General features: G+C 46.6%; 200 protein-coding genes, 1 tRNA gene, 5 pseudogenes and 1 other annotated feature (2 of these 207 running past the window's edge). Of the genes and pseudogenes, 104 read left to right on the forward strand and 102 right to left on the reverse strand.

Annotated features, from left to right (window positions below):
- On the reverse strand, positions 1–81 hold the 5' portion of the coding sequence (locus AC0VXX_RS03470; protein ID WP_475515926.1) for a hypothetical protein. The gene continues 378 nt to the left of window position 1, outside the view; the window shows 81 of its 459 coding nt (coding positions 1–81); the start codon lies at positions 79–81; its stop codon lies beyond the left edge, outside the window.
- Between the two features lie 196 nt (positions 82–277).
- On the opposite strand from AC0VXX_RS03470, the gene AC0VXX_RS03475 reads away from it, so the two are divergent.
- The 4 genes from AC0VXX_RS03475 (at position 278) to AC0VXX_RS03490 (ending at position 5,231) form a co-directional block, all read left to right on the forward strand.
- The gene (locus AC0VXX_RS03475; protein WP_475515927.1) at positions 278–1,285 is read left to right on the forward strand and encodes a Fe(3+) ABC transporter substrate-binding protein; all 1,008 of its coding nucleotides are present in this window, start codon (positions 278–280) and stop codon (positions 1,283–1,285) included.
- Positions 1,286–1,454: 169 nt separating this feature from the next.
- Entirely contained in the window at positions 1,455–3,086 is a 1,632-nt protein-coding gene (locus AC0VXX_RS03480; RefSeq protein WP_475515928.1) for an ABC transporter permease, read from the forward strand.
- Positions 3,087–4,127: an ABC transporter ATP-binding protein gene (locus AC0VXX_RS03485; RefSeq protein ID WP_475515929.1), complete on the forward strand. Its 1,041-nt coding sequence runs from the start codon at positions 3,087–3,089 to the stop codon at positions 4,125–4,127.
- Between the two features lie 156 nt (positions 4,128–4,283).
- Positions 4,284–5,231, forward strand: coding sequence for a Dyp-type peroxidase (locus tag AC0VXX_RS03490; protein WP_475515930.1), 948 nt, complete (start codon positions 4,284–4,286; stop codon positions 5,229–5,231).
- 441 nt (positions 5,232–5,672) lie between these two features.
- Here AC0VXX_RS03490 and argR read toward each other — a convergent pair whose 3' ends face one another.
- Entirely contained in the window at positions 5,673–6,143 is a 471-nt protein-coding gene (gene argR / locus AC0VXX_RS03495; RefSeq protein WP_110455958.1) for a transcriptional regulator ArgR, read from the reverse strand.
- A gap of 375 nt (positions 6,144–6,518) precedes the next feature.
- Here argR and mdh point away from each other — a divergent pair, with 375 nt between their 5' ends.
- Positions 6,519–7,454, forward strand: coding sequence for a malate dehydrogenase (gene mdh, locus AC0VXX_RS03500; protein WP_475515931.1), 936 nt, complete (start codon positions 6,519–6,521; stop codon positions 7,452–7,454).
- Between the two features lie 106 nt (positions 7,455–7,560).
- Here mdh and ispB read toward each other — a convergent pair whose 3' ends face one another.
- A complete protein-coding gene (gene ispB / locus AC0VXX_RS03505) occupies positions 7,561–8,532 on the reverse strand; it encodes an octaprenyl diphosphate synthase (protein ID WP_475515932.1) in 972 nt (323 codons plus the stop codon).
- Positions 8,533–8,807: 275 nt separating this feature from the next.
- Here ispB and rplU point away from each other — a divergent pair, with 275 nt between their 5' ends.
- The 7 genes from rplU (at position 8,808) to AC0VXX_RS03540 (ending at position 13,052) form a co-directional block, all read left to right on the forward strand.
- Positions 8,808–9,119, forward strand: a complete 312-nt coding sequence (gene rplU / locus AC0VXX_RS03510) for a 50S ribosomal protein L21 (protein WP_033537952.1) — start codon at positions 8,808–8,810, stop codon at positions 9,117–9,119.
- A 14-nt stretch (positions 9,120–9,133) separates the two neighbouring features.
- Positions 9,134–9,388 carry a 50S ribosomal protein L27 gene (gene rpmA, locus AC0VXX_RS03515; RefSeq protein WP_007650346.1) on the forward strand — a complete coding sequence of 85 codons (255 nt, stop codon included), beginning with the start codon at positions 9,134–9,136 and terminating at the stop codon, positions 9,386–9,388.
- Between the two features lie 220 nt (positions 9,389–9,608).
- Positions 9,609–10,778 carry an Obg family GTPase CgtA gene (gene cgtA, locus AC0VXX_RS03520; RefSeq protein ID WP_110455961.1) on the forward strand — a complete coding sequence of 390 codons (1,170 nt, stop codon included), beginning with the start codon at positions 9,609–9,611 and terminating at the stop codon, positions 10,776–10,778.
- Between the two features lie 35 nt (positions 10,779–10,813).
- Positions 10,814–11,575: a threonine/serine exporter family protein gene (locus AC0VXX_RS03525; RefSeq protein WP_475515933.1), complete on the forward strand. Its 762-nt coding sequence runs from the start codon at positions 10,814–10,816 to the stop codon at positions 11,573–11,575.
- Positions 11,572–12,042 carry a threonine/serine exporter family protein gene (locus tag AC0VXX_RS03530; protein ID WP_110455963.1) on the forward strand — a complete coding sequence of 157 codons (471 nt, stop codon included), beginning with the start codon at positions 11,572–11,574 and terminating at the stop codon, positions 12,040–12,042. The genes AC0VXX_RS03525 and AC0VXX_RS03530 overlap by 4 nt, the downstream gene beginning before the upstream one ends.
- Positions 12,043–12,095: 53 nt before the next feature.
- Positions 12,096–12,578 (forward strand): type 3 dihydrofolate reductase, encoded by a 483-nt coding sequence (folA, locus tag AC0VXX_RS03535; RefSeq protein ID WP_475515934.1) that lies wholly within the window; start codon positions 12,096–12,098, stop codon positions 12,576–12,578.
- 87 nt (positions 12,579–12,665) lie between these two features.
- Positions 12,666–13,052: a DUF3718 domain-containing protein gene (locus AC0VXX_RS03540; protein WP_475515935.1), complete on the forward strand. Its 387-nt coding sequence runs from the start codon at positions 12,666–12,668 to the stop codon at positions 13,050–13,052.
- A gap of 194 nt (positions 13,053–13,246) precedes the next feature.
- Here AC0VXX_RS03540 and AC0VXX_RS03545 read toward each other — a convergent pair whose 3' ends face one another.
- The 7 genes from AC0VXX_RS03545 to lptD all read right to left on the reverse strand — a co-directional run bounded on the left by AC0VXX_RS03545 (position 13,247) and on the right by lptD (position 22,236).
- The gene (locus AC0VXX_RS03545; RefSeq protein ID WP_475515936.1) at positions 13,247–15,277 is read right to left on the reverse strand and encodes a methyl-accepting chemotaxis protein; all 2,031 of its coding nucleotides are present in this window, start codon (positions 15,275–15,277) and stop codon (positions 13,247–13,249) included.
- A gap of 98 nt (positions 15,278–15,375) precedes the next feature.
- Positions 15,376–16,200 carry a symmetrical bis(5'-nucleosyl)-tetraphosphatase gene (locus AC0VXX_RS03550; protein WP_475515937.1) on the reverse strand — a complete coding sequence of 275 codons (825 nt, stop codon included), beginning with the start codon at positions 16,198–16,200 and terminating at the stop codon, positions 15,376–15,378.
- Between the two features lie 41 nt (positions 16,201–16,241).
- Entirely contained in the window at positions 16,242–16,622 is a 381-nt protein-coding gene (gene apaG, locus AC0VXX_RS03555; protein ID WP_475515938.1) for a Co2+/Mg2+ efflux protein ApaG, read from the reverse strand.
- A gap of 53 nt (positions 16,623–16,675) precedes the next feature.
- Positions 16,676–17,485 (reverse strand): 16S rRNA (adenine(1518)-N(6)/adenine(1519)-N(6))-dimethyltransferase RsmA, encoded by an 810-nt coding sequence (gene rsmA / locus AC0VXX_RS03560; protein WP_475515939.1) that lies wholly within the window; start codon positions 17,483–17,485, stop codon positions 16,676–16,678.
- Positions 17,485–18,486 (reverse strand): 4-hydroxythreonine-4-phosphate dehydrogenase PdxA, encoded by a 1,002-nt coding sequence (gene pdxA, locus AC0VXX_RS03565; RefSeq protein ID WP_475515940.1) that lies wholly within the window; start codon positions 18,484–18,486, stop codon positions 17,485–17,487. The genes rsmA and pdxA overlap by 1 nt, the downstream gene beginning before the upstream one ends.
- Positions 18,487–18,491: 5 nt before the next feature.
- The gene (gene surA, locus AC0VXX_RS03570; RefSeq protein ID WP_475515941.1) at positions 18,492–19,793 is read right to left on the reverse strand and encodes a peptidylprolyl isomerase SurA; all 1,302 of its coding nucleotides are present in this window, start codon (positions 19,791–19,793) and stop codon (positions 18,492–18,494) included.
- A gap of 124 nt (positions 19,794–19,917) precedes the next feature.
- Positions 19,918–22,236 carry an LPS assembly protein LptD gene (gene lptD / locus AC0VXX_RS03575; protein WP_475515942.1) on the reverse strand — a complete coding sequence of 773 codons (2,319 nt, stop codon included), beginning with the start codon at positions 22,234–22,236 and terminating at the stop codon, positions 19,918–19,920.
- A gap of 156 nt (positions 22,237–22,392) precedes the next feature.
- On the opposite strand from lptD, the gene AC0VXX_RS03580 reads away from it, so the two are divergent.
- From AC0VXX_RS03580 to AC0VXX_RS03600, 5 genes are all read left to right on the forward strand, one after another.
- Entirely contained in the window at positions 22,393–23,397 is a 1,005-nt protein-coding gene (locus tag AC0VXX_RS03580; RefSeq protein ID WP_475515943.1) for an aminoglycoside phosphotransferase family protein, read from the forward strand.
- Complete coding sequence (gene murU / locus AC0VXX_RS03585; protein WP_475515944.1) at positions 23,394–24,101, forward strand: N-acetylmuramate alpha-1-phosphate uridylyltransferase MurU; 708 nt, start codon at positions 23,394–23,396, stop codon at positions 24,099–24,101. The genes AC0VXX_RS03580 and murU overlap by 4 nt, the downstream gene beginning before the upstream one ends.
- 8 nt (positions 24,102–24,109) lie before the next feature.
- Positions 24,110–24,889, forward strand: a complete 780-nt coding sequence (gene djlA, locus AC0VXX_RS03590; RefSeq protein WP_475515945.1) for a co-chaperone DjlA — start codon at positions 24,110–24,112, stop codon at positions 24,887–24,889.
- Positions 24,890–24,990: 101 nt separating this feature from the next.
- Complete coding sequence (locus AC0VXX_RS03595) at positions 24,991–25,659, forward strand: outer membrane beta-barrel protein (RefSeq protein WP_475515946.1); 669 nt, start codon at positions 24,991–24,993, stop codon at positions 25,657–25,659.
- A 48-nt stretch (positions 25,660–25,707) separates the two neighbouring features.
- Positions 25,708–26,658, forward strand: coding sequence for a D-2-hydroxyacid dehydrogenase (locus tag AC0VXX_RS03600; RefSeq protein ID WP_475515947.1), 951 nt, complete (start codon positions 25,708–25,710; stop codon positions 26,656–26,658).
- Positions 26,659–26,714: 56 nt separating this feature from the next.
- Here AC0VXX_RS03600 and purT read toward each other — a convergent pair whose 3' ends face one another.
- The gene (gene purT, locus AC0VXX_RS03605; protein ID WP_475515948.1) at positions 26,715–27,893 is read right to left on the reverse strand and encodes a formate-dependent phosphoribosylglycinamide formyltransferase; all 1,179 of its coding nucleotides are present in this window, start codon (positions 27,891–27,893) and stop codon (positions 26,715–26,717) included.
- 263 nt (positions 27,894–28,156) lie between these two features.
- On the opposite strand from purT, the gene AC0VXX_RS03610 reads away from it, so the two are divergent.
- From AC0VXX_RS03610 to AC0VXX_RS03625, 4 genes and pseudogenes are all read left to right on the forward strand, one after another.
- Positions 28,157–28,552 carry a DUF3302 domain-containing protein gene (locus tag AC0VXX_RS03610; RefSeq protein ID WP_475515949.1) on the forward strand — a complete coding sequence of 132 codons (396 nt, stop codon included), beginning with the start codon at positions 28,157–28,159 and terminating at the stop codon, positions 28,550–28,552.
- A gap of 1 nt (position 28,553) precedes the next feature.
- On the forward strand, positions 28,554–29,690 hold the full coding sequence (locus tag AC0VXX_RS03615; RefSeq protein WP_475515950.1) for an HlyD family secretion protein: 1,137 nt from the start codon (positions 28,554–28,556) through the stop codon (positions 29,688–29,690).
- A 565-nt stretch (positions 29,691–30,255) separates the two neighbouring features.
- Positions 30,256–30,990, forward strand: a pseudogene (locus AC0VXX_RS03620) (PAS domain-containing protein); the annotation flags it as partial.
- Positions 30,991–31,134: 144 nt separating this feature from the next.
- Positions 31,135–31,521: pseudogene (locus AC0VXX_RS03625) on the forward strand (methyl-accepting chemotaxis protein); the annotation flags it as partial.
- A gap of 28 nt (positions 31,522–31,549) precedes the next feature.
- On the opposite strand, the gene AC0VXX_RS03630 reads toward AC0VXX_RS03625, so the two are convergent.
- Entirely contained in the window at positions 31,550–32,095 is a 546-nt protein-coding gene (locus tag AC0VXX_RS03630) for a DUF4136 domain-containing protein (protein ID WP_475516930.1), read from the reverse strand.
- Positions 32,096–32,337: 242 nt separating this feature from the next.
- On the opposite strand from AC0VXX_RS03630, the gene AC0VXX_RS03635 reads away from it, so the two are divergent.
- Positions 32,338–32,607, forward strand: a complete 270-nt coding sequence (locus AC0VXX_RS03635) for a DUF1289 domain-containing protein (protein WP_475515951.1) — start codon at positions 32,338–32,340, stop codon at positions 32,605–32,607.
- Between the two features lie 4 nt (positions 32,608–32,611).
- Here the strand turns inward: AC0VXX_RS03635 and AC0VXX_RS03640 are convergent, their stop codons facing one another.
- From AC0VXX_RS03640 to AC0VXX_RS03655, 4 genes are read right to left on the reverse strand one after another with little or no spacing between them, the layout of a single operon-like run.
- Positions 32,612–33,865 carry an ATP-binding protein gene (locus AC0VXX_RS03640; RefSeq protein ID WP_475515952.1) on the reverse strand — a complete coding sequence of 418 codons (1,254 nt, stop codon included), beginning with the start codon at positions 33,863–33,865 and terminating at the stop codon, positions 32,612–32,614.
- A 12-nt stretch (positions 33,866–33,877) separates the two neighbouring features.
- Positions 33,878–34,591, reverse strand: a complete 714-nt coding sequence (locus tag AC0VXX_RS03645; RefSeq protein ID WP_475515953.1) for a response regulator — start codon at positions 34,589–34,591, stop codon at positions 33,878–33,880.
- Complete coding sequence (locus AC0VXX_RS03650; protein ID WP_475515954.1) at positions 34,591–35,001, reverse strand: DUF3019 domain-containing protein; 411 nt, start codon at positions 34,999–35,001, stop codon at positions 34,591–34,593. The genes AC0VXX_RS03645 and AC0VXX_RS03650 overlap by 1 nt, the downstream gene beginning before the upstream one ends.
- Positions 35,002–35,006: 5 nt before the next feature.
- Entirely contained in the window at positions 35,007–35,882 is an 876-nt protein-coding gene (locus AC0VXX_RS03655) for a MipA/OmpV family protein (protein ID WP_475515955.1), read from the reverse strand.
- An 886-nt stretch (positions 35,883–36,768) separates the two neighbouring features.
- Here AC0VXX_RS03655 and AC0VXX_RS03660 point away from each other — a divergent pair.
- Complete coding sequence (locus tag AC0VXX_RS03660; protein ID WP_475515956.1) at positions 36,769–37,335, forward strand: acetate uptake transporter; 567 nt, start codon at positions 36,769–36,771, stop codon at positions 37,333–37,335.
- Between the two features lie 96 nt (positions 37,336–37,431).
- Here AC0VXX_RS03660 and AC0VXX_RS03665 read toward each other — a convergent pair whose 3' ends face one another.
- From AC0VXX_RS03665 to AC0VXX_RS03680, 4 genes are all read right to left on the reverse strand, one after another.
- Positions 37,432–38,100 carry a YiaD family glycine zipper/OmpA-like lipoprotein gene (locus tag AC0VXX_RS03665; protein ID WP_475515957.1) on the reverse strand — a complete coding sequence of 223 codons (669 nt, stop codon included), beginning with the start codon at positions 38,098–38,100 and terminating at the stop codon, positions 37,432–37,434.
- 207 nt (positions 38,101–38,307) lie between these two features.
- Complete coding sequence (locus tag AC0VXX_RS03670) at positions 38,308–38,778, reverse strand: YcxB family protein (RefSeq protein WP_475515958.1); 471 nt, start codon at positions 38,776–38,778, stop codon at positions 38,308–38,310.
- Between the two features lie 280 nt (positions 38,779–39,058).
- Complete coding sequence (locus tag AC0VXX_RS03675) at positions 39,059–39,487, reverse strand: VOC family protein (RefSeq protein ID WP_475515959.1); 429 nt, start codon at positions 39,485–39,487, stop codon at positions 39,059–39,061.
- Positions 39,488–39,516: 29 nt separating this feature from the next.
- A complete protein-coding gene (locus AC0VXX_RS03680) occupies positions 39,517–40,122 on the reverse strand; it encodes an NAD(P)H-dependent oxidoreductase (protein ID WP_475515960.1) in 606 nt (201 codons plus the stop codon).
- 154 nt (positions 40,123–40,276) lie between these two features.
- On the opposite strand from AC0VXX_RS03680, the gene AC0VXX_RS03685 reads away from it, so the two are divergent.
- The 4 genes from AC0VXX_RS03685 to AC0VXX_RS03700 all read left to right on the forward strand — a co-directional run bounded on the left by AC0VXX_RS03685 (position 40,277) and on the right by AC0VXX_RS03700 (position 45,371).
- Positions 40,277–40,921: a helix-turn-helix transcriptional regulator gene (locus tag AC0VXX_RS03685; RefSeq protein WP_475515961.1), complete on the forward strand. Its 645-nt coding sequence runs from the start codon at positions 40,277–40,279 to the stop codon at positions 40,919–40,921.
- Positions 40,921–41,634, forward strand: coding sequence for a pseudouridine synthase (locus AC0VXX_RS03690; protein ID WP_475515962.1), 714 nt, complete (start codon positions 40,921–40,923; stop codon positions 41,632–41,634). Before AC0VXX_RS03685 ends, AC0VXX_RS03690 begins: the two co-directional genes overlap by 1 nt.
- 171 nt (positions 41,635–41,805) lie before the next feature.
- Positions 41,806–42,777 carry a LysR family transcriptional regulator gene (locus AC0VXX_RS03695; protein WP_475515963.1) on the forward strand — a complete coding sequence of 324 codons (972 nt, stop codon included), beginning with the start codon at positions 41,806–41,808 and terminating at the stop codon, positions 42,775–42,777.
- Positions 42,778–42,944: 167 nt separating this feature from the next.
- Entirely contained in the window at positions 42,945–45,371 is a 2,427-nt protein-coding gene (locus AC0VXX_RS03700) for an OmcA/MtrC family decaheme c-type cytochrome (RefSeq protein WP_475515964.1), read from the forward strand.
- A gap of 364 nt (positions 45,372–45,735) precedes the next feature.
- Here AC0VXX_RS03700 and AC0VXX_RS03705 read toward each other — a convergent pair whose 3' ends face one another.
- Together AC0VXX_RS03705 and AC0VXX_RS03710 are read right to left on the reverse strand one after the other, a co-directional pair.
- Positions 45,736–47,271: an MFS transporter gene (locus AC0VXX_RS03705; protein WP_475515965.1), complete on the reverse strand. Its 1,536-nt coding sequence runs from the start codon at positions 47,269–47,271 to the stop codon at positions 45,736–45,738.
- Between the two features lie 473 nt (positions 47,272–47,744).
- Entirely contained in the window at positions 47,745–50,849 is a 3,105-nt protein-coding gene (locus AC0VXX_RS03710; RefSeq protein ID WP_475515966.1) for an ImpA family metalloprotease, read from the reverse strand.
- A 348-nt stretch (positions 50,850–51,197) separates the two neighbouring features.
- Here AC0VXX_RS03710 and AC0VXX_RS03715 point away from each other — a divergent pair, with 348 nt between their 5' ends.
- Positions 51,198–52,919 (forward strand): methyl-accepting chemotaxis protein, encoded by a 1,722-nt coding sequence (locus AC0VXX_RS03715; RefSeq protein ID WP_475515967.1) that lies wholly within the window; start codon positions 51,198–51,200, stop codon positions 52,917–52,919.
- A gap of 208 nt (positions 52,920–53,127) precedes the next feature.
- On the opposite strand, the gene AC0VXX_RS03720 is transcribed toward AC0VXX_RS03715, so the two are convergent.
- The 8 genes from AC0VXX_RS03720 to pepA form a co-directional block, all read right to left on the reverse strand.
- Positions 53,128–56,028 (reverse strand): valine--tRNA ligase, encoded by a 2,901-nt coding sequence (locus AC0VXX_RS03720; RefSeq protein WP_475515968.1) that lies wholly within the window; start codon positions 56,026–56,028, stop codon positions 53,128–53,130.
- Between the two features lie 20 nt (positions 56,029–56,048).
- Positions 56,049–56,531, reverse strand: a complete 483-nt coding sequence (locus AC0VXX_RS03725; RefSeq protein WP_475515969.1) for a DNA polymerase III subunit chi — start codon at positions 56,529–56,531, stop codon at positions 56,049–56,051.
- Between the two features lie 1,011 nt (positions 56,532–57,542).
- Positions 57,543–58,025 (reverse strand): HEPN domain-containing protein, encoded by a 483-nt coding sequence (locus tag AC0VXX_RS03730; RefSeq protein WP_475515970.1) that lies wholly within the window; start codon positions 58,023–58,025, stop codon positions 57,543–57,545.
- Positions 58,025–59,107: a GmrSD restriction endonuclease domain-containing protein gene (locus AC0VXX_RS03735; RefSeq protein WP_475515971.1), complete on the reverse strand. Its 1,083-nt coding sequence runs from the start codon at positions 59,105–59,107 to the stop codon at positions 58,025–58,027. The genes AC0VXX_RS03730 and AC0VXX_RS03735 overlap by 1 nt, the downstream gene beginning before the upstream one ends.
- Positions 59,108–59,998: 891 nt before the next feature.
- Positions 59,999–60,889, reverse strand: coding sequence for a TPR end-of-group domain-containing protein (locus AC0VXX_RS03740; RefSeq protein ID WP_475515972.1), 891 nt, complete (start codon positions 60,887–60,889; stop codon positions 59,999–60,001).
- 316 nt (positions 60,890–61,205) lie between these two features.
- Positions 61,206–61,670 (reverse strand): rhodanese-like domain-containing protein, encoded by a 465-nt coding sequence (locus tag AC0VXX_RS03745; RefSeq protein WP_475515973.1) that lies wholly within the window; start codon positions 61,668–61,670, stop codon positions 61,206–61,208.
- Between the two features lie 727 nt (positions 61,671–62,397).
- A complete protein-coding gene (locus AC0VXX_RS03750) occupies positions 62,398–63,177 on the reverse strand; it encodes an EAL domain-containing protein (protein WP_475515974.1) in 780 nt (259 codons plus the stop codon).
- Positions 63,178–63,349: 172 nt separating this feature from the next.
- Entirely contained in the window at positions 63,350–64,858 is a 1,509-nt protein-coding gene (gene pepA / locus AC0VXX_RS03755; protein WP_475515975.1) for a leucyl aminopeptidase, read from the reverse strand.
- A 221-nt stretch (positions 64,859–65,079) separates the two neighbouring features.
- On the opposite strand from pepA, the gene lptF reads away from it, so the two are divergent.
- Entirely contained in the window at positions 65,080–66,192 is a 1,113-nt protein-coding gene (lptF, locus tag AC0VXX_RS03760; RefSeq protein ID WP_475515976.1) for an LPS export ABC transporter permease LptF, read from the forward strand.
- Positions 66,189–67,247 carry an LPS export ABC transporter permease LptG gene (gene lptG, locus AC0VXX_RS03765; protein WP_475515977.1) on the forward strand — a complete coding sequence of 353 codons (1,059 nt, stop codon included), beginning with the start codon at positions 66,189–66,191 and terminating at the stop codon, positions 67,245–67,247. Before lptF ends, lptG begins: the two co-directional genes overlap by 4 nt.
- A gap of 165 nt (positions 67,248–67,412) precedes the next feature.
- On the opposite strand, the gene AC0VXX_RS03770 is transcribed toward lptG, so the two are convergent.
- The 7 genes from AC0VXX_RS03770 to AC0VXX_RS03800 form a co-directional block, all read right to left on the reverse strand.
- Positions 67,413–67,922, reverse strand: a complete 510-nt coding sequence (locus tag AC0VXX_RS03770; protein WP_475515978.1) for an RDD family protein — start codon at positions 67,920–67,922, stop codon at positions 67,413–67,415.
- A 57-nt stretch (positions 67,923–67,979) separates the two neighbouring features.
- On the reverse strand, positions 67,980–68,228 hold the full coding sequence (locus AC0VXX_RS03775; RefSeq protein ID WP_110456014.1) for a DUF2960 domain-containing protein: 249 nt from the start codon (positions 68,226–68,228) through the stop codon (positions 67,980–67,982).
- 54 nt (positions 68,229–68,282) lie between these two features.
- Positions 68,283–68,765, reverse strand: a complete 483-nt coding sequence (locus AC0VXX_RS03780; RefSeq protein WP_475515979.1) for a GNAT family N-acetyltransferase — start codon at positions 68,763–68,765, stop codon at positions 68,283–68,285.
- Between the two features lie 201 nt (positions 68,766–68,966).
- Positions 68,967–70,445: a carboxypeptidase M32 gene (locus tag AC0VXX_RS03785; RefSeq protein ID WP_475515980.1), complete on the reverse strand. Its 1,479-nt coding sequence runs from the start codon at positions 70,443–70,445 to the stop codon at positions 68,967–68,969.
- A gap of 37 nt (positions 70,446–70,482) precedes the next feature.
- Positions 70,483–71,115: a DUF2913 family protein gene (locus AC0VXX_RS03790; protein WP_475515981.1), complete on the reverse strand. Its 633-nt coding sequence runs from the start codon at positions 71,113–71,115 to the stop codon at positions 70,483–70,485.
- Between the two features lie 227 nt (positions 71,116–71,342).
- Complete coding sequence (locus AC0VXX_RS03795; protein WP_475515982.1) at positions 71,343–72,641, reverse strand: DEAD/DEAH box helicase; 1,299 nt, start codon at positions 72,639–72,641, stop codon at positions 71,343–71,345.
- 313 nt (positions 72,642–72,954) lie between these two features.
- Positions 72,955–74,742 (reverse strand): aminopeptidase P family protein, encoded by a 1,788-nt coding sequence (locus AC0VXX_RS03800; RefSeq protein ID WP_475515983.1) that lies wholly within the window; start codon positions 74,740–74,742, stop codon positions 72,955–72,957.
- Between the two features lie 177 nt (positions 74,743–74,919).
- Here AC0VXX_RS03800 and AC0VXX_RS03805 point away from each other — a divergent pair, with 177 nt between their 5' ends.
- Both AC0VXX_RS03805 and AC0VXX_RS03810 read left to right on the forward strand, forming a co-directional pair.
- On the forward strand, positions 74,920–76,107 hold the full coding sequence (locus AC0VXX_RS03805) for an MFS transporter (RefSeq protein WP_475515984.1): 1,188 nt from the start codon (positions 74,920–74,922) through the stop codon (positions 76,105–76,107).
- 268 nt (positions 76,108–76,375) lie between these two features.
- Entirely contained in the window at positions 76,376–77,599 is a 1,224-nt protein-coding gene (locus AC0VXX_RS03810; RefSeq protein WP_475515985.1) for a M24 family metallopeptidase, read from the forward strand.
- Between the two features lie 89 nt (positions 77,600–77,688).
- Here the strand turns inward: AC0VXX_RS03810 and AC0VXX_RS03815 are convergent.
- From AC0VXX_RS03815 to AC0VXX_RS03825, 3 genes and pseudogenes are all read right to left on the reverse strand, one after another.
- Positions 77,689–78,162: pseudogene (locus AC0VXX_RS03815) on the reverse strand (FKBP-type peptidyl-prolyl cis-trans isomerase).
- Between the two features lie 91 nt (positions 78,163–78,253).
- Positions 78,254–78,916 (reverse strand): DUF1294 domain-containing protein, encoded by a 663-nt coding sequence (locus tag AC0VXX_RS03820; protein ID WP_475515986.1) that lies wholly within the window; start codon positions 78,914–78,916, stop codon positions 78,254–78,256.
- Between the two features lie 43 nt (positions 78,917–78,959).
- The gene (locus AC0VXX_RS03825) at positions 78,960–79,445 is read right to left on the reverse strand and encodes a hotdog fold domain-containing protein (RefSeq protein ID WP_475515987.1); all 486 of its coding nucleotides are present in this window, start codon (positions 79,443–79,445) and stop codon (positions 78,960–78,962) included.
- A 210-nt stretch (positions 79,446–79,655) separates the two neighbouring features.
- Between AC0VXX_RS03825 and AC0VXX_RS03830 the strand changes: the two genes are divergently transcribed.
- Positions 79,656–80,573 carry a polyprenyl-phosphate transporter gene (locus AC0VXX_RS03830; protein ID WP_475515988.1) on the forward strand — a complete coding sequence of 306 codons (918 nt, stop codon included), beginning with the start codon at positions 79,656–79,658 and terminating at the stop codon, positions 80,571–80,573.
- A 147-nt stretch (positions 80,574–80,720) separates the two neighbouring features.
- On the opposite strand, the gene AC0VXX_RS03835 is transcribed toward AC0VXX_RS03830, so the two are convergent.
- Positions 80,721–81,065 carry a DUF3634 family protein gene (locus tag AC0VXX_RS03835; RefSeq protein ID WP_475515989.1) on the reverse strand — a complete coding sequence of 115 codons (345 nt, stop codon included), beginning with the start codon at positions 81,063–81,065 and terminating at the stop codon, positions 80,721–80,723.
- Between the two features lie 149 nt (positions 81,066–81,214).
- Between AC0VXX_RS03835 and AC0VXX_RS03840 the strand changes: the two genes are divergently transcribed.
- On the forward strand, positions 81,215–81,463 hold the full coding sequence (locus tag AC0VXX_RS03840; RefSeq protein WP_475515990.1) for a hypothetical protein: 249 nt from the start codon (positions 81,215–81,217) through the stop codon (positions 81,461–81,463).
- A gap of 101 nt (positions 81,464–81,564) precedes the next feature.
- On the opposite strand, the gene AC0VXX_RS03845 is transcribed toward AC0VXX_RS03840, so the two are convergent.
- The 4 genes from AC0VXX_RS03845 to aptA form a co-directional block, all read right to left on the reverse strand.
- Entirely contained in the window at positions 81,565–82,287 is a 723-nt protein-coding gene (locus AC0VXX_RS03845; protein ID WP_475515991.1) for a TorF family putative porin, read from the reverse strand.
- A 122-nt stretch (positions 82,288–82,409) separates the two neighbouring features.
- Positions 82,410–82,775 (reverse strand): cupin domain-containing protein, encoded by a 366-nt coding sequence (locus tag AC0VXX_RS03850; protein ID WP_475515992.1) that lies wholly within the window; start codon positions 82,773–82,775, stop codon positions 82,410–82,412.
- A 70-nt stretch (positions 82,776–82,845) separates the two neighbouring features.
- Positions 82,846–84,336, reverse strand: a complete 1,491-nt coding sequence (locus AC0VXX_RS03855) for a CoA-acylating methylmalonate-semialdehyde dehydrogenase (RefSeq protein WP_475515993.1) — start codon at positions 84,334–84,336, stop codon at positions 82,846–82,848.
- A 54-nt stretch (positions 84,337–84,390) separates the two neighbouring features.
- Positions 84,391–85,719 carry an omega-aminotransferase AptA gene (aptA, locus tag AC0VXX_RS03860; RefSeq protein WP_475515994.1) on the reverse strand — a complete coding sequence of 443 codons (1,329 nt, stop codon included), beginning with the start codon at positions 85,717–85,719 and terminating at the stop codon, positions 84,391–84,393.
- Positions 85,720–85,969: 250 nt separating this feature from the next.
- Here aptA and AC0VXX_RS03865 point away from each other — a divergent pair, with 250 nt between their 5' ends.
- Complete coding sequence (locus tag AC0VXX_RS03865; protein ID WP_475515995.1) at positions 85,970–87,466, forward strand: aldehyde dehydrogenase; 1,497 nt, start codon at positions 85,970–85,972, stop codon at positions 87,464–87,466.
- 269 nt (positions 87,467–87,735) lie between these two features.
- Complete coding sequence (locus AC0VXX_RS03870; RefSeq protein ID WP_475515996.1) at positions 87,736–88,599, forward strand: sulfurtransferase; 864 nt, start codon at positions 87,736–87,738, stop codon at positions 88,597–88,599.
- A 145-nt stretch (positions 88,600–88,744) separates the two neighbouring features.
- Here the strand turns inward: AC0VXX_RS03870 and AC0VXX_RS03875 are convergent, their stop codons facing one another.
- Positions 88,745–90,052, reverse strand: coding sequence for an NAD(P)/FAD-dependent oxidoreductase (locus AC0VXX_RS03875; RefSeq protein WP_475515997.1), 1,308 nt, complete (start codon positions 90,050–90,052; stop codon positions 88,745–88,747).
- 184 nt (positions 90,053–90,236) lie between these two features.
- Here AC0VXX_RS03875 and AC0VXX_RS03880 point away from each other — a divergent pair, with 184 nt between their 5' ends.
- From AC0VXX_RS03880 to AC0VXX_RS03925, 10 genes are all read left to right on the forward strand, one after another.
- Positions 90,237–90,785, forward strand: coding sequence for a cupin domain-containing protein (locus AC0VXX_RS03880; protein ID WP_475515998.1), 549 nt, complete (start codon positions 90,237–90,239; stop codon positions 90,783–90,785).
- Positions 90,786–91,173: 388 nt separating this feature from the next.
- Positions 91,174–91,935 (forward strand): gamma-glutamyl-gamma-aminobutyrate hydrolase family protein, encoded by a 762-nt coding sequence (locus AC0VXX_RS03885; RefSeq protein ID WP_475515999.1) that lies wholly within the window; start codon positions 91,174–91,176, stop codon positions 91,933–91,935.
- Between the two features lie 5 nt (positions 91,936–91,940).
- The gene (locus AC0VXX_RS03890) at positions 91,941–93,290 is read left to right on the forward strand and encodes a glutamine synthetase family protein (protein ID WP_475516000.1); all 1,350 of its coding nucleotides are present in this window, start codon (positions 91,941–91,943) and stop codon (positions 93,288–93,290) included.
- Positions 93,291–93,580: 290 nt separating this feature from the next.
- Entirely contained in the window at positions 93,581–94,681 is a 1,101-nt protein-coding gene (locus AC0VXX_RS03895; protein WP_475516001.1) for a polyamine ABC transporter substrate-binding protein, read from the forward strand.
- Positions 94,682–94,865: 184 nt separating this feature from the next.
- Positions 94,866–95,966, forward strand: a complete 1,101-nt coding sequence (locus AC0VXX_RS03900; protein WP_475516002.1) for a polyamine ABC transporter substrate-binding protein — start codon at positions 94,866–94,868, stop codon at positions 95,964–95,966.
- A gap of 101 nt (positions 95,967–96,067) precedes the next feature.
- On the forward strand, positions 96,068–97,204 hold the full coding sequence (gene potA / locus AC0VXX_RS03905) for a polyamine ABC transporter ATP-binding protein (protein WP_475516003.1): 1,137 nt from the start codon (positions 96,068–96,070) through the stop codon (positions 97,202–97,204).
- Positions 97,201–98,127, forward strand: a complete 927-nt coding sequence (locus AC0VXX_RS03910; protein WP_475516004.1) for an ABC transporter permease subunit — start codon at positions 97,201–97,203, stop codon at positions 98,125–98,127. The genes potA and AC0VXX_RS03910 overlap by 4 nt, the downstream gene beginning before the upstream one ends.
- Positions 98,124–98,951, forward strand: a complete 828-nt coding sequence (locus tag AC0VXX_RS03915) for an ABC transporter permease subunit (protein WP_475516005.1) — start codon at positions 98,124–98,126, stop codon at positions 98,949–98,951. Before AC0VXX_RS03910 ends, AC0VXX_RS03915 begins: the two co-directional genes overlap by 4 nt.
- 106 nt (positions 98,952–99,057) lie before the next feature.
- Positions 99,058–100,344, forward strand: coding sequence for an NAD(P)/FAD-dependent oxidoreductase (locus tag AC0VXX_RS03920; RefSeq protein WP_475516006.1), 1,287 nt, complete (start codon positions 99,058–99,060; stop codon positions 100,342–100,344).
- Between the two features lie 245 nt (positions 100,345–100,589).
- Complete coding sequence (locus AC0VXX_RS03925; RefSeq protein ID WP_475514308.1) at positions 100,590–101,477, forward strand: IS982 family transposase; 888 nt, start codon at positions 100,590–100,592, stop codon at positions 101,475–101,477.
- Positions 101,478–101,567: 90 nt separating this feature from the next.
- Here AC0VXX_RS03925 and AC0VXX_RS03930 read toward each other — a convergent pair.
- The 5 genes from AC0VXX_RS03930 to rpsU all read right to left on the reverse strand — a co-directional run bounded on the left by AC0VXX_RS03930 (position 101,568) and on the right by rpsU (position 106,293).
- Positions 101,568–101,644, reverse strand: a tRNA-Ile gene (locus tag AC0VXX_RS03930).
- Positions 101,645–101,840: 196 nt separating this feature from the next.
- Complete coding sequence (rpoD, locus tag AC0VXX_RS03935) at positions 101,841–103,679, reverse strand: RNA polymerase sigma factor RpoD (protein WP_475516007.1); 1,839 nt, start codon at positions 103,677–103,679, stop codon at positions 101,841–101,843.
- Positions 103,680–103,804: 125 nt separating this feature from the next.
- Positions 103,805–105,532, reverse strand: coding sequence for a DNA primase (gene dnaG / locus AC0VXX_RS03940; protein WP_475516008.1), 1,728 nt, complete (start codon positions 105,530–105,532; stop codon positions 103,805–103,807).
- Positions 105,533–105,627: 95 nt separating this feature from the next.
- Positions 105,628–106,071 carry a GatB/YqeY domain-containing protein gene (locus AC0VXX_RS03945; protein WP_475516009.1) on the reverse strand — a complete coding sequence of 148 codons (444 nt, stop codon included), beginning with the start codon at positions 106,069–106,071 and terminating at the stop codon, positions 105,628–105,630.
- A 6-nt stretch (positions 106,072–106,077) separates the two neighbouring features.
- A complete protein-coding gene (gene rpsU / locus AC0VXX_RS03950) occupies positions 106,078–106,293 on the reverse strand; it encodes a 30S ribosomal protein S21 (protein ID WP_006080725.1) in 216 nt (71 codons plus the stop codon).
- Positions 106,294–106,617: 324 nt separating this feature from the next.
- On the opposite strand from rpsU, the gene tsaD reads away from it, so the two are divergent.
- Entirely contained in the window at positions 106,618–107,631 is a 1,014-nt protein-coding gene (gene tsaD / locus AC0VXX_RS03955) for a tRNA (adenosine(37)-N6)-threonylcarbamoyltransferase complex transferase subunit TsaD (RefSeq protein ID WP_475516010.1), read from the forward strand.
- Between the two features lie 44 nt (positions 107,632–107,675).
- On the opposite strand, the gene plsY is transcribed toward tsaD, so the two are convergent.
- Positions 107,676–108,287, reverse strand: a complete 612-nt coding sequence (gene plsY / locus AC0VXX_RS03960; RefSeq protein WP_475516011.1) for a glycerol-3-phosphate 1-O-acyltransferase PlsY — start codon at positions 108,285–108,287, stop codon at positions 107,676–107,678.
- Positions 108,288–108,583: 296 nt separating this feature from the next.
- On the opposite strand from plsY, the gene folB reads away from it, so the two are divergent.
- The 5 genes from folB (at position 108,584) to AC0VXX_RS03985 (ending at position 112,188) form a co-directional block, all read left to right on the forward strand.
- Complete coding sequence (gene folB, locus AC0VXX_RS03965) at positions 108,584–108,937, forward strand: dihydroneopterin aldolase (RefSeq protein ID WP_110456060.1); 354 nt, start codon at positions 108,584–108,586, stop codon at positions 108,935–108,937.
- Positions 108,938–108,941: 4 nt separating this feature from the next.
- Positions 108,942–109,433 (forward strand): 2-amino-4-hydroxy-6-hydroxymethyldihydropteridine diphosphokinase, encoded by a 492-nt coding sequence (gene folK, locus AC0VXX_RS03970; protein WP_475516012.1) that lies wholly within the window; start codon positions 108,942–108,944, stop codon positions 109,431–109,433.
- Positions 109,434–109,456: 23 nt separating this feature from the next.
- Positions 109,457–110,257, forward strand: coding sequence for an undecaprenyl-diphosphate phosphatase (locus tag AC0VXX_RS03975; RefSeq protein ID WP_475516013.1), 801 nt, complete (start codon positions 109,457–109,459; stop codon positions 110,255–110,257).
- Between the two features lie 35 nt (positions 110,258–110,292).
- Positions 110,293–111,147: a methyltransferase domain-containing protein gene (locus tag AC0VXX_RS03980; protein WP_475516014.1), complete on the forward strand. Its 855-nt coding sequence runs from the start codon at positions 110,293–110,295 to the stop codon at positions 111,145–111,147.
- Between the two features lie 99 nt (positions 111,148–111,246).
- A complete protein-coding gene (locus AC0VXX_RS03985; protein WP_475516015.1) occupies positions 111,247–112,188 on the forward strand; it encodes a L,D-transpeptidase family protein in 942 nt (313 codons plus the stop codon).
- 177 nt (positions 112,189–112,365) lie between these two features.
- On the opposite strand, the gene cynR is transcribed toward AC0VXX_RS03985, so the two are convergent.
- Positions 112,366–113,253, reverse strand: a complete 888-nt coding sequence (gene cynR, locus AC0VXX_RS03990) for a transcriptional regulator CynR (protein ID WP_475516016.1) — start codon at positions 113,251–113,253, stop codon at positions 112,366–112,368.
- Positions 113,254–113,358: 105 nt separating this feature from the next.
- Between cynR and AC0VXX_RS03995 the strand changes: the two genes are divergently transcribed.
- The 3 genes from AC0VXX_RS03995 to AC0VXX_RS04005 all read left to right on the forward strand — a co-directional run bounded on the left by AC0VXX_RS03995 (position 113,359) and on the right by AC0VXX_RS04005 (position 116,671).
- Positions 113,359–114,018, forward strand: a complete 660-nt coding sequence (locus AC0VXX_RS03995) for a carbonic anhydrase (protein ID WP_475516017.1) — start codon at positions 113,359–113,361, stop codon at positions 114,016–114,018.
- A gap of 29 nt (positions 114,019–114,047) precedes the next feature.
- Complete coding sequence (cynS, locus tag AC0VXX_RS04000) at positions 114,048–114,518, forward strand: cyanase (RefSeq protein ID WP_475516018.1); 471 nt, start codon at positions 114,048–114,050, stop codon at positions 114,516–114,518.
- A gap of 887 nt (positions 114,519–115,405) precedes the next feature.
- Entirely contained in the window at positions 115,406–116,671 is a 1,266-nt protein-coding gene (locus AC0VXX_RS04005; RefSeq protein WP_475516019.1) for a RidA family protein, read from the forward strand.
- A gap of 347 nt (positions 116,672–117,018) precedes the next feature.
- Here AC0VXX_RS04005 and AC0VXX_RS04010 read toward each other — a convergent pair whose 3' ends face one another.
- Both AC0VXX_RS04010 and AC0VXX_RS04015 read right to left on the reverse strand, forming a co-directional pair.
- Entirely contained in the window at positions 117,019–117,285 is a 267-nt protein-coding gene (locus AC0VXX_RS04010; RefSeq protein WP_110456066.1) for an Lpp/OprI family alanine-zipper lipoprotein, read from the reverse strand.
- A 203-nt stretch (positions 117,286–117,488) separates the two neighbouring features.
- The gene (locus tag AC0VXX_RS04015; RefSeq protein WP_475516020.1) at positions 117,489–118,733 is read right to left on the reverse strand and encodes a multifunctional CCA addition/repair protein; all 1,245 of its coding nucleotides are present in this window, start codon (positions 118,731–118,733) and stop codon (positions 117,489–117,491) included.
- Between the two features lie 166 nt (positions 118,734–118,899).
- Here AC0VXX_RS04015 and AC0VXX_RS04020 point away from each other — a divergent pair, with 166 nt between their 5' ends.
- Together AC0VXX_RS04020 and AC0VXX_RS04025 are read left to right on the forward strand one after the other, a co-directional pair.
- The gene (locus AC0VXX_RS04020; RefSeq protein WP_475516021.1) at positions 118,900–120,615 is read left to right on the forward strand and encodes an ExeA family protein; all 1,716 of its coding nucleotides are present in this window, start codon (positions 118,900–118,902) and stop codon (positions 120,613–120,615) included.
- Positions 120,615–121,622 carry a general secretion pathway protein GspB gene (locus tag AC0VXX_RS04025; protein ID WP_475516022.1) on the forward strand — a complete coding sequence of 336 codons (1,008 nt, stop codon included), beginning with the start codon at positions 120,615–120,617 and terminating at the stop codon, positions 121,620–121,622. The genes AC0VXX_RS04020 and AC0VXX_RS04025 overlap by 1 nt, the downstream gene beginning before the upstream one ends.
- A gap of 251 nt (positions 121,623–121,873) precedes the next feature.
- Here the strand turns inward: AC0VXX_RS04025 and AC0VXX_RS04030 are convergent, their stop codons facing one another.
- The 15 genes from AC0VXX_RS04030 to AC0VXX_RS04100 form a co-directional block, all read right to left on the reverse strand.
- Complete coding sequence (locus AC0VXX_RS04030) at positions 121,874–123,130, reverse strand: cytosine permease (RefSeq protein ID WP_475516023.1); 1,257 nt, start codon at positions 123,128–123,130, stop codon at positions 121,874–121,876.
- Between the two features lie 114 nt (positions 123,131–123,244).
- Positions 123,245–123,634: an allophanate hydrolase-related protein gene (locus tag AC0VXX_RS04035; protein WP_475516024.1), complete on the reverse strand. Its 390-nt coding sequence runs from the start codon at positions 123,632–123,634 to the stop codon at positions 123,245–123,247.
- 52 nt (positions 123,635–123,686) lie between these two features.
- Positions 123,687–124,640: a carbamate kinase gene (arcC, locus tag AC0VXX_RS04040; protein ID WP_475516025.1), complete on the reverse strand. Its 954-nt coding sequence runs from the start codon at positions 124,638–124,640 to the stop codon at positions 123,687–123,689.
- An 8-nt stretch (positions 124,641–124,648) separates the two neighbouring features.
- Positions 124,649–126,061 carry a YlbE family protein gene (locus AC0VXX_RS04045; protein ID WP_475516026.1) on the reverse strand — a complete coding sequence of 471 codons (1,413 nt, stop codon included), beginning with the start codon at positions 126,059–126,061 and terminating at the stop codon, positions 124,649–124,651.
- Positions 126,062–126,074: 13 nt separating this feature from the next.
- Positions 126,075–127,613 (reverse strand): acyl-CoA synthetase FdrA, encoded by a 1,539-nt coding sequence (fdrA, locus tag AC0VXX_RS04050; RefSeq protein ID WP_475516027.1) that lies wholly within the window; start codon positions 127,611–127,613, stop codon positions 126,075–126,077.
- Between the two features lie 23 nt (positions 127,614–127,636).
- Positions 127,637–128,404 (reverse strand): oxamate carbamoyltransferase subunit AllH family protein, encoded by a 768-nt coding sequence (locus AC0VXX_RS04055; RefSeq protein ID WP_475516028.1) that lies wholly within the window; start codon positions 128,402–128,404, stop codon positions 127,637–127,639.
- Between the two features lie 90 nt (positions 128,405–128,494).
- Positions 128,495–129,157, reverse strand: a complete 663-nt coding sequence (locus tag AC0VXX_RS04060; RefSeq protein WP_475516029.1) for a cysteine hydrolase family protein — start codon at positions 129,155–129,157, stop codon at positions 128,495–128,497.
- A 336-nt stretch (positions 129,158–129,493) separates the two neighbouring features.
- Entirely contained in the window at positions 129,494–130,396 is a 903-nt protein-coding gene (locus AC0VXX_RS04065) for a LysR substrate-binding domain-containing protein (protein ID WP_475516030.1), read from the reverse strand.
- 363 nt (positions 130,397–130,759) lie between these two features.
- On the reverse strand, positions 130,760–132,007 hold the full coding sequence (nhaD, locus tag AC0VXX_RS04070; protein ID WP_475516031.1) for a sodium:proton antiporter NhaD: 1,248 nt from the start codon (positions 132,005–132,007) through the stop codon (positions 130,760–130,762).
- 423 nt (positions 132,008–132,430) lie between these two features.
- The gene (gene hemL, locus AC0VXX_RS04075; RefSeq protein ID WP_475516032.1) at positions 132,431–133,717 is read right to left on the reverse strand and encodes a glutamate-1-semialdehyde 2,1-aminomutase; all 1,287 of its coding nucleotides are present in this window, start codon (positions 133,715–133,717) and stop codon (positions 132,431–132,433) included.
- Between the two features lie 554 nt (positions 133,718–134,271).
- The gene (locus AC0VXX_RS04080; protein ID WP_475516033.1) at positions 134,272–134,670 is read right to left on the reverse strand and encodes a c-type cytochrome; all 399 of its coding nucleotides are present in this window, start codon (positions 134,668–134,670) and stop codon (positions 134,272–134,274) included.
- The gene (locus tag AC0VXX_RS04085) at positions 134,670–135,059 is read right to left on the reverse strand and encodes a cytochrome C (protein WP_475516034.1); all 390 of its coding nucleotides are present in this window, start codon (positions 135,057–135,059) and stop codon (positions 134,670–134,672) included. Before AC0VXX_RS04085 ends, AC0VXX_RS04080 begins: the two co-directional genes overlap by 1 nt.
- Positions 135,059–136,285, reverse strand: coding sequence for a molybdopterin-dependent oxidoreductase (locus AC0VXX_RS04090; protein ID WP_475516035.1), 1,227 nt, complete (start codon positions 136,283–136,285; stop codon positions 135,059–135,061). Before AC0VXX_RS04090 ends, AC0VXX_RS04085 begins: the two co-directional genes overlap by 1 nt.
- A 6-nt stretch (positions 136,286–136,291) precedes the next feature.
- Positions 136,292–136,606, reverse strand: coding sequence for a c-type cytochrome (locus AC0VXX_RS04095; RefSeq protein WP_475516036.1), 315 nt, complete (start codon positions 136,604–136,606; stop codon positions 136,292–136,294).
- 336 nt (positions 136,607–136,942) lie between these two features.
- Positions 136,943–138,661: a chloride channel protein gene (locus tag AC0VXX_RS04100; protein ID WP_475516037.1), complete on the reverse strand. Its 1,719-nt coding sequence runs from the start codon at positions 138,659–138,661 to the stop codon at positions 136,943–136,945.
- 63 nt (positions 138,662–138,724) lie between these two features.
- Between AC0VXX_RS04100 and AC0VXX_RS04105 the strand changes: the two genes are divergently transcribed.
- Together AC0VXX_RS04105 and erpA are read left to right on the forward strand one after the other, a co-directional pair.
- The gene (locus AC0VXX_RS04105; protein WP_475516038.1) at positions 138,725–139,558 is read left to right on the forward strand and encodes a DUF6776 family protein; all 834 of its coding nucleotides are present in this window, start codon (positions 138,725–138,727) and stop codon (positions 139,556–139,558) included.
- Positions 139,559–139,672: 114 nt separating this feature from the next.
- A complete protein-coding gene (erpA, locus tag AC0VXX_RS04110; RefSeq protein ID WP_220061717.1) occupies positions 139,673–140,023 on the forward strand; it encodes an iron-sulfur cluster insertion protein ErpA in 351 nt (116 codons plus the stop codon).
- Positions 140,024–140,434: 411 nt separating this feature from the next.
- On the opposite strand, the gene AC0VXX_RS04115 is transcribed toward erpA, so the two are convergent.
- The 5 genes from AC0VXX_RS04115 to AC0VXX_RS04135 all read right to left on the reverse strand — a co-directional run bounded on the left by AC0VXX_RS04115 (position 140,435) and on the right by AC0VXX_RS04135 (position 148,258).
- A complete protein-coding gene (locus AC0VXX_RS04115) occupies positions 140,435–140,896 on the reverse strand; it encodes a hypothetical protein (RefSeq protein WP_475516039.1) in 462 nt (153 codons plus the stop codon).
- A 104-nt stretch (positions 140,897–141,000) separates the two neighbouring features.
- On the reverse strand, positions 141,001–141,372 hold the full coding sequence (locus AC0VXX_RS04120) for a DUF2750 domain-containing protein (protein WP_110456079.1): 372 nt from the start codon (positions 141,370–141,372) through the stop codon (positions 141,001–141,003).
- A gap of 151 nt (positions 141,373–141,523) precedes the next feature.
- A complete protein-coding gene (locus tag AC0VXX_RS04125) occupies positions 141,524–142,831 on the reverse strand; it encodes an alkaline phosphatase (RefSeq protein WP_475516931.1) in 1,308 nt (435 codons plus the stop codon).
- 133 nt (positions 142,832–142,964) lie between these two features.
- The gene (locus tag AC0VXX_RS04130; RefSeq protein ID WP_475516040.1) at positions 142,965–145,421 is read right to left on the reverse strand and encodes a S9 family peptidase; all 2,457 of its coding nucleotides are present in this window, start codon (positions 145,419–145,421) and stop codon (positions 142,965–142,967) included.
- Positions 145,422–145,495: 74 nt separating this feature from the next.
- Entirely contained in the window at positions 145,496–148,258 is a 2,763-nt protein-coding gene (locus AC0VXX_RS04135; protein WP_475516041.1) for a TonB-dependent receptor plug domain-containing protein, read from the reverse strand.
- A gap of 378 nt (positions 148,259–148,636) precedes the next feature.
- On the opposite strand from AC0VXX_RS04135, the gene AC0VXX_RS04140 reads away from it, so the two are divergent.
- On the forward strand, positions 148,637–150,814 hold the full coding sequence (locus tag AC0VXX_RS04140) for a winged helix-turn-helix domain-containing protein (protein WP_475516042.1): 2,178 nt from the start codon (positions 148,637–148,639) through the stop codon (positions 150,812–150,814).
- A 101-nt stretch (positions 150,815–150,915) separates the two neighbouring features.
- Here AC0VXX_RS04140 and AC0VXX_RS04145 read toward each other — a convergent pair whose 3' ends face one another.
- Both AC0VXX_RS04145 and AC0VXX_RS04150 read right to left on the reverse strand, forming a co-directional pair.
- Positions 150,916–152,028, reverse strand: coding sequence for an anhydro-N-acetylmuramic acid kinase (locus AC0VXX_RS04145; protein WP_475516043.1), 1,113 nt, complete (start codon positions 152,026–152,028; stop codon positions 150,916–150,918).
- Between the two features lie 9 nt (positions 152,029–152,037).
- Positions 152,038–153,465, reverse strand: coding sequence for a peptidoglycan DD-metalloendopeptidase family protein (locus tag AC0VXX_RS04150; protein WP_475516044.1), 1,428 nt, complete (start codon positions 153,463–153,465; stop codon positions 152,038–152,040).
- Positions 153,466–153,592: 127 nt separating this feature from the next.
- Between AC0VXX_RS04150 and tyrS the strand changes: the two genes are divergently transcribed.
- Positions 153,593–154,789, forward strand: a complete 1,197-nt coding sequence (tyrS, locus tag AC0VXX_RS04155) for a tyrosine--tRNA ligase (protein WP_475516045.1) — start codon at positions 153,593–153,595, stop codon at positions 154,787–154,789.
- Between the two features lie 382 nt (positions 154,790–155,171).
- Here tyrS and AC0VXX_RS04160 read toward each other — a convergent pair whose 3' ends face one another.
- The 6 genes from AC0VXX_RS04160 to AC0VXX_RS04185 all read right to left on the reverse strand — a co-directional run bounded on the left by AC0VXX_RS04160 (position 155,172) and on the right by AC0VXX_RS04185 (position 160,795).
- Complete coding sequence (locus AC0VXX_RS04160) at positions 155,172–155,651, reverse strand: nuclear transport factor 2 family protein (RefSeq protein ID WP_110456087.1); 480 nt, start codon at positions 155,649–155,651, stop codon at positions 155,172–155,174.
- On the reverse strand, positions 155,648–156,274 hold the full coding sequence (locus AC0VXX_RS04165; RefSeq protein WP_475516046.1) for a trimeric intracellular cation channel family protein: 627 nt from the start codon (positions 156,272–156,274) through the stop codon (positions 155,648–155,650). Before AC0VXX_RS04165 ends, AC0VXX_RS04160 begins: the two co-directional genes overlap by 4 nt.
- The gene (locus AC0VXX_RS04170) at positions 156,271–156,648 is read right to left on the reverse strand and encodes a DUF2721 domain-containing protein (protein ID WP_475516932.1); all 378 of its coding nucleotides are present in this window, start codon (positions 156,646–156,648) and stop codon (positions 156,271–156,273) included. The genes AC0VXX_RS04165 and AC0VXX_RS04170 overlap by 4 nt, the downstream gene beginning before the upstream one ends.
- Before the next feature lie 179 nt (positions 156,649–156,827).
- On the reverse strand, positions 156,828–157,805 hold the full coding sequence (locus AC0VXX_RS04175; protein ID WP_475516047.1) for a cobalamin biosynthesis protein CobD/CbiB: 978 nt from the start codon (positions 157,803–157,805) through the stop codon (positions 156,828–156,830).
- Positions 157,806–157,905: 100 nt separating this feature from the next.
- Positions 157,906–158,598 (reverse strand): 5'-methylthioadenosine/adenosylhomocysteine nucleosidase, encoded by a 693-nt coding sequence (locus AC0VXX_RS04180; protein WP_119978802.1) that lies wholly within the window; start codon positions 158,596–158,598, stop codon positions 157,906–157,908.
- 1,636 nt (positions 158,599–160,234) lie between these two features.
- Complete coding sequence (locus AC0VXX_RS04185; RefSeq protein WP_413472572.1) at positions 160,235–160,795, reverse strand: hypothetical protein; 561 nt, start codon at positions 160,793–160,795, stop codon at positions 160,235–160,237.
- Positions 160,796–160,884: 89 nt separating this feature from the next.
- Here AC0VXX_RS04185 and AC0VXX_RS04190 point away from each other — a divergent pair.
- The 3 genes and pseudogenes from AC0VXX_RS04190 to AC0VXX_RS04200 all read left to right on the forward strand — a co-directional run.
- Positions 160,885–161,516: pseudogene (locus tag AC0VXX_RS04190) on the forward strand (transposase); the annotation flags it as partial.
- Between the two features lie 75 nt (positions 161,517–161,591).
- Positions 161,592–162,703, forward strand: a protein-coding gene (locus tag AC0VXX_RS04195) for an IS3 family transposase (RefSeq protein ID WP_475514335.1) whose coding sequence is annotated in 2 segments (ribosomal slippage) — positions 161,592–161,853 and positions 161,853–162,703 — 1,113 coding nt in all. Because the reading frame shifts where the segments join, the coding sequence is not laid out codon by codon here.
- Between the two features lie 17 nt (positions 162,704–162,720).
- Positions 162,721–163,200: pseudogene (locus AC0VXX_RS04200) on the forward strand (integrase core domain-containing protein); the annotation flags it as partial.
- Positions 163,201–163,407: 207 nt separating this feature from the next.
- Here the strand turns inward: AC0VXX_RS04200 and AC0VXX_RS04205 are convergent.
- The 5 genes from AC0VXX_RS04205 to gltB form a co-directional block, all read right to left on the reverse strand.
- Positions 163,408–163,857 (reverse strand): hypothetical protein, encoded by a 450-nt coding sequence (locus tag AC0VXX_RS04205; protein ID WP_475516048.1) that lies wholly within the window; start codon positions 163,855–163,857, stop codon positions 163,408–163,410.
- Between the two features lie 251 nt (positions 163,858–164,108).
- Positions 164,109–164,303 carry a hypothetical protein gene (locus tag AC0VXX_RS04210; RefSeq protein WP_475516049.1) on the reverse strand — a complete coding sequence of 65 codons (195 nt, stop codon included), beginning with the start codon at positions 164,301–164,303 and terminating at the stop codon, positions 164,109–164,111.
- A 106-nt stretch (positions 164,304–164,409) separates the two neighbouring features.
- The gene (locus AC0VXX_RS04215) at positions 164,410–166,026 is read right to left on the reverse strand and encodes a TIGR04141 family sporadically distributed protein (protein ID WP_475516050.1); all 1,617 of its coding nucleotides are present in this window, start codon (positions 166,024–166,026) and stop codon (positions 164,410–164,412) included.
- A gap of 1,876 nt (positions 166,027–167,902) precedes the next feature.
- A complete protein-coding gene (locus AC0VXX_RS04220) occupies positions 167,903–169,312 on the reverse strand; it encodes an FAD-dependent oxidoreductase (RefSeq protein WP_475516051.1) in 1,410 nt (469 codons plus the stop codon).
- Positions 169,313–169,318: 6 nt separating this feature from the next.
- A complete protein-coding gene (gene gltB, locus AC0VXX_RS04225) occupies positions 169,319–173,767 on the reverse strand; it encodes a glutamate synthase large subunit (RefSeq protein WP_475516052.1) in 4,449 nt (1,482 codons plus the stop codon).
- 478 nt (positions 173,768–174,245) lie between these two features.
- Here gltB and mnmL point away from each other — a divergent pair, with 478 nt between their 5' ends.
- From mnmL to oxyR, 3 genes are all read left to right on the forward strand, one after another.
- Positions 174,246–175,172, forward strand: a complete 927-nt coding sequence (mnmL, locus tag AC0VXX_RS04230; RefSeq protein ID WP_475516053.1) for a tRNA modification radical SAM protein MnmL/YtqA — start codon at positions 174,246–174,248, stop codon at positions 175,170–175,172.
- A gap of 325 nt (positions 175,173–175,497) precedes the next feature.
- On the forward strand, positions 175,498–175,863 hold the full coding sequence (locus AC0VXX_RS04235; protein WP_475516054.1) for an Hpt domain-containing protein: 366 nt from the start codon (positions 175,498–175,500) through the stop codon (positions 175,861–175,863).
- A 180-nt stretch (positions 175,864–176,043) separates the two neighbouring features.
- A complete protein-coding gene (oxyR, locus tag AC0VXX_RS04240) occupies positions 176,044–176,955 on the forward strand; it encodes a hydrogen peroxide-inducible genes transcriptional activator OxyR (protein ID WP_475516055.1) in 912 nt (303 codons plus the stop codon).
- 1 nt (position 176,956) lies between these two features.
- Here the strand turns inward: oxyR and AC0VXX_RS04245 are convergent, their stop codons facing one another.
- Positions 176,957–178,036, reverse strand: coding sequence for an adenylate/guanylate cyclase domain-containing protein (locus tag AC0VXX_RS04245; RefSeq protein WP_475516056.1), 1,080 nt, complete (start codon positions 178,034–178,036; stop codon positions 176,957–176,959).
- 750 nt (positions 178,037–178,786) lie between these two features.
- Positions 178,787–179,467, reverse strand: coding sequence for a DNA mismatch repair endonuclease MutH (gene mutH, locus AC0VXX_RS04250; RefSeq protein ID WP_475516057.1), 681 nt, complete (start codon positions 179,465–179,467; stop codon positions 178,787–178,789).
- Between the two features lie 689 nt (positions 179,468–180,156).
- Between mutH and rppH the strand changes: the two genes are divergently transcribed.
- From rppH to AC0VXX_RS04295, 9 genes are all read left to right on the forward strand, one after another.
- Positions 180,157–180,681: an RNA pyrophosphohydrolase gene (gene rppH / locus AC0VXX_RS04255; protein WP_475516058.1), complete on the forward strand. Its 525-nt coding sequence runs from the start codon at positions 180,157–180,159 to the stop codon at positions 180,679–180,681.
- 24 nt (positions 180,682–180,705) lie between these two features.
- Positions 180,706–182,937, forward strand: a complete 2,232-nt coding sequence (gene ptsP, locus AC0VXX_RS04260) for a phosphoenolpyruvate--protein phosphotransferase (protein ID WP_475516059.1) — start codon at positions 180,706–180,708, stop codon at positions 182,935–182,937.
- 100 nt (positions 182,938–183,037) lie between these two features.
- The gene (locus tag AC0VXX_RS04265; protein ID WP_475516060.1) at positions 183,038–183,829 is read left to right on the forward strand and encodes a sulfite exporter TauE/SafE family protein; all 792 of its coding nucleotides are present in this window, start codon (positions 183,038–183,040) and stop codon (positions 183,827–183,829) included.
- 76 nt (positions 183,830–183,905) lie between these two features.
- A complete protein-coding gene (locus tag AC0VXX_RS04270; RefSeq protein ID WP_475516061.1) occupies positions 183,906–184,757 on the forward strand; it encodes a thymidylate synthase in 852 nt (283 codons plus the stop codon).
- Positions 184,758–185,060: 303 nt separating this feature from the next.
- Positions 185,061–186,236 (forward strand): Na+/H+ antiporter NhaA, encoded by a 1,176-nt coding sequence (gene nhaA, locus AC0VXX_RS04275; protein ID WP_475516062.1) that lies wholly within the window; start codon positions 185,061–185,063, stop codon positions 186,234–186,236.
- A complete protein-coding gene (locus AC0VXX_RS04280) occupies positions 186,233–186,616 on the forward strand; it encodes a hypothetical protein (RefSeq protein ID WP_475516063.1) in 384 nt (127 codons plus the stop codon). The genes nhaA and AC0VXX_RS04280 overlap by 4 nt, the downstream gene beginning before the upstream one ends.
- A gap of 200 nt (positions 186,617–186,816) precedes the next feature.
- The gene (nhaR, locus tag AC0VXX_RS04285) at positions 186,817–187,725 is read left to right on the forward strand and encodes a transcriptional activator NhaR (protein WP_475516933.1); all 909 of its coding nucleotides are present in this window, start codon (positions 186,817–186,819) and stop codon (positions 187,723–187,725) included.
- A 74-nt stretch (positions 187,726–187,799) separates the two neighbouring features.
- The gene (locus tag AC0VXX_RS04290; protein WP_475516934.1) at positions 187,800–188,039 is read left to right on the forward strand and encodes an FAD assembly factor SdhE; all 240 of its coding nucleotides are present in this window, start codon (positions 187,800–187,802) and stop codon (positions 188,037–188,039) included.
- A 37-nt stretch (positions 188,040–188,076) separates the two neighbouring features.
- Positions 188,077–188,430, forward strand: a complete 354-nt coding sequence (locus AC0VXX_RS04295; protein WP_475516064.1) for a protein YgfX — start codon at positions 188,077–188,079, stop codon at positions 188,428–188,430.
- 12 nt (positions 188,431–188,442) lie between these two features.
- On the opposite strand, the gene nadB is transcribed toward AC0VXX_RS04295, so the two are convergent.
- Positions 188,443–190,065, reverse strand: coding sequence for an L-aspartate oxidase (gene nadB / locus AC0VXX_RS04300; RefSeq protein WP_475516065.1), 1,623 nt, complete (start codon positions 190,063–190,065; stop codon positions 188,443–188,445).
- A gap of 197 nt (positions 190,066–190,262) precedes the next feature.
- Between nadB and rpoE the strand changes: the two genes are divergently transcribed.
- From rpoE to acpS, 11 genes are all read left to right on the forward strand, one after another.
- The gene (gene rpoE, locus AC0VXX_RS04305; RefSeq protein ID WP_110456599.1) at positions 190,263–190,841 is read left to right on the forward strand and encodes an RNA polymerase sigma factor RpoE; all 579 of its coding nucleotides are present in this window, start codon (positions 190,263–190,265) and stop codon (positions 190,839–190,841) included.
- A 38-nt stretch (positions 190,842–190,879) separates the two neighbouring features.
- Complete coding sequence (locus tag AC0VXX_RS04310; RefSeq protein ID WP_475516066.1) at positions 190,880–191,491, forward strand: sigma-E factor negative regulatory protein; 612 nt, start codon at positions 190,880–190,882, stop codon at positions 191,489–191,491.
- A gap of 67 nt (positions 191,492–191,558) precedes the next feature.
- Positions 191,559–192,491 (forward strand): MucB/RseB C-terminal domain-containing protein, encoded by a 933-nt coding sequence (locus tag AC0VXX_RS04315; RefSeq protein WP_475516067.1) that lies wholly within the window; start codon positions 191,559–191,561, stop codon positions 192,489–192,491.
- Between the two features lie 7 nt (positions 192,492–192,498).
- Positions 192,499–192,957, forward strand: a complete 459-nt coding sequence (locus AC0VXX_RS04320; RefSeq protein WP_475516068.1) for a SoxR reducing system RseC family protein — start codon at positions 192,499–192,501, stop codon at positions 192,955–192,957.
- A 130-nt stretch (positions 192,958–193,087) separates the two neighbouring features.
- Entirely contained in the window at positions 193,088–194,878 is a 1,791-nt protein-coding gene (gene lepA / locus AC0VXX_RS04325; RefSeq protein ID WP_475516069.1) for a translation elongation factor 4, read from the forward strand.
- A gap of 151 nt (positions 194,879–195,029) precedes the next feature.
- Positions 195,030–195,947 carry a signal peptidase I gene (lepB, locus tag AC0VXX_RS04330; protein ID WP_475516070.1) on the forward strand — a complete coding sequence of 306 codons (918 nt, stop codon included), beginning with the start codon at positions 195,030–195,032 and terminating at the stop codon, positions 195,945–195,947.
- 1 nt (position 195,948) lies between these two features.
- Positions 195,949–196,626, forward strand: a complete 678-nt coding sequence (gene rnc / locus AC0VXX_RS04335) for a ribonuclease III (protein WP_110456593.1) — start codon at positions 195,949–195,951, stop codon at positions 196,624–196,626.
- Positions 196,623–197,615, forward strand: a complete 993-nt coding sequence (gene era, locus AC0VXX_RS04340) for a GTPase Era (protein WP_475516071.1) — start codon at positions 196,623–196,625, stop codon at positions 197,613–197,615. The genes rnc and era overlap by 4 nt, the downstream gene beginning before the upstream one ends.
- A 111-nt stretch (positions 197,616–197,726) precedes the next feature.
- Positions 197,727–198,422 carry a DNA repair protein RecO gene (recO, locus tag AC0VXX_RS04345; RefSeq protein ID WP_475516072.1) on the forward strand — a complete coding sequence of 232 codons (696 nt, stop codon included), beginning with the start codon at positions 197,727–197,729 and terminating at the stop codon, positions 198,420–198,422.
- 108 nt (positions 198,423–198,530) lie between these two features.
- Positions 198,531–199,268 carry a pyridoxine 5'-phosphate synthase gene (gene pdxJ, locus AC0VXX_RS04350; RefSeq protein ID WP_475516073.1) on the forward strand — a complete coding sequence of 246 codons (738 nt, stop codon included), beginning with the start codon at positions 198,531–198,533 and terminating at the stop codon, positions 199,266–199,268.
- A 102-nt stretch (positions 199,269–199,370) separates the two neighbouring features.
- Positions 199,371–199,769 carry a holo-ACP synthase gene (gene acpS / locus AC0VXX_RS04355; protein ID WP_475516074.1) on the forward strand — a complete coding sequence of 133 codons (399 nt, stop codon included), beginning with the start codon at positions 199,371–199,373 and terminating at the stop codon, positions 199,767–199,769.
- A gap of 121 nt (positions 199,770–199,890) precedes the next feature.
- On the opposite strand, the gene AC0VXX_RS04360 is transcribed toward acpS, so the two are convergent.
- Positions 199,891–201,174 carry a sensor domain-containing diguanylate cyclase gene (locus tag AC0VXX_RS04360; RefSeq protein WP_475516075.1) on the reverse strand — a complete coding sequence of 428 codons (1,284 nt, stop codon included), beginning with the start codon at positions 201,172–201,174 and terminating at the stop codon, positions 199,891–199,893.
- A 760-nt stretch (positions 201,175–201,934) separates the two neighbouring features.
- Between AC0VXX_RS04360 and AC0VXX_RS04365 the strand changes: the two genes are divergently transcribed.
- Complete coding sequence (locus AC0VXX_RS04365) at positions 201,935–202,474, forward strand: Mpo1 family 2-hydroxy fatty acid dioxygenase (protein WP_475516076.1); 540 nt, start codon at positions 201,935–201,937, stop codon at positions 202,472–202,474.
- Positions 202,475–202,507: 33 nt separating this feature from the next.
- On the opposite strand, the gene AC0VXX_RS04370 is transcribed toward AC0VXX_RS04365, so the two are convergent.
- Together AC0VXX_RS04370 and AC0VXX_RS04375 are read right to left on the reverse strand one after the other, a co-directional pair.
- On the reverse strand, positions 202,508–203,791 hold the full coding sequence (locus tag AC0VXX_RS04370; protein WP_475516077.1) for an HlyC/CorC family transporter: 1,284 nt from the start codon (positions 203,789–203,791) through the stop codon (positions 202,508–202,510).
- Positions 203,792–203,925: 134 nt separating this feature from the next.
- Positions 203,926–204,714 (reverse strand): cytochrome C assembly family protein, encoded by a 789-nt coding sequence (locus tag AC0VXX_RS04375; protein WP_475516078.1) that lies wholly within the window; start codon positions 204,712–204,714, stop codon positions 203,926–203,928.
- A 291-nt stretch (positions 204,715–205,005) separates the two neighbouring features.
- Between AC0VXX_RS04375 and ffh the strand changes: the two genes are divergently transcribed.
- From ffh to AC0VXX_RS04425, 10 genes are all read left to right on the forward strand, one after another.
- The gene (ffh, locus tag AC0VXX_RS04380) at positions 205,006–206,379 is read left to right on the forward strand and encodes a signal recognition particle protein (RefSeq protein WP_475516079.1); all 1,374 of its coding nucleotides are present in this window, start codon (positions 205,006–205,008) and stop codon (positions 206,377–206,379) included.
- A 207-nt stretch (positions 206,380–206,586) separates the two neighbouring features.
- On the forward strand, positions 206,587–206,838 hold the full coding sequence (gene rpsP / locus AC0VXX_RS04385; protein WP_110456583.1) for a 30S ribosomal protein S16: 252 nt from the start codon (positions 206,587–206,589) through the stop codon (positions 206,836–206,838).
- Positions 206,839–206,858: 20 nt separating this feature from the next.
- Positions 206,859–207,389: a ribosome maturation factor RimM gene (rimM, locus tag AC0VXX_RS04390; protein ID WP_475516080.1), complete on the forward strand. Its 531-nt coding sequence runs from the start codon at positions 206,859–206,861 to the stop codon at positions 207,387–207,389.
- A gap of 15 nt (positions 207,390–207,404) precedes the next feature.
- On the forward strand, positions 207,405–208,151 hold the full coding sequence (gene trmD, locus AC0VXX_RS04395) for a tRNA (guanosine(37)-N1)-methyltransferase TrmD (RefSeq protein WP_110456581.1): 747 nt from the start codon (positions 207,405–207,407) through the stop codon (positions 208,149–208,151).
- Positions 208,152–208,186: 35 nt separating this feature from the next.
- A complete protein-coding gene (gene rplS / locus AC0VXX_RS04400; RefSeq protein ID WP_475516081.1) occupies positions 208,187–208,537 on the forward strand; it encodes a 50S ribosomal protein L19 in 351 nt (116 codons plus the stop codon).
- A 465-nt stretch (positions 208,538–209,002) separates the two neighbouring features.
- Positions 209,003–210,094, forward strand: a complete 1,092-nt coding sequence (locus AC0VXX_RS04405) for a 3-deoxy-7-phosphoheptulonate synthase (protein WP_475516082.1) — start codon at positions 209,003–209,005, stop codon at positions 210,092–210,094.
- A gap of 14 nt (positions 210,095–210,108) precedes the next feature.
- Positions 210,109–211,248, forward strand: coding sequence for a bifunctional chorismate mutase/prephenate dehydrogenase (tyrA, locus tag AC0VXX_RS04410; RefSeq protein WP_475516083.1), 1,140 nt, complete (start codon positions 210,109–210,111; stop codon positions 211,246–211,248).
- A 291-nt stretch (positions 211,249–211,539) separates the two neighbouring features.
- Positions 211,540–213,204 carry a hydroxylamine reductase gene (gene hcp, locus AC0VXX_RS04415; RefSeq protein WP_475516084.1) on the forward strand — a complete coding sequence of 555 codons (1,665 nt, stop codon included), beginning with the start codon at positions 211,540–211,542 and terminating at the stop codon, positions 213,202–213,204.
- A 59-nt stretch (positions 213,205–213,263) separates the two neighbouring features.
- Positions 213,264–214,319, forward strand: a complete 1,056-nt coding sequence (locus AC0VXX_RS04420) for an FAD-binding oxidoreductase (RefSeq protein WP_475516085.1) — start codon at positions 213,264–213,266, stop codon at positions 214,317–214,319.
- A gap of 179 nt (positions 214,320–214,498) precedes the next feature.
- Positions 214,499–214,834, forward strand: a complete 336-nt coding sequence (locus AC0VXX_RS04425) for a hypothetical protein (RefSeq protein ID WP_475516086.1) — start codon at positions 214,499–214,501, stop codon at positions 214,832–214,834.
- 88 nt (positions 214,835–214,922) lie between these two features.
- On the opposite strand, the gene pheA is transcribed toward AC0VXX_RS04425, so the two are convergent.
- Positions 214,923–216,917 carry a prephenate dehydratase gene (pheA, locus tag AC0VXX_RS04430; protein ID WP_475516087.1) on the reverse strand — a complete coding sequence of 665 codons (1,995 nt, stop codon included), beginning with the start codon at positions 216,915–216,917 and terminating at the stop codon, positions 214,923–214,925.
- A 41-nt stretch (positions 216,918–216,958) separates the two neighbouring features.
- Positions 216,959–217,079: a sequence feature (Phe leader region), on the reverse strand.
- Positions 217,080–217,912: 833 nt separating this feature from the next.
- Positions 217,913–218,287 (reverse strand): ribosome hibernation-promoting factor, HPF/YfiA family, encoded by a 375-nt coding sequence (hpf, locus tag AC0VXX_RS04435; protein ID WP_475516088.1) that lies wholly within the window; start codon positions 218,285–218,287, stop codon positions 217,913–217,915.
- A 270-nt stretch (positions 218,288–218,557) separates the two neighbouring features.
- On the opposite strand from hpf, the gene AC0VXX_RS04440 reads away from it, so the two are divergent.
- Positions 218,558–219,241, forward strand: a complete 684-nt coding sequence (locus tag AC0VXX_RS04440; RefSeq protein WP_475516089.1) for a cytochrome b/b6 domain-containing protein — start codon at positions 218,558–218,560, stop codon at positions 219,239–219,241.
- Between the two features lie 188 nt (positions 219,242–219,429).
- Here the strand turns inward: AC0VXX_RS04440 and AC0VXX_RS04445 are convergent, their stop codons facing one another.
- Entirely contained in the window at positions 219,430–219,891 is a 462-nt protein-coding gene (locus AC0VXX_RS04445) for a c-type cytochrome (protein ID WP_475516090.1), read from the reverse strand.
- Positions 219,892–220,132: 241 nt separating this feature from the next.
- Between AC0VXX_RS04445 and trpR the strand changes: the two genes are divergently transcribed.
- A complete protein-coding gene (gene trpR / locus AC0VXX_RS04450) occupies positions 220,133–220,411 on the forward strand; it encodes a trp operon repressor (protein WP_475516091.1) in 279 nt (92 codons plus the stop codon).
- 400 nt (positions 220,412–220,811) lie between these two features.
- Here the strand turns inward: trpR and slyD are convergent, their stop codons facing one another.
- The gene (gene slyD / locus AC0VXX_RS04455; protein WP_475516092.1) at positions 220,812–221,429 is read right to left on the reverse strand and encodes a peptidylprolyl isomerase; all 618 of its coding nucleotides are present in this window, start codon (positions 221,427–221,429) and stop codon (positions 220,812–220,814) included.
- A 721-nt stretch (positions 221,430–222,150) separates the two neighbouring features.
- Between slyD and thrA the strand changes: the two genes are divergently transcribed.
- The 3 genes from thrA to thrC are packed head-to-tail and all read left to right on the forward strand — an operon-like array spanning position 222,151 to position 226,868.
- On the forward strand, positions 222,151–224,619 hold the full coding sequence (gene thrA / locus AC0VXX_RS04460; RefSeq protein WP_475516093.1) for a bifunctional aspartate kinase/homoserine dehydrogenase I: 2,469 nt from the start codon (positions 222,151–222,153) through the stop codon (positions 224,617–224,619).
- A complete protein-coding gene (thrB, locus tag AC0VXX_RS04465) occupies positions 224,616–225,551 on the forward strand; it encodes a homoserine kinase (RefSeq protein ID WP_475516094.1) in 936 nt (311 codons plus the stop codon). The genes thrA and thrB overlap by 4 nt, the downstream gene beginning before the upstream one ends.
- A 30-nt stretch (positions 225,552–225,581) precedes the next feature.
- Positions 225,582–226,868 carry a threonine synthase gene (gene thrC, locus AC0VXX_RS04470; protein WP_475516095.1) on the forward strand — a complete coding sequence of 429 codons (1,287 nt, stop codon included), beginning with the start codon at positions 225,582–225,584 and terminating at the stop codon, positions 226,866–226,868.
- 139 nt (positions 226,869–227,007) lie between these two features.
- Here the strand turns inward: thrC and nfo are convergent, their stop codons facing one another.
- Together nfo and AC0VXX_RS04480 are read right to left on the reverse strand one after the other, a co-directional pair.
- The gene (gene nfo, locus AC0VXX_RS04475) at positions 227,008–227,868 is read right to left on the reverse strand and encodes a deoxyribonuclease IV (RefSeq protein ID WP_475516096.1); all 861 of its coding nucleotides are present in this window, start codon (positions 227,866–227,868) and stop codon (positions 227,008–227,010) included.
- Between the two features lie 516 nt (positions 227,869–228,384).
- On the reverse strand, positions 228,385–229,272 hold the full coding sequence (locus tag AC0VXX_RS04480) for an IS982 family transposase (RefSeq protein WP_475514308.1): 888 nt from the start codon (positions 229,270–229,272) through the stop codon (positions 228,385–228,387).
- 133 nt (positions 229,273–229,405) lie between these two features.
- On the opposite strand from AC0VXX_RS04480, the gene AC0VXX_RS04485 reads away from it, so the two are divergent.
- Positions 229,406–229,948, forward strand: coding sequence for a hemerythrin domain-containing protein (locus AC0VXX_RS04485; RefSeq protein WP_475516097.1), 543 nt, complete (start codon positions 229,406–229,408; stop codon positions 229,946–229,948).
- 73 nt (positions 229,949–230,021) lie between these two features.
- Here the strand turns inward: AC0VXX_RS04485 and AC0VXX_RS04490 are convergent, their stop codons facing one another.
- Positions 230,022–230,213, reverse strand: coding sequence for a DUF3545 family protein (locus tag AC0VXX_RS04490; RefSeq protein WP_475516098.1), 192 nt, complete (start codon positions 230,211–230,213; stop codon positions 230,022–230,024).
- A 218-nt stretch (positions 230,214–230,431) separates the two neighbouring features.
- Positions 230,432–230,686 carry the 3' end of a glucose-6-phosphate isomerase gene (gene pgi / locus AC0VXX_RS04495; RefSeq protein ID WP_475516099.1) on the reverse strand. It continues 1,383 nt past the right edge of the window, so only the last 255 of its 1,638 coding nucleotides appear in the window; its start codon lies beyond the right edge, outside the window; its stop codon occupies positions 230,432–230,434.

The following is a 230,686-nucleotide window of genomic DNA, read 5'->3' on the forward strand; positions in this document are numbered from 1 at the left end:
TCGCCTTATACCTAGTCTGTGCTTAAACAGATACAGCAGTAGCATGAGCGCCAAGAGCAGCGCGATGATTTTGATTGGCATATTTATTCTCTGTGATGTTATCGCTTGTCTGGTTTTACGCTTACTTGTTTAGTGTAGTCACTGCTATTAGCTAAGCGCAAAATTGCCGATATAGGATGTTTTTTTAATAATTCAACTTGCCGTTATGTGAGGTTTTGATTACCCTAGTCGCAATTGATAACCATTATCATTATCGGTTTGTGACTGGAGAGTTGAAATGAACTTTACTAAAGGCATTATTGCGCTAGGTTTGGCTTGCATGACATCAATGGCAAGTGCTGCTGATACGTTAACGATTTACTCATATCGACAGGCGTTTTTGATTGACCCCATTTTAACTGACTTTACCAAGGAGACTGGTATTGAGGTGAATGTGGTCTTTTCTAAAAATGGTATTGCCGAACGTATTGCCAGAGAAGGGCGCTTATCTCCAGTTGACTTAGTACTGACGTCTGATTTTTCTCGCTTAATGGAGTTGGCCGATAAAGGTTTGGTTGCCCCAGTGCAAAGTGATGTACTTGAGGGTAATATCCCGCAGGCAATGCGTTCGCCCACCGGTGAGTGGTTTGCGTTAACCCAGCGGGTAAGAAATATTTATTCATCTAAAGAGCGCTTAGGGCCGTTAGATATTACTTATGAAGATCTTGCCGATCCTAAATATAAAGGCAAAATTTGTACTCGCAGCGGTAAGCATCCCTATAATATTGCCTTGGTAGCCTCAATGATCGCGCATCATGGTGAAGCTGAAACCAAAGAGTGGTTAAGCGGTTTTAAGGCCAATTTGGCCCGTAAGCCACAAGGTAATGATCGTGGTCAGGTGCAAGCCGTTAAAGAGGGCTTGTGTGATATTGCCATTGGTAATAGTTACTATTTAGGCAAAATGTTGCAAGACCCCAACCAAGTCGCTTGGGCTGAAGCGGTCAATATCAACTTCCCTAATCAAAGCAATCGTGGTGCGCACATTAATATCTCGGGAATGGCGTTGGCCAAGCATGCTCCTCATAAAGACAACGCGGTTAAATTAATGGAATACTTGTCAGGTGATGCCGCGCAACAATCTTATGCGCAAATCAATATGGAATACCCGGTTAAAGTGGATGTTGCACCATCAGAGTTAGTCGCCTCTTGGGGCGAGTTTAAAGCCGATGCGTTACCCATTTTTAAATTGGCTGAGTATCATCAGGCAGCCGTAAAATTATTAGATGAAGTGAAGTTTGATCTATAAAAAAATAGCAGCTTAAACGCTATTGGTACTTTGATAGCCTTCTTATTAGAAGGCTATTTTGCTTTTTAGCCACAGAGCGCACATTTTTGTAAGTTATAATCGTTTTTATTTAAGTTTCGATTTAGGTTAATCCTTGATAATTATCTGATTAAGGCAAATGAGATAACGAATGATTTTAGGTTTTGCTCGACGTTGGTCACTGATCAGTTATTTGGTAGCAGTCATTTTAACACTGCCACTGTTAGCCATAATTGTGCAGGCTGCTGTGCCAGGTGAGTCTATTTTTGCCCATCTACTCGATACCGTATTACCCACATACATTTTCAATACGCTGGCGTTAATGCTTTGCGTCTGTATTGGCGCTGTGGTGTTGGCACTGCCTGCGGCTTGGTGCATTGCCCGCTGTGACTTTCCGGGCCGCCAACTTTTTCAGTGGGCATTGTTGTTGCCTTTAGCTATGCCAGCCTATGTTGTGGCTTATGTATATACCGACTTGCTCGACTATGCAGGCCCTATTCAGCGGGTTTTGCGTGCCGTGTTTGGTTGGCAATCGCCCCAAGACTATTATTTCCCTGATGTGCGTACCTTGATGGGCGCAGCAGTCATGTTAGCCTTAGTATTGTTTCCCTATATTTATTTGTTAGCTCGCACTGCATTTATGGAGCAATCCTCAAGCTTACAACATGCAGCTCGTGTAATGGGGTGCTCGCCATGGCAAAGCTTTTGGCGCTTAAGTTTACCCATGGCAAGGCCCGCATTAGCCGTTGGCGCTTCACTGGTCGCGATGGAAACGGCAGCTGACTTTGCTACCGTCAGTTATTTTTCGGTGCCGACACTGACTACCGCGGTATATGACACTTGGCTAGGCTATGGCAGTTTATCTGCTGCCGCTAAGTTATCGGCGATTATGCTGTTGGTGATTTTTTGCATGATTGGCAGTGAGCGTTTTGCGCGTCGTAAGCAGAAGTTGTTTCAGAAACAGGCCGAGCTTAATGAGCGTGACCGTTATCCGTTATCCGCACCAAAAGCCTGGCTAGCCACCTTATACTGCGCTGGTTTATTAGTGCTGGCTTTTCTATTGCCTTTTGCTGTGCTTGTTAGTTACGCCTGGCAATACTTTGAGGTCAGTTGGCACGACGAATTTTTACAATACAGTTTTAACAGTCTTTACATTGCGTTACTAGTGGCCATGATCACAGCAGTTATTGCTGTGGTTCTGATGTTTGTTAGGCGTTGTAGCCCACGGCGCAGCGACCTATTACCGTCGCGCTTAGCGTCTACAGGATATGCGCTACCCGGTACCGTGCTGGCGATAGGGATTTTGGTGCCGCTCACTTATATGGACTTTGCCATTAATGATATTTACACCTACTTCGATGCCTCTGGGCCTGGTTTGCTGTTAAGCGGCAGTGTATTTGCGTTAATTTTTGCCTTTTCAATTCGATTTGTCGCCATTGCTATTGGCAGTGTAGAAAGCAGTTACAAGCGGATAAGCCCAACGCTGGATATGGCTTCAATCACTATGGGGTTAAAGCCCAACGCATTACTGCGTAAGGTGCACCTTCCTCTGTTGCGAAAAGGCATTTTTGCCGGTGTGTTGTTGGTGTTTATCGAGTGCATGAAAGAACTGCCTGCGGCGTTATTACTCAGACCCGTCGGGTTTGAAAATCTCGCCACTTACGTATATCAGTTTGTATCAGATGAACAGCTAGAACATGGGGCTTTGGCGGCTATTGTGATTGTATTTGTTGGTCTTATTCCGCTGATCTATTTAAACCGTTCTTTGGAGCATAATACTTAAATGTCGACACTCAATATCGAAGATGTTCATAGTGATTACCAAGGCCTGGTGATTTTAAATGGGCTCAGCCTTAATATTCAGCGGGGAGAGATTGCTGCGCTGTTAGGGCCAAGTGGCTGCGGTAAGACCACACTGCTCAGGGCGATTGCTGGGTTGCAACCTATCTCTGCTGGCCGAATTAGCATTAATAAGCGGTTGTTGTCGGGAGATGAGCACTTTGTGCCGAGTGAGCAAAGAGAAGTGGGGATGATTTTCCAAGATTATGCATTGTTTCCCCATTTAACGGTGGCCGAAAATATTTTATTTGGGGTCAAAGGATTAGCTAGCGCTGAGCGGCAATCCAGATTAACTGAAATGTTAGCTCTGGTGAAACTTGATGGCTTAGAGAAACGTTATCCACATGAGTTATCGGGCGGCCAGCAACAGAGGGTATCGATTGCCCGTGCTCTGGCGTATGAGCCTGAGTTATTGCTGCTCGATGAGCCCTTTTCTAATATCGATGCCAAAGTGCGCAATGAAATGATGCTGGAGATCCGCAGCATTTTAAAACAGCGCAACGTCAGTGCAGTTTTTGTGACTCACAGTAAAGATGAAGCCTTTGTATTTGCAGATAAATTAGCGCTTTTTAATCAAGGTGCCATAGTGCAATATGGTTGTGCAGAATCCCTTTACAGTGCCCCTGCCGATAAATATGTCGCTGAATTTTTAGGCGAAGGTAATTATCTTGCCGCTCAAGTGGTTGACGGTTTTACACTCTCTACGCCACTCGGAGAGATTGTCAGCACTGCGCCTATGTTGTTTGATGTGGGGCATAGTGGCGAACTTTTGTTGCGACCAGAGCAAATCGATATTCATGCCAATGAGCAGGGGGATGGCATGATAATCGAACGACGTTTTTTAGGCTGTAATTGTCATTATCGAGTCTTGGTCGGTGCACAACGTTATGATGTTCGCAGTGCAAAAAACGATTTAGCGCTTGGTCAACGGGTTCAATTAGAGGTATTGCCGCATTCGTTGGTCTTATTGTCACATCCTGAGTAACATATTTATAACTCGCAGTGGTTGTTCTGGTTAATAAACGTTAATCTAGCTATTAATATGGTTTCTTTTTAACGGTTTGTGGGTTGTGTAGTACTATTTATCGCTAAAGTTTTGGACAATATGGCCGAAATTGAAACTGACAAAGGTAGGGTCTATATGGATAGTCAGGTTATGCCACGTGAACAGTTAGGTGTGTGTGCCGAAGGAAATTTGCATAGCGTATATTTGATGTTTAATGCCGAGGACGGTGTGGAATCACAATTACGTCCTTGTGTAGCCAATGTTGCGCAGTACATTTATGAGTTATCGGATCAATATGCCGATAGCGCCTTTAATGGTTTTGTCGCGATTGGTGCTAATTACTGGGACAGCTTATACCCCCAGTCTCGTCCAGCTCAATTGAAACCGTTTCCGGCGATGAATGCCGATAATCGAGATGCCCCTGCACATGAGTATGATCTCTTTATTCATCTGCGGTGTGACCGTTATGATATCTTGCACTTGGTGGCTAATGAAGTGTGCCAGATGTTTGAAGGTTTAGTTGAGCTGGTCGATGAGGAACGTGGTTTTCAGTTTATGGATGCGCGGGATCTTACCGGCTTTGTCGATGGTACTGAAAACCCCAAAGGGCGTCACCGCCAAGAGGTCGCCTTAGTTGGGGATGAAGATGCAACCTTCCGTTCTGGTAGTTATGTGCATGTGCAAAAATACGCGCACAACCTGAGTAAATGGAATCGACTTCCTCAGAAAAAGCAAGAAGATATCATAGGTAGAACTAAAATCGATAATATCGAATATGCCTCGCAGGATAAGCCTCTAACCAGCCATACTAAGCGGGTTAATCTGAAAGATAGCCAAGGGCGTTCGATGGAGATCTTAAGGCAGAGTATGCCTTATGGCTCAATGAAAGAGCAGGGGTTGATGTTTATCGCCCTGTGTCGTAATTCTGAGCATTTTGAAAAAATGCTCCACAGCATGATCCACGGTGATGGTGCTGGTAACCATGATCACTTAATGCACTTTACTCAAGCACTGACGGGATCGGCTTTTTTTGCTCCTTCGCTAGATTTTATGCAAAATGCAGCCACCGAAAGTGACGAGTGAATAGCGGCAACCTATTGTTCGTTGCGCCATTGATTAACTACAGTCCCCCAAGTCTGTTGACTCTTTTTTATCGCGCAGTGGTTCAAACTGGTGCGCAAAATGAGTAGCCATCAAAAGCATGCTGCAATAAAATTCGCCTTAATCGGCTTTACCAAGTCTTTTTAGCAGACTGGTTAAGCATCAAAAGCGATAAAATCTTGCATGCTGATTAAATGCCGACAAGAGAAACTTGTCGGCATTTTTATATGATTTTAAGTGACACTGGCTTTGATTGATCATTAACGGCTAAATTGGAGCCAGTGTTTTGGCATAAAAAAGACGCCATTGGCGCCTATTTTTCAGTAAATCGTAATTAGTCTTGATCCAGAATCTGTCATTTAACTGCCAAAATAGAGGCTATTGATTCCTTGAGCTAGCGTGCTATAAAACGCATATAACGAATTAATCGGTATAGTTAAATAATGACTTTATTGTGTTGAACGTTTTACCAACTTCTTGAATATTAGACGGGCAGATAAAAATCGTGTCATCACCAGCAATGGTGCCCAATATTCCCTCTGGTTTACCTATAGAATCCAGCAGTCTAGCGATTAACTGCGCAGCTCCAGGGCTGGTTCTCACCACAATCATAGATTGATTATGGTCGACATCAAGTACGAGGTTTTTCAATGGGCTGCCAGCCGTAGGCACACCTAGTTCTGCAGGGAGGCAGTAAACCATCTCTTGTTTAGCATTACGTGTACGCACCGCGCCAAACTTACTTAGCATGCGCGAGACTTTCGATTGGTTAATATTGTTATAACCTTCGGCTTGAAGCGCATTGACGATTTCGCTCTGAGAGCCAAAGCGTTCCTCTTTTAAAATAGCCTTAAAGGTCTTAACGAGTTCTTCTTGGTTTTTATTGGCTTGCATAAATTTGGCATTCTTTTATTCGTAAAATTGGCTCATTGTGAATAGCTATGCAAAGCAAGTCAAGCCTTACTCGTTGTAGATGAATAAACATTCACTCATTATTGCTGGTGATCATGTAAGTATCGAGGCCGCAGCGATAGGTATCCTTTTCATTTAGCATTATTAATGATGATAAAGGTGGCGGCTGCATCTATGTGTGTTAAGTCAAACGGTTATCAATTAACCGCTAATACATGCACTTTTCGAGGTTATTTATAAAATATCTTGCTACACGACTAAGGGATAATTGAATTATTGATGTGATTGCAGTAATGTTGCGCCATCTGTGAATTTAGATCTATGTCACATAATAACCAAGAATTAACGGAGATAACTATGAAAGTTGCTGTACTTGGTGCCGCTGGTGGTATTGGCCAGGCTCTTGCTCTACTGCTTAAAACTCAATTGCCTGCCGGCTCTAAATTATCCCTTTACGATATCGCGCCAGTGACCCCTGGTGTTGCGGTTGACTTGAGCCACATCCCTACAGCGGTTGAAGTCAAAGGATTTGCGGGTGAAGACCCAACACCAGCACTAGAAGGCGCTGATGTGGTACTTATTTCTGCAGGTGTTGCGCGTAAGCCTGGTATGGATCGCTCAGATCTATTTAATATCAATGCGGGGATCGTTAGAAACCTAGTCGAAAAGTGTGCGGCAACTTGTCCTAAGGCGCTTATCGGTATTATTACCAACCCAGTTAATACGACAGTGGCAATTGCAGCTGAAGTTCTAAAGGCTGCAGGCGTATATGATAAGAATCGTTTATTTGGTGTAACCACCCTTGATGTTATTCGCTCTGAAACCTTCGTGGCCGAAGCTAAAGGCTTAGATGTTGCTGATGTAAAAGTCAATGTCATCGGTGGTCACAGCGGTGTGACCATTCTTCCTCTGCTGTCTCAAGTTGAAGGTGTGACCTTTAGCGATGAAGAAGTCGCAGCTTTGACTACACGCATTCAAAACGCGGGTACCGAAGTCGTTGAAGCTAAAGCCGGTGGCGGTAGTGCAACACTTTCTATGGGGCAGGCGGCGTGTCGTTTTGGTCTTTCATTGGTTCGCGGTCTGCAAGGTGAAGCCAATGTTGTGGAATGTGCCTATGTTGATGGCGGCAGCGAGCATGCAGCGTTTTTCGCACAGCCAATCCTACTTGGTAAGAACGGCGTTGAGCAAGTGCTGGCTTACGGTGAAGTAAGTGAGTTTGAAGCCAATGCGCGTGATGCCATGCTAGATACCTTAAAAGCTGACATCAAGCTAGGTGTTGAGTTTGTTAAGTAAGCACTACTTGTTAGGTAAGTGTTAAGTAAGTATTAAGTAAGTATTTAAGTAGATAAAAAAATGGAGCCTTCAGGCTCCATTTTTTTTATTATCACTAAAGGTCGTATTAGTGATTACGCGCAACGGCGATTCTAGCGAGCGATATTAGCGCTTGCTTGTAGTCACTCTCGGGGAGTACTTCTAAGGCGCTAATGGCCTTATCAGCCTCTTCTAGCGCTCTTTGTTCAGTATATTTGAGAGCGCCACATTGCTTGAGCGCATTGAGAATCGTCTCAATATGACCTGAGCCATCTCCTTGCTCAATCGCTTGACGAATTAAAGCTTGCTCTTCATCAGTACCATTAGCTATGGCATAGATAAGCGGTAACGTTGGCTTGCCTTCGGCCAAATCATCCCCAATATTCTTACCTAGCTCTTCGGTTTCGGCGGTATAGTCTAATAAATCATCGGTGAGCTGGAATGCCGTGCCCAAAAATTTACCATAGTCAGCTAATGCGGTTTGCACCTCAATACTGCTATCAGCTAATACCCCTGCTAAACGGGTCGCAGCTTCAAACAGTTTTGCTGTTTTGCAGTAGATGACACGCATATAGCTTTCTTCCGTGGTGTCAGGGTCGTTACAGTTCATTAGCTGTAACACTTCGCCTTCGGCTAACACGTTGGTGGCATCGGCCAGTACTTCTAATACTTGCATGCTACCCAGCTCGGTCATCATTTGAAACGAGCGAGTATATAAGAAATCGCCCACTAACACGCTCGCACTGTTGCCAAAAAGCGCATTAGCTGTCTCTCGACCACGTCTTAGCATTGACTCATCTACCACGTCATCATGCAGTAATGAAGCGGTATGAATAAATTCAACGATTGCGGCAAGCTTGATATGAGCTTTGCCTTCATAGGCAATCGCACGGGCGGCCAGAATGGACAGCAGTGGGCGCATTCTCTTGCCCCCGCCGTTGATAATATAGAATCCAAGTTGGTTTATTAGGGCTACATCTGACTCCAACTGTTTATAGATCAGTTGGTCGACGGCTTTCATATCAGCATCAGCCAGCTGACGAATGGCGTTCAAATCCATATTAGGCTCTACTTCTAGTGGTATTACGTAATTCAGGCAGCCCAAATTAAGGCAAAAATGTTATAGTATTGAGATTCTACCTAAAAATGTCGAGTAAGACATTATTAGAAGACTAATGTGAGAGTAATTCCGATCTTTTTTTGATCAAAGTGAATTAGGGCTTGTCAGCCTAATCAACTTAGCGTAAACTCCGCGACCATTGTCATTAAAGCTTTTATAGCGCCCAGCCTAACATTAAAAGGTCTGCGTGCTTGAAATATCGGAGTAAAATAGCTATGTACGCTGTTTTTCAAAGTGGTGGTAAGCAGCACCGTGTTGCTGAAGGCCATACAGTTCGTCTAGAAAAATTAGAAGTCGCTACAGGCGAAACTATCGAATTTGACCAAGTTCTTTTGGTTGCTGATGGTGAGACTGTACATGTTGGTGCACCTTTAGTTGAAGGTGGTAAGGTTGTTGCTGAAGTTGTCAGCCATGGCCGTGGCGAAAAGGTAACTATCGTTAAGTTCCGTCGTCGTAAGCACCACGATAAGAAGATGGGCCACCGTCAGTGGTTCACCGAAGTTAAAATTACTGCTATCAACGCTTAATAGGAGTCTAACTCATGGCACATAAAAAAGCTGGCGGTTCTACTCGTAACGGCCGCGATTCAGAAAGTAAACGTCTTGGTGTTAAGCGTTTCGGTGGTGAATCAGTTCTTGCTGGTAACATCATTGTTCGTCAACGTGGTACTAAATTCCACGCAGGTGTTAACGTAGGTATTGGTCGTGACCATACTCTATTTGCACTAACTGATGGTAAAGTTAAGTTTGAAGTTAAAGGTCCTAATAACCGTAAGTTCATTAGCATCGAAGCTTAACTCTTAGTCCACCTAAGATAGTTTATAAAGCCCTGCCTCTGGTAGGGCTTTATTGTTTATAAATCTGGTGAAATGAGCCGGTTACGCTGCTCCAGCACCAGTAACACATTGCAGCTTCAAACCTGTGAATCTCGTTTGAAGTTCAATATAGAAATTGTTTTTTGGCGGTACGATTAGATTGGCAGTATAATCGGTCTATTGTGTGGTGCCTGGAGTTGGTATGAAGTTTGTCGATGAAGCTGTGATCAGAGTTGAAGCTGGTGATGGTGGTAGTGGTTGCGTCAGTTTTAGACGTGAAAAATATGTGCCTGATGGTGGCCCAGACGGTGGTGATGGTGGTGATGGTGGTAGTGTTTATCTGCAAGCAGATGAAAACCTTAACACCCTGATCGACTACCGCTTCGAGCGCTTTCATTTTGCCGAGCGTGGTAAAAATGGTCGCGGTCGTGATTGTACTGGCCACAGTGGTCAAGATCTTATCCTTAAGGTGCCTGTCGGGACGCGCGCCATTGATGAAGAGACCCAAGAGGCATTAGGCGATCTCAAGACCCATGGGCAAAAACTGCTGGTGGCAAAAGGCGGCTTCCACGGCCTAGGTAATACGCGCTTTAAGAGCAGTACCAACCGTGCGCCAAGGCAGAAGACTCTTGGTACACCAGGTGAAGTACGTAGCTTGCGCTTAGAGCTAATGCTACTCGCCGATGTAGGCTTACTGGGTATGCCAAATGCGGGTAAATCAACCTTTATTCGTGCCGTGTCTCGTGCTAAGCCTAAAGTCGCTGATTATCCATTTACCACGTTAGTGCCTAACCTTGGTGTGGTGACGCCACGTCATGGGCAAAGTTTTGTGATTGCGGATATTCCCGGCTTAATTGAGGGCGCTGCAGAAGGTGCAGGTTTGGGTATTCGCTTCTTGAAGCACCTCGAGCGTTGCCGAGTGCTGCTGCACATTTTGGATATTGATCCTATCGATGGCAGCGACCCTGTTGATTCAGCCCGTGCTATTGTGGCCGAGCTTGAAAAGCATTCTCCATTGCTGGCAAGTAAGCCACGTTGGTTAGTGTTTAACAAGACTGATCTGCTCCTTGAAGAAGAGATTCAAGAGCGAGTAGAGCGAATTGTTAAAGAGTTAGATTGGAAAGGCGAAGTCTTTACTATCTCTGCGTATAACCGCGAAGGTACCCAAGAACTTAGCTTGAAGTTGATGGACTTTATTGCTGCGCTACCAGAAGAGGTAGAAGCGGATCCTGATGCTGAAGTTGAATTCAAGTGGGATAATTATCATCAACAGACTCAAGATGTTGTCAACGAAGATTATGATGGCGATGACTTGGATGATGATGACTTTGACGATGATGATTATGATGTTGAGATCATCTATCAAAGGTAAGCTTAGCTTATTATCGCTTTCATTCTGAGAACCACGTGTACGCAGATACTCAAAATGATATTACTCGGCAAGTTGTCCGGGTTGCCCAACTTTTGCTAGCCTATGGCGCTGAATCTGAACTCATTGAAGAGATCAGCCAGCGCCTTGGTTTGGCATTAGGTTTGGCCAGTGTTGAAATCTCTATCTCCTCTAATTCCCTCGTGCTAACCAGCTTAGTTCATGGACGGTGTATTACCACTACGCGTCGAATTCGCGAACATGGCATTAATATGACCATTATCTGCGAACTACAGCGCATCTGTTTATTAACTGAGAAGGGCATATACGGCTTAAATGAAGTGCGTAAGCGTGTGTCACGTATACGACCTAAAAGCTATCCTAAGCGCTATTTAATCCCCATGATTGGCTTATCCTGTGGCAGTTTTTGTCACCTATTTGGTGGCGATATGGTAGCGATAATAATCACCATCTTTGCCGCTTCGTTGGGGATGTTTGTGCGCTTAGCCATTGCCAAGCGTCATTTCAATTTATTGGTGAACTTTGCCGTCACCGCCTTTGTGACAACCTTAGTGGCGCAAATGGGCTATCACTTTGATCTCACCAGTACACCTAAGTTACCTATGGCAGCGAGTGTGTTGATGTTGGTGCCAGGCTTTCCGATGATTAATGCGATTTCAGATATGGTTAAGGGACACCTTAACGTGGGGATCTCGCGTTGGGGCCATGCCACTTTATTGACTGTCTCCTCGGTGATTGGCATTACTATCGCGATGCAATTAGGTGGGTTATTCCTTTGATCGAACTCTTACTCAAATTAGCAAACGATGCGTTATTTTCATCGATACCCGCGGTAGGTTTTGCCATGGTATTTAACGTGCCTAAACGCTTTTTACCTTATTGTGCGTTAGCCGGCGCAACGGGCCACAGCGTCAGAACCTTGTTATTACATATTAACTTGCCTATTGAATGGGCCACGTTCGTGGCGGCTGCATTGGTCGGCGTATTGACGATTAGCTTTGCCAAACGTCATCTTGCGCCGCCTTTAATGTATGCTGTAGCGGCTATCATACCTATGATACCTGGGACTTATGCCTACAATACCGTCATTGCGTTAGTGCAACTGTCTGCCCAGTCGCAGGTGAGCCCCGAGTTGACTGCTGAAGTGATCAGCAATGGGTTAAAAACGGTATTTATACTCGGTGCGCTGTCGGTTGGCTTGGCGATGCCCAGTCTACTCTATTTTCGCACCCGTCCTGTCATTTAACCCTGTTGATTTAATCCGTTCTAATTGAAGCGGCCTAGACCGTTGGAGCTACTATGAAAATTGCTATGATTGCCGCGATGGCCAATAACCGCGTCATTGGAAAAGACAATCAGATGCCATGGCATCTGCCTGAAGATCTGCGCCACTTTAAGGCTATGACCATAGGTAAACCTGTGGTGATGGGGCGTAAGACCTACGAATCTATCGGTCGTCCGTTACCGGGGCGTCACAACATTGTCATTAGCCGTCAGGCCGGTCTCACCATTGAGGGGGTCACTTGTGTAACTTCATTTGAGGCTGCGCTGCAAGCGGCTGGTGAGTGCGATGAGCTCGTTGTCATTGGTGGTGGCCAGTTGTATCAGGCGCTACTGCCTAGAGCCGACAAACTTTATTTGACTGAGATTAATCTTGATGTTGAAGGCGATACGTTTTTTCCTGATTGGGACGATGGGTCGTGGGAACGAGTGACCACTGAAGCGCATACGAATGAGAAAGGTTTAGAGTATCGCTTTATCAACTTGGTAAAAAAATGTTAAGTTGTGGGTGCTATCCTGAGTAGTCTTTAGCGTAAATGTTACCGTTTATGCTATTGAAAAAAATAATAAATATTATAGGAGTACCCAATGCGTCTGTTACCTACGACGATTGCTGTGATGTTAGTGGCCTCATCTTATGCTGTGCCAGTAAAAGCCAACGATCAACTTGCTGCAAATATTTGTAATTACGTGCAAGCGGATGATAAAAATCGCTTACGTAAAAAGCTGAAAGAGACTCGTGTAAAACTGCGTAACGTCTACCAAGATATCTCCTGCGATGGTGATAGTTTGTTACGCTTTGCGATGAAAAGTAGCGCTAATGACGTAGGAGCATTCGTCGCTAAGCGTCTTTCTGCGGATGATTTAGCGGCTAAAGAGGCGGATGGACAAAATATCCTCGAATGGGCCGAAGCTAATGGTTATAGCGCGTTGGTGATGACCTCTGCAATTAAAGAGCGTCTTGCTGGAAGCTAACCTTATACCTAATCTAGAGTTATAAGTATCAAGCCATAAAAAACCGGACTAATTGTCCGGTTTTTTTATGGGGTAATGTGTACTAACAGTCAAACTCATTACGTCATTGCTTGATTCGATGTGCTGGATAAGGCTTTCCTTTTATTTGTCTCTCTGTGAATCGCTAATCATACTTCAGCACATGTTGGTACCTACTAGACTTTAAATTCGCCTACAGAGGCTTGTAGCTCCTCGGCTAATCGTGCCACCTGATGGCTCGACTGCGCAGTTTGATCTGCACCTATAGCGGTTTCTTCTGAGATTGCTGCGATATGCTCAAGCTTCTCAGACACCTGTTGGCTGACGATGTTTTGTTCTTGCGCTGCATTAGCAATATGGGTGCCTGAATCATGGGCACGGTGCACTGCATGATTAATGCTTTCGAGCGCTAGATTAGCTTGTTCTGTTTTCTCAACACAATGGCTGGCTTGCTCTCGTCCAAGCTCCATCACAGATACTGCTTGCTGCGCACCTTGCTGTAATACTTCAATCATCTGCTGGATTTCTTGAGTCGAGTCTTGTGTGCGCGAGGCTAGGCTGCGAACCTCATCGGCGACCACTGCAAAGCCTCGGCCCTGTTCGCCAGCTCGTGCGGCCTCGATAGCGGCGTTTAATGCCAGTAAGTTAGTTTGTTCTGCAATACCGCGGATCACATCTAATATCGAGCCAATTGCGGCGCTGTCAGAATGCAGTTTATTGATCACCTGCCCGGCTTTGGTTACTTCATCAGCTAAGGCTAAAATTGTACGCTTATTGTCATCGGCAATGGTACGCATATGCTGAGCTTCTTCATCGGCATTTTTAATTTGGCTAAGGGCCTCATCGGCACTGCTGGTGACTTGCATAGCACTAGAGCTTAACTGCGTCGTCGCCGCAGCGACCTGATCGACCTGATTTTTCTGCTCCTGAATTCCTGCAGTGGTTTGCGCTGTGATGGCCGATGTCTGCTCTGCCGCAGCGGCCAGCTGATTAGATCTATCCAAAATGCCTTGAATAAGAGTACGTAAACTATCGACCAAGCGATTACAGTTGCGCGATAACTCGGAAAATTCATCATGGCCCGAATCATCCAATTTATGGGTGAGGTTGCCTGATGCTAGAATATCGAGTGCATTATTGACTTCGCCTAATGAGCGTGTCAGTGGACGGATCACCGCAATACTCACCATGATAGCGACAATAATCGCAATCACAACCAGTGCCATGGTGCTATAGCTGGCGCTATCGATATCATTTATTGCATTGTTGCTGATGGTTTGTGAGATGTTCTCAATCGACTTATTCAGACTACTCATGCTTTTATTTACTGCATCGACGTCGGTTTCTACTTTACTTAATAGATCGGTCGCAGCCATGTCAAAGTCGAGTTGTTTTCCTTTTTGTACTTGGATGGCATTGGGGCCATCAAGCATAACAAGGACTTTTGCTGCCTCTTGGTTAATATTGTCGAGCATCTGCTGATCGATAACGCCTTCCCAGTGTCGACTGACATAGGCTAATTTGTTGCTGGCATCGCTTAAAATATAACCTAACTCTTTGGTAATGGTGTCATATTTAGATTTGCCTTTGGTATTAACCAGATCATAACTGCTGGTGATGAGGTTACTAAAGCTGTTATCGATATTGCTGGCGGTGGCGGCTATTTCACGCTCGGTAGGATCTTCGCTGATCTCCAGATCGATAAGATCTAGCAGCAATGAGGCGGTATCATCGGCGGCTATTTCCAGATCGTCGAGCTTAGCAAGTAAAGCTTCTTGAGTTTGTAGCGACTGTAAACGCGCCGAAATCATTTTTTGACTGTCATCTTCAAAAGCTTGATAGCTATTTTTAAGCGCTGAAATTTGCGTATCGAGTCCTTGTCCCTGTTGGTGCCCTTGAATAATGGTTTGTAAGTTACTTAGCTCGCTGATAAATGCTTTTGAGTCATCGGCAAACTTTGCTTGGATCTGGGGTAATTGTGCCGAGTGAGTACTGTGGTAAGCCACTAATAGTTGTTTTTCTTGCAGGGCAAGGCTTTGTGTAAGGTGGTTACTACTTTCAAGTGCGGGAAGGCTTAGCTCTTGCAGTATTAATGTGCTGCTCTTGATATTGTTATTGGTGATTAACGATGCAACGCCTAATGTGATTAGCAATAAAGTTACAACGCTGAATCCACCAATCACTCTTGTAGCGACGTTTAATTTCATAGGGGACTCCATTTTTTGTTGTTATATCCCTAATTGCCAATATATGCATAGGATGGGCAGGGGCTTGTTCTAGCTCTATCGGCCAGTAGTACTTTAGCTTAACCTTTTTTTAACCTTTTTTGTGTAATTTTTTGATTTGATTCTAAGTGCCATAGGGTTAAATGTTGACCCCAGCAACAACCAGTGTCTAATGCTTTTAGTGCTGGATGAGCCACTTTCCCCATTAATGAGGCCCAGTGTCCAAACACTAAGGTGTGGGTTTGCGCCGCTAAATTGGGAAGTGCAAACCATGGCACTAAGCCTGGGTGACTGTCACTGTCGGGGGGCTGTTTACAGTCGAAGTCTAAACGACCGTCATGGTGTAAATAACGCATACGGGTGAGAGCGTTAATACAATAGATTTTTCGCTCAAGCGCCGGCATAGATAATGACCAAGTATCGACATCATTGGTGTACATCTTGGCGATAAGCTCGGTTAAATAATCGGGGCGTTGTAGGGCTTCATGTACGCTACGGGCTTCTTGTATGGCGGTTTGTGCGTTCCATTGCGGTGGCACACCCGCATGGGTCATCAGTAATTTGTGTTCACTATGTTGTCGCACCAGTGGCTGTATTCTCAGCCAGTCGATCAGATGGTTAATGTCGCTGGCCGCGAGCAAAGCGTCAAGTTTGTCACTGGGTTTAGGGCGCTTAAGTTTGCCATGTAAGGCTAGCAAATGCAGGTCATGGTTACCCAGCACAGGTTGAGCAGCGCCATCTAATGATTTGATATACCTTAATGTTTCTAGTGACTTATCACCTCTGGCAACCATATCGCCAACCACCCAAAGCTCATCTTTTGATGGGTTAAAATCGACCTGACTCAATATGGCTTGTAGTTCATCAAAACAGCCTTGTATATCGCCGATAAAATAGGTGGCCATCAATTACTCATTTAGTTGGAGGATATAAGAAGTTAAGTACGCTAGTGTATGAGCCCGGGCGCAGCTAAGCGAAAGGGCGCGATGGGGGCTTTAAATTCACGGCCATCTTTTGTGACCATCACATAATGACCTTCCATCACGGCGAAAGGGGTCTCACACACGGTACCACTGGTATATTGGTAGGCGGTGTTCGGTGCAATGGTTGGCGTTTCGCCGACCACGCCTGCACCTTGCACTTCGCTATAATGACCATTGGCATCGGTAATACACCACATACGGCTGATTAGGGTGACGTCTTGCTCACCTAAATTGATAATAGTGATTGTATAGCTAAAGAGGTAACGGTCTTCTGCGGGGGATGACTGCTCTTCGATATATTCAGTTTTAACCTCAATTTTAATTGAGGATTCAAGTGGTTTCATTGAATGTCCTAAATGTAACAGAGAGTGCGGGGAGCTATTCCCCGCGAAGAGACTTAGCCGTTTTTCTTGTCGATGACTAAGTTAGCCATGGCAACGTACTGCTCAACCGTTATCTGCTCTGGGCGTTTGGTCGCATCAATATTGAGCGAAGCAAAGTCTTCATCAGATAGCATCTGTTTGAGATTATTACGCAGCGTCTTGCGGCGCATATTAAATGCGGTCGTACACAGGTGTCTTAATAAGTCGACATCTTTACATGGCCAAGGCTTATTCTTATAAGGCACTAAGCGTACTACGGCCGAGTCAACTTTTGGCGGTGGGGTAAAACATCCCGGTGGCACCTCTAACACAGGCATCACTTGGCAAAAATATTGCGCCATCACCGTTAGGCGACCATAGGCCTTAGTGCCGGGCGAGGCCGATAGACGCAGCACCACTTCTTTTTGCAGCATGAAGTGCATGTTTTCAATATGCTCTGCAAACTCAAATAGGTGGAACATTAATGGTGTCGAGATGTTGTAAGGCAAGTTGCCAAACACCTTCATCTGCTTGCCTTCTTCCACGAGCTGGTTAAAGTCAAACTTAAGCGCATCACCTTGGTGGATCTCGAGCTTATCTTTAAGAAATGGATGGGTTTTAAGGCGTTCCACCAAGTCTTTGTCTAGTTCAACTACGGTCAGCTTATCAATGCTTTCGGCAACAGGTTCTGTCAATGCCGCTAGGCCTGGACCAATTTCAACCATGACATGGTCATTGTCGGGGGCGATAGCGCCAACAATTCGATTGATCACATTGCTGTCGGTCAAAAAGTTTTGTCCGAAGCGCTTTCTTGCTGTGTGGCCTAAATGTACTTTATTACTCATTACTTCTCTTTTTGTGACTCGTTCGTAGTGGCTAATTCAATAGCCTTGTTTAACGCGCAGACAAAGCTACCTATTTCGGCTTCACCTGTGCCAGCAAGGTCTAATGCCGTGCCGTGATCGACTGAGGTGCGAATATAGGGCAAGCCTAAGGTGATATTAACCGCACTACCAAATCCTCGTGACTTGAGTACTGGCAGGCCTTGGTCGTGATACATGGCCAAGACAACGTCGGCATCTTCTAAATATTTTGGTTGAAATAGGGTGTCAGCAGGCAAGGGGCCCACAAGACTCATGCCTTGCTCACGCAGCTCTTCTAATGCAGGGCTGATAACATCTATCTCTTCTCGGCCTAAGTGGCCATCTTCTCCTGCATGCGGATTGAGTCCGCAGACATAAATTTTGGGGTTTTGTAAGCCAAATTTGTTCACCAAATCATGGTGTAAAATCTTGATGATTTGATGCAGGCGATCGCGAGTGATCGCTTTCGACACATAAGCTAGTGGAATGTGAGTGGTTACTAACGCCACTTGTAATCCGGGCGCAGCCAACAACATTACCACATCTTGGCAGTTTGCCTGGTGGGCAAAAAATTCGGTGTGGCCACTAAATGGAATACCCGCTTGGTTAATAATGCCTTTGTGCACAGGTCCGGTGACAACGGCATCAAAATCGCCGCTCATGTTCTTTTCGCCAGCGTAGCTTAAGGTTTCAATGACATAGCTGCTGTTTTTTTCGTCAAGCTTGCCGCAAACGGACTCGGTGACCAAGGGAAAAGGTACTATGGTCAGTGTGCCTGCTTCTTGAGGTTTAGGTGCTTGATTTGGCTGAAAAGGACGCAGCTGGATCGGCAAGCCAATTTTTTTGGCTCTGGCTTTTAATAACGCCGGATCGGCACAAACAACAAGCTCAGCGGGCCAAGCGCGCTGAGCAAGTTGGATGACTAAGTCTGGTTCCACGCCAGCGGGTTCGCCCGGCGTGATTGCGATACGTTTAGTCGTCAATATGATTAACCTCGGTTAAAATCGGCATCAAATACTTCAATGTAAGCTTCAGCTCGCATCTCATCCAGCCAGTTTTGCAGTTCTTCATTAAACTTGCGGCGGAAAATCAGTTGATGGGCCCGATTAGTATTAAACTTGTCTGTCGCATCTGTTTTACGTTTTTCTTCAAGCTGCACTATATGCCAGCCATGACTGGAGCGGAATGGTTCGCTGATCTCGTTAACGTCTAGTGAGTTGAGGGTTTGTGCAAATGCAGGCACATAAACCGCAGGATTGGCCCAACCTAACTCACCACCTTTGGCGGCAGAACCTGGGTCTTCACTGTATTGACGCGCTAAATCGGCAAAATCGACATCACCGGCACGCAGTTGCTGCACAAAGTTGTCGAGCATGGCTTTAGCGCGCTCTTCCGATAGGATTGGCGATGGTTTTATCAGTATATGGCGAGAGCGGACTTCATCGATCTCTTGGGTTTGTAGGCCGCGCGCGTCCATTACCTTGATAATATGGAAACCAGCACCGCTACGAACAGGGCCAATAATGTCATTGGTTTTAGCACCCGTGAGTAGTTCTGCAAATAGAGTCGGCATTTCATTGACGTTCATATACTCCCAAATGCCCCCTTCAAGGGCTTTAGGGCCAGCAGATGAAGCAATGGCTGTTTGCTTAAAGTCGGCGCCATCTTGCAGACGTTTCAATACGATATTAGCCCGCTTACTGGCACTGTCTAACTGTTCGCTGTTGGGGTTACTTGGCACTTCAATTAAGATGTGCCCAATTTGAAACTCCACCTCCTGCATGCCTTGTTCTTCAATCAATTTAACTAGGCTGCTGATCTCTTGTGGCGACACTTGAATACGGCGCTGAACCTGAATACGTTGAATTTCACCTAAGGTGATCTCTTCACGTAGTTGTTCGCGATATTGCGCCCAGCTCAACCCGTCTGCAGCAATTTTAGCTTGCATGTCGGCTACGGTGATATTTTGTTCTTTAGCAATATTCTCAATGGTTTGATCTAACTGTAAGTCACCAATGTGTAGGCCAATACGGTCTGCCATCTGTAACTGCAAGCGGGTCATGATCAGCCGCTCAATCACCTGAGTACGCAAGGCTTCGTCAGACGGTAACGCTTGGCCTGCGGCTTTAGCGTTGGCTTTAACTGTGTTAAGCATGTTGGTGATTTCGCTTTCCAGCACAATCCCTTCGTTAATTTGTACCGTCACACGGTCTAATGGCTGTGCGGCCATAACGCTGTGGCTCATCGCCAATGTGAGTAACGCAATAATCAGTTGTTTACAGGGTCTCATCCACAAAAATCCTTGGCATATTGAGGTCGTTTGTCATTGTTGACCGACCACTTAATTCGATTATTCTGATTGGACTACAAGTCCGTATCTAGGTTCAGCAAAAGAGTAACTAATTTATCTTATCCTAGTTTTTCAGGTAGAGCGGCTTACGATAATTAAACAGACCATCATCGAGCATATCAGCCACACCTAATGGACCTGAGCCACCTAAGCCTTTGATAACAAAATTCAGATAGAAGCCATGCTCAAACAGTTCTCGGTCATCAAAGGTGGGTTCTAAATCATCATCGTAGTTGGTCTTAATGCGATAATGATAACTTAAGCGCAGCGCCCAGCAACAAGATTCGTATTGAAATCCGGTATAGGTTTCGACACTTCGGCTTTCATTGAGGTCATAATACCAGTTGCCAACAATATACAAGTTGTCACTGATTGGCCATGCGCCGCGCACACCTGTTTGTGACACATTAACCGACTCATTAGTATTACTGTTAATTAAATCAGGTACATATCGGTAACTTAGTTGGAGTAGTTTATTGGTTTCTGGTCGAAAATCTAATGTGACTTCGCTCTTTTTATTATCGCTATTTTTGGTGTCGTATTGAATCGCGCCGCTCATAAACCAATCATTGTATATTTGAGTATTTAACTCAGCCGCCAATACCGAGTTGGAGGTATTTTCTTGTTGAAAATATTGGTTAGGTTGCGATGCTTCGGTTAGGCCGACTTTACTGTCTTCAAAGTAATAAATTTGGCCAATACTGAACTGGAAGGTTTCACGGTTATGCTCATCAAACAGGCGCGTGGTCAATCCCAGTGTCATTTGATTAGCATCGGCAATACGGTCGAGGCCTGAAAAACGACGATCGCGAAACAGACCATAGTAGTCATCTTGCAGCAATGCGGTATCGTAGATGCCGATTTGCGATTGATCTTCATAGCCGACATATAGATATTGAAATTGGGGCTCTAATGTTTGACGGTAATTGACATTAAAGTAGTCGGTATAACGCTCAAAATTAATCTGTCCGTGAATACGCACTTGCGGTAAGGTACGGCTTACGGTACTGGCTAGCTCAGAGTTGGGGTTATTATCGGTATCTTGCCAGTAGTTGGTCTGCAGCAGTTTAAGCTCGCTGGTTAATGAGCCCGCTGGGCCATGGATTGGCAAGGATATACTGGGTTCTAAGTGCAGGCGGTTGGCGCTATTGTACTGATTGTCTTTATGACGAAAGTTGGTCGCCTCGGCCAATAGATTAACATCTAAGCCACTCCACAGCTCTGGACTGCGGTAATTGAGCCCCACTTGTGGCATCACTTGATACGGCGATTCATCTTCGCCTAATACCTTAATATCTTGCACTCTGGCAGTGATATCCCAGTTATTTTCAAAGTAGGCTATCTCACCAATGCGCGACAATTGGTTATCGGTGGCACGCAATACGTCCGATTTCAGATCGTTAAAGTAATTGTTGTCAGAGACATCGGTAAAATTGGCTAACACACGCCAATTATCATCAATCGCGCCTTTATGTTGCCAGTGATATAAGTAACGGTCAGAGCGATTTGTCAGCAAGTTGTCGTTGGCTAAATATTCAATATTTAAACCGCCTTGCTGGGCTTCACCGGTCAGATAACGGAACTCCGTTTTTAAGAACAGGCCGCGTGCCGACATATAATGCGGCGTAAAGGTTAAATCGTATTCGGGAGCGATATTCCAATAATAAGGGGTTGCAAGTTCAACCCCATTAGTGGTGCTGGTACTAAATAACGGAAACAAGAAACCTGATTTGCGTTTATCTGAGACAGGTATCGTCATGTAAGGCAGATAAAAAACCGGTACGCCAGCAATTCTTAACTTGGCATCCCACAGCTCACCCCACTCTTCGGTGCTGTCGATTTTGATGGTTTCAGCTTCGAGCAACCACGAGGTATCGCCCGGTGGACAAGTGGTGAAGTTGGTATTGGTCAGATGTAGGTTATTATCTTGAGTAATTTCCAGTTTTTCTGCATCGCCATGTATCTGTTGGCCATGTAGCCAATATTGGGCGCCGCTTAACTCGGCGCTATTGGTGCGCATTTGCGCGCTCAATGAGTCGGCGGTGACGGTAAACATACTGTCTTGGAACACCAAGTTGCCATCTGCATCTAAGCGTTGATTGGCTTGATCTAACGTCGCGTTATCGGCAGCAATGTGTCGTCCACCTTGACTGAAAGTGACATCGCCCGTGAAAGTGGCCTTATCGCCTAATTTAGCCTCTGTGGTGTTTGAAACGATTTTTATCTGTTGTAAATCAAGTGGCACATCAGCGCTATGGGCCGCTGGAATAGGCACAGGAGGTTCCACAAGACATTGTGTGTCGGTATCGACGGTGCGATCTAATTCGTCTGCTAAGACTAGGTGTGGAAGCAGTGTTAAAGCCAATAAGTAACGGATATGCATCTTTTATCGTTTTTGTGATTTCTTAGTCTAGACAAATTATCGGAGAGAATAGTTGCATCTATCTGCGCAAGCAACCTAGCAAAAGAGATAGAATCATCTTAATTGCTGTTTCCATTTTGCTTTATAATAAAGCAATTTTCGCTTAAGAGCCATGAGGTGCCCTTGTCAGATCTAAGATTTATTGCCTTAAAAGCGTGGATTGAACGCGTGCTTAGCGTCGATGCGACTATCGAACTCATCTCGGGAGATGCCAGTTTTCGTCGATACTTTAGGGTAACTCTGGGAACAAAAAGCTACATCGCCATGGACTCCCCTCCAGATTTAATTGTCGTGAGTCCGTTCATCGCTTTGGCTAACGAATACCATAAACAGGGGGTTAATGTTCCCCAAGTTATTGAAAAAAATATTGAACAAGGTTTTTTGCTGCTCAGTGATTTGGGTGATACTCAGCTACTGAGCGTATTAACACCCGCCAATGTCAGCGATTATTATCAACAGGCATTATGTTTGCTCACCCCTATTCGTGCGGTCACCACAGTCGATGGCGCATCATTGCCTAGCTATGACGCCGCTTTCGTTTATCGAGAATTAGATATTTTTTCTGATTGGTTAATCGGTCGCCATTTACAACTTAAGTGCAGTGCTGATACTCAGCAGATGCTAGCCGATACCTATCGGATACTGGCTGATAGTGCGCTAGTGCAACCCCGCGCGGGGATGCACCGCGACTTTCATAGCCGTAATTTGATGTTGTGTGATAAGCAGTTAGCTGTGATTGATTTTCAAGATGCGGTGATAGGGCCTGTCACCTATGATGCGGTGTCGCTGCTCAGAGACTGTTATGTGCGCTGGCCTGACGAGGTGGTTGATACCTTGATGCAGCAGCATTACCAGCAATTACTCTCTGACAATGTGCTGGGTCAGGATGTCACTTTGGCGCAATATCAGCGTTGGTTCGATTTAATGGGCATACAGCGTCATCTTAAGGCCGCAGGTATCTTTTGTCGGTTAAATTACCGTGACGGTAAGCCCGGTTACATGCAAGATATAGCGCTCACATTGCAATATGTTAGCGATATCGGTAAGCGCTACTTGGCATTACACCCCTTTATCAGCTGGTTAGATAATCAAGTGATCCCTAAGATGGAGCAGACCCTGTGAAGGCGATGATTTTAGCTGCAGGCCGTGGCGAGCGTTTAAGGCCGCTAACCGATAACATACCCAAGCCGTTGGTTGAAGTGGCAGGTAAGCCACTGATTATTTACCACATTGAGCGTTTAGCCGCCCTTGGTTTCACCGATATAGTGATTAATCATGCTTGGCTGGGTGATAAGCTTATCCAGGCCTTGGGTGATGGCGAGCGTTGGCAAGTTAACTTGCATTACAGCGGCGAAACAGAGGCATTAGAAACCGGTGGTGGGATTAAAAACGCCTTAGGGTTACTCGGATCTGATCCGTTTTTAGTGATCAACGGCGATGTGTTTATTGATGCGATGCCAACCATCGCAGGCCAACCTCTCTCGTTAGCGGCTATCAAGGCTGCAATGGGCGAGGCTCAGGCTTATTTGTGGTTAGTCGATAATCCGTTGCAGCATCCAGAGGGGGATTTTGCCTTACTTGAGGGGCGGCTGAGCGCTGCTGGCCCAGCCAAGCTGACCTTTTCAGGTATGGGAATTTACCAGCCAGCGCTGTTTAATGGCACCACCAGTAAGCGGTTTGCACTGGCGCCCCTTCTAAAAGATAAAATGGCGCATGGATTAGTTGCCGGTGAACATTTTAACGGCTTTTGGTGCGATGTCGGTACGGTCGAGCGATTAGCGGCACTAAATACGCGCATGACAACACTAGATAAAAAACAAGATTAGGTTAATAGATGAAAATTTGGGGTAAGGTATTTGGTTTTGCGATCGGCTTTATGTTTGGTCGTATCTTTGGCGCAATTTTAGGATTATGGCTAGGCCATTTATACGACAAAAAGCGCGCCGAACTCAGTGGCATTATTGGCAAGGGCAGTAATCGCCAAACGCTGTTTTTTAATACCACCTTCGCGGTGATGGGGCATGTTGCAAAGGCTTCTGGCCATGTCACCGAAACGGATATTCGCATCGCTAGCGCGCTCATGGATCAACTGCAGCTAAGTGGTCAGGCTCGGCGCGACGCACAGTCGGCTTTTAACCAAGGTAAAGCCAGCGACTTTGATCTCAATGCTTGCCTCAAAAGCTTTCGCTTATTGTCTATGGGGCGTAAAGATCTGGTGCAGATGTTTTTGGAAATCCAGATCCAGACGGCCTTATCCGACGGAGAACTCGATGCTAAAGAGCATGCAATCTTACTGTTGGTCGCCAAGGAGCTAGGTTACAGTCGATTGCAGCTCGATGAGTTACTTAAACGCTGGCAGGCGGAATTTAATTTTCACCGCAGTGGTGGCCAGCAACAGACATCGATTGCCGACGCCTACAGTGTGCTGGGGTTAACCGAAGCCGACTCAGATCAACAGGTGAAACGGGCCTATCGTAAGCTGATGAATGAACATCACCCAGACAAATTAGTCGCTAAAGGGTTACCTCCCGAGATGATGGAGCTGGCTAAGAAAAAAGCCCAAGATATTCAAGCGGCTTATGATAGAGTCAAACAAGATCGCGCCATGAGATAGCGATTTGAGATAGCGGTTTGAAACCCGATGTTAGGCCAGCGCCAATGGGTGGCTGAGCTCACCAATGGATTAGCGCCATCATGGTGCGCAGGGAGATAAACATGAAAGCGATAACTACAACAAGTCGATATCAAGCTAGCTGTCTATTACCTTTGTTGCTATGCCTATCTGTACCGTCAACTCAGGTGCTCGGTGCGCCCGTACAGGCAGAACCCGGGATGTTTGTGGCACCATTTGGTGGCTATAGTTTTGCCGCCAGTGAATTCGATGCCATCGAGCTTAATACCCAAACCCAAAGTGGGATTAATATCAGCGAGTCCGGCCACTACGGCATCATGGTCGGCATTCACACTCGTGACCCCGGCAATGTCTATTTGCTTTATAGCCATCAGGCCACAGAGCTTAATCGCCGCGGCAATGTTACCCCTAAGCAACTAACCACATTGGATGTCGATTACCTGCACGTGGGCGGCTCGCTCTATTTTCCTCATGGTGCCTTACGCCCCTACATCACCACTAGTTTAGGGCTGACCCAAATGCGCCCCGATAACGATTATGGCAACGAAACGCGTTTTTCGATGGGGTTTGGTGCCGGGATTGAGTATCAAGTGAATCCGCGCTTCTCGCTATTTACCGATGCGCGGGCATTCGCCACCTTTGTGAGCAGTGACAATACGCTATTTTGTGATGCTAGCCAGTGTATCTGGCAGATAAGTGCCGACATTATGTGGCAAGGGCAGGTCAATGCTGGGCTAAAATTACGTTTTTAACTGGCGTTGAGACGATAACTCACTTAACGGATGATGAGAATAATAACGATGAAAATTGTAGTACTCGATGGCTATACCTTAAACCCGGGCGATCTGAGCTGGCATGGGTTTGAGTGGCTCGGTGATTTTCACTGTTTTGAGCGCACCGCAGCGCCATTAGTGTTAGAACGTGCTGAAGATGCCGATATTATATTAACCAACAAAACCGAGCTTAATGCCGATACCCTTGCCATGCTGCCTTGCGTGCGCTACATAGGTGTATTGGCGACGGGTACGAATGTGGTTGACGTTAACGCCGCCGCTGCGCGGGGGATCGTGGTCACGAATGTGCCAGGGTATGGCCCCGATGCCGTAGCGCAGATGGTTTTTGCCCATATATTGCATCACACCCAAAAGCTCGCAGAGCATCATCAGGCGGTTATCGCAGGTCGATGGAGTCAAAGTGCTGATTTTTGTTTTACCTTATCGCCGCTGCAATCGCTTAAAGGTAAAACCTTAGGTTTAATCGGTTATGGCGATATCGGCCGTCAGGTGGCCAGTATAGCGCGTGCATTTCAGATGCAGGTATTGGTCAGTACGCCGCAGCCAAAAACTGACTTACCCACAGGTGTCAGCTGGTGTGAGTTGAACGCGTTATACCAGCAGGCTGATATTATCTCTTTGCATTGTCCACTCACGCCTGAGACAGATAAGATGATCAATGCCGCTAGTCTTGCAAAGATGAAACCCAATGCGTTGCTGATCAATACCGCTCGTGGCGCCTTAGTCGACGAAGTCGCGTTAGCTAATGCGCTGAATGGAGGAGCTATTCGCGCCGGTGTCGATGTGTTGTCCAGTGAGCCGCCAGCGGTCGATAACCCCTTACTCTCGGCGCGTAATATCAGCATTAGTCCACATAATTCGTGGGCGACCCGTGAGGCGCGGCAAAATTTGATGGATATTGCACTGAATAATCTAACCAGCTATCTGTCGGGACAAGCCATTAACCGCGTCGCTTAGTGCGATATTTACATTTAAAAAGGCGCCTTGGCGCCTTTTTAAATGCTTGCACGTTACTAGTCGAAGATCACCTCGACCTTGGATGCTACCGTTAAGGCTTTTTCTATCGCATCTTCAATGGACTCACCACGGGCAAGGCCAACGCCGAGTCGTCGGCGTCCGTCAATTTCAGGTTTGGCAAACAGGCGCAGTTGCGTATTCGGCTCGGTTAAGGCCGCGGCCATATTGCGATAACGTAAGTCTTTCGATTGTCCCTGAGCCAAGATCACCGCCGATGCTGACGGACCATGCTGCGCAATATTAGCAATAGGTAAGCCTAAAATGGCGCGTACATGCAGGGCAAACTCAGACAGATCTTGGCTGATCAAGGTGACAAGTCCGGTATCGTGAGGGCGAGGGGAGACTTCTGAAAAATAAACCTCATCGCCTTTAATAAACAGCTCGACACCAAACAGACCGTAGCCGCCTAAGGCCTCAACTACTTTACGGCCAATCTGTTGCGATTTAGCCAATACGCTAGCCGACATGGCTTGTGGCTGCCATGACTCGCGGTAATCGCCCTCTTCTTGTCTGTGACCAATAGGATCGCAGAAATGGATACCATTTACGGCGCTAATGGTCAGTAAGGTGATCTCATAATCAAATGGCACGAAGCCCTCAACGATGACGCGCCCGCCGCCCGCGCGGCCACCCTCTTGGGCGTATTGCCATGCTGGCAAGATTTGGGCATCTTCACGGATCACGCTCTGGCCTTTACCTGATGAACTCATCACAGGTTTTACCACGCAGGGCAGGCCAATGGCTTGTACAGCTTGTTCAAATTCAGTTTGAGTGTCGCAAAAAAAGTAAGGCGAGGTGGGAATGGCAAGCGTTTCTGCGGCAAGGCGACGTATGCCTTCCCGATCCATGGTCAGTTGGGTGGCTTTGGCGGTCGGGATGACATTGAGCCCTTCGGCTTCCATATCGACCAAAGTTTGGGTGGCAATGGCTTCAATTTCTGGAATCACCAAGTGTGGTTGCTCTAGTGTGATCACTTGGCGCAGGGCATCGCCATCAAGCATGTTTATCACATGTGAGCGATGGGCGATGTGCATTGCCGGGGCATTGGGGTATCTGTCGACGCCAATCACTTCAACGCCTAAGCGTTGCAGTTCGATTGCGACCTCTTTGCCAAGCTCGCCGCAGCCGAGCAGCATGGCGCGCAGTGCGCCTTTACAGTGGGGTGTGCCTATCATGGTGTGGGTACCTTTTTATTCATTATTGGTCGGAGTTAGCGCCAATTTTTTAGTGTTTTTATAGCTTACCTTTTTACAGCAAAGTGAAACCGTTTTCGAGTCATCGAGTGTGCAAGCGATAACTACATCAAACTCTGTCGAGGTAATCAATGGGTTACCACGTTTAGTGATGCGCGCTTTTTGTTGTGATAGTGTTAATTACGTTAATGTTTTTGCTTCTGCATGTGCTATTGTCAGCGTATAAAATCATGAAGGAGAGCACTATGTTTTTGGATTATTTTGCGTTGGGGGTGATTATTTTTGTGGCAGTATTTTTGTTTTATGGGGTGATTGTCATTCATGATATTCCTTATGAAATCGCTAAAAAAAGGAATCATCCCCAGCAAGATGCCTTGCATGTTGCGGGTTGGGTGAGTTTATTTACCTTACATGCCATTTGGCCTTTTTTGTGGATATGGGCCACGTTATATCGAGAAGACCGGGGTTGGGGCTTTGGTCAAGTGGTTAAGCGAGAATTGCAGTTAGAAGATGAAGTTAAGCAGCTTAATCAGGCGGTAGCGCAGTTAGAGCATCGAATACAGCTAATGGAAGGGGCGAAGGTGGCTTTGTCAACGTCAGCCAGTGTGACGACTCCCCAGTCGACAGATAAGGAGTCATAAAATGGATCTGTTAATCGTACTGACCTACGCAGCTTGCTGCATCGCCATATTTAAGATTTTTCATATTCCGTTAAATAAGTGGACTGTGCCTACCGCAGTGTTGGGCGGGATTTTGATTGTGGGTGGACTGGTATTAGTCATGAATTACAACCATCCCTATACACCTTATGCTAAAGAGATGTTTGTGTCTGTGCCTATTAACCCTGCTGTTAGAGGGGTGGTTACCGAGGTGAATGTTGCGCCTAATGTTCCTCTGAAAAAGGGCGATGTGCTGTTTAAACTAGGTCCGACTCCCTTTGAGGCAGTGGTGATGCAGAAACGAGCGGCATTAGTTGCCGCCGAGTTAGAAGTACCCCAGTTAGAAGCGGCATGGCAGACAGCTCAAGCCAGTGTCGAGTTAGCATTAGCCGAGAGGGATCGTACTAAGTCGGCTTTTGACCGTTACGATAAAGGTCAAAGACAAGGTGGTGCCAACTCCCCTTTTAGTGAGCTGGAACTTGATAATCGCCGTCAACGATACTTTGCAGCCGAAGCACAATATACCGCAGCAAAATCGGAAGCATTGCGGGTTCGTTTGGCTTATGAGTCTAATGTTGATGGCGTTAACACTAAAGTGGCGGGGATCCGCGCCGAATTGGATAAGGCGTTGTTTGAACTGGAGCAAACGGTGGTTTATGCGCCATCTGACGGAATGGTTACTCAAATGGCCTTGCGTCCAGGTATTGTCGCTGTCCCTATGCCGTTGCGTTCAGTGATCAGCTTTATTCCCAATGAAGAGCGTTATATGGCGGGTGCATTTTGGCAAAACTCTCTGTTACGCCTCAAAGAGGGGGATGAAGCTGAAGTGATATTAGATGCCGCGCCCGGACAAGTATTCAGCGGCACTGTGGCTAAAATATTACCTGCGATGGCCGAAGGTGAAATGCAATCGACCGGTAGCTTAATGCCCGCGCGTATGTTGACTTTACCTGGGCGAGTGGTGGTGTTGATTAAAGTTGATGATAACCAGATTAGTCAATCCTTCCCTGCTGGTGTATCGGGGGACATTGCGGTTTATACCGAACATTTTTCTCATGTTGCGGTTATGCGTAAGGTGTTGGTGAGAATGCAAGGTTGGTTAAATTATCTGTTCCATTAATCTTATTACACTGCGTATTGAAGATTAATGCTTAATGTTTTATTTCCTGCGCCGATAACAATAGATGATTATCGGCGCAGGAAACTCCTCTGCTCAGTATAAAAACCTATCTGTCTATAATCGTATTTAATATCAGCTCACCAACAAGCTCCGGCATAACGCCTTCGTGTATGGGGATTTTAGGCTCATCTAGTTGGTTTAAATTGTTAATTATGTAGCGCTTGGGGGTAGGTGATGTTTCAGGCCTGCTCATTGGACCTGTGAGGCCACTTTTATATGTGACGCAGTGCGCGAAACGGGTAAAATAGTGACATGTCTGCTGATCCGCTCCGCCAGCTATGCCGTATCGGCTACGCCAATTTAATAAGGTGCTGGTGTATATATGAACTGTGTTGAAAGTGATTTTGCTTATTTAAAGTAGAGTGCATGTGATCGGTTAGATTAAGTCTATGCTGAAGCATGCATTTTTTGTTCTGTTTAGGGGCCCAGTCTCCAGAAGTTAAGGTGTAACTGTATGTTTGGTTTTGGTGGTGGTAAGTCAGCGTTGCAACAGCAACAAGCGCTAATGAATGAAGCCTTGCGTACTGATAACCACATTTTAAGTGCTATCCGTAATAGCGTGCCTTACATTGAGTTTTCTGTCGATGGTCACATATTGACAGCCAATGAACAGTTTTTGGCCGTTATCGGTTACTCGCTTAAAGAGATCCAAGGACGGCATCATAGTGTCTTGTGTCAATGCGAATATGTCTCTGATCGCAGTTATAAACAGTTTTGGTACGATCTAGGGCAAGGAAAACTCAATCAAGGTACCTTTCAGCGCATTTGCAAAGATGGGGCTACCATCTGGATTGAAGCCACCTATGTGCCAGTTAAAGATGCACAAGGCCGGGTGAGTAAAGTTATCAAAATTACCAGCGATGTGACCGAAGACCGGCAACAGCTCGATCGTCAAGAAGCGATTTTTAATGCGTTAAATAAGTCGCTGGCATTTATCGAATTTACCCCAGATGGTGAAGTCATCGACGCCAATAGTAATTTTTGTAACACCATAGGCTACTCGCATCACGAGATTAAGGGCCTGCATCATCGACTTTTTTGTACCGAAAGCTTTTTACGTGAGCAGCCTGACTTTTGGGCGTTGTTGGCTAAAGGCCGATTTCAATCTGGCTTATTTGAACGTATCACCAAGCAGGGTAATACTGTGTGGCTAGAAGCCACCTATAACCCTATCGTTGACGAGAAGGGCAACGTGGTGAGAGTGGTTAAGTTTGCCAGCGATGTGACGCCGCGTATTGAGCACCAGCAAGCAGTGCAAAACGCCTCCCAACTGGCTCGTCAAAGCGCGGTGGAGACGGTCGATATTGCTCAAAATGGCGCAAATATGCTCGATTCAGCCTCCGAAGTAGCTAATGATATCGATGCATCGGTGACGGAAGCGGCGGCCTTAATGGAGCAATTAGCACTGCAATCACAACAAATTACCAATATCGTGAGTACCATAGCTAAGGTTGCCGATCAGACCAATCTACTGGCCCTTAACGCTGCAATTGAAGCGGCTAGAGCTGGCGAGTATGGCCGGGGTTTTGCAGTTGTGGCCGATGAGGTGAGAACCTTAGCGGCAAATACCTCCAGAGCGACTCATGATATCGAAGAGATTGTTAAGCGTAATAGTGAGTTAACCAAGGTCTCTGAAGCGGGGATGTTAGCCATTCAAGCCAAGGTATCTCAGTGTAATCAACAACTGCAATTAACCCAGTCTTTAATTAGCGACATTCGCAAAGGAGCGCAAAACGTCGCCGATACGGTTAATGGACTGGTGAGCGACTAGCGGTTACTCATGTGCTTAAGCCGCAGGGTTACTTTAATGACTCTTGCGGCGGGAATTGGGCTAATATTTTAGCCACAGTTTGCTGTGTTAGCTGGGCTTTATCTTCCCCGCCGGTATCAAAACTAAAATTGTCGCTACCACGCCAAATCAGTTGTTGTGTCTTAGTATCAATCATATCAATTTGAATTGTTTGTAATTTAACTGAGTCATTGCCAATAGGCACCCCCACGCTTGTACCTATGCCTACTCCACCAGAACTGCCCCAGCTGCCAGTACCCAGCCCAATGGATAGCCCCGACTTTTTAGGCTTGTCGGTAATATTAAAGGTGTAATTGACCTTAAATTGTGCCGCGTCATCGGCTTGGTTAAACCCTTGGGCGAGCAGAGATGATTGTATGGCATCGGTTATCCGTTGTGCGCTTAGAGGATCGCTATTGCTGGCTGTGGTGATGCTAGAGAAAGTGTGCAGCTGACTAAAGTCATAAGCGGTATCGTAATCTTGATTTGGGCTGCTGCTGCAGGCCAACAGCAGTAGGCTACAAAAGAGTATGCTTGCCAATCGTGTCGATATCATCATTAATCCTCTACGGTTATTGCCGTTACTGACTCTAAGCACTACAGCGAAAAAATGCAGTGATTCACATGGTTAGTCGTGGTGGCTGATCGTTTATCTGCATTTTTTGAGTATGTATCTCATGGCTTAATATTAGCCAGTTTGCACCAGATAGGTTATGTTTTATTAACATTTAACGTTGTCGATACGCTGTGAAATAGACTTTGGGATGACTGGCTGTACTCAATCATTAAGGAGGGCAAGTGGAACAATTAGAGTTTTTTGCAATACCTAGCCCTTGTATTGGGGTGTGTCAGACGGATGCGAGAGGCTACTGTAAAGGGTGTTTACGTAACCGAGATGAGCGCTTCAATTGGCTCAACTTTTCAGATGCACAAAAATATAATGTGATCCGTTTGTGTAAACAGCGTAAGCGCCGGCGATCACTGGCGTTACAAAAAGCCAAGAAGAGTGAAATATTACAAGCAAGATTAGCGCAAACTGCTCGTTTAGATTTCGATGAGCAATCCTAATCGCTCACCAACTGAGGGTAAACCTCGTCTCACTAGGTTTGCTGGTAAGTGTCACGTCACCATGATGCCACTGCATGATGCGTTTGATGATGGCCAGTCCCAAACCGTGCCCTTGGCTATCTTGTGTTGTGGCTTGGCTACGATAAAAGGGCTCAAATATTTTACTCTGCTCCTCTGGTGCTATCCCTTCGCCATCGTCTGTAACACTGATACTGACCCCTTTGTTAACAAAGCTGAGTTCGACCTGGATCTGCTGCTTGGCGAACCGCTGCGCGTTAACCAGTAGGTTTTGCAGGGCGCGATCGATAAGCGCAGGATCGGCACTTACTGGGCGCTGATCTCCTGCGATAGTAAAATCGATGGAGATAGGGCTGAGGTGTTGTAAACGTTCAATCGCTTGCCGCACAACAGATGTTAGATCGCACTGGATCTGAGGTTGCGTATGCCGCCGAGTTTCCAAACTGGCGTAGGTTAGCAACTCTTGTAGTAGGTTTTCCATCTCTTCGACATCTTGCTGCATCTCGGCTAAAAAAGCCTGTCGCCGCTCGATATCGGTATCGGGGTGACAATACTGTGGCATTAAGGCTAGCGCGAATTTAAATCGGGCCAGCGGTGTTCTAATTTCATGGGATACCGCATTGGACAAGTGGCGCTGATTTTCTATTAGCGCACTAATATGTTGAGCCATTTCATTAAAAGTTTGGGCTAATGGCAGGACTTTTGAGTGAGGGGGCAGTTGGATTTGGGTGTCCCACTTGGCCTGACCAAAGGCTTTGGTCGCCAGCCTTAATGTTTGTAGATCTCGCGATAGCGGCCACACCCACAGCAACACCACTAAGGCTAATGACAGATAAAACAATAGTGTAAACAGCCTTCTAAGCTGTCCATTTGGAGCCAGCTCTATTGGGCCAGCCATTAATATCTGTTGCTCATCTAACTTGATAAAATGCAGCTCATGCTGATCATTATGAGCCGTCACTAACACCTTATCTGTGCTGAGTTGGTCGCTATCGATTAAGGCAATTTGTTTGGCATCTAATAGTTGCAGCGGATAGAGCCTGTTGCTGCCTATCTGGGCGAGCAGTTTCGCTCGCTCAGCTCGTGGGTGGGCGGCCAGCAGTTTGGCCATCGCTATCAGCGGTGCGTTAGCAGCATCGCTGTCTTCGATGTTATTTTGCCAAATACTGTCCAGCGTCCAGCCGATCCCCAGTACGCCGATGCTGAGTATAAGATAGAGGCTAACAAACAGTCGTTTCAAAAGTCATTTCGCTTAATTGTTCCATGCCTCGGGGGCAAATAGGTAGCCTTGACCCCACACGGTTTTGATTCTAAAAGGCGTATCAATATTGTCCCCCAGCTTTTTGCGTAAACGTGAGATGCGAACATCTATCTTTCTATCTTTACCATCGAAGTCGATATTGAGAAGGTATTGATAGATATATTGGCGGCTGAGTACCTGCCCACCTTGTGAGGCCAGCAACCATAATAGTTCAAACTCATGGCTGGTGAGGTCGACTTGTTTATCTCCTAGACGGATAGTTTGCGTGTGTGGATCGATACTGAGACGTCCGTAAGTCAAACAATGTGATTCGGCCTGCATAGGTTTCGCTTTGCGGCGTAGCAGATTATTGATTCTAGCAATCAATAAGGCCGGATCGACGGGCTTGACGACATAATCATCAGCGCCGAGTTCTAGGCCTTTAATTTGGTCTTCATTTGAGCCCATGGCGCTCATCAGCAAAATAGGTCCGGCAAAATAGTCGGGTAGCTTTTCACACAAGGTGAGCCCATCCATGCCAGGTAGCATGATGTCGAGCAAGATAATATCGGGTTTATAATTGAGCAGTCGAGTGAGTACGGTATCGCCACGACGCTCAACTTCAACATGCATTCCGTGGGATTTTAAATAATCCACGATGAGGTTGGCTAGACGGATATCGTCTTCGACAAGCAGGACTCTATGGGTCGCTTGAGCTTCTGACATTAAAATAGACTCCAGGGGTTACGATAGCGGCGCCGAGTTTTGGGCTCCGAGGTTGGGGTAATGTTTAATTGCGCACTGGCTAAGGTTTGGTGCGTCAGCTTGTTGATCAATATAAATTGAATATCTTCTTTACTTGAAATCTTCAGCGACAGAGCGTGAATGTCTGCGGTATCGGCGCACCATTTAGGTATGGTTTGATAATTAGATAAAACACATACCACTTGCGGAATAGCGGTATGCCAGTTTAAGTGCAATTCTATCTCACAGCTTTGTTCTTCAGTGGCGGTAATACAAAATTGTGGCGATACCGACAGTGAGGCCGTATGTTCGCTTTCTGTCGCCATAGTACTATTGGCTAAGAAGAACCACAGCAATGTGGCATGTAAAAATGGGATAATCAACGAGTACACTAGTCTTAAAACCTATACGCAGCGCCAACAAAGAAGGTGTTGCTGCTGTGCTTATTGACTAAGGGACTGGCAACTATCTCATCGGCCAGGTCGGTGTAGCGGGCTAGAAATAACAATGCCCAATGTGAGTTAATTATATATTGAGTCGTCAATGTTAGGCTTACGTTGGTCGCAGAACCAGGATTGTAAGCTTGGTGCCAGTAATAATTTTCGCTGCTTCTGACGCCATAGTAATAATTGACCACTTCTTGGCTTTTCCAATTGGCACTGCTTGCTAGTTCAAATTTCCATTGATCGATGGCAAAGCGGTACATCCATTTTAGTTGAGCTTCCATACCTGAATGAACATCGAGTAGATCGTGAGCCCATGCCATATTGAAGATGCCAACAGGTGTATATAAAAAGGCTTCAACGCCACCTAGAACGGTAAAATCTCGCTCCTCCAATTCATTAAATTGTAATGCATAAAGATCGTCTAAATCCCAAAATGATGTTGAATTAGCGCTGCCTGTTGAGACTCGGCTGCCACCAGCAACAAAGATATTAGAGGGATCCCAGCGAGAAAAATAGGCACTATCATCACTAAAACTGGTGACAAGATTAACGGTCATGTTTTCGCTTTCAAGCAGGCTATAGCCAAGGTTACCGTTATCTAAAAACCACTTTTCACCGTAGTAAGCAAAGGTTGGCGTGATATAGATGGGAATGTCATCGAACTGGGTGATGGGATTGGATTTTACGCCATAGCCAACAGCAATACCGATATCCCAAATGCCAATGGTGATGCACTCGCTATTATTGTTGCAGTCGACAGTCTCATTGGCATAGGTTGCAAATGATAATAAAGCTGTCGTTAGTAGTGCAGTGATAAATTTTTTCATTATGGCTATGGGATCATGGGTGATTAAGTAATTAAATTCCTACACTACAGATTAACACTGAAGCCGTTTTTAAGCTGTTGTTTCAATAAGGTTGATACAAAGTGATACAGTTGTCGATTCACTAGCATGCTTGGGCTGTAGGGGATAGGAACACCTGCTCACAATGCTCCCACTAAATGACGTAATACCGCCTTTTAAGGTAACCCAGCGTGTCTATTTTTCTACATCATAACCTCTTAGGTAAAGTCATTGACTTAACCACCGACGAGTGTTCACTCCAAGGTTGAGACGGTGATGACAAGGATGGGGTAATAAGCTTATCGTCGTTGTTAATGGAGCCACGGGTAAGGCATTTGATATCACCTAAGGATAAACAGCCTCACAGAGCAACCCCCCTGCAGTGTCGGGCTGGTCGTAGGCTGGGCGCATGGTGCGATGTTTCGCGCGACTTTAACCTGATCTAGATCAGCCATGCTGGTTTTTTAGGATACGCTGCTTAATTTTGTGACCTATATCTCACTATGATTGATTGTGCCTGCTTGATCACAATAAGCGGCGCTATTGCCTCGCCTTGAGAAGGCGATAAGCTCAGTGGCACCCACTCGTTGTGATGCGCGTCATGCTAACTGTCTATTTGTGATGTTGGTCTCGTTTTTGTGGCGGATTTATCTATCTTTATGATTATATTGGATTATATACCCCCTCAAATATGGTGTCCCGCCACGATCTAAGCGCAACCATCTGTATTTAAATACTATTTCATTTAATTTTGCTCGAATGTGGCTGTGGATTGCTGTCGTACTGCAGCTGCTCTAGAATCCGCCGCTTGCTGCGCGACCTATAGGAGATCGCGTATTTCTGCATTGCAATTGATTAGGGGAATTTAATGTCTACCACTTTCGCAAATCCTGCGCCTTTAGGCTTAATGGGATTTGGCATGACCACTATTTTACTCAATATTCACAACGCTGGATATTTTCCCATTGACGCTATGATCCTCGCAATGGGGATGTTTTATGGCGGACTAGGGCAAGTGATTGTAGGGATTATGTGTTTTGTCAGAGGCGACACCTTTGGTACCACAGCCTTTACCTCATACGGTTTATTCTGGCTGACCTTGGTAGGGCTTATCATCTTGCCTAATGGCGGGATTGCTGCGAGCCCAGCACACTTTATGGGCTGGTATTTGGCATTGTGGGGCACCTTTACTGCCTTTATGTTTGTGGCCTCGCTGCGCTACCCAAGGGCAAAACAGTTTGTGTTTGGGTCTTTGACGCTACTGTTCTTTTTACTGGCGGCGCGTGATTTTACTGGCAGTGAGTTAATTGGCACGATTGCGGGGTTTGAAGGCATTATCTGTGGCGCCAGTGCCATCTATTTTGCCATGGCTCAGGTGATCAACGCCGAATATGGGCGCACCATTTTGCCTGTAGGTGAAATCAAAAAAGCCTAACCTAATAGTGATGTTCAGGCTGCCGAGGTTTGCAATCGAGAGAGGTGCAAAATGGCAGCCTGAGCCGTCACGCTGGTATTAAGGCGGCAATTGGCCTTAATTAATGGGGCTTAACACTATTTCAACGCGGCGATTTTGTGCTCGACCTTGTTCAGTACTGTTACTCGTAATAGGACGTGACTCGCCCATGCCTTGTGAGGCGATACGTACAGGTGCAACATTTTGTGACATCAAGTAGTTGGCCACTTCACTGGCACGAACTTGTGATAGTCGTAAATTATATGACTCACTTCCCGTGCTATCGGTATAGCCAATAATATTCAGTCTGGTTTCATCATATTCTTTAGCCACTAACGCGACGCTGTTGAGCACTTGCTGTGCACGTGCACTCAGTTGACTCTGGTCAACACCAAAGGTCACTTCGTTGGGCATATTCAAAATAATATTATCGCCACTACGGGTTACACTTACCCCCGTCGATTGTAGTTGTTTACGCAGCTCGGCTTCTTGTACATCCATATAATAACCAACCCCGCCACCAACAGCCGCCCCAGATGCGGCGCCGATCAAGGCACCTTTACCGCGATCGCTCTTGCTTGAAGAGGCCACGCCAATAGCGGCGCCAGCAATCGCGCCAATAATCGCCCCATTGGTGGCTTTGGCATTTTGCGATTCATTAGTGTATGGATTGGTGGTTTGGCAGGCTGACAATAGTAGCGCCGAGCCAGCAACAAGCGCGGTTAACGCATGTTTTTTATGGTTCATGGTGACTCCAAAATTGATCGACAACGCTCTGTTTGCCGAGATTGATGAATATTTTTTATTAACAATGATCTTAGTTTACCTAAGCGAGAGTCAGTTAATTCAAGCTGACACTTTGCTCCTTTTGCGTTTAACTATACTCACATACCGTGGGCCAGTTAATATTGATTTTTGTCGGTGAGTTTTATCGGCTCAGTAGGCCCAAACTGCTTATATCTTAGCCCTAATAAAATCGCAGGCCTGAGGATTCAGATGACTTTTTGATACGTAACTGGTGCCTTTGGCTAAGGTGATGAGGAAACCTTTATCGGTTTCTTTAATGCGATACATCTCATCCCAAGCAATGAGGGTGTTGACGCAATAAGACTGAGTACTAATGCCGCGCTCATCTATGGTCAAGGTGGTTTCATTGCCTGCGGCTTTGCTCCACATCTGCCTCATTAACCACCATGAACGTTTAAATTTTACGCTCAGTGCTTCCAGTACCCCAAGGCCGATAATAAACCATGAAGCATAACTATTACTGCCAGTGAGCAGTAGCGCGGTGCCAACAACAATAAAGCCGATGGCTTTGTAATAGACCTTTATCGATGTGTCCAATGTTACCGATTGGTCGAAGCATTCAGCATAATAGGCTTTATCGAGGGTAAATTGGGTGGTGTAGTGAAATGAGTCACTCATAGGTAATTTAAGGTCACTTAAACGATTTTGCCTTAGTGTAATGACAATAGAAATTTGTGCAACGATGTACTAGCTTTAGATCCGATTCATCAACAAACTTTAATATAAGACTGTCGGTTATCCTTAGTGTGTCAAAGGGCTACGATAAAGGACTGTGTTACTCGCAAGCGTTATGTTTACTCAGCCGATCTGGTTAAGGTAAGCAGCTAAATCGCCTGTTTTAACTGCTTAACTAAGATGCGATGCTTATTGGGTTAAATCATCGGCGCGACAGTGATGGCTAACTGGCGTTCTCGTAATGATTGCGCTCACTTGGGTTATCACTTACATATTGAACAAACTCCACTTCAAATCCGTCAGGGTCAATAAAATAGACATTGCGGCGGTGTGGATTGCTCACGCCTTCTTTATCGACCGCAAACCCTGCGCGGCTTAAGCGGTCGATGATGCCATCAAGATCATGAGTTACAAAAGCAAAATGGGCTAGCCCCACTTGATGACCCATCAAATCGCGATTTTCCGCTTCACCATCATCATTAAAGGCCAAGTATTGGTAGTCATCGCCAAAGTGGATCCAGTGGCGCGGCTTGCCATACCAAGTCGCTTCGCCACCACCGCTAATAACCCAGTGAGGCAATGCCGCCTGATAGAAGGTTAGGCTGGTGTTGATATCTTTAACGACTAAATTCACATGCTCTAAATGGATCATTGTCAACTCCTTATGTACATGACTTAAGGCTACATGCCGTAGCTGTATTCCTGCTGTTTTGGATAAGCTTGATGCTGGTGGTTATGGCGTATTGTGGCTAATGCGAGGGCGTATTGATGCAGCATGTGCAGGCTGTAATCGACTCGGCCCCTGAGTTGTTGTTCGCGCGCATCTTGCGGACCTTGTTGCAGCACATTTTCACTGTTTCTAATGATCAGGTGATCGGGAATGGGCACCAGTTTGTTGTTCTTTAGTGCATTCATTTTGAGTTCGGCAATAGGGTAGGCGCCACTAATACCGCTCGATACCGCCACTAATAGCGCCGGTTTGTGTGCGGTGTCTTGACCATCACACAGCAGCAGAAAATTCTTTAATAAGGGCGATGCCATGCCGCCCCATTCTGGCGTGATAAGCACTAAGGCATCGGCCTGTATGACCTGCTGGTCAATACTGTGCCAATTGCTATCGAGTAATGCTGGGCTCGCTCTGTCACCATCCCAAAAAGGGAGCTGATACTGACACAGTTCAACATGGTTAATGGACTGAAATTGAGGACTATGCTCTGCGATGTATCGCGCGACATTGGCGCTCTGAGATGGGGTTCTTTGGCTGGCACTGACGATGAGGAGATTCATATTGTAAACCTTTTTGTTTATTTAATTTTTTGTAAGGTAATCGCTTTACTTAATTTTGTAAAGTATAAGTAAATAAAAAAGTTTACTTATTGGTTGGCTAGACATGATTGATCGCAGATAATAGTCAGATAGCAGTCTGAGCCGGGAGCCGAGAGTGACCAAGAAAACCAGTGAAAAAATAGTCGATTATATTAAAGTGATTGGGCCGTGTACCGCCAAGACCTTAGCTGAACAGTTTTCATTAACCACCATGGGGGTGCGCCAGCATCTGCAAGGGTTAGAAGAGGCCGGGATGCTGGCCTTTGACGATCGCAAGGCGAGTCGTGGTCGGCCGACACGCTATTGGTCTCTCACCAAGAAAAGTGACGCCTTGTTCCCTGATAAACATGATGATTTAACTCACCAACTGATTGAGTCGGTTAAGGTTGTGTTTGGCGATAGTGGATTAGTACAATTGATCAGCCACAGAGAAGAAGCCAGTAAAGTGCTTTATCAAAGTGCATTGGCGCATCATGCCAGTGTGCTCGATAAACTGCATGCCCTTGCCAGACTAAGAACCGACGAAGGCTATGTCGCCACCGTTGAGCAAGAGGATAATCACTTTTGGCTGCTGGAAAATCATTGTCCTATTTGCGCCGCAGCCAGCAGTTGTGTCAATTTTTGCCGCTCAGAGTTACAGCTTTTTCAATGGTTATTTGAGGGGGTCGCAACTGTCAGCAGAGAGGAGCACATTATTGAGGGCGCTCGCCGCTGTGCCTATAAAGTGACGCCTACAACTGGCCTTGTAGGTGAGTCATAATGCAGTCTAAACGGGCGAGGTTAGACAGGTTTATTAGCAGCCATACGCAGATCCCCAAAAAGCAGATACGGCTAATTCTGGCCCAAGGGCGGGTGACGGTTGACGGCCAACTAGCCCGTGATATTGATTTAGCGGTCGACCAATTTAGTCATATCGTTTTTGACGGCCAGGTGCTGCAGCAGCGCCGCGCACGTTACATCATGTTGCACAAACCTGTGGGAGTGGTGTGCGCCACCAAAGATGAGCAGCACAAAACGGTCATCGACTTGCTCGATGGCACTGATAATCGCGATCTGCATATTGTAGGCAGGCTCGATCTCAATACCTCTGGTCTAGTGCTCCTGACCAATGATGGCCAGTGGTCTAAACGCATTATGGCGCCAGACCATAAAGTGGCTAAAACCTATTTAGTGACCCTTAAAAATCCCTTGAGTCAGGAGTATATTGAGGCCTTTGCTCAAGGGTTTTATTTTGCATTTGAAGATATCACCACCTTGCCAGCTCAGTTAACCATAGTGAACGCTGCACTGGGGCATCAAGCATTAGTGACCTTGTATGAGGGGCGATATCACCAAATTAAGCGTATGTTTGGCCGTTTTCGCAATCCTGTCGTGGCGCTGCACCGTTTATCGGTTGGCACCTTAGCGTTGGATGAGCACCTGCAACCAGGTCAAAGCCGCGAGTTGACACCTCATGAGGTGGCGACAATATAGTTCGCCGTGATCAATCGCGCCGCTTGGTGTATTTGCTAGCCCCAGCTAAACGCAAGACCATGATGATTACAATTGTTAACGGTTTGTTTTCAAATGTGTGATCAAGCCGCTAGTGTGGCGATTATTGGCTATGCTATAAACAGATGATAACCCTCATAGACAATAGTGCCGATGATGAGTCAAACCTTAAAAAAGATCAGTGAGCTCGACGTGTTTTGCTTAATGGTATTTAAGGTGATTTTTCAAACTGGGCACGCCAACGTCGCCGCCAAACAACTTAATGTCTCTGCGCCAAAAATTAGCCGTTGTTTAAATATGTTACGCGCCACCTTTGATGATGAGTTGTTTTATCGCCGTCAACTGGGGTTAAAACCCACCCCCATGGCGGAGTTTTTGTATGAGCCTGTCTGTCAGTTTTGTGATGCGGTGTTAAAAATAGAGCAATCGCTGGCGGATCAAACCTGTGAGCCCAGCCGAGGCTGTCTCAAAGTAGCGGTGATCCCCAGCATTTTGGCCAGCTTATCATTAGCCTTTGCCCAAAGTGAGCATCGTCAGTTAATGGGCCAACTGCAGTTTGTGACTTGGGACAATGAATCCGCCGACAGTATTCACAATGGTGAACTGGATATGGGCATCGCTTTCGCCGCCGACAGTGAGCATACGCTGAGTATTGAACCTGTCGGTGATTTGTCACAGCTTTGTGTTGCGGCCCATCAAAGCCATGCGATTTGGACGGATGCTTCAGAACTGACCTTAGAGGCCATCTGCCAATTTCCATTTCTGTGCCTAAATGGCAAGGGCTTTAATGACAAAATCGATCCATTAGAAGTGTTTGCCCGCCAAGCGGGGATCTCTCTCGATGGCATCGACAGAGTCAGCTGTCGAGATGAATGGTATAGCCACCTGCTGACCATGGGGTCTTTGTCATTCTTACCCTACTCTGAGGCGCAGATCTGCAGCGCCTTACCCGGTATCAAAGTGATGCCGCTACCCAGTGAACAGGTGCAACGTTTGCATGGTGATAGCATGTCACCGCAATACCTGCTTATCGAAAATGCGCTGGAATATCGGCGCTACTCAATCGAGCAACGTGAGCTAATTATTCAATTACTCAAGCAATTACTTGCTAGTCATCCTGAGTGAAGTATCAGTTCTGCATATTGAAATTTACCGTTGCAGATTTCGAAATTTCCATTCATGAATCTATAAATTACAGTCACAACTCGAACACAATTCACTAACAATTTGTATTGCCTGCCTTATATTTGGGTTACTGCAATAGCAGCAAATACCTAGAAAGGGATATGGCGATGAAAAAAAATAAAACAACGTTATTAGCCATGGCACTCATGTGTGCCATTGGCGTGAGCGCATGTAGTGATGGTGATGATGGTCAAGACGGTGCACCTGGCGCCCCAGGTACGCCGGGTACGCCTGGAACCCCCGGAACTCCAACGGGTTCTGTTGTGAAGACTGTCAATTCAGCAGCAGACTTCATGCTAACCTTACAACCTGCCGATATCGTCGTTGTGGGCACTGATGCTTTTAGCCTCAAGTTCGATGTGACCGGCAAGAATGCTAAAGGAGAAGAGGTTCCGTTTACGGGTTTAGATAAGATAGCCTTATATGTCACCAATGAAGTGGTCAACACTACTGATGTTGGCGCGCCCATGTTGTGGTCTAACAATGCATTGGTCAATGAGTTTGGCTCGAGCATGTACTGTACGCCAACGGGTGATACAACGGATCGCAGGGGTAATGTAGTCGATGCCTGTACTCTGGTGGAAGATCCTGAAAATCCAGGTACCTATATGGGCACATGGGAACATGATGGTAATGCGCCTGTTGTCTCTGCCGCGGGTGATCCTAATAGTTTATTTAGGGTGATGATCCGTAGTTATGATGTAACCGATGCAAGTGGTGAAGGGATCTCGGATAAGTTACTTTCTACTCCGCTAGATTTCATTCCTGCCACGGGTGAATTAGCCGTATCGGCTAAAGATGCGGTATCCAATGCTGCGTGTATTCAGTGTCACAGTGAGCTGAAAGGCTATGGTGATGGTGATATGCGCATCGCCAATATTGGCGCCCACCACAACTATCAAAAAGTGGAAAATTGTGTGGCGTGTCATAACCCCGCTAATGCCACCGATCAAAACGATCCTGAAAGAGGTTATAACCTTAACTTCAACGCAATGATCCACACCATTCACGCCGGTGGTCATCTTGCAGAGTGGGGCGTGTTAAAAGGAGAGGCATTAGACGAGTTTGGTGAGATCCACTTCCCTGCTGAGCTTAACGAATGTACCACTTGTCACGATAACGGTGAGCAGTGGAACGTTAATGTCTACCGCGAAGCGTGTGTGGGGTGTCACGTCACCGTTAACTTTGAAACCGGTGAAGGCCACTCTGAGTATACATTGCCACAAGCAGATGATTCAGCCTGTATGACCTGTCATATTGGTGGACTCAGTCCAATGCAAACGCATAGTGTTGATCGCCGTGTGGCATTTGAAAACGGCCTAGTGTTCGATGTGACATCTGCAGAAGTCGCTGCAGATGTGTTGACTATTAGCGTTGGTGTTCAATTAAATGGCATGGTTCCAGTTGATGGTACCGATTTAACTAAGTACCTGAATAAGTTTGAATCGGGCGATGATATGTTAATTGGCACGCTTGATGCTAATGGTGATTACATTAGGGGCTTAAGTATCAACACTAAGGGTAATCCTGAGCAGTTTGTTGTTCAAGGTGGCAAGTTAACCTTAACTAAAGCACTAGCAGCTAACCAGCTTGATGGCCAAACACTTTCTATCACCTCTGAAATGAATATGTGTGGCGATACAAGTACAAGTAAGATCATCGAAAATACGAAACTTCCTGACGGTGCTGGTACTGACAGTGGAGCTTGTGATGTTGCTATTCCAGCAAACATAGTCACTAAATTCTTTAAGTTTGATGCCGTTGCGGCTAAAGGCGTTCCGACTGAAGCGAATCTTCGTTGGGTAAGCCCTGATCTTACAGAGTATATGACACCAACACAGGCTAGCAATGATCGCACAACGGCTGATGAAGCTAAGTGTAATGCGTGTCATGGCAACTTGTCTCATATCAAATCACCTAATCACGGTGTAACTAACTTTACCCAATGTGCAGACTGTCATAACAACAATTACGCAGGTTCGTATCATGCGGATGTATACAAGCAATCTGGTGTAGATAGCAATGGTAAGCCCACATTTGAGCTAGTACCAGGCTTAGAATACTACAACCGTGATCTTGTAACAGTAGCCCATCGTTTCCATAGCGGAATGTTTGCCGGTGATACGGGTGCAGGCATCTATTTAGATACCGATGGTGAAGATTGGGTGAACTATCCTGCACCGCAAACCGATTGCCAAGCTTGCCATAAAGATGAAAATGCATCGGGTAATGCCATGAAGTTCTTTAACGGTAATGGCGTATTGACATCTGGCCGCACTGCAATAGCTGTCAATGATGATCAATTTAACCCAATGTCTGTAACTCAGTATATTTCACCTGTAGCCGAAGCATGTCGCAGTTGTCACGCTCACTCTGGTGCATCAGCGCTAGCTCACTTTAAGAGTAATGGTGCAACAGTCTTTGGTGACAAAATCTTAAATGCAGATGATGTCCCAGTTGAGTCTTGTGCAACCTGTCACGCTGAAGGTAAGACTTATGGTATTGATAAGGTTCATATGGGAGGCGCTCACTAACACGTATGTGTACCCAAGATAGCCATAATAATAAATCTCGTTAGGTGAGCTCATCCCTGCTAGTAGTTCACTGAGATAAAGCAAGATTTTGGGGACCGATTCGGTCCCCTTTTTTATGGCCGAGTATTAAGACCGCATACTTAGATTGAGTAACTTAGATTGAATATTTTGAATGAGTGTTCTGATTGCATATGAATGCCACCCCCATGAATCGCGCGTATTCACAGCTCAGGTTGTCATCCATGGGGATAAGGTCAAATCGCGCTCAGATGTCATTAGGGCTAAGTCGATATGTGAGTGAGATAAAAGAGGGCAAATAATTTGCCCTCTTTGTGTGTCAATCATCAGCCCTTAAACAAGCCACTTACTGACTTTGTTGTAATTTAAGCAACCATTTACCGTAAAGGAAAATCCCCACAGCCGAAATAGTGCCGATTGCCGCGATGATATACCACGCCATACCGATATTATGGGTGTTATACAGCAAGGTGGTGAGCGATTGCGCCGACTCGCCGGTATAGCTTACCAAGGTGGTGAAGGCTTCACCCTGTGGGATCGCCGCCACATCGTTCACACTCATGCCGCGCTCAGCTAATAGCTCACGGGAGAAGATCTCTTTTGAGGCATAAATCTCATATAGCTTAGGGCCAAAATAGCCTTCCAATCCCCAGCCTATCCCTTGGGGGAGCATCACAAAGCCCAAGTACATGGCTTTTTTACCTTCGGGGGCAATGTTGCCCATAAACTCGTTCTTTTTCGGGCTAATCATCATCTCACCGAAAGAGAACATGGCGATGGCCAGTACAATCATCCAAGCTGCATTGGTCGCGCCAATGAACACAAAGGCTATGATACTCAATAAGCAGCCACCTAACATGGCGGTGGTGATACGGTATTTAGCAGTGAGCGCCGCGACTAAGAAGCAACTGGTCATGATCATGCCAGCGTTAAGGTTAAGCATGCCTTCTGGCATCACCTTAGTGCCGCTGTTATCGAGCCCGAGCCAGAACTGCAATATGCCGTTTGAGGTGCCCTCAGGGCCAAACAAACTGGTGACAATTACGCTGGTATCGACCCATTCGGCAATGTGGATAGGCAGCACATCAAATAACGAGTTAAACAGAAACCAGAAACCGGCGAACACCAACATGTAATAGATCACAACCGGTTTTTTCAGTTCATGCCAAGCATCTTTCCATAGGGCTTGTTGGGTCACTTCGCCATTTTTTATCTGTAGGTTACGCGCTAAACGCTCATCTTTCCCCGGCTCTTTATAGGCCAGTAAAAAGAGAAAGTTGAGCGAAATAATCGCCGCGCAGGCATAAAACACATTGTCCCAAGAGAGCTGGCGCATATGCACGGCAACGAGCGGCCCTAAGAAGCCCCCAATGTTGACGACCTGATAAAAAATTCCCCACGCCATCGAGGTGTTTTGTCTCCCCGTCGATAGCACTAAGGTGCCTTGAATGCCGGGTTTAAAGATGCCGGTACCGCCTGCTAATAACATGGCACCAAACAGGAACCCCCAGAAACTGGGGAATAAGGCCATCACTAAATAGCCGCCAATTTTGATTAAAGTGGAGGCGAAAATTGTTTCCTTGTAACCGACGCGATCGGAAATGCCCCCAGTAAACACAGGAATAAAGGTTTGCATCAAGGCCCAAATAGAGATGATAACGCCATAGTCGTGCAAACTAATGCCCAAACCGCCTTCAGACACCGGCGCTTTGGCATACAGGCCAGCACTGGCTTTGACGCCGTAGTAAGCGATACGCTCTACTAGCTCCATGCCGCCGACAATCCAAAAAATATAACTTAAGCTGGCAATGGAGGCCCACATACCCAGCTGTTTCACTTCACGCAGGTCGTTATCTGCGTAAGTATTGTTGGAATCGCTCATACCCTTCCTTCTTATTATTATCCCAATCCCATTAATGATGTGCTGCTGACTGATGGTTAAAATGGATGGCGATATTGTTATTTTCGCAATTAAAATAAAGCGTTATCTTAATTTGTATCGGCTCATTTTTATCATTAATCAAGCGCGTGTTTATTTAATGTGATGGGTACTCTTTATTGTTGTTTTATAGGCAATAATGTTGATATTGCGCTAATAGCGTGTGATCTAGTGGCACACTTTACCTAAATTTCGCCCTAAAAACCAAAGTGATTATCTTCAAGGGGGCTTAGCTTAGGATTAGGAGCTCTGGTGAGCGGGTATGGCAAGCGTGGCAAGGAGGGTAAAAAAGCGAGCACCTTGGGTGCTCGCGAGATAATGAAACTGGGGCAAATGGCTAAGTGCTATGCCTAAGTGCCTAAGTGCTTAAGTGCTTAAGTGCTTAAGTGCTTAAGTGCTTAAGGGCTTAAGGCCGATTAGAGTGGCCAAGCTTGAGTGCCATCAACAGGTACCTCGAGTAAGTCTAAGCCAAAGCAATAGTCACCCGGTTGATACACATAGACAGATTTGTTCACTAAGGGATAAGCAAAACTGGCCACCTGAGCCTTAGCGCCATCAGTGGTCTCCAGTCCCCACATTTGGTAGAAATCACGATAATCTAAGCCAGTTGAGTAGCTCATGGCGATCATCAAGAAATCGTTTTGGCTCATGTTTTTAGCATCATCCAAACTGAATTGGTCAAACCCTATCCCTGCGCGATCCGCTAGCCAACTTGCTTCATTGGCCTGTGCCCGCTCAAATGAACGCAACACAATGTGCAGTCGTGCAAGCAGGTGCCAACCGTTTTGCAGGGGCCCTTGTTGCTGCGCCACGACCATAGATTGCAGCATAATCGCCATGCCATTAGACCAGCCAGTGAGTTTAGCCGCCTGCATATAAGCAAAGGGATCGGCTTCATTTTGGCTCGCTTGCAAGGTGGCAAATTCATCGCTTATCTCTAGCCCTTGGCATTGTGGTAACTTGCCGCTTTCGAGGAAGGCGCGAGATTTAGTGTAATAGGAGTAAGGGTTGGTTGAGGCGTGCCCCTCATGGCCGTTGAAACGTAGGCGCCAGCTTTCTAAGCCATGGCCTAGCTCATGAATGTCGCCATGTCCGGTAGGGCTAAATGACCAGCCCGCATCGTAGGGGTTACCCGAGCAGCCTGCGCCACAAGTGGGTTGATCCGCATTCATGTGTTTAACCATGTCGAGCTGATTGATGGTCAGCCCTTTGCTGGCGGCAAAGTCATGAATTTCATCGACCCTTTCAATAAATGGGCCTTGAAAACCCGCCAGTAGGTGAGGGTAGTTATGCACATAGGTCATGATAGCCTGCCCCATTTTCTCTGGGGTGTCCCATAGCGGCTCATGGCTCATGGTGCTGCGCATCTTGTCGAGGCGAGAATGCACCTCAAAGTGCGGTGTGGCCAGCTCAGCCCAATCGTAGTCACTTTTGTCGAGTGCTTGTAAAAAGGCGGTGCCGTCCATCCCTTCACGCCAATAGGGGTGTTGCCCTACAGTCGTAAACGACAGTGTCACCGGGAGATCGTTGGCATTAAAACTGACCTGCAATGGACCGCCGTAGGGGGAGGTCAGCTTAATGGTTTCACCCGGCTTAATTTCAATATGGGGTGATTGTAAAAATTTAGCGCGGTTATAGCCATTATTGGCAAACTCATGGGTTGAGCCTGAGCGCTGGGTATTAATAAATACCCAAGTGCGCAGTGGGCTGTCATCGGTGCGGGTGACCTTAACGGTTTGTCCGGGCAGTGCATAGACTCCCGCCGATCTAAACCCTTGCTTGCTGACCAACTTGACCTGCTGACTCATCGGGGTGATATGGCTAAAGTCGGTGCGGCTGAAGTTACCTAAATCGAGCGGCACCGCATTGATATCACGCGTGTAATAAACCGTATGATCGGCAAAAAAGGCCTTTAAATAGTCCATGGATGCAGTGGTCGCCACATTCATAGGGTAGCTAATGTCATGGCGATACACATCGCCCAGCATGATCAGGTATTTGTACAGCTGGTGATCATCTAGGCTGAAAATATCGAGTTTTTGGCTATCAAACCCAACTATCTGGCTGCGGATATGATTGAGTGCGGGGCGATAATCGTCATTAAAGCTAGCATCGCAGCCAGTGGCGCAGGCCGCTAAATTAAACGGCGCTGTTTCATCCCTTAGTAGGGTTAACCATAGACTCTCTTGGGTTAACGAGGGTTTAGCGTTAAACATGGCGCTATAGTTAGGCCAGTCGGCTTTATCGGCACCATAATAGTTACCTGGTCCCCCCGGACCTTGCATGGCAAATCCCATGGTGTTGAGCACAGTTTGAGTGAGCGGCACGCTGTTCCAACTGTGCATATGCTGATAAAGCAGTGGTGTACCAGCCTGTTGCAGGCGCGTTAGGTTGTCGCTGACCAGTGCGTCGCTAAAATCACCGCTGGAGCCGGTGATCACCAGCTGAGCATCGGCTAAGCAGTCGCTGAGCTCGGCGGCCACATTGCAACGAGCCACTTGCCAATCGGGGAAATGCTTACCTAACCATGCTGTAATACGGTTATTGCTCCAATCGCCCATCATTAGCAATTTGACCTGCTTTGATTGAGGCAAGGCGGTGGCATCTTGGGCTAACAACCAACCTAAGAGCCGCAGCATACTGGGTTCAAAATCGAGATTATTGCCCTCTTGTATCCCAGAGATGATATCTGAGCCGAATGCGGCGTTACGCTGGCCTGCCGTTTCACTGGTCGCTGCGAAAATACGGCCGTTATTACCGCGTATCAGTTCGAAACGTTTGCTGTTGGGGTAGGTATTGGCGGCGGAGATGATCTGGATCATTTGCGATTGTTGACCCGAGTCATAACGCACCACATCGTTTTGATAAATCTCGCGCAGCATCGCCTGATGCTCTTGGCGATACTTATCGATAAGGTTGACGGCGCGCTTGATCACCTGAGTCTCAAAGCCACTAATTTGGCTAGCATCTCCAGTGCGAACCGCGGCGCTGATCTGATCTTTAAGGGTCAATGTCAGCTGATCTTGGCTGCTTTGGCCTGCGCCATCGGTAACCTCAAGCGATAAACCGATGTCGGCATCTTGCTCTAATGCCGTGGCGTCAATGCTTAATACTGCGGTATCTACGCCCGATAAGCTAACGCTTGGGCCGCTCAGTTGTTGCCAGCGGTAGCTCACGGTGCCCTCGTTATAGACGGCCACCTCGGCAATGAGGGTCTGCAGCTGATGGTTCCAGCCTTGCAAGTCTGGGCCCAGTTCAACATCGGGTGCCTGCACGGGCTCCGGTTCTGGCTCTGGCTCAGGGTTAGGCTCTGGCTCGGGATTAGGATTGGGCTCCGGATCGGGATTAGGATTAGGCTCCGGATCGGGTGTGGTTGGTGGGGTCGTCGGCGGCGTGGTTGGCGGGGTAATATTGCCACCGGTACCACTGTCTGGGTTGCTAGGGGCGGTATCTTCTACGCCACCACCACTACAAGCCATTAATCCCAATAAGAGGAGGGGCAGGAGTAACCATTGCTTCATTGTTAACATTCCATAAACATTTTGGCGCTATTTTGATTGTATTGAAATGATAAAGCAATTTTTTGTATAAATTAATCAATAAAAACAATAGTTAATGATGTTTTTTGACGCTAGTTAAAATATTGGCGCAGGTGAAGCTTAGGATTTTTATCAGTCATAGGTATGACGTTTTTAGGTGTAAAACATTGTTTTGTATCATGATAATTGTTAATAGGATTGGGTGTGTTGCCTGTTTACATTGATCTCCCTCTAAGGGGTTATATACTGCGTGTGTTATGCAGATAGGCCTGTACATACTTCATCAGCCATCTGTTATTGTTGAATATTGGTGAGTTGAGGAAAGTAGGTATGTCCAGGTTAAAAAATGAAACGTTGCAAGCCGCCACACAGGCTACGCCATCTCAAGCTCACGGCTTTTTCGAGCGTTTTAAATCGGTGCGCTTTCAGTTAAAGCTTAATGTGTTTTTAGTCATCCTCTCTTTTTCCCTATTGGGTTATAAGGGGATCACTGGTATGCAAGATGCGGGAGACTCTATTAGTGACCTATACAGCCAAGGCATGCAGCACAGTATTCGCGCCGGTAAAATTTTAAATGCCTTAGAAGGAGCGCGCAGTGCCTTATTACTGGGGTTTCAGCATGATCCTTCGAGTGAATTTGCCACCATGCATAACCACCCCGTAAATAAGCATGTTGAAGATAGCCAAGCGATGCTGACACGCTTGCATGATGTGGTCGATAATGAAATTTTAGCCTCAGATTTAGCCCCAAATGAGCGTGAGTTAGTACAGCAGCTTGCTACCTCGCTGGATAAAGTGACCAGAGTAGGCTTTGAGCCCGCCATCGCGGCACTCAGCCAAGGCGACTATAAGCAATCGAATCACATACTACTCACCCAAATTAATCCCATGTTTAGTGAGATCACCCGCCAAGCGCAGGCTTTTTTAAACCTGCAAATTAATGAAGGCAAGCTCAGCTATGAAGCATTTCAAGACAACATGGCACTGTATATTCTGTTAGTGGTGCTTTTTTCCAGTATCAGTATGTTAGTGATCATCTTCAGTGCCACGCTGATTATTCGCCGAGTAAATCAGTCGGTTGTGCAGCTTGAACAGACCGCCGATGATATTGCCAGTGGTGATTTAACCCAGCGAATCCAGTTAGATGGTGATGATGAGTTTGCCCATATTGCCAATTACGTCAATCGGATAGCCGCTAGGTTCCAGCAGATGGTGCAAAATACCCATGGGTCTACGGCGCAACTGGCCAGTACAGCGGAAGAAAACTCAGTGGTGGCTATTCAAGCCCAGCGTAGTGTGGTTGAGCAGCAGCAACAAACCCAGCAGGTTGCCACCGCGATACATGAATTTACCGCGACAGTACGTGAAGTGGCTAGCAGTGCGGCCTCGGCTGCCCATGCATCCGAAGCCGCCAATGAGGCGGCTCACCATGGTCAAACCGTGGTTAATGAGAGCATGGCGGTGATCCAAACCTTAGCCACCGAGCTTGAAGATGCCAGCAAGGCGATGGGCTTGCTATCACAGCATTCAAACGAGATAGGCAGCGTTATCGAAGTGATCCAAGCCATTTCTGAGCAAACTAATTTACTGGCACTCAATGCGGCGATTGAGGCGGCGCGAGCGGGTGAGCAGGGGCGTGGCTTTGCCGTGGTGGCCGATGAGGTGCGCTCGCTAGCTAAACGGACACAGGATTCAACCGAGGAGATCCAAAAGATGATCCAGCGTCTGCAGCAGGGGGCTAAAGACTCAGTGGTGATGATGGAACGCGGCACCGAGCAGGTTAAATTAAGTGTCGATAAATCGCAGCTGGTGGGTAATGCGCTGCAGCAGATCATGCAAAGTATTGAGCAGATCAATGGCTTAAATGCGCAAATTGCTACCGCATCAGAAGAGCAGAGTGCGGTAACTGAAGAGATTAATATTAATATCACCAGCATCAGTGATATTGCAGAGCAGACCGCCGCTGGCGCCGAACAAAGCAATGCCGCCACTCAAGAGTTGGCAAAGCTGGCCGAGTCGATGGCGCAAGAGATTGCTTATTACAAGGTGTGAGCCCTTTTAGCCAAACCGATAACGCCATAGCTTTAGACTTAAGCCATAAAGGCGTTAGCAATAAAAGCGTTAGGCAATAAAAATGTCGACAATAAAAAAGGCAGTCTTATGACTGCCTTTCTTGTTAAGCGGTTATTGCTATCTATGTCTTCAAGTTTTCAAGTCTTCAGACCTTTCAGCCCTAAAACCTTGCAGCTTGCAAACGCGGTTAAGCTTCCAGCTTGGCAAGTTCTGCTTTTTGCTCGGTGAGCTTGTCCATATCACGTTGGTATTCCGCTTGCTTAGCACGCTCTTTTTCAATCACGGCAGCAGGGGCTTTCGCCACGAAACCTGGGTTAGACAGCTTACCTTCGATACGCTTAAACTCACCCGCTAGCTTCTCAAGCTGCTTGTCGATACGCGCCATCTCGGCCGCCACATCGATAAGACCTGCCATCGGGATTAACAGCTCCATGTCACCAATCAACTGCGTGGTCGACATAGGTGCGGTGTCGTTGTCGCCAAGAATGGTCATGTTTTCAAGTTTAGCCAAGGTCTTAAAGAAGGCTTGGTTGGTCTCGATACGGGCCTTGTCGCGCTCGCTTACGCCACGCAGCAGTGCATTAAGCGGCTTGCTTGGGGCGATGTTTAGTTCGGCGCGGATGTTACGCACAGCGGTGATCACTTGCTTAACCCACTCAAGATCTTCCATCGCGGTGGCATCGACTTTATCTGCCTGATACTCAGGGAACGGCGCGAGCATCAAGGTGTCGCCTTCAACGCCAGCTAGCGGTTTAACGCGCTGCCAAATCGTCTCAGTCAGGTAAGGCATCATTGGGTGCATCAGGCGCTGCATCGCTTCAAGGATAGTCACCAAGGTGTGGCGAGTACCACGCAGCTGGGCGTCAGTGCCGCTTTGCATCACAGGCTTAGTGAGCTCTAGGTACCAGTCACAGAACTGGTTCCAAGTGAACTCATAAATGGTGTTGGCCGCCAAGTCGAAGCGGTAGTTTTCCATGTGCTCATCAAAGGTTTTCACGGTTTGATTGAACAGACCGATAATCCAGCGATCGGCTAATGACAGCTCCATTTCACCGCCATGTTGACCACAATCTAACGGCTCGCCTACTGCATCATCTGCAGCATCATCCGCTTGCACTTCGGTGTTCATTAACACGTAGCGTGATGCGTTCCAGATCTTGTTACAGAAGCTGCGGTAACCGTCGAGACGTTTCATGTCCCAGTTGATATCGCGGCCAGTTGAAGCCATTGATGCCAAGGTGAAACGCAGTGCATCTGTGCCGTGGGCTTCGATGCCTTCGCTAAACTCTTTGCGGGTGCTCTTTTCGATTTTCGCCGCCAGCTGAGGCTGCATCATGTTGCCAGTGCGTTTTTCAACTAAGGTTTCAAGATCGATGCCGTCAATCATATCCAGAGGATCGAGCACGTTACCCTTAGACTTAGACATCTTGTTACCCGCTTCATCGCGGATAAGGCCTGTCACATAGACCGTCTTAAACGGCACTTGTGGTTTGCCATTTTCATCTTTAATGAAGTGCATGGTCATCATGATCATGCGCGCCACCCAGAAGAAGATGATGTCAAAACCTGTCACCAACACGTCCGTTGGGTGGAAGGTTTTAAGCGCCTTAGTATCTTCTGGCCAGCCTAAGGTTGAGAAGGTCCATAACGCTGAACTAAACCAAGTGTCCAGTACATCAGGGTCTTGGCGTAGCACTACGGTGTCGGCTAAGCCGTGCTTAGCACGTACTTCGCTTTCATCGCGGCCAACGTACACTTTACCCGCTTCGTCATACCAAGCAGGAATACGGTGTCCCCACCATAGCTGGCGCGAGATACACCAATCTTGAATGTCACGCATCCAAGAGTTGTACATGTTCTCATACTGCTGTGGTACAAACTTGATATCACCGTTTTCAACCGCTTCCATGGCGGTTTTCGCCATTGGCGCTACGGCAACATACCATTGGTCGGTAAGAAGTGGCTCAATCACCACACCAGAGCGATCGCCATAAGGCACTTTTAATCCGTGGGGATCAATTTTGCCCAGCAAGCCTAAGGTTTCAAACTCTTCAACGATGGCGCTACGGGCTTTAAAACGGTCAAGGCCGGCATAACGTTCTGGCAGAGCGTTGTCTAACTCGTTGTTGGCGGTGCCGTCGCTGTTAACCACTTCGGCCGTTGAGCGGATCGCCGCGTCCATGGTTAAGATGTTAAACATGGGTAGGTTGTGACGTTTACCGACTTCGTAGTCGTTAAAGTCATGGGCTGGGGTGATTTTTACACAACCGGTACCAAATTCCATGTCGACGTAATCGTCGGCAATGATCGGAATGCGGCGGTTAACGATAGGCAGCAGGATAAATTTGCCAATCAGTGATTGATAACGCTCATCATCAGGGTGCACAGCAACGGCACTGTCACCTAACATGGTTTCAGGGCGCGTAGTGGCCACTTCAAGGTAGTCTTTTCCGTCAGCGGTCAGTGCGCCATCGGCCAGCGGGTAGCGAAAATGCCACATGCTACCTTGCTTCTCTTTGTTCTCAACTTCGAGATCAGAGATCGCGGTGTGCAGCTTAGGATCCCAGTTAACGAGGCGCTTACCACGGTAGATGAGCTCATCTTCATACAGACGAACAAACACCTCTTGTACCGCTTCAGACATGCCTTCGTCCATGGTGAAACGCTCACGATCCCAATCAACCGATGCGCCAAGACGACGTAGCTGTTTAGTGATGGTGCCGCCCGATTGGTTTTTCCAATCCCAAATACGTTCGATAAAGGCATCGCGACCTAAATCGTGACGGCTCTTACCCTCTTCGGCTTCTACTTTGCGCTCAACCAGCATCTGGGTGGCAATACCCGCATGGTCGGTACCCACCTGCCAAAGGGTGTTTTTGCCCTTCATGCGCTGGTAACGGGTCAGAGTATCCATGATGGTATCTTGGAAGGCATGGCCCATATGCAGACTGCCCGTCACGTTTGGTGGCGGGATCATGATGCAATAGTTGCCTTTTGACTCATCGCCGTGCGGCTTAAAGTAACCTTTCTCTTCCCAGTTTTGGTAGAGGCTTTGTTCGATTGACTGCGGGTTGTATGTCTTTTCCATAGGAGCGTGTGCTTCTCAAACTAATTAATTGGTTGTTGGGTCGTCAGGGGGATCCCTAACTGGCGATACTGACGATAACGATCGCGGGCGGTCGCTTTCATGGCAGCATCGTTAGCAACGAAGTCGATAATCTGGCCAAAGTTTACCGCAAATTGCGGCGCTTGGTCTGCAAGATTTATCAGAAGATGACGATTTTTATTGGGGCCGAGCTTATCAAAGCCAATTTCCACTGGCGCGCCGCCTGTTGGCCCTTCACCTTTTAGGTTGTGGGGCACGAATGCTGTTGGCTCAAATTGCCATAATATTTCGTCAATGGCATAGGCTTGCTGCTGATCGTTGCAATGAATATACACCAATTGCTGGCGAGCAAACGCTTGCTGTGCAAGTTGACACGCCAAACGGTAAACATCATCGAGTGCCGATGTCACCGTATTTGCTGCGGCAGCAGGTTGCCCAGCTTTAGGAAGTGTTTGCGGCATCAGGTAAAACAGGGCGTTTGGCATTATCTGGCTCTATGTTGGCTGAGTCTGACTTGATGATTGACGAAAGGGGAGATTTTACACTAAAAGTGGGGTGTTAAACCATAGGGGGAGGGGATTTGTCGAATAACAAATTGGGTAATATTGGGGTTTTGTTGGCCAAGGCCTTTTAGGGGTTAGCGAGCCAACTGTTGCGTTAGCTTTCATTGTTATCAATCGCCTGTCCGGCGGGGAATGTGCAGATACTTCTGCTCCACGCCGTAAATCCGTCCGTGGAGGCTCGACGATGGCATCCCTGCCATCAACGTCCGCAGCCGCATCTACACTGGATTATTGCTCTCTTCGATTTGACCTTGTGGGAGGTTTTGGCGGCCTTGTTATTGGTTGGGTTTGAAGGTTTAACCTTTATTGCGCTGAATTGCTTGCCGCAGGCCTTTCGTGCAGGTACTTCTTCGGCACGGTGGGTGAAGCGTAGCTCCGTGCTTACGAACGAGAGACAGGGATTGTCGAACTGGCTTTTAGATAGGGATATCGTTGTGAGCCATCCATGGACGCTCTACGACAGCATCTGATGTGAATGGATTCACAAATGCCGCGATGACATGGATGTCAAAGAGCGGCCATGCTGTCAAAGGCCTCCGCCGCATCTACACTGGGTTATTAGTCTCTTCGATTTAACCTTGTGGGAGGATTTTGGTGGCCTTGAGGGTCTAACCTTCATTGCGCTGAATTGCTTGCCGCTGGAGCCGTGATGGATCATATAGATTGAACTTTGTTAGTTAAGCATCTACCTGACTTAGGTATTGGAATGCTACGCTTTAAACCATAGCTTCATGGTTTGTCAATTGCTTGCCGCAGGCCATTCGTGCAGGTACTTCTGTGACACGCCGCAAGTACAATCCCTGTAGGCTCTGCCGTGACATCCTTGTCACGGAAGGTCACTGCCGCACCTACACCGAGTTATCTATCTCTTCGATTTAGCCTTGTGAGATATGTCTAAATTTCAAAATTAGCTTTTGATGCCATAGATTCTAGTCAACTGGCTACTCCAAGCGATTGTTCTACACTTTGTATTATTTTTTTAGTCTTAGCATAGTTCTCCATTAATTCTCCAAAAGTTAAATTTAGGGTTCCTTTCTTGTGCACTACAGCATGTCTAGCTTTCAGTAATGAATCCCAAGCAGCATGTTCTGGTGAATTTTCAATCTCACCTAGAAAAGAGGCGCGATATGAGGGATCAAATAACTTTAACGTCAAATTTATCTTACTTAAATCAGGACTTCGGAACTTTTGGGATAAAGTACTTCTAATATAATTAGAAGCATGTGCATCACCACACATGTCAGCTCTTTTTATAAATACACTTTCTAGATATTCTTCATATTCAGAAACAATCAATACAACTAGTCCACCCACTAAATAAGTTTCTAACTCCTTATCCTTTAGATCCGTAGGATCTAATCGTCTAACGTGAGCCTCACAAGTATTTAGCGCATTCTCTATTTTTGTATATAGCATTACGCCACCAAGTATTGCTTAGCCAATTGCATACGTAATTCAACAATAGCCTCATCCGCAGTTGCACCTCTAACACCCTTTATGAAGCTTTCATCAGATTTCAGTTCTTCATAGCGTTCAGAAATGTATGGTGAAGTATGATTTTTTGCTATAGTGGTGAACACCGAATCAAATACAGCCACATTTAAACCTGACCAAATATGGAAGGGCCTTTCACCTAGCGATTCAATAACAGCATCACAAGTATTTTTAAAGATATTCTCAAAATATATGGCCTTTTCTGCATCAATATTTTGCTGTGTCCTCATGAAGTCAGACATAAAATCTTTAATTGGTCTGGCATAATTATCCCCATTTTCAAAAAAAGCAAAAAACCTGAGAATTAATTCAACATCTTTTTGCCTTTTGTGCGAGATATCATTACCAAAAATTTTACGCCAGTTTTCGTAGCTATTTAATTTGCATAGCAGGTCGTTAAACGACCCGTGGTATACGCAGTTCCTAATTTCTTGCCCAACTAATTGTGTGCCACCAGTATTTAGGCGCTCAAAAATATGGTACACGCTTGTGTTACCATTAGGTGTGATTTGTTTTATAACAAAGGCTCGTAAAACGCTGTCATTTAATTTATTGAATGCACCTTGGTCTGTTTCCTCCAAATCTTGATAGGTTTTATTATGATATGGACTCTTTTCATTTAGTCCTGTCAATTTAAATATTTTTCTTCGACCATTTACATCTGGTTCGCCGAAATAACCTTCTAAGAAGTATACAACCGTCATTAAACGTTGCTGACCATCTATAACTAACTGTTCATTTTTTTCATCATCTGTGAATAGAAATATAGCGGGAACAGGTAAACCTAATAGGAATGATTCAATCAAACGACTAGCTTGCTTTATATTCCAAACATAATTCCTCTGAAAGCCAGGTACTATCATTGAACCCCGTTTGTATTTAGTGACTAGCCCTTCTAATGTAAAATCTGCTGGGTAGGTGATAACCTCATAAGACGCTGGAGTAGAGTTTAGGTCGATTTCTTCACTAGTTAATTCTTCTAGGCCTTCATTATATTCGTTCATTTACTTTACCTACTGATTATTATTTATTAAAAACTTTGTTGTAGAGTCAATCGTTAGTTAATTATTTGGCTGCGTAATATGCAATTACTCTTTGTTTTTAATCGGTTTTTAAATAGGGCAGAGTTAACTTTTTAAGGGAGTTGATTGGCGCATGATGGTTGGCTTCTTCATTCCCTGAATGGCGTGGTCGATGTTTGAGTCGAGTTGGCCTAGCTCTGTCCTTAAGTGGTGATACTTTAATCTATTTTATAGCGAGTATTCAACAAGCTGTGTCACATTTTATTGCGATTTTTTCCGTAAAAATAATAGCTTGTATCGAATGTTAACAGGTGAGGCTAAATCGAAGAGAGTTAATAACCCAGTGCAGATGCGGCTGCGGACGTTGATGGCAGGGATGCCATCGTCGAGCCTCCACGGACGGCTCACAACGATATCCCTATCTAAAAGCCAGTTCGGCATCCCTGCCTCTCGTTCGTGGACTCGAAGCTACGCTTCACTCACCGTGTAGCAGAAGTATCTGCACATAAGCCCACGGCAGGTGATTGGTTACCATGAAGGTACGACCTTCAAATCTCCTGTAAATACAAATTAGGGCAAAGATTCCTTCCCAATCGCCCACAATAGAGTTAAATCGAAGAGACGTTAGATACTCAGTGTAAACACGATTTTGGCCTTCGAAATCATGGATGATTTCGCAGAGCCCACATGGATGTGCTTGCGGCGAGCCAAAATAGTGTTTGCACATCCCCCGCCGGGCAGGCGATAGATTGCCATGAAGGTACGACCTTCAAACACATCCAATAAATACGAACTCAGCTAAATGTCAGCTAGCACATTACTTACCGTGTAGCAGAAGTCTCTGCACATGCCCCCCGTCGAACTGGCGTTGAATTAACTCTCGGTCGATGAGATAAGAATATCGAACCTTGGGTTGTCTCTTAGGTTCGCAAAGTCGGCTTCATTGGCGGCAACCTCTCTAAAGGACACGCTGTTTTCAATGGCTTGCTGTAGATCCGACAAGGCGCGATCTTCCTGCCCTAGGCAGGCGAAGGCGCAGGCACGTTGATAGAGCGCATGGGCGTTATTTGAGTCGACTTCGAGCACGCGATTACACAGGCTGAGCGCCCAGTTAAACTCGCGCATCTCCATGGCTGCATCGGCTTTCGAGGTCATGGCTTCAAGATCGCCCGGGCGAATGTTTAAGATCTCATTGTACACCGCGATTTTTTGCTCTGGGGTTTGTGCGCCTTGAGCGTGTAACCATAGGGTATGGATTTCATTAATAATTTCAATATCACGGTTGTTTTTGGTGATGATGCGGCTTTTCCGTTTAAGGTCATTTTCCAACTCCTTAAACTTAGATTCATATTGTTCGGTAATGTTATCGAGCTGATCGGCGGCGAGTTTGGCGGTATTCATTTTTATCTCACGCAGTGATTGCCAGCCGATAAAAGCGATAAGCGAGGCGACGCCAGCGATAATATAAAAGAAGTAGGTCACGGTCACGTTGGCATAGTTAAGTGACTTGTCGGCGACCGACAGCTCGCGGTCGGTAATGCTGACGATCATGCGGCGCTCAAGATCTTGTTGCTCGCTTCTTAACAGTTTCAGTTCATCGAGAATATAGCGCTCAATCAGAGGTCTATCGAGAATATCCGTTTGTGAATGTGCCAATGGGGTTACTGGGGGAGTTTCTGCATCTTCATTATTAGTCGCGGCGTTAACCTGTATCGAAAACTGCATGAAAATAAGGGTTAATAGAGGTAACAACAGGCGTGACATAGCGGATTCCTTTGAGCAAATATAAAGATGTCGTATCAAACAGGTTTGAGCGGATCACACCCTAACAATTTCCACTCCTAGATGCCAACTCCTTGACCACAAAGATAACGATTAAGGCCGAAGTGGTCGTTTTAATTGATAAAAAAAGGGCAGCCCTTACAGGCTGCCTAAATGCAGAGATGATAAACAGATGATAATTAACTATGTATTGCAGCGTATTGGGGTCATCACCTCCTTTTTTCGGGCGAACTCATGATGTTCGCGCTGTTAAATTGCTTAGTAAGCAGGCCGTTGGCCATCTTCATTTGCGCCGACACTATTTTGCCAGTTTGGGGCTAACTTGTTTTGTCAGGCTGGCAAAGCCGCCTTTGAGCACTTTGACATTGTCATAACCCAGATGACGCAGCGCCGTGCCAGCGGCCATGGCGCGAAGGCCAGATTTACACACTATCACCACAGGTTTATCGGTTGGGATCTTGGCGAGGTTTTCTGGGGTAAATAGCTCATTAAGACTAATATCGATTTGCTGGTTTATCCCTAAACCAAAGATGCCACGCTCTTCGGGGGTGCGAATATCGATGGCAAGCATGGGTTGGTTTGATTGAGCCAGCGTTATAAAGGCATCGGGACTCATTAGGCCAATGGCCTTACCCACGGTCGCGCCTTTGGCGTTGTTAAACTGCTGCTGATAGCTTTGGGCTAACTTGGCATCAAAGGCTTGTGCTTGGGCACTGAGGCCGAATGCAACGCAGATTAAGGCAATATTTAAGTACGATTTCATTGGATAGTGTTTCCTTTTATGTCGTGCCGGTGATGGCTAACCGGGCTAAGCTTGCGCATTATTACGACTGCAATTGGCGCTAACAGAGCGACGTTGGCAGTATTCCTTACAGATTTCACACTGTGTTTCATCTCGCAGACCCAGCGCGTTTTCGGCGATGAAAGGTGAGTTGGGCTGTAGATGAGTTGGGCTATTATGAACTTAGGCATTTGGGGATATATTGAGCTTAATCACACTGCATTCGCCGATGATAAATCAAAAATTCTCAATTAATCAGTGGTTAATCCAGTGCTGGTTTTATAGTGTGTATCGGCAAAAATATGGTGTTTATCACTGCTTTTTGCTGTGCAGGGTAGAGACATATTTTGCCGATTTAGATGTTATAAAACCTAAAGCAGATATGCTGATGCTGAATATCAAGATTATTCAATTGTAAAAATGGCCCGCGATGACAAAACTGCGGCGTGAATGGCCATGAGGATATATGAGTGTGTCTATTGCTGAGGTGAGTTAATGCCGTCGGTGGAAGAATAGATTTGAAAGACGGGCTTGAAAGACTGGTTTTAAGGGCTGGCTTGAAGAATTAGCTTGCTGTATTAGTGGCTGGCGGTTGTCAGGGTTAAAAGGCGCAGCGTTAGGCCGCGCTCTTGGTCAATAACTCATGTCCCTAAATGGTGTGGTGAGCGCGTTTGATTGGCGCCTTAACTCTTTGGTGGCGATTGAGGCGTTAAAACTGAGAAAAATCGACTTGTGGCAGGTGCTCAAATCCAGGTTTGGCAAACAGGTAGCCCTGCATTAGCTCAATACCAATATCACGCAGCCAAACCATCTCTTCGACAGTTTCTATGCCTTCGGCTAGGCAGGTGATGTTGAGCTCATTAAACATATTGAGGGTGTGTTTTACAATGGCTTGGCGCGCAATGTCTTGGTCGATATTACGGATAAGATCCATGTCGAGCTTAATGATATTGGTCTGGAAATTGGCTAATAAGCCCAGTCCGGCATACCCTGCACCAAAATCATCGATTGCGGTGATAAACCCCAGTGAGCGATAGTATTCGACTACACGTTGAACATGGTTGCTGTCTTCAATTTTTTCCACCTCGGTAAATTCAAACATGATTTTATTGGTGGGAAAGCCATACTCTTTGGCAGCAGCGAGGGTGGTGCGAATGCAGCGCTCGGGTTGATAAATGGCATTAGGTAAAAAATTGATGCTCAGCATAGAGTCGAGCTCAAGCTTAGAGGCCAAGGCAATGGCCTTTACCCGACACGCCTGATCGAAGGCGTAACGATTTTTTTCGGTGACTTGGGAGATAATAGAAAAGGCCGATTCATTATTTAAGCCGCGCACTAAGGCTTCATAGCCAAATATCTGCTGTTGCTTAATATTAATGATGGGCTGAAAGGCCATGGTAAAATCAAAGCATAACTGGGTGTTGTTGGCGCAGTTGCTACAAGAAAATTTGTCGAGATTAAAGTCTGAATTCAAAATGGTTTCTTCCACCAGACATCCCTTGTCAGGTCTAATTTATGGTTAGGTTAGTCGGTTTACTGTGCATCAACAAGTGGTTGAAAGTGATTACAGCACTTGGCGATCCGCTCGGTTGTTAGCCAGATAAAAAAAGTGAAGCTGAGCGCTTCACTTTTATCGGCCAAAAACCTTTTTACTGTATCAATTACTCGCCTTGTTCAACACCGGCGCGATTGATCAGAAATTGGGTTAACAAAGGCACTGGACGGCCAGTTGACCCCTTGTTTGCGCCACTGTTCCATGCTGTGCCTGCAACGTCGATGTGGGCCCAATTGTACTTTTTGGTAAAGCGTGACAGGAAACACGCCGCGGTGATAGCGCCAGCTGGGCGGCCACCTAAGTTGGTCATGTCGGCAAAGGGGCTTTCAAGGTGCTCTTGATACTCATCCCACAGTGGCATGCGCCATGCGCGGTCACCACTTTGCTCACCCGCATTAAGTAGCTCGTGTGCTAATGGGTTATGTGACGAAAACAGCCCTGAAGCATGCTTACCCAGTGCGATCACGCAGGCGCCCGTTAGGGTCGCGGTATCGATCACCAACTCTGGGTCGAAACGCTCAACGTAAGTCAGTACATCGCATAACACTAAGCGGCCTTCCGCATCGGTATTGAGTACCTCAACGGTTTGCCCCGACATGGTGGTTAAGATATCGCCCGGGCGGTAAGCATTGCTCGACGGCATGTTTTCACAGCCGGCTAAGATGCCCACTACATTGATAGGTAGCTTAAGCTCACATAAGGCTTTCATTGCGCCAATCACACCGGCTGCGCCGCCCATGTCGTACTTCATCTCATCCATGGCTTCGCCAGGTTTGAGAGAAATACCGCCTGAGTCGAAGGTAAGACCTTTACCTATCAATACGATAGGTTTTTCTGTGCTGTCGACCGACCCCTTATATTCCATGACCGTCATGACAGATTCGTTGTCGCTGCCACGACCGACGGCAAGGTAGGAGTTCATGCCCAGTTTGGCCATTTGCTCTTCACCTAGGGTGCTCACTTTTAAGGTGTCGTGGTGCTCGGCAATTTGACGCGCTTGTGAGGCAAGGTAAGCAGGGTTACAGATGTTAGGTGGCATATTGGCCACGTCGCGGCACAGGTGCATCCCTGAAGAGACGGCCATGCCGTGTTCGATAGCCCGTTCGCCTAAGGTCAGTTCGCGGCGGGTAGGCACATTAAACACTAATTTGCGCAGCGGACGACGGGTTTCGCCTTTGCGAGTCTTGAGTGCATCGAAGCAGTACAAGCTGTTTTGGGTGGTTTCGACCGCTTCGCGGACTTTCCAGTAGGTATCGCGCCCTTTAACATGCAGCTCGGTTAAAAAGCACACCGCTTCCATCGAACCCGTTTCATTGAGGGTGTTAATGGTTTTGGTGATGATCTGCTTGTATTGGCGCTCATCGAGCTCGCGCTCTTTGCCACAGCCAACCAATAGTACGCGCTCACTTAGCACGTTAGGTACATGATGCAACAGTAGCATCTGTCCAGGTTTACCTTCTAAATCGCCACGGCGTAAAAGGTTACTAATATAGCCTTCACTGATTTTGTCGAGTTGCTCTGCAATACCAGATAGGCGTCTAGGTTCATAGACACCAACGACAATACAGGCTGACCGTTGTTTTTCTGGGCTGCCGCTCTTAACGCTAAACTCCATGAGCTCTCCTAGATTCTTAAAGACAAATTTTATTATTTATTAGATAATGTCTGCTTATGTCCAAATCGTCCCTAAAAAATGGTACACCGCTGTTAATTTTATGGGTGTTCTTCTGCCAAGTTTAGTTAAGGTTTGGTCACAAAACTACCAAAAGTAGACAGTCTACATGAAAAGTAGGCTGACACCAGCATAAATATAAGTTTAGGGACTGGATCCTGCCTGTGATTGTATTTAGATACTTGATTCGAGAAGTTTTAAAAGCGCAAATGGCGGTACTTTTAGTGCTGTTAGCTATTTTTATTAGCCAACATTTTGTCCGCGTACTTGCTGATGCATCCGAAGGAGAGTTTCCGGCCTCCTTAGTCATGACCCTGCTTGGCCTTAACCTGCCTTACCTTGCCGTACTTGTAGTGCCCTTAAGCCTGTTTTTGGGCATTTTGGTGGCCCATGGGCGCATGTATGCCGAAAGTGAAATGGTGGTGTTGCACGGGGTAGGCGTAAGCGAATGGTATATCACCCGCGTCACTCTACTGCTGGCGCTAGCCAATATGCTGTTTACCGGCATATTATCGATTTATGTGACGCCTTGGGCCGAAGAGGCGCAAAATCGCGTGTTAGAACATGCCCAGTCTGAAGCGGGACTCGCGGCAATCACTCAAGGGCGTTTTCAAACCAGCCCCAATGGTCGAGCGGTATTGTTTGTTGAACGTATTGGCCGTGACAATCAACTAGATAAAGTATTTGTGGCCCAGTTACCTGATCCTGAGGATGATTCGGGGCAATCCAACATCGTTGTCGCTCATGGGGGCAGTGTGGTGGAAGATGAATCGGGCGCGCAAAGGCTCAAGCTAAACGAGGGCACTCAGTACCAAAATACTCCTAATCAACTCGACTATCAGTTGGTTGAATTTAGCGGGTATGAGATGCAGATTAAAGAGCAAGAGGTGGATCAGCGAAGGCGTAAGTTGTCGGCTTTGCCTATCGACCAATTGATGGCCACCGAAGGGGCGGGCGCCGTCGCCGAGTTCCATTGGCGTTTGGCCATTCCGTTGGCGATCCCCTTTATGACCTTAATTGCCGTGCCCATGGCGCGGGTTAATGTGCGTCAAGGTAAGTTTGCCAAGATGTTTCCGGCGATTTTACTTTACCTAGGTTATTTTGGTTTGATGATTGCCGGACGTAAGGCATTAGAAGATGAGGTTATTCCAGCTTATTTAGGCATGTGGTGGATCCATGCCTCGGCGCTGTTGTTAGGCATATTGCTGCTGGGTAAGGAGCGACCATTTGGGGCCAAACTTGCCGGTCTTCTTAAACGTAAGAAGGTGGGCGCATGAGAATTTTAGATTTCTATATCGCTCGCACGCTGATCACAACGTCGGCATTGTGCTTGCTGGTGCTTACCGGTTTATCGGGCATTATTAAGTGGGTCGATCAACTGCGTGTTGTGGGGCGCGGCAGTTATTCAATGGTGGATGCCGGCATTTACGTGCTGTTTTTGATCCCTCGTGATATTGAGATGTTTTTCCCGATGGCGGTGCTACTCGGCGCGTTGATCGGCATGGGCATGCTGGCCTCTAACTCTGAGTTAGTGGTGATGCAGTCATCTGGTTTGTCACGCTTTCAAATTACCTTATCGGCGATGAAAACCGCGGTGCCACTGATGCTAATTGTGATGGCCTTGGGGGAATGGGGCGCACCCGTTGCCGAGCGTCACGCGAAAGAGTTGCAAGCGGTGAAAGTGTCTGGCGGTAGTCTGTTTAAATCCAGCCGTGGGATCTGGGCTAAAGATGGCGATCTATTTGTTAATATAGGTGAAATCCAAAGTATTGATAACCTACGTAATATTGTACTGTATGAGTTTGACGCCGAACTCAACCTGGTGCGCACGATTGCGGCAAAGCGCGGAGTCTATTCGGGCGATCATTGGCGCCTCTTGGATGTGCGTCAAACCTTGCTGGAACAAGATAGGGTGAGCTCGAGCAATTTAACCCTTTACCGCTGGGAATCGACGCTTACGCCAGATAAGCTTAGCGTGGTGTCGGTGAAACCCGAGGGCTTGTCTATCGAAGGCTTGGTGGATTATCTGGACTATTTAAAGATTAACAATCAAGATTCCGGTCGTTATGAACTGGCACTATGGCGTAAGGTGATGCAGCCAGTGACCGTGGCGGTAATGATGCTGGTGGCGCTGTCGTTTGTATTTGGGCCGCTGCGCACCGTGACCATGGGCGCCAGAGTGTTATTGGGGGTGATGGCCGGTTTCAGTTTTTATATCTGTAATGAGATATTTGGCCCCATGACCTTAGTGTATGGCTTACCGCCTATTCTTGGGGCGATAATGCCGCCTTTGATCTTCAGTAGCTTGGCGATTTACTACATTCGTAAATAGCTTGAGGCTAGTTTGAAGGCTAGGAAACTAGAGGGCTGGAAACTATTAGTGCTTCAAGGCTGAAAGGCTTTAAAGCCTGTTGTTAGAAACCTAAAACCTAGAGCTCAGCCGTTAGCACAAAAAAAGGACCATTGAATGGTCCTTTTTTGACGCTGGCGTTTAGGGTTATACCCCGTGCCAATTACGCAGTTGGTTGGCTTCTTTAGACAGTACCACGACCTCTGAGCGGGTCATCATATCTTGCAGGGCGAGCTTGTCGCCATTGATTAAAATCCACAAATTACCTATGCCAAGTAGTGACCAGACTAAACGCGCCGCCGCGGTGATCATACTCAAGCTTTGGCCGTTAGGGTGCTGGATCTTAAGACGCCAGGCGCGCATGCCAAGGGTTTGGCCGCCATAACTCCAAAATAGGATATAAAACAGACCGACACATAAGGCGATCCACAGCTGATATAGTCCCTTGTAAAGCGGTGTGCCGTTGAGCAGATCTGAGACATGTTCAAAGCCATTCATCGCCAAGAGTCCCGACGAGCTTAATGCGGTAAAGACGCCAAAGCCGATGGCGCCAGCGATCATATATACGGCAACGGCCAGTAATAAGTCATAAACGATGGCCCCGAGGCGGCGAAAAAATCCCGCTCGAGGAAAGTTAGCGTGTTCACTATTGGACATTAGAATTCCTACATCTACAGGTTAGCTAGGGCTGTTATGGCTGCCATTAAAATCTGATTATTCGACTTCATCGCGAATAAAGTGAATTTTGGTAAAGCCAAAGCGCTCAAACTCTTTTAAGCGATAATCTTTTACCGCTTGTGAGCCTTTAGAGGTCATCGCCACTTGGGCTTCCATCGCATGATAACGGGTCAAATCGACCCCTTCGGCGGCTGCAACCGCTTCATACATGTCGTTATACTTGTCGTAAACGAAGTTGATCTCTTTGTACTGCTTGTTAAAGGTGTAACCGACTCTACGGGCCATATTGCTCTCTTAAATATGTAATTAACTAATTTTTCATCGACTTACAGACCCAGCTCAAGCTAACGGATACACCATATAGCAGGCGTCAGCGGGGTAGTCGTCGAGAGATTTGCTGATTATACGCGATTTAAAGCCTAATCGTTGCCAATATGTGTGAGCACCGCCCACGGCCACTAAAGAGATACTGGCCACATTGTGCTGTTTGGCGTTATCGATTAAGCGCTTAAAGATCTGTTCACCCGCGCCTAAACCTCTGGCCTTGGATGATAAGGCGATGTCGTGCAGATACAGGGTATTGCAGCGGCTAGGCTGAGTTACTACCTGCTCTAATGTTGGCGGCTGATCCAATTGCCATGGATGGGCGAGGCAATAGCCAATCAGTTGCTCGTTACGTTCGATGGCGTAGCAAGAGTCTGGTGACAGTTGTACCTTACTTTGCAGTGCCTGTAGCGATTCGGGTTCGATATTGGGGTAGCACTCATCTTGGATCTGCAGTATCGCGGGCCAGTCAGCGGCGTGAATAGGGCGGATAATCATGGCGGTTGTACTCTATGAGTCGCTTTCTTGTCAGTGGTGATTAATGTTGATGGTCTCACAGCTGGCTAGGCTAATCAATTTGGGCGTTATAAGCCGCCCCGTGATGGCAAGTACAGGGTGATCACGGTGCGACTATCTAGATGCCATTACTCTAGGCAAATAACCCTGAGCAAATAACCTTAGCAAATTACGCTGTGCAAATTAGAGATAGCGAGTCATTAAATGCTGCTTAAAGTGCGCCGGGTTTAGTGTCTCTCCAGTGGCGGCGATGACTAACTCATCAGTTGTCAGTAATGCGCCTTTCGACCAAATATGGTCCTGTAACCATTGGGTCACTAATGTCAGTTCGCCCGCGGCAATTAAGGCATCGATACTGCCAATTTGGTTTTGCATGCTGGCGCTAAATTGGGCTGCATACATGGCGCCTAAGCTATAGCTTGGGAAGTAACCCAGTTCACCCACTGGCCAGTGAATATCTTGCATACAGCCGTTGCGATAATCCCCCTGGGTGGATAGACCTAAGAGTGATTGCATCGAGGCATCCCAAAATTCGGGCAGATCGGCTACCGTTAAACGACCCTCAATCAGGCCTTTTTCCACCTCATAGCGCAACATGATATGGCAGGGATAAGTGACCTCATCGGCATCGACGCGAATGCGCCCCGGTGAGACTCGCGTGAGCCAATGTTGTAGCTCTAGTTCACTGAGCTGGCAGCCTAAATGGTGATTAATGCGTTGCAGTAATAGCGGCAATATGCCCGTGCCGCGCGCCATCTGCATCTCAAAAAATAGACTTTGGCTTTCATGTATCGCCATGGATCGTGCATTACCTGCGGGCTGGCCGCGCCACTCAAGGGGTAAGCCTTGCTCGTATCTGGCGTGGCCAGTTTCATGGATAGTGCTAAAGAGTGCTGTTAAAAAGTCATGCTCATCATAGCGGGTTGTGATGCGCACATCGCCCGGAACTCCGCCTGAAAAGGGGTGGCTGCTGGTATCGAGTCGGCCCTGCTTAAAGTCAAACCCCAGCAAGGTCATCACATCTAGATTGAGCGCTTTTTGCTGGGCGATTGTCGCGTGAGGCAGCGTCTTGGTCGGCCACTCTTGCTGCTTGGCTTGTACCTGCTGGATGAGCGAGGGTAACCAGGTTTTGAGGTCGCCAAACACGCGATCAATTTGCGCCATAGTGGTACCGGGCTCAAATTTATTCAGCAGCGCATCGTAGGGCGCAAGCTGCTGTGCCTCACCTAAGATCTGCGCCTCTTCTCGCACCAAGGCGATAACGGCTTCTAAATTTGGTTTAAATCCTTGCCAGTCGTTTTGTTGTCGCTGGGCGCGCCAGGCATGTTCACAAGTATAGGTTAATTGCGTTTTCGCCTGCACCAACTTGCCTGGCAGCGCGGTCGCTTGTAGCTGCTGATAGCGCATTTCACGCAGGTTAGCCTGTTGCGCGGCAGATAAGGGCTCGTCGGCCGCGCGGGCCAAGTGTTCCGCTAGGCTGGGGGCGGTTTTTAATGCATGAATGTGCAAGGCTAATTGCGCCATCGCTTCACCCCGCGCCTGACTGCCGCCCGCTGGCATCATGGTGGCTTGATCCCAGTCACCAAGGGCTTGTAAGTGCTCAAAATGATAGATGGTTTTAAACTGCTGGCACAGGGCATGGTAGTGTGATCTTGATGTCATGGGCTGTCTCGTTGGCTGGCTATCGGGGTTATTTTAGTTATTTGACGAGCAGGGCAAGCGCCGGCTGTCGATTATTAGGATAGAGCTTATAGGCCTTATGATGCTTAATTAAGCTGGCTTTTTTATTCCCCGCGCTGAGCAACAATTGATGCTCGGCGGCTAACTTAGCGAGCGCTTGTTCATCGCTGCGCACATAAAGGGTAATAGGTTTTAGTAATTTACCCTCGGCAATATCTTGCTCATATTGCTCCACTGAGATGATTAAGCTGTTGCGGCCATCGCTGTCGAGCTTGAGTTTGCCACTGACTTCGCAATCCACAATCACCAACCAGTCATCCTCGTTGAGAGAGTCGAGCATAGTTTGCAGCGATGCCCCAATGGTGTGGTTGTCCATCGCTGCGCGGTATTGCTGGTCGATACGAGCCAGTAACCCCGGCAGATTAGCTGCGGCGCCCATGCTACGTCCGTCGCGGATCCAGTGATTCAGATCGTCAGCCACCAGTTTTGAAAAACGGCGCTCCTTTAACGATTGCGCCATCCAACTGCAGATAAAGTGACTCTCGGCCGCGGCGGTTTTAAGGGCGTTGGGGCTGTCGGCGCGTGCAGCTAAAGCGGCCAGTCCTGCTTGCGCTAATTCAACGAGGGCTTGATTATAGGTTTGCTCTGTCATGGTTTCTCCGAGCACAAAAAAAGGGGGCAATTTGCCCGCCGAGTATACCTTATGTTGTCGCTAACGCCCTAGAGTGCGGTGATCACCCTGTGCTTGTTCGCGATAGCGAACGATGCTGAGGCTATTAGTGGCACGCGGCTTACGATGCATAATTAAGCGCGGTGCACAAAAAAGGCACCGTTAAGTGCCTTAATTGTTTAGTAAATAATTTTGTGACCGTACGTCGATTATTTTTGCTTCTTAATTTTAGCGTTTGCCGAGTTCTTCACTTTGACGCGGCGAGCGCCCATGTTCTTCTCAGCGATCACCTGCGCGCCCACATTGTCGCTACGCTGTTGCTTTTTAGCAAAGCTGCGACGTTTTTGCAGCTGTTTAATCAGCAGCTCACGACTGCCCACTTCGTAGCCCGGAATAGTGATGCGGCGGATCTTAGTGCCGATCAATTTTTCGATATCGGCTAAGGTGCGCTCCTCTTCACGGCTCACCAAAGAGATGGCGACGCCGCTGCGACCGGCACGGCCTGTACGGCCAATACGATGCACATAGTCTTCGGCGAGGAAGGGCAGATCATAGTTAACCACATATTCCAGCGCTGGGATGTCTAAGCCACGAGCGGCCACTTCGGTCGCAACCAATGCGCGTACCTTGCCCTCTTTAAATTCGCGCAGCGCACGGCGGCGATTGCCTTGGGCTTTTTCACTGTGGACCACGGCCGCAGGAATGCCGTCAAGGTTAAGTTCTTTCACTAAGGTGTCGGCCGCTTCACGGGTGGCGGTAAACACCAACACCTGTTGCCAGTTTTTCTTACCGATAAGCTCAGACAGTAACTCACGCTTGCGGCGTTGCTCTACCGGATAAACCACTTGGCTGACGGTTACCGCTGTGGTGTTTTGTTTGTCCACGCTGATAAGCTTTGGTTTAACCAACATTTCGTTAGCCAGTTGCTTAACGGCATTAGAGAAGGTCGCCGAGAACAACAGGTTTTGACGCTTGCTGTTTACTGCTTGTAAGATTTTTTGAATGTCGCTGATAAAGCCCATATCCAACATACGGTCGGCTTCATCGAGTACCAAAAATTCCACATTCGACAGGCTCAAGTTACAGGCTTGGATATGCTCGAGTAAGCGCCCGGGCGTGGCGACAATAATGTCGGCCCCTTTTTTCAGCTTTTGCGCTTGGGTATCCATCTTGACGCCGCCATAAATGGTCAGCACAGAGATAGGCAGATAGCGGCTGTACTCTTTGATATTGTCAGCCACTTGAGCCGCGAGCTCTCGGGTGGGCGCTAAAATTAAGGCGCGGGTGTTTGAGCGTTGGGTTTCGCTTGGCTTATCAACCATCTTTTGCAGTATCGGCAACGCGAAGGCTGCTGTTTTACCAGTACCGGTTTGTGCACTAGCCAGTACATCTTGACCACGGCGAATCGCTGGAATCGCTTGCTGCTGAATAGGCGTCATTTTTTGATAGCCACAATCGGAGATAGCACGCACAATCTCTGGAGCAAAACTAAAAGATTCAAATCTCATTGGGGTATCCTGTTTTTACCTATTCAACATATCGACAATATAACAATTTAGTTTGGTCTATTTAATCAGTAGAGAACGCATCGCTAGATTAATGACCGACGCCAAATGGCGGCCGCGGAGTATAGCAAAATTTTTGGTTAAAACCTGCACTTTTATTGTATTGGGGTAAGTGCGCTTAATAAAGTTCGAGCTTTGGATGTAATGCTAGGTAAGCCCTGAGTGAGTTTTTATCAGTAGAAATAAAAACAGCACCTAGATTCGGTGCTGTTTATCGATATTTTTTACAGAAAAGTTGTCATCACTTGAACGTAACTTAAATCGCTGCGGTTGCTTGTAATAGCCAAGCTAGCGCGTCACCTTGCATTAATGGTGATAAGGTGTCACGCACTCGTTGATGATAATCATTAAGCCAAGTGAGCTCCTGCGTTGTCAGCAACTGGCGCTCAACTAGGCGCGTATCAATGGGGATTAAGGTGAGCGCATCAAACTCATACATCTCTCGTTCAGCCCCAGCCAATGCTTGGCATGGACGAATGGCGACTAAGTTTTCGATGCGAATACCAAACGCATCGGCGCGGTAATATCCTGGCTCATTGGATAGTACCATGCCGGGCAATAAAGCCACATTGTTGCTGTTTTTACCGATCCGCTGTGGTTCCTCGTGCACACTTAAGAAGTGGCCGACGCCATGGCCGGTGCCATGATCATAATCGAAGCCGTGCTGCCACAGGTATTGGCGCGCAAAGCCATCGAGCTGTTGCCCTGTGGTGCCTTTAGGGAAGCGTGCTTGGTCAAGTGCGATATGGCCTTTAAGCACTAAGGTGAACATCTTACGCTGCTCATCGGTGACATCACCAATGGCGATAGTGCGAGTCACATCTGTGGTGCCATCGAGGTATTGCGCGCCAGAGTCGACCAGATAGAGACTGTTCATGCTCATCATAGCGGGCGTGCCATTGTTATGATTGTAATGGCACATCGCCGCATTCGCGCCAGCGGCCGAAATGGTATCGAAACTCGGCTCGCGATAGCGCGGGTCGGTTAGGCGAAAGCTTTCCAATTTATCGGCCAGTTGGCCTTCATCATAGAGACGTTTGGCGGCCACTTCGTTGTCTAACCACGCTAAAAATTGGCTGACGGCCACACCATCACGGATATGACTGGCGGTCATGCCGGCTAATTCTGCTGGGTTTTTCTGCGCCTTGGGTAAGGCGACCGGATCGTCACCTGTGATGAGCTTAGCGCCATGTTGCTCGGCAACCAGTTGCATCCAAGCGTTGGCGTTGTTGGGGTCAGCCAATAGCTTAACGCCATTGAGTTGGCTTAGCGCAGTTTCGAGTTCGCTTTCAGCGTTAAAGCTGACGCCTGCGCCTACGTGTTCGCTGATGCCTGCGGGCAGTTTATTGATGTCGGTAAATAACACCATATCGCCATTGGCATGCAGCAAAGCGGTGCCCAGTACCACAGGTAAGCGAGGCACATCGCGGCCACGAATATTCAGCAACCAGCAAAATGAGTCCAGTGCGGCGATAAGCGCCGCATCGGCGCCGGCTTGTTTAATCAATTGGCCAATGTGGATGCGCTTGTCGTGGCTGCTGGCCCCGGCGCTTTGTTGATCAAATAAAATGATCTCATGGGTCGATGCTGCAGGGCGATTATGCCAATGCCTGTCGATAGGGTTGTCGCTGACACAGACCAGCTCAATGCCTGCGCGTTCGAGCTGGGTCTTGGCATCTTGATACCAACTCAGTGAATGTAAGCGTGCATCGACGCCGACCTTAGCCCCGCTCGGCAGCTGTGTTATTAACCAGGGGATCTGCGGCGTGTCGGTGAGGCTTTGATATTGAAACAGCGTCTCATCGACTTGTTGTTTCACTTGCACTGTGTAACGGCCATCGACAAAGATGGCGGCGTGCTCTTTTAACACGATAGCCATACCGGCAGAGCCGGTGAAATGGGTTAACCAGTGTAAACGCTCGTTGCGTTCTGGCACATATTCGCCGAGGTATTCATCGGCTCGAGGGACGATAAAAGCATCGATATTAGCGGTCGTCATCTCGGCGCGCACGGCGCTAAGGCGTTCTGCAATCGGTTGGGTCATTATGGCTCCTGTTATTACCACAATCTTGTGGCGTCGGGCTTTAAGTGCAAGGATTATCGCAGTTGCTGGCGTGGGTTGGAAGTGCCGTTAAGGATTTGTACTAGATTGCAACGGCCATACTGGTTTATCTTGTATCGATAATAATGACAATAAGATAACTGACCAGGAAGTAAGCTAATGCCAAGAAATGTATGGGTATTAACCCTAGCGCAGGCGTTCGCCATGAGCGCCACGCCGATGATGATGTTGCTAGGGGGCTTAATTGGTGTCGAGCTGGCCCCAAGCGCCGCATTAGCGACGCTACCCATCGCCATGATGGTGATAGGCGTAGCGTTATCGGTAATTCCAGTGAGCCGCTTAATGCGCCGTTTTGGGCGTAAAACAGTGTTTATTTCGGGGGCATTGTTAGGCGCCTGCGCCGGTGTGGTTGCGGCGATTGCCACGCAGTTGCATTGGTTTGGCTTATTCTGTGTGAGCGGTTTTATGCTGGGCGCAGCCGGGGCGGTGGTGCAGCAGTATCGATTTGCGGCGATGGAGTCGGTGGCAGCCATTGATGGGGCTAAAGCCGCATCACGGGTGTTAGTCGGCGGGCTGGTGGCGGCGTTCTTTGGCCCCGAATTGGCAGTCTTAGGATCTGAGCTGATAAGCCAGCCTTATGTGGGCGCTTTTATCTTTTTAACCTTAGTGTGCCTAACCGCTGCGGTGATATTAAGCTTTTATGAAAACGTCGATGCGCCGATGGGGCGTCAGGTGGTTAAGCGCCGCGACGGTCGAGACTTAAAGCAGATCTTGTTGCAACCTCAGATTTGGACCGCCATCGGCGCGGCCACCATAGGTTATGGCATGATGAGTTTTATTATGACCGCGACACCACTGCATATGCACCATGTTGAGCACCATTCATTAGCCGATACTAAATGGGTTATCCAAAGTCACATTATTGCGATGTATTTCCCCTCATTATTCAGTGGTTATTTGATGTCAAAATTTGGCCCCAAACCTATGATGCTGGTGGGGCTTGCCGCCTATGGGATCACCATTGTGGTGGCTTTGCTGGGGCATGATCTGCTTAATTACTGGGTGGCACTGGTGTTACTCGGGATAGGTTGGAATTTTCTCTTTGTTGGCGGTACGGTATTGCTACCGCAGTTTTATCATAGTGATGAGCGTTTTAAGGTGCAGTCCTTTAACGATGCCTTCGTCTTTAGCGCCCAAGCGGTGGCGTCACTCAGCGCTGGCTGGGTGTTACATAATATGGGCTGGGAAGTGATGCTCGTGACCTGCATTCCGCTGATCGCCATGCATTTGTTGTTGATGGCGTGGGGGCGAATCACGGTAAGCAAAGAGCAAAAGCTTGAGTCATAGCGTGAGGCTTAACGCGCTTATCGTGTTAATCGCAAGTGTTAAGCCACAGTCGTTATTATAGGGACTGCGGCTTTTTATCTAACCTAGGTTAACAATGGGCCACTCTTTTATTGCTTATTGCGGTAAGTGGGTCAACGGCGGGGCGCGGTTTGCCATTTAATCGCGGCTAAACTTTTGTATACTTTATGCCAAATAATTATCCTTCATTTAATCAGATGAGTGGCGCTAACAGGTCTCAGGATAGCGCCGACGCATCAAAGGTAGTGTAATGACAATAACGACGACAAACGGTATAGGTGGTTCAACGCCAGCACAGGAGTTAGCCAAGCTTGTTGATATGACTCAAGGGGTTGAAGCAATAGGCCACGCTGAATATCAGGCGAGAATTGCCAAGGCGCAAGCATTAATGCAAGCGCAGGGGATAGATGCCATCTACCTTAATGCGGGGACTAATCTGTATTATTTTACCGGCACGCGCTGGTATGCCAGCGAGCGTATGGTGGGGGCCATCTTACCGGCTAACGGTGCGCTGCAATATATCGCGCCGGCATTTGAATTATCGACCTTACTCGGTTTTATGGTGATTGAAGGTGAGGTCAATACTTGGCATGAAGATGAGAGCCCTTATGCCTTGTGTGCTAAGGTGTTAGCGCAGATGGGCGTGGCGCAAGGTAAGGTAGGTATCGATGAGTCGGCGGCCTTTTTTATCTTTGACGGTATACGTCAAGTGGCGCCGCATCTTGAGTATGTCAATGCCAAAACCATTACCGCGGATTGTCGCATGATAAAATCGGCTCAGGAGTTAGCCCTGCTGCAACGTGCTAAAGAGATGACCTTAGCGGTGCACCAAGCGGCGGCGCGTATCTTATATGGAGGGATCACGGTAGCCGAGGTAGAAGCCTTTATCAACGACGCACATAAGGCGGTCGGCATTGCTGCTGGCTCTTATTTTTGTATTGTACTCTTTGGTGAAGACACCGCTTACCCCCATGGGGTGAAATCGCCTAAGGCGTTAGCATTAAATGACACTGTGCTTATCGATACTGGTTGCCAGTTACATGGGTATAATTCAGATATAACTCGCACCTATGTGTTTGGCACGCCTAGTGCGCGCCAGCGACAGTTATGGCAGTTAGAGCAAGAGGCTCAGCTTGCGGCATTTGATGCGGCTCAAATTGGCGCAACCTGTGCAAGTGTCGATCGCGCTGCGCGTGATGTGCTGGAGGCCGCAGGTTTTGGCCCAGGATATGACGTGCCAGGGTTGCCTCATCGTACCGGTCACGGTGTTGGACTCGATATCCATGAGTGGCCCTATTTGGTATTAAACGATCACACACCACTGACGGCAGGAATGTGCTTTAGTAATGAGCCTATGCTGTGTGTGCCGGGTGAGTTTGGTGTGCGTCATGAAGATCACTTTTACATGACAGAGCAGGGCCCTGTATGGTTTACCGAGCCTGCTCACTCAATCGATAACCCATTTGGGTACTAGGGCCTGTTGATCTTTGCTGGTTGAATTTTGTTCGAGACAAAAACGCGCCTTGGGGCGCGTTTTTTGTTGAGCGAGCGACATTCTTGCTGCTAGTTGTCGATACTGATGAGTTCAACATCAAAAATCAGTACCGAGCCACCCTCAATTTTACCCGTTGAGCGGTTGCCATAGGCGAGTGTGCTTGGGATAAAGAAACGATACTTGTCGCCAACACTCATCAATTGTACTCCTTCGGTTCACCCTTTAATCACCCGATTAAGCGGGAAAGCGATGGGCTCACCGCGCTCAACTGAGCTGTCAAAGACAGTGCCGTCGATTAAGGTGCCGTGATAATGCACCGTCACGGTATCGCTGGCTTTGGGATGGGCGTTACCTTCTCCTTTAGCCAGTACCTGATATTGCAGGCCTGATAAGGTCTCAACCACGCCAGGTTGGTTTTTATTGTCGGCTAAAAATTGCCGGCCAATTTCGATATTTTCTTTGGCCGCTTTTTGGTTGTTCATACTGGTGTAGAAATAAAACAGCACACCTGCGATAACGACAACCGCTAATAATACTCTCATAGTCAATTCTTCTAGTGAACCCTGGCGCCATGATAACCAATCTCTTGGGCTAAATATAGTTATCTCATTGGGGTAAGCTATTGAAAAAGGGTTACCTTAGCCATTGCTTGAGCATAGCTTGGCCGTTATCTGTTACCAGCCAGATGAGCAAGGTGCTGTTTAATAGCACCATTAACCATAAGCCAAGGCGAAAGGTGACTTTTTTAGATTTGTGCCTCAATGAATGTTGTCCGAGCAGTGCTCCAGGCCAGCCGCCAATGAGTGATAAGAGCTGTAAACTATTTTCTTTTATGCGCCACTGACCGGTTTGCGCCGCCTGTTTATCTTGGGCGTAAGCAAGGTAGGTGATTAAGCTGGCAAGGAGATAATAGAGTATTAAGCCTATGGGTAAGCGTTGCATTAGGCTGGCAAGGAAGAGGCCGATAAACAAGGCGCTGATCAGCAGTAACCTAACCCCAAGTTGGCCGCTAACGCCTGAGTTTGCCTTGCGCTTATGGTGTTTGGCTTTGGTGTTAACCTTGCCTCTGCGCTGATACACGGGCGCGCCCTTATCATCAACGATGAGAGCGCAGGTGCGCCCCTGCTTGTCTTTTGATGTCTGGTAATGCAGCTTTACACCGAGTTTGGGCGCTGTTGTCTGCGGCCCTAAGCTACTGATATGTAAAAACAGTCGTTCGCTGCCATTGTCGGGTTGAATAAAGCCATAACCCTTGTCGTTATTCCAATTAACGAGTGTGCCTGTTAGTGGTCTCAATGGGGTACCTACATCCTGTATGGGGTAATGAGGAAGCTAGCGCCTAAGCCGCCGCTTTTGGGGTGGGTTTGGCCGAGATCCACAGTTTGATATGCCCTTGAACAACGACCACATCATGTTGATCATAAGCGGTCACGGGCACTAACAGATCGCCCTCAACCCATTGCTCGGGTTGTACCACAGCTTCGCAGCGGATATCACTGCCCGCCTTTGCGGTATAGTCGACGCTCATCCCTTTGGGGATCCACCTTAGGTGCGCCGGAATAGAGGCCTCAGCCATCACACCCATGGCCATTTCTAAGCCATTACAGATAGCGATAACATGCACGGTCTGAATATGATTGTGCACCGCCTTGCGTTTTTTGATCAGGCATTGGCAGTAATTGGGGCGTAACTCGGTGATCAACGGGCGTATCGTGCCAAAATAGGGGGCCATGCGTGCCACCATGATGGAGAAAATCTTGTTGCCAAGGGGAAGTTTGGTCAGCCTGTGGTAGAGGCGCATAACTTTGGTGGGTTTCTGTTTCATTATGAGTGTCTGTGATTATATTTATCTGGTCTGATGAGTGCCTAGGTTAGCCTAATCACAATTAGTTAACAATAGGGGCGCGGTAGCGCGCGACAGTGACGATTAAAGTGAATGAAGCAAAGTTCATTTCCACTTGCATCGTGAGCATGGGTATAATCCCCTCATAGAGGCCCAGAGCCTAAGCGTTAATCATTAACATAAGGATTTTGAGTGAAATACCTGCTGACTTATTTAAAGGGCATGGCGATGGGCGCCGCCGACGTGGTACCGGGCGTTTCTGGCGGTACCATAGCGTTTATTACCGGGATTTTAGACACCTTACTAGAGAGTATCCGTCGCATTAATCCTAATTTGATTAAGCTCGTTCGTCAGCAAGGTATCAAGGCCGCGTTTGAACATATCAATGGCCCATTTTTGTTAGCGGTGTTTGGTGGTATTTTAACCAGCATCTTTACCTTGGCTAAATTGATCACCTATCTGCTGGTGGCTCATCCAATTCCTGTTTGGTCGTTTTTCTTCGGCCTGATCATTATCTCTGTGGTGCATATGTTAAAGCAGGTACAGGGTTTTAGTCTGGTGCGTTTGGCCTTGTTTGTCATTGGCGCTGTATTTGCGTGGGGCATCACCATGCTTAACCCTATCGCAATGGAGATGACCTACTTAAATGTCTTTATTGGCGGCTGTATTGCGATTTGCGCCATGCTTTTACCGGGGATCTCCGGCAGCTTTATTTTGCTCTTACTGGGCCTGTATACCTCGGTGCTGAGCGCGGCAAAAAATATCGATGTGGCAGTGTTGGCGACTTTTGCGGCGGGCTGTATTGTTGGTTTGCTGTCATTTAGTCATCTCTTATCGGCATTATTGCGCAAGTATCATGACGCCACATTGATTTTTTTGACCGGTTTGATGCTGGGCACCTTAGGTAAAATTTGGCCATGGAAACAAGTACTGACGTGGCGCACTAACTCCCATGGTGAGCAAGTTCCACTGTTAGAACAAAACCTATCCCCTATGCAGTTTGAGGTCATTACCGGCCAACCGTCACAGTTAATTTGGGCGCTTGTCGCCATGTGTACCGGTATCGCTTTGGTGTGGGCGCTGGAATACTTTGCGGGAAGGAAACGTTGAGTTAAAACATAAGCCGTTAGCCATTGTTGGCTCAATGGTAACAGTTTATCAGTGGAGCAAGGATGAGGCGTGTCATTACGCAACACTTTAACAATAGCGCTCAAGGTTAGCTTGAGCGCTAGGCCGACTTCGTTTAATAGGATTGAGTTAACCCGCTTGGCGTGAGTTGTCGGTGGTTTTTTTATCATAGTATTCGAACGGAAATACATTACGAATACGCTGGGTAATGCTATCCCCCACATTGGCCGAAACATGTAAGCGAACATCGCCCGCTTTTTCAGCGCGCACCACACAGGTAAGTTTTTCAGCCTTGGCGATCGCCCTGCATTCACGCAGGAACTTTTCGGGGATCTTGCCTTTGTGTTCAGTCAGGCGGCCCTGTTTAAAATGCATCTCAAATAGGGTGAGTCCCTTCTTACCGCTAAAAATAAGTTTATATACCAACATTAAACCGACAAGAATAAAGATAACTTTGAGTACTGTCGCTGTCATGCTAACTCCTTATTGCACTTTTTAATCAAGATACTCCCGCTGGCGGTTTTTTCATAGCGCTGCAGATCAACTTTTTAAAAGATGGCTATACTTATCTTTTCCTGCTTAGGTTGCCGCTTTTGCGGCGTACTTTGCCAATAGGTAGGGTTATGAGTAACACCAGTGGCGAGTGTGGATTGGTGGTTTACAGGGAGCGATTTACATCACTTAAGGATGACATGATGCAACTTTCTAATGCACGCCGCTGGGCGCAGTTATGTGAACAACAAGCTGAATTGGTAGAGCGTCTATCTACGACTTTTCCAGAGCGAAAACAGCATCATGAACAACTTGGGGGCGAGTGGCGTTTACTGGCCGATAAGATCCGTAATGGTGAAAGCCCTAAATTAACCGACTAGCGTTACTGGTGAATGTACTGAGTGAAAGATAAAAAACCGCCAAATGGCGGTTTTTTGATGGGCAATGAGTGCAGTGCTGCACTTCATATCAGGTTAAGCGCTTAAAAAGCGTAACTTGCCGAGACTAAGAAAGTACTGTCATTACGGAAGCTGCCTTCATCAAATTGGTACTCGCTATCGATATCGTTATCTAACCAAGCGGCAGACAAGCCGATGCCAGCAAGCTCTGTTGAAACACCAATTGAGTAGTCAACATATTTACCCATATCATCATCTGGCGCATCACCAAAGTTGTAGCCTACATGCAAGTCTAGGCTCCAGTTGTCGGCGAATTCCCAGCCGTAGTTGAGTTCAGTGTAGTGGTAGTCTAAGTCACTTCCGCCGTAGTCATTGGTGTACCAATAGGCTGCATGAAAGTCGGCAAAATAGAAACCGACTGAGCCTTCAAGGTAATCTTGTGAGACATCATCACCTGGGTAGGTGTAGTAGAGTAAAGTCACGTCATACTCGACTTCTTCACCAATGGCTCCAGCGTAGCCCGCATAGAGATCGACCTCTATGTCGGCGCCATTACCATCTTCTGGATCATCAAAATCAACATTACTGCCCCAAGCGCCTACAAAGAAGCCGCTGTCCATGCTGTAATCGATACCAGCTTGTATGGCAAAATCGCCAGCCGATTGTGACACGCCACGAAAGCGGTAGTCGTTTGTAACACTCACTTCGCCAGACACTTCAGCGTGCGCTATTGGTGAGAGTAGCGCTGCTGTTAAGGTCAAAGCCGCCGCTTGGGCAATCCGTTTCTTATTAAATTTTTTATGCACGGTAATTTCTCCATTTCACTTTGTTGACATGGGTATTTTTAAACGAGTAAAAATACCAAATTTAGCCAAACAACAGCTGCTATTGCTGAGACATCATGGCGATTACTCACAATCGAACTCAGTTACTTCGGTTCAAAAATGACGTAAATTTTTCTACATTGTTCAATCACTTTCCACACGCCAGAGAAGCCTGCTGGGATCACAAAGCGATCGCCTTTGGTCACGGTTATGCTATTGCCTAGGCTGTCGGTGATCTCGCTGCTACCCGCTAAAATTTCGCAATATTCGTGCTCAGTGTAATTGACCTTCCAACTGCCTTTTTCACCTTGCCATACACCCGTGTGAAACTGATCGCATGGGCTGGAATAATGATTTTCAAGCTGTTGTTTTGGGTCGCCAGAGAGCACTTTTTCTTTGGCTACATCATAGTGCTCAACCTGAGTGCTATGTAGAGCAAGATTTATGATGGCATCGACTTGTTTTGTCATTACATCTCCAATGGTTAAACATATACAGGTGCAGCGAGAACTGCACCCTTTTTTTAATTGTTTTATAGGTTTATTTCATTGTTGGCATAACAAATTCAGCCTGCGCTTCTTTCGGTTTAGGCCAGCGAGCCGTGATCGCTTTACGCTTGGTATAAAAACGTACGCCATCGGGGCCATGCATGTGCAGTGGTCCAAATAAAGAGCGTTTCCAGCCGCCAAAACTATGGAATGCCATTGGCACAGGGATCGGCACATTGACACCGACCATGCCCACCTGAACGTGGTGACAGAAATGGCGCGCCGCTTCGCCGCTTTGGGTAAAGATGGCGGTGCCGTTACCAAACTCATGATCGTTGATCAGCTGTAGGGCTTGGGCATAATCTTTAACGCGCACAATGGCCAGTACTGGGCCAAAGATCTCCTCTTTATAAATGGTCATCTCCGGTGTGACGTGGTCAAACAGGCAGCCCCCGAGGAAATAACCCTGCTGGTGATCGGCAACGCTCAATTGACGGCCATCGGCAAGCAGTGTCGCGCCTTCGGCCACACCGATATCGACATAGCTGCGAACCTTATCAAGATGCTGCGCCGACACGAGCGGCCCCATATCCATATCGGCTTCTAGACCATTACCCACTCGTAACGCCTTAATTTGCGGCAGCAGTTTGTCGACTAATGCATCCCCTGCATCACCCACAGCGAGTACCACCGAAATGGCCATGCAGCGCTCTCCTGCTGAGCCGTAGGCCGCGCCCATCAATGCGCTTACCGCTTGGTCAAGATCGGCATCTGGCATCAATAACATGTGATTTTTAGCGCCGCCCAAGGCTTGGACGCGCTTGCCATGTTTCGAGGCAGTTTCATAGATATATTGCGCAATAGGGGTTGAACCCACAAAGCTGACCGCCTGAACATCTTGATGGGTTAACAGGGTATCGACCGCCTCTTTATCGCCATTGACGACATTAAATACGCCATCAGGTAAACCCGCTTCGCTAAGCAGTTCGGCCATGCGCATCACTGAGCTGGGATCTTTTTCTGACGGCTTCATGATAAAGGTGTTGCCTGCGGCGATGGCGATTGGGAACATCCACATGGGCACCATGACAGGGAAGTTAAAGGGGGCAATGCCGGCCACCACACCTAAGGATTGATTCAATGTCCATGCATCGACGCCACCACCCACTTGCTCGGTATGCTCGCCTTTTAACAGGTGGGGGATACCACAGGCAAATTCGACCACTTCCAAACCACGGATGATTTCGCCCTTGGCGTCATCGAGTACTTTGCCGTGTTCGCGGGTGATCATCGCCGCGAGTTCATCCATATTGGCTTCGACTAAGGCTTTAAACTTAAATAAGATGCGTGAGCGATTCAGCGGCGTCATCTGTGACCAAGGGCCATGGGCTTTCTTCGCCAGCTCAATGGCGCCGGCCACTTCTGCAGCGCTGGCTAACGAGACACTGGCTTTTTGTTCGCCAGTGGCGGGTTCAAATACGGCGCTTGAGCGCTCACTCTGGTTACTGTGCTGTCCGTTGATGTAATGGTTTATCTGTTGCATAACACTGGTATTCCTAAAAAATGGGATAAAATGGATTCGATGGACGCTGGCCTATTAGCCCACCGCAGTAATGGCATCACTGAGCGTATTGACCATGTGGTCTATCTGCTGTTTATCGACAATCAGTGGCGGTGACAGGGCGATAATATCGCCAGTCGCTCTGACTAAGGTGCCGTTATTGAAGCAGGTTTCAAAAATGCCAAAGCCACGTTTGCCTATGCCTTTTTCGCTTGGACTAAATTGCAGACCAGCGACAAGGCCGGTATTGCGAATGTCGATAAGATTGGGCAGCCCTTTTAAGCTATGCACCGCCTGTTCAAAATAATCTTCAAGTGAGCGCGAGCGAGCAAAGAGTTGCTCCTCTTGATAAATATCGAGCGTGGCTAATGCCGCAGCCGCGGCCACTGGGTGGCCTGAGTAGGTGTAGCCATGGAACAGTTCAATGGCACCTTCAGGTGCATCCATGCTGGCATCATAAATCGCATCATCAATCAGCACCGCGCCCATGGGAATGGTGCCATTATTGAGTGCTTTTGCCGTGGTGATCATGTCGGGTTTGACATCCCAGCGCTGGCTGGCAAAGGCATCGCCTACGCGGCCAAAACCTGTGATCACTTCATCAAAAATTAATAAGATGCCATGCTTTTTAGTGATTTCACGTAGCCGTTTAAGGTAACCCTGTGGCGGTAAAATCACCCCTGCAGAGCCTGACATTGGCTCGACAATCACAGCCGCGATATTTTCAGCACCATGCAAGGTAACCAATTGCTCTAAGACATCGGCTTTTTCTGCTCCGGTTTCGGGCAGCCCTTTACAAAAGGCATTGGTGTTGATGTCTAGGGTGTGGGGCAGGTGATCGACCCCTTGCAGTAATTGCTGGCTAAAGGTACGGCGGTTACCGCCGATGCCGCCGACGGAAATCCCACCAAAGCCGACGCCATGGTAGCCCAACTCTCGTCCGATAAAGCGGGTGCGAGTGGCTTCACCTCGGGCACGGTGATAATTGAGGGCAATCTTCAATGCCGTATCTACTGACTCAGAGCCTGAGTTGGTAAAGAACACTTTATTGATGCCAGCGGGCGCGATATCGGCAAGGCGCTCGGCTAGCTGGAATGCCAGAGGATGGCCCATCTGAAACGAGGGGGCGTAATCCATTTCGTGGATCTGTTTGCTCACCGCCTCAGAAATCGCCTTGCGGCCATGTCCTGCGTTGCAACACCACAGGCCAGCAGTTCCGTCGAGCACGGCACGGCCGTGCACATCGGTGTAATACATACCTTCTGCTTGAGCGAGTAGTCGCGGGCTCTGTTTAAACTGTCTATTAGCGGTAAATGGCATCCAATAGTGGTCGAGTGTTTGCCCTGTCTTATTATCGTGTTCCATATCATCTACCTTGATTCGGTTTATTTGTTGTTTTTTTGAGTGGTCGATATTTGCTATGCTATGTCAGAAATAATGAACATGAAAGTGATTTGTGCGTTATTTGTAGCAAAAAATATCTTTTTGTAAAAAATATTGAAATTTTATTAACGAAAGGCGTAATCTAGGCAGCCAGACGCGTAGCTATTTTTAATAGCGCGCTGCAAGTTGATTGCAAACGTTATGATGATTTATCACCCGCTAAGAGGTCAGAATGAGTACTCCCCAAAGTCGAGAACAGTGGCAGCAGATGGCAGATTCGCTATCAATTAATGGTCAGGCATTTATCAATGGCGAATATTGCGCTGCGGTGTCTGGTGAGACATTTGATTGTATTAGCCCTATTGATGGCAAGGTGTTGGCGCAAGTGGCCAGTTGCGATCTTGCCGATGCCGATATTGCCGTGGCAAGTAGTAGAGCCGTGTTTGAACGCGGTGATTGGTCGCAGATGGCGCCCGTTAAACGTAAGCAGGTAATGATTCGTTTTGCCTCACTGCTTGAGCAACATCAAGATGAATTAGCCTTATTAGAAACCTTAGATATGGGTAAGCCTATTCGCTATTCCACCTGCGTGGATGTTGCTGGTGCTGCTAGAGCGCTGCGATGGTCGGGAGAGGCGGTTGATAAAATTTACGATGAAATTGCGCCAACGGCTCATAACGAAATAGGCATGATCACCCGCGAAGCCGTGGGCGTTGTCGCGGCCATTGTGCCGTGGAATTTTCCGTTGTTAATGGCCTGCTGGAAACTCGGCCCTGCGCTGGCAACCGGTAACAGTGTGGTATTAAAACCATCAGAAAAATCGCCGTTAACCGCTATTCGTGTGGCACAGCTAGCCATCGAGGCCGGGATCCCTAAGGGGGTGCTCAATGTGTTACCAGGGTTCGGGCACACTGTGGGTAAGGCGTTAGCCTTGCATATGGATGTTGATACCTTAGTGTTTACTGGCTCAACTAAAATAGCCAAGCAATTAATGATTTATGCTGGCGAGTCTAATATGAAGCGAGTCTGGTTAGAGGCGGGGGGCAAGAGTCCCAATATTGTCTTTAACGATGCGCCTAATTTGCAAGAAGCGGCCATTGCCGCAGCATCGGCCATTGCATTTAATCAGGGTGAGGTGTGCACCGCTGGCTCTCGTTTGCTGGTGGAAGCAGGGGTTAAGGATGAGTTGATAGCCTTGATCGCCGCCGAGATGCAAGCATGGCAACCGGGTCATCCTCTCGATCCTGACACCACTTGTGGCGCGGTTGTTGACCAGCAGCAGCTCGATAACGTATTGGCCTATATCCGCTCAGGTGTTGCCGAAGGGGCAAGCTTAGTGCAAGGCGGCGAGCAGGTGATGGCTGAGTCAGGTGGTGTGTATGTGGCTCCAACCATCTTTGCCAATGTGAACAATCAGATGACCATCGCTAAAGAGGAGATCTTTGGTCCTGTGTTGTCTGTGATAAGTTTTGAGGGCATGGATGAAGCCATTCGTATTGCCAATGACACTATCTATGGGCTGGCTGCAGGCGTATGGACTAGCGATATCAGCAAGGCACATAAAACCGCCAAGGCACTGCGCAGTGGCATGGTTTGGATTAACCATTACGATGGCGGTGATATGACGGCGCCATTTGGTGGCTATAAACAGTCGGGCAATGGTCGTGACAAGTCGCTGCATGCCTTTGATAAATACACTGAAATCAAGGCCACTTGGATTGCGCTTTAAGTAAAAAGCCTTAATTAACACCGCCTGTCGTCCAGCCACTCGCTAAGCGTTGCTGGCGATAACCCCGTAACCGCACGCTATCATTATGCATAGTGTGCGGTTTTTTATGGGGAGCATTTACATCCCACTAGGCACGGTGGCAGATTGTATACCTACAGTTGATACCGAGATTGTTATCGGTATTTTTTTGCTTGTACCGAGCTAGGTTATTCGTATATGTTGCCAAACAATCATGATTTTTCAATTGGCAAAGCCAGTTTGGAGTCACAATGCAATACCCTTTAGTTAGCACTGCCTGGCTTGAAGCGAATCTATTTGAAGCAGATGTCATTATTCTCGACGCCAGTATGGATAACATCGTAGGTAAGACGCCTATTGTTTATGATAAATTTATCGCCATACCTAGGGCGCAGAAAATCGATTTAGAAACGGTGTTTTGCGATACCAGCGCTGCACAAGTGCATGCCATGCCTAGTGTCGAACAGTTTAATCAAGGTGTTGCCAATCTTGGTATCGACAGTGATAGCACTGTGGTTATCTATGATAATCAAGGTATTTATTCATCACCACGTGCCTGGTGGATGTTTAAAGTGATGGGGTTTGAGCGTGTGTTTGTGCTCGATGGTGGCTTACCGCAGTGGCTGCTTGAGGGGCGCACCACGGCCGAACAGTATCTCCAACACCAGCGTCAAGGTCACTTCAAGGGCCAATATCAAGCGGGCTTAGTATGCGATATGGCATATGTGTTAGCGCGATTTGATGCCGACAATGCACAAGTGTTTGATGCCCGTGCCGCCGAGCGTTTTAATGGTGAAGTGGCAGAACCTCGCCCCAATGTGCGCAGTGGTCATATTCCTGGTTCGATTAATCTGCCGTTTAGCGAGGTGCTTGATGGGCATAAATTACAAGCAACGCCAGTGTTACAGGCGTTATTTGCTCAACAGGGCGGTGGTGATAATATCGAGCGGATATTTACTTGTGGCTCAGGCATTACAGCTTGTATATTGATTTTGGCCGCTGTGGCATCGGGCTGCAGTAAAACGCTGCTTTATGATGGCTCTTGGAGCGAATGGGGCCGTCATCATCACTTGCCCATTAGCCCCTGTGAACCGGTTATTTCCCCGGATGCTTAACCGCTTCTCTTATGAATTGAAGCCGTCGTTAAGCTGTCGCAATAATAGTCGTAAACCTCAATTTAACAATCATAAAAAAGGAGCTCATAGCTCCTTTTTTATGACTGCATTAAACTGCATTTCAGCTAGCGAAAATCGTTATCGCTTAAAACAGATCTTTAAATCTATGGTATAGCATACCGGCTGCCAGCATGGGCGATCTGAAGGTCGGCCCACCAGGAAAAGTCATATGCTGCACTTTATCAAAAATATCAAAGCGCTCAGCCTGAGCCGTCAGTGCTTCACTGATGAGCTTGGCTGCCATATGAGTGGCGTTAACCCCATGGCCCGCATAGGCTTGCGCATAGAGAATATTGGGGCAGTCGGGTAGGCGTCCTATTTGCGGTAAACGATTAGCGCCAATGCCTATCATCCCCCCCCATTCGTAGTCAATTTTGACCCCTTTTAACTGTGGAAAGACCTTTTCTAAGTTGGGGCGCAGTGCGGCATTAATGTCTTTAGGATCTTTACCCGAATAGGTGCACAGGCCGCCAAATAGTAAGCGATTATCTTGTGATAAATGAAAGTAATCTAAGTCGATACGCAGATCGGCAAAGGCCATATTTTTGGGGATGATCTCGTCACACTGTGCCTGAGTTAGAGGTTCGGTCGCCAGTAAATAACTGCCAGCGGGCAACACTTTACCGCCGACATAACTTTCCAGTTTATGGCCAATATAGGCATTGCCTGCCAGCACCACATATTGACAATCCACTTGCCCCTGTTCGGTGATGACTGTCGGGCGTTCGCCCTTGATAATGTTTGTGGCGGCGCTGTATTCAAACATCTGTACGCCCAAAGCCCGGGCAACTCGAGCCTCGCCTAACGCTAGATTAAGTGGATGTAGATGACCACTGTTCATGTCAACCAATGCGCCGCTGTAACAGTCGGAGCCAATCACCTCTTTGATTTGGTGCTTGTGTAGCAGCGTAAATCCTTCACCGCGCCCTTGAGCAACCATCTCTTGGTAATCCGCTTCAAGCTCTGTCATATGACGAGGTTTGATGGCGAGATCGCAATAGCCCATCTGTAGGTTACAGTCGATATTATGCTGTTTAACACGGTTTTTGACTATGTCGACGGCTTCAAACCCCATCTCATGGATCGCCTGTACCCCCTCGGCCCCTATCTCATTACGAAACTGCTCCACATTATGGCCTATGCCGCGAATAAGCTCACCGCCATTTCGCCCCGATGCCCCCCACCCAATGCGCTTGGCTTCAAGCAATGCCACGCTAAAGCCCTTTTGAGCCAGTTCAATGGCAGTGTTGATACCGCTAAAGCCGCCGCCGACGACGCAGACATCTACCTTGATGTGTTCGGTCAGTTTAGGTTGTGGCTCTAGTGCGTTAGCCGTGGCGAAATAGTAGGACTGGGGGTAATTATCACTGTGGATAGGTGGCTTACTGGGCATTTTAGCTCCTAAATCGGGTTTTATTGTTGTTATTCGACTTAATCTACCCGACGAGTAGTGTACTTTTAGCCTTCGGGTTAGTTATAATTCACACTTGTTGATTATATTTAACATGCTTTTTTGTTTGATACAAACTAGTATGACAAATTGTTTTACCGCCAATCGGCTGGATAGGAGATGTTTTTTGGATATCGGTGCAAATCTCAAAGCTGTTCGGAAAATGAAGGGGTTATCCCAACGAGAGTTGGCCAAACGCGCAGGCGTGACCAATAGCACTATCTCGATGATAGAAAAGAACAGTGTGAGTCCTTCGGTCAGTTCATTAAAGAAAGTATTATCTGGATTGCCTATGTCATTGGTGGACTTTTTTTCTATCGAAGAGAGCCAGCCGAGTGAGCAAAAGGTGGTTTATCGCGCAGGCGAACTGTTGGATATTGGTGATGGTAACCTCGATTACAAATTGATTGGTCGGGATTATCCTAACCGTGCCATGTCAGTGATGAATGAAGTGTACCCTCCTGGTGCCGATACCGGTGAAGAGATGTTGCAGCACGAAGGCGAAGAGGCTGCAATGGTGATTGAGGGGCAAATTGAGATCACCGTTGGCGATGAAGTGTTTGTTCTCTCTGCAGGCGACAGTTACTACTTTAACAGTGAATTACCCCATAGATTTCGTAACCCATTTGATGTGTCATGTCGTATCGTGAGCGCAACTACCCCCGCTAATTTTTAAGTCAATATACCCTATGAGCGTTACTTTAGATTGCCTGTAACGCCATTTTCCTTTTCTGCATCAGGCCATTTTTTGTTTTATGTGTAAATAATTTTACCCACTTACTGTGGGGTTTTTTGACGCCATTATTGAAGCGTAAATGATACTTGATGCTATGGTCTGCTTCGAACCATTAGCCGCTGCAGCAGGGTTAACCAATCTGTTTGGCGATCTTTTTTTTGTTTTAATTTGGTTTTAACGATTTTGTTGCGCGAGTGTTTATTTTTTGTGTAAAACACCTATTGCCTCGTGTTATTTTTCAGTGTAGTGTGTGAAAAAATGAACATAAAGTTAGTCTTTGCTCATTATTAACAACTATAAGAAAAATAACTACATCAACAGGTGATCTATGTCTGAGGAAGGACTTGCTGTTATTGGCGTGACAGCTTGTAATCAACAACTAGGCCTACATCCGTTTAATATTGTTGGCGAAAAATACCTACTAAGTATTGCCGACGCAACCAGTGCTTGGCCACTGGTTATCCCATCTTTAGGTCACTGCCCTGCGGCGGCGATCCTGCCACGACTCGATGGCATTCTATTCACTGGGTCTCCCTCTAATATCGAGCCTCATCATTATGATGGTGAGGTGAGTGACGCAGAAACGTTACACGATCCTAAGCGTGATTCAACCACACTCCCCCTATTAAAGGCTGCTATTGCCGCGGGAATCCCTGTGCTGGCTATCTGCCGCGGGTTTCAAGAGATGAATGTGGTGTATGGCGGTTCTTTACATCAAAAATTACATCAAGTGGGTGGTTTTATTGAACACCGCGAAGATAAAACCGCACCAGTAGAGGTTCAATATGGGATATCGCATCCAATCCAAATTGAACCTGGAGGCCTGCTCCACGAGGCATGGGGCCGCAATTTGGCAGAGGTTAACTCTGTACATACCCAAGGTGTCGACCGCTTGGGCATTGGATTGCGGCCAGAAGCTTACGCTCCCGATGGATTAGTCGAGGCGTTTTCGGTCAAAGATGCGAAAAACTTTGCGTTAGGGGTGCAGTTTCATCCGGAATGGAAGGTCTTAGACCATCCTTTTTATCGCGCAATTTTCACCGCCTTTAACAAAGCCTGCCAACAAAGAGCAGCGCAACGAACGAGATAATAAAAATGAAAAAGTTAATCAGCTATTTAAAAGAAAATAAAATTACAGAAGTTGAATGTGTTATCAGTGATATGACAGGTATCGCCCGCGGTAAGATTGCCCCTGTTGCTAAGTTTATTGATGAAAAAGGCATGCGTATGCCTGAGAGCGTTTTATTGCAAACGGTGACGGGTGATTATGTTGATGATGAGGTGTATGACTCATTGCTCGATAAAGCCGATATTGATTTTGTCTGTGTCCCCGATGATAAAGCCATCTTTATGTTGCCTTGGTGTATTGAAGCCACCGCGCAAGTGATCCACGATACCTATGACAAAATGGGTAACCCGATTGAGTTGTCACCGCGTAACTTGCTAAAAAAAGTCTTAAAACTTTATGAAGATAAAGGCTGGAAGCCCGTCGTCGCGCCAGAGATGGAGTTTTATCTTACTAAGCCAAATGAAGATCCTGATATTCCACTGAGTCCACCTATTGGTCGAAGTGGTCGCCGTGAGTCTGGTCGTCAGTCATTTTCAATCGATGCCGCGAATGAATACGATCCACTGTTTGAAGATATGTATGACTGGTGTGAAGCACAGGGGCTAGATATCGATACCCTGATCCATGAAGAGGGCACTGCCCAAATGGAAATTAACTTCAGTCATGGTGATGCGTTATCACTGGCAGACCAAGTGTTTGTGTTTAAACGTACGTTGCGTGAGGCAGCACTGAAGCATAACGTGTGCGCCACCTTTATGGCGAAGCCCGTTACCGATGAGCCCGGCAGTGCGATGCATATTCATCAAAGCGTGGTTGATGCTAAGACGGGTAAAAACATTTTCACTAATGAAGATGGCACTAAGAGCGCAAAATTTTTAAGTTATATCGGCGGCTTACAAAAATACATTCCTGAACTGCTCCCTTTGATGGCGCCTAATGTGAACTCATTTAGACGTTTCTTACCTGGTACTTCGGCGCCCGTTAACTTGGAATGGGGTGATGAAAACCGCACTTGTGGTCTACGTATTCCAGAGTCTTCGCCGCAAAACCGCCGTATCGAAAACCGCATAGCCGGCGCCGATGCTAATAGCTATTTGGCCATTGCAGCGACACTACTGTGTGGTTTTATGGGCATGGTTGAAGATGTGAAACCATCGACACCAGTACAAGGGCGCGCAAACGAGAATCGACTCGGTAACAGCTTACCGTTAACACTAGAAGAAGCCTTAGCTGTGATGTCTGAAAGCTTAGCTGTGCGTGAATATTTGGGTGAGACATTCACCAATGGCTATATTGCGGTCAAGCAAGCAGATTTGGAAAACTACCGCCGCGTGATCAGTTCTTGGGAGCGTGAGTTCTTATTACTAACCGTATAACCATTACTGTTATGAATGTCTTAGCCCAGTTGCCTGCTAACTGAGACGTAGAAATGGTCAGTATATTGGGCGCAGTGTTGTGCTGCACCATAGCGCCCATAACCTTATCTACATAGAGAAAATGAAGGAGGCTTAACCAGTTCGATGCGGATGTAAGCTGTAGCATTGTAGGTAATAACCAGATCAGGGTTGCCTAAGTCGGCAATTGTTGGTCCAAAAGGGATACAAGCCAATTGGCTATCACTATGACACAGTCTTACCCGTGAAAGCGGCGTGGCAAGGGAGAAAACATGACATTATTAAAGCGAATAACCGCATCTTGTTTGGTGGCGCTATCGGCATTAGCCAGCAGTGCGGCCTACAGCGAAGAAGTATTGAAAGTGTATAACTGGAACGATTATATCGCCAAAGATACCCTAGATAACTTCTACAAAGAGACTGGGGTACGGGTGATTTACGATGTGTTTGATAGCAACGAAATGGTGGAAGCCAAGTTGTTGTCGGGCCATTCTGGCTACGATATTGTCGTGCCATCCAATGACTTTCTTGCCAAACAGATAAAAGTAGGGGCATTTACCCCACTGGATAAAAGTAAGCTGACTAATTTAGGTAATCTCAACGCCGACCTGATGAAGCAGCTTGAAAAAGCCGATCCGCAGAACCTTTATTCGGTGCCATATCTTTGGGGAACCACAGGCATTGGCTATAACGTCGACAAAGTGAAAGCGCTATTAGGCGACGATGCACCTGTGGATTCTTTAGCGCTGATCTTCGACCCCAAATATGCACAAAAGCTCACGAGTTGTGGTTTGTCTATGATGGACTCTGCTGACGAAATGATGTCGCAAGCCTTGTCCTATCTAGGGCGCGATCCTAACAGTACCGATCCTGATGATTATCAGGCTGCCGGTGAAGTCATTGAGCAGGTACGTCCTTACGTGACCTACTTTCATTCATCGCGCTATATCACCGATTTAGCCAATGGTGATACCTGTGTGGCATTTGGTTTCTCTGGTGATGTTTTTCAAGCGGCAGCGCGCGCCGAAGAGGCTGGCAATGGTCAAAAGATCGAATATGCCATAGCCAAAGAGGGCGCCTATTTGTGGTTTGATATGTTGGCGATCCCTGAAGATGCAGAGAACAAACATAATGCACACCTGTTTATCAACTATCTGCTGCGCCCTGATGTGATAGCCGAGATCTCTAATTATGTGGCTTACGCTAACCCTAATGATCCGGCGCAAGCCTTGGTCGATGAGGCGATCCGTAATAACCCGGGGATCTATCCGAGCGAAGCGGTGCTGAAAAACTTGTACATTCGAGAGGTTCGTCCTCTGCGTGTTCAGCGGGCAATGACTAGAGCCTGGACGAAAGCGAAATCTGGTCTTTAATCCATCTAATGAGTTGATAAGTATATCTATTAATCCATTAGATCTTGTAAAGTATTAAGCAATCTACCGATGCGTTTAACTGGCTGTAGCATTGGATAACTATAACAACGAAAGCCGTCATTATCGGCCATGCAACGGCAGTAAGTCTTAACGATATTACTGGCAAGCTAAATAAGGAGATAGCATGAATCTTTTAAAGAAAATGTCCACGGTCGCCGTCGTCACGGCTGGTGTATTTGCCAGTTCGATGGCCAATGCTGAAGAAGTGGTACATGTGTATAACTGGTCTGATTATATCGCCGAAGACACCCTAGCAAACTTTGAAAAAGAGACGGGTATCCGAGTCGTTTACGATGTGTTTGACAGCAACGAAGTGGTTGAAGCTAAACTGCTATCGGGTCGTTCAGGGTATGATTTAGTCGTGCCATCAAACAACTTTCTTGCTAAGCAAATTAATGCGGGGGCGTTTCAAAAGCTCGATAAGAGCCAGCTGAGTAACTATAACAACCTCAAGCCTGAGTTGATGAAGCAACTTGAAGCCGCCGATCCGCGCAATGAGTATTCAGTGCCCTATTTATGGGGCACCACAGGCATTGGTTATAATGTGGCAAAGGTGAAGGAAGTCCTAGGTGAAGATGCACCTGTTGATTCACTCGAACTGTTATTTAACCCTAAGTACGCAGAGAAAGTGTCTAAATGTGGTATGTCTTTCCTCGACTCTGCCGATGAGATGCTGCCGATGGCGTTGGTGTATCTCGGTCTAGATCCAAACAGCACCAGTAGCGATGATTATGCCAAAGCGGGTGAGGTATTGTCTAAGGTGCGCCCTTATGTGACCTATTTCCATTCTTCACGCTACATAACCGATTTGGCTAACGGCGATATCTGTGTTGCCTTTGGTTATTCTGGCGATGTGTTTCAAGCTGCCGCGCGTGCCGAGGAAGCTGAAAATGGCCAAGAGATTGGTTATTCCATCCCTAAAGAAGGTGCTAACTTATGGTTTGATATGTTAGCCATTCCAGCAGATGCGAAGAACGCCAAAAATGCGCATACCTTTATTAACTACCTGCTTCGTCCTGAAGTTATCGCGCCAATCACTAACTACGTCGCTTACGCTAATCCTAATGTGCCAGCGCAAGAGTTTGTCGACGAAGAGATTTTAAACGATCCGGCCATCTATCCAACGGCTGAAGTACTTGAGCGTTTATACGTTGCCGATGTGCGCCCAATGAAAGCACAGCGCGCGATGACTCGCGTGTGGACTAAGGTCAAATCGGGTATGTGATCCCTTAGTAAGGGCGAACCCATGGGTTTGCCCTTTTTATTCACTTTTTAATTTTTAGTGTTGCAGTAAGTGCCAATGAGGCACTGTCGTGGAGAAGTACTATGACCAACAATTCGGGCGTCACCAATAAACCGACAACAAAGACGCAAGGAGAGGTATTGCTGAAGATCGATAGAGTCAGCAAATTATTTGACGATGTTCGCGCGGTAGACGACGTGTCATTGAATATTAATCGTGGGGAAATTTTTGCCTTATTAGGGGGATCGGGCTCCGGCAAGTCAACCTTGCTGCGCATATTAGCCGGTTTTGAAAAACCCTCTGAAGGTCGCATCTACCTCGACGGCGAAGATATTACCGATATGCCGCCCTACGAGCGTCCTATCAATATGATGTTTCAGTCTTATGCGTTATTCCCGCATATGACAGTGGCGCAGAATATCGCCTTTGGTTTAAAACAAGACAAAATGTCCAAAGCCGAAATCGACACTCGTGTGCAAGAGATGTTGAAACTGGTGCACATGGAAGCTTATGCCAAACGTAAGCCAAATCAGCTCTCAGGTGGTCAGCGTCAACGTGTCGCACTCGCTCGTTCGCTTGCTAAGCGGCCTAAATTATTACTGCTCGATGAGCCCATGGGCGCACTGGATAAAAAGTTGCGTACTCAGATGCAGCTTGAAGTGGTCGATATTCTCGAAGCGGTCGGGGTCACCTGTGTCATGGTGACCCATGATCAAGAAGAAGCCATGACCATGGCCGAACGTATCGCCATTATGAGCGATGGCTGGATAGTACAGACAGGCTCACCTATCGATATCTATGAGAGCCCAGCTAGCCGTATGGTGGCTGAGTTTATTGGCTCGGTTAACTTATTTGAAGGCGATATTGTCGAGGATGAGGTCGACCATGTGATTATTCAATCGCCCAATATTGACCAGCGATTCTACGTTGGCTACGGGGTATCGACTAGCGTGGATACCACGCAGGTATGGTTAGCGGTTAGACCGGAAAAAACCCAGATCAGCCGAGAGCAACCCCAAGGCGAATACAACTGGTGTGCAGGGGTCGTGGAGGATATCGCTTACCTTGGTGGTATTTCGGTCTACTACATTCGCTTAAGCAGTGGCCAACTGGTCCAGTCGGTGATGACCAACAGCGATCGCCGCTCAGATTCCCCCACCTGGGAGGAGAAGGTGTTTATCGGATGGGAGGCCACCAGTGGAGTGGTATTAAGATCATGAGTGGGGTCGTGCAAAAGCGAAAAAAATCGCTAAGACAACGATTATTCAAAGGGCAGCATTTAACCATAGGTGTGCCATACCTGTGGTTGTTGATGTTCTTTGCCTTGCCATTTGCGATTGTATTGAAGATCAGCCTATCGTCGCCAGCGATCGCCATTCCGCCTTACGACGCACTGTTTCAATATGCCGATGAGTCGCTGCAGATCTTACTTAATCTGGGTAACTACATCTTGGTGTTTGAAGACTCCCTGTATGTGAATGCCTATTTGGGGTCATTGAAAATGGCCTGTATCACCACGATTGGGTGTCTGCTGGTGGGGTATCCAATGGCATACGCCATTGCTAGAGCGCCGAAGCAGCATCAAACCGTGCTGATTTTGCTAGTGATGTTGCCTTCATGGACCTCATTTTTGATCCGCGTTTATGCCTGGATGGGCATATTAAGTAATAACGGTGTGATCAATAATGTGTTGATGTGGCTGGGGGTTATTTCCGATCCTATTCAAATGCTTAACACCAACTTTGCGGTTTATATCGGTATTATTTATACCTATCTGCCGTTTATGATTTTACCTTTGTATGCCAATTTATCTCAGCTAGATGGCAGTTTACTCGAAGCGGCAGCCGATTTAGGCTCGCGCAGCTTAAATACCTTCTGGAAGGTCACTTTGCCGCTCTCTAAGGGGGGGGTGATTGCTGGCTCTATGTTGGTCTTTATTCCTGTGGTGGGTGAGTTTGTTATTCCTGAACTATTGGGTGGCCCAGATTCTCTGATGATAGGTAAGGTGTTGTGGCAGGAGTTCTTTAATAACCGTGATTGGCCTGTAGCCTCATCGCTTGCGATTGTGATGTTGGCGCTATTGATTATTCCTATCACGCTGTTTCACCGTTATCAGTCAAAAAGCATGGAGAAAAAGATATGAGTAACAGACTAAAAAAACTCAGCTTTTCTACCGTTATGCTATGGGCTGGGATGATATTTCTCTACGCGCCTATGTTCATCTTGGTGTTCTACTCATTTAATGAATCCAAGTTGGTGACGGTGTGGGGCGGATTTTCGGCCAAGTGGTATGGCGAGTTGTTTCGCGATGATCAAATTTTAGATGCGGTTGCGACCAGTTTAAAAGTGGCTTTCTTCGCCTCTACCATGGCGGTGATCTTAGGCACCATGGCGGCATTTGTTATGACACGCTTTGCTCGCTCATGGGGCAGGTTAACCTTGTCGAACATGATCACGGCGCCTCTGGTGATGCCAGAGGTGATCACGGGTTTGTCACTATTGCTATTGTTTGTCCATATGGCAGATCTGTTTGGTTGGCCTGCTGAGCGCGGTATGTTGACGGTATGGATTGCCCATTCCACCTTCTGTGCCGCCTATGTTGCTGTGGTGGTCTCGTCGCGCTTACGTGAGTTAGATATGTCGATAGAGGAGGCGGCGCAAGATTTAGGCGCGACCCCGCTCAAGACCTTTTTCTATATCACGGTGCCGATGATCTCACCTGCCTTAATTGCCGGTTGGTTGTTGTCATTTAGCTTATCGCTCGATGATCTCGTGATCGCCAGTTTTGCCTCTGGTTCAGGTGCGACCACGCTGCCTATGGTAGTGTTCTCGTCGGTAAGGATGGGGGTATCACCTAAAATCAATGCGCTGGCAACCTTGATTATTTTACTGGTGTCACTGATCGCCTTTATCTCATGGTATATGGCGCGCCGCGCCGATAAGCGCAGCCGGATGGCCAGCGAATAACACCGATAGCATCGCAAAATAATGGCAAGCTACAGCAGTAAGGCTGCTGTAGCTTGTTAATACAACAGCATAATTATTATAACGATAACAATTCAGGGTGGTTGATATGAACTGTACACCTCATGCAAATTCCTATTATGCAGCGTCTGCAAATAACAAGCAGTTACGCGAAAAACTGGCCGATAATATTGAGACTGATGTCTGTATTATTGGCGCAGGATATACTGGTTTATCTTCGGCGATCCATCTATTAGAAGCGGGTTTTAAAGTCACTGTGCTAGAGGCCGCCCGTGTGGGCTTTGGTGCTTCTGGTCGTAATGGTGGGCAAATCGTCAATAGTTTTAGCCGTGATATCGATATGATTGAAAAAACGGTTGGCGTGGACAGAGCTAAATTATTTGGTGAGATGGCGTTCGAAGGTGGACGCATTATTAAAAATTTAGTCGCGAAATATAATATTCAATGTGATTTAAAAGATGGTGGGGTATTTGCTGCACTCAATAAAAAGCAGATGGGGCATTTAGAATCACAAAAAGCCTTATGGGAGCGCCATGGTCACCTTGGGCACCTTGAATTACTCGATGAATCGGGAATTCGTGGGGTAGTCGATTCTGAGCGTTACATCGGCGGCTTGCTCGACAAGAGTGGCGGCCATATTCATCCGCTTAACTTAGCGTTAGGCGAAGCCGATGCGGTGGAATCCCTTGGTGGGCAAATTTTTGAAGATTCGGCTGTCATTAAAGTCGATGAGGGGGATAGCCCTGTTGTGCACACTAAGGAGGGCTCGGTTAAATGTAAGTTTGTGATTGTGGCGGGTAACGCCTACCTCAATGGCTTAATACCTGAGCTACAAGCTAAATCTATGCCTTGTGGCACTCAGGTGATCACCACTGAACCCTTAGGGGCTGAGTTGGCCCAGTCGTTATTACCACAAGATTACTGCGTCGAAGATTGTAACTACTTGCTCGATTACTACCGTTTATCGGGTGATAAACGTCTTATTTACGGCGGTGGAGTGGTGTATGGTGCGCGGGATCCCGCCGATATTGAAGCAATTATTCGCCCCAAGATGCTTGAGACCTTTCCCCAGCTTAAAGACGTTAAGATAGAATTTGCCTGGACGGGGAATTTCCTATTGACCCTGTCTCGTCTGCCGCAAGTGGGGCGCATCGGCAGTAATATTTATTATTCTCAAGGCTGTAGCGGCCATGGTGTGACTTACACTCATTTGGCTGGGCAAATTTTGGCTGAGACGATTAATGGGCAAGCTAAACGTTTTGATGCCTTTGCCAGCTTGCCTCATTATCCATTCCCTGGCGGCCATCTGTTGCAGGTGCCATTTTCAGCCATCGGCGCTTGGTATTACACCATGCGTGATAAGCTTGGCGTATAAATAAAGGTGTAGCCGCAATACGCTAACGACTTATTATGAAGTATTAAAAAGCCCGAGTCTCTCGGGCTTTTTTGTTTAAATGGGTGCCCATTACAGACTTGAACTGCTTGGTACTTGAACTGATGACTATGGTGAGGTGGCCACTTTTAGTGTAGTTAACCTGAACTCGGGATAAGAAATTGAACTAATAGCCCTCTTTGTGATCAGATCTCTCGACCAAGATTAATCAATCACGCAGAGGGCATATGAATAATTTAGTGGATGTATTTTGTGATGTCGATGATTTTTGTAATGCTTTTATTCCTCAATGGGAACAACAGTGCCTAACCGATGGAACTCGCAAGCGTAAGCGCGCAGGCAGAATGACGATGAGTGAAATTATGACAATTATCATCGCCTTCCATATGTCTAATCATCGTGACTTCAAGAATTTTTACACAGGATATCTGGCTCGTTTCTACAAATCTGATTTTCCAAACTTACTCAGCTACACTCGATTTCTTGAAGTCATGCCGAGTGCAGTCATTCCAATGTGCAGTTATTTTTCCTCTTTAAAAAGCGAACCGACAGGCATCGAGTTCGTTGACTCAACGAGCATTAAGGTTTGTCATAATTTACGAATTCCAAGGCATAAAACGCTAGCAGGTCTCGCCAGCCGAGGAAAAGGCACGATGGGCTGGTTCTATGGTTTTAAACTTCATCTTATTGTGAACCATCGAGGTGGCATCGTTGCAGCCAAAATAACACCTGCGAATGTTCATGACACGAAACCCGTAAAAGATATGGTCGTTGAATCAATGGATAAACTCTATGCTGATAAGGGGTATATCGGCAAAGCGTTAGCAGGCGACCTATTAGAACGTGGGGTAACTATCGTTAATAACGTGCGTAAAAATATGAAAGCAAAGGCTTTATCATTATGGGATAGAGCCATGCTTTCTAGACGATTTATTATCGAAACAATCAATGACCAGCTAAAAAACATCTCACAAATAGAGCATACACGGCACCGCAGCGTACATGGTTTCATGCTTAATGTGATAGGTGGTTTAGTGGCTTATCAACTCAAAGAGAATAAGCCACAACTCAATATTACATCAGCAGAATTCAACGTGATTTCAGTGTTACGTTAAACCGATCTGAGGTTAGTTAGTAAGCTTATTGGCATGAAAAATTACAGGCACAAAAAAGCCCGCACTAGGTGCAGGCTTTTCTGTTTAAATTGGTGGCCCCTCACAGACTTGAACTGTGGACCTGACGATTATGAGTCGTATGCTCTAACCAACTGAGCTAAGGGGCCGACTTAAGATGGTCGTCACCATCGAAAGCGCTGAGAAGTATACGAGGTTTAATTGCCGTTGTCACCCCAGAATATGGTCCAAATCCCAAGTTTGAATTCAATTGGTTATCTGTTAATCAATCTGATGCTAATCTCCATTGAAAACAAAAAGCCCAGCAAGATGCTGGGCTTTTTGGGGCCGTTAAAACGAGTATGACTACTCGTCGAGGAACGACTTTAAGATCTCTGAGCGAGAAGGGTGACGTAGCTTACGCAACGCTTTTGCTTCAATCTGACGAATACGCTCACGTGTTACGTCAAATTGCTTGCCCACTTCCTCAAGCGTGTGGTCGGTATTCATATCGATACCGAAACGCATACGCAGTACTTTTGCTTCGCGGGCGGTAAGGCCGGCTAACACTTCGTGAGTAGCGTTTCTTAAGCTTTCGCCAGTCGCCGAATCCAATGGCAGCTCGAGGGTAGTATCCTCGATAAAATCACCTAAGTGCGAATCTTCATCGTCACCAATAGGGGTTTCCATTGAGATTGGCTCTTTAGCAATCTTAAGTACCTTACGGATCTTATCTTCAGGCATTAACATACGCTCGGCTAACTCTTCTGGTGAAGGTTCGCGCCCCATCTCTTGTAGCATTTGACGAGAGATACGGTTGAGCTTGTTAATTGTTTCAATCATATGCACTGGGATACGGATCGTTCTTGCTTGGTCAGCAATAGAGCGAGTGATTGCCTGACGGATCCACCATGTTGCATAAGTTGAGAACTTATAGCCACGACGATATTCAAACTTATCAACGGCTTTCATCAAACCTATGTTACCTTCTTGGATTAGATCCAAGAATTGTAAACCACGGTTAGTGTACTTTTTCGCGATAGAGATAACCAAACGTAAGTTGGCTTCAACCATCTCTTTTTTCGCCCGGCGAGCCTTAGCTTCACCGATTGACATACGACGGTTAATATCTTTAATCGCAGCAATCGCCAGGCCGGTTTCGTTTTCAATCGCATCAAGCTTAGCGCGGCAACGACGTACGTCGTCGGCAACCATAGCTAAACCTTCTGAATAAGGTTTCTTAGCGGCGATCTCATCGTTAAACCAGTCGATGCTACTTTCGTTAGAAGTATATACTTTAACGAAGTTTTTCTTTGGCATCTTGGCTTGTTCAACACACAGTTTCATGATGAGGCGTTCTTGAACACGCACTTTGTCCATCATTTCACGCATGCTTTTAACAAGGCGATCGAACTGTTTTGGAACTAGGCGGAACTCTTTAAAGATTTCGCCAATTTCAAATAACGCCTTGGTCGATTCCGGATGCTCACGGCCTTTTTCGGCAATGATTTTTAATGCGCGTTCATGGGCTTCGCGAAGTTGAGTGAAACGCTCGCGCGCTTCTTCAGGATCTGGCCCTTTCGGGGTATCATCCTCTTCTTCTTCACTATCCTCATCATCGTCGTCATCTTCGTCATCGAGTTCGTCATCTGAGAGTTCCGAGCCAATGTGTGTTGCTGTTGGGGCAACATCTTCAGCATTGGGGTCCACAAATCCAGAGATTATGTCTGATAGTCTGACTTCTTCAGCTTCGTAGCGGTCGTATTGCTCAAGGATCATGGCGATCGCTTTAGGATACTCAGCTACAGAGGCCTGAACGGTATTGATGCCTTCTTCAATACGCTTAGCGATAACAATCTCGCCTTCGCGGGTCAGAAGTTCTACCGTGCCCATTTCACGCATGTACATGCGCACAGGGTCTGTCGTACGTCCGAGTTCAGCCTCTACCGTAGCCAGTGCTGCGGCAGCTTCTTCGGCAGCATCCTCATCGGTGCTGTCTTCAGACATCATGATCTCATCGGCATCCGGCGCCTGCTCGTAGACGCGAATACCCATGTCATTAATCATCTGGATAATATCTTCGATCTGGTCAGAATCGACCATATCTGCAGGTAAGTGATCGTTCACTTCTGCATAGGTTAAATAACCTTGCTCTTTACCTTTGGCAAGCAACAATTTAAGTTGCGACTGCGGAGTATGCTCCATAGATATCATCCAAGTTGGGTAACTGTTACAACGACGGACAAACGAGTGCCGCGCAAATCGTCAATTATAGCCTTGTGTGTAGCGCTGTGCTAGCCCAAGTCATTACTTTAAGACAAATTTTGCTCTTAAGTTTGACCCTGTATCACAGCAATGAGCTTTTTCAATTGCATCCGCTCTTCTTTAGTATGGTGCTGTTTTAAGCTCAATTCCTGATATCGTTGCTCAATGTATTGATTGTTTAACCATATCAGGGCTTTTTTGAACTCTTGCTGCAAATTTTCATCCGCCACTTGATGTTCCCATTGGGTCAATTTTTTCAGGGTGCCTAATTGGTCATCACCTCTGAACTGTTCAAGTAGTTGTGCGCTGTTTATCTTGTTGGCTCGAGTTCGGTCTAATAAGAGGGTCAGCAAATCGATGCCGGCCATCTTGATATGTTTTAGCGCTGGTTGCTCTGGTAATCCGTTACCTAAGCTGGGATCTTGTACTAACAGTGCGATGGCTAGTCGCAACGGTGTTCCACGTCCCTTGAGCGCTTTATTGTGCAGCGTTTGACTCTGTTTGGTTGCTTTAAAACCGAGTTTACGTTGCAACTCTTCCGCACTGTTCATGCCGAGTTTATAGGCTAGGTTTTCTAGTAATAAACTTTGCAGAACAGTATCTTGTACTTTTTCTATCAGCACCATGGCTTGTTTAGCCAAGGTGCCTTTATCTGTGCCATAGCGGCTGGCTAAGGTATCGAATAAAAATTCGGGTAACAGCTTAGCCTCAGTGATTAACTGTTCAAATGCCGGCTTGCCAATTTGTCTGACCATAGAATCAGGGTCTTCGCCTTGAGGCAAAAACATAAATTTGACCTGATCGCCAGGTTTTAACAGCGGCAGCGCCGTCTCTAATGCGCGCCAGGCAGCTTCGATACCCGCTTTATCGCCGTCATAACAACAAACGACCTCTTTAGCGCTACGTAACAGTAACTGAAATTGCTCTGCCGTTGTTGATGTACCGAGCGATGCTACGGCGTAATCAACATCAAACTGAGCCAATGCCACCACGTCCATGTAACCTTCAACAATTAATATTTGATTGGGGTCTCTGTGACGCTGCTTTAGCTCATATAAGCCGTATAGCTCATACCCTTTATGAAATATGGGCGTTTCAGGCGAATTCAAGTATTTTGGCGTGCCGTCACCGAGGACGCGCCCACCAAAGCCGATCACTCTGCCACGTCTATCGCGGATCGGAAACATCAGCCTGTCACGGAACCTGTCGTAACGTTTGCCATTATCGTTTTCGATCACCATTCCGGCGGTGAGCAGTTTATCTTGTGAATCTTGGTTGTGCCGATAACGACTGAGTAATCCATCCCAGCCATCGGGTGCAAAGCCAATATTGAAGTGTTTAATTACTTCATCGGACAATCCACGATGGCTTAAATAATCGAGCACTTTTTGTTTATCTGGATGCTGTCTCAGCTGGCTTTGAAAAAATAGGCTGGCCTCATCCATTAATTGGTAGAGGTCGCGACTTAGCCCTTCATCACGGCGTTTTCCGGTGCCTTGCTCTCTGGGGACTTCTAAGCCTAATTGGCCTGCAAGTTCTTCTATCGCATCGACAAAGTCTAATCTGTCATATTCCATGACAAAGTCGATAGCATTGCCATGAGCGCCGCAGCCAAAACAGTGGTAAAACTGCTTGTCTCTGCTGACAGTAAAGGACGGTGATTTTTCGCTATGAAACGGGCAACAGGCAGAATGATTTTTCCCCGCCTTTTTCAGGGGGACTTTAGCATCGATAAGATCGACTATATCGGTGCGAGCTACAAGCTCATTGATAAAATCACGAGGTATCGCCATTGGTATATAAATGCCGCCTTTTCGCGAAAAAATTGAAATAGTACAAACAAACAAGCCGTGCTTTAGCACGGCTCATTCATACATTGAACACTAAGTTACTGAAGCTTAGCCTTAATCATGGCGCCAATCGCCGCCATGTCAGCTCGTCCTTGTACCTTAGGTTTCAACGCTCCCATTACTTTGCCCATATCCGCCATGGATGATGCACCGACCTCTTGGACCGTTGCATCTACTAGCTGAGCTACCTCTTCTTTTGAAAGAGGTTTCGGCAGGAAAGTTTCAAGTACTTGAATCTCACTTGCTTCAGCATCGGCTAGTTCGTCACGACCCGCTGCACTGTATTGCGCAATAGAATCACGACGCTGTTTAACCATTTTGGTTAAGACAGCTATGGCTTGATCATCATTCAGATATTCGCGGGTATCCACTTCAATCTGTTTGATGGCAGCCAGTGCCATACGAATAGTTCCCAAGCGCACCTTATCTTTGGCGCGCATGGCATCTTTCATTTGGTCTTTTAGCTGATCAATTAGGCTCATAAGAGATTAGTATAAACGTACGCGACGCGCATTTTCACGAGAAAGCTTCTTAGCAAGACGCTTAACTGCAGCGGCTTTAGCACGCTTACGTGCAGTAGTTGGCTTCTCGTAAAATTCACGAGCACGAACGTCGGCTAAGATACCAGCTTTTTCACAAGAGCGCTTGAAACGACGTAAAGCTACGTCAAATGGTTCATTTTCACGTACTTTAATAATTGGCATACGCCATCACCCCTTAGGTGTAGGTTGTATTGAGTTAATTAATTAACTCAAGTTAATTTAAAAATGGTGCGGAATTCTATACCGACTACCAATAGTTTGTAAACCCCTTTGTAGCGATCCTATTTGCGATCTTTACTCGGTGTTTAGATAAAGTTTAGCATTTGGCGTTGGACTTGGTGAGTCCTCAGCCCTGATATAGCGTGATAATCAACCATTATAACGCCGTCGCGGCAAGGGGGGAAGAGGGAGGTCATTTATCGATTGGTATAATTGCCACAGAGCAGGTAAAATTGGTCGCCACTTCATTTAGGTAGACAGGAAACGATGCGAGTTATAGGTATAGAGACATCTTGTGATGAAACCGGTATTGCCGTTTATGACGACGAGAAAGGGCTTTTATCTCATACACTTTACAGTCAGGTTAAGTTACACGCCGATTATGGTGGGGTGGTCCCTGAGCTGGCCTCGCGCGATCATGTCCGTAAAATAGTGCCACTGATAAAACAAGCGTTAGCCGATGCTAACTGCACCCAAGATGATATCGATGGCATTGCTTATACTAAAGGTCCTGGTTTAGTGGGGGCATTGCTTGTTGGTGCCTGTGTTGGCCGCGCTTTGGCCTTTGCTTGGGGAAAACCCGCCGTGGGCGTACACCATATGGAAGGGCATTTACTCGCGCCTATGCTCGAAGATAATGTACCTGAATTCCCTTTCTTGGCCTTGTTGGTGTCAGGGGGGCATTCGATGATGGTCGCGGTTGAAGGCATAGGTCGTTATCAGGTGCTTGGCGAGTCGGTTGATGATGCTGCCGGTGAGGCGTTTGATAAAACCGCCAAGCTGATGGGCTTAGATTACCCCGGAGGCCCAAGACTGGCAAAATTGGCCGCTCAAGGGCAACCTAATTGTTATCGTTTTCCACGCCCTATGACAGATCGCCCAGGGCTTGATTTTAGTTTTTCTGGCCTTAAAACCTTTGCCGCCAATACGATTGCCGCCGAGCCCGATGATGAGCAGACTCGCGCGAATATTGCCCGCGCATTTGAAGAGGCGGTGGTTGATACCTTAGCCATCAAGTGTAAGCGCGCGCTTAAGCAAACTGGGTATAACCGCTTAGTGATAGCCGGAGGCGTGAGTGCCAATAGCCGTTTAAGAGCGTCATTAGCGCAAATGATGCAAGATCTCGGCGGGCAGGTTTATTATCCACGTGGTGAGTTCTGTACCGATAATGGCGCGATGATCGCCTATGCGGGCATGCAGCGTTTAAAAGCCGGCCAGATAGAAGATTTAGCCGTTAAAGGTATGCCACGCTGGCCGTTAGATTCATTACCGCCAGTATAGTCGTGCCGTTAGCCTGTGAATAGCCCAGTACAAAGTAGCCCTTTTTACTGGGCTTTTTCTTTCTTTTTACGCGACACTTTCGACTCTTCTCCCTTTAACAGGCGAGCGATATTTTCTCGATGGCGGATCACGATTAACATGGACAACATGGCTACGGGGATGGTGAAGCGATCGTCGAAATACCACGTATAAACTGGTGCGAGTAAAGCGGTCATGATGGCCGCTAAAGATGAATAACGGCAGATAATGACTAAGATTATCCATGTCAGCATCAACGAGAGTGATAGGTCTGCACCTATGGGAGCCATAGCGCCAAAGGCGGTCGCAACGCCTTTACCACCTTTAAATTTAAAAAAGATAGGAAAGATATGCCCTAGGCAGGCGCTAATAGCGATAATACCTAAGGGAACGGCATCGACACCGAGGCGAAAAGCGATGTAGGTAGGGATGGCGCCTTTAAGCATGTCGAAGAGCAACACCGTGGCTGCGGCGCTCGCGCCACCGATACGCAAGACATTGGTCGCGCCAGGGTTACCAGAACCTTCGTTACGGGGGTCGGGTAAGCCTCGAAGACGACACACTAGCACTGCACTGGAGATTGAACCGGCCAAGTAGGCGATCAAAATCATCGCTAGAGTGAACAGCGTTAAGCTCAAATTGGTTTCCTTATCCTTCTTAAGGTATTATCGCGACCTAGCATTGAGGCCTCTCATTAACCTTATATTTTACGCACTGGTTGATAGAGCGGTTGTAATGAGCAGCGGGGCGATGTCATCCGTTCTCATGAACCCTGTTTCGATGCCATTACAGCAGCTTATCCTACTTGGGTTTTTAGCTGTAAGAAAGGGGTAAACACAGTTATCTGTGCAATTTTGTCATTATATCAAGATTGGACTCATTAGCTTATTAGACCTCTTTTTACCAACACTTAACTTGCCTAGCGGGAGGCATTATGGACAAGGTGCTTATTTCACAATTGAAAGTGGAAACAGTGATTGGAATTTACGAGTGGGAAAAGCAGATCCATCAGCAACTGTTAATCGATCTGGAAATGGCCTGGGATAATGGCCCGGCCGCCGACAGCGACGATTACCAATATGCGTTGTGCTATGAAACGGTTTCTAATCGTTTAGTTGAGCTTATTACCGAAAAGCCAATTGAACTCATTGAAACGGTTGCCGAAATGTGCGCTAAGTGCGTGATGACGGAGTTTGATGTGCCTTGGGTAAAAGTGAAAGTGATGAAGCCCGGTGCGGTCCCTTCAGCATCCGCTGTCGGCGTAGAAATACAACGAGGTCATCTATAATACTATGGCGCGTATTTTTATTAGTATTGGCAGTAATATCGACGCCGAGCATTACTTTAACGCGGCCCTTAAGGCGTTAACAGAACACTTTTCAAACCTGTGCCTATCGTCGGTATTTGAAAGCGAAGCGGTGGGATTTAAGGGCAGTAATTTTCTCAATATGGTGGTGGCTGCCGACACGCCATTAACCATAGCGCAAGTGGTTGCGCTGTTTAAACGCATAGAACAAGACAATGGCCGCAGTTTAGGGGCCAAAAAATACAGCCCACGGACCTTAGATCTTGACCTGTTACTGTATGACGACTGGGTGGGTCAAACCCCGGTAGAACTGCCTCGCGCAGAGATCACCACCAATGCTTTTGTACTGTGGCCATTAGCCGAGATCGCGCCGACATTACTGCATCCCGTCGAGCAACAAACCTACCAAACCTTGTGGGATAACTTTGATAAGTCGCAGCAAAAGCTGTGGCCGATTGAATTTCATTGGTGTTACTAACAATCCATCGATAAAGGATAAATATGGATACGTTTCAGGTAATTGTATTGGCGCTGATCCAGGGCCTTACGGAGTTTTTACCTATTTCTAGCTCGGCGCATTTAATTCTGCCCGCCCAGCTTTTAGGCTGGCAAGATCAAGGATTAACCTTCGATGTTGCTGTGAATACTGGCTCATTGCTGGCAGTGGTTATCTATTTTCGCCGTGAGTTATGGTCGATGTTTACCGCTTGGACTGGCAGCATTGTTAGCGGTCAGCAAGATGAGCAAAGTAAACTCGCATGGTGGATCATTTTAGCCACCATTCCAGCGGTTATTGTGGGCTTTACTGCCAAAGGGTTTATCGCCACGCATCTGCGCAATATTGAAGTAATTGCCTTTACCACCATAGTATTTGGCCTGCTACTTTGGTGGGCGGACCGCATGACGCGAGAAGGGTTTAGTGAGTTTCAGGTCGGGTGGAAGAAAGCCCTAGTGATAGGTATCGCCCAAGCGATGGCGTTGATCCCGGGGACGTCGCGTTCTGGTGCCACCATAACTGCCGCCTTGATGTTAGGCTTGAGCCGCGAAGCGGCAGCACGCTTTTCGTTTTTAATGTCGGTGCCAGTCAGTTTAGGGGCCGCTATTTTAGTGGTTAAAGATCTCATTGAAAGTGGTGAGGCGCTAGACTATCAAGCCTTGGGCTTAGGTACTGTGCTCTCTTTTGTGGCGGCATACCTTTGTATTCATTATTTTCTTAAAATTATTAGCCGCATGGGTATGACACCCTTTGTTATTTATCGCCTAGCGTTAGGTGCAGTGTTGTGTGTGGTGATTTTCGCTTAACGTTTTTATTTACCATGAATTATTAAAGAGATCCCATGATCAGCCATTATTTATGTCCCGTTTGCCAAGCTCAGATGTCGATTCATGAGGCTTCACAAGGGCTACATTGCCCTAACAAGCATCATTTAGATAAAAATGAGCAAGGGTATTGGGTTTTCAGCCAAGCTAAAAAGCCGCACATGGACTCTCGTCAGGTGATGCGCGCTAAGCGTTTCTTGCTTGAGTCTGGCGTGTTTACCCCGCTGCTAGATGCGTTAAAACAGCAACTGACTCTCGCTTTGGCAAAATACGTGACAGACCAAGATGCTGCGGTTAACCATTTAGATTTTGATTGTGGTGACGGCTTTTACTTGCGAGCCCTGACCGATACCCTGCAAGGCGTGGCAGTAAACTGCAATCAAACAGGGATAGGTGAGGCGGAAAACGCCTTATTTGCGGCGGTTAAAAGTCACCCTGAGGCAACCTACATCGTCAGTCAGTTAAAGCAGCTTCCCTTTGTGGATGAATGCTTTGATCTCGTCACGCTTATCGATAAGCCACTTAAAGGCAAAGAGTTGTTACGTGTGCTTAAGCCTAACGGTTTGTTTGTACAGGTTTCACCCGGCCCGCGTCATCTGTGGCAAATTAAGCAGTATCTCTATAAAGACTTAACCGAAAAACCTGCCGATCTTACCTTAGCGAAAGGGCTTGAGCTTATCCATCAGCAACGGGTGAGTTTTACGCTTAATGTCACCCCTGATGATGCGGTGACCCTATTAGAGATGACGCCTTATGCTTGGCGAGCGGCCGATAAGGTAAAGCGGCAGATGTTAACTGGGGACTTTAGCCAACTTGAAGTTGATTTTTACCTTACCCTGAGTCGTAAACAAATGATTGAAAAGGTTAATTAGCCTTAGCTAACATTGAGCACTAGAAAATAGGCTTGGCTCAAGGTACCCTTTAACTTATTAAGGCTAGGCCATTAACACCCAGATTAGGAAGTAAAATCGATGATGCGTAAAATGCTGTTGGTCATCTTGTGGTTATTGCCGTGCTATACACTTGCCAATGTGTATTCTTTACCAACCAATGGTGGACGCCTGATTGGTGAGTTACAGACGCATGTGGTTCAGCAGGGAGAATATTTTAAGACTATCGCCGATCATTATAATGTCGGTATTTTAGAGTTGATGGAAACCAACCCTGGCGTCGATCCTTTTTTGCCCACGCCTGGCACGGCATTGACCATACCGACACAGATGTTGTTACCAGATGTGCCGCGTCAAGGTATTGTGATTAACTTGCCTGAGCTGCGTCTCTATTATTTTCCTGATAATGGCCGTGAAGTCCATGTATTTCCTGTCGGTATTGGCCGTGTTGGGCGTGAAACACCAGAGATGGTGACTAAAATTAAGTCGCGTATTCCTAATCCAAGTTGGACACCGCCGGCCAGTATTCGCGCCGACCACTTACGCGAGCGTGGCGAAGTGTTACCGCGCGTGGTGCCAGCGGGGCCCGATAACCCCTTAGGCCAATATGCGATGCAACTCTCTTATGGCGATGGTAGTTATCTGATCCACGGTACCAATAAAGATTTTGGTATCGGTATGCGCGTCAGTGCCGGCTGTATAAGGCTTAACCCTGACGATATTGAGTGGTTATTTAATCAGTCAAAATATGGCGATAACGTACGAGTGATAAATCAAGCGGTGAAAATATCGGCTGAGCCAGATGGCAGGCATATTATTGAGGTGCATTCGCCGTTGTCTGAGTCGGAAGATGAGCCCAGCAATAAGGTGATCACCTTAAACAGTCAAGTGGTTAAGTTCATCAGTCAAGATAAGGTCGATAGGGCTAAAGCCAACGATGCCATACTGACTCAAAACGGCATTCCTGTGAGTATCTCTCGTGATGAGTTAAGCTCGCCTGAGTTTAGCTGGTCATTGAATTAATCCTTTCACGACACTGACACTGTCGATAGCGTGATTAAGCGCCCCTTTGGGCGCTTTTTTATGGCTGATTTTTATAAGTTTAAATCGCGCTGGTAATCATTCAGTGCTTCAGCGCTTGTCTCTAAGGTAATCGCTCCATCTTGGGAAGCATTTCATTAGGATAAACAGCGGGATAGATCAAGCAAATTTATCGGCCACTAACTTATGGGCTAACTCAATAAATGCTGCCGCTGCCGCGCTTTGATAGGCGCCTTTGCGTTGCATTAATACTGCCGTTCGTTGTAACAAAGAGGGCGCAAGGGCGATAGCGACAAGTTCGTCGCGATTACTCGCAATGTTGGACGGCAGCAAGGTGGTTAGCCCAGTGTGGCGCACAATCTCAATCACCGCACTAAGAGAGTTAACTTCCATGAGCACTCGCGGCTGCACTTGATGCTGGCGACAATAGCGATCAATCTGTTCTCGGGTGGCAAACTCACTGCTTAGCAATACCAGTGACTGTTCACTTAGTGTGGGCAGGTCAATCGCGCCCATCTTGGCAAGTGGATGCTCGCGTCCCACCACCAATGCCAGTGTTTCTTCTAGCAGTGTTTGCGCGGCAATATCGGCAGACTGGACATCATCAAAGGCAATACCCAGATCAAACTTATCATCGAGCAGGCGCTCTTCCATCCGTTCTTGTGACATCTCCTGCACGCTCAGTGTGACGTTGGGGTATTGAGCATGAAATGCCTGTATTAACGGACCGATGAGATAGGTGGTGAAGGTGGGAGTAATGGCAATGCGCAGCGCGCCGCGGCTCATGTTTTGTACATCGTGAATCGCTCGTCGGCCCTCTTCTAAATCTTGCTGGGCGCGACGGGCGTAGCGGGCATAGACCTCTCCAGCATCCGTAAGCTTTATGGTGCGGCCTGTGCGATCGAATAAGGTTGCTCCAAGGCTTTCCTCTAATTGCTTTATCTGTTGTGACAACGCCGGCTGTGACACATACAGGGAAGTTGCGGCTCGCGTAAAGCTGCGATGCTCTGCAACCGCGAGAAAATAATTGATATGTCGTAATAGCATGGCTTACCTATAAGTATTGCTTATGGCGGTAATAATATATCGGTCTTTTACCTTATCACAAGGCGGGCGTAATATTCTCGGCATCAATTAGAGAGAGACACCGCCATGAAAGATATCATTGAAGGTTTTTTAAAGTTCCAGAGCGACGTATTTCCCGAGCGCGCCGAGCTGTTCAAAAATCTGGCCACTAAGCAAAATCCGCGCACGCTGTTTATCTCCTGTTCGGACAGCCGCTTAGTGCCTGAGCTGATCACCCAACATGAGCCCGGCGGTCTATTTGTTATTCGTAACGCTGGCAACATAGTGCCATCTTACGGCCCTGAGCCTGGCGGGGTCTCCGCATCAGTGGAATATGCCGTGACCGCATTACGGGTCACCGACGTGGTGATTTGTGGTCACTCAGACTGTGGCGCGATGACCGCGATAGCCACATGCAAGTGCATGGACCATATGCCTGCGGTTGGCAGCTGGCTACGCTATGCCGATTCGGCTCGTATCGTTAACGAAGCACGCCCCCATGTCAGTGAACGAGCCCGTATTGAAGCTATGGTACGAGAAAATGTCATAGCTCAACTCGAAAATATTAAAACGCATCCATCAGTGCGCCTGGCTTTAGGCGAGGGGCGCTTGGCTTTACACGGCTGGGTTTACGATATCGAATCGGGTGGTATTGACGCGCTAAATGGTGCCACTAACAGCTTTGTTTCCCTTGCGGACCATACCGATGTCCGCGCCTATCCAATACAGCTACCTGTCGCTGTATAACCCTTACTTAACTCAAAAGAGGTATTATTATGATCCAATCTCAAATCAGCAATACAGCTCGCCAAGCGTTAACTGACGTGATTATTGCAGCCAAAGCAGAAAAAAACTTATCGTTCGAGCAAATTGCCGAAGGTACAGGCCTAAGTGATGTGTTTGTTACTGCCGCCTTGTTAGGTCAGCAGCCATTACCTGCCGAAGCCGCCCAAAAGGTGGGTGAAACTCTTGGCCTTGATGATAGCGCCATTGCACTATTGCAAACCATTCCATTGCGTGGCAGCGTTGAAAACAACATGCCGACCGATCCAACCATCTATCGTTTTTATGAGATGATGCAGGTTTATGGCACCACACTAAAAGCCCTAGTACATGAACAGTTTGGTGATGGCATCATCAGCGCCATCAACTTCAAGATGGACATCAAAAAAGTGGAAGATGCTGAAGGTGGCTCACGCGCGGTGATCACCCTTGATGGTAAATTCCTGCCTTACAAGCCTTTCTAACCATCCCTCGATATGACGACAGTCGGCGCAGCGCGCCGACTTTTTCCTTCAGACAGGCCAGCATTTACCTATAAACACTGACAATCACAAGGCGCCTATATATCTTTTATGGGCCAACTTAGCCAGGCTGCTTTTGGCCTATGCTCGTCATTGCTGCATAGGCATTCAACCTACGCTCGGCGCCCACTGCTATTGGCCCGTTACTGCAAGAGATCTGCAGCAGTACTCTTGCCGCGCCGCAATAGCATGACAAACGACTTCACTGTTAAGCGTATCGCCCATGTTTTGTATGGGTCTGTTTCCTTTACAGTCAGCCTAGGTGGGGGCGGCGGCTGAGTGAAAGTGTGTATAAGGCTTGGGTTACTCGCGATCATTTTAGCGTGTCTATGGCGTTATGCTTTTATTTTTACGAATTAAAACCTATCTATTAGAACATCTACCGATTAAACGATTTAAACGTTATCGGTAAAAAGCTATAAATTAAAATCTGTAAATTAACCGCTGTAAATTAAAAATATCGATTAATAACATACTTATTAAAGTTGATGTGGCAAGTTTAATGTATTCATTTAATTAATGTTCTTTATTTTTAATATTAATACTCTGCGATGTTATTGATGAATGTCACACTTAATGTACAGCGTTGTTATTAATTTCTTGTGCAAGTCTGTTTGTTGGTGATACTAATGTTTTTAAGTAATAAGTCTCTTTTTGCTTGATCTTGTTGTTTGTTTTTCTATTTCTAAAAGTGCTGTTTTATTTTTAATAGTTAACCTTATTAAATTAATGGGCTTTGCTTTGATTTATTTTTGTGATTGAAGTGTGAGATGGATTTGAACTTGAATAAACTGAACTCTACATAAAATATAAAACAGGAAAATACCCATATGAGTGGCAATATTATAAAGGTTTCAAGAAATACCGCTAACGCACCAGAAAGTTCGGTATACACACAAACAGTCGCGTTTTCTCATTACAATAATATTTCGGCTCAACTACCAGTAGACCCTAAAACGGGGCAGATAGTGACTGGTGGTGTAAAAGAGCAAGTAAAGCAGTGCTTAATCAATATTAAAGCCATAGTAGAGAGTGTCGACCATGTAATGGACGATGTGGTTAAAATTAATATTTTTCTTAAAAACATCGCCGATCTTGATGCTGTAAATGACGTTTATAGCGCATTTTTCCTAAGCTATTTTCCTACACGGACGACAGTCGCTGTTGCTGCTTTGCCTCTAGAGGGGGCTTTAGTTCAAATTGATGCGGTTATCTCGAATGGGGAAGGTACGGCTCCACAAGCGCCTTGTGCACTGGTAAAGCTCGCCAACAATACGCAGCATGCGCCTATCAGTTCGGTATCGACGCAAACGGTGGCTTTTTCGCATTACAACAATATTTCAGCTCAATTACCTATCGATCCTAAGACCGGGGCAATGGTTGCTGGTGGTGTAAAAGAGCAGGCTGCGCAGTGTTTAACAAACCTTAAGGCCATTTTAACCAGTATTGATGTACCTTTTGACGATATTGTCAAAACAACGATATTCCTTAAAAATGCCGCCGATATTGAAGCTGTCAACGAAGTGTATAGCACTTTTTTCCCAGACTCTGCGATTGCTAGAACCGCAGCCTATGTACCTGCACGAACTACCCTGATAGCTGCTGCTTTACCTATGGATGCCTTAGTACAAATTGATGCGGTTGTGTCACACGGAGATGGCACTCCGACACAAGCGGTAGAAGATAGACATGGTATTGTCATAAGAGCAAGTAATACGCCAAATGCCCCCCTAAATGCGCTATATTCACAAACTGTGGCTTTCTCGCATTACAATCATATTGCCGCTCAATTACCTTTGGAACCAAAAACAAATCAACTGGTTGCTGGTGATGTCACTGAGCAGGCTGAACAATGCTTACGCAATATCAAAGCCATTGTCGAAAGTGTCAACCATGTGATGGACGATGTGGTTAAAATCAATATCCAATTAAAAAACATTACCGATATCGAAGCTGTAAACCAAGTTTATACTCGCTTCTTTAACGGCGCTTTGCCAGCAAGAACAACCGTTGGCGTTACCGCTATCCCTATGGATGCCTTGGTACAAATTGACGCCGTTGTTGCTAATGGGGAAGGTACGCCGCCACAAGCATAGCGTGGATGTTATTGACGTTGAGCCACTCTTCAATAGCGGTAAGTGAAGTTTGGCTTACATAACATATGACATTGATGGTCGAGGTGAGGATTTGAAAAGGACGCTAGATGCTAACTTTGTATTAGTATCTGCAGGGAATTTAGTTGTGTTAACCGTCAGATATAGAGGAGGTGGGCGAGTAATGATTTTTATGACTAAAGGCTTTGATTCGCTCTGACAATGCGAGTCAGGATAACGCCAAAAATTAAGGCTTGGTTTGGTGTGTGTCACCATAAGTGGCACATTTATTCACCTTTAACCAAGCCTTGAAAGTTCACTTATAAAAATAAGCTTAACTTTGAGACAAATTACTTCTTGTAAGAAGAAGCGATGTTGTCGATACGGCTGTTAGCACGCTTAGCTTCAGCTTGTGCGTCCATAGCTGCTGCTTTTGCATCTTTAACGTCTGCAGAAAGAGCGCCTTGCTCAGACTTAAGAGAGCTAACTTCAGCTGATAGTTGATCAACCTTGTTGCCTAGGTTAGCAACGCTTTCTTCTAGAGCAGTAGTGTTTGCACAACCACCAAGAAGGGCCGTCATTGCTACGCCAGCAAGCATAAGTACTTTTTTGTTCATGGGAAATCCCTTTAGAGTGTGTTGGATTCAAGTGGAGCAGTTGAAACACAACTGCAACTAGTTAATTATGTCATAGCTATATTATTTTGCTATGAATTTTCGTGTTTACCTTGTAATACAATATCTCATGAGTACCCAAAAGCAAGACCCTGTGGATAATTTGTGTCAATTTTGATCCTTGATCACCATCAATTAATCTTATGCTAGTGCTCGGTATCCGTTTTCAGATGTTTGACTTTATACTTTGTAATAATTTCAATGCGCTGGCGCTGTAGTTCGGCTTTGATATCGGCTCCGGTAAAACCTGCATCGATAATGGGTTTTATGGCAACGTTTTGCGCCGCCTCAAAACAGCCTTGTAAGTATTGAGCCTGCGGGTAGTCGTGCTCTTCAAATCCGCTGCGGCCTTTCATGTCGGCTTCACAGGCAATCAACAGTTGAGATAGCCGCTGAGGCTTGCGCCAGAGATCGGCTTTGTCGAATATTTTGATGATGGTTTGCGGCTTTAACTCAAAAGCCTGATGCACATTTTGATGTTGATCGCTCACCAGTAAAGCCAGATCGCGATATTCATTAGGTACCCTAATGCGTGTGCACAGTGCCCTGATTGGTGCCAGTCCTTTTTGCCCATGGCCGTGATGCTTAGGCAGCAGTTCTGGCGGCGTAAGGGCTTTGCCTAAGTCGTGTGCTAGGGCCGCGAAGCGGATCGCGGGTTCTGGTGATAACTTTGCGGCTTGTTCGAGTACCATCATGGTGTGCACGCCAGTATCAATCTCAGGGTGCCACTTCTCTGGTTGGGGGACACCAAATAGGGCATCAATTTCAGGGAACAAAATGGGCAACGCAGCGCACTGGCGCAATACCTCAAAAAACACTTGCGGGGCATCGGTTGCCAGTGCCTTATCCAATTCTAAAAATACCCGTTCTGGGGTTAACGCTTCGAGTTCGCCGCTGCGACTGATCTGCTGCATCAGCGCCGTGGTTTCTGGCGCAACACTAAAACCTAAGTGGTGAAAACGTGCGGCAAAACGGGCGACTCGCAATACTCTGAGTGGATCTTCGACAAAAGCCGCCGATACATGGCGCAGTAAACGCAGCTCAATATCGCGTTGGCCGCCATAAGGGTCGACAAGTGTGCCATGCTCATCTTGAGCGATCGCATTAATGGTTAAGTCGCGGCGCAGCAGATCCTCTTCAAGGGTGACATCGGGGGCGGCGTAACAACTAAAGCCACCGTAACCTGCAGCCGTTTTGCGTTCGGTGCGCGCTAAGGCATATTCTTGCTGAGTTTTAGGGTGCAGAAACACTGGGAAATCTTTACCCACTTGATTGTAACCTTGAGCCAGCATCTGCTCTGGCGTTGCACCGACCACCATGTAGTCACGATCTTTGATGGGCAGTTGCAGTAATTGGTCACGGACGGCGCCGCCGACGAGATAGATTTTCACCAGTTTAAGTCTCTTTGCTTACTTTGCCTCTAGCTTATCATGCTAACGAGGTGTGATTGTACTGTTTGCAACGCGGCGTCGCGCAAATATTTTAGGCTAATTTTTGACAATGGATCGGCTAAAGATTAGTTTGGAACGTCAATTATTTTTTGGGACTACAGCCTGCATGTACAAAGCGTTTTATGGACTTAACGATAACCCATTTTCTATTGCACCCAACCCGCATTATCTGTTTCTAAGTGACCGTCATCGTGAGGCGTTGGCACATTTGACCTACGGCTTAGGTGAGACGGGGGGCTTTGTACTGCTAACGGGCGAAGTTGGCACAGGAAAAACCACGGTATCGCGTACCTTGCTTAATCAGTTACCGGACAATACCGACACCGCCTTTATTCTTAATCCTTCGCTAACCGAGTTAGAGTTGTTAGCCACCTTGTGCGATGCATTGAATATCGAATATGGCCCCGAGCCGAGTCTTAAGCAGCTTACCGATAAAATAAGCCAGTTTTTATTGGCGAACCATGAACGCGGACGTAATACCGTGATGATCATTGATGAAGCGCAGCATCTGCGCGCCGAAGTCCTTGAGCAGCTGCGCCTTTTAACCAATCTCGAAACCGACACTAAAAAACTGTTACAAGTGATTTTGATTGGTCAGCCAGAGCTACAACAATTGCTTAAACGCCAAGAGTTACGTCAATTGGCCCAGCGCATCACCGCCCGTTATCACTTATTGCCTTTGACTCAGCAAGAAATTGCTCTGTACGTGCAGCACAGATTGCAGGTAGCGGGGCGGCATGAGCCTTTGTTTCATCGCAGTGCGATCAAAGCCTTGCATCAATACAGTGGCGGTATTCCGCGGTTGATTAATCTGTTGTGTGAGCGCGCCTTGATGGCAGGTTACGCGCAATCTAAGGTGCCGATTGATGCCAACATGGTGCGCACTGCGGCAACGGAAGTGCTCGGCGAAGAGGTTAAGTCGCGATCGCTTTTTTGGCCTACGGCAGCGGCGGCCGCCGTGGTATTCACCTTTGCGGGGGCATTTTATCTGTTTAACCACACTGATGAGCGTGGCGTGCTTAATCTGGTCGCAGAGCCGAGTACTAATTCCAGTGCAGTACTCAGTTCAGGTGCGGGCGCTTCATCGAGCCAGATGCCTAATCAAGTGGCGCAGCGCGAGCGCTCAGGCGATTGGGGTGCGATTCCTCAACCCTCAGATGACCTTGATAGCATGAGCGCGCCTAAGTCGGCGCAACTGAGCGCCAGTCAACAGATTTTGCGTCAAGCCATAGAGCAGAGCCGCAGCATAGATAGCGCCTACGCCAGTATTTTAGGCTTGTGGGGCAAGTCGCCCTACATCGGCTTAACGGCTTGTCAGTCGGCGCAGCAACAAGGGCTCGATTGTTTTCAGCAACAAGGTAACTGGTTTTCTCTGCTACGGTTAAACTACCCTGCGGTGGTGTATCTGCAAGATGAAAATCAGCAACCATTTTATGGCACTGTGGTGTCGCGCCAAGGTGAGCAACTGTTGTTGCAACTGGGCGAGCAGCAATTGTGGGTCGACAGAGCTTGGTTTACTCGCCATTTCAGTGGCACCTTCGAAATTTTATGGCAGGCGCCCAGTTACCAGCCTAAAGAGATAGGTCGCGGCGCGCCAATTGCGCAGGTGCAATGGCTTGAAAATGCGCTGGCACATATCCAACAAAAATCTCCGCGTTTGGTGAACCAATTTGACGATGAGTTAGAGCAGGCGCTGCGGGCGTTTCAACGGCAGCACGGTTTGCGGGCCGATGCCATTGCCGGCAGCCAAACCTTAGTGCAGCTTAATCTTTACTTGAGTGACCAAGGGCCGCGGCTGCAAGAAAGTGGGGGGCGCTACTGATGTCTATTTTACTCGATGCCGTGATGCGGGCGAAACAGCAAGAGCAGCCTCTGGATGCAATTATTACCCCGCGTGCTCAATATCAGGCGATGAACCGTACTCGTCACCTTGGATTGAAGTTGGCGCTGTTTGTCACTCTGCTGGGGCTAGCAGTATTGGCGGCATGGTTGCTTAGTAGTGCCAGCCCGTTACGCCAAAGTGCCTTTAAAACGCCGTTACCGGAGCGCTCAGTGACACGACAGCCTGATGCGCTAGCGTTAATGTCGTCCCCTAAGGTCAGTCGCAGTCCACAAGCTAATCCTAGCCCACAAGCGGATGTGGCCGTCGGCACTCAGCCGGCGAGCCCAAATGTGCAGCTGGCGGGAAAAGTCGCATTGCCTGTACCCATAGCATGGCCTATGGGTTATCAAGCGCAGCCAGTACCTATCAGTGAGCGACCTAATTTGGCGCAGGGGTCGCGCACCATCGCCATGGCAACCGAAGTGACAGATAACGCCGCCCAAGAGCCCATCATTTTAGGCGCGAATAGCAATCAACGTGGTCAAGACTTGCTTAATTCGCTGCAGGCACAAGTCGATGAAGCTGCTAAAGATGTGGGCTTTAGCAACGCAACCAACGCACAGGCGCGCAATGCACCTGTGAGTCGAAGTGAGCCGCCAAGTGATAACTTACTCGCGGCCTTTGAGGCGGCATTAAAAGCGGTAGAGATAGACAAGGCGGTGGCGACGCCAGTGACCGAGCCTAAGCTTGATCCTATTCCTGAGCCTGGCGCCGATACACTTCCTAACTATGGGCAGTTACCCGCAGGTGTGCAGCTACAGGTGCCTGAGTTTACAATTTTGGCCCATGTCTATGCCAGTAACCCCGATAACCGCTGGCTTAATGTCGATGGCGCTGAGTTACAACAAGGTGACATGATTGGCGGCGCATTACGCATTGTCGAGATAAGACCTCGCGATGTGGTGCTTGAAGTGGCTGGCACTGAGTTTAAAGTCCCCGCCATTTGATTGATCTGTTCTTAATTGATCTGTTCTTAATTGATCTGTTCTTATTCATAAAAAAGTGCATAAAAAAGGCCATGTCTTCTGATACAGAAGGCATGGCCTTTTTATTACTGACTCATGGTTTTTTACCGTTGACTTAACCCGGCTCACTCAATGGCTATCGCTTAAGTATCACAGGTGCCGCTTAGGTCTGTGGTCAGAGCCTCATAGGTTGCCGAGCTTGAGCGCTTGCCCTTTGCTTTTGGCATGAGTCGTTAACCGTTATTGGTCAGTGCGTTACTCTTGGATTGACCGATACGCGTTAATAGGAAGTAACCTACTGAAGCTATCATCAAAGAGTCAATCGATGGGATCCCCGATAGGGTGAACCAACCATTTACCGTGCAAAAGCCCACTAATGAACCCACACCCCAAGCCACAAAAGTCATTGGCTTAATGGCAGGATCTTGTTGTAAGCAGGCTTCATCATAGCCGTTACGGCGATTGATAAAGAAGTCGGCAATATAGATCCCTGCAATGGGAGGGGTTGCGATACCCAAGAACAATAAGAATGGAATAAACCACGCCATAATATCCATGCTACCGACGATTGCCGCCAGAATACCGAGTACCACAGTTAGCTGCCATTTAGGGAACTTAGTAAACAGCGTCGATACCACTAAGGTGCCTTGGAACATGTTACCCGCGTTACCTGTGATACAGGCAAACACCAGCAAAATAGCCGCAGGCAGCGTGCTACCAATAATCGCCATGGCAGACAATAGCGAGCCTTCAGAGGTGATAGACCCAGGTATTGCGCCCACCAAAAAGAGCACTGGATAGGCTAAACCAAAGGTCAATACACCCGCTAATACCGCATGCTTACGATTGTGAACAAAGCTGCCAAAATCGGGTGAGGTAGCCACTAAGACGATGATGGTACCTACTACCGATGACACGGCTGCACCGAAACTTAAGCTACTGACTTTTTCGACCAATGGCACCGAGGCGGTTAATGCCATATAAAGGATCACAAACATCAACAACACAATGATGGGCACGGCAAATTTTGACACCTTGCCTAGCGCTTCAAAGCCAAAGGCGGTAGAAGCAACAAAAATAACACAACCCAGCGCCACAATAAGCGCCACAGGTAGCTCAAGCCCAAATTGTGTGGCCAGCAGATCATGCACGCTGTGGCCAAACATGTTCGCCGTCACCGCTATCCAACCAAACAAGCTGATGGCCATGATGACATTGATGGCGATAGCGCCTTTGCTGCCAAAGGAGTATTTCACAATGCCGTATGTGGGCAAGCGAGCCTGCTCACCAATGGCAATGTTGATCACCGCAAGCACGGTTAAGATTAAGCTGCCCACAGCAATCACCGCTGCTGCAGAGCCTAATGTTAACTGGCTACCGAGACTCGATGAGGCTAATAGCACTGGGGTTACAAGGATCCCTAGCAGGATCATTGCGATTTGAGCACCGGAGGCCGTGTTGGATTGTTCGGTATTATTTCTGCTACTCATAATTAGTACGCCTTAAATTCACAACTGAATGTGATTGAAGAGATCCCAAAGACAATCTGTGGTGACTTGTCGATGTTATTGTTATTTATGTATCTCGATTTATGCGTTAACGGTTTATGCCTTGGTTGTCTTGATATAATTGCGCCATCCACCAGTCTCGGTGATTTCACGCTGTCCTTCGACCAGCCATGGCTCACCTAACACCCCAAGTACTTCGCTACCATCGGCAAGCTTAACTTTACCGATAGCAAGGCCGGCAGGCTCATTGCTCAATACCGCAGCGAAGGCTTCCATAGGCAGTTCCCACACTTCAAGGTCAACACTGTTGCTTGGGGCTGTGGTGCGGATCATTGCTGGGTGAACATCATTGATTGACCATAGGCGGTAATGCTGGTCGGTTTTATCTTCACGAATGAATTTACCGCCCACATTGATTAGGTTTGGGTTGAGTTCAAGGCCACGCATTAGGGTGCCGTTTACTGCTAAAAGAGTTGTTTTAGACATAAGATTTACTCCGTAAAAAAAGGGTCCGGCCATGCCGGACCTCAAAAAATGATTAGTGGTTGCGGATCCAGGTGCCCGTTGCACCATCAATGGCTTCGATAACTGTGCTGGCTTTAGTGATAAGCCCTGCGCCATCTGGATTACCGGCTAAGAATTGCAATAAGGCGTCGACTTTAGGCTTCATTGACCCTTCGCCAAATTGGCCTTGCTCGCCCAGTTTTTTCGCCTGTGCTGGATCCAGTTCACTTAGCCACTCTTGCTCTGGGGTGCCAAAGTTGATGGCCACCTTTTCAACGCCAGTTGGAATAATTAGCATGTCGGCGTGCAACTCTTTGGCGAGCATGGCTGAAGCTACATCTTTATCGATGACCGCCTCAACGCCCACCAAGTCTCCTTGTGCGTTGCGTTCAACCGGAATGCCACCACCGCCTGCAGCGATGACGAGCGCGCCACTGCCAAGCAGGGTTTTGATGCTGTCGATTTCGATGATCTCTTGTGGGCTAGGGCTGGCCACGCAGCGGCGCCAACCGCGTCCTGAGTCTTCCATAATGTGCCAACCTAATTCGGCGGCATATTGCTCGGCTGTGGCTTTATCCATAAATGAACCAATGGGCTTATTCGGCGCTTGGAACGCTGGATCATTGGTATCCACCCGGGTTTGAGTTACGAGTGTGACCACAGGGCGGGCAATACCGCGGCGGCTTAACTCATTACTCAATGCCTTTTGGAACATATAGCCAATGGCACCTTGGGTATCGCCAACCGCGTAATCAACCGGAACAGGGTCGACTTCGTGGGCGGCCAACTCAGAGCGGCGCAGAATAAAGCCAACTTGAGGGCCATTGCCGTGGGTTAATACCAGATCCCATCCACGTTCAATTAAATCCACCAAGTAACCTACGTTATTCACCACCGTTTGGTACTGATCATTGATGGAGCAGTGGTCATCATTGTCTATCAACGCATTGCCGCCAAAGGCGACGACTGCTAAAGGTTTTTTAGTCATGGTTATTCCTAGTGTTCACGTTGAGTGGCAAAGGTTTGTAAAGCATCAACAAAGCACTGCATTGGTGCTGTGGTGATCCCGGCGCCAATTTGGCCTACACCCGCTTGTTTATGGGCGATACCTGTGTTGATGATGGGTAATACAGAGTGATCGGCAACCTTGCGCGCATCGATACCCGCCGCTGTTGGGGCAAAGTTAAGTGCTGGCAAGGTAAAGGCAGGGTTACCGCCTAAGGTGATGGCCTGCATTGCGCGGCTATTATTAGTCGCATCAATCGGGGTGCCGCCGACAAACTTCACAATCGCTGGCGATGAAGCCATGGCAAAACCACCGACCCCCGCGGTTTCAGTAATGGCGCTGTCGCCTAAATCTGCCGCAGCATCTTCGACGCCATAACCTGGGAAAAACAGCCCATCGACCGGGTTTGCAGGTGCTTGGAACCAAGTGTTACCCGTGCCAGACAGGCGGATACCAAAGTTAACCCCGTTACGCGCCATCACAGTTACCATGGTGCTGTTAGGGATATTCTCGGCCGCTTTAAGCATGCTCTTACACGCTGCCATCGACAGGTTTAAGAAGAAATGATCGTTGGCGGTGATAAAACTAATCACTCGTTGGATCTGCTCTTTAGGCTCAGCGGTATTAAGCAGTGCTGGTACCAGTTGTTTTAACAGTAAGCCGGTTGCTGCCGCATTACGGTTGTGTACTTCATCACCCATGTGCAGAGCTTGGGCCATAATGGGCTTTAGCTCGATAGGGCCAGATTGAACCAACATGGCTTTCATCGCTTGAGCCAGCTCAGTACCCATCCACTCTAAGCGTTCAATCACGGCTGGGCTATTGGCACCAAAACGCAGCACTTTACCTAAGCCTTCGTTAAAGTTGCTGTAGACGCGCTCATTACCATTATTTGGGTTTTCGACCACCCACAACGGCATTGAACGGCTAATGATCCCGGCCATTGGGCCTACGGCATCAAAGTGATGACAAGGCTCGAAGGTCACTTCACCTGCGTGGATCAACGCCTCTGCTTGCTCAAGGTCATCAGCCCATTTTTCAAATAAGATGGCACCTAAAATCGCCCCTTGTACTGGGCCGCACATCTCCTGCCACGCAATCGGTGGGCCTGCATGTAGGATCAGTTTTTTCTCTGCTAGGGTGGGTATCGCCTCGCCAGCAAGCATCACATCGACCAGCATAGGTTGGGCGGCTAAGTAGCGCTCCATGGCCGTTTGGTTGGCAAGTTCAATCTCTGGTTGGTTGAGTAATTCTGCTAGGGCTAGGCCGCCTTGACGATCGCCACCAGCTGGAGGTTGCCAGTTCATGGCTATCGCTTCACCGCCGGCACGTTCAATGTTAGAGGCGAAACTGGCTAAGCCTGCATTGAGGACTTTGAGTTTCTGAGTGAAAAGTGCTTTCATTTGAATTACCTATTTAGCAAAGTTGAGAAATGAATTTCGCAGCAAGGTGCGCAGCATCGGCATTGCTATCTGCAATTAACACCCCGGCCTCGCTCAAGGCATCACGGGTTAAATCACGAGACTGGGGATCTAACTCTGTGCCGCACACATGGGCAATAAACAGTGGTGCTGTGGCGGTTTTGCTACGAACCGTGTCAATCACATCAAGTAGCTCAGTCAGTGGGGCTTCTGACGCGCCATAACCTAACACCACATCAAACAGGATCACGGCGGTGGCTGGGTCTTGAGCATCTTGTAAAATGCGCTGGTTACGTAATGTGGGGTCGATCATCGGGTGCGGGCGGCCTTGGGTGAAGGCGTCATCACCGAGATCCACTATGGTGTGCTGCTGGCTTGTCCATACATCATCAAGCTGGCTGTTACCTTGGGTTGGCGTGTTTGAATACGCATTTATGCCATATTGGCTGGCAATAATTTGCGCTTCGAAGCAGAAGGTTCCGCCGGCAAAGACACCTCTAATATAACGCTGACTAGGCAATAACTTGTTGCTTAGTGTAGTTAACACTGAATCATCTTTTGGCTGAGTTTGTACGTCTGGAATCGCTTGCTGGTTTAACACTGCCACTGCTACTTCGGCAGAGTGCGCCAATGAGTGAGCAGCATAAACCCCATCGAGTGCCATTGAGGAATCTGCCGCGCCAAGAAAATGCACCACAACCGGTTTATTCACTTGGGCTGCGGTCGCTAAGATCTGCTCTGCAATCGCCTTTGCGGGTGGCTTAGAGATCAGCACTATCACCTTAGTGGCCTCATCATCGGCAAGTGCCTGTAGGCCATGCAGCATAGAGATACCGCCAACATCTTGGTGCAGATCATGACCGCCCGTGCCTAACGCTTGCGATACGCCTTCACCCAGTTGATGAATGCGGCAGGTGGCTTCTTGTAGCCCAGTACCAGATGCCGCAATGACGCCAATCGCGCCGCGGCGCACGACGTTTGCAAAACCTAGGGGAATACCGTTAATAATGGCGGTGCCACAATCGGGTCCCATTACCATCAGTTCTTTTTGCTGGGCCAGTAGTTTGATGGCGCGCTCGTCGGCTACCGATACATTGTCGCTAAACATCATCACGTTCAGCCCAAGATTTAAGGCTTTTATCGCCTCTGCAGCGGCGTATTCACCAGGGACAGAGATCATCGCCAGGTTAGCATCTGGGTGCTGGGTTAACCCAAGTGCAAAACTGGTTAGCGGCTGGGAGAACTGCTGGCTATCATCGCCCGCATCGGGTTTTGCCGTGAGCGCCTCAAATGCGATTTCAATCGCTTCTTGGCATGCTGTCTCGTCGCCTTTTACCGCGACAACCAGATCATTGGGCTTGGCAATAATATCGCTGCCAAAACCGGCGTCAGTCATGCGCGCTAAGTTCGCTTCTGTGCCCATGGCGACAGAGGCCTCTTCTATGCCACTCATTTTATTGAGGCGGGCTGAAATCTGCATCAAGGAAACGGAATCCTGATAGAGATTTTCAAATGTTTTATATTTAATGGTCATATAAGTACCTGTTAAAATAAGTTTTAATTCAGTAATACGTTATTGAGGCAATACAGCATTCCCGCAAGGGTGTCGGCACCTGAGCTGGCGCCAATGTTGAGGTTAGCCATCACTCTGTGGTTAAGTATCGAGGCGTCCGTTGCGGTAAATAAATCATGTATTAGCCATTGCACTGGGTGCGAAAAATGGTGATAAAGAGCCAATGTTAAATAATGTGCGCTAATCTCATTGGTCTTATTAATATCTAACAGTATTGCTGTTTTAATTTGATTAAAAAGCGTTTCGGCCTGCGGATGCACTGTGGTTAAACTGGATAGTACCGCCAGCACGCCTATTAAAAAGTCATCACCTGATGGTGTGAGTCCCTTACCATGACCTATATTTTTAGCTAATTTTTCTGAGTGAATATAAATACAGTTTGGGAGTGTTAATCCTAAGTGTTGAATATATTCAGCAGCAGAGTTAATGGTTAACTTTTCCTTACTGGAAATATACTTTCCAAGTAAGGCTTCCGTCATACCGACATTATTTTTAATACGGTAATGATTAATCGTTAATAACGCTGGAGCTTGTTGCCACTTTCTGGCTGTAAGGGTATTAATTGCTAAGTTTACAGTGGACTTTAGCCGTATCATGCCACCTCGCATAAATAGCGTCTCGCCCACCTTTATCTTGTTGGTTAATGGCCCTATCGACTCGAAGTCACACTGATATGCAGTGGGAGTCGCTGGTAAACGTGTATCAAGAAGGGATACCCAAGGCGTGTCAATCAGATCGGTTTTGATATTCATCGACCGCCGAAAAACGCTGTGTACCTTGCCGTTAAATGATGTTGCTGGGCAAAGGTATCCCTTAGTGAGCGAGAGTATCATCTCATCGACTTACTTAAGTCCTTCGATGATATTTTCGCTATTTGATACCCAACCGAATATCGCGCCCTGCGCCTTGATCATATCAAGGGTCGATTGATGGAATTCTGGGAAGTAAGACCCAACACAATCTTCAGGCACAATGCACTCATAGCCGCGGTCATTGGCTTCTCGTACTGTAGTACCAACGCACACTTCGGTGGTGACGCCACACACAATCAAGGTTTTGATATTGTTGTTTTGCAGGATTAGGTGCAGATCGGTTTGGTAAAACGCCCCTTTACCTGGCTTGTCGATAATCGGCTCGCCAGCAATAGGGTAGAGTTCAGGAATGATATCGTGACCTGCTTCGCCGCGGATAAGTATACGGCCTTTTGGCCCTTTCTCGCCGATAAAGGTTTTGCCACCACGGGTTAGTTTTGCTGGTGGGCAGTCGGTTAAATCGGCGCGGTGACCTTCGCGGGTATGGATAACCATGATCCCCGTTTCGCGGGCGGTGTTTAATAATTTGCCACAAGGTTCAATTGCGCTGCGCACTAAAGAGACATCGTTACCTAGCGCTTCGCCAAACCCACCAGGCTCAACAAAGTCTCGCTGCATATCAATGACGACTAGCGCAGTCGTTGCTGGATCGAAGTTTAATGCAAATGGTTCGGCTTGAAATAATCTAGTCATAATTTAATAACCTTTATAATAATTGGGCCGGGTTAACTCAAAGTGGTTAACACGGTTTGATAGTATCGGGCTAATATTGATTAAAAAAGTGATAAAATCAGGCTTGTGAAATCAAATAATTTGATGCTTTAGTGTGTAAAAGCGACCTCTATCCCAATATGATGATGAGTATGGGGCTACGCCCTCGGATTAATTTGTGTTGGGAATAGATGCGTCAAAAATTTTGACGTATCACTTCGTTTTAATTGTTCAATGGGGTGGGTGAAAGTGTGAATTGGCTCACGTGGTAATCACCCCGAAAATGACTCGGGGCTCTTTTTGAACGGTTATATCGTTTTAGTCGCACCACTGATTGGCGTTTTCGGGTTGCATTAAGTATTCAATACACCAATTTAATACCGGACTTTCTCGATTAGCGTGCCAAGCGTAAAATAGCTGAGTGGGTTGCTTGTGCTCGACAATGGCCTTTTTAATCACTTGGCCTAAATCGAGCGAGGTTTTAATGCGGTGATGCGGGATATAGCCTATGCCTACGTCGCGCTCTATTAAGGCTATTGCGGTCGATAGATCTGGTGCATAAATGATTTTTTGCCCGGTGAGGGACCAAGCATCTTGTGGCAAGATATGTTTAGCAGTGTCTTTAACCACAATTACGGGATATTGTCTTAGCTGCTCCGCTGTTAATACGTTGATTTGGCTGGCTAAGGGGGAGGATTGCGCCACGATGAAATCCCACTCAATTTTACCAATCGATTGCGAAACTACCCCTTCCATTTTGGGGGCAGAGTGGGGCGCGCCAATCACCAGATCGGCTCGTCTATCATAAAGTGCATCCCAGCAACCGTTGTACACCTCGGTGGTAATTGAAATTTTAGTGGATGGAAACTGCTGATTAAGTTGCGCGATTAAATCGATTAATCCATCACGATTGATAATGTTGTTAATCGCAATATTAAAGGTGGCATCAACACCGGTGCAGATCATGGCGCTGTTACGCACCAGCTCGTCGTAGGTATCGAGCATCCATTGGCTATGCTCAATAAAATATTGCCCTGCAGGGGTGAGCTTAATCTGTCGTCCCTTGCGGTCAAATAGAGCAAATCCAAGCTCCTCTTCCATCTTTTTCACCGTGTAACTCACGGCAGAAGGTACGCGATTGAGTCGTTCGGCTGCAACCGCAAAACTCCCTGACTTAGCGATCAGATGGATGGTTTTAAAGGCTTCCTTAGACAAAGGCATAGTGAGATTCGCTTATGGTAAATTTTTGGCAGTATATGCTTTTGGTCGCACTAAGCAAATCCCTTCAGTTGACTCTATGCTGGGGACTATTCATCGAGAGGCAGTTTGGGTCTCATGCCGTGATAACCATCAACTAAGTTGGTGCTGTTCATCTTAAAATTGCGCTGGCTTACAATGAAGTGGCTTTTAATAAAGCGGGCTGGTCATCGCTGATGACTTTTAATCTAGGTGGTTTTTAATCAAGATGACTGGTAATAAAGCGGGTTTGTAATAGAAGGCAACGGATAACGATAGGCTGAGTTAAATAAAAATGCGATGAGCAGGCTCATCGCATTTTTAAGTGGTAAGGGTTGCTTGGCCGCTTTAGCCAAAAAACTCGTAGGCTAGAAATAAGGTTAAGCCGTAACCGCAGGTGTAGCACAACAGAAGTGCTGGGACATATTTTAAATAGGCCACAAAGGTCAGCTCTTTGACCTTACTCATGGCGATGATGCCCGCCGCGCTACCAATGACCAGCAATGAGCCGCCAACCCCAACAGAATAGGTGAGGCCTAACCATTCTGGGGTGGTCAGCACCGGTTCGGCTTTCAGTAATGCGGCTGTTAATGGCACGTTATCGAGCAATGCCGAGCCTATACCTGTGACAAAGTTAGAGATATTGGGATCAAACTTGGCATACACCTCGGTGAGCAGATGCAAGGTACCAATCTCTTTAAGCATGCCCACCAATAATAATATGCCGAGGAAGAACAGTAGGGTGTCGAATTCAACCTGACGAATATATTCGAGGATCTGTAACTCCTCTTTATTACTGCGAGAGGTGGTGCCCACTAAAAACATCACCGACAACCCAGAGAGGAAAGTCAGCACGGGTGGAATACCAAACAAGATATTGAGCACCATGGTTAATATGATGGTGATCAGAAAAATAATGGCGATGAGCACATCTATACGGCTGTACTGAGGCTTTATCGGCGTGGTGCTCACTCGTCCTTCGGCTTTGAGCGAGAACAACACTGCCAGTAACATGACGCTTATCGCGGCGGGGATAAACAGTATCAGTAACTGCGAGATATGCACATGGCCGCCAAGGAAGATCATCAAGGTGGTCACATCACCCGTGATCAGCGCGACACCGCCAGAGTTGACCGCAAAGATGATTAATACCGACATACGGCGTTTCATCTGGCTTTCAAGTTGAAAGGTGGTTAATAACCCGAGTGAAACCAAGGTGGCGGTGACGTTATCACAAATGGCCGACAGCACCAGCGAGAACAAGGCCACTTGGATCATCAGCATGCGTACCGATACTTGCTGTGGAAATAACTTTTGCACTAAGACTTGGATCATCCCTTTGGCATTGAGATAAGCCACAAAGGTCATGGTCGACATAAGGAACAGCCACAAGGTGGCGATTTCTAATAGGTTGTGATCAAGTTCCTGGGCCATTAGCCGCTGGTGATCGGCATCGTTTGCGGCAACAAACAGGGTTATCCAGGCTATACAGCCAAAAAACAAGGTAGTTTTAGCTTTGTTAAGGTGAGTCACCTCTTCAAAAATGATGCTTAATAGCGCTAGCACAGCAAGGGTGATCAGGAAAATGTCGAGCATACATTGGTTCCTACGGCCGACTTAAGTCCGCACCTCATGGCGATGAGAATGAAGATTTAAAATCAAGGTTATATTAAGGTTGTTGTGATAGCTGGCGATCAGACCATAGGAAAGTGCAATAGGCAAGCGTTACCTTAGTCTAACTTTGCAGTAAAACTGTGATGCGGATAGGCTTTTAAGGGGGCTGTTCATGTTTAATGTGCTGCAATTGCAGGCTTTGGTAGATGATTTAACTGTTTGCTGGCTGTGAATCGTCCGTTAACATTAGCTTCTACTTTATTATATGATTGCTCATTTTATGTGATTTTATCGGTTTAGCGTGGCGGGCTCCTTATGGGCATGGGGCAGATAAACAAAAAGAGGACACTAGGTCCTCTTTGTTTTGTTAGGCATACGCGTTATCGGTACTGCTTAACGCTGGTGTTATTTAGCCATTTTTGCAAACACGCGATCGGCAGCGGCAAGCGTTGCTTCAATCTCTTTGTCGCCATGAGCCATAGACAAGAAGCCTGCTTCATAGGCGCTTGGCGCTAGATAAACACCTTCATCTAACATGCCATGGTAAAACTCTGGGAAGGCCTCGGCATTACATTGAGTGACTTGGTCGAAACGTGTGACTTTCTCTTCGTCAGTGAAGAACAAGCCAAACATACCGCCAACATAGTTGATGCTCAGTGGAATACCATGTTTGTTGGCCGCCGCCTTAAAGCCTTCGGCAACACGTTTTGTTTTATCAGCAAGCGCTTCGTAAAGACCTGGCTCGCTGAGTGCTTCCATCTGCGCAAGACCGGCTGACATCGCAATCGGATTACCAGACAGGGTACCCGCTTGATAAACTGGGCCCGTTGGCGCGATAAACTGCATCACATCTTTACGGCCACCGAAAGCGCCTACTGGCATGCCGCCGCCGATCACTTTTCCTAATGTGGTGAGATCGGGCGTGATCCCGTAGTGGCCCTGAGCCCCGCTTTTCGATACGCGGAAACCAGTCATCACTTCGTCGATAATAAGCAGTGCGCCGTATTGATCACACAGGGCACGCAGGCCTTCAAGGAAACCAGGGATTGGCGGAATGCAGTTCATGTTGCCAGCTACAGGCTCAAGAATGATGCACGAGATCTCTTCTGGATACTGTTCAAACAGCGTTTTAACCGATTCAAGTTCATTATAAACGGCGGTTAGGGTGTGCTTAGCAAAATCTTCAGGAATACCAGGAGAGCTTGGCTGACCCAGAGTCAGCGCGCCAGAACCTGCTTTTACGAGTAAGCAGTCCGCGTGGCCGTGGTAGCAGCCTTCAAACTTAAGGATTTTATCGCGACCAGTGAAACCACGAGCCAGACGAATGGCGCTCATGGTCGCTTCAGTACCTGAGCTCACCATACGGACTTGTTCCATCGATGGCACCATCTCGATCACTTTTTCAGCCATGCGCACTTCAAGTTCAGTGGGGGCACCAAATGACAGGCCATTTTCCACGGCGGCCAATACCGCTGCACGAATCTTTGGATGGTTGTGACCTAGAATCATCGGTCCCCAAGAGCCAACATAATCGATATAGGCTTTGCCATCGGCATCATAAATATAAGCACCATCCGCTTTTTCGATAAACAGTGGCGAACCACCAACACCGTTAAAGGCACGTACTGGCGAGTTAACGCCACCAGGAATAGTTTTTTTAGCCTGTTCAAATAGGGTTTCAGAGCGGGTCATGCTAGATCCTTTAAAGTCAGTTGCCAGATTAAAAATCGGCTTTTGTGAATATCAATTAACGGCTCATTAGGGTTGCTCAACTTGTGCCGCAACCCTTTATATCACTGCAAATCTTGCCATGGACATGCATAGCCCACCGTTACCTGCCTGTTTTTCTTGCGTTCGTGGCAGCGGGGCATAAGCACCATCTTTGCAATGCTGTGTATCAATTTTGTGGGTTAAGTGCAACTTAACAGCGCCTTGTTAGCGTTTTACCGTGAGACAAAACCTTGCGCCTGAATATAAGCCGCTAGAGTATATCAGCCCATACTAAATTGTCTTCAAGTTGATCTATTATTGTGACCGTATACGCAGCATTTTCAATGTCATCGATCACAGAGTGGCGGATTGCTAGTACTGACGCGAAGCGGTCTGTTTTATGGGGAGAGGGCTAAAAATAATGGGCGGACCTGATGGCACCGCCCATGATGTTAGGTATCGAAGTTATCTTATGGCACCGCATTAGCATAGCTGCCGCGCCGAGTCATTCGAACCTTGAGTGAGCTTACATGCACTTAGTGCAGCGTAAGTGTTGCCTGCTGCGAATAGTACAGCGAGACATCTTTCATCTGTTGCTCAGATAGCTGCGCGGCTTGCCCTTGCATAATGGGGTTGCTGCGCTCGCCGTGCTTAAACGCCATTAGCTGCTTAAACAGGTAAGCGGCTTTTTGCCCTTCGAGCATGGGGTAGCTTGGCATCACCTTAAGCATAGTTGCGCCATGGCAAGCGATACAGCGAGTCGAAGCCAGCTGCTTTCCCTGCTCAACATCGGCCGAATATGCCAAGGTACTAGGGCTTATCTTTAGCCCCATATTTTCGATCGTTTGGTTGAACTCTCGGCGCTCATTGCCGCTGACAATAGCGGCAAATAGCAGTGCAGCGATGAGGCCAAGGCTCACAAATAAACGTTTCATCAGTGGTCTCCTTTAGCCGTTGGCATGGGGGGCATCAGCTCAGGATCTAACGGTTTACGCCTAAAGATCTGCATGTCGATACCAGTCTCGTTATAGTAAGTCGACAGGTAATCGAGCACAGGATCCCAAGTGTCAGATAAATCCCATAAACCTTGGGTGTCAATCATCCACTCAATGGTCTCGCGCCATACGGCTCTATTTCCGGGGTTTTGCGGGATAATATGACTGGTGTGACAGGCGTTACACTGATCTTTTACCATCTCCCAGCCCGGCGCCATAATCAAACCCGTTTCAGCATCCACCGGATAGGTGGCCACCTCAGACGAGCCTGCGGCTACCCCTGGCATACTTGCTAGCATTAACGCTGCCGCAAATAGGTGTTTTTTCATTACACCACCCTTAATGCAATGCGGTGGCAACCGTTAAATAGGTACCCTTTGGGGTTCCACTGAGGTTGTACCATTGGTTGGGTGTCACCTTGGCTGTCGGTGGCACGGGCCCAAATTTCGTAGTAGCCAGTTTGTGGTAGCTTGAGGCTAATGGCCCATTGTTGCCATGCCGTTGGATTGGCGGGTTTGGTGAGTGACGCGCTTTGCCACGTGGTGCCATAGTCATAGCTGACTTCCACTTTAGTCACTTCACGCACACCAGCCCAAGCATGGCCGCGCACTTCAATGTTCTCGCCTAGGGCTAGCTCACCGCCGGTTTGTGGTGAGGTAATTAACGACTTAACAATCATCTCTTCGATGATCTTAAAGTCTTTGTTGTCGACCTTTTCACCTGGGGCGACAGGATGCTTTGGTACTTGATAAGCGGGAGCCGCCATCTTTTTACCATCGTGCACGCGATCGCGTACGCCAATGCCGGTGGCACATTTTTGTGATACTGAGCCAGGACGACCGCCAAAGACGATACGCAGTGGGTAACCGTGCATGTAAGGAATATCTTCGCCGTTCATTGCCCACGCGATAAGGGCGTTTTCATTCATGGCCGCTTCAATCGGCACGCCACGAGAAATGGCCGCGCCTTTACCACTAATGTGCTTGTCGGCGCCATAGTGCGCGGTATACACCGCATCGCTCTTTACGCCACAGTCGGCTAATACGTCTTTGACTAAAACACCAGTCCACTCTGCGCAAAAGACAGCCGAGTTACTCCACTGGTTACCTTTGGCGTTAGGGTAGAAGTTGACTCGGCTATTGCCGCCACATTCGAGTACCAGTTTTTGGGTATGGGTCTTAAACTTCTTTTTTAGCTCGGCGATGGTGTAGGTTTTAGGCGTTTCGATTGACTCGCCATCGACGGTAAACTCCCAAGTGTCAGGATTGATGTTCTCGAAGTCGGGCATCTGGCCATTCCAGCGAATAAAGGCCACATCCGATGGCGTGGTCGCAGGATCAAGCAGATGTTCTGGTGGGAAGGCATTCAGTGGGCTGCTGTTGAGTACCTTAAAGTGTTCAGGCAGGTGATCGACTTTACTCCACTTTACCGCTGACACATCCATGGCTGCCATGCCTTCTGGTCGGTTTTGCGCAAATACCCAATTGACTGGCAACATGGCCGCTACTGAAGTGGCTACCGCCCCTTTAAGAAAATTACGTCTATCGATTGCCATGGTGTGTTAGTCCTTACCTTTAGAAAAATAGTACGCCATCTGCTGCATCTGCTCAGTTGTTAACAATTTGGCGACTTTACTCATGGTTTTATCTTGGCGTTGGCCGTTTTTAAATGCGGTTAATTGCGCAACCATATATTGACTGTTTTGCTGAGCAAGATTGGGAATGCTGGGAAATGGATTATTGCCCGACTGTCCATGACATGCTTTACACATGTTGAGCAGTTTCTCATCCGATGCTGCAAAGCTGTTGGTGCACAGGCTTATACTTGCCAATGTGACGGAAGCAATAAGCCAGCGGCTGTTACGTTGTCGCTGCATGTTATTTAATACTCGTAGTTATGTTTAGCCGTAACGGTCAGTGAGTTATTTGCATCAATTGAGTGCCTATCGAATTGCGCATAAAAAAACATCACTAAATTCACGCTAATGCGCGTAAGTGTTACCAGGGTCACAAAACTAAGACTAAATGAGAGCGATAGCATGTAAAAAGTTATGAAAAGTTATAAAAGATAATGATAATCAATTATTTACTGATTTGTGGTCAGGGTGAGCTAAGGGGCGGGGGGGATCACATTAACCAAGATGTGCTGAAAAACTGAGCGCTAGGCGGGTGGCAGCGTTGACGTAAGCCGAATGCTGCCGAACTCGTTAGCGTTAAATTTGGCCTGAATTAATCTGTTTTTGTAACGCCGACCAGCCGATCACGCCAACGACATTATCGCGCTCGCCTTGATAGACAAACACCTCGCCGCGGCGTTCGATGGCCAAAATTTCGTAGACCTCTTTTAATGTGCTGCTATCGGCAACGCCTTGGATCGGGTGGCGGCTTAAGGTGCTTTTGCTGTCGTCATGTTGCAGCTCTAATTGCAACATCTCCATTTGACCTTGGCGGTTACGCATTAACACCGAGCGTCCTTCAGCGCGTTTTAGTACTTCAAGCAGCAACTCATCATTGTCTTTAACGATAACAAAGCGCTTATCCATGATGGCGCGCACGCCGGTTTTTTGCAGCCCCAGTTTGACCGGCGCAATTTTGTAGTCCAGCCCCATCAGCTCCATCTGTTTATAAAACAGCGACTGAGTATTAAAGGCTTGGTGGGCGATTAAGAAGGCGGGTATGGTGACAAACATCGAGGGCAGGATGATGGCGGCGTTATTGGTGAGTTCTAGCAATGCCACCAAGGCGGCCAGCGGTGCGCTGAGGCACACGCCCATCATGGCGGTCATGCCTATGATGGTGTACAGGCCTATATAGGGGCTAATGCCGGGGAAGAACTGCGCGCTGATAATGGCTAAAATAGCGCCAATTAAGGCACCGATCCCAAATAATGGGCCGATAATCCCGCCAGGGATCCCAAGACCTATGGCGGCAATGGTGGCGATAATCTTGCCTATCAGCAAGCCCACTAATAACCCCAGGCTTGGATGCTCACTAATAGCGTAACTTATCGCCTGCTCACCACTGCCCAAAGCTTGGGGTAACAGCAGCCCGACTGCGCAGGTGACCAAGCCTGCCAACATGAGCCTAGCAAATAGCGGCCATTGTTGGCCTTTAGCGGTGACCGTTAGCAGGCTGTGATTAAACAGGGCGGCGATGCAGCCGAGTGTTAGGCCACACAGGGCTAAGATCGGATATTGCGACAAGGGGATATGGTCGATACCTATCTGTTCATATTCATGGATATTGCCAAACACTAGTTGACTGGTCACCGCGCCACATATGGCTGATAGCATGATAGGGAAGAAGTAATGCACCTTATATTCTCTGAGTACTACCTCAAAGACAAAGATCACCGCGGCCAATGGCGCGTTAAAGGTCGCGGCAATACCTGCGGCGATGCCACTGGCGCACATAATGCGTACGCTATTGTCCGGTAGCTGGAACTTTTCTGCCATAACACTGGCACTGACAGCGCCTAAATGGATGGCAGGGCCTTCGCGGCCCACTGAAAAGTTGCTAGCAAGGGCAAATAAAGCTTGGAAGAATTGCCCCGGCGCCGATTGTAAGGGGATTTTGCCGTAGTGCAGTTTCATGCGGTGCATTACATAGGCGATACCCATGCGTTTGTAACGTTTAGAGCCCAATTGCGCCACGAGCCAGATCAACAATCCACCAAAAAGCGGTAATAGCACTCGCCAGTCGCTAAAGTTGTCAGTAAAATCCCATACTTGAGATTGGGTTAAGGTATGTAACCACTGCAGTAATAGCCTAAATAATATAATGACCCCAGAAGCCACCAAGGCAAATGCGAGCGCCAAGCCGCACAATTGCACACTGATTTTGGCTTGTGACAATTTATCTTTGAGTGCTGTATTAAGGTAATGCTGGCATTGAGAAATAAGGCGATTAACGAGTTGCTGCACAGAAACCATGGTGGTAAACCTTTACCGTACTAAAAGCGTGAGTGTCGATTTTTTATAAGGGGCTAGTATTTAATGTCAAATTATCATCGTTGGATCGATCGCTTGCAAGTGATAGAGCGAAAAATTCGACCTTCGAGCGTTTATCTTTTCTTTTTGATCTTAGTGGCATTTTTTGCTGGCGTATTGACCTGGGATCTCTGGTCATCGCAACATCCAATTCAGCCCGCTCAATCGAAAAATAGCACCGAGCTAAGCCAAGCCTTAACAAAGCAGGCCGAGATGTTAGCTTCGCGCAATTTGGAATTGGCGTTAGCCCAAGAAGCCAATGACAATATGCAAAAGATGTTTTTAACTCAACATCAAAAACAGAAAGAGCTTGAACGAGAACTGGCGTTTTATCGCAGCATTATGGCGCCAGAAAACCAAGCCGACGGTGTGGCAATTCATGATTTAGGCTTAAACCCTGGCCTATTGCCCAACCAGTTCAGGGTGAAATTGGTATTAACCCAACTGCAAAAGCGCAAGCAAGCCTTGAAAGGTAAGGCCGAGCTCACGTTTATCGGTTTGCAGGATGACAAAGTGGTGAGCCTGCCGTTATCGTCACTCACTGATGATAAGCTTAACTTTAGCTTTCGCTATTTTCAGATTTTAGAAACCGTGGTGCAATTCCCTGAAGGCTTTGTGCTTTCTCAGGTCGACGCAAAAGTCACAGTGCCAGCCAGTCGTTGGAGTAAAGGCGACAGTGCCGAGTTGGTGTTTGCCGCCGCAGATCTGTTGCAAGTGGAGCCGACGGTTGATGGTGTCGATGAGGAGGTCACTATAGAAGATGACGTACCTGAAGAGACTGAGCAGCATGAGGACGACACCCAAAATCGCAATGAGGCCATTGATCCACTAGCCCAATAAGCTGTGGGTGATAATACAAAAATAAATTGATTTTATCTGAGCCAAGACTATTACTTGAACAAATTGGTCAGGTATTGGATAATTCGCTCAGCAAACCGATGTATAGAGGTAGTAATGACTGAACAAGTTGAAGATACAATGCCAATCCGTTTCACCGACGCGGCAGCTTCAAAGGTAAAAACCTTGTTGGACGAAGAGCAAAATGATGCACTTAAGTTGCGTGTGTACGTGACCGGTGGCGGTTGCTCAGGTTTTCAGTACGGTTTTACGTTCGATGAAAAGGTCAACGAAGGTGACTTTACCGTTGAGAAACAAGGGGTTCAGTTAGTAGTTGACCCAATGAGCCTACAATATCTTGTGGGTGGCGAAGTGGACTATACTTCGGGACTTGAAGGCTCGCGCTTTTTTGTGAAAAACCCTAATGCCACCACCACCTGTGGCTGTGGTGCTAGCTTCTCGGTATAACCTAGCCGCTTGACCACCTATGGTGAGTCTGACGCATAAAAAAGCCAGCATTGCTGGCTTTTTTGTGTCTGGAACACTTATGCCAATTTACCAGGGACGGTAAAAAATTGGCGTTGCGTCTAAAGCACTTATGCCAATTTACCTGGGACGGTAAAAAATTGGTGTTGTGTCTAAAGCACTTATGCCAATTTACCAAGGACGGTAAAAAATTGGTGTTGTGTCTAAAGCACTTATGCCAATTTACCAGGGACGGTAAAAATTGGCCTTGTGTCTGTGGTAACCCAGCCTGAATGTCTTAACGTCACAAAGACCAAAGACCAAAGACCAAAGACCAAAGACCAAAGCCCAAAGCCCAAAGCCCAAAGCCCAAATCACTGCGTGATAGCGCCTGACTCTATGTAGCGATAAAGGTTAACGCATGATGTTCATGTTATTTTTAACATGACAGTAGGCCGACACTTGGGCGGTAAACGCTATCCACACTTGTAATATCGCTAATAAAATCAGCACGCTAAACACCAAGTAGTCGGGGATTTTGCCTTGCCATTCGCCTAATTGAAAGGTCGATGGGCCTGTGAGCAAATTATCTGGGTCGTATAGCAACACAGGTAAAATGCTGACCAGTCCAAGTTGCACCACAGTGTAACCGCGCAGTAGATACAATCCCGCCCGTTGGCGGCCTAGCACAGCAATCACCATCAGTAGCGTCAACAGACAAAATAACACCCCTTGTTTGGCTACAAGGCCACTAATCGATGCGATGCTTAAGAAGAGTAACAAGCCAATTAAACGTTTTGGTAGCCGCGCTTTGACTGGCGTAGAGCTGGTTTCCTGCGGCTGAGTGGCATCATGTAACGGTGAGGATGGTTGCACGAGTGAGGCTCCGTCATCGAATAACAAGATAAGCGCTTTAGTCTGGCTAAAGCGCTGTTTAGCGACTGGCTGATCGCGCTGTGGCGAGCCAGTGATTGTCGAGCTTAGTGGCTCTGCTTAGGCGTTAAGCGCTGCTCTAGCTCATAAGGCGGGATCACCACGCCAAGATCTTCTTGCACTGGGAATACGGCAACAAACAGATCATCATCTTGCATGCCTGGAACCCAACGTTCTAGCCATTCATCAAGGGCAATGGCTAAAGGGGTACAATCAGCCCAATCATCTACGGCCCACATGGCAGCAGACTCTTCGCAAGGCCACATTGGGATGCAATCTTCATCATCTGTGGTGAGCATGACGCAGCCATCAGCGTCTTGCAATGTCCATAGGGTTTTGTGGGCCTTGGCTTGTTCGACAAGGTAGTCGTAACGCGCTTCTGGCGTCATCTTGCTGGCATCTTTTGCACTTTTGCTCATGGTGTTCTCTTTCATCTTAATGGGGCTAAACCGATTGGCGGCAATGATAACATTTGTTACGCCGCAGTATAGAGGATTTTGTTGCGCGGTGAGGCGGGAGTTAGCCGGCCGCAATACATTGGCGGCCGGCATGTTTACCCAAGGAGCAGGTTTAGTGGATTAAGTCGATCAATTTTTTGGCGATTTGGGTATTGTCTTGATGACCATTAAATTGCGCCGCACCTTGACCATAAGCAAAGACTTGTACGTCGACGGCGTCGTGCCCGCCGGTTGTCCAGCCAGTAGAGGTCAGGGTGTCAATTTGTTGCTTTAATCGCGTAGTGGCTTCTTTTACCCCATTATCTTGTGCTAATGCCGTTTGCAGCTGCTGGCGATACTCATTGCGCTGCTCGGCATCGATAGGTAAGCCTAAGTGTGTTTGCCAAAAATCACTAAAGGCTTGTTCACTTGCCAAGTGTGTCGGTGATTCAGACAGCCACTTGGCTAAGGTACTGGGCATCTGCTTGACGCTATGCAGCAGCTGACCACGCCATTGATATACACCATCTGCGCCGAGGCTCAGGCCGCCGGTCGAGTGATCGGCTGTCATCACCAATAAAGTGTTGGGATGCTGGTCGATATAGTCGACGACCACTTGGGTGGTGGCGGCTAAATCGGTCATTTCAGCCATGGCGCAGGCAATATCATTGCTGTGACCACACCAATCGATTTGGCTGGCTTCTATCATCATCACAAAGCCTTTAGGGTTAGGTGGCAGCAGTGTGAGCGCATGCTCGGTCATTTGGCTTAAACGCAGTGGGGCTGGGCTGCCCAAGGCTGGCGCTAATCCTTTGGGGGCAAATAGCCCCAAGGCGGGTAGGCGCTCGAGTTGGTTCAGCGCGCTGAGATCGTCTTGATATTGATAACCTAAGGCGCGCAGTTCGGCGACTAAATCTCTATCTTCACGCACGAAATACTGTTGGCCGCCACCTAGCATAAGATCGGCCACCGGCTTGTTGTTGATGAGATTGCTGAGAAAATCATCGGCTATCTCATTGTAGTTTCTGCGATGTTCATTGTGGGCCAAAAAGCTGGCTGGGGTGGCGTGGTTAATCTGTGAGGTTACCACCACGGCGGTAGTGCGCTGCTTGGCTTTGGCGTATTCGAGCAAGGTCGGCAAGACTTGTTTGTCGCTGTTAACGGCAATGGCGCCGTTATAACTCTTATGGCTGGTGGCTAAAGCGGTTGCCGCCGCCGCTGAGTCGGTGACATAGGTGTCATCATCGGGATAGGTACTTGCCATACCCACTAACAACTTATCAAAAATGGTCGGTTCAACGGCCTTGGTGGTGAGATCATCATTAAAATAACGATAGGCGCTGGTATAGGCGGGCCCCATGCCGTCGCCTATGATGTAGATGATATTGGTCGGCGCTGCCGCCACTGCGCAAGGCAGGGTTGTGATTAAGGTGGCGAGCATCGCGTTAAGCTTACATGAGCGAGCCGAGCGGCTGATGGCCGCAGCCAGACGCACTATAGTGGCAAAGCATGACTCTAATGTAAGTTTTGATGTCAGTTGTGATGTAGATTGCAATGTGGACTGGGTCATTATATTACTCCAACGACTCGATAGATTCAGGGGCTTCAGCGCTGTGAGCCTTACCGATGTCAGCGTTAATGGGCTTAACGTATTGCTCTAACCATTGCTGCTGCTCCCAAAGCATGTGTTGTAACGACTCTTTGGCTGCATAGCTGTGGCTTTCATAGGGCAGCATCACCAACTTTGCCGTACCACCTAGGCCACGGATGGCGTTAAACAGTCGTGACGATTGCATCGGGTAGGTGCCTGAGTTGGCGTCCATCTCGCCATGGATCAGCAGTAGCGGCTCATCAATTTTATCGGCATGGGTAAAGGGCGACATCTGCTGGTAGAGAGCGGGCGCTTCCCAGTAATTACGTTTTTCATATTGGAAACCAAAAGGGGTCAGGGAGCGATTATAAGCGCCGCTTCTCGCGATACCGGCTTTAAACAGATCCGAGTGAGCCAAGAGATTGGCGACCATAAATGCGCCATAAGAGTGGCCGCCGATAGCGACTCTGTCTGGATCGGCGATACCCATGTCACTTAAGGTGTCGATGGCCGCTTTAGCATTCGCCACCAGTTGGGTGCGAAAACTGTCATTGGGCTGAATATCGCCTTGACCGACAATCGGCATAGCCACTTTATCGAATACGGCAAAGCCTTGGGCGACAAAGGGCAGTGGCCCTTTGGCGCTGATCCCTTGGTATTGATGCACTGAATAGTTTACTTGGGCGGCAACTTTCGCGTCTTTGTATTCGCGTGGATAGGCCCACATGAGCAGGGGCAGCGGCCCTTGTGATTTATCATAACCGGCAGGTAAGTAGAGCATGCCTGAGAGGGGCAAGCCATCGGCGCGCTGATAGTTAACCAGTTGGCGAGTCATGCCTTGATAGGCGGCCAGCTCATTATCGGCTTGATAAAGCAGTTGCTCGCTGCCTGTGTGTGGCTCAATTAATACTAAATGTGGCGGGGTTATAGAGTCTTCACGCTTAATGATTAATTTAAGTGGCGACAAACTGATGACATATTTAACCTGCTCAAGTTTATCGCTCGCGCTGTGCCAGATAGTCTCGCTATAGTTGTTATCGAGCTGGGTTTGCTTAAGAAAAGGGCGATAGCCCTTGGCTGTTGCACCAATGCCATAATGGCTGAATTTACCTTGGGTTATATCTACAAGAGCAACCCCTTGTTGTCTATCGCGATAGAGCTTACCGGGGGCTTTATAGGTGTCGCGTTGGGCCTTTTGATACCAGAGTTTGGCGGGCTTGGCTTCGTCTGTACCCAGTAAGCTTACATCCAAAATGCTGACGCGCTCCTGCTTCTTGTTAGCATTTTTTTCACTGACAAACAGCCGGCCTTGTTCTGCCCAATCAAGATCGTTAATACGCCATGGCATTTGCAGCAAAGCGTGTGGGATTTGGGTAAATGGTGCCGGCCAGTTGAGCACTTCATCGCGCAGCGCGGCAGGCTGCTCGCCATCGCCGTTATCCAGAGGTTGAACAAACACTAAGGTGTCGGGTTGATCGGGTCGCCAGTGGATAAGGCGCGGGCCAGTACTGACCGAGTCGGCACCAGCTGCGCGAAACTCGCCGCTGTCGATATGACCTAAGGTTTTGATATGTTGGCCATCGCGGTTAAATAGCTCAACCTGCTGGGAAAAGTCATAGTATTTAACGATATAGGAATAGGGCGCGTGTATCTGTTTTGCGATCAGGAACTGATCGTTGGGTGATAAGGCAAAGTGACTGTTGATCTGCGGTTGGCCCACATTGGTGCGTTGACCATCGAGGGAGATTATCGCCAGCTGGCTGGTGGTTAACTGCTTAAATGCCTGCTCATCTTGCTGATTTTGAATTAAATCTTGATAAGTACGCCGCGGTGCTTTTTCACCCAAGGCGTGGCTAATGTTAGGGCCTATGTTGGCAAGGGGAGCTTGCTTATCTTGCGGCACCGCGAAGGTGGTGACAATGGCCTTACTGTCATGTTGCCATTGGTATTTGGCGCCAAATACTGCATTAAGTGGGCTGGCATTGAGACGCTGGGTTTGGCCGCTGGCCAGTTGATACAGGTACAGATCAACGGCCCGAGGCGTAATGGCTATGTAGCTTAGGTATTGACTGTCGGGCGAAAACTGTACGTTAGCAATGTTAGCGCCTTGCTGTTGTATGGTGAGGCGTTGATTGTTATCAAGATTGATTAACGTAATAAATTGGTAGCGTTTTTTCGGTCTGCTTTGGGCTAAATTATCTGGCGAAATTCGCAGGCCGGCCAACTTTTTTTCGCTTTGAGCCAACTCATGAATAGTGGGGTGCGCCTGAGGATGCAATAGCGCTATATGGCGTGCATCGCCTGCCAGTCGTGTATCGACCATTTTGGTTTGCTCGAGCACCTGTTGCAGTGGCGCCGAGGGCTGCTGATAGTCGCCAGCGGTTGTGTGTAGGCTGGACAACAAGATCAGGGCAGCCATTAGATATTTTAAAATGTGCATTAGTTATCCTGACTTAAATGCATGAGTGATGAAAAAGCGCCCATTTGGGCGCTTTTTATGACTTATTCAAAAGCTTAAAACTTTTGTGAATAACCTAAGAATAAGGTGCGACCCACGATAGAGTAGCTGCTGTTGCCTTCTTCGAAGAAGGGCCAATCGTTATGATTGTCACTGCGGACGTCATATAGAGGTGGCATCTCATCGGTGAGGTTTTTCACCCCAGCAGTAAACTTACCATTCCATGGCGCGTTGTAGCCCAGAGTTAAGTTGATCACCTGATAAGCATCGAGCGTATCGGGATAATCATCTTGCTCATAGCTATCGCCATTGGCGTCAATAAGGTCAAAGGTATCGGTACCCGTGGCTTCCCCTGTGTAGTAGTAGGCCAAGGTTGCGCTGACATCTTGATAGTTCCAAGTTAGGCTGGCATTACCTTTCCATTTAGGCACAAAGTTAGTGTCGGTTTCTTCTTCAATCTCACTGTCGAGGTTCTCTTGATACTCTTTGCTTAGCAGATAAGAGGCGGCCAATTTCAGCTTAAAGTCACCGACTGCGGTTTCAGCAAAACGATAGTTAAAGCTGGCATCGATACCTTGTGAAGCTTCATAGGCACTGTTAATCGGCCCCTTACGCATACACGCTAAGTTGCTGATCCCCTCATCATCGAGCTCTGTAAGATAGCCGACCACATCCATCTGATCGCAGCTGGTGTAGTTGCCGGTTTGGTCATAGCTTGGGTCATCGAGCATCTCACGAGTAGAGATGGTTTTTACCGCGCCCTCGAGCTCAATGTTCCACCAGTCTAATGACACATCGGCGTTCTCACTAAGGTTGGCAACAAGGCCTATGTTCCAGAAATCACCCTTTTCTTCAGTTAAGTTGAGGTTGCCAGAACTAAAACCGTCGTAGCTATCTTCATAAATCTCATTAGGGATGGTGGGGTGTGGGTAATCTGTGCTGCCAAAACTACGTGTTAGGCCGGCATACAAGCGATGCATATCGGGGGCACGGAAGCTTTTACCTATGTTGGCACGCACCATCACTTCATCGATAGGGCGATACATAATGCCCATCTGTGGTGTGGTAGCGCCGCCCACGTTTGAATCGTCTAAGTAGCGGTCATAACGCAGCGCCGCAGACAAATCTAATGATTTAACCCCAGCCATGTTAGCCAATAGTGGGATCTGTACTTCACCTGCGATGGCAACGCGATCGCGATCACCTTCACCACCCGTGCCGCCCATGCCGATAAAGCCGCCGCTCTTGGTGACTTCATCTAAGGTATCTTCATAGCTTTCACGCGCCCATTCGGCTGTGGTGGCAAAGCCAACTGTGCCTGCGGGTAGTTCCATAAGGTCGCCAGTAAACACCGCTTGGAACTGATGCATGCTTGAGGTGGAGTCTTTGGTTGAGGCGCCGATTAAGGCTTCAATTTGGGTATCGGTAAGCTTATTGTTTGGATACCATTTGGTCGGATCGGTGTTGTTAGGATCGAAGGTAATGATATCGAGCAGTCCATCGGCGCGAACCATATGGTTGTTTTGTTTCTCGTAACGGTTAAAGCCACTCGACCAAGAGAGGTCCAGTTCATAGTCGCCTATTACGCCGCTGGCACCCAAAGAAAACGCTAGCTTGGTATTTTGGGTGTCATAAATACGATCGCCTGGGAACTCTTCCATACGACGACGCAGCTGGAACTTGTTGTCGTTAGCAAATTCACCAGAGTCATAACTCAGCGCGCCAGTGGCTTGATCTTCGTAGATGTAAGTGCCGAAGCCTTTCTCATCTTTGTATTTTTGCCCTTCTTTATATGAGGCGTTGATCATGCCGTACAGCTGCCACGCATCATTAAGATCGTAGGTGCTGTTGACTACTAGGTTGATTCTGTCATAAGCCGATTGCAGACCCCGGTCGGCATATTTGTCATAGTAGCAATCGTATTTACCAGCAGGGGTATAAATGCCTTTATCACCAAATAGGTCGGTACATTGCGCCTGATCCAGTGGGCTGTATTTGTCACTAGTATAAGCCTTGTCATAGTCTTGGATCCATGAAGCCCAGCTAGAAGCGCCAGCATCACCAAAGGGACCCGCGCCCCAACGTACATTGCCATCTTCATCTTCATAATAAGCAGGGTTGAATAAGCTGTCGCGCTGGGAAGTTTTAATCGCTTCAACTTTCTTATATTCGAACATGATCAAGGTTTGGCTGTTTTCGGTATTAATACCCTGCAGGTATGACAGATCAAGTTGCTCGCCACCGCCTTGGGTCGGTGAGTTGTACTTAACCGCCGCCTTAGCGCCGTCATATTCTTTCTTTAAGATAATATTAACCACACCGCCGACGGCATCTGAGCCGTAAATGGCCGATGCACCCCCGGTGAGAATTTCGATACGTTCTACCGCTGCGGTAGGGATATCTGAGGTATCGACGAAGTTACTTGAACCGCCAGCAGCACTGGGGAATGACGCCTGACGACGACCATTGATCAATACTAGCGTTCTATTGGCGCCCATGCCACGTAGGTTGACAGAGCTTGCGCTGTCGGTAAAACCGTCGCTTTCGCCATTAAGTGAACCGCCGGTATTGGCGACCGATGATTGCAGTACTTCTGCAATAGACGTTAAGCCACTGTTAGCGATATCGTCGGCAGAGATCACGGTCACTGGCGCTACACCTTCAAAGTCTGCACGTTTAATACGTGAACCTGTGACTTCGATTTTTTCTATTTTTGCTTCATTGTTATCGGTGTCGGCCTGCGCTGCTATTAGAGTGGTTGGCGTAAAGGCCAGCGCCAGCGCTATGGTAATGGCCGAGTGCTTAAGTTGGGGTTTCATCTAATATGATCCTTATTATTATCGTTAACTACCTTTTTTATCTGCAAACCTAAAGAGCTTTACTGGCTGCTCCGTGTGATGTGCGGAGAGCGCAAATGACGGTGTCGTTTAACCATCAAGATAGCTTGCTGTTTACTGCGCCTAGTTGTAATTAACTTGTTACCTCCCCACAATGCCTAGCGTGTCGTTTATAGGTTGTTTATATCTCTATTTAAAATCTATTATGTTTTTAAACAAAGGTTTAAGTATCTATTATTATCTATCCTTAATTGTGTTATTTTATCGTTAATCTTGGGTTTGGTGTTACACTCGCTTTGCCTAGGGATAGCTTTAACGTTTCATATTTTGATTAAGCGCTAGCAAAAAACGGGGATTAAGGTGGCTGTGTTAAAAGAATTGGGATTTAAATTAGGTCGGTGTGAGGTCACTCCGCTGGGGCATCGTTTAGTGTTTTCCCCTCAAGCGCCGGGGCAAGATGCTGTGCAGGTGTCTTTGCAACCTAAGTTTATCGATGTGCTGTGTTACCTTGCCCAGCATTATCCTAACGTGGTGACTCGTGAAGCGTTAATCGATGCCATTTGGGATGGTAATCGTTATGTGGGGGCAAAAGCGCTGACTAATGCGATATGGCACCTGCGTAAGCAACTTAGCCCGGTCGCAGGCGATCAAGAGGTGATTGAAACGGTGAGAAAGTCAGGTTATCGACTGCTTATTGCCCCAGAATTTAATCCCGAAGAGATAGCCGAACAACCCGATATTTTGCAACAGGCACAGGAGCAAGTGACGAGGCTCAAGCGAGGGTATCGACAAGGCTTGATGGCCGCAGCGGTATTGGTACTTCTGCTGGCAGGTTTTACGACTTGGCACCTGTATCATGATGAGGCGCATTTTATCCCCACCACCAAAACACAATTAACCACGACCACAGATGCGGAACTGTTTCCTAACGTGTCGGCCGATGGACGTTGGTTGGTGTATGGCAGCCGGGGTAATGGACAAAGCTATAGCCTGTATCTGAAGGATCTTAATGCCTTAAGTGATACCCCTAAACGACTGACCTCGGTTAATTCGGCTGAGATCCGCGCAGTATGGAGCCCAGATGGTAATAGGCTCTATTATCCGTCACAGCGCATTGCTACTCGCCAGTGCCATATTATGCAGTTAACCATAGAGAGCGGCGAGGTGATGCCACTGGCGCCTTGTAACTCGTTTAATACCGCGTTAGATCTTGCCCCCGATGGCAATCAATTAGCCTTTATTTGGCTGGCTGAGGGCGATGAGTCCTCAGGTATTTATAGCTTGGCACTGGGCTCCTCAGCCTCACAGCCTCAACGGGTGTCGTGCCAGCAAGATTGTGGTCATCGCGATAGAGATCTTGCGTATAGCCCTGATGGACGCTGGCTGGCAATAGCGCGTCGCTTTGGCAATATTTCCGAAGATATTTTTTTACGCGATTTAGGCTCACAGCGGGAGTTGCGCTTAACCACTGGGCTGGAAGATATCCGCGGCTTAAGCTGGCACCATGATAGTGAGCGCTTAGTCTTTAGCACCGAAAACTCTGGCGTGCGCAACGGTTATATTATCGATATTGACGATAAACAGATCCAGCCCTTAGACGTCGAGGGGATGAGCTACCCACGCTTTATCTCTGGCCGCAGTGAGTTAGTGTACGCCAACTATATTCGCGATAATCAGATCTCGCTGCTGGCGTTAGAGCAGTCGATCCCCACCACGCCGTTTTCATTATTGAATGTGGAATACAGCTACCGTAATCCAAGTTATTCCGCCAGCCGTCAACGTATTGCTTATGTGTCCAATCAAACCGGTTTTAACGAGGTGTGGAGCGTCAATACACAAGGCGGCGATGTTCGTCAACATACGCACTTGAAACGGCGCGTGGCTTACCCCAGTTGGTCTCACGATGGCAATAAACTGGCATTTTTAGCACCCGATGATAAAAATGAGGGCAATAAAATCCATGTGCTCAATCTCGACTCGGGCACTATGGCTATCTTGGCGACGCCCTATTTAGATCATAACCGCCCAAGCTGGGGCTGGGACAATGAAAGCGTATTTGCTAGTACGCTCGATGGCATTACCGAGTTTTACCTCGATAACCGTCCGCCTAAGGTGTTAAGCCCGCTGAATATGCGCCTTGGACAGTCGATTGCCGCTGATAAGTTAGTCTTTACTCGCCTGGATAAACCAGGGTTGTGGGCCTTAGCCCTTGATGGCGATGGTTCTCATGCTCTGCAGCACAATACGGCGGCGAGTAAGGTTGAGCTGCTGCTTGGTGGCGACAAGTTTACTGAAGGCTACAACTGGGTCGCGACAGATAAAGGGGTCTATTACCGTGCTAACCATAGCGACCATCAGTTAGTTAACTTTTGGCGATTTAATACCAATTTAGTCACGCCCATTATCAAGCTTCCCCCCAGCGTTATTCCACGTGCAGGCTCGATGGCTTATATCCCCGACTCCCATAGCTTACTGCTGACCCAGTCGCAAAATTCGAAACGTGATGTGATCAAGTTGCAGCATAGATTATTGCTATAACGTTAGGGAGTGACTGTAATGGCCATCCGATGATTGATGACCGTGTAAATTGAGTTACAAGGGCTGAGTCGCACGCGGAGGGACGCTTATCGGCTAGCTCGCTATGCGGCAGGGAATAAGCCGCCCAATACCGCAGGGCGTGACGCGCCAGTGACGGCGGGGAGGTTACCCGCTAAGCCATCATGATAACGCTTAGCCAGCCAAGCAAAGGCGATCCCCTCAACCCATTGTGGGTCTATGCCCAGCGCTGCAGTGGTATCGATGTGATAATGGGGCAGCAACTTGGCCAAGCGGCGCAGCAACTCTTGGTTAAACGCACCGCCACCGCAGACAAACAGCTCGGCCTTGTCAGCCAGTTTAAGGCAGTCGTTGGCAATGCTGTGGCAGGTTAAGTCCAGTAAGGTTGATTGAATATCGGCTTCATCTAAATAGCCAAAGTCCGCGGTTTGCTGCTCTAACCAAGCTTGGTTGAAAAGCTCGCGTCCTGTGCTCTTAGGCGCGCTTAATGAAAAATACGCATGGGACAACATCTGTTTGAGTAATTTAGCATCTGTCTTACCGCTAGCAGCCCATTGGCCGTTGTCATCATAAGGCTCGTTTTTGACCTGTTTTATCCAAGTGTCTATTAGGGTATTACCTGGGCCGTTATCAAAGCCAATCACCGCGCTGGCATCACCGGGTAGATAAGTGATGTTAGAGATGCCACCGATATTTAATATGATGCGTTTGCTGCCCGCTTGAGCAAAGCTTTGCTGGTGGAAGGCGGGTACCAGTGGCGCCCCTTGGCCGCCTAAGGCGATATCTTTGCGTCTAAAGTCGGCGATAACGTCGATGTTGGTGAGGGCGGCGATGGTGTTAGGGTCGCCTATCTGCAAGGTAAAACCCATCTCAAGGTTCGGCATATGACGCACGGTTTGGCCGTGGCTGCCAATGGCCTTGATATGTGCCTTATCGATACCCACTTTGTTTACCAGCCCATTAACCGCCTTGGCAAACAGTTGTCCCACGCTTCTATCGAGTGTGCCTAAATAATTGATTTCATCATGGCTGCCAGACTGGCAAAGACGTTGTAACCCGCTCAACAGATGGCTGGGCAGTGGCTCAGTATGGGTGTCGACAAGCGTGAGCTTATCGCCCTCAAATTTGACTAATACGGCATCGACACCGTCCATGCTGGTGCCTGACATTAGGCCGATATAGTACTGACTGCTCATCTGTTTACCTTACTGTGCGGCAAGCTGAATATCGTTATTTTGCTTCAGTTTTGCCATCATCTGTTGACTGACTGCTAAGAATTGTTGCTTCTCTTTTTTGTCGATAGGCATCGACTGCGGTAGCTTAACCGTACGCGGATTACGGTGTACGCCATTGACAATAAATTCATAATGCAAATGGGCGCCTGTGACCCGACCGGTAGAGCCGAGCGTGCCGATGATTTGCCCTTGTTTTACCGTTTGGCCTTGCTTGACTTTACGCTTATTGAGATGCAGATATTTCGTGGTGTAGGTTTCATTGTGCTTAATAAACACATAGTTGCCATTGTACTGGTTGTAACCTGACTTTATCACGCGCCCCTTGCCCGCGGCTTTAATCGGTGTGCCAACGGCGGCGACATAATCCACACCACGATGAGCTCTTACTTGGCCTGTGACCGGGTGTAATCGGCGTGGATTGAAGCTGGAACTGACATATTTAAAGTCTACTGGTGAGCGCAAGAAGGCTTTACGCATGCTGCGCCCTTCTGCTGAATAGTAGTTGCCATCTTTATAGCGCACCGCGGTGTAGGTATCGCCTTGGTTGACAAACTCGGCAGCTAAAATATTGCCATTTTGCAGGAACTGACCATCGGCAAACTCCTCTTCAAATAAGATGGCAAACTTGTCGCCTTGACGCAGGTCGAGCGCAAAGTCGACGTCCCAACCAAAAATGGTAGCTAGCTGCATAATTTGGTTCGGGGTTAATCCTGCGGTCACGCCAGCATTCCAAAAGTTACTGCTAATGGTAGCGCTGGTATATTTCGTTCGTTGTTCTACCTGCTTAGTGATCACCTCTTCGCTATAACCGTCTGTCTGCCTGCTAATGACTAAGGTGGAGATGGGATCGAGGTGATAGCGTAACTGGCTGAGTTCGCCGCTGCTATTTTTGACAATGGCTATCTCTTCACCGGGTAATATTTTAAGCAGATTCTTTTTAGCTTTAGGCAGTTGGGTTATCTCATACACATCACGTGGAGTGAGGTCGGCACGTTTAAAAAGTTTGGCTAAGGTATCACCACTGCGCACGGTAAATTGCTCTGTGTATTGCTCACTCGCTGGGGAGATGGTTGCACTTGTTGCCGCTGTCTCGTTTTCAGGAGCTTGTTGTAACTGGCTTATTTCGTTAGCAATATCGTCTGCGCTGGGGGCTTCTGGAGTTCTAAAGGCGAGTGGTACGGGATAAGCTTTGGCGTTACCAGTATGGTTAATATCGCGCTTTGGATTAGCGTCATCGCCTAAGTTGATGGTGCCAGAGAGCGCGCTATTGGTGGCGCGCGAAGCTTGTGCATCGTCGGTAGGTAACAGCAACACTGTTAGGGTGACGACCATGAGTATGCCCAACAATATTTGATGTGGCTTGGGTAATAATTTTAAGAGTGTAATGACCTTTCCCATTGACTCCGATACCAATTTTCAAGACTTAAGCGATTCCTGTTAGTGTACACTCTTTCATTTGTGCTGGCTAACAAGTAACATGAGACCCCCGTAATTTATCTATAGGCTCTTAGGAGTAGCTGCCAAAATGGCTGATTTAGACCAAGCATTAGCAGAAATACAACGTGGTACCGATGAGATCCTTCTCGAAGCGGATTTACTGGAAAAACTGAAGGAGGGGCGTCCGCTGCGCATTAAGTTGGGAGCCGATCCTACCGCGCCTGATATCCATCTTGGCCATACCGTTATATTAAATAAGATGAGAACTTTCCAAGACTTAGGTCATGAAGTTATCTTTTTGATCGGTGATTTCACCGGCATGGTTGGCGACCCAAGTGGTAAAAATAGCACCCGTCCTCCGTTGACGCGCGAGCAGGTATTGGCTAATGCCGAGACCTATAAGCAGCAAGTATTTAAGATCCTCGATCCCGCTAAGACCCGCATCGAATTTAACTCAAGCTGGCTTGAAGAGCTGGGCGCTGCAGGCATGATCCGTCTGGCATCACAGCAGACCGTTGCCCGCATGATGGAACGTGATGATTTTAAAAAGCGCTATGCATCGGGTCAGTCTATTGCCATCCACGAATTTATGTATCCTCTGCTACAAGGTTATGACTCAGTTGAACTTAAAGCTGACGTAGAGCTAGGTGGTACCGACCAGAAGTTTAATCTGCTTATGGGGCGTGAGTTACAAAAGGCGGCAGGGCAGAAGCCGCAAACCGTGATCATGATGCCACTGCTTGAAGGCCTCGATGGCGTGAAGAAGATGTCTAAATCGGCGCATAACTATATTGGTGTTAGCGAGCCAGCTGGTGAGATGTTCGGTAAAATCATGTCGATTTCAGATGATTTGATGTGGCGCTACTTCGAACTGCTCTCTTTCCGTCCGCTAGGCGAGATTGAGCAGCTTAAAGCCGATGTTGCCCAGGGCACTAACCCAAGAGATGTGAAAATTGCTTTGGCTAAAGAGATCATCGCCCGTTTCCATGATGAAGCCGCAGCAGAAGCGGCTCATCAAGAGTTTATCAACCGTTTCCAAAAAGGGGCGCTGCCTGAGGATATCGAAGAGGTTGAACTTGTTGCGGGCGAGGGCATTGCCATTGCGAATGTGCTCAAAGAAGCAGGCTTGGTTGGCTCGACGTCTGATGCCATGCGAATGATCAAGCAAGGCGCGGCAAAGATTGATGGCGTTAAGATTGAAGATACCCGTCTGCAGCTGAGTGCCGGCACCTCGGGTGTGTTCCAAGTGGGTAAGCGTAAGTTTGCCAAGATTACGCTAGTCTAAGGTAAGCTATAACGCTGATTAGGGTTATTGACTCACTTGCTATGCTAAAAAAGCCTGCAACTGCAGGCTTTTTTGTGTCTGGAACATTGATGCCAAAAGCCAAGGAGGGATACTTTTGGTATTAGTGTCTGGAACACTTATGCCAATGGTCGAATGGTATTAACAGACGGCCCTAAATTGCGGGCTGATATTGATGACCTCATGTGCAGATACCACTTCGGGCCGCCACGAGGGCATCCTCGCCAGCTTAACGAAAACGTCCATGTTTTCGATACCCTAGGTTATATCTGCACCTAAGGCGTAGTCTCTTAACTGTATATAAACGGGGGACAATCTGATTACTGACTCAATCTAATGGGGATTACGCCAAACTCCCCCAACGTCACTGGGTGGCGAGTTGATCTTGCATCGTCTGATAGTCCATCAAATCTTCGTGGGCGGTCACCCTATGATTGGTTACATCCAGCTTTACTGTGGTCACTCCGGGGATGGCCAGCTCAATCACTTTCCCCGGTTTACCAAATAAACTGCCCGGGCCGCGGTAATGGTAGTTGCCAATCATCACCACCAAGGAGCCTGCGTTATACATGTGCTCAATATTAAAGTCATACTCTAATACACCACGGTGAGCGCGTTCGAAAAACTCTAAGATATCGCGTCTGCCTTGGTATTTTTTACTGGCAGTGCGATCGAAAAATACGCTGTCACGATTATAAAAGGTGCTCAGCGTACGGTAATCATGGTCAGTCAGCGCTTGAATATATTTAACCGCCATCTGTTGCTCGACCGGCATATCGCCAGGCTTGGCCTGAGTGATGAGTGGCATTAACACCAAGATGCTAGTTAAAAAATATTTGATCATTGTTTGGTATTCTTTAAATCAAAAGCGGGAAGTTTTAAGTGCCATTTAATCGCGGCTAAGCGAATCAATAGCGCGCTTATCATGGCAAAACCAAAGGCGGCTTTATTGGCTGCCCCTAACTGTAGTGCTACCGTGTAGCCAATTCCGCCACATATGGAGGCGGTGGCATAAATTTCGGTGCGTAAAATCATCGGCACTTGGCGGCAGAGCACGTCTCGAATAATGCCGCCTCCCACGCCAGTTATCAAGCCCATGACGACGGCAATCATGCCGCTTAAGCCCAAATTAAGGGCTTTCTCGGCGCCAATCACGGTAAATAGCGCTAAGCCAAAGGCATCGGCGACGGGTAAGGTGTATTGAGGGACTTTTTTCGGTTTACGGATAAAAACTAAGGTTAATAATATGGTGGCGAGGATCACTATGATGTAATTAGGGTCGCGTATCCAAAATACCGGGGTGGTGCCAAGCAAAGCATCGCGGATACTGCCTCCGCCAATGGCGGTCACCGATGCCAGTACAATCACCCCAAAGGGATCCATGCGATGACGGCCAGCGGCTAGCGCGCCAGAGAGGGCGAATACCGCTGTGCCGCAAAGGTCAAAAAAATAGACCCACTCTTTCATTGATCTAACTCTTTAAGGTGAAAGTTGAGTGCGTCGACGGAAATACGGATCTCAATAACTGACAATACCAGCGAATACAATAGCAATAACAAGCTAGTACCAAAGATAACCGAGCCGGTTTTATTGAATCCAATATAGATAAAAATCATACACAATACGCACAGGGCGAAGCTCAATACCCCTGCCTCTTGCATGCGACGAATGATCACTATGCGCTGGCGTAAGTTTTTTAGTTGGCCACTGTGCACAGGCTTACCTTGGCTGCTGAGATTACGGATCAGGGCTGCCAGTGAAAAAAAGCGATTAGTGTAGGCCAGCAGCAACAAGGAGATGGCCGGAAACAGTAATGCAGGCGTGGTCAAAGAAACGTGCAGATGATTAAACAAGGTGATGATGCCCAACGATTGGTAAGCGTGCCACAATGGCGTGATTCTAATCTATTGCCGTATGTCGAGTCCAACATTAGTGACGACTTAAACTAATGGTTTATAACGACAGTTCGGCTTGTTAAGCCTCCAATAAGTGGGCAATTAAAGTACGGCGGCCAAGCCAGTTACAGATAGCGTAGCGCGGTCCAGATCAGCGGAACTAACATTAATGACACTATCCAAAGGGTATTGGTGCTACTCACTAAGCGCAGCGCGCGTGGCAACACGCTAGCATCGGGTTTATGTGGTGGGCCGACTTTGTCCAGCGGCACTTTGACGCCGCCAAATTTAACCGGCCCGCCAAGCTCTACATCGAGTACCTGTGCGGCGATATTATATGTCGACAGGTGATGATTAATCGCATAAAGGCTTCTGCGCGGAGTGAGCATCGCTTTGAGAGCTTTGGGGCCACCTTGGATTGCCAAGGTAAAGTTCCATAGCATACTGGGCACGTAATAGAGCACATAACAGAGGTAATAAGCGGGCTTACCAAAGTGGCGATAATGCGGATTGATGGCGGGCCAGCACAGTTGCAACTGTTTCAGCATGCGCGCGCCAAGCACCAAGGGAGCGCCGCCAACAATAAAAAATACCATAGTGGCGACTGTGCCATATATCGGTGTGGTCAGCAGTTTTTCGGTAATGGCTTTGCTTAAGCCCACCTCAGATAAGCCCTGTGTGTCGCGACTGAGCCAACCTTTAATTAAGGCGCGGGTTCGTGGTTTATCGGCGTGTTGTAAGGTTTGCGACGCCTCTTCTGCTACCTTATAAAACTGCTCATCAGATAAACATAAGTACAAGACTAGAAACTCAAAAAACCAAGGATAAGCAGCCAGTTGCAGTAAGAAACTGATAATAAGCCAAAAGGGAACTAACAATAACACTATCGACAGTAAGCCTGCCGTCACTTGCTGGGCAGAGGAACGCTCGGGATGATTTACCTTATCAGACAGCCGCAGCGCCAGTTGGCTATAGAGATAAAATGGCTGCATGGCTCTGGGCAAGGGAGCTAGCTTTGCCAGTAATATTGACACCAATAAAATAGCCGCCCCTTGGTAGAAGGGACTGTCTTGCATAAACTGTTGTGAAAAGTGTGGCAGCATGGCGAAATCCAGTTGGATGCTAAGCGCTACTTTATCTCGGCTACAGCGCCCGTCAATATAAACCCTGCGCCCTCATCAAGTCAGGCGCAGGCGTTCATGCTTACAGCTGTTGCAGCAAGGCAATAACCATTAATGCTGAGTGGTGGCCCGCTTTGACGATATAGCTGTCAAAATCCACTGGCGAGTCATTATTGGCATTATCTGACAATGAGCGGATCACCACAAACGGCACGCCAAATTGATGACATACCTGAGCAATTGCCGCCCCTTCCATTTCACAGGCCGCCATCGTTGGGAAGTTGGCGAGCATCGTTTTGGTGCGAACCGGATCGCAGATAAAGCTATCGCCCGTACAAATTAATCCTTCAATCGCTTTCACTTCGCCTAAGCTAGCAACGGCTTTTTTAGCGGCGTTGACCAAGGTCGCGTCGGGAATAAAGGCGGCTGGTTGCTGCGCCATTTGGCCAATCTCATACCCAAATGCGGTGACATCCACGTCATGGTGGCGCACCTCTGATGAGATAACGATATCGCCAATGGCAAGGCTATCGACAAAGCCACCAGCCGAGCCTGTGTTAATCACATAATCGGGCGCATACTTTTCAATCAGCAAGGTGGTCGCCACGCTGGCGGTCACTTTACCTATGCCAGAGCGAGTCACCACCACCTCTTTGCCTGCCAGTTGCCCGGCAACGAATTCGATACCTGCGATGGTGTGTGACTCAGGGTTCGTCATAGAGGAAATAAGGTGAGCAACTTCTGGCTCCATGGCGCCGATAATACCAATTTTCATTGAATGACCTTTAGTGATGTATTGATGTTCATGAGGCGCTGTCATGTTTTATCTGCGCCGCGCTAAATGGGCGCTAATATAGCAAACAAGTGGTTCTGTGGCGAGATCGCTTGCCGTAATGACGGCTAAGCTCATCTATTGCAAGAATGATTGCTTGCAGCATGCCTTTCGTGCAAGTACTTCCTCGGCACCGCTGTAAACCCATCCTTGGGCGCTCTGCGATTTCATCCTTGAAATCGAAGGCCTCAGCCGCACCTACACCGATTTCTTAATCTCTTCGATTTAGCCGTCATTGTGTAACCACATAGCCGTCAAAAGCTAACTCGGTTTTGGACAAAAGTATCTTGGCCTTCGAATGAAGGTGTTGGCTTTTTTGGGCTTGTAACATTTAGTCGAGTTAGTTTTTATTGATTGATGGTAGCGTTAACCTTCATGGCAACCAATTGCCTGCAGCATGCCTTTCGTGCAGGTATTTCGGTGGGGCGCTGCAAGTATATCCCTATACGCTCGACGGTGGCATCCATGCCACCAACCCCCACCGCCATACCTACACCGACTTGTCTATCTCTTCGATTTAGCCGTAATTGGTATCCACAGAATCGTAAAAAGCAAAATCGTTTTTAGACAAAAGTATCTTGGCTTTCGAATGAAGGTGTTGGCATTTTTGGCTTGTAGCATTTAGTCGAGTTAGTTTTTATTTATTGATGGTAGCGTTAACCTTCATGGCAACCAATTGCCTGCAGCATGCCTTTCGTGCAGGTATTTCGGTGGGGCGCTGCAAGTATATCCCTATACGCTCGACGGTGGCTCCATGCCACCAACCCCGACCGCCATACCTACACTGACTTATCACTCTCTTCAATTTAGCCGTAATTGGTATCCACAGAACCGTTAAAAGCTAAATTGTTTTTGGACAAAAGTGTGTTGGCCTTCGAATGAAGGTGTTGGCATTTTTGGATTTTGCATTTGGCTGAGTTGGTTTTTACATCGCTGATGGCAGCGTTGACCTTCATGGTTTTGAATTGCTTGCCGCAGGCCTTTCGTGCAGGTGCTTCTTCGGCACCGCTGTAAACCCATCCTACAGCGCTCGACGGTGGCATCTGATGTGAATGGATTCACAAATGCCGTAGTGACATGGATGTCAAAGAGCGGCCATGCTACCAACCCCCCACCGCTATACCTACACTGACTTATCTATCTCTTCGATTTAGCCGTAATTAGTATCCACATAGCCGTTAAAAGCAAAATTATTTTTGGACAAAAGTATCTTGGCCTTCGAATGAAGGTGTTGGCATTTTTTGGCTTGTAGCATTTAGTCGAGTTAGTTTTTATTTATTGATGGTAGCGTTAACTTACATTGTTTTGAATTGCTTGCAGCAGGTGCTTCTGTGACACGCCGCAAGTACAATCCCTGTAGGCTCTGCCGTGACATCCATGTCACGGAAGGTCACAGCCGCACCTACACCGAGTTCTTAATCTCTTCGATTTGACCTTACTAGTGTCACTCGGGCAATCAAAAGCTAAATTGTTTTTGGACAAAAATGTGTTAGAGCAACAGACCTAATTAACCTGATATTGATTAGAAAAAGTATCTTAATTTAACCAAAGCCCTACTTTGTACCGAACAATTGGTTTCCTATGCTGCTTTAAGTGTTCTTTTTACACCTGAATATTTTTGTTTTAGTTTAGGTACAGTCAGTTTCAGCCCAATGCATTTGCCTATCTCTTTAATTTTTTTAAAGATAAATTCCTCCCCCCAAGGATGCATTGATAAATACTGCCCAATGTCCTGCTTATAAATAAACAAACTTTCATCTGACAAGCCTTCAAAGGTCTTACCATAAGCACAGGTAACATCACCACCATCTAAGTTTTTACCAAAAAACAAAGGGGCATGAAAATGTTCTGGATAGTTAGGCATAGAAATAGCTAGATCAGTAATTAATCCGTCAGACTCTACCCATGAGTGATCTGTAACAACACCTGATTCAAGCTGTGCTTCACCAATACATAACTCACTACTTATACCCAGCTCATTAAATATTACAAATAATACAATTGTTGAATCATGGCAGGCGCCATTGTACTTAGCTTTAATCATCCAATCCCATAATGCTGTGAATGCTTTTTGACTTTTAAATTCCATAGGATTAGAAATCGCGATTTTTGACAGATTATTTTTCCAAACTGAAATCATTGTAATTTATCCCTTATGGGTAATCCCCCCGAAAAACCACGGTGTTCATAAGTAGAATTTTCTCGTAATCTGTAACTAGGAGATTCTCAATGAAAAAATCAAGATTTAGCGACAGCCAAATACTATCAATTCTTAAGCAAGCTGATGCAGGCTCACCTGTTCCAGAGCTTTGCCGTGAGCACGGTATGAGCAGCGCCTCTTTTTACAAATGGCGCTCCAAATATGGCGGTATGGACGCCTCGTTAATGGGACGACTTAAAGAGCTAGAAGATGAAAACCGTCGCCTTAAAAAGATGTATGCAGAAGAGCGACTCAAAGCCGAGCTGATCCAGGAAGCCATGGCAAAAAAGTGGTAAAGCCGTCTCTGCGGTGCGAGATGGCAAGGAACGCCGTAAGCTCTAGGGAAGTGAGTATCCGTTTGGCCTGTAGCACCTTCCACGTCAGCGAAAGTTGCTATCGCTACCAGCCTAAAAACTCAGACGAAAACGCTGTCATAGCTGACTGGCTAATTCGATTGACGAACAACCAACGTAACTGGGGCTTTGGCCTGTGCTTTCTTCATCTACGTAACGTCAAAGGCTTTGGTTGGAACCATAAACGTGTTTATCGAATTTATCGTGAGCTTGAGTTAAACCTTCGTATCAAACCTAAGAAGCGATTGGTTCGTGAAAAACCACAGCCACTAGCGGTACCTGAAAAAGCCAACGAATGTTGGTCAATGTGTAACCCTCCCCTAAAATAGTCCCATGCATAATTAGAGCTCTCCCGGTACACTGAAACCTCAAGGAGAACGACAATGAAGAAATCACGCTATACCGAAACTCAGATAATTAAGATCCTGAAAGAAGTCGAAGGTGGTCGCCTGATCAAGGAAGTCTGCCGCGAATATGGTGTTTCAGATGCAACCTATTACAACTGGAAGAGTAAGTACGGTGGTATGGATGCCTCAGACATTAAGCGCTTACGCGAGCTGGAAGATGAAAATCGACGCCTAAAGCAGATGTTTGCAGACATCAGTTTGGAACATAAAATCCTCAAAGATCTCGTCGAAAAAAAGCTCTGAAGCCAGCGGTCAGGCGCGAGCTGGTTGAGTATGTGCGCAGTGTGCACCAAACCAGTATACGTCTAGCCTGCCGCGTAGTTGGCATCAGTCCATCTGTATACCGTTATCAGCCTGATAAGAGTCGGGATAACCATGTTATTGCCGCACTTCAGGAGTATGCAGAGAAACACCCCGCATATGGGTTTGGCAAGCTGTTTAAAGTGCTTAAACGCAAGGGAAAGTCATGGAACCATAAACGTGTTTACCGTGTGTATTGCGAGCTTAAATTGAACCTCCGTCGTAAGGGCAAGAAGCGCCTGCCGAATCGCAATCCGGCACCGTTAGCGGTTCCAGAGGCAATGAATCAATGTTGGTCGATGGACTTTATGTGTGACAGTTTACACTGCGGCCATCGCTTCCGAACGTTTAATGTCATCGATGATTTTAACCGGGAAATACTGGCTATCGAAGTTGATTTAAGCCTCCCAGCTCAACGCGTTATCAGAGTGCTAGAACGAATAATAGCCTGGCGTGGTATGCCACAAAAGCTGCGTATGGATAATGGTCCTGAGTTTATCTCTCTGGCTTTGGCTGATTGGGCTGAGCGGAATCGAGTACAACTGGAACATATAAAACCTGGCAAGCCGACTCAGAATTCGTATATCGAACGCTTTAATCGCACATATCGAACAGAAGTTCTGGATATGTACCTGTTTAAGAGCCTGAGGGAGGTACGTGAAATTACTGATAACTGGATGAATGAGTATAACGAAGAGCGACCACATGACTCACTAGGAGATCTCACACCGTGGGAATATTTGGCGAACAAGAAACAGGGAGAAAGCTCTAGTTTTAAGTGGAACTAAAAGAGGGAGGTTTACAAATGGACTTTATGCATGATCAACTTGCAGACGGCCGTTCAGTCAGATTATTTAATGTGATCGATGACTTTAATCGAGAAGGGTTAGCTATCGAAGTGGATTTTTCTTTGCCAGCAATCCGTGTGCAAAGAACACTTGAGCAGATCATTGAGTGGCGTGGAAAACCGAAGTCTATACGGTGTGATAATGGGCCTGAGTATATCAGCAGTTTACTTGTAGCTTGGGCTGAGAAGCATCAAATAGCGCTTTGCTATATCCAACCAGGCAACCCTCAGCAAAACGCCTATATCGAACGCTACAATAGAACTGTACGTTATGATTGGCTATGTCATTACCTGTTTGACTCTGTGACCGAGCTACAAAACTTTGCAACTGAATGGCTTTGGGTTTATAACAATGAACGACCAAACATGGCATTGGGAGGAATAACCCCCATGCAGCGTTTAGCCCAAATTAACAAGTCTACTTCTGAACTCCATTAAAAATGGGGGGATTACCCAGCAAGAGGCCAATATCCAATATCAGCTTTCGAGCTCTTCTCGGTGTAAAATAGAAAAGTCTTTATGCTCTCCGCATACGGGGCAAGATTCTGGGATTCGTTCGTCCTCATAGTAATAATTACCTTTGTCGCACTTTGTGCAATGAGTGCTATAAACAGGCTCTTTCTTGGTATCCATAACAAACGTCCCCTATAGTTTTCTTCTAACGATTTCTGAGTGTTCTTTTCGCTTGGCTGTGGTTCTTTTTGTCCAAGTCGAAGTTTGCACCGATACAGAAATTTCGACATTATAACTGCGCTTATCTACCAGGGTTTTAAGGTGCTCGGCAAATGCATTAGCAAGTTCAACGCTATCAAGGAAAAGCTCCTTGTAGGTCAAGCGCCCCGTAGGGGAAAAGGATAAAGAGACCATGGATTCATCTGTGCAATGCTTATCCTGCAAGTTACTCGGCAAATCCCTGTGCAACAACTTTGCGGCTACAGTGGCGTACTCAACCACAGTCTTGTTGGGAAAATCTCCAGCACTTCTAAGCATCCTTTCCTTCAACATACGAATCCTCCTCTGTTGCTCCACAATCAGCACAAATCCAGCTTTGTAGCGTGGTTGTAACAAAAGAACTTTTACAGACTGGGCATTCATTAGGACTCTCGATTTCTGATGCATTAGTCAATATATTTTTACTCATCAATTCAATGCCTTTCTCACGGTTGCTACAAGCTTAAACAAGAGTTTAAATTCACTTTGGGGCAAAAATGTCTTAGAGCGATCGATCTAAGACGTACCTGAACAAAACTGAGTTAAACCTAAGCTTTAACTCATAAGATGTTTGATTAGTGCGAGCTGGTCAACCAGAATACTTTATCCCCTCTGGGTGGCCTTATGAACGGTTACTACTTAAACATATTTTTTAGTGATTTTTGGAAGTCGTCCATAGCCTTTTGAGCTTTGCGGCCATCATCACCGGTAAAACTAATTTCCGCTTTGCAACTTGAGCAAATTTTTTTCCTTCCAGGGCGCATATCTTCAACTTTAACTTTCATCGTTCTTTTGCATCCGGGGCACTCTACATCAACTTCCAATTTCATATTATTCAATCCTTATTTTTACACATTACGCGATCACCAAATTATCCGGTGCGGCGCTTTACTATGGATGTGTTTGGTTGCAACAAGTCAGAACTTCATTAACTTGCTAGTTTTTTCTGGGTTTGTATTTTTTCTTTTTCAATAATATTGGACAAACATCGATTTTGGCTAACGATACCCCATAATCAAGTGCTCTAAGCGTTTTAAGTGAATTTTTTAACGTTACTTTTGAGAAAAATGGGAGGTCATTAGGTATTTTTTTCTCAGTAGCTATGGCGTATACAATATTGTAATTACTAGGATTAGGGCGAGCTTTAGGATCAGAAAGTTTAATAGAAGTAGGTAACTTGGGATTTAGTTGCTCCCTGTACCAAGAGTCTTTAACAAATGCTTCAGCTGCTACAAAACCTTGAGAAAATAAATGGCTTAACGTACTAGAGCTCCGGTAGAATTTAACATGTATAAATTCGTTACCATTCCTAATAAGATCGCAATGTTCTAGTTTGTCGTATGGGCCGCCGATCTTTATATTATTTTTATCCATCAGGCAGAAGTTACTTTCAGTATTAAATACATGCTCATTGTAATCTTCTTCACGATCTTGCGTGTAAAGAGGAAATTTGAATGGATGTATATCCAAATCTTTCAGGTACTCATCAACCGCAGTTACAAAGTCACAGTTTATCTTATACCAAACCCCATTCCTCAATATGTAATGGTCTGAACCGAACTTAATTTCAGCATATAAACAACGGTAAACCGGCCAACTCTTAACGGACTGATACTCGCTATTATTGACATGAATAACGTTGCTTTTCATCATTTCCACTGTTGGTACAGTGCCGTTGAGGTAGTAGAGATAGTCATCAAAAGACAATATTACATATCGTGGCGTACGTTGATACATGTCAAATGAATAACCTATTTGGCTTTCCCAATCGATAATTTCTGGCTCGCCTAGCCAGAAATTATCGTGCTTCTCATCAACTAAGTATTGATCAAGCTCCATATCAAGAATATCAATCTCATCAAGATCACGAACTCGGTTGATATTCTCTACCCAGCTAAACTTTGCAGGTAACTTAGACCTATATCGTCTAATCGATTCTGATAGAATTTTCGGAAGATCTGTTAACTTTGCCTCTACCGCGATTGTGAGAGCGTCTCTTCCTGTTACATGGCTTCCAAATTCCTCGACCAATGATGCTCCGGTCACTGCGTAAAGCATTTCCATTTCAGAATCCAGATGTAGATTAAATACGTCAACATCCACAGAGCTTTGGGTTCTTGAGTTTAAGGGATTATGATCATAACTAGCTTTGTCTAAGCTCCTCAGCTTGTCAGGATCTACGGAGTTTAACGTGACTTTAAGACCAAAATCTCTTTCGATAGCCTCAGACTTTAGCAGGTGAAACCCAGTACCAAACGAGAGAATAAAAGTTGCGCCAGAGATTCTTACAACAAAAACGGCGCCCACATTTGAAGACATTCCAAATTGCGAAGCATCTACTTGGCCATCGGAAGTAAATAACTTAGTCCAAGGTGTTACACTTTTTGGTGGTTGTTTTTTTATATATAAAAGAGAAGATTCAGTCTCTGGCAAGTCTAATTCAATAGGTGGTTTGGCATTTTCCAATTTAATGATTTCAGAGTCTGATTTCCCTCCATCCCTAGCTAGGTAAATGGAAAGTTTTTCTTTTCTTATTTTCTTAGATTTTGCCATAAGTGAGTACTCTGTCCGTGAGTTGATTGATTCCATGCTCTTGGGGGCTTCTTTCAGGCCGCTTGCGGTGTGAGTCAAGCGTCCCTATGAAAAAGCATGCAGATCACTTTAAAAGCCGCGATATACGGGCCTTAGCTAACGTCTTCAAGCTATCATAAAAAAGGCAATTCTTATCTGAAGCACTATACCTTGTAACATCAATTAAACTGCTTGCATAACATATAAAACTACTTGAATTTACTCTTCTTTTTCTTTTATCTCAATAGCTAAATCTACACATTTATGAATTATTTGGCTAAATAACCAACTAGAACAAATACTCGGAGATAATGTAATACATAATCAAATCGAAGAGAGCACTTTCATGTAAGTCAGGAAATGCAGATGCGGCAGTGGACGTAGATGGCATGGAGAGGTATCACTAAGTAATACTCTCCGAGCGAGAGATAGGGGTATCGAACTGGCATTTAAACATGGAGGTTGTTTGCCATCGTCGAGCCTCCATGGACCGATTCACGGCGTTTCACTGAAGTATCTGCACATTCCCTCGCCGGGCAGGCGGTAGACAGCAATGAAGGTACGACCTTCAAGCGCACACCCCAATAACAATGAACCAAAATAGAAAATGTAACTAGCCTTCATTCAAAGGCTAACAAGTTTTGGGGCAAAAGCTTCTTAGCCTTTAACTCACTAGTCGTATCAAATGAAGTCCAATCGAAGAGGCGTTAGGTAGAGGTGTAAGCGCGGTTTTGGCCTTCGAAATCATGGATGATTTCGCAGAGCCCACACGGACGTGCTTGAACAACGTCCATGCCTAAAAGCCAGTTCGGCATCCATGCCTCTCGTTCGTAAGCACGAAGCTATGCTTCACTCACCGAGCCAAAAAAGCGCTTGCACATAAGCCTGCTGCAAGCAATTAACCCCCATTGAAGGTTCGACCTTCAAACACTTTCAATAAATGAAAATACAGCCAGCCGCTACTCAAACAAATGTCATCGTTCTTCATTTCAAGGCCACCAAACTTTGGGGCAAAAGCTTCTTAGCCTTTAACTCACTAGTCGTATCAAATGAAGTCCAATCGAAGAAGCGTTAGAGATAGGTGTAAGCGCGGTTTTGGCCCTTGGCGGCATGGATGCCGCCGTGGAGCGTATAGGGATATATTCACAGCGAGCCAAAAGAGCGCTTGCACATAAAGCCTGCGGCAGGCTATTAATTGCCATTAAGGTGCGTTTTCATAGCACATCAATAAATGAAAATTCAGCATAACGCTGCTCAAGTAAACTTAAAAAAATGCCAAGCCTTCATTTCAAGGCCACCAAACTTTGGGGCATAACCAAGTTAGCTTTCTACTCGCCACTCACACCAAATGCTGCTTAATCGAAGAAACGTTCGATACCAAGTGTAAACGCGGCTGCGGCCTTTGCCAGCAGGGATGCCATCGTAGAGCCCACAAGCATGGCTCACAACAATATCCCTATCTAAAAGCCAGTTCGACAAAATATATCCATATACAAAAGCCAGTTCGACATCCTTGTCTCTCGTTCACGAGTATATGGCTGTCGCCAAGCTCACCCTGTCTCTCGTTCGTGAGTTCGAAGCTACGCTTCACTCACCGTGTCGCAGAAGTGTTTGCACATGAGGTCGTTCCTTCACATCCCTGTGATCACGACATTGGTGCTGCCATGCACTGCACCTGCGGCAGGCAATTAGCTAAAGCGAAGGTTAACGCTTAATTAACTCTCACCGCAGGTGATAGGTAGCCATGAAGGTGCGACCTTCAAAATCAGCCTCGTTTTACGAGGCAAAAAAAAGCACTTTAACTTCACTCAAAGTTAAAGTGCCAATCACATGCAAAATTTTGCAGTCAGCCTAACGGCTAGGCTTCGAAGCTGTTTAATATCCCCATGGCAGCATCGCGACCTTCGGCAATCGCGGTGACGACCAGATCAGAGCCGCGCACCATATCGCCACCGGCAAACACTTTCGGGTTGCTGGTTTGAAAGGGGTTGTCGGCCACCTTGGGCGCGACCACCAATCCCCACTGATCCAGTTCTACACCGTGATCAGCCAGCCAGCTTGCTGGGCTAGGCTGAAAACCAAAGGCGATGATAATGGCATCGGCCTCAATCAGTTTTTCGCTGCCTTCGATAGGCTGTGGACGGCGACGGCCTGAATCGTCGGGCTCACCAAGTTGCGTCTCGACGCACTCGATAGCGCACACCACCCCGTTTTCGGTCTTAATGGCGGTAGGTTGACGGTTGAACAGAAAGTTAATGCCCTCTTCGCGGGCGTTTTGCACCTCGCGGCGTGAACCTGGCATGTTTTCTTCATCACGGCGATAGACACAAGTGACCTCACTGGCGCCTTGGCGTATGGCGGTGCGTACGCAATCCATGGCGGTATCACCGCCACCGAGCACTACCACTTTTTGTCCTGCAAGGCTCAAATATGGCGATTCGCTCGATTCTGTCCCCATGATGTGGTGAGTGTTACCGATAAGATAGGGCAGGGCTTGATAGACGCCTTTGGCATCTTCATTCTCCAGCCCTGCTTGCATCGCCGTATACGTTCCCATGCCAAGGAATACGGCGTCGTACTGTTCGAGCAGGCTATCGAAGCTGATATCTTCTCCGACCGTAATGCCAAGTTTAAACTCGATCCCCATCCCCTCAAGCACCGAGCGACGGGTCGCCATGACCGACTTATCCAGTTTAAACGAGGGAATACCATAGGTGAGCAGGCCACCAATTTGCGGGTTCTTGTCATACACCACAGCTTGTACGCCGTTACGGGCAAGAATATCTGCACACCCAAGCCCAGCTGGGCCTGCGCCAATAATCGCCACGCGCTCAGGGCGGGCGGTCACCTTACTCATGTCTGGGCGCCAGCCTTGGGCGATGGCGGTATCGGTGATGTATTTTTCAACGTTACCTATGGTGACAGCGCCAAACTCATCGTTGAGGGTGCAAGCGCCTTCACATAGCCTGTCTTGTGGGCAGACTCGACCACAGATCTCGGGCAAGGTGTTAGTTTCATGGACTAATTCTGCCGCTTCTAAAATGCGTCCCTGCTGCGCCAGTTTTAACCAGTTAGGAATATAGTTGTGCAGTGGGCACTTCCACTCGCAGTAGGGATTACCACAGTCGAGACAGCGGTCGGCTTGCTCGACGACTTGTGGCTGTGCGAACGGCTGATAGATCTCGATAAACTGGGTCGCGCGCTTTGCCGCTTGGTGTTTTGTCGGATCTTTACGGCCTACTTCAATAAATTGAAAGTCATTGCTCATTTGAAGTTACCCCGCTACTACTGAAAGTGCTGTATCCGATTGCTCGAGTCGTAACAGATCATTAAGCGCAATATTTTTCGGCTTAACCAATACGAAGCAATCGATCCAGTTTTCAAAATCATTTAATAACATCTTAGCGTGTTCACTGCCGGTTTCGGCCAAATGTTCTTCTATCAGGCCTTTAAGATGTTGCTGTTGAATGGCCGAGTCGACCTTATGGGTGTCGACCATATCGGTATTCACGCGGCGGTTGAAGTGGCCGAAGCGATCAAACACGTAGGCAAATCCGCCGGTCATCCCCGCGCCAAAGTTAACCCCTGTCTTACCCAGCACCAAGACTATGCCGCCGGTCATGTATTCACAGCCGTTATCGCCAACGCCCTCGACGACGGCAATCGCGCCAGAGTTACGTACGCCAAAACGTTCACCCGCTTGGCCAGCTGCAAACAGCTTACCGCCGCTAGCACCGTAGAGGCAGGTGTTACCGATAATGACGCTCTTTTCGCTTTGGAACATGCTGCCAATAGCCGGATAGATGGTGATCTTGCCACCAGACATACCTTTACCAACATAGTCGTTAGCATCGCCACACAGATTGAGCGACAGCCCGGGGGCGTTCCATACCCCAAAGCTTTGGCCTGCACTGCCGCTAAAGTTGAGCTTGATGGGGGCCTTAGCCCCTTTAAGGCCAACGGTCGTGGCAATATGGCCTGAAAGTGCGGCGCCTACAGAGCGGTCGGTGTTGTTGATCTCAAAGCGGCCTTCAAAAGATTCGCCTTGCTCAACCGCAGTTTTAGCGGCTGCCACAATCGCTTGGTTGAGTTCGCCTTTATCCGCAGTGGGGTTGGTCTCCTGCCACGTGAGTGCACAACCTGTGGGCACGACAGGTTTATGTAAAATGGCCGACAGATCTAACTGTTGCTGCTTAGGCGTTGTGCCTTCAAGGGCACTGAGCCACTCGCTACGTCCGACAAGTTGTTCAAATTCGGTGACGCCTAAGGCGGCCATCCATTCACGAATTTCTTGGGCCATAAACTCAAAGTAGGTCATCACCCGCTCTGGCAAGCCGTGATAGTGGTTATCTCGCAGTTGTTTATTTTGCGTGGCAACACCGGTCGCGCAGTTGTTTAGGTGGCAGATACGCAGGTATTTACACCCTAGCGCTATCATGGGCACGGTACCAAAACCAAAGGTTTCAGCTCCGAGCAGTGCCGCTTTAATCACATCTGTGCCAGTTTTGAGCCCGCCATCGACCTGGAGACGAATTTTATGGCGTAAGCCATTAGCTACCAGCGACTGATGCACTTCGGCAAGCCCTAGCTCCCATGGGCTACCAGCATATTTCACCGAAGTGATAGGGCTGGCGCCGGTACCGCCATCGTAGCCTGAGATGGTGATCATATCGGCGTAGGCTTTAGCAACGCCGGTGGCAATGGTGCCCACGCCGGGTTCTGATACCAGTTTGACCGAGATCATCGCCTTAGGGTTGATCTGTTTTAGGTCAAATATCAGCTGCGCCAAATCTTCAATCGAGTAGATATCATGATGTGGCGGCGGCGAAATCAGCGTGACACCTGGGCGGGCATTACGCAGCGCAGCAATTTCGACACTGACCTTATCACCCGGTAGCTGTCCACCTTCACCGGGCTTAGCGCCTTGGGCCACCTTAATCTGTAGCACTTCGGCGTTTACTAAGTAGTGCGCGGTCACGCCAAAACGCCCCGAGGCAATTTGCTTAATGGCTGAGTTGCGCTCCGAGTTAAAGCGGCGTGGATCTTCGCCGCCTTCGCCAGAATTTGAGCGCCCACCAAGACGATTCATGGCGACGGCTAGCGCCTCATGGGCTTCTGGGCTAAGCGCCCCGATACTCATGGCGGCGCTGTCAAAGCGTGGGTAGAGGGTTTGTGCGGCTTCGACGGTATCGATATTGACCGGGCTTTGGCTGGCGTTCACTTTCAACAGGTCACGCAGGGTCGCCACGGGTCTGTCATCCACCAGTTGGGTAAAGCGTTTATAACCTTGGTAATCCTTATCGCGTAAGCAGGCTTGCAGGGTATTGACCACATCAGGGTTGAAGCAGTGGTATTCGCCGCCTTCAACATACTTAAGCAGGCCGCCTTGAGGCAGCGGTTGATGTGGTTGAAACGCCAGTTTTTGCAGCTTCTGTTGATCTTGCTCTAGCAGGTCAAAGCTGGCCCCTTCAATACGGCTAATCACGCCATTGAAGCACAAGTCGACCACGCTTGATGATAAGCCTATGGCTTCAAACTGCTGACTACAGCGGTAAGAGCCTACTGTGCTAATGCCCATCTTAGACATGATCTTGCGCAGGCCTTTGTCTATGCCTTGGCGGAAGTTGAGCATTAAGCGCTGGGTTTCGCTGATCCCACGGGTCGCGGCGAGTGCAGAGATGCTCTCGTAGGCCAAATAGGGATAGATGGCGGTGGCACCAAAGCCAAGCAATACCGCAAAATGATGTGGATCGCGCGCCGATGCGGTTTCAACAATGATGTTTGTGTCGCAGCGTAAGCTTTTGTCGACTAATACCTTTTGTACTGCCCCTACCGCCATGGCGGCCGGGATCACTTGCTTGCGCTTGTCGGTGGCTCGGTCAGATAAAATGAGCAGCGTGGTGCCGGTGCGGGCTAAACGCTCGGCTTCATCGCAGATGCGAATGATGGCGGCTTCTAGCCCCTCTGACAGGTCATAATTAAGGTCAACGGTCTTGGCGCGATAGTTACTTGAGTCTAAGGCTAATAGCTGATTAAAATCACTAAAGAGCAAAATAGGTGAGTTAAACATCACTCGATAGGCATGGCCTGTGGTTTCGTTAAACAGGTTTTGTTCGCGGCCAATACAGGTGGCAAGCGACATCACATGCTTTTCGCGCAGTGGATCGATGGGTGGATTGGTTACCTGAGCAAACTTTTGCCTAAAATAGTCATACAGGGTGCGTGATTTCTTCGATAACACCGCCATTGGGGTGTCATCACCCATGGAGCCTGTGGCCTCTTCGCCTTTATCGGCGAGCACCCAAATTACCTGTTCGAGCTCTTCGCGTGAATAACCAAATTGCTTTTGGTATTGCACTAAGGTGTCGGCTGAAAACTCGCAAACTCCTTGAGCTTCAGCGGGCATCTGCTCGGCGGGGATCAAGGTTTGGCTGTTTTTGGCCATCCACTCTTTATAGGGATGACGACGCTTGAGATCGTTATCGATTTCAAATGAGGAGTAGAGCTGACCGTTAAGAGTGTCGAGCACCAATAGCTCACCTGGGCCTACGCGGCCTTTTTCGACCACTTCGTCGGGGGCGTAATCCCAAATACCTATCTCAGAGGCGAGGGTTAAAATACGATCTTTGGTGATCACATAGCGCGAGGGGCGCAGACCATTACGGTCGACGGCGCAAGCCGCGTGACGCCCATTGGTCATGACGATGCCAGCCGGGCCATCCCAAGGCTCCATATGCATGGAGTTAAAGTCGTAAAACGCCTTGAGCTCATCATCCATCTCTGGATTACTCTGCCAAGCGGGTGGGATAAGTAAGCGCATGGCGCGGTACAGATCCATGCCGCCAGCTAATAGCATTTCGAGCATATTATCCAGTGAGGAGGAGTCTGAGCCAGTCTCGTTGACAAAGGGCGCCGCTTGCTGCAGATCGGGCAGCAAAGGCGCATTAAATTTATAAGCGCGCGCTCGTGCCCATTGCCTGTTACCAGTAATGGTATTGATTTCGCCGTTGTGGGCTAAATAACGAAACGGTTGTGCCAATGGCCACTTGGGTGAGGTGTTGGTTGAAAAGCGTTGATGAAATAGGCAAATAGAGCTTTGCAGGCGGATGTCGGCCAGATCTGGGTAGAAGGCTGGCAGATCTGCAGGCATCATTAACCCTTTGTAGACGATGACTTGGCCTGAAAGGCTGGCAACATAAAAATCTTTGCAGTCGCTCATCTGCTGTTCAAGCCGGCGACGCGCCATATAGAGGCGTCGTTCTAAATCTTTTTCACGCCAGCCGATAGGGGCGTTAATTAACACTTGCCAGATCTGTGGTTGGCTCGCTTGGCCAATCGGCCCCAGTACGTCGGCATCAACCGGGACTTCACGCCAACCGGCAACACTTAAGGTTTCTTTTTCTAATTCACGTTCGAGTAAGTGTTTGGTTTGTGCTGCCAGTTGTTCATCTTGGCTTAAAAACAGCATACCTACTGCGAATTTACGGCTAAGGTGCCAGTCATTTTCAGCGGCAATGGCTTCGAAAAATTTAATGGGAAGTTGCATAAGCAAACCACAGCCATCACCTGTACGGCCGTCTGCAGCAATACCACCGCGATGTTTCATACGGTCGAGACCGTGGATCGCAGTTCGTACTATTCTATGGCTGGCTTCGCCATCCATCTGGGCGATTAAGCCAAAGCCACAGTTATCCCGTTCAAAACTGGGGTGATACAAGCTCATATAAAAACTCCCTAATACTACTAACTAAAACACGTCGGGGAAGTTACGATTGCTATACACCCGAACCAACCAAATTAACTTTAGCCTGATAAAAGGTCAATCCAAATTTATGCATAAAAGCTGGCGAGTCAAATGTGATTTATAGACATGGAGTTGCTACCTTACGTTAACGTTAACTGTAAATTTAATCCTATAACATTATGAATAAAAAGAATTTTGATATTGATGTTTATTTTGGTTTACTTAAATTTAACAATTTGTCGGGTTGATATTATTTTTGGAAAAGTGATTTTTATTGCAGGTACAGTGAATTTTTTAACATGGTGACAAGGGTAACGCTATCACTGGGTTAACCTGTGATATGGCGCTCGTTTGTGATTGAGATGAAGGGGGCAATGAAGCTTGTTTGAGATAGACCAAGGTTTATTGAATTGAGATTAGCTAAAATACCGCGCCATTTATTGATTGAGACAACCCTGTGGGACTAGATAGCTACGTAAATACCTTTGGAGTGCAGTGCCGACAACAGTTCGGTCAGCGGTTAAAAAAGTTAACCATAGATGCCAAATTTACCTGCCCCAACCGCGATGGTTCACTTGGACGTGGTGGCTGCACCTTCTGTAATGTTGCTTCATTTAGCCACGAGCATGGGACGATAGAGACTATCGGCGAACAATTGGCTCAGGGGCGTGCCCGTGCTCAGGGAAAATCGTCAAAGTTTATCGCTTATTTTCAAGCCTATACCAGTACTTATGATGAATATAAGGTACTTAAGCAAAAGTATGATGAAGCGATAAAAGAAAGTGATATTGTCGGTCTGTGCGTTGGAACTCGACCAGATTGTGTGCCCGATGAGGTGATTGAACTGTTGGCTCAATATCAGCGCCAAGGGCTTGAGGTGTGGTTAGAGTTGGGGTTACAGAGCGCCAATCCGGCAACCTTAAAACGGATTAATCGTGGCCATGGTTTTGATGAATATCAAGATACGGTGCACCGCGCAAGGCTTGCGGGGCTTAAGGTATGCACTCATCTGATTTTAGGGTTACCGGGTGAAACCCATGAAGATTATATTGCTACCCATAAGGCAGTGCTTAGCGCTGGCGTTGATGGTTTAAAGTTGCATCCACTGCATATTGTCGAGGGTAGCACTATGGCCAAGGCTTGGAGAGCGGGGCGATTACCGCTGCTGTCTCAGGCTGAATATGCTTACAGCGCTGCAGAGCTGATCCGTTTTACTCCAAAAGATATCGTGTTTCATCGAGTGACTGCTTACGCTAAGAAACCTATGTTACTGGCGCCAGACTGGTGCGCTTTTCGCTGGGATGGGTTGGTTGCAATTGTTGATGACTTAGCCAAGAATGGCGGCCAAGGTCATTATTTGTCCCAAACAGCATGTTTATCTTAAATAGGATCTCTATTTCAATTCGTTGAGCGACGACACATCCGCCTTGGCAATAATTTTTTAATCTCGATTCAGCGGTGATGGTTTTCCGTGGCATTAAGCGTTGAAGTGTATTTTTTCAGCGCTATTCGCTACCGCTTATTTGCATAATTTACGCGTTAACGGTAATTATTATGCAATAGCTTTAATGGGGTGTTACTTGGTTGTTAATTGTGATGCTTTTTTCACGTCTCGCGCTCAAGTTAGTTGCGCAGGTCATAATTGGCGGTATTATGAAGTGAATGAACAGTATTAGAAAATAAGCATTAAATTTGAGAGGTGTCTTAATATGGCGACAGCTGAGTTAGAATCAATTTTGGATCTTAACACACTAGAGCAATACTGCAGCGCAATTGGTGCCAGTACCTTGCTAAAAAGTGTCGTCTTATTTGAGCAGCTGATGCCTGAGTATGTCGGCAACCTAGTCAATGCCAACGCAGCGCAAGATAAAGACACCTTGTGTTCAGAGGCTCATAAATTTAAAGGTGCTGCCGGCTCTGTCGGTTTAAAGCGTATTCAAGAGTTTGCTCAGTTGCTGCAACATGGTGAGTCTCCTGAGTGGGCCGCTAGTCATGATGCTTGGCTACAAGTGATTGTAGATAATGCCAGTGATGATTTAGCCCAGCTAAAACAGTATTTACAAGCTAAAGGCTAACGTTAGCCGATGAAAAAGCCCTCGATGAGTCATCATCGGGGGCTTTTTTATGCTAAAAAATTGTCGATAGCGGCGATGCTCACAATTTGGGGGAAATACTGCAGCCATCTTGTGAGCGGTTATGTTAGATTAGACTTAAATTGAGTATTTGAATATAAAAACAGGTTGGTAATCGATTTTATGAAACATTTACCGAGTCTTAAAAATCTCTATTATCTGGTGAATTTGCACCAAGAGCAGAACTTTAATCGTGCGGCTAAATTGTGTCATGTTAGCCAGTCGACGCTCTCTAGCGGGATCCAAAATTTAGAAGAGCAGTTGGGACATCAGTTGATTGAGCGCGATCATAAGTCGTTTATCTTCACCGCAATAGGTGAAGAGGTGGTATTACGCTCGCGTAAATTACTCACCGACGTAGACGATTTGGTCGAGCTGGTTAAGCATCAAGGTGAGCCCATGACTGGAGAAATCCGTCTGGGTTGTATTCCAACCATTGCTCCGTTTCTACTCAGTCGAGTCGTTAAGCACTGTCAGGCCAGTTACCCCAATTTAACCCTATTTTTAAAAGAAGATACCACCGAGCGTTTACTCGATGCATTGGGTAAGGGGGAGTTAGACTTATTGCTTTTGGCATTGCCTGCAGATACCAGTGGTTACCACAGTATGAAGGTTGGGATCGATCCCTTTAAGCTGGTGATGCACCGCGAGTTATCATCAGATATTACCCAACCGATAGATTATAAGGCGTTACCCGATGAGAGTATTTTCTTACTGCAATCGGAGCATTGTATTACCGGTCATGCGATTAGTGCATGCCGCTTGGGGGATAGCGACAAGATAAACCCGTTTGCTGCAACCAGTTTACATACACTAGTGCAGATGGTGGACAGTAAATTAGGCACGACATTTTTGCCTCAAATGGCAATCGATGCGGGTATTTTAAAAGATACCGATTTACTCGCCATGACGCCACCTGGTGAAGCGCCTTATCGTGATATTGGTTTGGTGTGGCGACAAACCTCGAGCCGTATTATGACCTTTAGAACCTTAGGCAAGGCAATTGAAAACTTACTGGCACCACAACACCCGTAAACTAGCTATTTGAGCCTCGAGGGGAGACGCCAAACACTTCAATAGAGTGTTGTTTCCCCTTCAGCTTTATCGGGCCTAAATGATTAAATTCATAGCCGCTTTCGCTGATATCCAATTGAGAATGCAGTGCACCAGAGATCAACATACGTTGCCCCAGAGGATTACATTGGTCTTGCAGTCTGGCGAGGGTATTGAGTACATCACTGAAGAAGCTGATCTCCTGTTTTTGCACTCCTACCACAGCCGCAACGACCTGGCCGCAATGGGCGGCGGCTTTAAATTTAGGCACAAAGCCATATTGCTCTTCGAAATATTGACGTTGCCAATTGAGCTGTTGACTGAATTCGTAGTAGATATTAAAACTGCGATCGTGAACGATACCTTCCTCCAGTGGCCAATAGATCAGTACCGCATCCCCCATATAGCGATAAATTTCGGCATCATTGTTGACAACAGTGTCCGATAACAGGCTAAAGCAATCTTGGATCAGGCGGCTAAAACGATAATCGCCTAGCGACTCGGCATGGGTGGTGGAGGCGACCATATCTAGATATAAAAACAGCCGTTGTTCATATCGTGGTCTATGGTATTTTCCTAAGCCGATATTGAGCAGTACTTTGGGGCCGACCAATAGGGCCATCTGTTCGATAAAGGCTAAGCCAACGCGTACGGCGACCAAGTAGATGATTAATGCTTGAAAGGATGGACTATACAAAATGTGGGCGGTGAGCATTTGACGCAGAGTGGTCATATGATTCTCGATGGCCCACATATTCAAATATTGGGTAATGTAGGCCAGAGTTGTTGCACCTAGTAGTAAAAACAGCCCTTTAAAAATAACTGAAAATAGATAAGGTAAGCGGTTAATGGCGCTAAATTCAGCAATGATGTTTGACATCCAGTGCAAGCTGCCAAAAATAATCCCCATGTAAATAGCAAGCGTCGCTAGATCGGCACTCCCAACAGCCCATTGCGGTAACTCTGGGGTTTGGGCATAGCGAAAAAAGACAAAGGCCGCCATAGCGATTGTCCAAGCGAATATGGCAAAAATCAGCTTCTTTGCTTGTCTGCGCGCTCTCACGGTGAAGAATAAACCTTAATACTACTAATATCTCAGAATGCGCTAGTGTATAGAAAACCGACCTACAATTTCCAGTGATATTTGTGATCTAAGTCAAATGAAGTTGAGTTGTGCTCAAAAAGCTGCTTTCTAGGCTCAGCATTGTGGATATTGCATTAACAATTGGCGAATATATGTACTTGGGTGCGCGCTTTATCGTAGTTAGCTAAATTAGCATAAGTTACTGTAATGTCGGCTGTTAGTAGGTTTAGGGCTGTAATGGTTTGCTGTAATGAGTCACCGTTATGGGGTCATAGTGATGAGACAAATATCATTAAGGCTGGCAAGCCGATAGCTGTTATTAGTGCGTTGCGGTGGAAGATTTAGGCTGACTTTTATCGGATACAGTATGCAGTAATCAGCATGAGCCAAGTACCATGACTTGAGTGATACTTCATCGCTGTTTCATCGTCACTGAATTTAATGGTCACTGAACTTGACGGTCACGGCATTTAATCGTCAATGAGTTGATCACGGGATTAAATCGTCACAGTCTTTATAACGCTAGATTCATAACGCTAGATTCATAACGCTAGATTCATAACGCGAGTGCTGGCTGCGTTTGCCATTGAGTGAATGGGGTTAACTGTATGTATTGTATAGCTGTCATTATCGGAGCTGGCACTAGGCATTATTAGTAGTAGGTAGTAGTAGGGGCGCAGCGTCGTTTTATGGACACGGATCTTGAAACAACATCAATTTCCGCTCAAATCAATTGCCAGCTAAATAGTTATTGAGTATCTGCTGGGTGAAGGGGATTTTTAAATAAAATCCTCTTGGATTGGTTAGCTTAATATTACCGTCGGCAGCAATGCTTTGGGTTAAGGAGCGACTATTGGCTCCTTTGGGACGCAGTTGTAACACTTCGCCGTGACGAGCCGTGATCTGTTCGACTTTACCTAGCGCAATTAATTCCATTATCTCTTCCCAATCCTGGCGGATCTGAGCAAATTCTTGCTCTGACGGTGTCCACAGGATAGGCATACCGATTTGTCTGTCGCCAACAGGCTTGGTTCGTATTCCCTCTACCGGGATCCACAATACTCGTTGTAACTTGTGAAACACTAAGCTTTGTTGCCAACTAAGCCCCTGGATATTAACCAGTGGTGCCACGGTAACGTAAGTGGTTTCCATGGGCTTACCCGTTTCATCCACCGGAATCGTTTTTAGTTCGACGCCTAGGTGCAGGAAGTCTTGCTCAGGCTTAGAGCCTGCAATTGCGCCTAGTTCATGTTCGATAAGTTGGCCAATCCAACCTTTATCTCGCTTGAGATTCGTCGGCACACGAATATGATGTAACTCTGCCAGTTGGCCTAGGCTTAAACCTGCCATGTCTTGGGCACGTTGCATCAGTTCGTTAAGTGATAATGGGGGGCGTGGTGTGTTTGTCATGGCTCGATTTTACTGTAGTTACGTCATTTAGCCAACGCGGTTAAAAACTGCTCGCACTCACTACTGTGACATAAAAAGAGATCGGGTTTAGTGTAAGTGTATGATTATAAATGTTTTATTCTTACAGTTTTTACGGCTGATGTGATTCGTAATTAGCTTGCTAAGTTCTTTCCCAACGTTTCCAACATGGTTATCCACAGAAATATTGGATAACTCTGGGTTTATATTTTTAATCGCTAACAATTTTCCCTTGTCAAGCCGAGTAGGCCGCTTACTTTAGCCATATCTGATAGCTTAATACTTTTGCCTGTGCATAACCTTGAGCAAGCCGGAAGTGGTTTATCTTAAATTTACCATTTGATTAAAAATCGTACCGCCATGTGGTTTTATTTTGGATTAAATATGATTAATGTTTTTAATTTCATTATTATCAATGCATTATGTGTTTTTGTTTCTACTGGGTGAGGCCTCCTATTTTTGGCTTATTGCGTTGTAATAACATTTTTAACTGAGTTTCAAACAGAGATATCCACAGATTTTGTGGATATCCTCACGAGCTTTATTTGACTTCTGTTGATAAAAATAAATATTTGGGTTTTTTATCCAGATAATATCTGTTATTAGGCAATTGCCTAGGATCCCACTTTGTGAAACAATCGATCCATTAAAATTTGATATTTGGAGTCCATGTGATTGATAGTGACGGCTTTCGTGCAAATGTAGGCATCATTATCTGTAATCGCTTTGGGCAGGTTATGTGGGCTAGAAGATTTGGTCAGCATTCCTGGCAATTTCCGCAAGGTGGCGTTGATGAAGGCGAAAGTGCCGAGCAAGCCATGTATCGGGAGTTGTATGAAGAGGTTGGGTTAAAAGCTGAGCATGTGCAAATTTTAACTTCGACTCGTTCCTGGTTGCGTTATAGATTACCGAAAAGGTTAATTCGGCAAGACAGTAAACCCTTGTGTATCGGCCAGAAGCAAAAGTGGTTTTTGCTACAATTAAAGAGCCAAGAGTCAGCCATTGACTTGGGTGCTAGCGGTCATCCAGAATTTGATGATTGGCGTTGGGTAAGTTACTGGTATCCCGTGAGGCAGGTTGTGTCGTTTAAGCGAGATGTATATCGAAAAGTAATGAAAGAATTTGCCCCAACGGCCCTACCGTTTCAGGCGCAAGAGCCTTCCCATAGTGGCAGAAGAAGAGGTCGCCGCAGATAGAAATTAGCCAAGGAGAGATAGCCCGTGTTAAAAACGCTTAGAGACATAACTCAGGCTGTCGCTGCTGCCGACGATCTCCCCTCTGCTTTATCCTTATTGGTGCGCCAAACTAAGGCCGCTATGGCGACGCAGTGTTGCTCTATTTACATTCTCGAAGATAATCAATTAGTGCTCTCTGCTACCGACGGCCTAGATCCTCGCGCTGTCGGGCAAGTTAAAATGCGCCTGACAGAGGGGCTCGTCGGGCTCGTTGCCGAGCGCGAAGAGCCCGTCAATCTTGCTGATGCCCAGTTACACCCTCGTTTTAAGCTGTTTTGTGAAGTGGATGAAGAAAACTTCCGAGCCTTTCTTGCTGTGCCTATTATTTATCAAAAATTGATCCTAGGTGTGCTGGTGGTACAGCAGGCCGATGCGCGACAATTTAGCGAGGCGGAGGAAGCCTTTTTAATGACTCTTGCTGCGCAATTAGCAATGGCCGTAAGGGAGCAGCGCAAGAAGGCTGAAGTGAAGTCAGCGCCAGATAAGTGTGTTTATACTGGGTTATCGGCGGCCGACGGTGTGGTCATTGCTAATGCTATGGTGATTGGTGGCGATATTGCTTTAGAGCAGAGAGATACGCTAGCTAATGATATCACCGCAGAGCTCGCCTTACTCGATAACGCTCTCATCACCTGCCGTAACGCTTTGAGCGTGCAATCTCAGCGTTTTGATGGCGAGAATGAGAAAGAGGTGCAGTCAATCTTCAGTGCCTTGTTACTGTTATTGGATGATAGCAGTTTAGGTGGGGAGTATAGCCGAGAAATCCAAGCTGGCTGGAGTGCGGTGTCTGCGGTGAGTCGAGTCTCTTTGCGTTATATCGAACAATTTTTGCAGATGCAAGATCCCTACCTGCAAGAGCGTGCCAGTGATATTCGTGACTTAGGTCAGCGGGTATTAAGGGAGTTGATTGAACCGCAAAAAATGCACATCGAACTCGATGTACCGGTGATTTTGGTGACCAAAGAGGCCACTGTCACTATGTTGGCTGAGTTTCCTGAACACAAGCTCGTCGGTATTGTTACCGAGCTAGGTGGAGTGAATTCCCATGCGGCCATTTTAGCGCGCGCATTTGGCGTACCTGCCGTGATCGGTGTGGAAGGTATTTTAAGTGCCGGAATAGACGGTAAACTGACGATCCTTAATGGCAGTCGGGGGCAAGTGTTAGTGTCGCCCACGCCCACCTTAATCAAAGAATATCGCAGCCATATTGCCGCTGAAAAAGCCTTGCAAGACCGTTACGCACAAGAGTTAGCCTTACCCGCTATTACGTTAGATGATACGCGAGTCCATCTGTACCTCAATGCAGGATTACTCAGTAGTTTGGCGTCGGAGATCGCCGAGGGCGCCGATGGCATCGGCCTGTATCGTACCGAAATTCCGTTTATGTTACAGAGTCGCTTTCCCAGTGAAATGGAACAAACTGAGGTCTATCGACAGGTCCTTGAAGCCGCAGTCGATAAGCCAGTGGTGATGCGCACTTTAGATGTGGGCGGCGATAAGCCCTTGTCTTATTTTCCCATTATTGAAGATAATCCGTTTTTAGGTTGGCGCGGCATACGTTTGACCTTAGATCATCCAGAGCTGTTTTTAGTGCAGCTACGGGCGATGCTTAATGCAGCAGGCTCCAGTGAGCAGCTGCATATTTTGCTGCCCATGGTCTGTTGTCTCGATGAGATAGAGCAGGCTATTGGCTATCTGGAGCAAGCTTATCTGGAGGTGAAACAAGACATTCATCCCGCATTAGTTAGGCCCAAAATTGGCATAATGCTTGAAGTGCCGGCGCTATTGTTTCAGCTTGAAGAGGTGGCTAAGCGAGTCGATTTTATTTCGGTCGGCTCCAACGACTTAACTCAATATTTGTTAGCCGTTGATCGTAATAATCCGAGGGTGAGTTCGCTCTATGATTGTTACCATCCTGGTATTCTTAGAGCGTTAAAGCGAGCGCGATTAGAGTGTGACCAATACCAGCTACCTGTTAGTGTCTGCGGTGAATTAGCCGGTGAACCCATTGGTGTTATTTTGTTGGTGGCGATGGGGTTTAATCAGCTAAGTATGAACCAAGGCAGTTTAGCCAAGATAAATTATCTTATAAGACGGGTTTCTTATACGGATTTAAGTGAATTGCTAGTGCAGGCCTTATCGCAGTCGAACGGCGCCGAAGTAAGGCAGCTCGTCACTGAGTTTCTTACTCGTAGGCAATTAGCTGAATTTGTTTAAACCGTCAAATTGCACTGTCTAGGCGCCAACGAGCAGATTTCAATCTAGGCGTTTTTGATTTAAGCTATTGCACTTCGATGGGCTAAGCAATAGAGATAAGATGTTAACCATATTTTTTAGTTGTGTGGCCCTCGGTGCATTTATCGGTTTCATGGCAGGATTATTGGGCATTGGCGGTGGGATCATTGCCGTGCCAGTCTTGCTCTATTTACTGCCTCAAGCTGGTATCGTACCTGAGCACTTGACTCATGTGGCGATAGCAACCTCACTTGCCGCAATTATCTTAACCTCTTTTTCTTCCGCTCGCGCTCATCATAGCCATGGTAATGTGCCTTGGTCATTATTAAAAACCATGCTGCCAGGCTTTATACTTGGGGCGTTATTGGCAGGCTTTATTGCCACCTTGTTTGCCGCCGATACGTTAAAGCAAGCATTTGCTATCTTTGTCATCTTTATGGCAATTCAGATGATGTTTCCGTATAAAGCCCAGGCGGCGACTCGGCCATTGCCCCATCGCGCCGTGCTGTTTAGTGTATCGTTATTGGTTGCCATTATTGCTGCCTTAATGGGCATTGGCGGCGGCGTACTGTTAGTACCATTTTTATGTTGGTGTGGGCTACATATCCGTCAGGCGATTGGGTTTTCGTCGGTAACCGGATTAACCATAGCGCTGTTTGGTAGTGTCAGTTATGTCATTGCAGGTTGGGGAGAACCTGGTTTAGCCGATTATACTTTGGGCTACATTTACCTTCCGGCTTTAATTGGTATCGTCTCTACCTCTATGCTGGCAGCTCCCTTTGGTGCTAAAGCGGCGAGCATCTGGCCAACGCCAAGGTTAAAAAAGATATTTGCCTTGCTACTTATGATTATTGGATTGAAGTTAGCCCTGTAGTCACGGTCGAGAAATTAATTATTATTTGAATTTGTTGGTTAGTGATAATCAACTGTTGTCTTTAGAGTAGGGAACCATGAAACAGTATTTACAGCTATGTAATCGCATTATCGATGAAGGTGTTTGGGTTGAAAATGAACGTACCGGAAAACGTTGTTTAACCGTGATAAATGCCGATTTAACGTATCGGGTCGATGCAAATGAGTTTCCGTTAATTACTACGCGTAAAAGTTTTTGGAAAGGGGCAATTGCTGAACTCATTGGTTATCTGCGTGGTTACGATAACGCTGCAGACTTTAGAAGACTTGGAGCTAAAACCTGGGATGCTAATGCTAATGAGAATAGCGCCTGGCTTAATAACCCCCATCGTAAAGGTGTCGATGATATGGGCCGTGTTTACGGTGTACAGGGGCGAGCTTGGCGCAAACCCGATGGTGGCAGTGTCGATCAGTTGAAAAAAATTATTGATAATTTAAGTCGTGGTATAGATGATCGCGGTGAAATTTTAAGTTTTTATAATCCGGGCGAGTTTCACATGGGATGCTTGCGTCCTTGTATGCATACGCATAATTTCTCGTTATTAGGCGATACCCTTTATTTAAATAGTTTTCAGCGCTCTTGCGATGTCCCACTAGGACTTAACTTTAATCAGGTGCAGGTGTTTGCCTTATTAGCTTTAGTGGCGCAGATCACGGGTAATAAAGCGGGCACGGCTTATCATAAAATTGTTAATGCGCACATTTATGAAGATCAGCTTGAGTTAATGCAAACGGTACAGCTGAAGCGTGACCCCTTGCCATCACCACAACTTATAATTAACCCCGATATCAAGTCGCTTCACGATTTAGAAACTTGGGTCACCATGGATGACTTCGAAGTGCAGGGTTACCAACATCATGATGCGATAAAATATCCATTTTCAGTATAAGACTCCCCACTTAACAGCGGAAATACTGAGGTAAAGCGCAAGGCATTGTTAACAATGCCTTGCGCTTTTTTTATGCCATATGCTTAAAAACAAGACAAAAGACCATTTTCGAGTAGGTTTTGTTAATGATTGGCCTTTTTTGATAGGCTGTTCAGCGTTAAATGAAAAAAGGGTCATTTGGTGTTTAATCATTAGTGCGCCTTAATAGTCGGAATTTCCGATGTTTGATGCAGATGCAAACGATTATTCAGAATTTGGTTATTCAGCTAGACTCAAAGCATTGAGTGTTAATGGAGTTTATATATGGAAAAGGCTATTAGAAATTTTCTAAGCCAAGAGTCAGCCGGCGGCATCTTGCTGATGGCAGCTGTTTTGCTGGCAATGTTAATGGCAAATTCGCCGTTATCAGAAATGTACCAAGGTTTTGTACATACAGAAATGCAAGTTCGTGTGGGTAGCCTAGATATCGATAAAACACTTATCCACTGGGTTAATGACGGCTTGATGGCATTATTTTTTATGCTTATTGGCCTTGAGGTGAAGCGAGAGTTACTCGAAGGCGCACTATCAAGTAAAGAGCAGGCAGCATTGCCAACATTTGCGGCTATTGGTGGCATGTTATTTCCAGCAGCTGTCTATTTAGTGTTTAACTTTGGCGACCCTGTTACGTTATCTGGCTGGGCAATTCCGGCAGCGACCGATATTGCGTTTGCACTTGGGATCATGGCGTTGCTTGGTAGTCGAGTACCAGTGGCGTTAAAGGTGTTCTTGTTGGCATTAGCCATTATTGATGATTTGGGCGTGGTGGTGATTATTGCCATGTTCTACAGTTCCGACTTATCAGCCATCAGTTTGTTGATTGCAGCGATAGCCATAGTCGGTTTGGTGGGTCTTAATCGTAAAGGGGTCACTAAGATACTGCCCTACGGCATTGTGGGACTCGTTTTGTGGATTGCGGTGCTTAAGTCGGGTGTGCACGCCACGCTTGCCGGGGTGATTATCGCTTTCTGTATTCCACTAAGAGCCAAAGATGGTAGTTCTCCGTCGGAAAAGTTAGAACATAATCTTCATCCTTGGAGCACCTTTATTATTTTGCCTATCTTTGCCTTTGCTAATGCGGGTGTTGATTTGTCAGGTATGAGCATAACGGATCTGTTATCGCCTGTTCCTGTGGGCATTGCATTAGGTTTGTTGTTAGGTAAGCCTTTAGGAGTGCTGTTTTTTAGCTATGTGGCAGTAAAACTTAAGTTGGCGGTATTACCTGAAGGAATGGGCTGGCGCCATATTGCTCCAGTGGCTGTGATGTGTGGTATTGGTTTTACCATGTCGATGTTTATCTCCTCTCTAGCCTTTGTTGGCGGAGGGGAAGTGTATGGTGATGTGGCACGTCTTGGCATATTAACGGGATCGATTTTGTCAGCATTAATTGGTTACTTTTGGTTATCAAAAGTACTACCTGAGAAAGGAGAGAACACATGAAAAAGCAACTGACTATATTAGGGCTATCATTGGCTATGGTAGCAGGTGCTTCGGCATCACAGATCCCAGCTTGTAATCAGGAGATCGATAGTCCCGCTTGCCAGCACTATCTTGAGGGAGTCGTCGATGGCGCGTTAATGTATAAACCCAATACTATGGGCCAACGCCTCGAATCGAATGATTATGAGTCACGAGCACTTAAATATCGCAGCGGTAAACGTTTTCAGCAGGCAAATAGAACTTACTGTGAGAGTCGTATTCCCGATCGTGAAGTCTTGGTGAGTGGCCTGGAAGAAGCCTTCGCTGCCGGGAATATTAATAATGCACAGGAGCTGAGCAGTGTGATGTTTAGCTTAATGGATTGCCAACGTCTTCAGTAAGTTAAACCAGTATTTAACCTGCCAACATTTTTATAAGTGATATTGTCATGCTCTCGTTTGGCTGCCGTTTTTATTCGGCATCCAACGAGGTGTGCGGTATGATATAAATCCATTATCTACCATTTTGAATATTGTCTCGCATGAATCATACGTCACTTGGTTAGCGTTTGAGAGCCGCGATAGGGGTTAATCACGTGCTGATGTCACACCTTAATTACAATCATCTCTATTATTTTTGGATGGTACATAAAAAAGGCTCGGTCGCGAAAGCGGCACAGGCCCTTTGTTTGACGCCGCAAACGGTCACTGGGCAGATACGGGTATTGGAAGAGCGTTTAAAGGGCAGTTTATTTAAACGTGTCGGGCGCTCGCTTGAGCCAACTGAGTTAGGTGAATTAGTGTTTCGTTATGCCGATAAGATGTTCAGCCTAAGTTACGAAATGCTCGATCGACTCAACTATCAAAAAGAAGACAATATTTTATTTGAAGTTGGCATAGCCGATGCTTTATCAAAAGCGTTAGCTAGCCGAGTGTTGCTGTCTGTGGTGCCCTCCGATGGCTCGATGCGCTTGGCCTGTTTTGAATCCACACACGAAAGTTTAATGGAGCGATTACGCGAGCATAAGTTAGACATGATCTTGTCTGATTGTGCTGGAGAGTCGTTAAAATACCCTGAGATCTTGTCGAAAAAATTGGGTGAATGTGGCGTCGGTTTCTTTTCATCTGAGCGTTATAGTAAGCCGTTCCCCGCTTGTTTAGAACAAGCTAAATTATTGATCCCAGGTAAACGCACCTCACTTGGGCAACAGTTGCATCATTGGTTTGATGAAAACAATCTCAATGTCACCATTTTGGGCGAATTTGATGATGCCGCCATGATGAAAGCGTTTGGCTATTTTAAACAAGGGATTTTTGTCGCCCCCTCGATCTATAAACAAGATATCTTAGCTCACGGGATCAGTTTTTTGGGGGAAACCACTGATATTAAAGAGGTTTATCATGTGATGTTTGCTGAGCGAATGATTCAGCATCCGGCGGTTAAACGCTTATTGGCGACCGATTTTAGCGATCTTTTCGCAGGCAAAGACAGCCAAGTTGAACTGCTTTAAAGGGTGCCAGTATTACGGTGAGCTGATACACTAACGGCAATAATAATTAAGGGAGTAGTTGCGTGTCAGAACCAATGAACATAGCCAGAGTAAGATGGGCATGCCGACGCGGCATGTTAGAGCTAGATGTATTGTTCCAACCCTTTGTGGAAAATCAATATGCAATCCTATCAAACCAAGATAAAGCCAGCTTTGTGCGTTTGTTAGAGTGTGAAGATCCTGAGCTATTTGCGTGGTTTATGGGTCACAAAGTGTGCCCTGATCCCGAGCTTGCTCAAATGGTCATTCAAGTTCGTGGCCGGCCAGCGCCATAATTTTCATTTATACCCTTCCTTCGACCAGCGACTCGCGTTGGTCGTTTTTGCGGCCTTATGCTTCACTTCATTTCTGGCGTGGCCACCTGTCGATGTTATCTGGTTTATTGCCATTAAGTGGAGTGCTATCGCTTTGGTGGTTGCTGTGTTTATCGGGTTATGGATTCGCCTTCAGCGTTGGTCTTTTTCCTTTTGGCTCGATGAGTCAGGTAACGCTGGTATTGGCAACAACGCTGCTATCTATACGTTAAAACGGCGCTGGATAACTCCGCTGATGGTACTGTTTGAGATGCACAAGGATGGCGATAAACACCTAGTGATGGTGTGGCGAGATATGTTGGACGACACAAGTTATCGTTACTTGTGTCGTCTGTTATTACGCTTTGGCTAATATGATAAGGGACTAAGCGATTTTGTTGGGCAATAAAATCGTGGGCTGTGGATTATCCGATTTTTCAGGGTGGTCGATATTATAATGTAAGCCGCGACTCTCTTTACGTTCCATCGCGCAGCGAATAATGAGTTCAGCTACTTGCACTAAATTCCGCAGCTCAAGAAGATTATTGCTTACTCTAAAGTTACTGTAATACTCCTGTATCTCTTGCTGGAGCATAGTGCAGCGTCTTAGCGCGCGTTCGAGTCGTTTATCTGAGCGAACAATCCCCACATAATCCCACATAAATAGTCTTAGTTCATGCCAGTTATGAGCAATAACTACCTCTTCATCAGAGTTAGATACTTGGCTTTCATCCCAGTGTGGAAGGTTCATCGGCATCGGGATTTTGTTAAGCTGACTGCTAATATCTTCAGCCGCCGCTCGGGCAAAAACCAAACATTCTAATAGCGAGTTACTGGCGAGACGATTGGCTCCGTGCAATCCAGTGTAGGCCACTTCGCCTACGGCATATAAGCCGTTAAGGTCGGTCTGGCCGTGTAAATCTGTCATCACGCCACCACAGGTGTAATGCGCTGCAGGGACCACAGGAATGGGGTCTTTGGTTATGTCGATGCCCCATTCTAAACAGCGCTTATAGATGGTGGGGAAGTGTTTTATGACAAAATCGGTTGGCTTATGAGTGATATCCAGATAAACGCAATCTGCGCCCAAGCGTTTCATCTCGTAATCGATGGCGCGCGCCACGATATCCCTTGGAGCCAACTCTGCACGTTCATCGAAATCGGGCATAAAGCGTGAACCATCGGGGCGACGAAGATAAGCGCCTTCGCCTCGTAATGCTTCGGTCAGTAAAAAGTTACGTGCATCGGCATGGTACAAACACGTGGGATGGAATTGGTTAAATTCCATATTGGCCACACGGCAGCCCGAACGCCAGGCCATAGCAATACCGTCACCCGAGGCGATATCGGGGTTCGATGTGTATTGGTAGACTTTAGATGAGCCACCAGTTGCTAATGCGACAAAGCGGGCCTTGACCGTTTCGACATGTTCTTCATCTCGGTTCCATACATAGGCACCGAGTACCCGATTACCAGGGCGTTTAAGCTTGCGAGTGGTGATTAAGTCGATGGCGTTATAGCGTTCTAATACTTGGATATTAGGGTGGTTCATTACGCTTTCTTGTAGCGTAACTTGTACCTCTTTACCTGTGGCATCGGCGGCATGTAGGATACGACGATGGCTATGGCCGCCTTCGCGGGTCAAGTGATATGGTGCATTACTATTATCACTACCATCGGTGCGCTCCTCTTTATCAAAGGCGACCCCGCATTGAATCAGCCATTCCATCGCGCTTTTCGCATTTTTAGCGGTGAAGGTGACAACTTGCTCATCGCATAATCCCGCTCCGGCCACGAGTGTATCGGCAACGTGGGATTCAATGGTATCCTCTTCATCGAACACAGAGGCGATACCACCTTGGGCATAATAGGTAGAGCCTTCGTTAAGCGGCCCCTTGGAGAGTAAGATAACTTTCGTTTTTTCAGCCAGATGCAATGCTAAAGTTAACCCTGCAGCACCGCTACCGATAACCAAAACGTCAGATTGGTGTTCAACTACTTGTTTCATCGGGTATCATGGTAAGTCATGTGAGTATTGCTATGTTAAACCAAGATAGAAATTATGGATATGGGTTAGTCGTAGAAAATAAATTCATATTTGGCAATCTTTTTTAGAACTTTTTCAGTAAGCGCTAGTCTACATAGGTGAATATGATTCGAGCGACTGAGAAATCAGCATTTTAGATTTAGGAGTAGTCGGCTCGGATGAGTGGACAAATAAGTGATCAACAATTAGTTGAACGGGTACAGCAGGGAGATAAAAACGCTTTTAACCTCCTGGTACAGAAATACCAGAGTAAGGTCATCAACCTGATAGCTCGATATGTTCGAAATCAGGCCGATGTGGCAGATGTGGCTCAAGAGGCGTTTATTAAAGCCTACCGAGCACTGCCAAACTTTCGGGGCGAGAGTGCATTTTATACTTGGTTGTACCGTATTGCAGTCAATACTGCGAAAAATCATTTAGTGGCCCAAGGGCGACGCGCACCGGCTAATGATGTCGATGCCGAAGATGCTGAATATTACGATGGCAGTGATGCGCTTAAAGAGTTCGCCTCTCCAGAGCGGTTGATGTTATCTGAAGAGATTCAGAAAGTCGTGTTTGATACCTTGGATACCTTGCCACAAGAGTTGAAGATAGCTATCTCTCTGCGTGAGCTCGATGGAATGAGTTATGAAGAGATAGCCAATGTGATGGAGTGTCCCGTTGGCACGGTAAGATCGCGGATCTTTCGAGCGCGAGAGGCCATCGACAAACAGTTGCAGCCATTGCTGGAACGTTAAATTGTTATCTCAGTAAACTAAATTTAAATGGGTGTTAAATGGATAAATTAGGTCAGGAATGGGTATCCGCTGCCGTCGACGGTGAAGTCGAAGAGCAGGTATTGGCTGAATTAGCGGCCGATACGGATTCACATGGTCAGTGGCGTGATTATCACATGATTGGTGATGCGATGCGTGGCGAGTTGCCAAAGATGGTCGATCTCGATCTGAGTGCCAATATTGCCGCCGCTATTGAAGCGGAGCCAACGCTCATCGCACCAAAACGTGTGGAACCAGCACAAACACAAACTGCTCCAGCAAGGAAGTCGGCAGGCGTTATCCCCATGTTTAAACAGTTTGGTCAGTATGCCATTGCTGCCAGCGTCGCACTAGTCGCTGTGGTGGGAGTACAAAATTATAACCAAACATCAGAGTTAGATGCATCGCCATTGCCGGTGCTGAATACTCGCCCCTTGGTTGGTAGCGCATCACCTGTGAGCCTTCAAACTGGGCCTGTGCAAAAAAACCAAAGTTTCACTAATGAGCAAGTAATGGAGCAGCGTCACCGTATTAATACCTATATTCAAGATCATATGTTGCAACAGAGATTGAATAATAGTGTGAATATAGACGACAATAGTGATATCTCACCGATCCCGGTTAATCACTAAAAAGCTATTCTACTTATCGCTGCCGCTATAATGGGCATGATGATAAGTATGATGTTAAGGAGTTAGCTTGCGTCTTATTTGGTTGGCCCTGTTAGTCCTCGCTCTTCCCGTCACCGCACAGGAAGATATGTCCGCTAAAGCTTGGTTAGAAAATATGAGCCAAGCGTTGCGGACTCAAGAATTTAAAATGTCGCTGATCCATTTACAGTCGGATCATATTCGTCCTTTGGTTTATATCCATGGTCAGGTTGAAGATCAAGAAGTGGCTTTTCTTGAGCATTTAAATGGTCCGCCTAAAAATGCAGTAAGAGTGGGCAACACTGTGACGTTTATCGAACATGACCAGCCTGCTTACAGTGTAGAAGCCGATCGTATTCAAGGCGTATTACCCCCCGCTTTTGCCAGTAACATTAGTTTGCTCGAGCAAGGGTATCAGTTTGTGCTGGGCGGAAGAAGCCGTTTAGCGGGACGTCCTAGTCAATTGGTGCGCATCATAGCTAACGATGATAATCGTTACAGCTATCAAGTTTGGCTGGATATGGATACCTTTTTGCCGCTGCGCTATGACATGCTCAATCTTGAGAAGCAATTACTCGAACAGATATTGGTGGTTGAGCTCATCGTATTAGAGGAAGCCCCTGCGATTTTACATGAGGCCTATAAGCAACAGTGGCCGCCAGTCATGCCGCAACCGAAAAGAGAGCAGGGCAATAACTGGCAATTCAGTTGGTTACCTGCAGGATTTGCAATTATCGTTAAAGACAGCCATCGACTGATTGGCAGCCACGAAGCGGTAGAGTACATCGCGCTCAGTGATGGCTTAACCCATATTTCTGTTTATGTTGCCAGAGCGCCTGAAACCGTGCTTCCAGAAGAGCTAATGACTCGAAATGGTCTGTCTTTGGCTAGTGAGCGGGTGGGCAATGCTGAAGTGGTGGCGGTCGGTAAAGCACCGGTTGAGACCCTTTCGCGTATTGCTAAGAGTATTACAATCGAGTGATGGCATTATGATGGAAGAAGTCGCTACCGTCATTCGTGATAATCATGACGGTTGGATAACGGTAGAAGTTAAGGTAAAAAACGCCTGTAATCACTGCGAGAGCAGTGAATCTTGTGGTACATCCGCTGTATCTAAAGCCTTTTCGCCTAAGGTGCAGCGCTTTTCTGTACCAGCCAAAGAGTCTTACCAACCTGGCGAGTTAATAAAACTTGGCTTGCCCGAAAGCGTGTTGCTAAAAGCCGCGGCTATTGTCTATTTGCTGCCTTTATTAGGCTTATTTGTTGGTGCAAGCTTTGGCCGTTTTTTTATGCCCATGCTTGATATTGCTGCTACCGAAGTAGTTGTGATAGGTTTTGGGATATTAGGTGGCGTGATAGCTTGGATGGTGGGGCGTCGTTGGGCCAAGCAGTTAGAGCAGGTTAGCCAACCTGTTATTATTGCACGGTTAGGACAACGCATCGTGTGAGTAAATTAGCTCGCTGCCAACGTTGATATTTGCTTTCACTGTATGATTACAATTGGTATTAAGGCAGCGATCGGGTACAATTCGGCACTTTTAGATAATTTTCAACTTTAGAGTTTAGTCATTTCGCATAATGAAGCATATTAGAAACTTTTCGATTATTGCCCATATTGACCACGGCAAATCAACCCTTTCTGACCGTCTTATTCAAGAATGCGGTGGCCTGTCTGACCGCGAGATGGCGGCGCAAGTTTTAGATTCGATGGATCTTGAGCGTGAGCGCGGTATTACCATTAAAGCCCAGAGCGTGACGCTCGACTATAAGGCGAAAGATGGCGAGACCTACCAGCTTAACTTTATTGATACGCCCGGCCATGTGGATTTTTCCTATGAAGTCTCGCGTTCCCTGGCTGCTTGTGAGGGTGCTCTGCTGGTTGTCGATGCGGGTCAAGGGGTTGAGGCGCAGACCTTGGCTAACTGTTATACCGCACTGGAGATGGACTTAGATGTGGTCCCAGTGCTAAACAAGATTGACCTTCCACAAGCCGATCCTGAGCGCGTTGCCGAAGAGATTGAAGATATTGTCGGTATCGAAGCCACTGACGCCGTTCGCTGCTCTGCAAAAACGGGCGTGGGTATTAGTGATGTACTGGAAACCATTGTCGCCAAAATTCCACCACCAGTAGGCGACCCCGATGCGCCCTTGCAAGCGCTGATCATCGACTCATGGTTTGATAGCTACTTAGGTGTGGTGTCGCTAGTACGTATCAAGCACGGCAGTCTTAAAAAAGGCGATAAGTTTAAGGTGATGTCAACCGGACAGACCCATACCGCCGACAGAGTAGGTATTTTTACGCCTAAGCAAACTGACACGGGTGAACTAAACACTGGTGAAGTGGGCTATGTGATTGCCGGTATTAAAGAGATCCATGGCGCGCCAGTAGGTGATACCTTAACGCTGGCTAAAAATGGTGCGTTAGCGCCATTGCCTGGTTTTAAGAAGGTAAAACCTCAGGTTTATGCGGGTGTGTTCCCTATTTCTACCGACGATTATGAGAGTTTCCGTGATGCGCTTAATAAGTTAAGCCTTAACGATGCCTCGTTATTTTTCGAACCTGAAACGTCATCGGCGTTAGGCTTTGGTTTCCGTATCGGTTACCTAGGTCTGCTGCATATGGAGATTGTTCAGGAGCGTCTTGAGCGCGAATACAATCTGGATTTGATCACCACGGCACCCACCGTAGTGTATGAGGTAGTCACCACCAAAGGCGAAACTGTTTACGTCGATAATCCATCGGATCTACCGCCGATGAACAACATCGAAGAGATACGTGAGCCGATTGTTGAAACCAATATTTTAGTACCTAAAGAGTACTTAGGTAACGTGATCACCTTGTGTGTTGAAAAACGCGGCATGCAAACCAATATGGTTTATCACGGCAACCAAGTGGCGATCACCTATGATATGCCGATGGCTGAAGTCGTTATGGATTTCTTTGACCGCCTTAAGTCGACCAGTCGTGGTTATGCCTCGCTTGAGTATAATTTTAAGCGTTTCGAAGCTGCCGATATGGTGCGCCTTGATGTCTTAATTAATGGCGACCGCGTCGATGCCTTAGCGATGATTTTGCATAAGTCGAACGTACGTTATCAAGGGTTGGCATTAGTGAATAAGATGAAAGAGCTTATTCCAAGACAGATGTTTGATATTGCGATTCAAGCGGCTATTGGTAGTCAAATTATTGCCCGTTCTTCGGTTAAGGCGTTGCGTAAAGACGTTACCGCTAAGTGTTATGGCGGCGACGTATCACGTAAGAAGAAGCTGCTTAATAAGCAGAAAGAGGGTAAGAAACGCATGAAGCAAGTGGGTAACGTTGAAGTGCCACAAGAAGCCTTCCTCGCGGTACTCAAGCTAAATGAGTAATCACTGCTTACGTTAATAAATGTTAATAGTGATAGATATTGGGCGCCGCGGTTTGCGGCGCTTTCGTTGTTACAGTATAAATGAGCTATGTAAAGCGTATGGCAAACTTGCCAGATGCGCAGATACTCATTTGGCAGGAGTTTAGTTAGCTATGGCGGCTTATTTTTCCCTTATTTTAGTTTTGGTGACGCTCAGCAGTGGTTTAATCTGGCTGTTTGATGCCTTAGTGTTAGCGCCTAAGCGTCAGCAGAAGTTGGCGATGGCGCAAGCGACCCAAGCCGATATCAGTGAAGAAAGCGCTGAAAAAATTGTCCGTGAGTCGGCGATAGTCGAAACCTCGCGATCCATTTTTCCAGTTATCGCTTTTGTATTGATTTTGCGCTCATTTATTTATGAACCATTCCAAATCCCATCTGGATCTATGATGCCAACCTTGTTGGTGGGTGACTTTATTCTGGTTGAAAAATTCAGCTATGGATTAAAAGATCCGGTATGGCGCAGCCAACTGGTTGAAACCGGTAAACCAGAGCGCGGCGATGTGACCGTGTTCAAGTATCCTGAAAACCCTAAAATCGATTACATTAAGCGTGTTATCGGTTTACCAGGCGATCGCGTGGTGTATCGCAATAAAGAGCTTTATATTCAAAAAAGCTGCCCTGAGGGGGAAACCGACTGCCCTAAGCTGGAAAAAGTGGCGCGTGTTGGGGTAAATCAAGGGGAGTTTAATCAAGATAATATCCCGTTATTACGCTACAAAGAACAGCTTGGTGATGTCACCCATGACATTTTGATCAACCCAGATCGTGGCGAACCGATTTCTTTTTACTACCGCGAAAATAACCTGGCAGTGGGTGAATTTGTGGTGCCTGAAGGCCAATATTTTGTGATGGGCGATAACCGTGACAATAGTACCGATTCGCGCTTCTGGGGCTTTGTTCCTGAGGCGAATTTAGTCGGCAAAGCGGTCGCTATTTGGATAAGTTTTGAATTTGAGCGTACCCCAGCGGACTTCTTACCCACATGGATCCCAACCGGGGTGCGTTTTAACCGTGTAGGTGGAATCGTTTAACATGGAGCCGATTAAAAATTTGCCTCGTTTGTGCAGAACATTAGGTTATGAATTCAACAATATTGCCTTGTTAGAGCAGGCATTGACTCACCGAAGTGCGGCGAGCAAGCATAATGAACGTCTGGAATTTTTGGGCGACTCCATATTGTCTATCGTTATCTCAGACGCCTTATATCATCAGTTTCCTAAGGCGACTGAAGGCGATTTAAGCCGGATGCGCGCGACATTGGTGTGCGGTAAGATGCTGGCCGAAGTGGCTAAAGAATTTAAGTTAGGTGACTACCTAAAATTAGGCCCTGGTGAGCTAAAAAGTGGTGGCTTTCGTCGTGAATCGATTTTAGCCGATGTGGTCGAAGCCATTATCGGTGCAATCTATCTCGATGCCGATCTCGAGACCTGCCGCGCACTCGTACTAAACTGGTATAAGAGTCGCCTAGCGGTGATTGAACCCATTAATCAAAAAGATCCCAAAACCCTGCTGCAGGAACACCTGCAGGGCTTTAAAAAACCTCTACCGTTATACAAGGTTGTCAATATTAGCGGAGAGGCCCATGCGCAAACCTTTACAGTTGAATGTAAGGTGGAGCAATTAGATGAAGCGGTCGTTGGCGTGGCCAACTCCCGTAGAAAAGCGGAACAAATTGCCGCAGCAGAAGTTTTGGAGCGTATCAAGCGATGAGTAATACCGAAAAGCCACAAGGCAATAATGAACCCAGTTTAGACGAGTTACTGTCTCGTATGAACAGTGGCGCCAGTGGCAGTCAATATGATGTGACATACTGCGGCATGGTAGCCATTGTCGGTCGGCCAAATGTGGGTAAATCGACCTTACTGAATAAGCTATTAGGGCAGAAGATTTCGATCACCTCTAAGAAGCCGCAAACCACCCGCCATCGTATTATGGGTATTCATACTGAAGGCCCGCGTCAAGTGGTGTTTATTGACACCCCAGGTTTGCATATCGAAGAGAAGCGTGCCATTAACCGTTTAATGAATCGTGCGGCATCGAGCTCATTGGCTGACGTTTGTTTAGTGGTATTTGTGGTCGACGGTTTAAACTGGACCGCCGACGATGAGATGGTGCTCAAGAAGCTACAAAGCCGTGATGATGGCCGTAAAACCGTGTTGGCTATCAATAAAGTCGATAACATCAAAGATAAAGAAGCGCTATTTCCGCATTTACAAATGCTGGCTGCTAAATTTGAGTTTGATGAGATTTTACCTATCTCAGCCACTCAAGGCACTAATGTGCAACGTATCATGGATATGGCAATTGAGTCTGTACCTGAGTCGCCACATTTTTTCCCTGAAGATTACGTCACTGACAGATCGCAAAAGTTCATGGCTTCAGAAATTGTCCGCGAAAAACTGATGCGTTTCTTAGGTGACGAGTTGCCATACGATGCCACGGTGGAGATTGAGCAGTTTAAGATGATGGAGAATGGCGTCTACCAAATTAACGCCCTAATCTTAGTCGAACGTGAAACCCAAAAGCGCATGGTGATTGGTAATAAGGGTGAGCGTATCCGTACTATCGCCACTCAAGCCCGCCTAGACATGGAAGTGTTATTTGATAACAAGGTCTTCCTTGAGGTGTGGGTGAAAGTGAAGTCGGGTTGGGCCGATGATGAGCGGGCGCTGCGTTCATTAGGTTATGGCGACGATTAAGGCGCTAACTTAAGCTGAATCAAAGGCCGAGATAGTCTATTGCAACTTAAGCTTGCGGTTGAGTATCTCGGCCTTTATTGTCATTAAATATCAATAATAGAGCAGGGGCAGATGCAGCGGGGATATGTACTTCATACTCGTGCTTATAAAGAGTCGAGTGTACTGGTCAACTTATTAGTCGATGGTCAAGGCCGTATCGACTGCGTCGCTCGTCTTGGTAGTGGCCGCTCCTCGATAAAAAGCATTTTACAACCGTTTCAACCTTTGCTATTTGAGTTAGCGGGTCGCAGTAGCCTAAAGAATCTTTATCAAGTCGAAGCTGCCAGCCCTGCTGTGCCATTAAGTGGCGATGTGATGTTTGCAGGGTTCTATCTCAATGAGCTCTTGGTGCGTTGTTTAGGGATAGAGCATGGTGCGGAGCAACTCTTCTTTGTTTACCATAAAACCCTCATGGCCATGGCGGCGGGATTTAGTCAGGCACAGTTACGCTATTTTGAGGTGGAGTTACTCAAAGAGTTAGGGGTGATGCCTTCGTTAAATTTGGATGTGGATCATGCGCCTATCGAAGCCGATTTTTATTATCGCCTGATGTCAGAAGAGGGCTTTAGTAGCGCCTTGGGGCCTAAATCGAATCATTATCGTGGTGAGATGTTATTGGCCTTAGAGACAGGGCAATTGCATCAGGATGACTTTAAACAGGCCAAGTTGTTAATGCGCCAATTATTATCGGCTGTGTTAGGTGATAAGCCGCTTAAGTCACGCGCTTTATTTAATAAAGGCGTTAAAAAATCCTCTTATAGCAAGTAATTTACTGCGCATCATATGAGTTTCAACTGGTTTTTCCCTTGTGGCTTAGTACAATAAGCGCCAATCAATCATGCAACACTCTCTATCTGTAAAGGTTAAGGACACTTCATGGGCCGTATTCATTTGGGCGTTAATATCGATCACATTGCTACACTACGTCAGGCTCGTGGCACCAGCTACCCAGATCCTGTGCACGCCGCCGCCGTCGCCGAGCATGCTGGCGCTGAGGGGATCACAGTGCACCTGCGTGAAGATCGTCGGCATATCTGCGATCGTGACATTTATCTGTTGGCTAAAACCATTAAAACCCGCATGAATTTCGAAATGGCGGTGACCGATGAAATGCTCGACATCGCCTGTGAAGTTAAACCCACCTATGTTTGTTTGGTGCCTGAAAAACGTGAAGAATTGACCACAGAAGGTGGCCTTGATGTGGCGGGTCAGATGGATAAAATCCGCACGGCAGTTGAGCGTCTAACTGCAGAAGGGATCAAGGTGTCGCTGTTTATTGATGCGGATAAAGCGCAAATTGATGCCACCGTAGCCGTTGGCGCGCCGGTAATCGAACTGCATACTGGCTGTTATGCCGATGCCGAAACGGATATTGAGCAAGCAAAAGAGCTGACTCGCATCAGTGATATGGCGGCTTATGCTCATGGTCAAGGTTTAGTGGTCAATGCGGGTCATGGTCTGCATTATCATAATGTTAAGCCGATAGCGGCGATCCCTGAGTTGTATGAACTCAATATTGGCCATGCCATTATCGCCCGTGCGGCCATTGATGGCTTAGACAAGGCGGTGCGTGATATGAAACAGTTAATGGTTGAAGGACGTAACGGTCAGTAACTGAGGGCTTTTAGGTTAATCATATGATGGTGAACCGGTGACAGATAGGTTCCCCGTTGTCAGTGGTTAACTGGATGGTAAGACAGATTTGTTGGAGTGGTTATGATAGTGGGTCTTGGCACAGATATCGTTGAAATTGAACGTATCGAACAAAGTGTACCTGCTGGTGGCGACACTGAGGCACTAGCAAAGTGTCGCCTAGCGAAGCGAGTGTTAACCCATGCAGAGTTAGCGATATTCATTAGCGCGACTCAGCCTGGTCGCTATTTGGCTAAGCGTTTTGCCGCCAAAGAAGCCGCGGCGAAAGCATTGGGCACAGGGATTGGCCGCGGTGTTTCATTTCAACATATCGAAATAGGTAATAATGACAACGGCGCTCCTCTAATCAGTTTTAGTGGTGGCGCTGCCGATAGATTAGCGGTGCTTGGGGGCGCGCATGCTCATCTATCTATCGCTGACGAAAAGCACTACGCTACGGCGACAGTGATTATTGAGTCTTAAACGCCAGCTGCTGATTCATTACCATCAAGTTGTGTTTATGTGTAAGAGAAAAAGTTTAGCGAGTCGTTAACGCCTTGAACTGCTGTCACTTAGCTGGCCTGTTAATTAAGTCGATAATACTTTATCGCTGCAATGAAACTTTGTTTCGTCCCTCTGCTTTAGATTGATAAAGCGCTCGGTCGGCACGCGCAATGAGTGAAGCGACATCTTCTTTGGCGTGTAACTGTGCCACTCCCGCAGATATAGTCACGCCCTCAATTTTAGGATAGCCGATATTAGCTACGGCAATGCGGCACCGCTCAACCAAGCCATTAGCGGCATTGAGATCGCAATTATCAAACAGTAGCAGAAACTCTTCACCTCCCCATCGAATGACATGGTCGGTTAACCGCAGGCAGGACTTAATGGTTTCTGCGACTATTTGTAGTATTTTGTCGCCGGTAGGATGGCCCCATTGATCGTTAATGTTTTTAAAATGGTCGATATCAATCATCGATAATGAAAAAGGGGTGCCGTGAAGCGATTTCATAAAATATTTTTCAATTTCGAGCTCGCCAGCACTGCGGATCAATACCCCTGTTAGTGCATCTAGTTTGGATATTTCTCTAAATGCTTGTTCATCTCTAACGCGCTCAGAAAGATCTTTGCTAACGCTAACATAATGTGTGGTGTTACCTATATTGTCTTTGATTGGTGTGATGCTTTGGTCTGAATAATATTGGCTGGCATTTTTACGCTTATTTAAAAACGTAGCCCTAAAGGTATGGCCCTTTAACAAGGTGTTCCAGAGTTCTTGATAGAACTCCTGTTGATGTTCTCCGGATTTTAACATTGATGGTCGTTGGCCAAGAATGTCACTGTATGAGTAACCCGTTTGCGAGACAAATCCCTGATTAACATAGTTTATGATGCCATTGGTGTCGGTGATCATCACAGAGTCTGGTGTGTTATTAAGCGCTTCCATTAGGAGCTGCTCGGTATTATCTGAGGCGATTTTATGGCTAATATCTTGTTGAATAGAGATAAAATGACTGACTTTCCCCGAGTCATCGAACACTGGAGAGATGTTCCACTCAACATAGTAAGTTGACCCATCTTTTTTATAATTTATGGCAGAGCCGTGAAAATTTTGATTGTTTGCCAAACAGTAACGTAGTTGGTTAATGACATTTGGACAGGTTAGCGGTCCTTGTAATATACGTGGAGACAGCCCCTTCAATTCATTAGCCTGGTAGCCAGTCATTTTACAGAAAGCGGGGTTTGCATAAAGAATTTTGGTGCCAGATTTACCTAAATCGGCATCAGTGATGATTACAGCATTAAAAGATTGCTCAACCCCCATCTTCAGCATGGTTAGTAGATCTGAGTTAGCTATTTCAGCTTTATCATTTAGCGCGTTTAGCATAAATCTTCTCTATTCTCCTCAAAGGTGGTATTTGCAGAGATAACGTCGACATTATTAAGCTTACTCGTTGTAGCAATCTTAACGGTTAAGCCGTTAATTTTCGAGAATATCACCCACCCACATTCTGAATAACGTATGCCGTGTAAATAGGGCTGTTTTGTCTCTATGATTGTAAAACAAATAAAGTGTTATGCTCACCTTTTACGCTGCAACACTCGCAACCTTGCTCTATAAATAGTGGTTGATTATGGATCGTGCTGTATGCAAAACGCGCTAATCATGACGGGTTTTTAATAAAAATTATTTTGCAAATACTTTAAATAAGTTAAGTATATCAAACTATTAATAGGAAATTTTACGAGAGTAAATAAACAGGTTGTTTTGGTATGTATGACTGACTTTAAGCTGTTTTACAGTCAGTTACTGGTGAATATGCTTTTATTTATCAGTGGTAAAATCTTAATTGTCTTGCTTTACAGGATGCCAATAGGTGTGGGTAAATACTTAGCACTAAATTGGATGTATGGTTTTGGTGGTTCTGCTCACAAGGAAACTATGGGGGCTTCCCTATTGTTAATTTTTAAGGGGGCTTAATGTTAATCTAGTAACTTTACTTAAAATACGTTAGGTTACTTTGAATATGCATATAGCATAATGAGTTAGCTAAATTAGCTCATCGTACTCAATTAATTGTACAGCTTATAGTTGATGATAATGCTTATTTTAAAGATTATGCGATCCCATTACATGGAGTGTGTTGATGAAATCTGCGGTAGAACAGTTATCCACTTATAAAAGTGTTCATCTAAATCCAGCCAATATTAAGACCCATTTTATTGGTGTGCCACTGATTATTTGGTCAGCATTTGTGATGCTAAATACGATTCCTATTACGTTTTTAAAATTAACGGATCCTACTTTGGTACTTAATGTGGCGGGGCTCTGTGCTGTTGGCGTGCTTATTTATTACTTTAAATTACATGTGAGATTGGCGCTTGGATTAACCTTATTCATCATACCTGTATTATTTAGCTCATATTATGTGGCTCAGATGGAGGCTGCTTGGGTCATTGCTTTGAGTGTGTTTGTCATTGGTTGGGTGTTTCAGCTGATTGGCCACAAGTATGAGAAGGCAAAACCTGCTTTTATTGACGACTTAAATCAGTTGTTGATTGGGCCGTTTTTTTTGATGGCAGAGCTCTATTTTATGATGGGGTTTGAGCAGGATTTGAATCAGGAGATAACTCCTCTGGCGGTGGCTAAACGCCGTGAACTCGAAAAAGGTGTGCCAACAACATAAAGGGTCAGCGTCACCTCCTTCATAAACAAGTTTTTAGTATTTACCGACTTTAGGCAACTTATAATGCTGTGGCATCACGCGCACTGTCTTAATCATGTTTTCGCCAACTTCAACAATTTCAATAGGATAACCAAATATACGCATCGAGGTATTTGGCTCCGGAATATCTTCAAGATATTCGATAATCAAGCCGTTAAGGGTTTTGGGACCATCGATGGGAAAGTGCCATCCCATCTCTTTATTCAAGTCACGTATATTTATGGTGGCATCGATAAGATAGCTGCCATCGGGTTGCTTATTGATATCTTCGCTGGGGGTGGTGACCATGGAAGTGGTGAAGTCACCCACAATCTCTTCGAGAATATCTTCTAACGTCACTAGGCCCTGGATATCGCCGTATTCGTCAACCACCAGCCCTATGCGTTCTTTATTGCGCTGAAAGTTAGCTAATTGTACGTTGAGCGGGGTTCCCTCAGGAACAAAATAGAGCTCTTTAACCGCACGTAACAATGATGATTTACTAAATTGCCCCTTTGATTGCAATCGCAAGGCATCCCGTAAATGGACAAAACCAACGGCATCATCGATAGTATCGCGATACAGTAACACGCGAGTATGTGGGCTCTGGATCACTTGGCGGTTAATGCTCTTAAAGTCATCATTGATGTTGATGGCATATAACTCAGAGCGTGGGATCATAATGTCTTCGACGGTGACTTTTTCAAGATCCATAATCGAAAGCAGCATCTCTTGATGTCGTCTAGGGATCAAGGCTCCCGCCTCGTGTACCACGGTTCTCAATTCTTCTTGGCTTAAGGCATCATCTTCTTTAACTGAACGTATGCCCATAATATGCAAGATGGTGGAGGTAATTAAATTAACCACCTTAACCAGTGGCCATAGCACCACCAATAGCATTTTTAGTAAGACGCTCGAGGGGAAAGCGATGCGCTCCGGGTGGAGTGCTGCAACCGTCTTGGGGGTGACTTCGGCAAATACCAACACCACTAAGGTTAATACTCCAGTCGCAATTGCAACCCCAATATCACCAAACAGACGAATGCCAACAATGGTGGCAATTGCTGAAGCGAGAATGTTAACTAAGTTGTTACCTATCAGAATAAGACCGATAAGTCGGTCGGGTCTATCGAGTAGTTTAATTGCCCGCAGTGCACCTTTATGACCATTGTTGGCTAAATGACGGAGTCGGTAGCGATTAAGTGACATCATGGCGGTCTCAGACCCTGAAAAATAGGCTGAGATAATGATGAGTACGAATAGAATAATAAAAAGTACGCTGGTGGATATTGCGTCCAATCAGTGGCCCCACTATGGCGATAATTAAGAAAAAAGCGTTGAGGAGTAGTAAATACAGCGATTTGCCTGAAGAGTCAAGCTAACCCAAGGTACGCTTTGTCATGCGTAGCCTCAGGTAAACGCGATTACTGCGGTTATTGTAAAATCAGTTCTTTGACGATTCTGGCGCCAAAGTAAGCCAGTGAAAGCAGTATTGCTCCACTTAATGTGTAGGCCACGGCGGTACGGATTTTACAGCCAACCCAATATTGTTGAGCAAGCATGGCGATATAGGTAAACCAAGCCATGATCGATAAAATCGCCTTATGACCTTTACCTTCGGCAAACATATCATCAAGGAAAATAAAGCCAGTGGCTAATGACAAACTCAGCAGCATCACGCCAATAATCACCAGGTGATAAAGTTGTTTTTCCACTGTCATCAAAGGAGGGATCGCAGGGCTTAACATTAACTGCTTCTTTTTGAGCTTGTTTTGGATCATGGCGAGCTGTATTGCATATAGCGCAGCAATCATCAATGCGCTGTACGCCATGAGCGACAGTACTACGTGGGCTAATACTTCAGGATAAAGCTCAAAATGAATAATAAATTGTGGCGGTAGTAACCAGAGTAAAGCGACCGAAATGACCGAGCAGGCATAGACAACCGGTACAACCACAATCACCTTGAGCCTAAACATTAAAATGGTAAAGGTGAATGCAATAATCCAATTCACCATAGAGATAACATTGGTTAGGCTAAAGTTTTGACCATCGCCAGTAAAGATGGCTTGATAAAGTGCGGCGGCATGCAATACCACAGCAATGCCTGCAAACCCTGCCACCGCTCGACGGTTAGGCCCTTGGGCATGAAACAGACGACTAACCACCAAGATAAGGGCGATACTATAGAAAAATATGGCTGAAGCCGAAAAAATGACCATCGAAAATTAACCTATCGTTATGTTAGCTTTCTGTGCAATATCAACCCATTTAGGCTGGGCTGTATGTTACCAAGTAATATCATTAGAATAACACGATCGATGCATAAATGGGCAGGGGCTTTACACACAAAAATTAGTCCTTTCTGAGCGTTACTCCTAAGTTTTGCGATTTTATTGTGTGGTAAGGCAAAAGATCGACACCGATTACTTGATCAGTGCGGTAGCATAATCTCTATGCATGGTTATAATACTGGCCAATCATGTACATTCTAAACGGTAAAGAACGCGATAATGTTTGAGAACTTAACGGACAGATTATCACGTACCCTGAAGAACATCAGTGGTCGTGGTCGCTTAACTGAAGACAATATAAAAGAAACGTTACGCGAAGTGCGCATGGCGCTACTTGAAGCCGATGTTGCTTTGCCTGTAGTGCGTGCCTTTGTTGATAGCGTTAAAGAGCGAGCGGTAGGCCAAGAGGTCTCCAAAAGCTTAAGCCCGGGCCAAGCCTTTATTAAGATAGTACAAAGCGAGTTGGAAAACGCCATGGGCGAAGCCAACGAAGCGCTAAACCTATCGGCTCAGCCGCCAGCAGTGATCATGATGGCAGGTCTTCAAGGGGCGGGTAAAACCACCAGTGTCGCCAAACTGTCTAAGTTTTTGCGTGAGCGCGAAAAGAAATCGGTACTTGTGGTCAGCGCTGACGTATATCGTCCTGCGGCAATCAAACAGCTTGAAACCTTAGCGGCAGAAGTTGAGGTTGAGTTTTTCCCGTCGGATGTCAGTCAAAAACCGATTGATATCGTAAACGCAGCACTGGCACACGCTAAGCTCAAGTTTATCGATGTCGTGATTGTCGATACTGCGGGTCGTCTGCATGTTGATGAAAGCATGATGGACGAGATAAAAGCGTTACATGCGGCCGTTAACCCGATTGAAACTCTGTTTGTGGTCGATGCCATGACAGGTCAAGATGCGGCCAATACGGCTAAAGCATTTAACGAGGCGTTACCATTAAGTGGTGTGATCCTCACCAAAGTCGATGGTGATGCACGTGGTGGTGCGGCCTTATCGATTCGCCATATTACCGGCAAACCAATTAAATTCTTGGGTGTGGGAGAGAAGACCGACGCCCTAGAGCCATTCCACCCTGATCGCGTAGCGTCGCGTATTTTAGGAATGGGTGATGTTCTGTCGCTGATTGAAGAGGTTGAGCGCGGCGTCGATAAAGAAAAAGCGATGAAGCTGGCTGCCAAAGTGAAGCAGGGCGGAAGTTTCGATTTAGAAGATTTCCGTGAACAGCTTCAGCAGATGAAAAACATGGGCGGCATGATGAACATGATTGAGAAGCTGCCCGGTGTGGGTCAGCTTCCGCCTGAAGCGCTTGCGCAAGTACAAGATGGCAAGATGACAGGGCAAATGGAAGCGATTATCAATTCGATGACACCAGGTGAGCGTAAGCGCCCCGACATTATCAAAGGCTCGCGTAAACGCCGTATCGCCCTTGGCTCAGGGACGCAAATTCAAGATGTTAACCGCTTATTGAAGCAGTTTACCCAGATGCAAAAAATGATGAAAAAAATGTCGGGTAAAGGTGGCATGAAAAAAATGATGCGTGGCATGAGTGGGATGCTACCACCGGGCATGAAAATGCCAGGCCGTTAACTAGGTCATTAATAGATAAAGATTTAGCATAATTTATTGCGAAATAAGCGCCTTTCGTAGGCGTGTTATTAAGCGTTAAAAACGTTGCATTCGTCGCCGATTCAGGTAGAATCGGGCGGCTTTCTATCTGGGACTCTTCGCGAACACGGGGTTCCAGTTTTTATTTTTGCTTTATAAACAAGCAAACCATTAGAGGATAAAAGACGCATGGTTACCATTCGTTTAGCTCGTGGCGGCGCAAAAAAGCGTCCATTTTATAACATCGTAGTTGCCGATAGCCGCAACGCTCGTGACGGTCGTTTCATCGAACGTGTTGGTTTCTTCAACCCATTGGCTCGTGGCCAAGAAGAAACTCTACGTTTAGACCTAGAGCGTGTTAAGCACTGGGTTTCTAACGGTGCTGCTACTACTGATCGTGTAGCAAAATTGATTAAAGACGCTAGCAAAGCTGCTGCTTAATAGCGTTAAGGTATAGATTAATGAGTAGTCACCAAGAACCTGTTGTACTGGGCAAATTAGGCTCATGTCACGGCATTAAAGGTTGGTTGAAGATCACTAGCTATACCGATTCTGTCGAAGACATTTTTAACTATTCACCTTGGCTAATTAAAGAACAGGGTAAATGGCGCGAGGTTAAGGTCGAACAGTGGCGTTTTCAAGGTAAGGCGTTAATCGCTGAGCTTGAAGGGGTTAATTCGAGAGACCGAGCGCAAATGCTCACTAACTGTGAGATTGCCATTCCTGCAGAGTTGATGAAAGCGTTGCCAGAAGACGAGTTCTATTGGCGTGACCTAATCGGCTGTAATGTAGTGAATACCAAAGGCTATAACATGGGTAAGGTCGACCAAATCGTGGAAACAGGATCGAACGACGTACTCCTTGTAAAAGCTAACGCTAAAGATGGCTTCGGCAAAACGGAACGTATGATTCCTTTTGTGACCGAGCAATTCATCCTTGAGGTGAATTTAGCAGAGAAACAAATTTTAGTGGATTGGGATCCGGACTTCTAAGTCGAGGGACAACAGATGTGGTTAGGGGTAGTAACCCTGTTTCCAGAGATGTTTCGTGCCGTAACAGACTTTGGTGTAACGGGTCGGGCCGTTAGCAACGGCTTGCTGGAGTTGCAAACGTGGAATCCTCGCGATTTCACCCATGATAAACATCGCACAGTGGACGACCGGCCTTATGGCGGCGGACCCGGTATGTTGATGATGGTGCAACCCTTACGCGATGCCATTCACGCAGCGAAAGCCGCTGCGGGGGATAAGGCAAAGGTGATTTATCTTTCTCCTCAAGGACGCAAGCTTACTCAGCAAGGCGTCGAAGAGTTAGCTAAATCAGAGCGTTTGATTTTAGTGTGTGGTCGCTACGAAGGTATTGATGAACGCATTATTCAAACGGAAGTGGATGAAGAGTGGTCGATTGGTGATTACGTGCTTTCGGGCGGCGAACTACCAGCGATGACTCTGATTGATTCAGTATCGCGCTTGGTTCCAGGGGTTCTTGGAAAACAAGCTTCGGCAGAGCAGGACTCCTTCTCTGATGGGTTACTGGATTGCCCCCACTACACTCGGCCTGAAAGCTTAGACGGTATCGATGTACCAGCCGTATTGCTAAGTGGTAACCACGAACATATTAGACGCTGGCGTTTGCAACAAAGTCTCGGAAGAACTTTGTTACGACGACCAGAATTATTTGAAAATCTAGCTCTGACTGACGAACAAACTAAGCTATTAGCCCAATTTGTCGATGCTACCCAAAAGGGTGAGTAACAAATGGTCAGTTATTACTAGGATGGAGTTTATTCATGAATAACATCATTAAAATGCTCAACGAAGAGCAAATGAAGCAAGACGTACCACAATTTGGTGCAGGTGATACTGTTGTTGTTAAAGTACGTGTTGTAGAAGGCGGTAAAGAGCGTCTACAGGCGTTTGAAGGCATCGTTATCGCTAAGCGTAACCGTGGTCTGCATTCTGCATTCACAGTTCGCAAGATCTCTAATGGTGAAGGTGTTGAGCGTGCGTTCCAGACTCACAGCCCAATCATCTCTAGCATCGAAGTTAAGCGTCGCGGCCGTGTTCGTCGTGCTAAGCTTTACTACCTACGTGATCGTTCAGGTAAATCTGCACGTATCCGTGAGAAGCTTGCTAAGTAAGCAAACGCTTCAAGTAAACAAGATGCAGTGTTCGCACAAATACCCGCCTTATGGCGGGTTTTTGTGTTTTAGGGGCTGAAAAAGTCAGTGAAAAAAGAGAGGTTTATTTATATCCTGCAAGGTAGTAAAAACACCTCTCATGCGGGTTGTCAGCCCCTTAACCTTGAAGACGAGTTAACCTCACACGATAACCTTTAATCGATAACCTTTAATCGATAATCTCTAATTTAATTTCTATGCTGAAAACGGTAAACATGGCAAAAAAGTATTGAATTGTTATCTATAAGCATTTTTTACTTGATTCAGGGTAAAAGCACAGGCATAGTTGAATTTACAATGTAATGGTGAACTGTTACGCTATTGCGGTGTGGTTTGTAACAGGTGAGTAAGTCGTAGTTCAACATGCGTTATCTGAATCAAGATAATTTTAGTGGCAATATCAATACACAGAGGTTGGTGACAAGTATGCAACAAGACACAATTAATAACGTCCACATTAGTTCTGAACAGGTGTTAGTTACACCTCATGAGTTAAAGCAGCAACTACCTCTGTCAAAGCAAGCTTATCACTATGTACTTAATGCTCGTAAAACCGTGTCTGATATTGTGCACAAACGTGATAACCGGGTATTGGTTGTCAGTGAACCGTGTTCTATCCATGATATCAAGTCTGCCAAAGAGTACGCACTTAAACTTAAAACCCTACATGATGAACTGCAAGATGAGTTTTATATTTTGATGCGAGTGTACTTTGAAAAGCCGCGCACGACCGTGGGCTGGAAAGGTATGATAAATGACCCAGATATGGATGAGTCTTTTGATGTTGAAAAAGGGCTGCGTATGGCCCGTGAATTAATGATCTGGTTAGCCGAATTAGGCTTGCCAGTTGCCACTGAAGCTCTTGACCCTATCAGCCCACAATATATCTCTGAACTCGTTACCTGGTCGGCGATCGGGGCGCGCACGACTGAGTCGCAAACTCATCGCGAGATGGCATCTGGGTTATCTATGCCTGTTGGGTTTAAAAATGGTACCGATGGTAAGTTAGGCGTCGCCATTAATGCGCTTGAATCTGCAGCCAGTAGTCATCGATTTATGGGAATAAATCAGGCTGGACAAGTGGCATTATTGCAAACGGCGGGTAACCCTGATGGGCATGTGATTCTAAGGGGCGGCAAAACACCAAATTACGATGCTCAAAGCGTTGCAGAGTGTGAGCGCCAACTGCATGCCGCCAAGCTAAATGCACGATTAGTGGTAGATTGTAGCCATGGTAATTCATCAAAAGATCACAATAAACAACCTGAGGTTTGCCAAGATGTCTTTGATCAAATTGAGCAAGGTAATCGTTCAATTATTGGGGTTATGTTAGAGAGCCATCTCAATGAAGGTAATCAAGCTTGCGATAAACCCTTAAATGAACTGGCTTATGGTGTCTCGGTGACTGATGCGTGTATAAACTGGCAAGATACTGAACACCTATTACGTCATGGTGCGGCGCAATTAGCGTCGGTTTTACCGACAAGATTTGATATGCTCAAGGCTGCAAATGCTTGATGGATAATTCAAAAATGAATGAAAAGACCACCGAAGAGCTCGAAAAGTTACGCGGCCATATCGATAATGTCGATCAACAACTACTGCATCTGTTGCGCAAACGTCTGGACCTTGTTGGGCAGGTGGGGGCGGTTAAACACGCTGCAGGTGTGCCGATTTATGCACCTGAACGTGAAGCGTCGATGCTCGCTAAACGCCGCGAAGAAGCTAGTAAAATGAATGTTTCTCCGCAGCTTATCGAAGATATTTTGCGTCGCTTGATGCGCGAGTCTTATCTTAACGAGAAGGATGTGGGCTTTAAGCAAGTCAAAACCGATTTAGGCCACGTGGTTATTGTTGGTGGTAACGGTAAGCTTGGTGGGCTGTTTAGCCAAATGCTGCGTTTGTCTGGTTATCATGTGAAATCACTTGATAAAGATGACTGGCCAAATGCGGATGCAATTTTTGCTGGAGCAGGGTTAGTTATTGTTACTGTCCCCATCAGCATCACTTGTGAGTTGATCACTAGTAAATTGGGCCGGTTACCCGAGTCCTGTATTTTGGCCGATTTAACGTCAGTTAAGGCAAAACCTTTAGATGCAATGCTAACGGCTCATAAAGGCCCTGTGGTTGGTCTGCATCCCATGTTTGGCCCAGATGTCGGTAGCTTGGCCAAGCAAGTTGTGGTGGTGTGTCATGGACGAGATCAAGATAAGTATCAATGGTTAATGGAGCAGATACAGATCTGGGGAGCCAGACTTGTTGAAGCCGATGCGCAAAAACACGATAAGGCGATGCAACTTGTGCAAGCGATGCGTCATTTCTCCTCGTTTGTCTACGGGCTTAATCTTTATCGGGAGGAAGCTGATATCGATACTCTGTTGCAGTTTAGCTCGCCCATTTATCGATTAGAACTGGCGATGGTTGGGCGTCTTTTTGCCCAAAGTCCCGAACTTTATGCCGATATTATTTATGCCCAGCGTGAAAGTTTGACTGCAATTGGTGATTATTTGGAGAACTACGCTCAAGCTCTTGAACTGTTAAAGTCAGGCAATAGGCAGGGCTTTATCGATCAGTTTGAAGAGGTCGCCAATTGGTTTGGTGATTTTGCACCACAATTTCAGCGCGAGAGTCGCGCCATGTTGCAATCGGTTAACGACATGAAAGTGGGCTAACTATCGTCTTTATCATTGTTAACCGCTAATTTGAACTTAAACCTGAGCCTAGATTAACGCTATCTGGCTCAGGTTTTTTTGTGGATTGAAAACAGGTTATCGTCCATCAATCTCATATGTTCGTTGTTCTTAAGCTCAAAAAATCCCATATTAGTTGCACTTATTCTAATTTGATCTGCCTCATAGTTTATCGCATTGATCCAATAAATCGCTTTAGCTGATGACCAAGTCGCAGTAGACTTTATTAAAACATGCAAAATAAAGGCATGATTAAAAATAGGAGTAGTTGTAATGTTTTGTATTCAGTGTGAGCAAACGATTAGAACCCCAGCGGGTAATGGCTGTAGTTATTCTCAAGGTATGTGCGGTAAGTTGTCTGATACCTCAGATCTGCAAGATCTGTTGATCTACTTGCTTCAGGGCGTTTCAGCCTATGCGGTTAAGGCAAGAGAGTTTGATATTATTGATAGTGAAATTGATACCTTTGTTCCTAAAGCCTTTTTCGCCACACTAACAAACGTCAACTTTGATGATGAGCGATTAATCGATTACGTCAATCAGGCGGAACTTTATCGTAACCGCCTAAAGGCGGCCTATGAAACGGCATGCGCTGAAGCTGGCAAAGCTGTCGATACGCTTATTCCTGCAGCATCATTAATATTGGCAACATCTAAGCCTGAAATGCTTGCTCAAGCCGCTCAAGCAGTGCCTAATCGCGGTAAAGAGAGTGTTCATGAAGATATTATGGGCCTGCGTTTACTTTGTCTTTATGGCCTAAAAGGTGCTGCGGCCTACATGGAGCATGCTCGCGTTCTTGATCAAACAGATAGCGACGTAGCGGCTAACTTCCATGAAATTATGGCGTTTCTTGGCTCAGATTCAGAAGATGCCGACAAACTGTTTGCCACGGCAATGGAGATTGGTCAGCTAAACTATCGCGTGATGGCGATGCTAGATACGGGCGAAACTGAGTCGTTTGGTCACCCTGAGCCGACGCAAGTCAACACGGTTGCTGTGAAAGGCAAAGCTATTTTGGTCTCTGGCCATGATATGAAAGACTTAGAGCTAATTTTAGAGCAGACACAAGGCAAGGGCATTAATGTCTTTACCCATGGTGAGATGTTGCCAGCGCTGGCTTACCCCGCCTTTAAAAAGTACCCACATCTTGTCGGTAACTACGGCAGTGCGTGGCAGAATCAGCAGAAAGAGTTTGCTAACTTCCCTGGTGCAGTAGTGATGACCTCTAACTGCATTATCGATCCAAATGTAGGCGATTACTCTGACCGTATTTTCACCCGCAGCATTGTAGGTTGGCCTGGTGTAACCCATATTATGGGTGATGATTTTTCTACAGTGATCGATAAAGCACTATCGCTAGAAGGCTTTATCTATGATGAGATCCCCCATCTTATCACCATAGGTTTTGCTCGAAATGCGTTAATGGCTGCTGCGCCTGCCGTGATTGAAAATGTGAAGAATGGCTCGATTAAACACTTCTTCCTTGTGGGAGGGTGTGACGGTGATAAGTCTGAGCGTAGCTACTTTACCGATATCGCAACAGCGGCACCAAAAGACTCAATTATCATGACCTTAGGCTGTGGTAAGTATAAGTTTAATAAGCTTGCATTTGGCGATATTAACGGTATTCCGCGTTTATTGGATATTGGTCAATGTAACGATGCTTATTCAGCGATCCAGCTAGCGATTGCACTGTCAGAAGTGTTTGAGTGTGAGATAAGCGAGCTGCCACTGAGCTTAGTATTGTCATGGTTTGAGCAAAAGGCGATCGTGATCCTGTTGACCTTGTTATCACTGGGCGTGAAGAACATCCGCACAGGCCCAACGGCTCCGGCATTCTTGACTGAAAATCTCGTTAAGATTCTAGAAGATAAGTTTGGTTTGCGTACGACTACAACTGTCGAAGCCGATCTCAAGGATATCTTAAGCGTCGCTTAATTCGTCTAACACCTATGGCTAAGGTCATAGGTGTTCTATTTTCCAGGGTAACTCACTCTATGAACAGCCAACAATATCACTCTGCGACTTGGCAGCATGGCGAGGTACGTCTAAGGTGCGTCGAGCGCTGGCAAGAAACTCACGATGTCACTAGTTTCCGTTTTCAGGGCGAACAGAGTGTCAAGTTTCATTTTAAGCCAGGGCAATTTATCACCTTGTTGCTTAATATTAATGGTAACGCCGTTGCACGTAGCTATACCATATCTTCATCGCCTTCTCGTCCTTACTCTATCGTGGTAACGGTTAAGCGGATCGAGGGCGGAGTAGCATCAAATTACTTAGTGGATCATCTGCTGCCTGGGCATAGCGTTACGGCTCGCGGACCAGATGGGGTGTTTAACTTGGTTGATATCGATGCTGATAAGTACCTGTTTTTAAGTGCAGGTAGCGGCATTACCCCTATGTATTCTATGTCTCGCTGGTTGACCGATACTCAAATCGGCAGCAACATTGCTTTTTTCCATAGTGCCAAATCACCACAAGATCTGATTTTCCATCAGGCTTTACAACAGCTAGAGCAACGCCATGAACACTTCTCGTTAGATTATAGCTTAGAAGAGGGGGAGAATGCTGAGATTGATTGTTATCAGGGACGTCTCTCGTTAGTCTCCTTAGCGTCAGCAGTACCTGATTACAAAGAGCGAACCATATTTGTCTGCGGCCCCGCACCTTATATGCAGGCGGTTCGAACTATGCTTGAGCAAGCTGGTTTTGACATGAGCCGTTATCATCAAGAGAGCTTTGGTGATGCGCTCGCAGCGCCTTTACTGTCAAAGTCTACCACAGCGTCAGCCCCGTTTATGTTGCATATTGGCGATGTTAAGACGCCGCTGTCAGCGGAGCAAACGGTGCTTGAAGGCATTGAAGCGGAAGGCTTACCCATTATTGCGGCATGTCGCTCTGGCGTATGCGGAGCGTGTAAATGTAAGGTGATCGAGGGGGAAACCATCTCAAGTAGTTCTTTAACCTTATCTTCAGCTGAAATTGAACAGGGCTATATTTTGGCATGTTCGACTCGGCTTCAATCTAATGTAAAGTTGAGTTTGAACGAGTAATACTTGATGGATTTATTGGTATAGAGGTGGTTTTAACGTAAGCAAAGTAGAGTTAAAAGCGGCATCATTACATTCGACAGATTTGCGTAAATGCAGGTGACACAGTATGGTTAATTAATAGAGACTCTCGTATTGAGTCTGCTCATACCATTTTTTGGCAGCCTTGGAGTGACCAGCTTATGATAACCACGACATCTCAACATGCTGGTATTGATGATCATAGCCTCGGTCATCTGTTATATGGACTAATGTTGGCATTTCCGCTGTTTTTGCTGCCGCCATTGCTTGGCTTAGCCATTAATTGTGCGCAGAAAAGTAGTAAGATGAGTCAGCTACTTTATTCACATATCCGTTGGCAACGTTGGTCCATGTTGACGCTGTTGTCGATGTTAATATTGGCTTATATCATGCCGCAGGCTTGGCTAGCGGTGACATTAAGTATTGTCTCTTTATGTTGGTTTTGTCATCGCACCATAAAGGGCTGGATGGCGCTAGTTGATGGCCAAGCGATTTAATAATTTATCTTCATAATTTGTTGTTATTAATATAAAAAGAGGGTGTTTAGCCCTCTTTTTATATGCCGTTCAATGCTCCATGTATGCTTTAACTACGGTATAACTCACTTAAGCTGCGACAGTGGCGGTGTATTTGCTCATCGAAACTGCCTATATCTGGCATCACCAGCAGGATTAATCCGTCAGCATGTAACTGTTTTGCTGCTATGGCTATATCGGTCTGGTTAAGCACTTCACAGGCATAACTGGTATTTATGATTATTGGCAGGTGACTCATGGCTTTTATTTGCACCAGAGCGGCTAAATCCAAAGCGGGTTTAACGGCGTCATTAAAGGTTCTTATGCCCGATTCACACAAGATAACCTGTTGATTACCGCAAGATAGGATGGTTTCAGCGCCATCGAGAAATTCCTCGATACTGGCCATGGTATTACGCTCTAGAATAACTGGTATGTGCAGTGCACCAATTTGTTGCAGTAATGCTTTGTTGTGCATCTGTTTACCGCCGATAAGTAAGATATCCGCATGTTCAACAGCGTGCTTTAATTCGGTTTCGTATTCGATTTCGAGCATGCAGCTTAAATCGAATTGGTGTAAGGCACGTTTTACTTGATCCAATAGCGGACTGACTTGTTGAATATGATGTATTCCGGTGAGCAGTACGGCTTGGAAACCCGCTTCTTTTAGTTGTTTTGCTTGTTGACCAAAGTCTTGATTATCCGTGGTTAATCTAAGCTGTGCGATAGCGGCAAATTGTCCAGCACCTATGGCCAATTGTCCATGAGCGATCTGGGTAAGTTGAGGCTTTTGAGTCAAGCTCCAGCGTCGATGAGACGTTTGTATACGGCTATCATTATTGTTGTTGCTATCGTCAAATTCAGCCGTTCTGCTGGTAGTAGGCTCTATCATAAGCTGGCTATTGCTCAGCTGTGTTGGGTTAACTGTTTCACAGGGGTAGCAACCTAATACCTTGATAAAGCGAGTGATACGCTCCAGCTCGTTAAGGGCTTTTTGCATCGACTCACTCGATAAATTGGCATCTAGGTCTAGGTAGAACATCTCCTCCCAGGGCGTTCCCGGGATTGGGCGAGATTCCAGTTTGCTCATGTTGAGGTTGTGTGCTTTAAGCACTAATAAGGCTTCTACTAAGGCTCCGGGTTTTTGTCCTGTGGCCATGATCAGGGTGCATTTGGCCGGGAGTTGTTCTGGTACTGCCACAGCTTTACGTGCAACTACGATGAAACGGCTTTGATTAATTTTTTGATTGGCGAGTTCTTTCTCTATCGCTTCTAGCTGATACAGTGCGCCACCTTCGGCGCTGCCAATGGCGGCAACAGTCATATCTTTACTTGCTAAGACTTGTTCCATCGCTTCGGCGCTACTTGAGCAATATTCTAACTTGAGTTCAGGATGATGGCTTAAAAAACGACTACATTGGCTTATGGGTTGTGGGTGGGCGTAGACGGTCTTAATTTGAGCCAACTGAGTACCTGGGTGAGCGAGTAAACAGTGACCGACCTCGATAGTGGTTTCACCAACAATGGACAAGCTTGTATGTTGCAGTACGTCATAGACTTCATTTATCGATCCCGATGAAGTGTTTTCTATCGGTAAAAAACCATAATCGGCGTGACCAGACTCTACCGCTTGTACTATTTCATCGAAGCTTTTACAGCCCAAGTCTTGCATATTGACTTGGCGGCGGTCGCAATAGCGAGTGGCGGCTAAGTATGAATAGGAGCCGCGGGCCCCTAAATAAGCAATAGTGTATTGCTGTTTTTGCAATGTAGGATTCGCTCGTCCTTGCAAGTAAGCTTGCTGATTGAGTACTGAGTCTTCGATAATACTTTGGTATAGCGACAACACATAGTGTGCATCTAATCCCTGTTCACGCCCCTGTTTAACCAACCGGGTTAATAATTCCTTTTCTCTTTGCGTGTCACGAATGGGGCGAATATCAACCTCTTTACTGCGGGCAACATCTAAACTTAAGTCGCGGCGCCTGGCGAGCAGTGCCAGTAGTTCATTGTCGAGTGCACTGATCTGTTCCCGCGTGTGATTTAAGGAATGTGGTTTGGTCATGCTGTCCTCTGTATATGAACGAGTATCTGGTTACGTTTTAAAACAAAAAAGCCTCCCTGAGGGAGGCTTTGGAATTTTCACTTTCGTTTTTACACCGAAACTCCGCCTCCCTAAAAGGATGGAATAAAAAAGAAAGTAAAAAAAGTGACGCTAGTTATTTTCATAGCCATCAAATTAGATCGCTACGTTGTGAGTGTCAATGAAAAGTTATGCAGTATGTCAATTTATCATTTTAGGCGTAGTATGAAAAAGCGCACCATCAGGTGCGCTTAGTTGGAGCTTAGATTGCATTCTCAAAATCGGTAGGCCCTCCTCTAACTTACTAAGGATCTGTTGCTTACCCTAATTCAACTTGGTAGTGAATTGGTCTAGATCCTGCTGACAACTCGGCGACGATGCTATTACATTAGCGATGTTCCAGGCGTTGATTAAATCAATGTTGCGTGGCTTTTTCTGTCGCCGTTAAAAACTCATTTGCCTTTCACTCAAACTGTGATCTCTCCTTAATGCTGTTACTGCGCCATTAACATTCACTTTCGTTGTGAAACTGGCGACCTTACCAAAGAGAGACGACCATTACTGTTTAGCTCGTTAGCTGATCCTTGTTGGTACATTTGGGTACCATAAGGCTAGGATAGTCGTCGTTTTTTATTGTGTTGCAAAATCGAATTCAAGTGTCGGCGTTCTCCTATATCTATTTCAGGTTTACCTTGTATTACTGTTTCTCAATACCGCTCTACCTTCAAGTATAACAAGGGGTGGCAACATCGCTAGTTTGTTAGCTAGATTCCTCCAGTAAGTTGATAACTCGTTGAGGCGGTTATTAGCTGCCAAGACCCAATCGATATAACACGAAAGGCATGTTCATTTTAATTATTAAGCATTTATCGAAAATACAATATAGCAACTGTAGACAATGTAGCTAGTTTGCTAGCGATATTCCTCGGTGTTTATTGAGGCTAAAATTATTGTCTACAGTCTCAACAATAACTCCTCTACGCGATATACTCCTTATCAAATGTCTCTTCATATTCATCTTCTAAGTCATCACCAACAACATCATTATCGATGACAGGTACTGCGCGACGTGCTCCTTCGGGTTTGTGGTTTAAACGGTTGAGTTGCTTTTCAAGCTTTTGTCCCATGGCATTGATTGCGGCATAAAGATCTTTATCTGTTGCTTGGGCAAATAATTGATTACTGGGAATACCGACCGATGCTTCTATCTTAAATCCTTGCTTCTCTTGTTCTATGATGACATGCGGATTAATTAATTGGATATCGTGTCTGCTGAGTTTCTCCAATCGACTTTCGATACGTTCACGGATAGGGGCAGTTACGTCGAAATCTTTGCTAGTAATCTTTATCATATATCCAACCTTGTCTTTGCTTCCTTGAGTTCAGATTACCAATTTGGCGCACTAATAATGTGATCTAGATCGTGTTTGGTGGCGGTATTTTTATGTTCAACGCTTTATTTGATGTCATCGACAAATTGGCTAAATAAACATTAGGAATAGCTTGTATTTCTTATTTTAAGACGTCATATTTGATTAGATAACTTCAGAAATTCATTTCTATTGCCTCTATGAGTCGCTTCAAATATCATCTCACGCATCTTCTGTTGTAAAGGAAATGAGATGTCTTCCAAATTGTCGAGTGTCGATAATAAAATCAAATTAAAGGTGTGGGATCTACCCACGCGAGTCTTTCATTGGGGCATGATTGGGCTACTCGGTGCATTGTGGTGGAGCGCCGATGCGGGAGAAATGCAATGGCATCAGATATTTGCTTACTCATTAATGGTATTAATTATATTTCGCCTACTATGGGGCTTCATCGGTAGTGATACCGCGCGCTTTAGCCATTTCGTGAAGCCACCTCATCAAGTTATCCGTTATTTAAAGCAACCGACTAAAGCTACGCTTGGGCATAATCCATTAGGTGGCTATATGGTAGTAACTATGATGGTGATACTGCTAGTGCAGTTAAGCAGTGGTCTGTTTGCTACCGATGAAGTGTTTACCGAAGGGCCGCTTTATCGTTACGTTACTAGTGAACTTGGCAGCACGTTAACCTGGTTACATAAGATGAACTTTAATCTGCTATTAGCACTGGCGGCTATGCATGTGTTAGCGGTTATTGTGCATAGTTTTAAAGGTGATAAGTTGGTGGGCGCAATGATCACAGGTTATAAATATGTCACTCAAGATATGGTTGCTGAGTTGAGATTTCGCTCTAATATTATTGCATTAATCTTGGTAGGTCTATTGATGGGCTTGGCGGTCAATTACTTGATTTTGCCGTTAACTGTAATGTTGTAGTTGTTAGATAAAATAGCCATATAAAAAAGGTTAGCGGCAGATACCGCTAACCTTTTTAGTATTCGTTTTAATAACAGTATCCATGTAAGTGAATAAGTGATTATTTAATTTTTATTATTAAATATCAGTGCATTAACTTACATCTTGGCTAGTTGGCATAGTAGTTAGGCAAGCTCTGTTACTGGCGATTAGTCTTTTTTGTAGACGTCGTGGCAACCTTTACAGCTCTTACCAGTAGCCATAAATGCTGCTTTAAATGCGTTTTTATCATCACCTTGTGCAGCAACGGCAAGCTTAGCTGCATTATCCTGAAACTCACTCATTTTGCTGTCAAAATCAGCCTTGTCGCTCCATATTTTAGCCAATGCTTCTGTATTGCCTTTATCTGAACCTGCCACAAAACCTTCTGCTGGTAGTTGACTTAAGGCGGCAACATTTTGCGCGCGCATAGCGAATACTTCAGCGTCAAACGGTTTTTCACCCTTCAACATAGCGCCCATATCACCAAAGTTGTATGCGATTAGACCAAATGCTGATTGGCGATATTCGATTGCATCCTCGACTTCTTTAAAGTTGTTAGCGTGTGCTACTGAAGCTAGCATGGCGCTGCCAGCAAGTGCGAATAGGCCTAACTTAATCTGTTTTTTCATTGGATGGCTCTCACGATTTTTGATGTTTATGTGACTTGGTGCAATTATTCTAAGCGCAATTAACTGTCAGATACCAATCATTTTTTATTAAAGTTACTTCAAAGTTTGTTGCCAAATGTGTTTCATAGATGAAAGCCTAAATATCACGGTGATTATCATGTTTTAGACTGACTTTTATAGCCTTTAGTACCGCTTTGTTGCTACACTTTCGTAATGGTCAACGATTACAACAGAGGTTGCTGTGCGCGCCAATTGGGATCTAGTGTTAGATAAAGTAATGACTCATCAAAAGCCTGGTGAATTGAACGCATTATTTGAATTATTACTCACTGAAGAGGAACGAAGTGCCGTTGCCGGCCGTTTAAAAGTGTTTCAAGCCCTGTTACTGGGGGAAATGAGTCAACGGCAGATGGCAGCTGAGTTTGAGATAAGTATTGCGACCATTACTCGTTGCTCTAATTATCTTAAACATATGAGCGAGGCGCAACGCGATACGGTTCGAGCCTTAATATTGTCATAAAAACTTCTATGATGTTCTGCCACTATGCTCATTATTTATAAATTGCTAATAAGTAAGTGCAGCCTTATTGTAAAGATAAGGTTGCTATTATTAGGCAGTATATAAGTGGTGCTTGAGAAGCCTTGAGTCAGGATTATCTGGACTGAGACGCTTTCGATAATGCGACTGCTGGATATAAAATATAAGCGATGTAATAGCCTAAAGTAATGGCGATTAGCTTAACTATTGGTGACTATCGATGTGAAGAGGTTGATTAAGCAGTTAAAGTAAGTGAAAGTCTAAAATAAAAAAGCTGGCAAAATCCTAAAAAAGGCTGCCAGCTTTCAATATTACAACTCGAGTCTTATATCGTCGGATCAATTACAACTTGAGTATTAAATCATCATCTGATGATAAGTGTTTAGTGGCGACAACCACATCCACCATTGCCATCACAGCCTTCTTTGGCTTCTTTATCGCTGTCATCATTGCAGCATCCACCCTCATGGCTGTGGCTTTCACCACCACAACAACCGCCTTCGTGGCTATGTTCATGACCACCACCACAACTGCCGCCAGCATGAATGTGGCCATGGGCAATCTCTTCCTCGGTCGCGTCGCGAACAGCAAGCACCTCAACGGTAAAGTTAAGTGATTGACCGGCTAATGGGTGGTTGCCATCAACAACGACAACATCATCTTTTACTTCTGTCACTTGTACTGGGCGTTGACCCATTTCAGTTTCGGCAATGAAGCGCATACCCGGTACGATATCTTCAATGTCACCAAAGGCTGACAGCGGTACGTCTTGGCGTAGGCCATCATGATAAGGGCCGTAAGCTTGTTCAGCTTCAACGGTAACATCGAGCTTATCACCAACCGTTTTGCCTTCTAATGCCGCTTCTAAACCTGGGATCATATTCTCGGCGCCATGAAGGTAAAGCATTGGTTCACCTTCAAATGAACTTTCAATTAACTCACCTTGTTGGTTTGTTAAGCGGTAATGGATGCTAACAGCTTTGTGTTGGGTGATTATCATATCGCCTCCAATTCAGAATGTGGCGGCATTTTAACTTGCTTTTTAATACTTGGCGATGATCTAGTGCCGCTTCTTGAATGAAAAATTTATAAATTGTGAGTCGGGTTGTTGGCTTGGATGACGAGTGCCATAGGAAGTTGTGATGATGCGGTAGGTTCTACTTGAATTTTTTTTCACTATTTCCAACAAATTATGCATTCATCTTAATTGCAGTAAATGGGGAGAGTTATGATGTTATGTCGACTTTAGTCTTAAACGCTACACAAAGGTCTATTTTGCATTGTTAACTTTTTCTGGAATACTATTTTTACTGTTATCGCCTGTTAATAAAGGAATTAATCTAGGCTATCTGTTTGTGCAGCTTAGATTTATACCGTCCTAAATGGCGAATGTTCGCAATTGTTGATGTTTGAATTGATCTACTTTATATGTTCATCATCAAAGTGATGTGAATTAGCTATTTTTGAGAAAGTTGCCTGTAGGGGGTTGACAGCTGCATACAAAAAAAGCAATTCTAGTTACCACTTAATACACAATTAATTGTGAACAGATAATTATAATGTTTAGCCTAAATTTCGTAGTAACCACCATTATTACAACCACCACGACAACCATCGTGGGGGCCGGCTGAACATACGTAAGATATAAGTATTGAATAAGCCCGCTCCCTCCAAGGAGCGGGCTTTTTTGTTTCTGGGGTAGCGCGGTACAAGGAGATGATATGAAAGTGATGAAGTTTGGTGGTACCTCGCTGGCTAATTGGCAGCGTTTTAATGGCGTGGCAGACATTGTCGCTAGCAGTGCAGAGCAAGAAGGTATTGCCGTTGTGCTTTCAGCCCCAGCAACCGTAACCAATGGGCTGCTTGAAATGGTCGATTTGGCGGTTAGCGGTGGTGATTTTCTACTTGTACTGAATAAGGTTAAGCTGGTTTTTGACCAGCTATATCAGCAGGCGGGTCAAGAGAAACTCTCCTCGCAGCAGTCTAGTGATCTTCAGCGAGTATTGGACAAGCAATTGTCGCTTTGGCATGACAAACTGCAAGGGATCATGCTACTTGGCGAATGTCCCGATTATGTTCGCGCTGAAATCATCGTGGGTGGCGAAAAATTATCTGCGGCCTTAATGGAACAGTTAATGTTGGCTCGAGAAATATCGGCTAGTCAACTTGTGCCACAACACTTATTTTTAGCGACAGGTGAAGTGCTTGAATCTTTAGTCGATATTAATGCCAGTAAACAACGATTTGCCGCGATTTCGCTTGATGCTCATCGAGTGTGGGTCATGCCTGGCTTTACCGCTGGTGATAAGCATGGACGCATAGTTACCCTTGGGCGCAATGGTTCAGACTATTCGGCGGCGGTATTATCTGCCTGTATCGATGCTAGTTGCTGTGAAATATGGACCGACGTAGACGGGGTGTACAACACTGATCCTCGCGTGGTGGCCGACGCTAAACTATTAACTCAATTGAGCTATCAAGAAGCAATGGAGCTGTCTTACTTTGGTGCCAAAGTACTGCATCCTAAAACCATCTCTCCTATTGCCCAATATCATATCCCTTGTTATATCCGTAATAGCTTTAATCCAGATGCACCAGGGACATTGGTGTCTAACCAAGTCGATAAGACAGGCCTTAATGTTAAGGCTATCTCTAACCTCGATGAACAGACCATGTTTGACATCGCAGGCCCAGGCATGAAGGGCATGGTTGGCATGGCTAGTCGCACCTTAGGGGCTATCTCTCGTTCGGGCGTTTCGGTCTCATTGATCACCCAGAGCTCATCTGAATACAGCATTAGCTTCTGTGTTGCGACACAAGATGCGGACAAAGTGCGTATGGCGTTAGAGCAAGAATTTGAGCTTGAACTGAAAAGTGACATTCTTGAAGAGATAGAGATGCGTCATCACTTGGCGATAGTGTCGTTAATTGGTGATGGTATGCGCACTCATAAAGGCGTTGCTGGTAAGTTTTTTCAGGCGTTAGCACAGGCGAACGTTAATATTGTGGCAATTGCTCAAGGTTCATCTGAGCGCTCTATTTCGGCGGTGATTGAGCTGCGTAAGACTAAACATGCTATCGCCGCCTGTCATCAGCGCTTCTTTGATGTGCAGCATTATCTGGATGTATTTTTAGTCGGTTGTGGCAATGTTGGGGCTGGGTTACTTGAGCAGATAAAACAACAATCAGAGATGCTTAAAGCGCAGCATATTACCGTCAGAGTCTGTGGTATTGCTAATTCTCGCCAGATGTTGCTCGATGCTCAAGGTGTTGATCTTAATCATTGGCAAGGGCGCTTAAGTGACAGCCAACAAGATTATGATTTAAATCAGATGCTAGCATGGGCGACTGAGCAGCAATTACTTAATCCTGTATTGGTTGATTGTACCTCTAGTGAGTTGGTTGCCGATCGTTACCTAGATGTCATGAATGCCGGCTTACATGTGGTTACGCCTAATAAGAAAGCCAACACACGAGACTTAGATTACTACCGCGCGTTAAGGCAAACAGCTTTAAAACAGCGTCGTCAATTTTTGTATGAAACAACAGTAGGTGCCGGCTTACCTGTGATTGATAACCTTAAAAAACTGTTATTTGCTGGCGATAAATTGCAAAAATTCAATGGCATATTATCGGGCTCGTTATCCTTTATTTTTGGCATGCTTGATGAAGGTATGACCCTATCTGAGGCCACCAAAATTGCTCGTGACAAGTGCTTTACTGAGCCCGATCCGAGAGATGATTTGAGCGGCATGGACGTAGCTCGCAAGGTGTTGATCTTAGCTCGCGAAGTGGGAATGGAAATTGAGTTAAGTGATATTGTGGTTGAATCAGTATTGCCCGCGCATTTTGATGCTTCAGGCGATGTTTCGGCCTTTATGCACCATTTAGCGTCTCTCGACAGTGAAATAGCAGAGCGAGTAAAAGAGGCTAAGGCGCAAGGTAAAGTCCTGCGCTATGTTGGGCAAATTGATGAGCAAGGTTGCCGAGTTAAGATAGCGGAAGTCGATGCAAACGATCCACTCTATAGTGTGAAAGGGGGCGAAAATGCGCTGGCCTTTTACAGCCGTTACTATCAGCCAATCCCGTTTGTGCTGCGCGGCTATGGTGCTGGCACCGATGTGACTGCTGCAGGGGCCTTTGCGGATCTTCTCAGAACACTTAACTGGACTAGGGAGATGGGCGCATGAGTTTAACGGTTTATGCACCTGCGTCGATGGGCAATGTGGGGGTGGGCTTTGATTTACTCGGTGCGGCGTTAGCGCCCATCGATGGCACATTGCTTGGCGATTGCGTCAGTATTGAACCAGCTTTAACGGGAATATCGCTATCGCTGGCGGGCCATTGGGCCGACAAATTGCCTGCCGATGCGGCCGACAATATTGTCTATCAATGTGCTGAGTTTTTTTTAGCGCAATTAGATAGTCAGGCGGGCATCGCTATGACGCTGGAGAAGAATCTTCCCGTGGGCAGTGGTCTAGGCTCCAGTGCATCATCAGTGGTAGCGGCTCTATATGCCTTAAATGAATATTTCGATCGCCCTTTTGATGAGCAAGCCTTGCTGCGTTTGATGGGGGAGTTTGAGGGCAAAATTAGCGGCTCGGTGCATTATGATAATGTCGCGCCATGTTATCTAGGTGGCATGCAATTGATGCTGGATGTGCCGCATTCGGTATGTGAAGGGTTACCCGTATTTAAACAGTGGTATTGGGTGGTAGCATACCCAGGGATCTCCTTATCGACCGCTAAAATGCGGGCGTTATTGCCAGAAGTGTATGACAAATCTGTGGCTATCGATTTTGGCCGTTATCTTAGTGCGTTTGTCCACGCCAGTTATAAGCAAGATGCAACCCTTGCCATTGCGGTATTAAAAGATGTGTTAGCCGAGCCTTATCGTGCCAGCGAAATTCCAGGTTATGAACAAGCCCGAGCGGCACTTGCTGAGCTAGGCATGTTAACCACAGGCATTTCTGGCAGCGGTCCAACCCTATTTTCGGTTACTGACGACCTTGCTACCGCGCAGGCGGCGCAAGCATGGCTTGATAGCCACTATGTAAAACAAGGTGTGGGATTTTCTCATATCTGTCAGATTGATACCCAAGGTACTCGTCGGGTCGATTGAATATTATTATCAGATTAAGGCGCACTACAGATGGAACTATATAACTTAAAACACCCGTCGCAGAAAGTTACTTTTACTCAGGCGGTTAAGCTGGGTCTCGGCCGTGATCGAGGGCTGTTCTTTCCGACATTAATCCCTGTCTTAGACAATATGGATGAGCTGTTAGCCATGCCGTTTGTCGAGCGTTCTAAACAGATCTTAGGGGCTTGGCTAGCACAAGAACTCGGTCAGGAGATGGTCGATAAACTGGTCGAAAATGCGTTTAATTTTGAGCTTCCTTTAGTGAAAGCCGATGACAATCGCTACTGTTTAGAGCTATTTCATGGTCCAACATTAGCCTTTAAAGACTTCGGTGCACGCTTTATGGCTCAGTGCCTCAATAGTTTAGCCACCGAAGACAAAATCACCATATTAACGGCCACGTCCGGTGATACAGGCGCAGCCGTTGCTGATGCCTTCTACGGCTTGGATAACATTGAAGTGGTGGTGCTGTACCCCAAAGGTAAGATAAGTCTGCTGCAAGAGAAAATGTTTACCACCCTAGGGGATAACATTCACACCGTTGCTGTAGCGTCAGATTTTGATGCTTGTCAGGATTTAGTCAAAGCTGCATTTGAAGACAGTGATATTCGCGACGGATTACATCTTAATTCGGCCAACTCGATTAATATTAGCCGCTTACTGGCGCAAATTTGTTATTACTTCGAAGCCGTTGCCCAGTTTAAACGCGCCCATAACAGCGATCCTGTGATTGCCGTACCGAGCGGTAATTTTGGCAATCTCACCGCAGGGCTATTTGCCAAAGCGATGGGATTACCTGTGAAACGCTTTGTGGCCGCCACCAACAGCAATGATACCGTCCCGCGTTATTTGACCTTAGGAGATTGGGCGCCTAAGGCCACAGTCGCCACCATGTCTAATGCTATGGATGTGTCTGAGCCAAGTAATTGGCCTAGGGTCGAGGCGATTGTTGAGGCGATGGGCTGGAGTTTAAGTGATATTAGCGGCGTGGCATTATCAGAGGCCGATACTGAGGCAGCATTGTCGCAATTGTATCAAGGTGGTTATCTTTCTGAGCCCCATGCCGCGATTGCGGCGCAGGCCCTATCGATGACCATGAAGCCTAGTGAGCAGGGGGTTTTCCTTGGCACTGCGCATCCGGCCAAATTTAAAGAGGTAGTCGAGGCGTGCTTGTCTATTGAGGTCGGTTTGCCGCCAGCATTAGAGACAGTAAAAGATAAGCCGATATTGTCGGTCAATCTGCCTGCGGATTTCACCGCCCTCAAAGCCCACCTTTTTGCAACGCTGTCACGTTGAGCACGTTAAGGCTTTAGCTCATTTGTTATGAGCTGGTGGGTAAATACGGGGAAGCTTTACCCAATAAAAAGGACGATTGCTACTGCATTCGTCCTTTTGTTATTTTATGCTGGGAAAGTTGTCATCTTTACGGCTTAATTTAAGCGCTAAGCTTGGCTTGACGGCGCAGCCAGTTAATCTCATCAGGCCAATTGGCTGGCTCTATGGTTTCTAAAATTAACGGAATACGCTTTGTGGCCGGCAGTTGCATAATAAAGCTAAATGCCTCATGGCCTATGTGCCCCGCGCCAAGAGAATGATGGCGATCAACGCGGCTATTTAGAGGGGTTTTACTGTCATTAAGATGCATGGCCTTGAGGTATTGATAACCGACAATCTTGTCGAACGTGGTGAAGCTTGTCTCGCAGGCTTCTCTGCTGGTCAAGTCGTATCCTGCGGCAAACATGTGGCAAGTGTCGATACAGATACCAACCCGTGATTTATCTTCAACTTTGTCAATAATTTGCGCTAATTGTTCGAAGCTGTGACCTAAATTTGAACCTTGGCCTGCGGTATTTTCTATTACAGCAGTGACACCTTGGGTGCAGTCTAAAGCTAAGTTTATTGACTCGCTAATGCGGGTGAGACATTGATCAATACTGATCTGCTTTAGATGACTACCAGGGTGAAAATTTAACAAGGTGAGTCCCATCTGCTGGCAACGTTGTAATTCATCGACAAAGGCGTCGCGTGAACGTTCGAGCTGAACCTGATCTGGATGACCGAGATTTATCAAGTAGCTGTCGTGAGGTAAGATAGCATCGACATTGATTTGGGCATCGTAACAGTGTTGCTTAAAGGCTGCTATTTGCTTAGGGCATAAAGGTGCTGATTGCCAACGCCGCTGATTTTTAGTGAATAACGCAAATGCATTGGCGCCAATCTTCTTGGCATTGAGTGGCGCATTGGCGATGCCGCCCGCTGCACTAACGTGGGCACCAACCCAATGTTCATCTTGCATTTATTTCCTACCCTGTTGAAAATTTTTGATAAACCACTCTTTATATGTAAGCCGTATTACTCGGCTGTACATAACGTAATCGTCATCTCGTAGCCATCTAGTTTGTGAGAATCTGTTAGCACTATTAGCACCGACTCTATCGTGTTTATAGCCGTGTCTCAATCACAATGTTCTACTTAATGGCCGCTTTATTGATTCGTTGGTCGATTGGGTGACTTAGCCTTAAATATGACGAACTAGAGCTAGTGGCTGGGGGCTGTTGTGGCGTTGAGCTCGGTATTGAATTGAGCGTATATCTGCTACGGTGGTGGCGTCACTTTAATCAATATTGACGTGCTTGGTGAAGCTCGTGGGGGATTCAATGTGCTGTTTGCATTAGGCCTAATATCAACCAAATTATTAGCAATATACCGTAAGTGATTATTTTAAATTGGTTTTAGTTGATCTGAGTCACATCATAGCGTTGAGTTACATATTAGTGTGAGTTAAAAGCAAACTATTTAACCTCAGATCGGTTTAACGTAACACTGAAATCACGTTGAATTCTGCTGATGTAATATTGAGTTGTGGCTTATTCTCTTTGAGTTGATAAGCCACTAAACCACCTATCACATTAAGCATGAAACCATGTACGCTGCGGTGCCGTGTATGCTCTATTTGTGAGATGTTTTTTAGCTGGTCATTGATTGTTTCGATAATAAATCGTCTAGAAAGCATGGCTCTATCCCATAATGATAAAGCCTTTGCTTTCATATTTTTACGCACGTTATTAACGATAGTTACCCCACGTTCTAATAGGTCGCCTGCTAACGCTTTGCCGATATACCCCTTATCAGCATAGAGTTTATCCATTGATTCAACGACCATATCTTTTACGGGTTTCGTGTCATGAACATTCGCAGGTGTTATTTTGGCTGCAACGATGCCACCTCGATGGTTCACAATAAGATGAAGTTTAAAACCATAGAACCAGCCCATCGTGCCTTTTCCTCGGCTGGCGAGACCTGCTAGCGTTTTATGCCTTGGAATTCGTAAATTATGACAAACCTTAATGCTCGTTGAGTCAACGAACTCGATGCCTGTCGGTTCGCTTTTTAAAGAGGAAAAATAACTGCACATTGGAATGACTGCACTCGGCATGACTTCAAGAAATCGAGTGTAGCTGAGTAAGTTTGGAAAATCAGATTTGTAGAAACGAGCCAGATATCCTGTGTAAAAATTCTTGAAGTCACGATGATTAGACATATGGAAGGCGATGATAATTGTCATAATTTCACTCATCGTCATTCTGCCTGCGCGCTTACGCTTGCGAGTTCCATCGGTTAGGCACTGTTGTTCCCATTGAGGAATAAAAGCATTACAAAAATCATCGACATCACAAAATACATCCACTAAATTATTCATATGCCCTCTGCGTGATTGATTAATCTTGGTCGAGAGATCTGATCACAAAGAGGGCTATTAGTTCAATTTCTTATCCCGAGTTCAGGTTATTTACTATAGTGAATAGAGGCGTTTCATAAGTATGGAGGTGACGATGTTAGCAAGGCTTCATAACGACCATAAGCATATTGCGATACTGTTAACATTATTGCAGAAAAAGCAGCATAGGCTAGAAAATGCCAAGACGGTTAACTTTAATTTGATCCGGGATATCGTTGAATATATGCAAAGTTATACCGAGCATAGTCACCACCCTTTGGAGGATCTCATTGATGACTTTTATACGAAAAAATATGCTACTGAAGTAAATGAAAAACGTTTAGCTGATGAACATGAGAGACTGGTAGAGAGTTCGTCGACATTGATGGCAACATTAAACCTTATTTTAAGTGATATTCCGGTTCAATTAGAGCTGATGAGTGAAGCATTGAAAGAGTATGTCGAACTTCAGACTGAACATATGATTTATGAAGAGCAGCATTTATTTCCGCAATGGCAAGCAAGAATGACCGATGAAGACTGGGTTAGTGTTGCGGCTCAGTGCCAAGAGCGATTGATTTCTGATCCACTGTTTAATGATGACGATAATGTTTTGTTTGAAGAGTTACGTGACTATCTTGCTAAGGTTGATGATTGACTTTCCATGCCGCAATACAGTAAATAAAAATAGCGCTCTGGGCGCTATTTTTATTTACTGTATTGAACAGGCTTTACATCAGAAGGTTATCAAAATCGTAATCGAAACTACTGTCAATATCTTGGAGTTCTTTAAGCAAACGATGTTTCTCTTTGATAGCCTCAATTTCACGCCATTTTCGCTTTTTATTGGAGCTCCGCGAACGACTGCTGGGTCTTTCAATGACGGTATCATCTAGCGCACTACCATAATCTAAACGATTCATGGCAACCTCCTGTTGTTGTATTTTTTCTCATCAATTAAATATCACATTTCCATTTTATGGTGCAAGCTAAATGTTTCATTTTTGTTAATATCAAATGGATATTTTATGATTTTTAGGCGGTACAGGAGGGGGCATTAGACAAGTTGCGTTAAGCTAGAAAATACAAAAGCCAGTCGAAACTGGCTTTAACATTGTTGTTCTTAGCTTTTATATCTTGTTCATTGGTGTTTTGAACGAAATAGATTGATTAATGCATTACTTGAACTGTCGAGCTCATTCGTATCATGCTCTGCTTGTAGTCGACTCAAAATATCATTACCAAGGGTTTTACCCAGTTCAACACCCCATTGGTCGAAGGAGTTAATGTCCCATAGCGCGCCTTGCACAAAGGTTCTGTGCTCATATAGTGCGATTAAGGCACCTAGAGTGGTTGGCGTGAGTTTATTCATTAAAATGGTGTTACTTGGCTTATT

It is taken from the genome of Shewanella sp. QJM3NY_23 (assembly GCF_056173105.1).

Bases quoted from the DNA above. Each gene is read 5' to 3' on its own strand.
- AC0VXX_RS03475 (WP_475515927.1), top strand. From the start codon at position 278: ATGAACTTTACTAAAGGCATTATTGCGCTAGGTTTGGCTTGCATGACA.
- AC0VXX_RS03480 (WP_475515928.1), top strand. From the start codon at position 1,455: ATGATTTTAGGTTTTGCTCGACGTTGGTCACTGATCAGTTATTTGGTA.
- AC0VXX_RS03485 (WP_475515929.1), top strand. From the start codon at position 3,087: ATGTCGACACTCAATATCGAAGATGTTCATAGTGATTACCAAGGCCTG.
- AC0VXX_RS03490 (WP_475515930.1), top strand. From the start codon at position 4,284: ATGGATAGTCAGGTTATGCCACGTGAACAGTTAGGTGTGTGTGCCGAA.
- argR (WP_110455958.1), bottom strand. From the start codon at position 6,143: ATGCAAGCCAATAAAAACCAAGAAGAACTCGTTAAGACCTTTAAGGCT.
- mdh (WP_475515931.1), top strand. From the start codon at position 6,519: ATGAAAGTTGCTGTACTTGGTGCCGCTGGTGGTATTGGCCAGGCTCTT.
- ispB (WP_475515932.1), bottom strand. From the start codon at position 8,532: ATGGATTTGAACGCCATTCGTCAGCTGGCTGATGCTGATATGAAAGCC.
- rplU (WP_033537952.1), top strand. From the start codon at position 8,808: ATGTACGCTGTTTTTCAAAGTGGTGGTAAGCAGCACCGTGTTGCTGAA.
- rpmA (WP_007650346.1), top strand. From the start codon at position 9,134: ATGGCACATAAAAAAGCTGGCGGTTCTACTCGTAACGGCCGCGATTCA.
- cgtA (WP_110455961.1), top strand. From the start codon at position 9,609: ATGAAGTTTGTCGATGAAGCTGTGATCAGAGTTGAAGCTGGTGATGGT.
- folA (WP_475515934.1), top strand. From the start codon at position 12,096: ATGAAAATTGCTATGATTGCCGCGATGGCCAATAACCGCGTCATTGGA.
- AC0VXX_RS03540 (WP_475515935.1), top strand. From the start codon at position 12,666: ATGCGTCTGTTACCTACGACGATTGCTGTGATGTTAGTGGCCTCATCT.
- AC0VXX_RS03545 (WP_475515936.1), bottom strand. From the start codon at position 15,277: ATGAAATTAAACGTCGCTACAAGAGTGATTGGTGGATTCAGCGTTGTA.
- AC0VXX_RS03550 (WP_475515937.1), bottom strand. From the start codon at position 16,200: ATGGCCACCTATTTTATCGGCGATATACAAGGCTGTTTTGATGAACTA.
- apaG (WP_475515938.1), bottom strand. From the start codon at position 16,622: ATGAAACCACTTGAATCCTCAATTAAAATTGAGGTTAAAACTGAATAT.
- rsmA (WP_475515939.1), bottom strand. From the start codon at position 17,485: ATGAGTAATAAAGTACATTTAGGCCACACAGCAAGAAAGCGCTTCGGA.
- surA (WP_475515941.1), bottom strand. From the start codon at position 19,793: ATGAGACCCTGTAAACAACTGATTATTGCGTTACTCACATTGGCGATG.
- lptD (WP_475515942.1), bottom strand. From the start codon at position 22,236: ATGCATATCCGTTACTTATTGGCTTTAACACTGCTTCCACACCTAGTC.
- djlA (WP_475515945.1), top strand. From the start codon at position 24,110: ATGAAAATTTGGGGTAAGGTATTTGGTTTTGCGATCGGCTTTATGTTT.
- AC0VXX_RS03595 (WP_475515946.1), top strand. From the start codon at position 24,991: ATGAAAGCGATAACTACAACAAGTCGATATCAAGCTAGCTGTCTATTA.
- AC0VXX_RS03600 (WP_475515947.1), top strand. From the start codon at position 25,708: ATGAAAATTGTAGTACTCGATGGCTATACCTTAAACCCGGGCGATCTG.
- purT (WP_475515948.1), bottom strand. From the start codon at position 27,893: ATGATAGGCACACCCCACTGTAAAGGCGCACTGCGCGCCATGCTGCTC.
- AC0VXX_RS03610 (WP_475515949.1), top strand. From the start codon at position 28,157: ATGTTTTTGGATTATTTTGCGTTGGGGGTGATTATTTTTGTGGCAGTA.
- AC0VXX_RS03615 (WP_475515950.1), top strand. From the start codon at position 28,554: ATGGATCTGTTAATCGTACTGACCTACGCAGCTTGCTGCATCGCCATA.
- AC0VXX_RS03630 (WP_475516930.1), bottom strand. From the start codon at position 32,095: ATGATATCGACACGATTGGCAAGCATACTCTTTTGTAGCCTACTGCTG.
- AC0VXX_RS03645 (WP_475515953.1), bottom strand. From the start codon at position 34,591: ATGTCAGAAGCTCAAGCGACCCATAGAGTCCTGCTTGTCGAAGACGAT.
- AC0VXX_RS03655 (WP_475515955.1), bottom strand. From the start codon at position 35,882: ATGAAAAAATTTATCACTGCACTACTAACGACAGCTTTATTATCATTT.
- AC0VXX_RS03660 (WP_475515956.1), top strand. From the start codon at position 36,769: ATGTCTACCACTTTCGCAAATCCTGCGCCTTTAGGCTTAATGGGATTT.
- AC0VXX_RS03665 (WP_475515957.1), bottom strand. From the start codon at position 38,100: ATGAACCATAAAAAACATGCGTTAACCGCGCTTGTTGCTGGCTCGGCG.
- AC0VXX_RS03670 (WP_475515958.1), bottom strand. From the start codon at position 38,778: ATGAGTGACTCATTTCACTACACCACCCAATTTACCCTCGATAAAGCC.
- AC0VXX_RS03675 (WP_475515959.1), bottom strand. From the start codon at position 39,487: ATGATCCATTTAGAGCATGTGAATTTAGTCGTTAAAGATATCAACACC.
- AC0VXX_RS03680 (WP_475515960.1), bottom strand. From the start codon at position 40,122: ATGAATCTCCTCATCGTCAGTGCCAGCCAAAGAACCCCATCTCAGAGC.
- AC0VXX_RS03690 (WP_475515962.1), top strand. From the start codon at position 40,921: ATGCAGTCTAAACGGGCGAGGTTAGACAGGTTTATTAGCAGCCATACG.
- AC0VXX_RS03695 (WP_475515963.1), top strand. From the start codon at position 41,806: ATGATGAGTCAAACCTTAAAAAAGATCAGTGAGCTCGACGTGTTTTGC.
- AC0VXX_RS03700 (WP_475515964.1), top strand. From the start codon at position 42,945: ATGAAAAAAAATAAAACAACGTTATTAGCCATGGCACTCATGTGTGCC.
- AC0VXX_RS03705 (WP_475515965.1), bottom strand. From the start codon at position 47,271: ATGAGCGATTCCAACAATACTTACGCAGATAACGACCTGCGTGAAGTG.
- AC0VXX_RS03710 (WP_475515966.1), bottom strand. From the start codon at position 50,849: ATGAAGCAATGGTTACTCCTGCCCCTCCTCTTATTGGGATTAATGGCT.
- AC0VXX_RS03715 (WP_475515967.1), top strand. From the start codon at position 51,198: ATGTCCAGGTTAAAAAATGAAACGTTGCAAGCCGCCACACAGGCTACG.
- AC0VXX_RS03720 (WP_475515968.1), bottom strand. From the start codon at position 56,028: ATGGAAAAGACATACAACCCGCAGTCAATCGAACAAAGCCTCTACCAA.
- AC0VXX_RS03725 (WP_475515969.1), bottom strand. From the start codon at position 56,531: ATGCCAAACGCCCTGTTTTACCTGATGCCGCAAACACTTCCTAAAGCT.
- AC0VXX_RS03730 (WP_475515970.1), bottom strand. From the start codon at position 58,025: ATGCTATATACAAAAATAGAGAATGCGCTAAATACTTGTGAGGCTCAC.
- AC0VXX_RS03735 (WP_475515971.1), bottom strand. From the start codon at position 59,107: ATGAACGAATATAATGAAGGCCTAGAAGAATTAACTAGTGAAGAAATC.
- AC0VXX_RS03740 (WP_475515972.1), bottom strand. From the start codon at position 60,889: ATGTCACGCCTGTTGTTACCTCTATTAACCCTTATTTTCATGCAGTTT.
- AC0VXX_RS03745 (WP_475515973.1), bottom strand. From the start codon at position 61,670: ATGAAATCGTACTTAAATATTGCCTTAATCTGCGTTGCATTCGGCCTC.
- pepA (WP_475515975.1), bottom strand. From the start codon at position 64,858: ATGGAGTTTAGCGTTAAGAGCGGCAGCCCAGAAAAACAACGGTCAGCC.
- lptG (WP_475515977.1), top strand. From the start codon at position 66,189: ATGAGAATTTTAGATTTCTATATCGCTCGCACGCTGATCACAACGTCG.
- AC0VXX_RS03770 (WP_475515978.1), bottom strand. From the start codon at position 67,922: ATGTCCAATAGTGAACACGCTAACTTTCCTCGAGCGGGATTTTTTCGC.
- AC0VXX_RS03775 (WP_110456014.1), bottom strand. From the start codon at position 68,228: ATGGCCCGTAGAGTCGGTTACACCTTTAACAAGCAGTACAAAGAGATC.
- AC0VXX_RS03780 (WP_475515979.1), bottom strand. From the start codon at position 68,765: ATGATTATCCGCCCTATTCACGCCGCTGACTGGCCCGCGATACTGCAG.
- AC0VXX_RS03785 (WP_475515980.1), bottom strand. From the start codon at position 70,445: ATGACATCAAGATCACACTACCATGCCCTGTGCCAGCAGTTTAAAACC.
- AC0VXX_RS03790 (WP_475515981.1), bottom strand. From the start codon at position 71,115: ATGACAGAGCAAACCTATAATCAAGCCCTCGTTGAATTAGCGCAAGCA.
- AC0VXX_RS03795 (WP_475515982.1), bottom strand. From the start codon at position 72,641: ATGAGATTTGAATCTTTTAGTTTTGCTCCAGAGATTGTGCGTGCTATC.
- AC0VXX_RS03800 (WP_475515983.1), bottom strand. From the start codon at position 74,742: ATGACCCAACCGATTGCAGAACGCCTTAGCGCCGTGCGCGCCGAGATG.
- AC0VXX_RS03805 (WP_475515984.1), top strand. From the start codon at position 74,920: ATGCCAAGAAATGTATGGGTATTAACCCTAGCGCAGGCGTTCGCCATG.
- AC0VXX_RS03810 (WP_475515985.1), top strand. From the start codon at position 76,376: ATGACAATAACGACGACAAACGGTATAGGTGGTTCAACGCCAGCACAG.
- AC0VXX_RS03825 (WP_475515987.1), bottom strand. From the start codon at position 79,445: ATGAAACAGAAACCCACCAAAGTTATGCGCCTCTACCACAGGCTGACC.
- AC0VXX_RS03835 (WP_475515989.1), bottom strand. From the start codon at position 81,065: ATGACAGCGACAGTACTCAAAGTTATCTTTATTCTTGTCGGTTTAATG.
- AC0VXX_RS03840 (WP_475515990.1), top strand. From the start codon at position 81,215: ATGAGTAACACCAGTGGCGAGTGTGGATTGGTGGTTTACAGGGAGCGA.
- AC0VXX_RS03850 (WP_475515992.1), bottom strand. From the start codon at position 82,775: ATGACAAAACAAGTCGATGCCATCATAAATCTTGCTCTACATAGCACT.
- AC0VXX_RS03855 (WP_475515993.1), bottom strand. From the start codon at position 84,336: ATGCAACAGATAAACCATTACATCAACGGACAGCACAGTAACCAGAGT.
- aptA (WP_475515994.1), bottom strand. From the start codon at position 85,719: ATGGAACACGATAATAAGACAGGGCAAACACTCGACCACTATTGGATG.
- AC0VXX_RS03865 (WP_475515995.1), top strand. From the start codon at position 85,970: ATGAGTACTCCCCAAAGTCGAGAACAGTGGCAGCAGATGGCAGATTCG.
- AC0VXX_RS03870 (WP_475515996.1), top strand. From the start codon at position 87,736: ATGCAATACCCTTTAGTTAGCACTGCCTGGCTTGAAGCGAATCTATTT.
- AC0VXX_RS03875 (WP_475515997.1), bottom strand. From the start codon at position 90,052: ATGCCCAGTAAGCCACCTATCCACAGTGATAATTACCCCCAGTCCTAC.
- AC0VXX_RS03885 (WP_475515999.1), top strand. From the start codon at position 91,174: ATGTCTGAGGAAGGACTTGCTGTTATTGGCGTGACAGCTTGTAATCAA.
- AC0VXX_RS03890 (WP_475516000.1), top strand. From the start codon at position 91,941: ATGAAAAAGTTAATCAGCTATTTAAAAGAAAATAAAATTACAGAAGTT.
- AC0VXX_RS03895 (WP_475516001.1), top strand. From the start codon at position 93,581: ATGACATTATTAAAGCGAATAACCGCATCTTGTTTGGTGGCGCTATCG.
- AC0VXX_RS03900 (WP_475516002.1), top strand. From the start codon at position 94,866: ATGAATCTTTTAAAGAAAATGTCCACGGTCGCCGTCGTCACGGCTGGT.
- potA (WP_475516003.1), top strand. From the start codon at position 96,068: ATGACCAACAATTCGGGCGTCACCAATAAACCGACAACAAAGACGCAA.
- AC0VXX_RS03910 (WP_475516004.1), top strand. From the start codon at position 97,201: ATGAGTGGGGTCGTGCAAAAGCGAAAAAAATCGCTAAGACAACGATTA.
- AC0VXX_RS03915 (WP_475516005.1), top strand. From the start codon at position 98,124: ATGAGTAACAGACTAAAAAAACTCAGCTTTTCTACCGTTATGCTATGG.
- AC0VXX_RS03920 (WP_475516006.1), top strand. From the start codon at position 99,058: ATGAACTGTACACCTCATGCAAATTCCTATTATGCAGCGTCTGCAAAT.
- AC0VXX_RS03925 (WP_475514308.1), top strand. From the start codon at position 100,590: ATGAATAATTTAGTGGATGTATTTTGTGATGTCGATGATTTTTGTAAT.
- rpoD (WP_475516007.1), bottom strand. From the start codon at position 103,679: ATGGAGCATACTCCGCAGTCGCAACTTAAATTGTTGCTTGCCAAAGGT.
- dnaG (WP_475516008.1), bottom strand. From the start codon at position 105,532: ATGGCGATACCTCGTGATTTTATCAATGAGCTTGTAGCTCGCACCGAT.
- AC0VXX_RS03945 (WP_475516009.1), bottom strand. From the start codon at position 106,071: ATGAGCCTAATTGATCAGCTAAAAGACCAAATGAAAGATGCCATGCGC.
- rpsU (WP_006080725.1), bottom strand. From the start codon at position 106,293: ATGCCAATTATTAAAGTACGTGAAAATGAACCATTTGACGTAGCTTTA.
- tsaD (WP_475516010.1), top strand. From the start codon at position 106,618: ATGCGAGTTATAGGTATAGAGACATCTTGTGATGAAACCGGTATTGCC.
- folB (WP_110456060.1), top strand. From the start codon at position 108,584: ATGGACAAGGTGCTTATTTCACAATTGAAAGTGGAAACAGTGATTGGA.
- folK (WP_475516012.1), top strand. From the start codon at position 108,942: ATGGCGCGTATTTTTATTAGTATTGGCAGTAATATCGACGCCGAGCAT.
- AC0VXX_RS03975 (WP_475516013.1), top strand. From the start codon at position 109,457: ATGGATACGTTTCAGGTAATTGTATTGGCGCTGATCCAGGGCCTTACG.
- AC0VXX_RS03980 (WP_475516014.1), top strand. From the start codon at position 110,293: ATGATCAGCCATTATTTATGTCCCGTTTGCCAAGCTCAGATGTCGATT.
- AC0VXX_RS03985 (WP_475516015.1), top strand. From the start codon at position 111,247: ATGATGCGTAAAATGCTGTTGGTCATCTTGTGGTTATTGCCGTGCTAT.
- cynR (WP_475516016.1), bottom strand. From the start codon at position 113,253: ATGCTATTACGACATATCAATTATTTTCTCGCGGTTGCAGAGCATCGC.
- AC0VXX_RS03995 (WP_475516017.1), top strand. From the start codon at position 113,359: ATGAAAGATATCATTGAAGGTTTTTTAAAGTTCCAGAGCGACGTATTT.
- cynS (WP_475516018.1), top strand. From the start codon at position 114,048: ATGATCCAATCTCAAATCAGCAATACAGCTCGCCAAGCGTTAACTGAC.
- AC0VXX_RS04005 (WP_475516019.1), top strand. From the start codon at position 115,406: ATGAGTGGCAATATTATAAAGGTTTCAAGAAATACCGCTAACGCACCA.
- AC0VXX_RS04010 (WP_110456066.1), bottom strand. From the start codon at position 117,285: ATGAACAAAAAAGTACTTATGCTTGCTGGCGTAGCAATGACGGCCCTT.
- AC0VXX_RS04020 (WP_475516021.1), top strand. From the start codon at position 118,900: ATGTACAAAGCGTTTTATGGACTTAACGATAACCCATTTTCTATTGCA.
- AC0VXX_RS04025 (WP_475516022.1), top strand. From the start codon at position 120,615: ATGTCTATTTTACTCGATGCCGTGATGCGGGCGAAACAGCAAGAGCAG.
- AC0VXX_RS04030 (WP_475516023.1), bottom strand. From the start codon at position 123,130: ATGAGTAGCAGAAATAATACCGAACAATCCAACACGGCCTCCGGTGCT.
- AC0VXX_RS04035 (WP_475516024.1), bottom strand. From the start codon at position 123,634: ATGTCTAAAACAACTCTTTTAGCAGTAAACGGCACCCTAATGCGTGGC.
- arcC (WP_475516025.1), bottom strand. From the start codon at position 124,640: ATGACTAAAAAACCTTTAGCAGTCGTCGCCTTTGGCGGCAATGCGTTG.
- AC0VXX_RS04045 (WP_475516026.1), bottom strand. From the start codon at position 126,061: ATGAAAGCACTTTTCACTCAGAAACTCAAAGTCCTCAATGCAGGCTTA.
- fdrA (WP_475516027.1), bottom strand. From the start codon at position 127,613: ATGACCATTAAATATAAAACATTTGAAAATCTCTATCAGGATTCCGTT.
- AC0VXX_RS04055 (WP_475516028.1), bottom strand. From the start codon at position 128,404: ATGAATATCAAAACCGATCTGATTGACACGCCTTGGGTATCCCTTCTT.
- AC0VXX_RS04060 (WP_475516029.1), bottom strand. From the start codon at position 129,157: ATGACTAGATTATTTCAAGCCGAACCATTTGCATTAAACTTCGATCCA.
- AC0VXX_RS04065 (WP_475516030.1), bottom strand. From the start codon at position 130,396: ATGCCTTTGTCTAAGGAAGCCTTTAAAACCATCCATCTGATCGCTAAG.
- nhaD (WP_475516031.1), bottom strand. From the start codon at position 132,007: ATGCTCGACATTTTCCTGATCACCCTTGCTGTGCTAGCGCTATTAAGC.
- hemL (WP_475516032.1), bottom strand. From the start codon at position 133,717: ATGACCCGCTCTGAAACCCTATTTGAACAGGCTAAAAAAACTATTCCT.
- AC0VXX_RS04080 (WP_475516033.1), bottom strand. From the start codon at position 134,670: ATGAAACGTTTATTTGTGAGCCTTGGCCTCATCGCTGCACTGCTATTT.
- AC0VXX_RS04085 (WP_475516034.1), bottom strand. From the start codon at position 135,059: ATGAAAAAACACCTATTTGCGGCAGCGTTAATGCTAGCAAGTATGCCA.
- AC0VXX_RS04090 (WP_475516035.1), bottom strand. From the start codon at position 136,285: ATGGCAATCGATAGACGTAATTTTCTTAAAGGGGCGGTAGCCACTTCA.
- AC0VXX_RS04095 (WP_475516036.1), bottom strand. From the start codon at position 136,606: ATGCAGCGACAACGTAACAGCCGCTGGCTTATTGCTTCCGTCACATTG.
- AC0VXX_RS04100 (WP_475516037.1), bottom strand. From the start codon at position 138,661: ATGGTTTCTGTGCAGCAACTCGTTAATCGCCTTATTTCTCAATGCCAG.
- AC0VXX_RS04105 (WP_475516038.1), top strand. From the start codon at position 138,725: ATGTCAAATTATCATCGTTGGATCGATCGCTTGCAAGTGATAGAGCGA.
- erpA (WP_220061717.1), top strand. From the start codon at position 139,673: ATGACTGAACAAGTTGAAGATACAATGCCAATCCGTTTCACCGACGCG.
- AC0VXX_RS04120 (WP_110456079.1), bottom strand. From the start codon at position 141,372: ATGAGCAAAAGTGCAAAAGATGCCAGCAAGATGACGCCAGAAGCGCGT.
- AC0VXX_RS04125 (WP_475516931.1), bottom strand. From the start codon at position 142,831: ATGCTCGCCACCTTAATCACAACCCTGCCTTGCGCAGTGGCGGCAGCG.
- AC0VXX_RS04130 (WP_475516040.1), bottom strand. From the start codon at position 145,421: ATGCACATTTTAAAATATCTAATGGCTGCCCTGATCTTGTTGTCCAGC.
- AC0VXX_RS04135 (WP_475516041.1), bottom strand. From the start codon at position 148,258: ATGAAACCCCAACTTAAGCACTCGGCCATTACCATAGCGCTGGCGCTG.
- AC0VXX_RS04145 (WP_475516043.1), bottom strand. From the start codon at position 152,028: ATGAGCAGTCAGTACTATATCGGCCTAATGTCAGGCACCAGCATGGAC.
- AC0VXX_RS04150 (WP_475516044.1), bottom strand. From the start codon at position 153,465: ATGGGAAAGGTCATTACACTCTTAAAATTATTACCCAAGCCACATCAA.
- tyrS (WP_475516045.1), top strand. From the start codon at position 153,593: ATGGCTGATTTAGACCAAGCATTAGCAGAAATACAACGTGGTACCGAT.
- AC0VXX_RS04160 (WP_110456087.1), bottom strand. From the start codon at position 155,651: ATGATCAAATATTTTTTAACTAGCATCTTGGTGTTAATGCCACTCATC.
- AC0VXX_RS04165 (WP_475516046.1), bottom strand. From the start codon at position 156,274: ATGAAAGAGTGGGTCTATTTTTTTGACCTTTGCGGCACAGCGGTATTC.
- AC0VXX_RS04175 (WP_475516047.1), bottom strand. From the start codon at position 157,805: ATGCTGCCACACTTTTCACAACAGTTTATGCAAGACAGTCCCTTCTAC.
- AC0VXX_RS04180 (WP_119978802.1), bottom strand. From the start codon at position 158,598: ATGAAAATTGGTATTATCGGCGCCATGGAGCCAGAAGTTGCTCACCTT.
- AC0VXX_RS04185 (WP_413472572.1), bottom strand. From the start codon at position 160,795: ATGATTTCAGTTTGGAAAAATAATCTGTCAAAAATCGCGATTTCTAAT.
- AC0VXX_RS04205 (WP_475516048.1), bottom strand. From the start codon at position 163,857: ATGAATGCCCAGTCTGTAAAAGTTCTTTTGTTACAACCACGCTACAAA.
- AC0VXX_RS04210 (WP_475516049.1), bottom strand. From the start codon at position 164,303: ATGAAATTGGAAGTTGATGTAGAGTGCCCCGGATGCAAAAGAACGATG.
- AC0VXX_RS04215 (WP_475516050.1), bottom strand. From the start codon at position 166,026: ATGGCAAAATCTAAGAAAATAAGAAAAGAAAAACTTTCCATTTACCTA.
- AC0VXX_RS04220 (WP_475516051.1), bottom strand. From the start codon at position 169,312: ATGAGCAATGACTTTCAATTTATTGAAGTAGGCCGTAAAGATCCGACA.
- gltB (WP_475516052.1), bottom strand. From the start codon at position 173,767: ATGAGCTTGTATCACCCCAGTTTTGAACGGGATAACTGTGGCTTTGGC.
- AC0VXX_RS04235 (WP_475516054.1), top strand. From the start codon at position 175,498: ATGGCGACAGCTGAGTTAGAATCAATTTTGGATCTTAACACACTAGAG.
- oxyR (WP_475516055.1), top strand. From the start codon at position 176,044: ATGAAACATTTACCGAGTCTTAAAAATCTCTATTATCTGGTGAATTTG.
- mutH (WP_475516057.1), bottom strand. From the start codon at position 179,467: ATGACAAACACACCACGCCCCCCATTATCACTTAACGAACTGATGCAA.
- AC0VXX_RS04265 (WP_475516060.1), top strand. From the start codon at position 183,038: ATGTTAACCATATTTTTTAGTTGTGTGGCCCTCGGTGCATTTATCGGT.
- AC0VXX_RS04270 (WP_475516061.1), top strand. From the start codon at position 183,906: ATGAAACAGTATTTACAGCTATGTAATCGCATTATCGATGAAGGTGTT.
- nhaA (WP_475516062.1), top strand. From the start codon at position 185,061: ATGGAAAAGGCTATTAGAAATTTTCTAAGCCAAGAGTCAGCCGGCGGC.
- AC0VXX_RS04280 (WP_475516063.1), top strand. From the start codon at position 186,233: ATGAAAAAGCAACTGACTATATTAGGGCTATCATTGGCTATGGTAGCA.
- nhaR (WP_475516933.1), top strand. From the start codon at position 186,817: ATGTCACACCTTAATTACAATCATCTCTATTATTTTTGGATGGTACAT.
- AC0VXX_RS04290 (WP_475516934.1), top strand. From the start codon at position 187,800: ATGAACATAGCCAGAGTAAGATGGGCATGCCGACGCGGCATGTTAGAG.
- nadB (WP_475516065.1), bottom strand. From the start codon at position 190,065: ATGAAACAAGTAGTTGAACACCAATCTGACGTTTTGGTTATCGGTAGC.
- rpoE (WP_110456599.1), top strand. From the start codon at position 190,263: ATGAGTGGACAAATAAGTGATCAACAATTAGTTGAACGGGTACAGCAG.
- AC0VXX_RS04310 (WP_475516066.1), top strand. From the start codon at position 190,880: ATGGATAAATTAGGTCAGGAATGGGTATCCGCTGCCGTCGACGGTGAA.
- AC0VXX_RS04320 (WP_475516068.1), top strand. From the start codon at position 192,499: ATGATGGAAGAAGTCGCTACCGTCATTCGTGATAATCATGACGGTTGG.
- lepA (WP_475516069.1), top strand. From the start codon at position 193,088: ATGAAGCATATTAGAAACTTTTCGATTATTGCCCATATTGACCACGGC.
- lepB (WP_475516070.1), top strand. From the start codon at position 195,030: ATGGCGGCTTATTTTTCCCTTATTTTAGTTTTGGTGACGCTCAGCAGT.
- rnc (WP_110456593.1), top strand. From the start codon at position 195,949: ATGGAGCCGATTAAAAATTTGCCTCGTTTGTGCAGAACATTAGGTTAT.
- era (WP_475516071.1), top strand. From the start codon at position 196,623: ATGAGTAATACCGAAAAGCCACAAGGCAATAATGAACCCAGTTTAGAC.
- recO (WP_475516072.1), top strand. From the start codon at position 197,727: ATGCAGCGGGGATATGTACTTCATACTCGTGCTTATAAAGAGTCGAGT.
- pdxJ (WP_475516073.1), top strand. From the start codon at position 198,531: ATGGGCCGTATTCATTTGGGCGTTAATATCGATCACATTGCTACACTA.
- acpS (WP_475516074.1), top strand. From the start codon at position 199,371: ATGATAGTGGGTCTTGGCACAGATATCGTTGAAATTGAACGTATCGAA.
- AC0VXX_RS04360 (WP_475516075.1), bottom strand. From the start codon at position 201,174: ATGCTAAACGCGCTAAATGATAAAGCTGAAATAGCTAACTCAGATCTA.
- AC0VXX_RS04365 (WP_475516076.1), top strand. From the start codon at position 201,935: ATGAAATCTGCGGTAGAACAGTTATCCACTTATAAAAGTGTTCATCTA.
- AC0VXX_RS04375 (WP_475516078.1), bottom strand. From the start codon at position 204,714: ATGGTCATTTTTTCGGCTTCAGCCATATTTTTCTATAGTATCGCCCTT.
- ffh (WP_475516079.1), top strand. From the start codon at position 205,006: ATGTTTGAGAACTTAACGGACAGATTATCACGTACCCTGAAGAACATC.
- rpsP (WP_110456583.1), top strand. From the start codon at position 206,587: ATGGTTACCATTCGTTTAGCTCGTGGCGGCGCAAAAAAGCGTCCATTT.
- rimM (WP_475516080.1), top strand. From the start codon at position 206,859: ATGAGTAGTCACCAAGAACCTGTTGTACTGGGCAAATTAGGCTCATGT.
- trmD (WP_110456581.1), top strand. From the start codon at position 207,405: ATGTGGTTAGGGGTAGTAACCCTGTTTCCAGAGATGTTTCGTGCCGTA.
- rplS (WP_475516081.1), top strand. From the start codon at position 208,187: ATGAATAACATCATTAAAATGCTCAACGAAGAGCAAATGAAGCAAGAC.
- AC0VXX_RS04405 (WP_475516082.1), top strand. From the start codon at position 209,003: ATGCAACAAGACACAATTAATAACGTCCACATTAGTTCTGAACAGGTG.
- tyrA (WP_475516083.1), top strand. From the start codon at position 210,109: ATGAATGAAAAGACCACCGAAGAGCTCGAAAAGTTACGCGGCCATATC.
- hcp (WP_475516084.1), top strand. From the start codon at position 211,540: ATGTTTTGTATTCAGTGTGAGCAAACGATTAGAACCCCAGCGGGTAAT.
- AC0VXX_RS04420 (WP_475516085.1), top strand. From the start codon at position 213,264: ATGAACAGCCAACAATATCACTCTGCGACTTGGCAGCATGGCGAGGTA.
- AC0VXX_RS04425 (WP_475516086.1), top strand. From the start codon at position 214,499: ATGATAACCACGACATCTCAACATGCTGGTATTGATGATCATAGCCTC.
- pheA (WP_475516087.1), bottom strand. From the start codon at position 216,917: ATGACCAAACCACATTCCTTAAATCACACGCGGGAACAGATCAGTGCA.
- hpf (WP_475516088.1), bottom strand. From the start codon at position 218,287: ATGATAAAGATTACTAGCAAAGATTTCGACGTAACTGCCCCTATCCGT.
- AC0VXX_RS04440 (WP_475516089.1), top strand. From the start codon at position 218,558: ATGTCTTCCAAATTGTCGAGTGTCGATAATAAAATCAAATTAAAGGTG.
- AC0VXX_RS04445 (WP_475516090.1), bottom strand. From the start codon at position 219,891: ATGAAAAAACAGATTAAGTTAGGCCTATTCGCACTTGCTGGCAGCGCC.
- slyD (WP_475516092.1), bottom strand. From the start codon at position 221,429: ATGATAATCACCCAACACAAAGCTGTTAGCATCCATTACCGCTTAACA.
- thrA (WP_475516093.1), top strand. From the start codon at position 222,151: ATGAAAGTGATGAAGTTTGGTGGTACCTCGCTGGCTAATTGGCAGCGT.
- thrB (WP_475516094.1), top strand. From the start codon at position 224,616: ATGAGTTTAACGGTTTATGCACCTGCGTCGATGGGCAATGTGGGGGTG.
- thrC (WP_475516095.1), top strand. From the start codon at position 225,582: ATGGAACTATATAACTTAAAACACCCGTCGCAGAAAGTTACTTTTACT.
- nfo (WP_475516096.1), bottom strand. From the start codon at position 227,868: ATGCAAGATGAACATTGGGTTGGTGCCCACGTTAGTGCAGCGGGCGGC.
- AC0VXX_RS04480 (WP_475514308.1), bottom strand. From the start codon at position 229,272: ATGAATAATTTAGTGGATGTATTTTGTGATGTCGATGATTTTTGTAAT.
- AC0VXX_RS04485 (WP_475516097.1), top strand. From the start codon at position 229,406: ATGTTAGCAAGGCTTCATAACGACCATAAGCATATTGCGATACTGTTA.
- AC0VXX_RS04490 (WP_475516098.1), bottom strand. From the start codon at position 230,213: ATGAATCGTTTAGATTATGGTAGTGCGCTAGATGATACCGTCATTGAA.